This is a genomic window from Paenibacillus sp. FSL H8-0283 (assembly GCF_045040675.1).
GTDB classification, from domain to species: domain Bacteria; phylum Bacillota; class Bacilli; order Paenibacillales; family Paenibacillaceae; genus Paenibacillus; species Paenibacillus amylolyticus.
In genome coordinates this window covers 5,129,370-5,360,055 of sequence record NZ_CP150295.1, presented here as the reverse complement: position 1 = coordinate 5,360,055, position 230,686 = coordinate 5,129,370, and the positions used below count along the sequence as shown (strand labels likewise).

Genomic DNA, 230,686 nt, shown 5'->3' with positions numbered 1-230,686 from the left:
ACTGAATGATGAAGCAGGTATCGAACCGATGAACATGGACACCAATGCCGAAACGGAGCAAAATCGGTTATATGGCATCAAACAAACCTTGCAGGGATTCACAACGTTGTATCCTGAAATCGCCGGGATAGTTCTCGTCAGTGCAAGTGGTGACTATATTAGCAACGAGATGTATCCCCGAGCGGAACAGAGCCTGATTCAGGAAAATTGGTATCAAAAAGCTTCGGCCAATCCGGGCATCTTCACGGTGTTGGGTCAGCCGAAAGAGCGTAATCTCACAACACATGTACGGTACAAGGATGATGAGATTGTATCGGTTGCGCGTTCCATAACGGATGAAGCGTCAGGACGTGTGCGGGGCGTTATTATGATTGATCTTAAACTTAGGTCCGTCTCTCAGGCTGCCCGTAATGTAACCTTGGGGAAATCCGGTTATGTGATGGTGACGGATGCAGAAGGTCAAAGTGTATACAAACCTGAGCATCCGCTAATAGAACACATTCCCACAGACTGGTTCCCCTCTGGTGAGAGTGGAACGTTTACCGCCGATACAGAAGGTGGAACGTTATTATTCATGTATCAGTCGTCTACCTTTACGGGTTGGAGAACGGTAGGGGTATTTCCCACAAGAGACTCGATATCCGAAGTACGCCAAATCCAGTTTTACGTGGTTAGCTTTGTATTTGTGGTTTGTTTGTTTGGCCTGAGCGCCTCTTTATGGTTCTCCCGTTCTATTGCTCAGCCCATTTTCCGGCTCATGTCCTACATGCGCAGGGCGGAGACCGGCAATCTCAGACCAGGCCGCTGGAGCGATCGCGCTGATGAGATTGGCATGCTTGGCAACAGTTATAACCGCATGCTGGCACAGATTAGACAACTGATATCACTAAATGAATTGCGGGAGCGGCAGAAGCGCGACGCTGAAATGCGAAGTTTGCAGGAGCATATCAAACCACACTTTTTGTACAATACCTTGGATACGATTCATTGGATGGCACGCAAAGAGGGTGCAGAAGATGTGTCCGGCATGGTTGGCGCGTTATCTCGATTATTTCGCATAGGGCTTAGTAAAGGACAGGATTACATTCCGCTGCATTCGGAGATTGAGCATATGACCAGCTATCTGCAAATTCAGCAGACACGATACCGCGATCGTCTTCAGTATACATTGAATATTCCAGAGGAAATGCGGGACCTTTTTGTGTTAAAGCTGCTGCTTCAGCCGCTAATAGAGAATGCAATCTATCATGGAATCAAGGGCAGGCGTGGGCCGGGACACATTAGGGTGGAGGCCAGATTGGAACATAACAGACTACTGCTGACCGTTCGGGATAATGGAGCAGGCATGTCCAACGAACGGCTTGCCGAGATGCAGCATCTGCTCGAAGCTCCTTTGGCAAGTTTGGAAGCGTCTTCGCCGGGGATAACAGGCAAAAGTTATGGAATGTTGAACGTGCAAGCCCGTCTTCGGCTGTCCTTTGGCGATGAGTACGGTATTGAACTGGATAGCCAGGAAGGGGAAGGAACGAGTGTGACCATTATTCATCCGTTGATGCGAGAGCTCCCACCAACCAAGCAAATCAATAACGAAGAGAGGCAGGAGAGTGAATGGGAAAATTCATGAAATCGGCCGTGACAACTTCCACTGAAACAGATGAGACATCCGTATTGACTACAGTAATGGAGATTACGCCGGATAGCGATGTGGCGAAGAAATACCGCGTGCTCATCGCTGATGATGAACCGATCATTCGTGAGGGGATTCGGGATGCCATTGACTGGGCAACTCTCGGGATGGAGGTTGTAGGTGAAGCGGAAGATGGCGAGGAAGCGCTGGAACGGGCGGCTGACCTGGGTGTGGATATTGTTCTCGTTGATATGAATATGCCATTCCTGAACGGAATCGAACTAATCCGTGCCCTTCAGCAGAAGTGCCCGGGCTGTCGTTACCTGATCATCTCGGGACATGATGAATTTGCATATGCGCAGGAGGCGGTTCGTCTTGGCGTAGAGGATTACATCTTAAAACCTGTGCAAGCAGAACAATTATATGCTGCACTTGAGCGATTACATCAGCGACTTACTGAAGAGCACCAGAGGACGGCATATGTACAACAGGCAGCTCATCAGATTGAACGTAATATCCCGTTGCTTCGCCAGCGATTTATGCTGGAGTGGCTGGAGGGGCAGGCTGAAGGGAGGGATCTGACGGAGCAGCTTGTGTTTTTACGGCTGCCCGCCGTCCCACCTGTGCAGATCGGGGTCGTACGCTGGCCTGCCGCTGAAGCTCGTCAGACGATACTGAGAGAGAATGATCGTCAGTTGTTTCTGTTTGCAGTGGAAAATATAATCAGTGAACTGCTGGGGGACGTGCCACATGTCCTGTTTCGGGACGTAAGCGGGTTGATCGGCATGTGTCTGTGGCAGGAAGCCCCTGAAGAAATAGAGTCCCTTCTGGAACAACAGATTAGTTCTTGCCTGAATATTGCCATTCATGCTCATGTGGAGACACATGCAGGGACACTGGAAGAAACGCCGGATACATACCGTCATTGCCGTGAACGGGTATTCGGTGAAGTGCAGTTGTCGCCTCTGGTTCGCCGGGCAAGACAGCTTATTCACGAAGAATATGCCGAGCGGGAATTGACCCTGGAATCGCTTGCTTCCCGTCTACAAGTATCTGCCGTATATCTTAGTCGTGTGCTGAAGAAAGAGCTGAATGATTCCTTCGTCACACTTGTCACGCATGCTCGCATTCGCAAGGCTATACAGTTATTAGATTCAACAACACTGCCGATTCACACCATAGCTGAGCGTGTAGGTTATGATACCCAGCATTATTTCAGCACTGCATTTAAGAAAACAATGGGCATTTCACCAGTGCAGTATCGAAAGAACGGGGGGACAGCCTATCATCCTTCTGTGAATTAAATATCGTATTACAGCTATTCATTCAGACGTGTGATAAATGAGATGGATATGTTCTACTTCGTGTGAAGCGAAGTGGAGCATGTCCTTTTTTTTGACTCTGGAATGGTATCTCGTGGATCAAACTTGTACTTTAAGCCTTTCCATCAAAAGTTAAATTTTTATAAAAAAGGTTCAAAACGTGCAAAGACCTTGCGGCATCTCCAATGCTACCATAGTCTCAGACAGGAACAGCAAGCAACAGGATGCACTACATGTATTGTAAGCGTTATCTTATAACTCATTCAGAACCGTATGACGTGAGGAAAGGGGAACTTCATATGAAAAAAGGAGCAATGCTCATCTGGCTTCTGGTGATGACTTTGATGCTTTCGGCCTGCAATCTGGCAGAGAGTGGCCCAGGCAGTAAAGAAAAGGGATATGTCGGTATATCGATGCCAACCAAATCATCAGAACGATGGGTGGGAGACGGGGAGAACATGGTCCGTCTGTTTCAGGAGCAGGGGTACAAAACCGATCTTCAGTATGCTGAGGATGTGGTCGAGAATCAGATTTCACAGATTGAAAACATGATCACCAAAGGTGTGGATGTGATGGTCATCGCGTCCGTGGATGGCAACACATTAACGGATGTAATCAAGAAAGCGCATGACGAAGGGATACAAGTGATCTCGTATGATCGCCTCATTCGTAATACGCCCTATCTAACCTATTACGCCACGTTCGACAATTTTAAGGTGGGTGTGCTTCAAGCCTCCTACATCGAACAAAAGCTTGGACTCAAGGATGGAAAAGGACCGTATAACATTGAGCTGTTTGGTGGCTCTCCTGATGATAATAACGCCTATTTCTTCTTCGACGGTGCGATGTCTGTGCTGAAGCCGTACATCGATTCCGGCAAACTGGTGGTACGGAGCAAGCAGATGACGATGGCCCAGATTGCAACCTTGCGCTGGGACGGGGCACTGGCCCAGTCACGGATGGATAACCTGCTGAGTGCGTATTACTCGGGTGATAATCTGGATGCAGTATTATCTCCTTATGATGGAATCAGTATTGGTATCATCTCATCCTTGAAAGGGATTGGTTACGGTACTTCGAACAAGCCGCTACCCGTTATTACGGGACAGGATGCCGAACTTGCCTCGATCAAGTCAATTGTGGCCGGGGAACAGACGCAGACGGTGTTCAAGGATACACGGAAGCTGGCGGAGAAGACGGTAGAGATGGCCAATAGTATTTTGCAAGGAAAACAAGCGGAAGTTAATGATGAAACATCATATAACAATGGAATTGAGGTTGTTCCGGCGTATCTCTTGGATCCCATCTCGGTGGACCGTACAAATGTGGAGCAGGATATCGTTGGTACACAGTATTACACGAAGGAAGAAATCGGACTGAAATAATAAATGAAAGGAGCACATCCCATGGCCGGAATCATTCTGGAAATGAAAAACATCACCAAAACCTTTCCTGGCGTCAAAGCGCTGGAAAATGTCAATCTGAAAGTCCGTGAAGGCGAAATTCATTCCATATGTGGTGAAAATGGCGCAGGTAAATCTACGTTGATGAAGGTACTGAGTGGTGTATATCCACATGGCACGTATGAAGGCGACATTTTATTTCAGGGCAAAAATTGTGAGTTCAAGGATATTAAGCAGAGCGAGGATCTGGGAATCGTCATTATCCATCAGGAGTTGGCCCTGATTCCCTACCTTTCAATCGCGGAAAATATATATTTGGGCAATGAGCGTGCCAGCAGAGGAATTGTCAACTGGAAGGAAACTTTTGTAGGTACACGAGAACTGCTCTCGAAGGTGGGACTGAGCGAAAATCCAAACACGCTGGTATCCAGCATCGGGGTAGGCAAGCAGCAACTGGTCGAAATTGCGAAAGCGCTCTCCAAAAAGGTGCGGCTGCTTATTCTGGATGAGCCAACCGCTGCGCTGAACGAGGACGACAGTGAAAATCTGCTGCAGTTGATGCTGGAATTCAAGAAACAGGGTATCGCCTGTATCCTGATCTCACACAAGCTGAATGAGGTATCCAAGGTATCCGATTCGGTGACTATTTTACGGGATGGCAAGACAATTGAGACATTGGATATGAAGAAGGACAAAGTGACGGAGGACCGGATTATTAGCGGAATGGTAGGACGTGATCTCACTAGCCGTTATCCGGAGCGTCATGCGACTATTGGTGAAGTTATCCTTGAGGTAAAGGACTGGACGGTATATCACGAACATTATGCCGAGCGGAAGGTACTGGATCAGATCCATATGAATATCAGACGTGGTGAGATTGTAGGTATTGCCGGGCTGATGGGCGCTGGGCGTACCGAACTTGCCATGAGTATATTTGGCAAATCCTATGGCCGGAATATTTCGGGTCAACTCATTAAGAATGGTAAACCGATCCACAACAATACCGTCACAGAGGCTATTCAGAATGGGTTTGCTTATGTGACAGAAGACCGCAAGGAATACGGACTCATTCTGATGGATGACATCAAGCGCAATATTTCCTTGACGGGTCTGAGCAAGCTGACGCGAAACGCGGTAGTGAACGAGCGTGAAGAAGTACTGGTAGCGGAAAAGATGAAGAAAAGCATGAACATCAAAGCTCCAAGTATTTTGCAGAAGACCGGTAATCTGAGTGGAGGCAACCAGCAAAAAGTGGTGCTCAGCAAATGGATTTTTGCCGGACCAGATATTCTTATCCTGGATGAACCTACCCGAGGTATTGATGTGGGAGCGAAATTCGAAATCTATACGATCATTCATCGGCTTGCTGCTGAAGGCAAGGGCGTACTGGTAATCTCATCCGAGCTTCCGGAGGTTCTTGGCCTGTGTGACCGGATCTATGTGATGAATGCCGGACGAATCACCGGTGAAGTCAGCCGGGAGCAAGCATCGCAGGAAACGTTGATGAGATATATGACCAAGTCTGGAGGCGGCAAGCATGGAAATGATAACAAAACTGTTCAAAAATAATATCCGTCAATACGGTATGATTATTGCCTTGGTAGTGATTATGCTTTTGTTCGAGGTACTTACAGGCGGGCTGTTGCTCAAGCCGATTAATATTACAAATTTGATTTTGCAGAACAGTTACATTTTGGTGCTGGCGATCGGAATGGTGCTGGTCATCATTACCGGGCATATTGACCTGTCTGTTGGTTCCATTGCAGCTTTTGTTGGTGCCGTTGCCGCGATTATGATGGTTGATTGGCAGCTTCCGGCTTGGCTTGCAGTCATCGCTTCCTTGCTGGTTGGCGCTTTGATCGGTGCATGGCAAGGCTTCTGGATCGCCTATGTGCGAATTCCGGCATTTATCGTGACGCTGGCAGGTATGTTGCTGTTCCGAGGCTTGACGATGATCGTGCTGGAGGGACAATCGATCTCTCCTTTCCCGGGGGGATTCCAGAAAATAAGCTCTGGCTTCCTGGCGGACATTCAATTCTCAGGTTTTGGTCTGGTATCTATCATTGTGGGTCTTGTGCTCACTGTCTGGTACATTGTCAATGAATTGCGGGAACGCCGTTCCCAGCGAAAATATGGATTTGAAGTCGTGTCACAGGGACTGTTCTTGCTCAAGTTGATTGTGGTGGCTGTTGTGACAAATCTGTTTACGTTTGTACTCGCAAGTTATGCAGGTATTCCGAATATCCTGGTCCTGCTGTTTGTCCTGATCGTTGTGTACTCCTTCGTTATGAATCGTACTGTCATGGGAAGGCATGTGTATGCGCTTGGAGGTAATGAGAAGGCCGCAGGTCTGTCCGGAGTCAAAACAAAAAAGGTAACCTTCTGGGTTTTCGTGAACATGGGTACACTTGCCGCGGTATCCGGGTTGATCTTCGCCGCACGTCTGAATGCAGCTACGCCAAGAGCGGGTACCAACTTCGAGCTGGATGCCATTGCGGCCTGCTTCATCGGTGGTGCTTCCGCTTCAGGGGGCATAGGTACGGTATTTGGTGCCATCATCGGTGGTTTGGTTATGGGTGTGCTGAATAACGGGATGTCCCTGATTGGTCTCGGTATTGACTGGCAACAGGGGATTAAGGGATTGGTACTGCTGCTCGCTGTAGCGTTTGATATCTATAATAAAAATAAAAGATCAGCGTAACACTTGGTAAAATGAAAAAACAGACCTTGATCTCAGAATCAGGTCTGTTTTGCTGTATGCACAACTTAGTTACATTAAGGCATCGAGGAAACGTGTGGCGATGCCAAAATAGATAAACAGGGACAAGATATCATTCAATGTGGTGATTAACGGGCCAGAGGCAACAGCCGGGTCGACTTTGAAACGACTAAGCAGAAGCGGGATGCATGTACCGGTCAGTGTACCAATGACAAGAGTGAGGAACAGAGATACCCCAATAATGGCGCCCAGTAGCCAGTCCCCTTGCCAGAAATAAGCGATGACGGTGATCAGTAATCCACATACCAAGCCGATCATTATGCCTACCTTGATCTCCCGACCAATCAGTGCGAGTACGGTGGCTTTGTCGAGTTTGCGTCCGATCAGTCCGCGTACCACAACAGCCAGAGACTGCGTTCCTGTGTTACCGGTCATACCTGCAATCATCGGCATGAAAAATGCCAATGCCACAACCTGATTGAGTGTATCCTCAAAGAAATCAACAATACTTCCCGAGATTAGACCAATCAATAGAAGCAAGATGAGCCAGGGAAGCCTGCGTCTGACGGCCACGAGTGGTTTGGTATCAAAGTCGATATCCTTGCTGCCGCCCCCCATCTTGGCCAAATCTTCACTTGCTTCATCCATAATAATATCGATGACATCATCCATCTGAATGATACCGCATAACCTGTGATTTTCATCCACCACCGGAAGTGCAATAAACTCATAACGCTGTAGAAGCTGTGCTGCTTCTTCCTGGTCCATATCTACCGTTGCATGGATCACCCGCCGGGTCATCAGTTCTTCAACCTGGGTCTTATCGTCAGCCAGGGCAAGGGATCGATAACTCACGACACCGACCAGTTTGCCTTCATTATCGGTTACATAGAGATAACTGGAGGCTGAGATATGCATGGTACCTTGCGATTGTCGTAAGGCTTCCTTGGCTGTCTCATGAGCGAGCAGGGTCCGATATTGATCTGTCATGATGCGTCCTGCCGTTTCCGGCGGGTAATTAAGCACGGATCGGATAATGGCAGAGTGATCCAGGTTCATGTTGGAAAGCAATTCTTCTCTGCGTTTGGCAGGCAAATCGTGCATGAATCGGATCAGATCACTTTTGTCCATCTGCTGCATGACTTCAAGCGTTCGTTCCGGCCCAAGTCGTTCAAACAGTTGAATCTGTTCGTGCAGCTTCAAGGTCTCGGCGAGATCCGCCAGAGCATCGGGTTTGAACAGGAGCAGAAACCGATTGGTTTCTTCTTCAGGGAACTTTTTATATACAAGTGAGAGGTCGTAGGGATGTAGTTCTTTCACCAATTTATAGAAATCGGGAAGGTTCCGGGATTGTACATGTTGCACGAGTTGTTCGGTGATCTCCTCCACGGAGAAATCTTTCTTGGTATGAGGTCCGTTCATATCGACACTCCTTTCTATTCGGTCAGCTTCATATTTTTAAACGAAATGGGTTGAAAGTCAAACAACGAAGGGAAAAAGGGAGCGCCAAAAATAATATTGTAATCTTGCTCACCTATTCGATATGGGCTTACAAACAGCCGCTTCAAGGATATACTTGTTGTACAGCAACAGACGAGGAGGACATGCGCTAGTGGAAGTAGATATCAGAACACAATTGCTCAGCATGGTTGAGCCGGAGTATCAGAAATTCTCGGCTGCACTTATTCCCAACATTACGAATGTACTAGGTGTAAGGTTACCAGCCTTACGAAAAATTGCCAAGCAGCTTGCCGCCGGGGACTGGCGCACGTATCTGGAAACGGCAGAGGATGAATATTTTGAAGAAGTGATGTTGCAAGCGATGGTCATTGGACATGTACAGGCTGATCTGGACGAACTGTTAAAGGCTATTGAAACATTTGTACCCAAGATTGACAACTGGTCGGTGTGTGACAGCTTCTGTGCGGGACTGAAATATACGAAGGTTCATTCGGAGCCCATGTGGGCGTTCTTGCAACCCTATCTGAGATCTGATCAGGAATATGAAATCCGGTTTGGTGTGGTAATGCTGTTGAATTTTTATCTGAATGAGAGATATATCGATCAGGTTCTATCCGCATTGGATCAGATTAGGCACGAGGCGTATTATGTGAAAATGGCAGTTGCTTGGGCCATCTCAATGGCTTATGTGAAACAACCTGAGGTGACTATGCGTTATCTGAACCATAATACCCTGGACGATTTTACGTATAATAAGGCACTTCAAAAAATCACGGAATCTTATCGCGTTGATCCAGAGAGCAAGCAGATGATCCGTAGTATGAAACGTAAGGTGAAGAAGCAGATTACCTCCTAGTTCTAGCATTAAGCATTCCACCAGGGAGAGGGCGGTAAACGAATGAGAAAAAAGTTGATGTACACCACGATGCAGTTGGACGGTCGTTCATGGGTGCTGCTCGCTACGGAACAGGGATTGTGCCGAGTGGTCATGCCAAACGAAACATTGGAAGATTGGAACGGCTGGATACAGAAGGTTGCACCTGGCGTGGAACTGGAGGAGAACGAACATGCTCTGAAACGAACAGGTATGATGGACTGGTTGCTGTCCTATTTTGCAGGAGAATCCATGGCTTATACAGATGCGATCCCACTGGACTTGATCGGAACGAACTTCCAACAGGAGGTATGGAGAGAGCTAGGGCGTGTGCCTTATGGTGAAATTCGGACCTATGGTGATATAGCTGCTGCAATTGGCAGACCTTCGGCTGTGCGAGCAGTTGGGGCTGCCAATGGGGCCAATCCAATTCCGGTTCTGTTACCATGCCACCGCATTATTGGGGCTAATCGCAAGCTGACCGGGTTCCGTGGAGGCCTGGAGATGAAGCGCAGACTACTGGATATCGAACAGATTGAAGGCGTGACCGATGGAGGGCATGCGCGGTTTCATTTTTAATAGACTCACGTAATCAAGAAGATTAAGGTGAGTGGACGGTGCAGGCACGTATTGTGCCTGTTTTTTTACATGTATTAAGGTAGAGTAATACAAACGTTCCGCATATGGAACACCAACGTTTTACGTATTTTTGCCCTGTGAAACCGTATGGTACCATGGATCATAGATCAATCGGTATCCGGGGGACGTAATGCCGGGTAAGAAAAGAGGGGTGACATGATGAAGCAGGCTTATTGGTTAACAAACGTGACTGTGGAGCGGAGTTATGTTCGGGAGGGAGAACAGGTGATGGGGACACGGACAAGCCCCGCTCATCTGCGGATTAAAGATGGAGTGATCGCGGAGATTGTGGAAGGAAACAACCCGTTATCTAGGTATCTACCACAAGTAGATGGCAAGGGACTTCTGCTGTTGCCTTCGTTCGAGGAGGCACATATTCATCTGGATAAAACTTACTACGATGGGCCGTGGACAGCCGTTAAGCGTATCTCCAGTATTTTCGAACGTATTGAAGAAGAAAAGGTTCTGTTGCCCAAGTTGCTACCAGATGCAACGCGTCAAGCGGAGAGTATTCTGACCTTGATCCAGGGGTACGGCTCCACTCATGTACGTAGTCATTGCAATATTGAACCCGTCAGTGGCTTGAAAAGACTGGAAGCGACGCGGCAGGCTCTGGAATCATTTTCGGGCAAAATCTCTTCGGAGATCGTGGCTTTCCCGCAGCATGGACTGCTTCGCTCCCATTCAGTGGAGCTTATGGCCCAAGCGATGAAGGAAGGTGCAACGCATGTGGGCGGACTTGATCCTCATACGGTGGACGAACAGATCGAGAAATCACTGAACGCCATGGTTGAACTGGCTGTTCAGCACCAGGCGGGCATCGATATTCATCTGCATGATGGTGGGCAGGCCGGCAAACAAACGCTGTTGGAACTCGCAAATCTGACCGAAGTAGCAGGACTTCAGGGTAAAGTTACGGTCAGTCATGCGTTCTGGTTCGCCCGCGCAGAGCAGCAGGAAGCAGAAGATATGGCGCAGCGAATGGCCTCGCTTGGGATGAGCATTGCTTCCACGGTGCCCATTGGCAGAACGATGATGCCTCTTCCCATGCTCCACCGTATGGGTGTAAACGTGAAGCTGGCCACAGACAGCCTGACGGATCATTGGTCTCCTTTTGGCAATGGGGATATGCTTGAGAAAGCGGGACGATTCGCAGAACTGTACGGATATAGCGACGAACTGTCCTTGTCTCAATCTTTGGCATGGGTAACAGGCGGGATTACACCGCTGGATTCACAAGGGGAACAAGTCTGGCCGAAGGTAGGCGACACCGCGAGTTTTGTATTGGTGCATGCGAGTTGTTCGGCGGAAGCCGTTGCGCGGCGATCTGCGCGGCAGGCCGTATGGTACAAGGGGCAATTGGTCAGTGGATCAACAGCGGATTGAGGGAAATAGAGCGGGTGCAGCCACGGGAAACCGTGGTTTTTTGGCATGGGAGAAAAAGAGGAAAGAACTGTTCGCATATACCACATTTTGGGTTATGATGGACGTAGTTAATGAAGGGAGTATTACAAATGAAGATTAAGTATGCAACGGAAGCTGACTACGACTACATCATTGAAAGAGATCGGCATATCCATCAGCCACTTGTGAAAACGAAGATTAGTGAGAAAGAAATATTCATCCTATGGGACGAGGACGAGGGATCAAGAGTTGGATGGATGAGGTACGGGTACTTTTGGGATAACCTTCCCTTCATGAATATGATCTGGATTGATGAACCCTATCGAAACGGCGGATATGGAAAAAAAGTGGTACATCACTGGGAAAATCTAATGAAGCAACAAGGCTTTGATACGGTGATGACTTCAACGCAATCAGACGAACATGCGCAACATTTCTATCGAAAGCTGGGGTATGTTGATGCAGGGGCTCTATTGCTGGATACACAACCTTTGGAGATTATATTGATCAAGAAAATCTAGTAAATAAGCTGCAAGGAGAGATGATTGTGGATGTGAAAAAAGTAAGCCTACAACCTATAACCAAAGAAAATGAACTCGAGTGCATCCACCTTAAACCACGGGAAGATCAGCTAGATTTGGTAGCTAGCAATGCGGATTCATTGATTCATGCGACGAAGGAGATTACGTCCAAACCATACGGCATTTTGGCAGAGGATCAGATGGTTGGTTTTATTTTATTTGATAACGAGATATACAATGACGGGTATTACTGGATTTTGCGCTTCATGATTGACGAGAAGCACCAGGGGAAGGGTTACGGCAAACTTGCTATTCAAGAAGTGGTTCGTATGTTGCAAGAGAGAAGTGACTGCCAGCAAATCAGGGTATCCCATGTTCCGCATAACATTGCGGCAAATGCGCTGTATAAAAGTTGCGGATTTCAGGACACGGGTGAATTCGAGGACAACGGTGATATCATTTTAAGTTATCAAGTGAGGTAACAGGGAGGGGAAGCTTGATGATAAGAGAGGCAGAGGCTAGGGATGCAGCGGTTATTGAAAGGCTTTATAAAGAATTATTGCCGAACAACTTAAACACGAAGGTACTGGCAGAACGGATTGAAGAGGTTCGGAATAACCCAAACAGTTTCTTGTTTGTGTATGAAATGGATGATCAGGTGATCGGCACGGCTCATTTACATATTTGTCTGGATGCTTTGGTGGAAAATAGACCATTCGGCGTAGTTGAGCGGTTTATCATTACGGAACATGTGCAGAGCAAGGGATATGGATCTGAATTGATGAAACATATAGAGCATGTATGTGTGCAGAAAAATTGTGTGAAGGTGTTTCTTACGAGCGGATCATCCAGAAACGAAGCACATCACTTTTATACGAAATTGGGGTACAACGGAGAATCCAGCAAGGCATTTAAAAAGTATTTATAACTTATAACATTCATCAAGGAAAAGGAAGTAGAAGCAAAGAAATGAAAGATAACAAACATCCGGTTCAAGATCTCCGACTCATCGTTACCTTGCTCGTGGCTACTTTTTGTTGTCTAGGTGTTGTGATGTATTTACGTGCCCAAACAGATAGGAATATGTATCAATTTTTAAGTTGGGACATGTTCCTGGCATGGGTACCATTCATCATCTCATCCTGCATTAGATACATATTTAATAAGAAATTAACCACAACGAGCATGATATGTATGGGGCTGATGTGTGGAGTATGGCTCTTTTTTCTGCCCAATGCGTCCTACCTTTTTACGGAGATTCTGCATTCATTCAGATATTTTGATGCTCAAGGGGAGGTTAGATTTTGGGTTAATATTGATTTTTGGTATGGACTCACTCTGACGTTTGCCGTAGCGATCATCGGATTGCTACTCTCGACTTGTTCGATCATTCAAATCCATGGCATGTTAAACAAATTAATAAATAAGTACATTAGCATGATGGTTGTCGGTGTTATTTTGCTATTGAGCAGTATAGGGGTTTACATTGGGAGATTTAATCGGTGGAATTCGTGGGATATATTATCCCGACCTGGGAAGATCTTCGTGGATCTTGTGAATGATTTTAATGCAGCGAACAGCATAATGGTTGAGTTTGTCGCCATTGTATTTACGGTTCAACTTTTTGGCTACGTTATCGTATCTTTGCTAGCCGCAAGGTCGGGCAACTAATTATTCCATTTGAAAGGGTGAAGGAGGCAATATCACACGATGGGTAATCTTAATTTTATCGATAAACTTCCTCACATTAGTGAATGCAAACAGATTCTAAAGGCGGCAGCTATGTTGGATGCCATTTTGATGCCGGAATGGGAGTACAGGTATTACTCGTATAATTCCCAGTGGGACACGAATGAGCAAATGGCATCCATGAGAGATGGGCAAGGAGATCATTATTTTGCAATATTCAGTCCGAATGGGCTGATTATTAAAGGCTTTGATAAAGAGTATGCACTTCAGCATAAGGTTGATAGGAGTGAGGTGGTAAAAAGCGTTCCAGAAGCATTTAATACTTTTGTGGTAGAGCCGGCATTTGTAATGGAACAGACGACGTTCTGTATTTGGAGTGTGGCGGATCAGGAAGGGTGGGCTGCGGGCACGAAGCTTAGGGATCATGAATACGAACTGTTAGAGATTTTGGTAGGCGGCGCGAAATATTATCATGCTTGGGCACAGGATTACTACGAGATAGCGTTGGAAATCAAACTGGTTGAACAGGTATTTGATATGAAGCCGATCGATGAGGTCTTACTACAGCAATTAAATGATGAACTGAAATTAAGTGATATCGAAGGTGAAATTGCAGAAATTGGATACCCGGATAAGGATATGAAGGTGTGAAGGCGATAACCCAAGAAATCACGGAAGAATTATTGGCTGTGATGGATATGTACCAAAGAATCGCGCGGCAATTGATCGACCAACTGATATTGGAAACCGATCAACCTGATCGGGCGGAAATTCTCGCAGGTGCGTACCATTTGCTGACCAATGCGGATGTAATCCACGGAGAAGAAGAATTAACGGGAAACTGGTATTTTGATGTTCACGGCGAGCACTGTATGTTCAAGAATACAGAAACAGGGCAGACATTAGAGGTTTTCCTTGGTAGTCTTCGTATTTCGAGAATCCGTTTAAGGACATGTTGGATTTCTTCGAACGTATGGAGACACAGCATGTGTTAATTCATATTCACGGGGTGGCGTATAGAAAAATGATTTGATTGCTTGCCATTTAATTAAAACTGAGGAGGAATTACATATGGGTTTAACCGAGTGGTCTACAGATATTCTTCAATATGATCTGTCGGATGAATATTCGATTCGCAAAGCTGATTTTGCTGAATGGGGATTATATTGCACGGTTTATTATGATATGCGTTATGTCGGATTTTTCAGAGAAGAAGAGTTTAGTTCTTCCAAGATCAGTGCGTACTGGATTTACAAAGGGGAAAGCAAAATAGGTGGCGTGAGAATGGAGCCTAACCGGATGTATCATTTGTTTTTTATCCCGCCATTCCAGCAGTGCTTTGAGGTATTGAAACTTCTGAAGCATAAATTATTACAGTGGTCGGATCGCAGCAAACGCATTCTGACCTTTGAGATTCTTCCAGACCAAGTTGATCTATATGCAAGAGCAGGATTCTGGCCAGTGGAGTTCAGATGTCGCTGGATGCAGCGCCCAACAGATCATTTTGAAATCGAATGGGACAGCAGGGTAACTGTGAAGAGTCCAGAAATTATTGAAAGTGAAACCGGCACCAAAAAATATGTGAATGAAGATGAAATTGCTCAATGTGACCTGGAGAGTTTTGCAGGAAGTCTTGAAGCTACACGAAGAAATAAAACCTCCCTTGCAGATTTTATACCAAGTGATGACCCTAATTATACCAATGAAATTCTGACCGAAGCGTCCACGCTTGTATATGACAAGGAAACGGGACAGCTTATTGCAAATTGTCGCTTGTGCTTGCAAGATAACCAGGCTGCTGTGTATAGCATAGGTGTTCGTCCGGCATATAGAGGAAGAGGGCTTGCTACACTGATGTTACAGAGAGCATTAAATGAACTTAAGGGTCAATATCCCGTTCTACGATTGTATGTGATGCAAGGAAATGATGCGGAGTCCGTATATCTGAATCTGGGCTTTATTCCGGGTGTACAGGAGATTCAGACGATGTATATTCCTGAGGAGGAATCACAATGAAGGTTGCCATCTTAACCGATATTCATGGGAATGTTCCTGCACTGCAAGCGGTATTAGCTGATATTGATTCCAGAGAAGACATTGAACATACATTTTGTTTGGGGGATATGATCGGTATTGGCCTGTACTCCAATGAAGTGATCGAGATGTTGTACAGCCGCGAAAATATGATAGCAATTTCAGGGAATCACGAAGAGGCCGTATTGAGTTTGCTTCAAAATAAGGGTCCATTAGAAGGGCACAAAGGCATGGCCGAGCATCACGAATGGATTGGTCGGCATTTGAGTGCAGAATCGATCAAGAAAATTCAAGCTCTACCGAAATTCGTTGAAAAAGAGGTAGAAGGACATCGGTTCCTTTTGACTCACTATCATATGAACAACGACAAGTTGGATGTCATCGATAAAGAACCATCCAGGACCAAATTGGATGCAAGATATCAGGGAACGGCCCATGATTTGGTTTGTTTTGGTCATTATCATATTCTTCATTATTATAAGACAGATCAAAGAGTATATATGAATCCGGGCGCTCTAGGCTGTAACGATCTTGCCATAGCTAGATATGGCATTGTGGATCTCCAAGAGGGCAAAGTGGACGTGAAATTCATTGGCGTTCCATATGACAACATGGAGTATCTTCAATCGTATGAACGGTTGAACGTTCCGGATCGGGCTTTTATTTTGAAGGCATTCCATGGGAATCAGTTGGAGAGAGAGGATATAGACGGCAGTAAACGTTCATAGCAATGTGCTGCTATTTTGGAAAGGAGAGATATACATGGGAATGATCATTATGTTGGTAGTGTATCTGTTCCTCGGTATTTATGTTGTGAAAGTTGGAATAGATAACTCCAAAAATAGCCAGCACACCAAAGAAATATTATCAGAGTTAAGGGAAATTAAGGAACTGTTGAAAGAACGAGGGTAGAGAGGGGGGATACTTGTGTCTCGAGCACCATTTCAAATATTAGTTTTTCCTTATATCAGGTTGAAAGATTCAAATGATTATGCATACGCTATCTTTCGAAGATCAAGAGAAGGTTACTGGCAGGGCATAGCTGGGGGAGGGGAAGATGAAGAAAAACCATTAGAAGCAGCTATGAGAGAAGCATTTGAAGAGGCGGGAATCCCCTTAAATAGTCAATACAGGAGCCTTAATTCAAGATCGACTCACTCCGTGGTAGATGTGGTTGGTTATTTTATGTGGGGACCTGATACATTTGTTATTCCTGAGTATTGCTTTGGAGTAGAACTGGATGAAATGGATCTGTCTTTATCCAATGAGCACTCAGAATATAAATGGGTGACTTATGAAGAAGCTCGTGAAATACTTAAATGGGATAGTAATAGAGTAGCGATTTGGGAATTGCATCAAAGACTGATCAGAGAGTCATCGAAATAGACATGTGGAGGGATGCTATGATTTACGATCTACAAGGTGAAGCCAACATGTCACCAGTTGTGGGGATGTTATTTTCTGCTGTAACAGAAAATAGCCAAAGACTTAAATCAATTACAGAAGGTATGTCGCAAGAAGAGGTAGATTACAAAGGGGAAAAGAACCAGTTTAATAGTACAGCTCAATTAATACGACATATTATGTTTGTTGATATGAATTGGGTTTATAGAATAAAGGGAGTTGTCCTTCCGCAGTCATTAATAGAGCAATATGGTCCCATGACTGATGAAAATAATAGACTTCCGCTGGTTCAAGATGTGTCACGTGACACACTTATCTCTCAATATGAGGGTGTATTAACCCTTCTGAAAGAAACATGCACACAAGTAGCAGATGCTGACCTAGATCGAGTAGTTACTTTTGGACATCAGAACGAAAAACAAGCTACGGTACGTTGGGGATTATGGCATATGGCTGACCATAACCGTTATCATCAAGCTCAAATTAATCAGCTAAGAAAGTGGTTCCAAACACAGAATGATTGCTAACACATAGACAGGTTATTTTTCTAAATGCCAGATCTGATGATATCACCACCTCCCCTCAGCGGTTACTTCAGATCTGAAGTACACGTATAACAATATCCTGATCATGGTTACCAAAACCGGCACCATAGATCGTTAATCCCCCTACGTTGGGGCTTTCTTCGTCAACCGTGAAACGTAGCGTCCAGAACGGTTCGCCTAGTTTGACATCTTTGAGAGTAATGTCTGACATCCGCTCACCATCCATATAGGTACCGGAACCATCAATACGAATGGTCTTTAATAATCCATACTGATTCACATTACGATGCCACCATTCTGGTGTATATTTGCCGCGTGCTGCTCTGCCAAAGTCGGCAGGGCTTGTCCACGTTCCGAGAGAAACGCCATTGAAGGTGAAACGAATATCCGAAGGCCAATGATCTCGCAATCCCGGAGCTTCAGAGGCTAGTTCCATCGAAATTTCAATAGCATCGGTGGTCTGATCCGGTAGTACAAAGTTAGGTGTTTTATATTCAACATAGCCCTTCCCAAACCACAAGATAGCGGCGTGAACACGCTCGGGATCAAGGAAGTAACGCGGATCATCCCATACGCCGATCTCTTTCTCAAGTGTTCCTAGCCCACAGGTAGGGTGGATATCAAAAGCAGTGTAGTGTCCCACGGCTATCGTCTGTTCTCTGGTTCGTGAAGTTTGGCTTGCGGACGGCAGCTCGATCTCAATCTGATTTTGTTTGAGGTAACATAATTTGTGCGTCCCTCCGTTGATCCGAACTCTTCTGCTACCAATTAGACCCGCATCCTCTAGTTTGCGAATATGCATCGTGACAATGGAGGGGCTAAGCTCTAATACTGCCGCAATATCCTTCACATTCATTTCGCGATCTGCAATCATATCCATGATTCTCCATCTGACTTCACTTGCCAGCGCCTCATATAAAGGAAGGAACTGGGGCTCCCCATTTGCTTTGATCATCTGTACAACTCCCTATCCTCAATCTTCTAAAATCACATATATATTAATTTAATAAAGTTAACTCCAAGATGCAATTCAGATTCATTGCAAGTTTACACCCGATGGTGTTTAATTTTTGTAGTTGTTACGAAGTTGAATTCTTATATTTGTGAATTTTATAATAAGAGATGGAGTGGAGTAATGAAATACAATAACCCTGTTGTGAAAGGTTTTTATCCAGACCCTAGTGTGATTAAGGTGCACGATACATACTATATGGTGTGCAGTTCTTTTCAATATTTTCCGTGCGTACCGCTCTTTGAAAGCAAGGATCTGCTGAATTGGAAACAGATTGGTCACTGCCTGACTCGTAAAAGCCAGATTCAGCTAGAGACGGTGAACAGCTCCGGGGGTGTATTTGCCCCAACCATCAGGCACAATAACGGGCGTTTTTATATGGTTACAACCAACGATACGACGCATCAGAATTTCTATGTCTGGACGGATAATATCTACGGAGAATGGTCTGAGCCTATCTATGTGGATCAAGGCGGAATTGATCCCGATTTGTATTTTGAAGATGGAAAAACATTGTTTATGAGTAATGGCGTGGATGATGAAGGCGTTGGCGGAATTGTCCAGTGTGAGCTTGAGATTGAAACTGGCCGCAAACTGACCCCGAGTCGTTCGATATGGAACGGAACGGGTGGACGATATCTGGAAAGTCCGCATCTCTATAAAATGAACGGTTATTATTACCTGCTTGCAGCTGAAGGCGGCACCGAGTATGGTCACATGGTTACGTATGCTCGGGGAACTTCTTCTTCAGGACCGTTCGAAGCCTATGCGCACAATCCAGTTCTAACCAATCGCAATCTGGGCGGGTATGAGGTCCAGGGTGTGGGGCATGGTGATATAGTTCAGGATGATCTGGGGAACTGGTGGCTCTTTCACTTGGGATTTCGACAGATCGGCAGATGGGCTACGTACCATCATTTGGGTCGAGAAGTATTTCTGACTCCAATTACGTTTGGCGAAGACGGATGGTTTACAGCCGGGCATGAAGGAACAACGCTGACGAGTTTTGAGACCAATCGTATCCCAGATACGGTGATCCAGCAGGATAAGAAGAATTATACGTTTGCAAATACAGACTGGAACCTCGACTGGTGTTACCTTCGTCATCCAAATACAGAGCATTATCAGCTTGAATCAGATAAGCTTACGCTAACAGGAACCGATGTAACGCTGGACGTTCCGGCATCCCCAACGTTCATTGGGTTACGTCAAAAAGACTTTAATGCTACGATTTCTGTCGATGTTAGTCTGACGAGTGGAGAAGCCGGGATCACGATCTACATGGATGAGAATCATCATTATGAAGTGGCTATTCGTCAGGAGCAGGACGGCTATAAGGTGATCGAGCGTCTAAATATCGGTGATATCAAATCGAGAGAACATGAAGTGGATCTGGGAAATAAACAGCATGCAACGCTGGTGATCCGCTCAAGCCAGGAACGCTACAGTTTCCTGTTTCAAACAGATGGTGAAGAGATTCTGCTGGGCACAGCACAGACGAGATACCTATCCTCGGAGGTGGCAGGAGGTTTTACAGGTGTACTTATTGGGTTATACGCGAGTGGGCAAGATACTTCAGCTGAGTTTACAAATTTCAAGTGTGATTATCATTAAGAAGTTAAGGGGAGGGCCTAAGGGTCCTTCTCTTTTTTTTAATTTGTGTAAAAATATAGATATATTAATAAATGCCAATAAAGATTTAAACTTGGAAAAAGCTCCTGTTATCTATATGGCATCACTAAATAATCTACATGTAACAAAAGGTTAAAAGAACGTGTTATTTAATTATATAGCTTGATTGAATAACCAAGGAGGAGTTGTATGGAGGATCAATGGAGAATTGCAAAGTATGATCCGGCATGGCGTGATTTGTTTCTCGAAACGGGTTCGAAATTAAGAGAAGCGTTAGGAAAAAAGGCCGTGCGGATTGACCATGTTGGGTCCACTTCAATTGTTGGAATAGATGCCAAACCCATCATAGATATACAAATATCTGTTTCTAATTATGAGAATCTGTTGGACTACAAACATGAGATTGAAACAGTCGGATTTGTATTCAGAGCAGAAAATCCAGATAAGACTAAACGTTACTTTCGTGAAGAACCCGGAAACAGAAGGATACATATACACGTTAGACAAGTAGGCAGTTTCTCCGAGCAGATGACCTTGCTGTTCAGAGACTATTTAAGGGAGCATCCAGAAGATTGTTTGAAATATGCAGAAGAAAAGCACAGACTCATGTCATTGTATAAAGATCAGCGTCCCAAATATGTTGAAGGAAAAGGACCAATGGTGTGGAGCATATTACAGAGAGCACATCGTTGGTCTCAAGAAATCGGATGGCAGCCGGCAAAATCTGACGCATGAGCACATCCAATGAATAGAGATAACTGTATTGGAGTGATGAGATGAACATGGGAAGAAAGCTGATGACAACCGTTCTAACCATCATTTGTTTTACTTTGGCTGCAAGTCTCATATCGATGAATGAAACCTACAGTTTTGATTTTTACATTCTTATTTATCTGATATACGCGACTCCCTTGATCCTGTTGATCGGGCTACCTTTATCGATATTGCTAGACTATCTGCTCAGCCGAATACAATTCCCTAATCATGTGTTGTATCTAAGTACGAGGATATTAGGCTATGCATGTGCTGGAGTTTTGGGCATGTACATCTATTATCTGGTCATGGGCGCAGGAGAAGCAATCTTGGATTTCAAAGAGACGTTAGTTCTGACCTTATTTGGCGTTCTTGCCGCTATCCTATTTGTACTGATTGATATGGGATTGGAAGTTTTGTTAAAAAAGCAAAGAAAAAAGAGCTGAATTAAATTGATTTGTCAGGAGGAAAGCAAAATGGCAACGCATTGTGCACTTCTAATCATTGACGTACAGGTAGCGATGTTTGATGAAGCAGATCCCGTATATCAAGGGGAACGATTGCTTCAGAAGATCCAGGTGTTAATTTCCAGGGCCCGTGAAGCAGGCCATTCCATCATATATATCCAACACTGTGAAGGGCCAGGCGGTCCACTGGAACGAGGAACACTGGGGTGGGACATCCATCCGTCCATTGCACCTATAGCTGGTGACCTCGTTATCGAAAAAGAGACACCGGATTCGTTTCACGAAACCAATCTGCATCTGAAATTGCAAGATAATGGCGTGAAGGAGTTAGTCCTTACGGGAATGCAGACCGAGGTATGTGTAGACACGACTTGCCGCAGAGCGTTCAGTCTGGGATACACGGTCAAACTGGTTCAAGATGCGCACAGCACATGGAATTCAAAGACGCTTCAAGCGGAGCAGATTATTGCACATCACAATACGGTACTGAGACTGTTTGCCAACGTGGTGGATACGGAGAATGCGCTGTAATGCTAGGAAAACGTAGGCGATTCTGGTTTTTCATAGGTGCGGCAATCATGTTTCTGTATTTTCTAATCACGAGTAATCCTGATCCAAATAAGCGATTTCGAGAAATCAAGTGATAAGCACAGAGATGAGCATAGTCGTGTACACCAGGACAGGCGACGGTGGAGCACACGTTAGCATTGACAATGTTACGTTAAGTAAAGAAGACATTAGCCGTATAGTCGGCTGGCTGAATGCAGCCCCGGAATCAGCCAAAATACCAGTAGATGATGTCACAGGAAGTATTAGTGCGGGAATTGCTTTGAAATTAAAGCATAACGCTAAAGTTACGATTCAATACAATCGGAAACAGATTATTGTATCCACAAAAAGCAGATTTAATAGAGATTCGAAATATATACTTGATCAAAAGGACTTAAGAGACTTTTTGGATCAAAAGTTGGAAGGGACGTATTTTGGTGAAGATACCGTTAGTGTTGAATAAGGGGGAGATGTATTGACGATTAACAAAAGAATAATGAATCTATCAGCCTGGCTTGCTGTATTAGCCATCCTATGTATTCCTGGAACTTTACATACTGAAGATGGACCGCTCCGAACAGAGTATGGTTTCCCGCTCCGATTCTTTACGGATTATCATTATGCTAATTCTGAGGGAACAATCTGGTTTATATCTGGGATCTATTTAAATGTACTTCTATATTTGTTCAATGTCCTGTTTATTTATGCAGGTATTCATGTAATCTTGTATATAAAAAAGAAATTAACTAAATAAATTCAACAGAATATTTACACGAAACGAAGAGGACAGAAAAAACCTGAAGAAGCGAAGTGTTCACCTAAAAGCTTTCTGAAAGAAAGCTGCATCGGAAGCATAGGCTCATCCCCGGAGTTTCCCATTATAAAATGAATCAAAAAAATATGGGGATAACAGCGATCTGAAGGTTGTTCTGTCATCGGAGTGGTAAGTGTAAATATTCAATAGTTTAATTTATTTAGAATATCAAGATGGAGTGATTACGATGAAACAACTTCCAGTAGAATGGAAGTCAGACCGACTTATTGTCTCGAATGTGGAAGAATCCGATATTCCTGAACTCGAGTCCATATATGAGACCAGTCGGTACTTGCATCAATGGGATGGACAAGAGCATGATCGGAACTATGTGAAAGAATGTTTTGAAGAAGGCCACCTTCCGCCGGGAGGCAGGCTGGAGAATTTTCGAATTCAATCCATTCGCACAAATGAGGATGACCGCTATATTGGTTTGTTAAGTGTGTACCATGGGTATCCCTCCGAGGATTCAATCTATCTCGAATTTTTATATATCCAGAGCGAGATCCAGAAGCAGGGATATGGACAAGAATTAATTCAGGCGTTGACGCGTCACTTTTCCGAACTTGGTTACAAGGAAATTCGAATCAACGTAGCGCTCAAAAATTGGACTGCATTACGCTTCTGGATCAAATCCGGATTCAATCAGATTAGTAGAATTTATGGTGATCTTGAACATTCGGAGGATACCTTTGCCCATACAGAATTGATCAAATCTCTATGAAAAACATCGATAAAGGGGAATATACCAATGGAAACATTCTTTCGTTATAACTGGATGGTGCGTGAGCAATGGTATGTCTGGTGTGAAGATGTACCGCTTGAAGAATTGCTTCGGCCTCGTACGGGCGGAGTAGGCAACATATTACAAACATTATTTCATATTATTGATGTAGAGTGGAGCTGGCTTCAGCTGCTTCAGGGCAAACCGGATGATGCAGAAGATTTTGCAAACTACCAGAATCTTGAGGCGGTAAGGAGACTCGATCGCAAGTTACGTCCTGATGTGGAGGCATTTGTTACAGCCTGGGATTCGAGTATGGAAAAAAGAGCTTATATTGATCATCGCTCAGCTGGCAAGGCCAGTACAGATTCATGGGGAGAAGTTATGCGACATGTGATCGCCCATGAGATTCACCATATGGGACAGCTGTCGGTATGGGCCAGAGAATTGGGCAAACAGCCAGTATCCGCTAATGTCATTGGCAAAGGCCTGATTATACCTGACTAACAGGGAGAGAGCGGCATGACATGAATGAACGGAGGAGAAGTGATGATTCATTGCAGGAAAGCTACGATTCAGGATGGCGAAGTGATGAGCCAATTATCCCATCAACTGGGTTATGTCAGCACAACTGAAGAAATCAAGGAGAGACTAACTCTTCTCTCTTCCTTACCAGACTATTATGTATGTGTAGCTGAGATTGATTCGAGAGTCGTAGGCTGGGGCCATGTACAGGGAAGACATTCCATTGAGAGTCCATCTTTTGCCGAGATTGGTGGACTAGTTGTGGATGGGATTCATCAAGGGATGGGGATTGGTAAGATAATCATGAGCGAATGCGAGGAATGGGCTCGGGTTAACGGCTTTGATAAGATTCGGGTACGTTGTAACGGAAAAAGGGAATCTGCACATCGGTTTTATATAGCTATCAATTATGAAGAGAAGAAATGGCAGAAGGTATTTGATAAACGATTATAATCTAATCTTGTGTATCATGGAAGGAGGAGAACGATGACGATTCAACTTAGCCAGGTGAATTGGGTAGAACTGGATGAACGTATCCAGCAGGTGATGGAACAGGAGTATCAGATCATTCCCTTGCCACCTGGACTGGAAGCGAGTGTGATGAGAATTGAAATGGAAGATCAGCGGTACGTATTGAAAGTTTGGGACAAGGATTCTAAACCGGATATCGCCAAACAATATCGATTATTGTCCAAGCTTTATCAAAGTGGAATTCGTGTTTCCAAACCCTACGGTTGGGGATTAAACGAGCAAGGGAATCAAGTGCTGTTAACGAGCTATGATGGAAAGCCGATTACCCAATTAACACAAACCAAACTGACACATCTGGCTGAGCGATTAATGGAGGTCCATCGTTATCCGGTGAATGAAGTGGGTACTGGAGAAGATGAAGAATACATATTCAGGTACGATTTTGTTCAATACTTTTTTCCTCAAATTGAATTACATGACGATATAAATGATCTTCTGGCAAACTTGATCCAGCAGGTCCAGATCAGACAGGACCGCTTGATTCATGGCGATTATAATCTGGGAAACATTCTTGAGATGGACGACCAGTACACCATCATCGATTGGACTAATGGGCAGTATGGTGATCCGAGGTACGATATGGCATGGTCTGTGTTTCTGATCACCGTCTATAATGGGGAAAGTTATGGCGAGATGTATCGCGCTCAATTTGCACGTTCTGCAAGTTATACGTACACGCTGGAAGAGGAGCAGGTTTTTGAAGCTGTAGCTTGTCTTCGCTGGATTCTGTTAAAGCGCGTTGGGGATGTCCCCATGGGGCCAGATGTAATGGAAAAGGTTCACAGCATGGCTGTCCATAATCCGTATTTGAATGAACATCTGCTGTAATCGTAATACGGGGATACACAATGACGACAGTATACGATTAAGTAATAGAAAGACCACTTTTTTCGAATAAAATAAACAGTCAGTCCTAAACTAGCGATCCTCGCATACCTATGATAGTAGAGGAGCGTGATTGATATGGAGCAGAAAGTGCAAACTTACTTTGAACTGAAACAGCAGCAAAAAGATATTGAGCAGCAGTTGTCTGTACTACGAGATGAGATTGTCGCGTATTGTGCAGAACAAGGGGTGTATGAGACTCAGGTTGGTGGTTACACCGTGAAAACAGTACTTCAGAACCGGAAGGAATACGATGATCAGAAGCTGTATGCTTCTCTTCCAGACCCGGACATCTGGCGATTGTTGTCCAAGGTAGACAGCCATAAGCTGAAAAGCCTGATCAAGCTGAACATTCTGTCCGAGGAACAAATTAACCCGGCATGCACAGTGAAACAGCTGACCTTGTTACAGGTGGACAAGCTGTAAGGCTTCATATCTTCTTTGTATATGAGTTGAATTTAATTGAACAGCCCGATCACAAAACACCTTCCGAGAAATGTTCTGTTTAGATGAGCAGTCGGACATACGTGGAGGTGTTTTTGTTGTGCAAACAGGGCCGAGGATCATAAATAGTTAAATATGAGGGGGAAGAAGTATAATTTGTTCATTGTAAGCGTATTCAACAAACGATATGATGGATAAAAACTGGCAGGGAGGAATTGTAAATGCCAACTGAAATTCCATCATTACATGCTACGTACGCTAATACGTTCAAAATAGGTGCTGCTGTACATACCAGAATGTTGCAGTCCGAAGCGGATTTCATCGCCAAACACTTCAATAGTATCACGGCTGAAAATCAGATGAAATTCGAAGAAATTCACCCGGAAGAGGATCGTTATTCATTTGAGGCGGCGGATAAAATTGTTGATTTTGCTGTTGCCCAAGGGATTGGGGTGCGCGGACATACTTTGGTCTGGCATAATCAAACATCGAAATGGGTCTTTGAGGATACCTCAGGTGCTCCCGCTTCCAGAGAGCTGTTATTATCTCGCTTGAAGCAACATATTGATACGGTAGTAGGTCGGTATAAGGGGCAAATATATGCGTGGGATGTCGTCAATGAAGCTGTTGAAGATAAGACCGACCTGTTCATGCGGGACACGAAGTGGTTAGAGCTGGTGGGGGAAGATTATTTGATGCAAGCGTTCAGTATGGCTCATGAAGCTGATCCAAATGCTCTTCTTTTCTATAATGACTACAATGAGACGGATCCGGTCAAACGGGAGAAGATCTACAATCTGGTTCGGTCTTTGCTGGACAAGGGAGCACCTGTACACGGGATTGGGTTGCAGGGGCATTGGAATATTCATGGTCCTTCGATTGAGGAGATCCGAATGGCTATTGAGCGTTATGCTTCACTGGATGTGCAGTTGCATGTTACGGAGCTGGATATGTCCGTGTTTCGTCATGAGGATCGTCGAACGGACCTCACCGCGCCAACTTCAGAGATGGCTGAGCTACAGGAGCGTCGATATGAAGAAATCTTTAATTTGTTCCGTGAGTATAAATCATCCATTACCTCTGTGACATTCTGGGGAGTGGCCGACAATTATACCTGGCTCGACCATTTCCCGGTACGCGGACGCAAAAATTGGCCCTTTGTTTTTGATCAGCAGTTGCAGCCAAAGGAATCATTTTGGCGTATCATTAATTCTATGTCCTAAACATCAGGGAAGTGGAGAGAATCGGTCACGATGTGGCCGATTTTTTTGCTGTAGTCAATATAGATTATACAGTGCGGTTATCTCGTGCATGATTAGAGGCGTTGATTTGTATGGATGATAAAAATATGGTATTAAATGGGATTGTGTGATAGGGTTGAAGAAATGGTGAACCAAATTCTTTCCTGAAATGAGATGAGAAGATGGATTGCATCCGAAACTATTTAATTACTTTTGCCGGAAATTTTATATTTAGTTATTATATTTTTGAAGAAGGTACTTTTTCCAAACCGCTGATGTTTGCAACATTGATGCTGTTACTGATCATGACAATCGATTACATGAAAAGTAGAAACAAATATACATTGGAATAGGGTATGTCCATGTTTTTAAACGATTCTGGAGCATAGGGTCGTTTTTTTATTGTATATAGAATAGCTTCCATTTACATCAAGACCATTGTTCATTACACTTGATGAGTAGCACCTCATTAACTCAGTTTTTGTTAACTCAATTCAGATCATCAGGAGGATATCATTATGCATCAATCCGCACATATTCAGGAAGCAAGAGATTACATATTAAACCGAATCCATACCAAACCTGCCGTAGGCATGATTCTGGGTTCGGGACTGGGAGCGCTCGCGGACGAGATTGAAAATGCGACCGTTATTCCGTATACAGATATTCCGTATTTCGCCCAATCGGAGGCTATCGGTCATGCCAATGAATTGGTTATTGGTGAACTGATGGGCAAAACGGTTGTAGCGATGAAAGGCCGCCTTCATTATTATGAAGGTTTTACATTGGATGAAGTGACTTTTCCCGTTCGGATCATGAAGGCGCTGGGTGTCGAGCAATTGCTTATCACCAATGCCTGCGGAGCCATCAACACAAGCTTTGAGCCGGGTCAACTGATGCTCATTACAGATCATATTAACCTGGTAGGCAATAACCCTTTGATGGGGCCTAATAATGCTGAACTGGGTGTGCGCTTCCCAGACGTATCACAGGTATACAATCGCGAACTGCGCAGCATTGCCCTTAAGGTTGCAGAAGAGCAGAATGTTGGCCTGCAGCAAGGTGTCTATGCATGGTGGAGTGGCCCGGCATATGAGACACCAGCGGAGATTCGCATGATTCGTACGATGGGTGCGGATGCAGTTGGTATGTCCACGGTACCTGAAGCCATTGTTGCCATTCATGGCGGTATGAAGGTACTAGGCATTTCCTGTCTGACCAACATGGCCTGTGGTATTCTGGATCAGCCGTTAAGTCATGATGAAGTTATTGAAGTGGCTGCGCAAGTGAAAACAACCTTTATCGGACTTGTAAAAGGCATTTTGAAAGAGATCTAATCGCGAGATGATTTTTTATCTAGGCCACGATGGATAGGATAGAGTTTTCATCCAACCCAATCGAAACCACAAAAAAACGTATGTTTCACGAGTTGTTACTCGTGAGACATACGTTTTTTTATTTTGCAGAACTATGAACCATCTGAGAATGATCGGCCATGATTGCTGGTGTGGACTCCCTGATGATGGGTTTGGTCACAATGTGGGAGACCTGATACGGCTGTGTCGGGCTATTAATCCGGGATAACAGCATCTCCGCAGTTTTAATGCCCATCTCATTGCTATAAATATGAACCGTCGTTAATGCTGGCTCAATAATTCGAGATTGGGGTGCATTATCGAATCCGCATATCGCAATATCCTGTGGCACAGCGACATTTCTGTCTTTTAACGCTCTAATCAGATCAACTGCTATAAAGTCATTAGCGCATACGTAAGCGGAAGGTAGGGATGCCAGCTCTGCCACTCGCTGGTTCAACCATCCTGGCTTGGAGAAACACAGGCGATCATTATCTACGATGCAATGGGACAGGTCGACCTGCAACCCCGCCTCCAGCATAGCACGCTGATATCCAACCCATCGTTCATTAAAGCTCTTGCAGTGATTGTAATCTCCTACGAATCCAATACTTGTGTAGCCGCTCTCAATTAATTTTGTGGTTAACTGATAGATGCTATGTTCATTCTCCATGAGTAGCAGATCTGCTTTGAATTCGGGATAACATATGTTGGAAGCGCAATCGATAAAGATGGTGGGAATGCCCAGATCGGTAATCAGCTGTGTATATTCCAGATCAAATAATTCAATGCAAATGATGCCGTCCACTTTGGCTATATCAAAATTGTTGGGAAGTGTAAGTGTATCTTGATCGTCTTCACGCACGATATGAATCGAGAGATTGTATCCCTCCGCACTGATTCTTTTCTCCAGACCGCTGATTAACAACGAACCAAAGTGAGATGTATTAGGCAGGTTTTCAGTTAACAGGGCGATATTGCCCGGAGCCTTGGTTAGAACATGCTCATTGTCCATATAGGCAAACTGTTTATATTTAAGTTCAATTGCTTTTTTAATTACACGATTTCGGGTTTCATCCGGGATGTTTCCGCTATCATTTAATGCTTTGGAAGCCGTATTCCTGGAGATCCCCAAAGCATCAGCGATGTCTTGTATCGTGACTTTTTCCTTTGCCATCTAATGCTTCACCTCTAATCATCAATAGTCATCCATATTCTTCTCTAAGTCAAATGTATAATAGAACGGGACAAATAGCAATCTCTGTTTTACAAATGCACAATTACATTTACATTTAGATAGTCGAATTCTATTTTCATAATTGATCCAGAAGTTTTGTTAATTAGTGTAACAATGATAATCTATTACAGTAATGATATAGAAATATCTATGCGGGTATTAACGATTCAGTGCTGTATATATGCAAATTTAATCCTCTTTAGTTACATTAATGCAAAGATGAAATGATCAAATGCACAAATATTTTTTTACAAAACGTATTGACTAAATCCGTTGAAACCTGATAAATTGTAAATTATCAAATAGGCAATTGTAAATATTGAAAGCCCTTACTGAAAACAATTGTCAACTTCTAGAATGAACGGGGGTATCGTGTTGGATAACATAGCCGACAGCAAAAAGGGCGAAGGAAGGGTACTGAAAGTGAGGACGACAAGCGGTCATAGGTTACAGCAGCTCAAAAAAAATTACTTTTTATATATGTTGCTTGCACCAGCCTTAATTTTGACTCTTATCTTCAAGTACATTCCGATGTACGGAGCCATCATTGCGTTTAAGGATTTCAGTCCGATCAAGGGCATCATGGGTAGTGATTGGGTAGGACTGAAGCATTTCGAGAAATTTATAGCTTCACCCAATTTCGATATCATTTTAATGAATACGCTTAAACTCAGCTTTTTGGGATTGATATTCAGTTTCCCGGTGCCCATTTTACTGGCACTCATGCTGAATCAGGTACGCAAAGCTGGCATCAAGAAAAATATTCAATTGTTTCTGTACGCACCCAATTTCATCTCGGTTGTTGTGGTTGTGGGTATGCTGTTCATCTTCCTCTCACCGACAGGGCCAATTAATCAATTAGCCACATGGATTACAGGTCAGCCGATCATGTTCATGTCTGAACCGGAATATTTCCGCTGGATCTACATTTTGTCCGATATCTGGACCGGAGCGGGCTGGGCTTCCATCATATACGTCGCGGCTTTGGCCAATGTTGATCCGGAGCTTCACAATGCGGCTAATCTGGATGGAGCGAATCTCCTTCAGCGTATTCGCCACATTGACCTTCCAACGATTCGTCCGATTATGGCCATCGTCTTTATTCTTGCAGCTGGCGGGATTATGTCCATTGGATTTGAGAAGGCTTATCTGATGCAGACGTCCATGAACCTGCCGTCCTCCGAGATTATTGCCACGTATGTCTACAAGGTGGGGTTACAGTCTGGAGATTACGCTTATTCTGCGGCAGTTGGATTGTTCAACTCGGTTATCAATGTGATTTTGCTGGTGACGGTGAATCTGATTGTGAAGAAATTGAATGAAGGCGAAGGCCTCTATTAGGAAAGGAGTATTATCCATGGTTGTTAAACACACGGGAATGGATCGGTTGATCCTCACACTCAATGCTATCTTTCTCACCTGTGCTGTACTGGTTGTGGTTGTTCCCCTGATTTATATTGTTATCGCCTCATTCATGGACCCCACGGTGTTACTGAATCGTGGACTGTCCTTTAATGTATCGGACTGGAGTCTGGACGGATATCAGATGATTTTGTCCAATCCAGCCATGATCCGGGGGTTTGCAAATGCGGTATTGTACTCGGTTTCCTTTGCATTGATCACCGTGACCGTATCCATATTTGCAGGTTATGCATTGTCGGATGATAGGCTCGCGGGACGTGGATTTTTCATGATTATCTTTATCATTACGATGTTCTTCGGCGGGGGATTAATCCCTACTTATCTACTCATACGTAATCTCGGCATGCTGGATACGGTGTGGGCGATCATCATCCCTGGAGCCGTTAACGTCTGGAACATCATTCTCTCCAGAACCTTTTTCAAAGGAGTCCCTCGAGAACTGAAAGAAGCTGCTAACGTGGATGGCGCCTCTGAGATGAAGATTTTCTTCCAGATCGTCATTCCGTTGTCGAAACCGATCATTTTTGTACTTGCACTTTATGCGTTCGTTGGGCAATGGAATTCCTATTTTGATGCAATGATCTATCTCGATAATCCGAACCTGCATCCGTTACAGCTCGTTCTGCGTTCCATTTTGATTCAGAATCAGGCTGCACCGGGCATGATCAGTGATCAGCTCGCGATGGCAGAACTGAAACGGCTCTCCGAGATGATTAAATACTCAGCGATTGTCATTTCGAGTCTGCCACTCATCATCATGTATCCGTTCTTCCAGAAGTATTTCGAAAAAGGTGTCATGGTCGGTTCCCTCAAATAGTGAACAGCCTGCGATACAGTAAGTTGATCCAATCCAACTCATGGAGGTCATTATTATGAAAAAAGTGAACAAATCCAGAAAAGCCGTTACAACGGCATCCATTTCCATGTTATCTGCAATGCTCTTTTTAACCGCCTGTGGCGGAGGTGGAGGCGGCGCGGCAAGTGAGGCGCAATCCCCTGATGGTAAGGTGACATTGAATTTTATAACACAGAGCTCTCCGCTGGCTCCCGCTGATCCAAACGACAAGCTGATTAACAAGCGACTCGAAGAGAAAACCAATGTGCATATCAACTGGAAGAACTATACGAGTGATGTGTTTGCAGAAAAAAGAAACCTGGCGGTTGCCAGCGGTGATTTGCCGGATGCCATTTTTGATGCAGGTTACGGGGATTATGATCTCCTGAAACTGGCGAAGGACGGGGCGATCATTCCACTTGAGGACATGATTGAACAACACATGCCCAATCTGAAAAAGGTGCTGGAGGAAGCTCCCGAATACAAGAGCATGATCACGGCTCCAGACGGACATATTTACTCATTCCCATGGATTGAAGAACTCGGAAGTGGCAAACAACGGATTCAGGCAGTGGATAACTTGCCCTGGATTAATGTGGAATGGTTGAACAAGCTTGGACTGAAGATGCCAACGACAACCGAAGAGCTGAAAGAAGTATTGATCGCGTTCAAAACTCAAGATCCAAACGGCAACGGTAAGGCCGACGAAATTCCGTTATCTTTCATTAACAAACCGGGCGGAGAAGATCTGACATTTCTCTTTGCGGCATTTGGACTCGGAGAGAACTGGGATCATACCGTGGTAACCAATGAAGGGAAAGTGGTCTTCACGGCAGCTGATGAAGGCTACAAGGAAGCGGTTAAATACATTCATGAGCTGGTTAAAGAAGGCCTCGTGGATGTCGAATCGTATCAGCAGGATTGGAACACGTATCTTGCGAAAGGCAAGGATAATAAGTACGGCATGTACTTCACATGGGATAAGGCTAACATTACAGGCATGAATGATACGTATGATGTTCTGCCTCCGGTTGCCGGGCCTAACGGAGAGGTCAATGTCACAAGAACAAACGGGATTGGGCTTGATCGTGGTCGCATGGTCATTACCAGCAGCAATAAAAACCTGGAATCTACAGCGAAGTGGGTAGACCAACTGTACGATCCGCTCCAATCTGTGCAGAACAACTGGGGTACCTATGGAGACGAGAGTCAGCAAAATATTTTTGAATTCGATGAAGCCAAAGGGATGCTGAAACATCTTCCACTGGAAGGATCTGCACCTGTGGAACTCAGACAAAAAACCAGTATCGCAGGACCATTGGCCATTCTCGACAGTTATTATGACAAATACACAACCAAACCGGAAGATGCGGCTTGGCGCATGGAACTTCTCGACAAGGTTATGGTTCCGCATATGAAAGCGGAGAACGTATATCCAAGTGTGTTCTTCTCCATTGATGAACTGGATCGCTTGTCCACGATTGAGACCGATCTCTTCGCCTACGTGTTACGTCTGCGTACAGAATGGTATCAGAACGGGAAAATAGATCAGGAATGGGATGCTTATTTGAAAGAGCTGGATCGCCTTGGATTGCAAGAATGGCTACAGATTAAACAAGCGGGATATGACCGTAATAACAAATAAAGAAAAGTACGGAGGAGAAACCATAATGTCGACAATTCTTAAACAAGATTACAGAAATGAATACCATTTTTCACCAAAAGAGAAGTGGATGAACGACCCAAACGGCATGGTGTTTTTCAATGGGGAGTATCACTTGTTCTATCAGCATCACCCACATGGAACTACATGGGGCCCCATGCATTGGGGCCATGCAGTGAGCAGGGACCTGATCTCCTGGGAGGAACTACCAATAGCTTTACTCCCCGATGAGAATGGCACTATATTCTCGGGAAGTGCCGTAGTGGATTGGAATAATACGACCGGATTCTTTGAGGGTGAGCCAGGATTGGTTGCTATTTTCACCCATCATCTTGAAGTTAAAAACCAAGATGCCATACAAACCCAGAGTCTGGCGTATAGCAAAGACAACGGCAGAACCTGGACTAAGTACGAGGGTAATCCGGTATTAAAGCATGAGTCCTTTGTTGATTTCCGTGATCCCAAAGTGTTCTGGCATGAGCAGACCAAGGAGTGGGTTATGATTATCGCTTGTGGTCAAACGGTATGTCTGTATCGTTCTCCCAATCTGAAGGATTGGACGCTAGGAAGTGAATTTGGAGCCGGGATTGGTTCACACGATGGCGTGTGGGAATGCCCCGACCTGTTCCCGCTTGCAGTAGATGGAGATTCAGGGCAGGAGAAATGGGTGATGCTCGTTAGCATCGGTGCAGATCCTGCTTTTATTGAAGGCTCAAGAACACAATATTTTACCGGAGATTTTGATGGAACTACATTTGTCCCAGACGAGGCATCCCAGACGATTCGCTGGATTGATTATGGTCGGGATAACTACGCAGGAGTTAGTTGGTCTGACGTTCCTGAGGAAGATGGAAGACGCCTCATTATCGGCTGGATGAGCAACTGGATGTATGCCAACCAGACGCCAACCAATGATTACCGTGGAGCAATGACCATTGCCCGGGAGTTGACACTGGAGACAAGAGCGGGAGAAGTTATATTGATTCAACGTCCTGCACGTGAACTTGAGCAAGCCCGTACGCCAGTATTGTCCCTACAGGATGCTTCGATTCAGCAAGTGAGTGAGCAGTTGAACGCATTGCAACTCGTGAACTATGAGATCCATGCAGAGTGGGCTCAGGATCAGACGTTCCATTTTGCACTAAGAAGCGGCGCAGATCACGAAACGGTCGTTGGTGTAGACTCGATCCGAAGTGAAGTGTACGTTGATCGTAGTCGATCGGGCATCGGCAATTTTCATGAACTTTTCCTGAGCCGTCATACAGCTGAGTTAAAAGAAGTGGATGGAAATCAAAGTTTGCGTATCTTTGTAGATCATTCATCTGTGGAGGTATTTGCAAATGATGGTCAGGCGGTTATCACGGATCTGATCTATCCGGATGCGGATTGCCAAGGCATCTCTGCCCATGCCGAAAATACAGATCTGGTCTTCTCTTCACTTCATATCTATGAGATATCATCAACCAAGGCTAAAGGTTAATTGTAATGAAGGAAAGGAGCCCAGAATGATGCGCATTGGAGCCATAGAAGCGGGCGGAACAAAGTTTGTATGTGGTGTAGGTAATGAACATGGACAGATTGAAGATCGGATCAGCTTTCCAACAGAACATCCGGAGACCACTCTTGCCAAGGTGATCGAGTATTTCAGGGATAAAGATGTGGAAGCCATAGGGGTCGGCTCCTTTGGTCCGATTGATCTGCAACCGGATAGTCCCACCTATGGTTATATTACGACCACACCTAAGCCTGGGTGGGGAAACTGTAATGTGGTTGGAACCTTGAAGCATGAATTTTCGGTTCCTTTTGGATGGGATACGGATGTGAATGCTGCCGCGCTCGGTGAAGTGACTTGGGGAGCGGCTCAAGGGCTGGATAACTGTGTATATTACACGATTGGCACAGGAGTTGGTGTCGGACTTGTGGAAGGGGGCCAACGAGTCCACGGATTGTTACATCCCGAGGGTGGACATATTCGCACAAGACGCCATCCAGACGATCACTTTGCCGGATTATGCCCGTATCATGGCGATTGTCTGGAGGGTATGGCTGCAGGACCAGCCATTGAAGCCCGTTGGCAGATCCCTGGCAGTGAACTGCCGGCAGATCATCCGGCGTGGGAGATCGAATCCTTTTACATTGCGGAGTCGATTACAACGGCCATCCTGCTTCATTCGCCGCAGAAGATCATCCTGGGCGGTGGTGTGATGCAGCAAGATCATCTGTTTCCTATGATCCGGGAGCAGGTAGTGCGGAATCTTAATGGTTATGTAAATGCTGCCCCAATCACGCAACATATCGACCAATATATTGTGCAGCCCGGATTGGGCCAGCATGCAGGCCTATGTGGTGCGTTAGCATTGGGTCTGGAAGCATTACAACATACGGCACAAGCTTCACATGTTTCATAGTTTTCTATAATAATCTACATCCCAGAAGGGATGGCTGCAGGTTCGCTTATTGGTATAAGCAAGACTGCACCGTCCTTTTTGGGCTTTTTTATTTTTTTGAGGAGTTTAATATATTTGAAAAATATAGTGCGTTCTAAAATCCGATGTTGCTCAAGTGAGTTGCCAAAGGTATGATTTTTAGTGTTCTATAGTGCGATAAGACATTCAAAAATTAACGTGTCTCTAATGGAAAGGAATTCAACAAATGAACCCAATAACAATGCGTCAAGCTGTAGAGGCAGACCAAGAGCAACTCGCTGATTTGCGAGCCTTGGTATTATACGATGATCTAACCAGACTGGGAAGGTACGATGATGTGAAGGTGCGTGAACGTTTCCGGAATACATTCAATCCTGCCCAGACACAGATTATTGAAGTGGAGGGTTCAATGGTAGGTTGTGTAGCGTTGAAGCCCAAGTCTGAGGCATATCTATTGGAACATTTCTACATACATCCCGATTATCAAGGCCAGAGAATAGGAACTCAGGTACTGGACATGCTGCTGGAACAGGATGAAGTTCAGGGGAAACGTGTTATTTTAAATGTTTTGCAGGGAAGCCCTGCTCGTCGATTGTATGAACGATTTGGATTTATATTGGACAGTGAAGACGAGGTTGATGTATTTATGTCGGTCCAAGTGCCGGAATAGTATTTTCATATTTACACGTTAATGGAGAGTATAGAAAAAAATATTAAGAAGCGAAGAGTTGGCTTTTATCTCACAATTACCTATGTCCGGATACCGATCCCGCATGTTTGGAAAGTGGGGATAGATGTTGTATCACGGCATGTTTGAAGTAAACTGCTATCGTTGTCACACGTCAAAAGCGTCGTTCCAATAAAAAGGGACGGCGCCTTTAGTGTTATTAACTACTTGTAATATGAACTTTATTGGATGGCTTATGTAGTAGAGTATCGAGGTCACCATTCAAATCTTTCAGATTCGGGAGAAATGAAGCAGCTATCGAACAGATGAAAGGAAGAAGACCTAAAGACAGAAAGAGGAAGGGAAGGCCAAAGACTTCTGCAACCACTGCACCTGCAAAAGCGCCTACGGGTTGTAACCCTCCACCAATCAGAAAACGGATCGAATTAACCCGGCCTTGTAGAGAACTGGGCACAAGCGTACCGTGTAACGAAGAGCTTAGAGAACCGAAGAAAGGTCCGGCTGCTCCTGCAGCACATAAGGCAATAAGTGCAAATGGGTAACTCGGAAATAGTCCCAACAAAGCGTTGAAAAGCCCAATCACAGCTAAACTGCACAGCATGACCGTGCGTCGTCTCTTGATTTCACCCATCCACGAGATAATAGCTAGTCCTGCTAGTGTGCCAAATGCAGAAGCGGTGGTCAGAGTGCCCATGGCGGCGGCATCCCGGTGCAGCACTTCGCGGACAAAAGGAATCATCATGGTCCAGATGGCTACAGAGGACATATTGCTGATCGAAACCATTACCATAATCGAGAGCATGGCTGGGAATCGCCGATAAAAAGAGAAACCCTCTCCAATATCTCGGATATAAGCTTTGAGAGAAAAAGATGCTTGAGCTGCTGGTTTCTGCATTGTGGGCAGATAGAGCAGTGCGGTGATGGCTGCAATGTAGCAAATAGCGTTGATGCCAAGTGTTGGTAACGCTCCGGATGCAGCCGTTAGAGCTCCGGCAAAGGCAGGTCCCAGCAAGGCAGCGGCATTTCGACAACCATCGATCACTGCGAATGCCCGCAGAAGTTTGTGTTCGCCAGCTACACCTGGTACAACAGCCATGGCCGTTGGCATGAAGAGGGCGGAGCAGGCTCCGCTGAGTGCTGCGGCGAGAAACAGGTGCCAAAGTTGTAATTGGCCCGCAATACCCATACTCAGTGGCAACAAAAGAGCCAACAGTCGTACTGCAGCCAATCCGGCCATGAACCGTCCACGATGCAGTCTGTCGGACAACGGTGATCCAAGTAGCCGGAAGACTACTTCAGGAATGCTGAAGCTTAGTGCCATAGCACCCATGGCTAGCTTAGAGGCAGTTAATTCATAAACAAGCCATTCCATGGCCAAAAGACCAAACACATCACCTAGAGAACTAAGAGTAACAGTAGCCAATAAACCGTAGTAACTTCGCTTCAGCATTAAGGTTCCTCCATATGATAGAATAGTGCAATTTGTGGAGAAGGAAATGCTTGAACTCAACCTTCAATATAAGCTCCAATCTGCCGTGGAAGGTTGTTTAGAGCTTCCAAGCGCAGGCTATATTCGGTGTTTTTGTAATCATAATGCACGATAATTAGCCCGGCTGCTCGCAAGGCTATTAGATGGTAATGCACCGTGCTCTTGGACAGTCCAACCTCACGGACAATTTCAGTGAAGGTCAGCTGTTTACCAGCCAGTAGTCTTAAGATGAACAGTCTGTTTTCATCGGACAGTGCCCGGGTTAGACGCAGTAACCCAGGGTCTGGTCGTCCCGGTTCTGTTGGAAGAATATCGCAAGAATAATTAGTGAAGATCATCTCGTCAAAGATCACTGAGGTGACAAATGGACGTGCATGATATTGAGGGATGAGGATTATTTTTTTTAGCGTATGGTTGGGATATATCCTCATGCCCTGTGTAGCTTGTTCATAGACCTCTTGGTCATTCGTCCCGTTCAGACTGGAACGTCTCGATTCAGCTTCCAAAGAGAGTCCCTCAATAATTGCCGGATTGATGTGCCCAAAATACTGAGTATCCCATTCTCGGAGCACTTCGGATGTCCGACTGCGCAATTCGGACAGATTGGAGGGGACAGATAACTTGAAGCGAGCGGCGATGTCATACAATTGTCCTGAGGACAACTCTTCAAGCCAATTCAAAAAGCCATTCACCGAACGTTCCCCTGAACAGCTCCATATATATGGCGCAAGGCTGAAATTGTCTGTGGCTTTCATCGTATCTCGCATTTGTTGAAGTTTGGCTGGAGAGAATCGATCCTGTACATCACGAACCCACCGTTTCCCGGCATCCAGGTTAGTATGATTTTGTTTACTCATAAAAGCGCTCAGGGTGCTTACACATTCATAAATTGGCGCAAAATCAACTTCTACTGTGTAGTTCATAAGAGTATAGTTCCTTTCTGGATTAGTTCTATATTTATAGAACAAGTAATTAGTTTTATATTATACGAACCTATTTGTTGTTTCAACATAAATTTTCCATGTTCGTACCAAATATCCTCATTCCACAAAACCCATTCATTTAATTCTTGAATGGGTCTATTGAACTTTTCTATTATACTTTCTGATGACGTTACCCTAATATGGATAATAACCTACTTTTTATATAGGAATTATATAGTATGGAGAATGCCAAGATGCCACAATGGAAGCGAAATCTGTATATTCTGTGGTTCGGCCTGTTTTTCAATCATATGGCGTACTCGCTGTCCGTTCCGTTCTTTCCTATATTTCTGCAAAATGATCTTGGTATACAGAGCGGTCTGGAGGCTTGGTCCGGTATTTCGATCTCCATCAGCTTTCTGATCAGCGGATTATGCGCACCCTTCTGGGGATCACTGGCTGATCAATATGGCAGCAAACTGATGCTAGTCCGTTCCGGAGTAGGGCTAGGCATTGCACATCTGGCTAACTTCTTTGTGTATGATCCGTATACGTTTATCGCGGTGAGGGTCTTTCAGGGACTCATGGCTGGTTTTTATCCCGCCTCGATTACACTGATTGGCACCAATACTCCGGATAAACAGGTGGGTTATGCACTTGGCGTGATCTCCACGGCCAGCGCTGCGGGCGGGATTCTTGGTCCTCTTGCCGGTGGTGTGTTGAGTCACTGGATCGGACTGCGGGGATGTTTCATTGCATCCGCTGTCATTACATTACTCGCGGCACTGATGGTCCTCGGTGTTAAGGAGTCACGACAAGCTCGTACGATAGTACCAACAAGGATCATAGGGGATTTGAAAAGAGCGGCTTCCACGCCGGGTTTGATTCGAATCTACAGTTTGATTCTCCTAGTCTCGACCTCCGTGCTCATCATCGAACCGGTGCTGACGCTCTATGTGGTCCAGATTGGTGGAGATGTTGGCAGTGCAACACTTAGTGCAGGGATTGTCTTCTCGGCGATTGGTGTGGCAACGGTCATTATGGGGCCGCGATGGGGGAAGATTGGTGGAAGGATCGGATACGAGAAAACCCTGTTTATTGGTCTGATTGGCGGCGGAATTGGCAGTCTGCTGCAAATGACAGCAAATAATCTGATTTATTTTGGCAGCCTGCGATTTGTTTATGGTTTGTTCTTTGCCGCAGTCTATCCCGCGCTTAATGCGCTGATCATCAAGTATGCTGATCACGATTTTCGTGGGAGGGCTGTCAGTTTGAGCCAGACGGCGAGTCAGTTCGGTATTGTACTTGGACCGTTAATCGGTGGTTTTCTCGGTGGATGGATCGGCATTCCGTTTATTTTTCTCTTCACAGGAATTGTATTACTTGGAGCGGCTTGGGCAGTGTCATCACCACAACATAGGGAGGAATATATATGTCGCAACGACAATTGAAGTTGGGAGCTAATCTGAACGGAGTGGGTAACAGCATTTCCTTTTGGCGTCACCCGGATATTCCCATTAACGCGAGCGTTAGTCTGGAGTTCTACAAGAAGCAGGTGCGTATCGCGGAAAAAGGGAAGTTTGATCTGCTCTTTATTGCAGATGGTCTCTTCATCAACGAGAAGTCCAATCCTCATTTTCTCAATCGCTTCGAACCTTTGACGCTTCTGTCCGCACTCGCCGGGGTAACTTCCCACATCGGGCTGGTTGCTACATTATCTACTTCCTATAGTGAACCCTTCACGGTTGCGCGGCAATTTGCCTCGTTGGATCAATTAAGCGGTGGGAGAGCCGGATGGAATGTGGTTACTTCACCTCTGGAAGGTTCGGCACTGAACTTTGGCAAAGGCGAACATCCGAACCATGCGCTACGCTACGAAATTGCGGAAGAACATCTAAATGTGGTCAAAGGACTTTGGGATTCCTGGGAGGACGATGCCTTTGTCGGAGACAAAGAACAGGGCGTATTCTTCGATCCTGCCAAGCTACATACGCTAAATCACAAGGGAGCGTACTTCTCGGTACAGGGTCCGCTTAATGTGGGGCGTTCGAAGCAGGGTCATCCGGTCATTTTCCAAGCGGGCTCATCTGAATCTGGTAAAGATCTGGCCGCCCGATCGGCGGATGCCGTGTACACAGGACATGAGACGTTGGAGGAAGCAAGGGAGTTCTACCGGGATGTGAAGGCAAGAGCGGTGGCATATGGACGTCAGGGAGCGGATATCCTGATCTTCCCTGGCATCGGTCCCATTGTGGGTAGAACAGCGGAAGAGGCTGAGCAGAAATATCAGGAAATTGCCGAACTGGTGAGTATTGATCAGGCGCTGAATTATCTGGGACGTTACTTCGATCATTACGACTTCTCCCAGTTCCCGCTGGACGAACCTTTTCCCGAGATTGGGGAGATCGGTAGCAACAGTTTCCGCAGTACAACAGACAAGATCAAGCAACAGGCACGGGAACAGGGGCTGACCTTGCGCCAAGTGGCATTGCTGGCATCTACCCCGCGTACATCGTTTATTGGTACACCGGATCAGATCGCAGATCAGATTCAGGAATGGTTTGAAGGTGAAGCGGCAGACGGATTCAATGTTCGTACCGTGGTGCCCAATGGCTTGGAAGATTTTGTGGAGTTAGTTGTTCCGGTTCTGCAAGAACGAGGGCTGTTCCGTACGGAGTATGAACATGAGACGCTTCGGGAGAATCTGGGTCTTAAGATCCCGCGTAATCGATATACATTAGAGCGTGTGAGATAGAGAAGCTAGAGCAGTAATGACGTTAATATAACGTTGTTGCGGCTCTTTTTTGATGGTTTCTTTTTCGGAGAGTACTGCTATTATAAAATGACAAAGAAAATGATACACAAGTTGCAATTCCAGACGAGTCACAGGAGGAGATTGGGATGATTAAAGGGTTAACGAATGCGGGACTGGGCAATATCGAGTCTGATGAACAATATATCATAGATGCGGCTAAGCACGGATTCGGATCTGTAGATTTGAATCCGCTCTCATTGATTGAAACGTATGGCAAAGAACAGGCACAACATCTGCTGGAAAGCAATAAGGTGATCATCGGTTCATCGGGTCTGACGGTAGAGTGGCGGACGACAGATGAGCAATTTCGTGAGGGGTTGCAATCTTTGGTCGCTATGGCAGAAGCTTCTGCTTCGCTGGACTGTTACAGCTGTTGCACGTATATTTTACCCTCAACGGATCAACCGGCAGCGCAATTTATGGCAGCGGCTACGAAACGCTTGAGACTCTGCGCAGATATCTTGGATACTTACGGGATTAAGTTAGGGCTGGAGTTTGTTGGTTGCCATCACTTGCGGACGCAATGGAAGAACCCGTTTATCTGGCGTGTGGAGGATACCCTGGACTGGATCGAAACGATCCATGCGCCAAATGTTGGCCTGCTCGTAGATTCCTATCACTGGCATACGAATGGTTTGCCGATGGAAGATCTTTTGAAGTTGAAGAAAGAGCAGATTGTTCATGTGCATATCAACGATGCCTATGATTTGCCGATCGAGGAATTACTGGATTATGAGCGTTTGTATCCCGGCGAAGGGGTCATTGATCTGGGTGGATTTCTGAGAAATCTGCAGGCGATTGGCTACAATGGTGTGGTGGCTCAGGAAGTACTGGCCCCGGCATCGAATCTTGGTACGAATGAACTATTTGCCAAGTCGAAGGCTGGGTTCGATCAGGTGTTTGCCACACTTTAGTGTTAACAACTTCTGTTATCAGTGCACAAGCCATTCATATGTGTGCTGAATGACTTTTTGTTACTTTTGTAGGGGTGACAGAAATTTATGGATAGTAAAAATTACCTAGGACTGCTAGACTTGCATTATTAGTAATTTAGTACATATAAGGAGGGTATAATGAAAAAGTTTTTAAAGGTTTGGTTAGTCTTAGTTCTAATTATTCTCACTGCAGCACCATCGTACACCCATGCAGCAACCTCTACTAATAAAATTCCAAAACTCCAAAAAATCAGCTCATCGTCGGGTACTCAAGTGCTAACAGAAGAAGGAATTTTGATATCATGGGGTGGTTTTGGTAGTGACGAAGGTAGCAAGACGAACTATGCACAATACGTGTTACAAGGAATTAGTCATATTGTAGACGTTTCTGTAGTGTACGGAGCGGCTATTGTGGTGACCCAGGACGGAACGGTATGGAAAGGAAGGGGAGTCGGGGAACTAACAGAGTATACTAAGGTGTATTCAGGAGATAAAACTCACTTCAGTGAAGATGAGAAGATTGTGCAAGTGGAGGCTACTCAAAATTATATCTATGCATTACGAAAAGATGGGCAGGTTCTGGCCTGGAAAAATTCGTATTTTGAACCAGTTTTACCCATGCTTATCCCTGGACTAGATCAGGTTAAAGATATCTTCGGGTCGTATTTCATTCGACAAGACGGTACGGTGTGGCATGTTATGCCTGGAACTTCTGTAGCAAGACAATACATAACAATAACGGATGTCAAAAAGGTAGATCAGTATGGATCTGTGTTCCTTAAAGAAGATGGCACTGTATGGACCAAGAGCGGGGACTCTGCTGTACAAATACAGCAGCTACCCAAAATTATGGACATCTCGAATTCATCTGATGCGAGTTTTGCTTTGGATGAATCTGGAAATATGTATGGTTGGGGGGACAATCGAACAGGTACATTAGGAGATGGGACAGCCAATCAAGCCACGGTCCCCAAGATTATCCTCAAGAATGTACGTTTGGTAAGTGAAGCAGACGGTGGACACATGGTTGTTCAAAAAGAGGATCTAAGTGTATGGGCTTGGGGATTTAATTATAGAGGTGGCCTTGGAATGGAGCTGCCCAACAAAAAGAAGAACTCACCTATCCCTGTTAAGGTTCCATTTCAGTGGCCAACTCTCAATGTATGGGATCAAAGCGTTCGTTTGAATTTAAATGGTAAAAATCTCTACTTTACGTCGAACAAACCTTATCTAACGATAAAACAGGAAGTTATGATCCCGTCGCTCGCTTTTGCCAAACAAGCAAAATGGGCTGCTTCTATCTCCAACGGTAAATTAAACATGAACGATTCTACCCATTCGTTATCTGTGACCAAAAGCAGTATGGTCGATGGCAAAGGGAATGTCCTTTCGTCAAATACCTCAGCGCAGTTCCGAAATGGGGAAGTCTATGTCCCCCTAAGGGTACTTTCTGAAGCATTCAATCTAACATTCAATTACTACTCATTCGATAGATCATATGGGATATATACTGCAGATTTTACTCAAAAGGATAATCTGGATGACTACGGTAAACTAATTAGAACAAAAGCTTTGCCTGCTAAAGCGTCAAAATATCCTTATGTTCTCGCGGGTATCCCTAATCAGTATTATGAGAAAGAATTTCCTAAGGCGAATTCTCTCAAAGGTTTGTCTTTGAATGCAGCGCAGCTCTACCGGTCAAAAGCCGTGGGACTTCCCATTGAGTTAACCAGTGATGACTTTGGGCGTTATGCCAATCATATTTCAAAGTACTATGAGCTATTGCTGAATACAGATTACCGCACCATCAATATGAATTGGGCACCAGCATTGGAAAGCCATGCTGGTGGTTCTACCAGCAAGATGGGTGATAAGACAGCCAGAGAGCTTCAGATGGAAGGGTATGTGAAATGGATTAAGAACAAGAAAGTGATTATTCAGGGAGATGTTCGTCCTGAACCAAGTATGGTGACATATCGTAATGGGGTATTGTATATGCGTACCTACATTCAATATGAGATTGTGCATGCCAATGGACCGAATGATTTGAAGCTTCGTAAGGATCGTGTTGTACAACTCATTTCTGCTCCTAAAGACAAGAAAATTGTAGGTAGCTATGCGATGTATATAGATGTTCCTTTAACTTCGGACCCTGTATTTAGCAATGGGAGTGCATGGGGCTCTTGGTCGAGTGGCTTGAAAGTGGACACGAGGTATAACGACATTATAAAAACGCCTTGGGAGAGTGTGTTCACGTTAACTATGTCTCCTGATTGATGAAGCATTAATTTCCAAGATTTTACAAGTACCTACGGACCCAGGACAACATTATCTTGGATGTTTCGTAGGTATTTCTCAATAACAGATACAAGTGGGAATCGCAAAGATAACGGCTAAGGTAAGTGATAGGTGATTTATAGTTTCCAAGGGAGGTGTGGGAACTTATATCGGAAACCCTGTTGGTTTTCTTTTCTCACATATATCCAAGGTGGTGGGACAGGGGTGCCTAGTGCTTTATACAAGATCGTTCCTTCATCGCTTACGGAATATACTTCGATACTATTCTGTATATCCTCCCACTTAACCTTACCTTGGTAAGACAGTGTCTGCCCTTGAACGACAACATGAGGTGCACCTGAAATGACTCTCTGCGTTATGTTGAGAACTCCAACCTTTTCTGAGGACAACATCACACATTCACTTATGAAAAGTATGATAATCAAAATGACTATGCTCACAATCCATCGCTTTTTTCTCATTTTGTGACCTCCACTACCTAGGGATCATTCCCCCATAGTTACTGTCTTTTAATGACGTAATCTCGTCAGAGGATGTTATCATCAGCAGTAAGATATTGTACGTTTAACCATAGCGTAATATCCTTTCCTTTTCCATGATAATGTACCATTAATCCACGAGCAAAACTCGAAATGGCTGACAAATGATGAAGGCCATTATGCGAAGGGATTTCAGATCTTATTACTTGTCTCAATCTTTTTGATAAGCATGAAAACTCAGTATCAATAACTAGGTATAATAGAGTGAAGTAATTTTGTTGTTGTAACTTTAACATTGCCGTTGGTTTCCTGTTTTTGTATGGGAACCCAGCGGCAATGTTATTTTAGGAAAGCAAAACGTGTATGTATTGTGTAATAGTATGGATTAATCCTTAAAAGGCACCCAAAGAGTTGAGGAATTTCAGAAAAATAGAATTCTATTTTCTAAAATTCCTTTATATGGACCCTATATTTGGTTTTAATTAACTTAGAAGTAAACAACAAAACAATGGTGGTGAGCAAATGACGAAGAATATATTGAGTGAAAAGTTAAAACAGTATCGTGAACAAAAAGAAATCACACAACAGGAACTTGCAGAGTTATTAGATGTTAGCGATAAATCCATCTCAAAATGGGAATTAGGAAATGGTTATCCAAGCAAAAAAAACATGATGAAAATTGCTGATCTACTCGATGTTTCTTTGGAGGTTATGTTAATTGAGGAGAAGCAAGAGGAAAATAAATTCAAAAAAAGTTTGAAATATGGATTAATTAGTTACTGCATTATATTTGCCGTGACAATATTGATTAAAGGGTGGAGAGAGCAAGAGCGCTATCAAGATTTGTGGAGTGAGAATTTAAGTGAAGTGGTTAAATTAGTATTTATTACGTTCGGGCAAAACATATTTACTGCGTTAATTCCATCTATGATAATTGGTTTAGTTTTTTATTTTTATATCATTCCACGACAGGAAGTTGATTAAATGGATTGATGTTGAAAATGTAAGTGTAGTTGCAATCAATTGAGTAAAAGCAAGAGCTATCCGGGATAGGGGTGGCCTTGCTTTTATTTAAGGTTTAAATTAAGTAAGACAAGTAAATTGGGGTAAGTGGTTCTATATAATCCTTTGTAAACCAGAACAATCGACGGTTGGTACGCTCAAGGAGAAGGAGTCAACTTTTTATGACCGTATATCCAGATGGGATGATAAGGAACTGGAGCGTTTCACCACCATGTTAGGGTAGTTTAACGGTTTGGATGATGAAACGATGGGGGCTTAGAGAATGAACAAAACGGAGCGGCAGCTTGCGATTACGCTTGAATTGCAACGAAGAAAGATGTTACGAGCAGAAGATTTAGCGGCTCAATTTGAGACAAGTGTACGTACGATATATCGAGATATTCAGGCATTAAGCGAAGCTGGTGTTCCGATTATGGGAGCTCCGGGTCATGGGTATTCCCTCATGGAAGGATATTTTCTGCCCCCGGTAAGCTTCACCGCAGAAGAAGCCGTATCCCTGCTCATGGGAGCTGATTTTATCGAACAGAGATTGGATACAGAATACGTGATGGAGGCTAAGTCGGCTCAACGAAAAATTGAAGCGATTTTACCAGAAGCCGTTCGAAACGAATCAATACGTGTTCGGGAAACGATGCGACTGCTTCATACGGTTGAACCTTTAACCCGAGCGCGGGTGAAAACATACCTTAACCAGATACGTAATGCTATTCTGGAGCAACGTAAAATCAGTTTTATGTACCTGAAAAAAATGCCAGGAACGGATGGCAATCGGTATAACATGCGTGAGGTTTCTCCATACGGACTCTCACTGGTTCAGGAGAATTGGGTGTTAATCGCACGTTGTGATATGAGACAAGATATTCGTCATTTTCGTTTGTCACGGATGAATGAACTTTCCGTGCTGGAGGATCAATTCCTTTTGCCACCGGATTTTGATCTAAACAGTTATCGACCTCCTGACGACCGTAACGAACAAGTATTAATCAGGGCTAAACCTGAAATCGCTGACAAAATTATGGAGGCCCTTCATTTTTATATGGATGCATTTGAGGAGCAAGAGGAAGGTATCATGTTTCATTTTCGTGTCCGCTACCCGGAAGAAATATTGCATTATTTACTTGGATGGGGTGGAGATATCGAGGTCTTGGAGCCGGAGTCTTTGCGCTTCCGAATGCAGGAAGTAGCCAAAAACATCTTAAAACACTACTGACATACACCTGTCAGTAGTGTTTTTTTATACTTTGATATATCACAGATCAAGAGGAGTGGGTTGAAGGATGAGAAGTACAACGGAAGTATTGACATCATTTGAAACGGCAGTAGAACGATATTTGGCAGAACTGAACAAATTGGATATGGGGAGCTTACATAAAAAACAGAGTGAAGAGGAATGGTCCATTGGACAGATGTATGTACATTTGATTCAATCAGCGCTTTTCATGCATCTGCATAATATTGAGCAGTGTTTGAGCAGCGGGGATTCAACATTAAACTCGGGTGAGGAAAAAACAGAACTGGGTAGGCAAGTGTTTGAATTAGGACAATTCCCTCCCGTGCCTGTTAAAGTCCCTGCTTCCCCGCAGTACACCCCGCAACCACCCGAGAGTATGGGATCCTTGATCGATGGGCTTCACGAGGTAGTGGATCGGATGAGAAGCATGGCATCTGTTTTACACCAAGCGTCCGTAAACAACAAAATACGTCATCCAAGGCTTGGCGCTCTAAACGCTCAGGAGTGGTTTTTGTTGATAGAGATGCACTACAGACATCATTTTTTGCAATTAGACCGATTGAAATCGAATCTGGAAATATAAACGAGAGAAGGGAATGAGATGTATCCATGAAACCAAATCAGGACAGCAGGTATTGGATTGGTGTTGTATCTGCTTCTCATGTAAATGTAGCCGTAGAGGGCGGGTTTGCGCAGGTGTGCCATGGCAAGTCAGCGCTGTTGCGACAGATGTCCGCGGGTGATTGGCTGATATACTATTCTCCACGCACAGACATATCAACAGGGCAGCCACTTCAGGCTTTTACCGCTATTGGTCAAATTACCGACGACAGGATATACCAATATCAGATGTCGGAATCCTTTATACCCTTTCGCCGATATCTCCGTTATCTTCCGTGTCGAGATGTAAAGATTGCAACGTTGTTAGACCAGCTTAGTTTTACACGCGAGAATCGCAATTGGGGGTTTCCATTTCGTAAAGGTCACTTTGAGATTGGGGCTGAAGACTTCATGATGATAGCTTCATCCATGTTGGAAGATGAGACACAGTCACTACTGGATATTAGCTTAAGCCATAAATGTTAACCAAAGCAAAAGGCCCATAGATTGTCTATGGACCTTTTTGCTTTATGCATAATCATAAAAAGCTCTGACGATCATTACGGATGTGTGAGACATCCATGAGTAACCGTTGTGTACATGTTATAAATAGTCGGTTTGACATAAACAGACCAATAGTGAGTGAGCGTAGGAGAATTTAAGAGTGCACGACGAGCCGCTAATCATGCGGCTTTTTTTCGATTTTCAATTGAAGAACCATAACTCTAAAGATGAAACTAAAACCATATCGGGCTTCTTATGGGAATTATCTACGTAAGAACATATTATTTAATATTTCATTACAAAATGACACATTTTTTTGATTGGATATGGTAGATAGTTTTGAATAAAATATGGATTTGGATAATATTTGTAGTAAAATTGAGCAGTGTAAGTAGTAAGTATTTTGTCTTATTCGTATTTGCGATCGTATTATTCTATATCCCGACAGGAAGATCTTTAATTATTATTACACATCGGTTGCTTAAAACAAGTAGAGTGACTCCAATGTATTCTAGCTCTTGTAATAATTTGTCTGGTGTAATGAAAGGGCTACAGTCTGACTATTATATGCAATCTTTTGATGCTGAATTGAAGGCTTCTACATGTATCTAAATGCGTGTAGGTTGCAGGATCACCAAGCAGGATCTAACTCAACAGGATATTTTGATAGTGGATATGTAAATGGCTGGACCTAAAAAGCAGAATAAAGCGTTAGGAATGTATACTGACTAAATAAGAGGAGGGTCTACCTGTGAAGAAAAAAACATTGGTTTCAATCCTCACCATAACACTGGTAGCTACATCTGTGAGTGGCTACATGTACTTGAATGAACCATCTGTAGTTAGTGCTCAAAGCGATGTTGAAAGCGCAGCACTGAAGGCGACTCAGGGTAAGGTCGATTACATTAAAGAATCGTTTGAAGACGGGTCATACATCGTTCGCTACCGGGACCGTGTGAATTTGACAGAAATCACTGAGGAATACCGTGATAACCAGCTTCATAATAAATCGATTGTTGAAGATGGTGGTAAGAAAATCACTTCGTATGGTCGAGATTTCGAGACAGGGAAATTGGTCGGGAATACCTGGACCATGCCGGACAACATAGCTGCTGAAAATGAGAAGTTGCTACAGATCTCGCTCTTGGAGAATGCAAAAGAAGAATTACGGAGTCAGGATTGGACAGTACTGGAAGCAGCGGGCACACAATCCCGTTCTGCTACACAGAGTAACGAGCAAAAAGCTGTTTCGGAGGATAACCTCCACAAGGAAGTTGTAACCATTGATGTAAATACGGGTTTACCGACAAAACGTGTGATTTATCAGAAAGACAAAAACGGTGAAATTGTAACTAGCTCTACCAAGACCGAAGAGTACAAGTACCTGGATTCCATGCCGATGAAGATCCAGAGTTTTGCTCCGGAAGAATCCGTAGAGATTAAAGAAATACCGGCGCCTGTAATTGAAGATAAGGTGCTTGAAGGTTCTTAAGACTTTCTGTTCCATCAACAAGTAGAATTAAATAAGACAGCCAGCCCCCGTACTTGGGAGCTGGCTGTCTTATTTCTTATCCGTAGCCGGAATTAACTTGATGGGAGTTCAGATTGTTCTACGAGTTTATCAAACAGTTGTGGGTCCGTCTTTTTAAAGAATTGAAGTTGATCATCAGTTAGTTTGCACATAGTTCCTTTTTGCTGAGTCTTTATAAACATTGAAAAGAATAGTTGTTTAGTTGGGGAAAAGGGTTTTAGAATCAGGTCCGTTGCTCTCCATAAATAAGTAATCCCAAATAATTCAAACCAATTAATACGTCTTCTTAAATCACTTTCTTTAATTATAGGCCATCTAACAGGCTGGTCTTTGTTGCTATTAAGGTTTAAATTCAAGTGGAAAAGTCAATAAAAGCTCTGTAAGCAACGCTGTACAATCCACTGAAAACCATTACAATTGATCCTATAAGAACATGAGATAAAGAGAGGTATTTCTCCATGACGGATACAAGTGGGAATCGCAAAGTTGACGGCTATCTAAAGAAACTCAAAACGTGGAAGGAAGAGTCCACAAAGCTGAGAGAGATTATTCGGGATTTTGAACTGACAGAGGATATGAAATGGATGCACCCTTGTTACATGCTGGATGGAAAAAACATCGTTTTAATCCATGGATTCAAAGAATACGTGGCCATTCTGTTTTTCAAAGGTGCTCTGCTGAAGGATACACACGGCATTTTGGTCCAGCAAACGGAGAATGTACAGGCAGAGCGCCAGCTTCGCTTCACCAGTCTGGAGCAGATTGTGGAGCAGGAGGCTATGATCAAAGCCTATATCCAGCAAGTGATTGAAGTAGAACAGGCCGGACTGCAAGTAGAAATGAAAAAAACTGCCGAATATAGCGTTCCCGAGGAACTCCAGCAGCAGTTCGATGAGAATCCTGCTTTCCGAGATGCATTTGAAGCACTGACACCCGGACGGCAGCGGGCATATCTTTATTATTTCTCACAACCGAAGCAATCCAAAACAAAAGTGTCACGAATCGAGAAGTATATGCAACCGATCCTGGAGGGCAAAGGGTTGAATGATTAATCTTATAACAATATATTTGAGGGAAATTAAGAGTAAAAGCGAGTTGAGAGCCTTTCAGATATAATCCGAAAGGCTTTTTGCTGTTTTTGCTAAAAGTATAGATAACAGGAGAGTGTCCCATATGATTCGAACTTACCAATACTACGCAATTTTTAATTTTGCTGAGGATGGAATTAATGTTACATTTCCTGATCTGCCCGGATGTATCACCTGTGGCGATTCAGTTGAAGAAGCATTATTGATGGCGAAAGAAGCACTAGAATTATTTTTGGATGGAGAACCTGTTGAAGATATTCCGCCTCCTCAAAGCATAATGCCACAATTATTGAACCCTAAAGATAAAGCGTATTTAATTGAAGCAAATATCTGAAGCTTCAGCAGAAAGATCGGAATAAATAACTGTGAGTTGTTACAACTAGTGAAAATATTTTGATAATAGATGGGAAAACTTTGAGAATAATGACTAGTAACGGGAATGGACTGAATTAAAGCATCATTTCTACAAGAATCGATATCTCGATCAACAATTCGCTGGAGTTGTTATTGCTAGGTCAAATTTCCAATGAGATGGATAGCCAACTTGGTAATGTTATTAGGTAAAAAGATTCAAACCAAACGTATTACTGAATCCATCTCTGAAAGAGAAGTATCGAACTTTGATGTAGATCTTGGAGATAAGGCGGAAGACCCTTTTGAAATATCTAAAATTATTGCTTCTAAGAAAGGTGATGATCATATCAATGAAGAGCATTTACAGCAAGCTCTGAGAAAAATTGTAGAAATATCACGACCTTTTAGAGTGAATCCTTTTAATCGGGTTGACTTTGATTTGCAAGATGAGTTAGCTAAGGAGTCTCGAAAGAAAGGCCCAAAAAATTCAAATATGAGTGAGAAGCAAAATTATCGTAAAAGTGCTAATAAATAAGTACATCACTGATCATAGCCCCATCACGTAGAGACAAATAAAAAGATTTTCACTAAGCGGCGACTTTTTCCCTAGAATTCAATCGGGGAGAGGTCGCCAATTTTTTTTGAAGAAACTTCAAAGCAAAATAACTGACTTCGCAACTTGCTCATATTATCTGAATACACCTTTTTGGTTTCAGGTCAGACGCGACAGACTAAGTTTAAACATCGCTGAATCTCTGGGAACATAGGTAATTGTAAAAAAATAAATATCGTAAGAAAGTAGCACATCGTTGCGGTTTTTTTGTGAATCAAAAAAAAGGGGGGTTGACTTTCTCTTTGGTTCAGGGGGGGCCTTGACAGGCGTATGTTATGATCAAAAAGTTGAAAGTTCTCCTGCAGATTTTGAACGAGAATCAGATAACTTTCCAAAAGGAGGTTTATATATGAGCAAAACACAATGCCTTTCCTGCTATTGCAGTTCTGGTTAACATATGCAGACAGAGGTATTTAGTTCTACTTAATTTCTAACATGAATCAAAAATTTGAAAGACACTGAGGAGTGAAGGTTTTGCAATCAGGTACTATTTCTGAAATTCAAAAAGTTCCAAATGTTAAGGTTTTCCCTATTATGTTTGCATTGATGCTTGCTGGTATCATAGGTACTTTTAATGAAACGGCAATTAATATTGCTATAAGTGATATTATTAATCAGTTCGCGATTACGGAAGCTAAAGTTCAATGGTTAACAAGTGGTTACTTACTTACACTGGGAATTCTAGTTCCTCTTTCTGGACTATTGATACAATGGTTTTCAACACGTCAACTTTTCCTGACATCAGTCAGTATGTCTATCGTAGGATCTGCAATTGGTGCTATGGCGGGAAGTTTTGATATCTTGCTATTAGGGAGGATACTTCAAGCAGCTGGAGCAGGGCTATTATTCCCATTGATGCTTAATACGGCTCTTATTATATTCCCAGCCGAGAAACGCGGAAAAGCGATGGGACTAGTCAGTCTTGTGTTCACAGCGGGACCTGCTTTAGGCCCAGCCATCTCAGGTCTTTTAATTGATTATCTAAGCTGGAATTGGATATTCTGGGTATCGTTGATGGCTCTGGTGCTTGCTTTGTTGGCAGGCGTAGCGTTTATGAAAAATGTAGCACCTATAACCAAACCACGTATTGATATATACTCTCTAGTCTTGTCGACAATTGGTTTTGGTGGACTTGTTTATGGTATTAGTAGTGCAGGAGAGGGAGATCATGGTTGGAGTAACCCTGTTGTTATTGTACCCCTGATTGCCGGGGTTATCGCATTAATCCTATTTGTCATTCGTCAACTGAACATGAAAAAACCTTTAATGAACTTAAGAACTCTACAGAACCCTATGTTTGCTATAGGTACTTTGCTGGTATTCATATGTATGATGGTTTTTCTATCGTCCATGTTCATTCTTCCCATGTTTATGATTCGAGTTCTTGAATTAAGCGCACTGACGACTGGACTTATTCTTCTACCAGGCAGTGTAATTTCAGCTGTACTTTCTCCTGTCGTAGGGGCACTATTTGACAAATTCGGACCTAAATTTTTGGTAGTCCCTGGTCTTATCATAGTTGCAGTCACTCTATGGTTCTGTTCTAATATTACGGTTGCTTCGTCCATTGCTTTGATTATGGTCATGCATACCTGTCTGATTGTCGGAATTCTGATGGTATGGATGCCTGCTCAGACAAATGGTCTGAATCAGCTACCTTCTGATATGTACCCCGATGGTGCGGCTATATTGAACACACTTCAACAAATCGCAGGAGCTATCGGTATTGCAATGGCAGTAAGTATCATGACAACCGGAACCGCAGACTTTATTAAGAGTGTGGCTGATCCTACGGAGCCGGGAAATGCAACATTGGCGTTAACCGCTGGTATGCAGAACGCATTATTCTTCACGATGTTTGTAGCCCTTGCCGGACTTGTTCTAGGTGTATTTGTAAGACGAGTGAAAGTCCAGAAGTGGTCTGGAAACTCGGAATAGTCATAATATAGCTCTGCCAGATCAGTGGACTACTATTATGAGACAACTTTACCGAATACTGATTTGATGATGATCTAATAAGTTGAGATACAGATCATCTTTTAAAAACTAAATTGTACCCTACAAGATAGACACTATGAAAAAGTCCATCTTGTAGGGTGTTTTTCAAAAGGTTGTAAAAATACCGTTGACCCAATAATCATAGAGGATAACAATATACCAAGCATGATTTCACCCCTGAATTTACCAAACTGAGTTTAGAACATCGTCGACTTCTGTGATTCTTGTGACAGATGGTGTTTGAATTAGATTTCCTTTGACCATGACCATAGAGATGTCTGACAAGGCCTCGATATGTTCCAGTGGATTTTGCTCCATGATAATCAAATCAGCATGTTTTCCGATATCCACCGTTCCTGTTACATCTTCAACACCGAGGATTTTCGCATTGGTTCGGGTCACCATGTCGATGACCTGTTTGTTGTTCAGGTTGGCCTGTCTCATGTAGTGGTCCATCTCTCTCCACATATCATAGTGAGTCACGTAAGGCATGGCGGCATCTGTGCCGATCCCGATGGTGATGTCGTTTTTGATCGCTTGTTTTACACCTTTGAGCATGGAATCGTAAACCAGTTTGGAATTCTCTTTTACCGTTGCACTTACCTTTGTTACGTTGGTATCCAGTGAAGCGGATGGATAGGCGGCTTGCAGGGTGGGGATGAGTGCGGTGTAGCCATTCAGGGCATTGGGATTATTTTTGTACAAACGAATGATTTCGTCGTCCATCTCCGAACCGTGCTCGATGGTATCGACGCCACCATGTAAAGCTACTCTTACGCCTTCCGTGCTTTCCACATGCGCTGCCACCCGCAAACCAATCTTATGCGCTTCGTTGCAGATCGCCGAAACTTCGTCCACCGTCATCTGTAAACGTCCAGCTTCGCCAACCATCTTCGCATCCGTCACGCCACCCGTCACACAGATTTTGATTAGATCCACGCCGTGTTTCACATTGATCCGCACATTTCTTCTGCCTTCCCATGGGGAGTCGCCCATCAGAGCGAGAAATGGAGCACCATGTCCGCCCGTGACACTTAGGAAAAATCCGGATACTAGCAAATTGGGACCGACAAAGTCACCGTTGTTAATCTCATCCCGTAGCTGGACATCGGTGTAAAAGAATTCACCCACACTGCGCATCGTTGTCACACCCGCATGGAGTGCGGTCAGCGCGTTGCGTTTCATTCGTTTTTTCAAAACGTTTCTACCAAACTTGGTGTTCAATATTCGATCATAGGCAAACTGCAACAATCCTTCACTGACCGAGAGACTGAACGGTTTACCATCTGCAAAGAGGTGCACGTGTGCATTGATCAGTCCAGGCATAATGTATTTTCCTGAGAGGTCGATGGTTGTGTAGTGACTTGGAATATTCAGATCATGATCTCGGCCGATATCCTGGATAAGTCCTTGTTCATTGACGAGAATCGTCATGTTTTTTTGTGGATTACGCTTCAGATCTCCGTGGATCAGATGGACGTTTTTTAATGCGTAAGCGGTGTTCATGTTGTGTTCCTCCTTAGAATGTGGATGGGATTATATAAGTTGAAAGAGGGTATGTACACTTGCCACTCCGATGACAGAACAACCTTCGGATCGCTATTATCCCCAGATTTTTTTGATTCCCTCTTAATAGGGAAAATCCGGTGATAGCTTATGCTTCCGATGTAGCTTTCTTTCAGAAAGCTTTCAGGCGAACGCTTCGCTTCCTCTGGTTATTTCTGTCCTCTCCGTTATCGTGTAAATATGGGTTCAACTTAAAAAGTTTGGTAAATGGTAAATATTCGTCTTAAAAATGAATTATAAATTCATTTTTGGGCCAAAAAAATAGAGTGACATAATGTTAGTGTTTTTTTTGCGTGCAAACCAAGTGAGTTGATCTGATCTGCACGCTTTGTCTACCTGGCATAATTGATGAGAAGGAGCGTTATTCGTTGAGACTCTTCATACCGTACAGTCTGTATACATACAAAGCTTCGAATATTTGCTTTCGGCTATCCTCACTCATATCCCGCTTCAATAGATCCAGGTTCATGTCGATTACATTGTGCGCGAGAATGTTCAGCAAGATCAAATTCTCCTCGGTGCCAATCTCATACCGTTTATATTGGTTCTTCAGATAGACCTTCTTGGTTTCAATCATCAGCTCAACAAGTTCATTCTTGGCGTTGGTGTAGATGGTGCCTTTATTCTTTTCGAAGATGATCACGATCTGATTCCGGTATTTACGTAACACATCCACCTGTTCCTGCAACAGCGCCGACTTTCGCTCGCTATCCGTTTCCTCAAACAAAGTCTGGTTATCAAAGTGAATCGTCTCCACCAACACATTTTTCAGATAATCCACCAGATCCGGTGGCACAACGGCGTAGAATAGTTCTTTCTTGTTCTTAAAATAAGTATAGATATTGCCCACGGAAATATTGATCTCATCCGCGATATCGCTCATCTTGGCATCCGCATAGCCCTTTTCAAAAAAGACCTTGAGCGCCGCGTATTCAATCTCTTTCCTGACTTCGTCTTTCTTGGATTGCACCATCGGGAACGACTCCTTAATAGTGAATGGTTGGTTCGTTATTAAGATAGACCTTTTTGAGGGGGGTGTCAAATGTGAAAATGTTGAGAATATTACATGAACGTTGGAAATTTCGTGTCAAGTAATAGAAGAGTTAATCATTACAACTCGAATTGACTCCCATACGAAAACTACTAGATTAGATGATAATGAGGTCAGCTATGATGATGTTAAACAATGAATTTTACAATGGATTCGGTAATGGAGTTCTACTAGGCCAACTTGACAATTTAGCAGGAAATGAACTTGTTCTGGCTCAGTATCATTATGATTCTATGTCTCGTCCGATATATGTTATTGATACTAGTGGGAATGTATCAACAGCAGCCTATGATAAATGGGGGAGAGCATTTGAATCTACAGATGCTTTTGGTAACCTGTACCGTACGGATTACGATATTATTGATCGGAAGAATACCTCTTATCTGGTTGCGGCCAGTGACGTTACCGCTTTCCGCGCTAACGCTCAGGACAGTCTGAAACGGAATGTACTTGAAACATTTAGTGATCAATGGGGGAGAGAGATCGCAAGGAAAGGATATCCGAATTGGCCGAATCGAAATGCCGCAGTTGTTCAAGAGGATTACACTATGATCACTTGGGTAATGTATTAACCTATGTGGATCCGAATCGGAATACAACCCGTTATCAATATGACAGATTAAATCGACTAACTTCCGTACAGGATGCATTGAATCAAACAACGTCGTATAGCTATAATAAGCTCGGGCAGTTGCAGAGTACAACTCAAACTGACGGAACGAAGAGTTGGGTGACAAATAAAACTTATGATGAAACAGGACTTTTGAAAACAAGTACTGATCCAGGTGCTAATCAGGACGTATTTAATCGCAATAAGCTTGGACAAGTCTCTGTCCGCAAAAATCCCAACAATACTTCGATCTATTATTTGTATGATGAAACGGGTCGAAGTACGATGAAGATTGCAGGATCGAATACGATAAAAAATGTATATCAGTTCCGTAAATTTGGTCCATCACGCAGGAAGAACAACGGAATGGTTCAAGTGTTATAACTACCTATAGTGATCACAATACATATGGTGCGCAAAGGTATAAGGGGACGATATATGATGGTGTTGTCACAGTTGTACGACATGAGTATGACGATCAGAATAGATTGAAAAATATTGCTGATGCGTTTGATTATTTTACACACTACAAGTACGATAAGACACGAATTAGTAAAGTACAGACGAATGGAACATATCAGGTTTCTGTAGCAGATAATGCCAATGCTCAGTATATCTATGAACCGGATGGTAAGATAAAGAGTATTATCTACCCGAGACTATCGGACGGTAGTGTGTTAACTACAGATAACCAATATGATGCTATTGGTCGGTTACTGAAAGTTACCAACAAGAAAGGTACTACGGTACTATCTCAGTATCAGTACAGTTATGATAGTAATGGGAACATCACTTCTGTAACAGATGCATCAGGTATAACTGATTATAAATATGATAAGTTGGATCGGTTAATTCAGGTGAAACGTCCTACAGGTGAGACGATAGACTATACCTACGATGCCCGAGGTAATCGTAAGACACTAGCAGAAGATGATCGTTTATTACAATTCGCTAGAGAACAGACGTATACATTTAACCTGTGGGATCAGCTAAAGACTATCACCGAAGGTAATATGACTACTGAGTTCGAATATGAAATGCAAGGACTGCGCTTGTACAAAGAGACAACGACTAGAGCGGCTAATGGAACAGGAAATCCACCAGTAAAAGAGAAAGTTCGTTATGCGTATAACAATAACGGACAGGTAATATCGGAGTCTAATGATTCGAATCAGGCGATTGCGAGTTATGTCTGGGGACCGGATCGGATGTTAGCAAAAAGAGATGCTAGCACGAATAAAAAGTATTATTATCTCTATAACGGTCACGGTGATGTTGTACAGATAATTAACGAGAACGGTACTACGGTGAATAGCTACCAGTATGATGAATGGGGCAATATCCTGTAGCAGACGGAAGAGATCAAGAATTCATTTAAGTATGCAGGAGAAATTCAGGATGAAGAGACAGGGCTATACTATCTGCGGGCGAGATATTATGATCCTGGGGTTGGACGATTTATAAAAAAGGATACGTATGAAGGCGAACTAAATGATCCGCTGAGCCAGAATTTGTATTCGTATGTTCATAATAATCCGTTGAAGTATGTAGATCCGAGTGGTCATAGGGTCTGGTTAATTCACGGAACGAATCTTTCGGGTGCCGAGCATCCAGAAGATACATGGACTCCGGATTTTGTGGAGTATGTGGAAGGACTTTTTAATGAGTCAAGTAAAAAGATGAAATGGACTGGTGGCAACTCAACTGGTGCTCGCTCAGAAGCGGCGAAGGATTTTGTGACAGAAGTATATGAATGGCATTCTAAAAACCCTGATGATCCAATAAGATTAGTTGGTCATAGCCATGGTGGGAATGTCGCCATCATGTTAGCTAATCTTTTAGATAAAAAAGGAATGAAAGTAGACACTTTGATTACAATAGCTACCCCAGTTAGGGGTTACAACTTAGACAAAAATACTTCCGTTGGCCAACACATTCATGTATACAATAAAAAGGACCAAATCCAGGTAAATGGAGGGCCTCTGTGGGCTTTGGGTGCTACTAAAGGGCGTACATTTAAAGGTGCCGAAAATGTGAGGGCCAAAGATGCTGAAAAGCTAGGCGTCTTTAGTCCGAACGGTGGACCTATTGATTCTCATTCGAGTATGCATAGCAACAAATCTATATGGGATAAATATATTAAACCGAAGTTGAAAAAGTAGAACTGAGCTGTCAATAATCAAAGAGGAGGGCGTGTATGGCAACATGGTTAAGGCTTTTAATCATAGTAATAATAATATTTAATATTTCATCATTTGTATGGTTACTACTTGGTTCAACAGCCTATTTTCAACGAGAAATGGATATTGTTGGTACATTTTATTTATTAATCGTTGGTATTCCCGTTCTTTTGTTGGCTATATTATTTACTGTATTTCTGATTAAAGGAACTGTTCCAACAAGTGGAGTACACTACATTGGAATTTGTCTGGGGCTGATACTGTCATTAATACTCTCTGCCATCCTGATTCATGGTGTTAACTCCAGTGGGTGGGCAAAAGAGAAGTTAGAAAGCGATTCACCAAAGATTACGGCTGATGGTAAGTATGAATATCACATTGACTTAATTAATTTGTTTCAAAGGAACAGTAAAGCGCGTCTTTATCTAAGGAATGTAAGCACCGGAGAGGAAAAGTTTATCCCTATTAATATCCAGACACGCAAAATTAAAACTCTTGCGGTTGGTAAGGTTAACCATTGGGTATTACTTGAACCAACGGACATTGACTCTCAATATATTCTGTACACGACAAAAGACCTTGGTCGCTTGCCCGAAGAAAAATTCAAAATAGACATTTTAGCAGGAACATCAAGTGGAGTTAAATAAATTTCATCAACCACAATGCGAATAGATTTCGTGTTGTGGTTTTTCTTTCATCGGGGGGGGCATGTATTTCCCACCTAGTGCCGAATGAGTTAGGTGGCAATCTTAATAACCTATAACCTTAGAATACCAGTGCCACCGATGCTTCAATTTGTTGTACGCGCTGGTACAAAACGGCCGTAGGGCGGTTCATTAACGAGGATACGTATGAAGGGAAGATTACGAATCCGTTGAGTTTGAATTTGGATACGTATGTGCATAATAATCCGCTGATTTATGTAGACCCTAGTGGGCATAAAGTTTGGCTGATTCACGGTACTTTCTCAACCGGGGATACATGGACTCCGGATTTTGTGAAATATGTGGAAGGTCTATTTAATGAATCAAGTGAAAAGTTAAATTGGACAGGAAAGAACAGTACTGGTGCTCGTTCAAATGCGGCGGAAGAATCCATAAATAAAGTGTATGAATGGCACAGTAAAAATCCTGACGAACCTATTAGATTGGTAGGGCATAGTCACGGGGGGAATGTAGCTATCTTGTTAGCTAATCTTCTTGAGAAAAAGGGAAAGAAGGTCGAGATATTAATAACTGTAGCGAATCCAGTTAGGGAATATAAGCTTGATACAAAGGTTGGGCAACACATTCAAATGTATAACAACAGAGATTCCGTCCAAATGGATATGGGAGGAAAATGGTGGCGATTAGGGTTTGGTTCTACATCTACGAGGAAGTTTAAGGGTGCAGATAATGTGCGTGCGAAAGACGGAGAGACTGGCTCGAAAATTGAAGCACATTCTACGATGCATAGTAATGTAGACATATGGAAGAAGTACATCGAGCCAATATTAAAATTAAAATGAAAAAGATGTTTACATGAGAGAGGAGGGTTATTTTGGCGATCTGGTTAAAATTTCTATTGATATTACTAATGATTTTTAATCTGTCATCATTCGTATGGTTTCTCCTCGGTTCTACAGCGTATTTCCAAAGAGGAATGGATATTATGGGAACAACCTATTTATGGGGAGCTGGTATTCCTGTACTATTAATTACGATTGTATTTACTATATTTCTTTTTAAAGGATAGATTCCAACGAGCAGGGGAGATTATATTGGAATTTGTGTGTGGATGGTATTATCCATTTTACTCTCTTTCGTATTGATTCAAAGTGTGAGTACTCACGGTTGGGCAAACGAAAAGATCAGTAGTGACTCATTGAAGATTACGTCGGACGGAAAGTATGAATATCGAGTAAACTTAATCAACTTATTTCAAAAAAACAGTCATGCTAGACTTTATCTTAAAGATGTCCATTCGGGGGAGGAAATATATATATCGACTGGGATTCAGACTCGTAAGATTGTAGGACTCGTGACATCCCTTCTTCCTCCGAAAGAGTCTTGTAATGGGAAATAATTTCACATTAAGAAGAATGTCTTTTTTGATTAACGAAACATAGACGATTATATCGATTAGCTAGTAACATGCAACAAACTCATCCTGGACGCCATGGACATTATCGCAAAGCAGGCAGGTGTGCTAGAGATGGATACCGTGAAACAAGCAGCATATCACCTTCATGCCATGGAACAGGATCTGAATCGAAAGTTATTTGAAGTCCGACTGGAGAAGAGTATCTTGGCAAATCAAATGAGTCAGTCTACATAAAACCACCTTAACAAAAGGACAGCGCAGGATCATATAAGATGATCTTGCACTGTTTTTTTTCCTTTCCATCCAAACGAATTCCGCTTCCAATTAAGCATTGACTTTCCTCCAAAATCCCCCTACACTTCAATTATTAAAATACTTTTAAAAACATTCATTGAATGGTTCGAAATGAACGAAAGGAGGCATACAACTAACCATGTTACCTACATCACACAACACCCAACAGGTGAAGCGGATCAACGTTGAATTGGTGAAGAATACGCTCCGATCAATGGGCGTAGGCACGAAGGCTTCCATTGCTAACCTGACCAAACTCAGCGTGGCGACATGCGGCACGATCCTGAATGAGTTGCTTCAGACAGGTGAGATTATTGATCTGGGTCCAGATGAATCAAGTGGGGGGAGACCTGCGAGTCGGTATCAATTCAATGCGGACTACGCGAGTGTGCTCTGTCTGATTATTCGAACTGAGGGCGGCGTTCACTCGATCACACATACATATGCCAATCTGAATGGAGAGATGGCGGACGAACAGACACTATTTTTGGATGAGATTAATGTCCCGGTGGTAGAGGATCTAATTGCGAACCTGATTGAACAACACCACAATGTGCAGGCGATTGGGATCGGCATACCTGGGGTGGCACACAACGGCGTTATTGGGATCTGTGATGTACCGGAGCTGATGTATCAGCCACTCGGACCAAGGCTAAAAGAACAGTATGAAGACGTGGAAGTGGTCATTGGCAACGACATGAACCTTACGGTCTATGGACTGTATAACCAGCAGCAATTTGAGGAAGAGAAGAACTTTGCGGTGGTGACTTTTCCGGAGAACCATTTTCCGGGTGCAGGTTTTATCATTGATGGTCGTCCGCTGACCGGGAATACGCAATTTGGGGGCGAGGTGTCCTTTTTACCTTTTGGCGTGTCACGAGAAGAGCAACTGCGCATGTTGAAAACGACAGAGGGTTTGCAGGAGCTCATCGTACAGACGCTTGTATCCATCATCGCGATCATTAACCCCGCTACGATTGTAGTCACAGGGGATACGACGGACCCTGCTATGAGGGATGACCTGATGCAAGGTTGTCTGGATCGAATGATTCCACTGGAGCATATGCCGGAGTTGATCATCCAAAGAGACACTCGGCGCGAATATGTGACTGGTCTAGTCGCTGTTACACTGGAGAGCCTGACCTACCGCATTCAGGTTATTGAGAAGCAGTGGTAAAGAAAAAGGAGCTTTTACGAGTATTCTATTTTTAGGAATAAAGCTTAACTATGTTTCCTATTTCAAATGTACAAATCATTGAAACGATAACGTAGAGGGCAGAACCAATCTGAAGAACGCCTTTATCACTGTATTTTCACCTTTTGGAACGATTCAAAAAATACAGGGATAACAGCGGTCGGAAGATGGTACTGCAATCGTAGTTATAACGTGCAATTATTTTCCTGAACACACTGGAGGAACTTATTTTGAATCAGCAAGCAGGCACGCAAGGCAACAAACGAAAGTTCAACAAGCTGTACGCCATGCAACTGGCAACAATCTTTCTGGGATTTATAGTATTTGGTATATCGGAAAATATTAAGGGGCCGGCCATTCCGCGCATTCAATTCGATTTTAATCTGGATGAGAAACAACTCGGGACGTTATTATCCCTGAACGCACTGGGTTACCTGATCGCCTGCTCCTTCACAGCTATTCTGGTTCGCAAATGGGGCATCAAGGCGGTTAGCATCATATCATTTGCATCGATGATCCTATCGGGTGTGTTCATTTATGTGTCTCATACCTATCCACTCTTTGCTTCATCATACTTCTTCATGTACATCGGTAACGGCATGCTGGAGATTGCTTTGGCGATTCTGGGTGCGCGGATCTTTGTGAAAAACACAGGTACGATGATGAACCTGTCCCATTTCTTCTATGGACTGAGTTCAACGGTAGCACCTTTGCTGGCGACGGGTGTCATGTCGTTGAGCGTGTTTGGACACGAACTGGACTGGCGCGGTATGTATCTGGTGATGTTGTCACTCTGTCTGCTGCCGATCATTGCGGCGTTGCGCAGCAAATTTCCGGGGGATGATCTTCCACATGAAGATCGGACTTCACTGAAGACGTTAACACGTGATCCTGCCCTTTGGCTGATGGTGCTCATTCTTTCTTTTGGCGTGGTATCGGAGCTGGCGGTTGGGGGTTGGTTGGTTAATTTCCTGGAAAAAGCCTACACGTGGGACACGGTCAAAGCCTCCGGGTTATTATCTGCGTTCTTCCTCACGTTCTCGCTGGGACGACTGCTGCTTGGACCATTGACGGACCGGATCGGATTTGTATTGTCACTGATTATGTTCTCAGCTTTCTCGGGAGTATGTACGTTCGTGGCGCTTGCAGGGGGAGAGCGTCTTGCGATTTTCTTTGCGATATCTGGCGCGGGCATAGCGATGATCTATCCAACAGTTATGGCGTTTATCGCACGAAGATATCCGAACGGCAGTGACACCGCGATTACGTTCACAGTTACTCTGATGGGGGTTGGTAGTGTCATTGGTAACTATGTGATTGGCTGGGTGATTGAAGGTGTGAAGAATTTGTACGGTTCAACGACTCAGTTGGGACTGCTGCGCGGACTTCAGGCGGGGTATGGGTTCATTGGTTTATGTGCTGTGATCTGTGCGGCATCGGGAGTAGTGTTGTATGTGTATTTGAAAAGACGACAGGAACTGATATAGATGATACGTAGCACCAAGCTTCATTAAGAACTCTTTAATAGAACTCTTTAATAGCTCTTTCTCACCTGAACTATGGAGTGAGAAGGAGCTTTTTTTCAGTTTTTATTTTGCATATGAACGGGTATCAAATTAGCAAATGGTACGATATACACCTTCGATCGGATAATCTGAGCAAAAGTTACGGAACAGTTACTAGTTTACTTTAACAAGCTGAACATTTTGGAAATTAATATTGTTATAAGCTAAATTACATATTATGATGTATAGGTCTTTTGATTCAATATTATACAAAAATCAGGAGAAAAGACTTAATCATTAGGAGGCAATATGGATATTTCGAAAAAACTGGGTGTAGCAGCTATGGCAACGATAGCTCTTACGCTAAGCACGGCAATTCACTCCAACGTGTCGGCAGCATCCGATCCGTTCAAAGATGTTGCACAGGCATCGCCTTGGGCAAAGGGACTTATTCAAGAAGCTCAAGAGAAGATGTTCATGAATGGAGATCGTGAGGGTTATTTCCATCCCTTACAAGAGGTAACTCGTCAAGAAGCGGCAGTCGCGCTTGTTAAATTAATGGGCCTTCAATTAAGTAACAATGTGGTTTCTTCATTTACAGATGTTGCTCCTGGTTCATGGAGTGAAAGTGCGATTAATGCGGTACAAAAAGCAGGATGGATGAATGGAGATCGTAATGGAACATTTCGTCCTAAAGCAGTAATTACAAGAGAAGAATTAGCTTCCATTCTGGCCAGAGCTACACAAGTAGATGCAGTGGCAGTTCAAGAAGATGAGCTTCCAGCTATTAAGGATAATCAGAAAATATCCGCTTGGGCTAAAAACTCAGTTTCATCCGTTGTTTCATCAGGTTTGATGACAGGAAGTAATGGAAGCTTTCATCCACAGAAACCAGTACTTCGGCAGGAATTGGCAGCTATTTTAGTAAGAATGGATTCTAAGACTACAAGCAATAAACTTCAAACTATCAAGAAAATAGAAAATGGAATGGTGACGATTGGAAATACCAACTATAGTGTGACGGAAGCATTAAAACCACTTTTCTCGGAAAATAATGTAGCTGCACTTGCTAACGCGGAAGTTCGTGTTGAAACCGTAGATGATCGTATCACCAAGGTATTTGAACTAAAACTCCTTACGCCAGGTCAGGGAGCAGAATCGGGTAAAAAAGAGTTCTCAGGTAATACCATACTAGATGGCGGACAAGCAGTCATTGAAGGCAATGTAAAAGTTGCAGCTGACTACATAACGATTAAGAATATCAACATTAGCGGCGATTTGGAAATTACGAAGGAACTCGAAAATGACTTTTACGCAGAGAAGATTACGGTAAAAGGTACAACATACGTTAAGGGCGGAGACGATAATACGGTCGTATTCGACCATTCGTCACTCCAAGGAATGAATATTACCAAGGAAGATGTTCGGGTAGAAGCAGTAAACAAAACGGTCGTTAAAGAAGTCCATATTGAGTCGAAGCTCTCCGGATTGTGGGGGGATGAATCCATTACATATGAGAGTGTAACTGTAGGAGAAGGTGTTCAAAATGCTTCTTTGTATGCCCACATCCAGAACTTGGAGATCAATACAGGTAATAAAGAAACAACAATTTCTGGAACAGGTCATATCGAATCGGTGACCATTAAAGGTTCTGGCACAATTGCGCTACAAGGTACCGGCGTAATAGGGTCCGTAACGATTACAGATAGTGCCAGCCAAGTGTCACTCCCAGCTAACGGTTCCATTCAACGTCTAGTGCTTCCAGACGGAATAGCACCAGAGAGAGTGATTGCAAACTACGATAAAGTAAAAACACAGATCGCTACGATTAACGGAGCATCGAATCCAGCTTACGTACTCCCAAGTTCGGGAGGCGGTAATTCTTCCAATAGCGGAGGTAATGCGGGGAACTCCGGAGGAGGAACGCCCTCTAATCCGGGTACAACACCAACACCAACGAATCCGAACCCAATAGCATGGTATCCGTACACTTACAAGAGTTATCAAAACCGCACAGAAACTTCGGCTGATGGTTTGATGACCACGAACAAAACGGGTACGGTCTATTACATGGCTGTTCGTTCAGGTGATAATGTACGTCCTACAACCGAACAAGTGAAGAGTGGAATACTTCCTAATAACCTCCCTTCAACACATGGTATGTTTTCTATAACAGCTAACCAACCTGTAACCTATAAAATAGAAGGCTTGGAACCGACGAAAGCATACAGCATGTATGCCATTTTCAAAAATGAAGAAACGGGTCAGGAAACGCAGCCAATGTTTATCCATTCCGTTATGAATTATATTGCGAACGACATTAGTGTACTTCCTTATGAGAATTCAAACTTAAGTCAGATTAGAATTCAGTTCACTGGTGTACTCACTCCTCCGGCCACAAGTACAACCAATCCGTCTGCCATCATTAAGGATGGTCATCTGCGAAACTATGGCTACGGATTTATTGAGATTAATTCAATAGAATGGGATCTAACCATTCCCGAAATGCCTATTATGAATCTAAATTTTGACCCTGTAACATTGGGAGACGGGACATCCTATAGGTTGGATTGGACCTATGTAAAAAATGCTTTAACGATTAAAAATACAGATGGAAATGGTTCCCGTTCGTTCGGCGGACATGGAAGTTACTCAGGTCCGGAAGTTGTCTCATTGATCACCAAGCAATTATCCATAGAAGCTGGTAACACGATCGATCCGTTAAAGGGAGAAGCAGTCATGCACATTCTTGGCGTGTATCCTTCTCCGTTGAAACAGGAATTGGGGTTGGTTGAGTTCAATGGACAACATTATCAGAAAGCACTGGCAGAAAAAGCAGGCCAATATACGACATTCAGTGATGTCAAACAGATTATTCATGCTACAAACCAGCAATATCCTGCTCCATCCAGCACTGAAGCCAGTGTGATCCGTAATATCAATAGTGCAGCAACCGTTTCTATTATGGAATCTTACCTGAAGAGATATGCATCCACATTAAATATTGATGCAACGGCATACAGCAATATGAATCAGGCTGCTCGAGCAGAAGTTGCCCAAACAATTATTAATAATCGAAGACTTCTGCCTGATAACAAATTCACGAGCCTTGAAGAAATTCGTACTACTTATGAACTTGCATACGTCAAGGCTGCTTCTATACCGATGAGCATTTCTTTTGTGGATACCGATACGGCTGCAGGCTTTGTTGGGGGAGATATTAGATGGACTACAGGTACAGATGATAATTCAGTCATTTCTTATGAGGTACTCTGGGGAGATGCTGGGCTAAGTCTTTCGAGCATTGCAACAATCGACAAGGATGAAGAGAATAGTTATACCTTACCACAAGGAACGGCTATTCCTTACGGATCGACTCAACTACTTGTACGAGCCGTGCTTCAAGATGGATCTCAAACAGCTCCAATATCCATTGCGATCAAAGATACATTGCCTTCGGCTCCTGAGGAACCAGCAATTAAAATCAATGATGAAAGAAATATACTGATTGATGCGAATTCAAGCATGGAGTTTTCGGTGGACGAAGCTCAATCTTGGATTTCATATAATGATGTAGATCCGCCGATTTTCCCTGGTGATGTATTTGTGAGAGTGCGTGTTAAAGCTGATTCAGCGAATCAAGTTCCAGCAGGGAACTGGTTAACAGTTAGTTTTGTAGATAATGTAAAAATGTATGTTGGTCATAATGATGCCAGTAATACGTTCTATACAGACCACATGACCTCAGCAATGGAGTATTCTGTGAATGACGGGGAAACGTGGACAACGTACAACGAAGAAAATCCACAACAATTTCCTGGGGATCTAACTGTTCTCGTTCGCGAGAGAGGCGGTCAATACTTGGAGGCTGCACCAGCTAAAAGCTTCACATTTACATCGAAAGTTCAGGTTTGGGAGTCAAATAATTCAATTATGGCTTCTTCATCGATACTTGAATACTCCAAGAATAATGGAGAATGGATTCCATTAATCAGCGAACAAACTGTTCATTTCGAAACGGGAGATTCCGTTCAAGTTCGTGAAGCGGCACGTAATCCTTTTCCAGCTGGAGAAACAACGACATTTAATTTCTAAAAAGTAAAAAATATTCAAGGGAGAATCTCTACGATTCAATGCCCAGCAACCCGTAAAGCCCCGCTGATCTCAAGATCAGCGGGGCTTTACACCTATTCTTACAAGTCAATAAGTACGAACTTACCTGACCTCGACTGGCTTATCTTATCCCCTTACTTCAACAAACCTATGACTTGTTCAAAGCCGATCTTCTTTTCCAACGTTTCAAAAGCACGTAAAATCCAAAAGCACCTAAGAAAATCACCGCTGCCGGAACGATATAAGGTTTAACAATCTCATCCACATGCTCCCATTGAGAGCCTAGTTTGAAGCCTAGGTAGATATACAATGAGGTGATCGGAAGCATGGCCAAGAAGGTAAAGATACTGAACTTAAACACATTCATTTTCGCCATTCCACATGGGATGGAGATCACGGTCCGAATGCCGGGTACAAAACGTCCATAGAATGCTACCCCGCTGCCATATTTCTCGAAGAACTTATCGGAAGCGTCCAGATGGTGGGGGCGAATCAAGAAATATTTGCCGAATTTTTCGACCATCGGTCTGCCGCCGTATCGTCCCAGGGCATACAACGTCAGAGGTCCAAACGTACCACCTACGGTACCAGCGAGTATAGCCAGCCAAAGCTTCATATCCCCAAGATACACCCAATATCCTGCCATGGGCAGTACGAGTTCAGCAGGTACGAATTCAAACGACAAGGCAATAACCAGACCTGCGTATGACAAATCTTTAAAAAAGAGTATAAATTGCGTGATCCATTCTGTCATGCTTTCCCTCCATGAATCTATCTTTTTTATATATAAAAGAAACACTCCTGTACAAAGAGTAACAATAGCGAATAGAGCTTGTCAAAGTTCACATGTATGTCCATTTCAGGGCACACTGCGGCAATATGTTTACCTATACATAAGGGTTGAATGGATTCATTGACACTTCATACGGAAGTGGATACCGAAGCAATGATATAATCCTCTGAAAATGCTTCCAATTATAGTATGATAAGATTATCACTAGCTTCTTCACCATCCTGTACATAAAGAGAAGGAGATCAGAACATGACCGTAACTTCGATTATCGACCAGATCCATATTATTGAATATGCCCCCTCTTACGCTACTGTGCGCAAGACCGTAGAGGCCGGATGGCCGACGGGAGTGTGGTTTTGATTTCTTTGACTATACGTGGAAAAAGGGAGATGTCTCCCTGCGGGCTGCACTTGAAAAGTCGGGTCGCGGGCTGACTGCCCTCGAAACACCGGATTACGAAATCTCTACAGAGGTCGATGGTCATGATCTGGTTTTCGGTTCCAGCTATAAGGTTCACTATCGCATTAAGAACACTTCTGCGTCCGAACTGGCAGTCGAGATCAAGGCACATTATACAAGGGTAAGCTACCGAGGGACTATAGCTCCAATGTATCCTTTTATTGTTTCATGTATATCATATAGATATACAACTGTAGGGAGGTGAGGTATAATTGGAGCATCAATCAAACGAAAGGCGTGGGATTGCCATGACTACAGCCACACTTAGCAAATGGGGAAATAGCAGTGCAATTCGCATTCCTAACCAATTGCTTAAGCGTCTTAATCTGGAAGAAGGCTCGGAAATCGAGATTTTGGTGACAGAAGATAATGAATTGTTGTTGCGTCCAAAAACCAAGCCTGTAGAGTCCAATGAGGAACTACGTAACCATCTAAAGACTTTGCTCTCTAAAGTGAAACAGGATACAAGACATGAAGAAATAGACTTTGGTACTGAAGGGAAAGAGTTACTTTGATTATTCCCAAACGAGGCGATCTGATATGGCTTGACTTTGATCCTCAAGCGGGTCACGAGCAAGCCGGGAGACGACCGACTATTGTTCTATCAGAACTTGAATTCAATGAAATAACGGGTTTTGCCGTTGTATGTCCCATAACGAGTCAAGCCAAGGATTATCCTTTTGAAGTTACACTACCAGAAGAGTTGCCATTTTCAGGTGTTGTTTTGACGGATCAGTTGAAGAGTCTTGATGTGCGGCAACGACGTATCCAAATTGCGGGGCATGCCGAACCAACCTCTGAATTTATGAAATCAGTTCTACGCAATGTCCGTTCTATATTGGCATAATTGAAAATTAGTAGCTGATCATATTCCTAAATCCACGTCTAACTAAAAGACGTGGATTTTTTCTTTCATGCCTAAATAGATTCGTCCATCCTTGACGCTTCTAACAAGAGCTTCCGAAAGGCACATATAAGTTGGAAAGAAAGATTTTTAATTCTCTGAAAATGCTTCCATTTATAGTATGATAAGACTATCGCTAGCTTCTTCAAACATGGCCTGTATTATCTCTGCGGCTATCGGGCAAAGGCCATATTGAAAGTTCACAAAGACCATCCTGTACATAAAGAGAAGGAGATCAGAACATGACCGTAACTTCGATTATTGATCAAATCCATATTATTGAATACGACCCCTCTTACGCTGCCGCACTCGCGGATATGTGGAACCGTAGTAATGAAAGCTGGGGAGGTGGCACCAACCTTAGAACAGAGGAAACCGTTCGCCGGGAGATGGAGAGTTCGTCCAATCTTTATGTGTTTCTAGCCGTTCATGAGAAAGAGGTTGTTGGCTTCTGCAGTTTTGCTCATTACCGCTATGACGAGAGAGCGCTATATGTACCGCTGCTTAACGTACGCCCCGACTATCACGGGTATAAGGTCGGACGTAATCTGATCCTGAATGCTGTTCGCAAGACCGTGGAGGCCGGATGGCCCCGCCTGGATCTGTTCACATGGGCAGGCAACACGAAGGCTGTACCGATGTACAAGAAATGTGGATTCTTCTGGGAGAAAAAAGATGATAATGTGCATCTGATGAATTTCATCCCTACCATTTTGCAGACCGAAGCACTCGCTCCTTATTTTGAGGAGTTGGATTGGTATGCAGACAGCACGCGTGAACTCGTGGTCGAGCCGGATGGCCGACGGGAGCGTGGTTTTGATTTCTTTGACTACACGTGGAAAAAGGGAGATATCTCCCTGCGGGCTGCATTTGAAAAGTCGGGTCGCGGGCTGACTGCCCTCGAAACACCAGATTACGAAATCTCAACAGAGGTCGACGATCATGATCTGGTATTCGGTTCCAGCTATAAGGTTCGCTATCGCATTAAGAATACTTCTGCGTCTGAATTGGCAGTTGAGATCAAGGGTGAGGATAACAAAAACATTCGATTTGCGCTGGACGTTGCACGAGCAGTCGCTCCGGGAGAAACCATCATCGTGGAAGGTGAGTTTCACCTTGATCCAATTACAGAGGAACAGAATAACAATAAGACCCATCCCGTGGTTGCCAGCACTTGGTTGATCGGCGGTAAGAAAGCGGAGTTCAGGTTAGGTATTGCCCCGAAATTCCCGGCCAAGATCAAGACTATCTTGCCTGTGAAGGAGCTCTATACAGGTATTCCGGCTGAGTTGGTTCTGAACGTGGAAAATAATGTGGATGCCGAAACGGAGTTCAGCTTGGACTTACCAGAGGATGAATTCCTTGAATGGGCGCAGCGTTCGGTGCGCTTTACGGTGCCTGCCAAAGGTAAAATGTCTGTGCCAGTGCCTTTCACCTTGCGTTCGTATGGTCTCTATTCCCAAGAAGTAGAAGTGACGGCTGTCCCAGTGGGGAACCATGCGATCTCTTTTACAAGCAAAATTTCTGTACTGATGAAGGGAATCGAAGGGAAATATGGCGGGCAGATTGAGGATCAATGGGTGGCTGTTAACGGCGCATTCTCGCTCCATATGAACAAGCATGATAATGTCATGTGGATTGAATATCCGGGTTCCCGTCATTCATTCTGGTGGACTTATCCGAAGCTGGGTAAGCCGTTTGCCGAAGAGTTATCCAAAAAACAAGCAAAAGAAGTGAATATTTATCCCGAAGGGGAACGTCAGGTTCTTGAAGCACTGTATGACTCGGAGGATTTCCCTGGCTTGCAGATCAAGTCGGTGGTCAAGCTGTCTGCGAATGGAGTCGCCGAATTCCACCACGAGGTTGAGAATACACGAGACACCGCCTGGGAAGAGGACCTGTATCTAATGAATAACTTTGGGTTCTATGGTAGCAGGTTAATTCTCCCGTACCAAGATCGTTTTGTGGATATGGGGGATTCTTACGCTGGCGATCCGAGCCATTGGGATAGCGCCCAAATCACGGAAAACTGGCTGTTCTGTAAGGAGGAGTATGGTGCCAGCGGTATCTATTGGGACCCTTCTCTGAAGTTGCTTCGCCCGGAATACACGCTGGGGTTTCAGCATGAGCTTGGCCGTATTCCCGCAGGAGCTGTTGTGCGGACAAAAGCAACTGTATATGCTTTGAACACGTTTGCCAAATGGTCGGATTTCCGTGCGTTTGCACGGAAGCAGCGGAACCCGGTCATTCCGTTGCTGGCCAGTCATCTGGATCTGACACTGAGTGAGGGAAATCCATTTGCCCCGGACGTGCTGCAAGCAACGTTGACTGAACACAAACTGGTTCCGCTTGCGGGCAAGCTGGAGCTGTATGTGCAGCAGGGTGGCAAACCGGAGGTTATGGCCAATGCGAAGGAATTCAATCCGGAGCAGAATCTAAACTCAGCCAAGCTGACATTCTCACCAGACGAAGCGGACCGAGACCAGCACGTGAGTGGTTGGAAAGTTCGTGGGCTATACCGGGGCGAAGATCGGATTCAGGAACGAACTGCCCTTTGGTTCCCACAGAGCGGAACAGAGGTGAAGCAGAAGGTTGAAGAAGGTTCATCTGGCCCTTTGTACACCGTAGACAATGGAGTGTTGTCGATCGCCGTTGCTCCTGAATTCGGGAGTGTAGTACACTCTCTGAAATATGCAGGAGAAGAATGGCTGGATAGCTCATACCCTGAACCGGCTCCACGCTCGTGGTGGAATCCGTGGTATGGCGGACTGGGTGTCGGGGTTCCAGGCATGAATGGTTTCAGCCGCCAGTTGGAACAGAGAGCCGCTTCCTGGACAGAGCAGAAGGATCAATACGGCAACGTCTGGAAGGGTATAAAGCTGACCACCCGGATTGAAAAGCATGAAGCGAATCGTGGAATCACGATCCACCAGCATTATCTGATGCTGCCGGGTGTCCCTGTACTCTGCACGCTACTTGCCGTGACCAACGAAAGCGGCCTGACGCTGACGGATTACTCGCTTGCGGAGGAACGTTTCCTCCAGCCTTCATCTGTCTTTGCGGAAGGTTGGATAGAACAACCGGGTAAAGATCGATTCCCGCTAGGCAAGGTGGATTTGGGCCTTCCACTTGAAGACCTTTTGCGAGTAGGATCGGTTTCGCGTGAAAACATGCTGCATGCGGTACATCGTTATCCGAATCAGAGTGCATGGGGGTTTGCCAATAATCAGGTGACGGGTCTAAACGTTCATCATCATCTGACACTCCAGCAGGGGGAGACGGTCTGGACGGAGCCGACATATCTGGTTCTGGGACAGATCCCGCTGAGTTCAGCGGATGTGCGTGACCTTCTCAAACTGAATTTTGTAACTTCTACCGATGAAAAGGAGGCTTCACATGCCGATCATTGATATTCATATTCACCTGTCGGACATCGACAGCTTTCACCGAACAGCAATCGATCTGTCGAAAGTGGATTACTCTGCCGCAGGTCTTAAAGCGGAGTTTGATAAAAACGACGTCATTATGGGTATCGGAATGGGGGTTACGGAGCAGACGAAGGGAGCGTTCCCGGATTCCAGTTCCCCTAACCCGATGGGACTTGATCTGGAAGAGAAGGTTCCGTCATTCCTCATGGAATGTGTGGGGATCAATCCCAATGCGCTAGATGGTAAAAACGCTCAGGACGAGCTTGATCGGATTGAAGCAAGACTGCAATCCCCTGAAGTAGCCGGAATCAAACTCTATGCGGGATACTATCATCACTATGTGTATGACAAAATCTATACCCCGGTCTATGAACTCGCAGCCAAGTACAACCTACCTGTCGTGATTCATACGGGTGACACGTACTCCATGAATGGATTGCTCAAATATTCTCATCCGTTGACGGTGGATGAATTAGCCTTGCAGCAACGTGGTGTGAACTTCATGATCTGTCATTTGGGTGATCCCTGGGTGATGGATGCAGCTGAAGTGGTGGCGAAGAATCCTAACGTGTACGCTGATTTGTCTGGTCTTGTGGTGGGGGATCGGCCCCATTTTGAACGGTTCATGAACGAGCCTTTATTCATGGATCATTTCCGCCGCGCCTTGGTATATTCGGATCATTACGAGAAAATGCTGTTTGGCACCGACTGGCCGCTTGCACCAATCGATCTGTATGCCGAATTTGTCCGCCGACTTGTACCGGAACAGCATCATGATAAAGTCTTCTATGAGAATGCCTTCGGGCTGTTTCCGCGTATTGGACAGCGGATTGTCGATCTGGGGTAGAACCTAAGTACCGAATTATTAATATCTGAGGGGACGTATAGCATGCCTGTCATGAAAGCATGAATCATGTGATGTTCATGCTTAATCCCTGTCACGTAAGCTCCTGCCACTTTGCTGGCAGGAGCTTTTTTGTCCAGGAGAACAAGGCATTCATCGTACGTCTAATCTGATGAGGGATTAGGAGAACAAAGGTTGAGTCACCATTTTTATATACCTTTTTAAGTCGTTTTCTGCATGTGGGTATTGTTCCCAAACCCCAAGGTTCCAACTCATATAACGGATGCCGAGATATCGGGATGCCAGAGAGAAGTACTTCTCGAATTGATGTTGTGAAATATCGTATCCGTGAGAACTTAGGGACTCCCGATAGATATCAACTTGTTTCAAATGTGTACAGCGCAGAGGGATATCAAAGAACAGGGAGCCATACCTTGCTTCCTCCCAATCGATAAAATAAACATCCTCATTGTTGTGTACCAATACATTGCCAGGATTCAGATCATTATGAATCATCGTATGTGTGTGCTCATCTTCGATGAGAATTTCAAGATCATCTACAATATGATCTGCTACAGCTTCAATTTCCGAAATGAGCGGTGATCCGAATTCCTCAATGAATGATGGACGTTCTATGGCGGTGTTCCACAACGGTCTCCAGCGTCTTTCCATCATTTCGATGATATGAGATCGATCCACAATAGGTATCCATGGCAGTTCTTTTTTCGACCCCATATTCGTTCCATGTATGTAGGCCAGTGCTTGTAATTCTTTATTCTGAAGCAGGTCTATATCCAGATGACTATAATTGGTTTGGTAGTCCACATCCTGAATGCAGATCAGACTGCGATCTTGTGTATGAGGTTCATTTGATAGACTATAGGGTACATTGGCTCCCTGTAAAAATAATCTGGACAAGGCGGAGCGTTCAATGAATGTGGCCTTCTTTGTTACGAAAGAAATATCCCTTTTCACACCATTTATAAGGAATTCAATATGATGTCGAAGCAATTCAACGGCTTGAGATCCGGCACCGATTGGGTTACTTTTGATACTTAGAATGTGAATATCCGAGGATACATATTGATTAATGGTTTGTTTTATTAATTGTTGTAATTTGACAGACTCCATACTCATCTGTTGTCTCCTTCTTGCCTGTATTTGTTTTTACGAATAAAGAGAACTATAATGGTGGATGCACAAAATTTCAGATTTCTTTGGAGGAACATACGTTATGAGATCTTTTCAGTTTTATAATCCGACCCGGCTGATTTTTGGCAAAGGGCAACTTCAAGCACTACAAACCGAAGTTCCAAAATACGGAAAACGTATTTTGCTTGTATATGGTGGTGGAAGCATCAAACGTAGCGGGCTGTACGATCAGGTAATCAGCCAGTTGAATGAGATCGGAGCAGAGGTTACGGAACTGGCTGGTGTGGAACCGAACCCTCGTCTGTCTACGGTTCATAAGGGTGTAGAACTATGCAGAACACATAACATTGATCTGGTTCTTGCGGTTGGCGGCGGCAGTGTGCTTGACTGCGGGAAAGCCATCGCAGTAGGAGCCAAATACGATGGAGACATGTGGGATGTTGTTGTGCGCGAAGCAACCCCAGAAGGCGGCCTTCCACTGGGGACAATTCTAACGATGGCAGCGACAGGCTCCGAGATGAACAACGGTTCAGTAATAACCAATCAGGACACGCAGGAAAAATGGGCATGGTTCAGCGAGTATTCTTTCCCGGCGTTCTCCATTCTTGATCCGGAGTACACATACACCGTACCACTGGATCAGACTGTATACGGCATGGTGGACATGATGTCTCATGTGTTTGAACATTATTTCCATCTGGATACGAATACACCAGTTCAGCTTGGATTCTGTGAGACGATTCTTCGTACCGTCATCGATACAGCCCCTCGCCTGATCAAAGATCCGGAAAACTATGAACTGCGCGAAACCATTCTCTACTGTGGAACAATGGCGCTTAACGATGTCCTGAATATGGGTCTTGCCGGAGATTGGGCTTCTCACAATATAGAACATGCCGTATCGGCTGTGTATGACATTCCTCATGGGGGAGGTCTTGCAATCCTCTTCCCACACTGGATGAAGCATAATCTGGATGTGGATGTAGATCGATTCAAACGTATGGCCATTAATGTATTTGATATTAATCCTACTGGAAAGTCGGACAAACAAGTTGCTGAAGAAGGCATTGAAGCGCTGCGTACATTCTGGACTTCGATTGGTGCCCCTAGCCGTCTGGCGGACTATGACATCGACGACAGTCAGATTGATGTAATGGCTGATAAAGCGATGCGATTTGGTCCGTTCGGATTCTTCAAAAACTTGCAGCGTGAAGATGTAGTACAAATTTATCAAGCTGCACTGTAATTGTAAATCTCACAATCACTTTGTATAATGAGTCACATTAAACAAGGACCTTCCTGTAATACATAGGAACGTCCTTGTTTTTTTATTATGACATCATATCTTATGCGCTCCACCGTGTATCTGGACTTCAATATCATGTGATCTCCTTTTCGAATTAATTCTTCGGTTCAACTACGGCTTCATTGACAGGAGTATCCTTTCGTTTCAGATACATCTTGCTTGGACGATGCAAGAGCACGATGAGCAGGGCGAAGAGATGAATCAGGGTGAAGAGGTTACTCTCATTCGGAATGGCAACGAATAGCGCCAGACTCAGAAACGTCACGGTGAGCTTGAACTTTCTTTTGGTGATGAATATAACAGCAAGCAGGCTGGGACCGATGATAAACAACATTCTGGCTAAGATTACGCCAGAGGCGTAAGCCAGATCATCTCCTTTGCGTAAGAAACCCAGATAGGCCTCCATGTTCTGGTTGAAGTCAATGAGGAACACGATAAAGGACACAATCACGTAGATCAGTTTTACACTCAATAAAATGCGCACGACATTTAATAGCGTAGGTAATGCTGTTTTTGCCATATCACTTCTCCTATTCGACATTTAATAAAGTAGGCATTTTTGGATTCAATGCGTTGTCCCTCTTCCTGCACGATATGTATTTCATATATTATACGATGTTGATGTCATATTTTGTATTAACCCAAAGTCTTCATTTTCCAATCGTTTGCAGTGGCCTTTGACCTAGTATAACTGGCGAAACAGCTTACAGATTATTTGATATCGACCGATATAAAGTAGATACATAGAATTTGGACTTCATAATGATGAAAATGAAAATGGATGGTGAATGTAATCATGGTATTTAGCAAGGCAAGAGAACGCATGCGCAACATGTCGTTCAGAGTCAAACTGCCACTTATGATCAGTCTGCTGGTGTGTATCGTACTGGCGGTAACTGCAGTAGTATCCTACACTGTAGCGGCTGTCATCACACTCGACAAAAGCAAAGATGAGATTAAAGCAACCTCGGACCGGGTGGGGGCAGGTCTGTATGCTTCACTAAGTTTGGAAGAACAATCCACCTTTCTGATCACAACACATCGGACCTTCCAGGATCTGCTGGAGATTCGGAATACGGATGGACAGGAAGGGGAGAATTTTTTCTCGGAAAACAATGAACTGCTGGATAAGGCAAGTGGTATTCTCGCGGACAGTCTGGCAGGTATGGAAGGTAACAACAGTCTGATTTTGTTGGATCGAAATGGCATTATTATTGCAGCGAATGATCCGGCAGTTATCAAGGCAGAACGCGGAGATCGGGCATATTTCCAAGAAGCAATTCAGGGTAAAAACGTGATTAGTGAAGGGATTGTAGCCAAGTCCTCAGGACAACTAGGTACGGCTTTTGCCATGCCAATCTACAATGAGAGTCAAGAAGTACAGGGAGTGCTCGTATCAGCGGCATCCACCTCGTTCTTCGTTAATCAGCTACAAAATATCAATATAAATGATGAGGGAAAAGTGATCATTCTGGACCGTGTAGGTACGGTTATCTACGATTCAGCGGATGAGAAGTTGGCAGGCCAGAAGATGGAGTCCGGCGAATACCAATCATTGATAGATCTGGCTCCTGGCGCTGAACTACAGCAAGGGGATATTAGCACAGATGAGAAAGTGGCGTATTACTCCAAAATACCAAGATCAGACTGGACCGTCGTTGTTGAAGATAAACTGAGTGATGTGCAGAAACCTTTGCGTGCGATGGCAAAACAGATGTATATTGTTCTGTTTAGTGCTATTGCGGTTTCCGTCGTAGCGGGTATTCTGATCTCTTTGCTGGTAACCAGACCAATTACCAGACTAACTGTGTTGTTCAGACAGCTTGCTGACGGCGATCTGACGGTGCAGGCTCAAGGTAAATATAGCGGAGAATTCAAACAATTGGTGGACAGCTTCAATACCATGGCAGCAGGCAATAAACAGCTGATCTCCAGCATGAACCATTCCATCGGCATCCTGAAAACAAGTACATCCGAGCTGGAACAGTCCACTCAGCAAACTTCGACCACGATTGCCGAAACAACGACAACAGCATTTGAGATTTCACGAGCGATGGAGTCCCAGGCGAACGATACGGAAGCCATTGTGGACAAATTCATGAATGTTGGTAACAAGATTGCCAATGTGAATGGAATGTCGCAGGCAGTGAAGTTCAAGGCAGATGAAATTACGGATGCATTCAAAAATAATCATGAAGTTATTGATGCACTCATTGCGGTGAACGGCCAGAACGAGATTGAAGTTGGCAACATCTCCAAAATTACAGTGCAACTCGCCGAAAGCTCCTCGGGCATTCACCAGATTACAGGTACGATTGCCGAAATCGCAAATCAGACGAAATTACTTGCGTTGAATGCTTCGATCGAGGCGGCGAGAGCTGGTGATCAGGGACGTGGCTTCGCAGTCGTTGCTTCTGAGATTCGCAAGCTGGCAGAGCAGACGACAGCTCAATCGGAGGATATCAACCGAATTGTGATGCAGACCATTGATCACGTGGAGCAGAATAACCGAAGTGTTCAGGCTATTGAAGCGATTGCGGAACAGCATAAGAGCAGTGTTAGCCAGACCAAGGAGACATTCAATTTTGTCACCGAGAATATGAATGAGATGATGAGCCAGGTTCAGGCTATTGCCACGGAGATCGAATCCATTGAACGTGATAAGGATGACGTCATTGGAGCTGCACAGAACTTGTCCGCTTCGGGTGAAGAGGTGTCGGCTTCTGTTGAGGAAGTCACAGCAACAATGCAGGAACAGTCCGGCATGACGGAACATTTGACAGATATGGTGCAGAGAATCGATGGACTGACCAAACAACTGGCCGAAGAAGCATCTCGCTTTAAAACAAAATAGGAATACGAAAAGAAACCCGTTTTTCAAAAGAAAACCGGGTTTCTAGAACAAAAAGAGCACCTGTACCCATCTATGGCTACAGGTGCTCTTTGGTGATGTGTTACTCTCCTCGAATGGAAGGCGCATACGCCAGCACTTCCATTTCAATTAAATAAGGGCCTAACCCGCTGAATACGGTAATACGGGCGGGATAGGGCTGTTTAATCATCTGCGCATACACTTCGTTGTATTCGGGCTGATCCTCGACTCTGGCCAGATGAGTGGTTACCTTCACAATATGATCAAGTGTAAGTCCGGCTTCTTGCAGGATCACCTCAATATTACGAATGCACTGCTCAGTCTGCTCCTTAATGCCGCCGATAGGCTCAAGCGTCTGTGGATCAACGCCTACCTGACCTGCGACGTAGAGGAAATCTCCTGCGCGGACAGCATGGGAGAAAGGAAGCGGGAACTTGGGTGCTGCACTTGCATGTATGATGGTAGACATCGTAGCTGTCATTCCTTTCCTAATGAGTGTGTATGATTGGTGTTAACTGATGCCAGTTCGTAGCCTGCTGATAATGATGAGCAATGGACAACAAGCGGTCTTCTCTCATGAGTGGACCGGCAAGTTGCATGCCGATAGGCAATGGCTTCCCTGAGGTGGTATCAAACCCGATGGGTACGGTGATGGACGGTAGTCCTGTATTAGTAAACGGTCCGTTAAAAATCGGGCTCCCCGTCTTATAGCCATGTGGGGCCACATAGGGTGTTGATGGAGTCAATAACACATCCACTTCATCGAAAAGCATCATCATCTCGCTCCGGAATATCGTTCGGATGCGTTGTGCCTGCAAATAATCAACGGCACTCGTCTGGTAACCGAGTTCAAGCTGCTCCCGCATCGTGTGGCCGTAACGATCAGAGGCTTCCGCGAAGCGTTCCTGATGGAAGGCGGCAGCTTCTGCCCGCATAACCGTACGATGAGCAGCCATGGTCTCTTCCATATAAGAAGGCAGGTCAACTTTCTTCCATTGCATGCCCAGCTTCTCAAGCACAGCGATGGCCGACTCTACCGCTAACAAGATCGCCGGTTCATCGGTTTGGAAGAAGCTGCTCGGTAGCCCGACCATCATTTCTGAAATAGGATGCTCAAGAGCATTTGTTAAATCTGGCTTGCCATGAGGGAGCGTGAAGGGGTCAAGCTCATCTTGCCCGGCCATTGCTTCCAGAACGATTGCGTTATCTTGTGCCGATCGAGTGAAGGCGCCAATATGATCCAGGCTCCAACTGGCTGTGATGACACCATTACGGCTAACCCTGCCGTAAGTGGGTTTCATACAGGTTAATCCGTTGTAAGCTGCGGGTCTAAGCAGAGAGCCAAAGGTCTGTGTTCCGAGTGTGAAGGAAGCCATGCCAGCCGCTACTGCAGCGGCAGAGCCGGAGCTGGAACCGCCTGGGGTATGTTCTAAATTCCATGGGTTGCGGGTTGGCGGTTCTCCTCCCTGAAAGGCGTATTCCGTCGTTGTTGTCTTGCCGAGCAGGATAGCACCTGCAGCTTGCAACTTATTAATTACAGTTGCATTCGTTCCAGATACGAAGTCTGGAAAGGTACTTGATCCAGCCGAGGTGCGTATGCCAGCGGTATGGATAATGTCTTTGGCTCCATAGGGAATACCATGCAGAGGACCGAGATATTCGCCATTCATCAGTTTTTGTTCAGACTCTCTTGCGGCCTGCAAAGCCTGTTCGGCGGTGACTGTAACGAAGGCTTGCACAGCAGGCTCTACTTTCTCAATGCGATTCAAATAGGATTTTGTAAGCTCGACAGGCGATATCAACTTATTTTTAATCAGTGTTGCGGCTTCAGCAATCGTCAGCTCGTTAAGTGGTTTCGTAATCATCGCAGAGGCACGCTCCTATGCGGGGGATTGGGCCCTACTTCTTCTGGCAACTTGAAGTTTCGAATCAGCTCCAAGTCTGTTGTAAATAGGGCAAGCTCTTCGCTTGTAATAACTCCGTCCGCATATTTGGCGCTTTCTGTACGGCGGTGTGTGAGATAGTCATCCTGGTTCAGAGTAATCACCCTTTCTCTCTCTATTTGGTGGTGAAGCTTGAATCGATAATCTCCTCGTAAGCGAGGTCTTCCTTCAGATTGCCGATGAAGCGTTGCATATCGATTGCGGTCTCGAATGCTGATTCATTGATGAGTCCTTCCGCAGGATATACCTTGCTGTCGATCATGCGTTGTACCGCTTGCTCCACGACGTTTTTGTCCAAATTCGGGAATTCCTTCACGGCAACTGCTTTTGCGCCTTCAGGATTCGATTGAATGTAGTCCAGGGCTTGTTCAATAGAGGTGACAAAGCGCTGGGTGAGATCAGGATTCTTTTCAATGAAACTTGCGGTTGTATTCATCGTTGCAAAGGCAAAGTCAGGGTAATCCTTTGTGAAATCATGGACAATATGCAGTCCTTCTGCAATGCCTTGATCCAGCTGAGGTTCGTAAACGATAGCAATATCGGCTTTGCCAGCTAATACAGCACCAAGCTCGGAGCCATTCTGAACCTCGGTGATCGTCACATCCTTGTCGATATCGATGTTATTGTCAGCGAACAGCTTCCGCAGTAAGCTGTTCGAACTTGTAGGTGCCAAACCCACCACGATGGTTTTACCTTTGAAATCCGCTGTCGAGTTCACGGTTACTCCTTCTCGCGCAACTGCCCATACTGGAGCGCTGCCCGATAGAAGGACCAGTGAGCGAGCATCTCCGCCCTTTGCATTAGCAAATGCGACATGTTCAGGACCGTGGAAGGAGAACGCAGACTCGCCTGAGATCACCGAAGACAATGCCGTTGGACCACTTCCGGCAGCACGGATGGAAGATAGCTCAATACGATTCTCCTTTAGAAAACCTTGGTTGTTCGCTACATACAAGGGAAGGTAGAGCAGGTTGTGATAAACTTCGGACACCATAATTTTGTCTACCTGCGTATTTGCTTGCCCCCCGCTATTAGATGCACCTGCACCACTCGCGGGTGTTGTGGAATTGCTTCCGCATGCACTGAGCAGTGTAGTCAAAATAACCGTCATCGCTGTTAGAAAAGCTATCTTTTTGAATGTACGCATTAGTCATCAGTCCCCTTTAATCGTTGTAGGTCAGCTATACAGATGTGGATTTGCTGCTGGTCTTGTTGTCATTCCATGGAAGGAGACGGGATTCGATATAACCGACACAGGTGTAGAGGAGCATGGCGACCAGCATAAGCATGAACACGCCGACCCATACGGCCGGAAGGTTGAACAGGTTACCTTCGACGAATACCATGTGTCCAAGTCCTTTGTCAGAAGAGATGAATTCTCCACCTACGACAGACACCAATGCCAAACCGATATTGATCCGGAAGGCCGAGATGATCCATGGCAGAGAGGAAGGAAAGATAATTTTGCGGAAAATTTGTGATTTCTTCGCACCGAAGGATTTCATCAGATTAATCTGGGATTCGTCGATTTGATGAGTCGCTTGGTAGGCGGATAATAGCGCTACGATAAATGTTGCTACGGAGGCCAGAGCAATCTTGGAGAAGATGCCTGAACCAAACCAGATGATAATCATGGGAGCAAGTGCGATCTTCGGAATACCGTTCATCGCTACAATGAATGGATCGAGCACACGGGCAACGGACTTGGAATACCACATGAGTAGTCCTGCCAATGAGCCAATTAAGCTTCCGGCTACAAAGCCGATAACGGTGGCATTTACCGTTGCAAACGCGTCTGTAAGCAGTTGTCCTGAGCTAGCCATGGTGATGGCGGCATCAAGAATGGCGCTTGGTGATCCCATGAGGAATCCGTTAACGAGTTTCAAGCGAACAGCGGATTCCCAGATCACCAGGATGACCGCTACAATAATGAACCGCCACAGCATCGTCATCAGCCATTCTTTGGAGAAGGTGGACTGTCTGCGTTTACTCTTACTCTTCGTAACTCCAGCAGGCTTTCCAGCAAGAGTAACTTCAGGTGATGTGCCCTTCATTAGCTGATCCTCCCCATTTGGATATCAAGCTCTGACCAGATCGATTCAAAATACTGTTTGAACTTCTGGTCGGAGCGGGCTTTCAGTGCTGAGCCATATTGCGAGGCGAGACCAATGTCATACACCTGCTTCACAGTTGTTGGTCGTTTACTCATAACGGCAATGCGGTCGGAGATGGCGATGGCTTCCTCAATGTCATGCGTGATCAGGACGCCTGTCTTGCCCTCGGATTTCAGGATAGACAAGATCTCATCTTCCAGAATGAGTCTGGTCTGATAATCAAGTGCGGAGAAGGGTTCATCCAGTAATATAATATCGGGCTGGGTAACGAGGGTACGAATGAGGGCTACACGTTGGCGCATACCACCTGATAGTGTGGAGGGATAGGCTTCTGCGAATGAGGCCAGGCCATAGCGATCCAGATAATCCATGGCAATATCGCCGCGATCCTTTTTGGACATGCCCTTCACTTCCAAGCCTAACGTGACATTGTCCAGGATGCTTCTCCAAGGAAGTAACAGGTCCTTCTGCATCATATAACCGACATGTCCGGTGGTCTGATCGATCTCTTCGCCACAGACGATAACCTTGCCATTTGTTGGCTTAAGCAGACCTGCGATAATATTGAAAATCGTACTTTTGCCACAACCGCTCGGTCCCACGATACTAAAGAACTCCTGTTTCTTGATTTGCATCGAAACCTCAGCCAGGACCTGAATATCTTCTCCGGTTGCACTGACAAATGATTTGGATACGCCTTGTATCTGTATAGCCATGATAGGTAGCCCCTTTCCTACAGCCTGATGTTTTTTCGTTTCTTGATGTAATTTGATGTTAATTAACATGACATTAATGAATATATTCCTAATCATATAGACTGTTTGCATCATTGTCATTAGTTACTCTGAACATAAAAATAGAATTAAATCAGTTAAAATGCACAAATGAAGATTGAACATGAATTGAATATGAAAAGAAAAATTAAAGAACGTGTCATTAAATATGACACGTTCTCGATTTAAGACGTATGATTAGCTTCACTAGGGGCTGGATTAACATTCAAAAGGGACTCAAGTGCGAAGGCAAGTCGAAAGCGCAGGCTCTCCATCGGGTCTTTAATGTTCCTGCCAGTCAGTTTCTCGCATTTCTCCAATCTGTAGATCACTGTATTGCGATGTACGAAGAGCTCTTTCGCCGTATCAACGATCTGGCAATGATTCTCATAGAAGGAGGACAAGGTTTTCATCAGTTCGTTGCGCTCGTTTGGATCTCGGTCGTTGAAGGGTTTAAAGGTTTCTTGATGGAACTGCAGCATCTCATCGTGGGGAATCATGCGCAGCAGACGGCTTATATCCATGGTTTGATAGGAATGAGCGAAGCGGGTCTTTCGCATCTGATAGCCGGACTGGAGCGCCTTGACTGCTTCTTTATAGGAGAGTCCAATATCCAATACATTGGTGTAGGAATTACCTATGCCGAAGGATAGGCTGAGCTGCGACTCTGTATACAGATTGCTCGCCATCCGCTCAAGCTGCTGAACAACGGTGTGTTCGTCCCAAGACGATTCGGCCAAAAAGACGAGTATGCCGAACTGGTCGTTCTTAGTGAACATGACAAAGGAGAGATCCAATCTGGCGAATTCCTGTTTAATCAGCTCGTAATTAGCGTCTCGTTCCGAGATGAATCGCTCTTCCCCGGAGGAAGTAGAGTTCTGCTTAGGTATGCCCGCTAAGGATTCATCCTTTTTGGCGATGATCAGAACGGAACTTCCTTTGGCTTGTAACCCATATTTCTTGCCGCGATGCAGTGCTTCTTGTTCCGAACGAATGAAACCCTGAATGAGATCGGAGAAATATTCATTTTTGTAACGGCGGGAACGCTCTTTGACGGCTTGCTTCTTGGTTAACTCCAGGCCGATCACATTGACGGCTTGCTCCAGTGCCAGAGTGGAGAGCTTAGAGCTTGCGGAACTGTCATATAGTGCGATTAAATAGCCCTCGTGCCGATCCGTGAAAATGGGATGAAGCTCGGCGTGTCGATATTTATCAGTAGTAAGTAGACAGATCGAGATTGCGGTTTGGAAGGAAGGATGCTCATCTATAAATGTCAGTAAGGGGGCGGCGAGAGACTGGTCATCCAACTGTTGTACATAGTGGGAACTTGCCGTAATCTGTTTCTTCGAGCCAAGTAGAAGTACAGGTGAGGATAGCAACTGAGACAACGTATCTACGATGGATGGTATGCCTTTTCCCTGCATCACCATCGTGGAAAATTGTTTGTGAATAGATAAGGCGTAGTGTAGCTCATGGGTTTTGTTTTGAAGGATGGCACTGATCGAATGTTGAAATATTTCACCAAGTGTATTGTCTATCTCAGACAGTTCGATGATCGGGAAGCCCAGTCTGTCGGCTGTTTCAAGCAATTGCGGAGATAATTCAAGAGAGAAACGCTGTGTCTTGACAGCAAGCGCTGCACAACCAATTGCATGCATGTCTGTAATGAATCCAAGATGAGCATCAGGGCGGTCTTTCAGGATATAACCGTTTGTCAGCAGCATATCTCCCGACTTCAGGAATTGTACAATATCTGGTGCGTCCATAATATTAATCGATTGCACCAAGCGATCAAGGCCACGATGCCCGGCAATAACCTTTGCTTTGGAGAGAATGGGGATAGTCAATAACTGTTGCAGATCCATCTTCAACCCACTCGCTTTCATAATGATATGTTATAAAATCTAACATTAAGTGAGGTGGACGTAAAGAAGAGTTTGGATAAAGCGGCTAAAAGATAACGGATTTTAAGCACATTGTACAAAGTGCTGAGGATATTTTTTTGTAAATAAAATGTACGGTTTCGGTTTGAAAATTCTCTGGTAGTATAACTGCTCGAAATACGATGATGACAGATATCTAATGTGCTACACATGCGTTTTAGTTGTTCCACTATGAAAGCCTTTTCATTATAGAGTGAATTCTGATATGATAGAAAAAATTGGTCTAAATTAACTATTAAGTAATAAATCTAGCGATTTAAGAAAGGAAGATAAGGATGCCAACAGAAAAAGGATTACCGATTAAATATCCAATGATTACTTCACTTCCTGCGTTTGCAAACATGACTGCTATTCTTAGCACTCAAGAAGATGTTTTTTTTCCGTGGTTTTGTCATAATCATGTCCAGCTAGTAGCCTGGGAGACTCCAGAGGTTTACATACAATTTTATACGCCTGTTTTTAGAGAGTACTATCGATTATTTGAATTACACCACTATCATAAGAAGGTTTTAGTAAAGTGGTGTGACGATATAACACAGTTTATTATTGATGCAATTGATGAAGAAAATTATGTATATTTAAGCATAGATCAATACTACATTGCAGCCTATGATAATTTTGGAAAAGTGCATGCTCCGCATGATATGTTGATCTATGGATATAACAAAGAAAATCAAATGTTTTACGTAGCTGATTTTTTTAATTCCAAATATTCCTTCTCGACAGCAAGTTTTGATAGCGTTAATGAAGCATTTGTAAGTCCTCATTCTGAGGGAGAGTGGTTCAGAGGTGTTCAGCTTTTGCAATTCAATGAACGAAAAAGTGAATTCAAGTTAGATCTGGGTTATCTGATTAAACAGTTGCATGACTATATAAATGAAACTAAATCCTCTAACGATTATAAGTTGGTTGAAGAACCTGGCAAAGATACGGACGCTTGGGGAATAGGAGTTTATCGTTTTTTAAGAGAACATATTACAGAGACTGCTTTATTCGAATTTAGTCTGATTAGATCTCTCCATTTGCTCTTTGACCATAAGGAAGTGATGTTGAAAAGTTTGGTTTATCTCGATGAGAAAAAGTATATTACTAGATTGGATATTCATGAAAAGGCTTACAGAGAAATTAAACAGCTGTGCTTAATTCTTAGGAATTGGTGTATAAAGCACAGTATGTCAGAAACGACAAATGATATAGTGAAAATAGTTGAATTGATCGAGAAAATGGAGAAGCAGGAACGGTCGGCAGTTCAGGAACTGTTATCAGATCTTGAGGAAGTGAGATTAACCTATCTATAGTAGATTGAATTAAACGTATACCGATAACTACAAAGAAAGGTGAACTCTGTCATGCAGAGATCACCTTTCTTTATTGTTCATAATCAAACTCATTTAACTTCAACTGAATGATGTTGAGTATATTGGATAACGTGTTAAAGTTTTCGACTAACAACTCTTCATCATTAAAAGTGATATCAAAGTGTTCTTCTAACAGTACAATCAGTCTTATCACTTTAATGGAACATATTCCTAAGTCATTTAAATTATCTTGCACATCAATTACTTTGATGTTAGTAACCTGCAGGCACTGAGCGATCATTTTCGTAATGGTATCTTTGAGATTGTCGGTCAATGAGTTACACTCTCCCCTTCGTTACAGTTCATACGGATGAATCTCCGATATTCGGCTGGAGTACAAGAAAAGTGCTTCTTAAAAATACTCGAAAACTGAGAATTTGAAATATACCCGATGGCAGTCGTGAGTTCTTTGATATTCAGATTGGACGTTTTGAGAAGATCACAGGCACGTTTCATCCGGACTTGTTGTAAGTACCTCATAGGTGATACATCGAATATTTTAGAGAAACTATTGCTTAAATAAACTGGATTGCAATAGATTAATTCAGCAAGTAATTGTAACGTAAGTGGTTCTGCATAATGTTTGCGGATATAGCGATGTACCATAATCAAACGATTATCAATTGTTCCTGTCTGTGCTTTGGTATTCGCCTCATGAGAGCGCTTACTGAAATTGTCATGATTTGCTCGAAGAAGGGTTTCAATTTGCTCTTCTGTTTCAGCAATGTAGCGTCCGATTAACGGCCCGCATATTAATTTGGACAATTTGTTTATACTTCTCATTGTCTTAGAAGAAGCTTGGATGACCAAAGGATATTCTTCTAGGTCAGTAAACGAATGATTAAAAGTGATCTTGCGAATCTCTACATAAGAAGAACCTAAGTTCCGCAAACTGAAATTATTACCTATTAGTATGCTCATTTTATTTATAAGTAGCTCATTACCATCGTAAGATACGAAAGTCGAAGAAGGAACAATAATTGCGTAAGCTTGATGGTGTATAGAGGAACAAAATATTTCGGTCTTAGGCAAAAGATGTTCGACACTATATGCAGAAACCGTAACAAACTTCATACATGGGTACTCCTTTGCAAGTTTAATAGACCTAAGAATCCGCAACATTATTCAAATTACATCTACATAATTTCAAATAATAATGGTAATTAATTGCCAAACATAGCGTGATATATAGATTAAAATAACATATCTTAAATTATGTATCCAATTTTACATAAAAGAAAAAAAAGCATTTTTTTTGAAAAAAGTTGGTTTATAATATCTCCTATAGAAGAAAAATGGGAGTTATTATTCCATTATAATCAATTTTACGACAAATAACACCATTATCTGATTATAATAACAAGTTATAATTAACAATCGTTTATAAATAAGGGGTGTTTATGTTGCTATATCCATTGTCTCATCCACAAAAAAGAGTATGGATCATAGAGAATATATATTCAAAGAGTTCTCTGTATAACTTGGGCGGCGCATTTTATTTCAAACAAGCGATGGATCTGACTTTACTGAAAGATAGCATTAAGGAACTGATTGATAACAATGCTAACTTGCGTATTCGTCTGAAGCGAAGTTCTAATAACGTATATCAATATGTTGATGAAACAGAACATGAAGTCTCCTTCATCGATTTTAGAGAGATGCAGATAGATTCTGAAACGTGGTTCACCAATCACTTTAACGAACCTTTTGAATTGATTGAAAGTTCACTCTTTTGTTTTATCGTTTTTATTGATCAGTCTGGAAATGCCGGATGTTATTTTAAAGTGCATCATCTGATTGGCGATGGTTGGTCTGTGAAGCTAATCGCAGAGTCAGTCGTTGATATATATCAAAGCAAATTTTCTGGGAAAGAAGTTAAATCAGATCAATTATTATTTACTGATTATCTACATAGGGAAGAAAAATACAAGAACTCTTCGAGATTTTTAAAGGACAAAACCTTTTGGACGAAACGTTTCGAAGATTTGACCAAGGTTGCTCAAACGAAAAGTAGCGAGAACACGCAAGCTCGTAGGTTAACAACGATCATTGATGCTAACCGTTCAAACAGCATTAAGAACTATATCCAAAATCAAGCTATAACAAATGCAGCATTTTTCACTGGTGTATTGTTTCTTCACTTGTCCAAAATGGATAAGACAGAGGAACTCATATTGGGGACTCCTGTGTTTAATCGTTCTGGACGCAAGGAGAGGGCAAGCTTTGGGATGTATACCAGCACAATGCCCTTAAAAATGAACATTGATCCAGAAATTCAAAATTCGACATTTATGATTCAGGCCCACAAAGAACTAAATGATTGTTATTTTCATCAGAAATATCCTTACGATATTTTAATTGAAGATATTTTGCTCAAGCAACAAGGTAAGGATCAACTATTTCAACATTGTATCAATTACAGCAATGCAGCACTTCCTGAGCATTGTGACGGAATTGACATTAAAACGTTGGACTTTTTCTCCGGTCATCAGATTTATTCACTTCAAGTTTTTGTTAAAGACTGGTACCAGGATGGGCATATCCGACTCGACTTTGAGTATAAGACGGACGACTATACAGACGCTCAGATTCAACACTTCTCATCTGTCTATCTATATTTGATAGAGCAGATCATCTTAGATAATGGAGCAAAGGTAAAAGATTTAAGAATTATGGAGCCAGAGCTTGAAAAAGAGATTATTCATCAATGGAATGATACTGAGGATCACCAGATAGAAGGAAATAGTATTGTTGAATTATTCTACAAGCAAGCGGCACTTCATCCAGGACGAATTGCGCTTGAGTACGGTGAGACCAGGTTGACATATGAGGAGCTTAATCTAAAATCCAATGCATTAGCACGTAACCTTTCAAGATATGGCATTGGATCAGAGAAGGTTGTAGCTATTATCTCAGAACATTCTCTGGAAGCCATTATAGCGATATGGGCTGTATTGAAGGCTGGAGCGGCATTTTTACCCATCGATCCTAAACTTCCTTCAAAAAGAAAAAGATATATGCTTGAAGATAGTAATGTTAGCGCTATCTTAACTAATTTAGGTGGAATTGATGAATATTGTAATAATATCAATGTGATTGATATTTCTTTAGAAACAACATATGAGGGAACAACAACAAATAATTTAACGGTTATTCCAGCCAAAAACCAACTTGCTTACATTATATATACTTCTGGCTCAACGGGTATTCCTAAAGGAGTCATGGTAGAACATGGTGGATTGTTTAATTACACGACGTGGGCTTGCTCAACATATGTGGACGAAATTGAAGTGTTTCCGGTCTATTCGTCATTTTCTTTTGATTTAACTTTAACTTCGATTTTTACACCGTTAATTTGCGGAAGCAAAGCTGTTATTTACAGTGAATCTAATAGTGGGTTTGTGTTGGATAAAGTCATAACGGATAACCAATCCACCGTAATTAAGCTTACTCCATCTCACCTAAGACTGCTGATTGAACATGGGCGGTATGGAAATTCACTCAGAACGTTAATCGTTGGAGGGGAAGATTTAAAAGTACAGCTTGCCGAAAATGTGCTTGAAATGTTTGGCCAGGATATCAATATATTTAATGAATATGGGCCGACAGAGACTGTAGTGGGATGTATGATTTACCGATACGATAGTGCTACGGTTAGAGGCGGATCCGTAAGTATTGGTAAACCTATACAAAACACTCAAATTTATATTCTGGATGGTGAGTTACAACCGGTTCCTTTGTATACAAAAGGTGAAATGTTTGTTTCGGGAGCTGGTGTTGCTAGGGGGTATTTAAATCAAGGTGATTTAACAAATGAAAAGTTTCTACCTAATCCATTCGTACTCGGTCAAAGGATGTATAAAACGGGGGATATAGGTTATTACGTCGAAGACGGAAACTTATTTTATGTAGGCCGGGCAGACGATCAAGTGAAAATTAATGGTTATCGGATCGAAGTGTTAGAAATTGAAAATATCATGTGTGGACTTGAAGGCGTTAAAGAAGCGGTAGTAACGAAACATTCATTACCCAATGGCTCAGATATGCTGATTGCACATTTGGAGTTGCTAGAATCCATTTCTACTAATCAGTTAAAGAGATCGTTATCGCTTCTCTTGCCAAGTTATATGATTCCTTCGCATTTTGAGATAATGGAACGATTACCTGTCACGACAAATGGAAAGATAAATCGTTCACAACTACCAATGCCTAAGTTATCACAGGGTGTTGAGAATCGCAGTGGCCCATCTGAAATCGCAAAACAGGTATTGAGCGCATTGGAAGAAATCTTAAAAACAGAAAATATATCTCTGGATGACAATTTCTTTTTTATCGGAGGGGACTCCATCAAAGCCATACAGGTTTCCTCTCTGCTTAACACGCAAGGAATTGAATTGAAGGCCAAAGATATACTTTTATTTCCAATTGTTGGAGAGCATGCTGAGATGGCAGAGAAGCGTGTTACTGAACAAACAACTCAACCAGCCCAGTGTAAGGGAAGTATTCCTCCTTCGCCGATCAATCAATGGTTTCTTAAAGGTAGTATAAGTAACAAGGATTATTACTTGCAATCCGTCCATATCAATCTTAAGGAAGATATTTCTTACAACCAATTTTGCCATGCTATTTCTCAATTGGTTGATGTTCATGATTCTTTGAGAATTACGATGGACAAAGAAACAATGCAGTTAAAATATCAAGATGTTTTTCCCTTGACATCCGTAATGAAATACATGGATATACGCTTAGAAGAAGAGGGAGATTATCTGGAAAGTATGATCAAATACGATAAGGAGATCAAAGAGAGTATTTCAATGGATTCACCCTCCTTATTTTATTGCGTGTTTTACGATACTCCGCATGGTATTAAGGTATCGTTCATTGCACATCATCTGATTGTAGACGGAATATCGTGGAGAATTCTACTGGAGGATCTGGATTCATTGATTAGGGAGGGGGAACAATCTCATATTTCTCGGATATCCAAAGGAAGCTCTTATCAAGAATGGGCTGGTAAACTATTGGAATACGCTGAGAGTCCTGCTGCCAGGAAAGATAGAGAGTATTGGAGCAAAGTTGTTTCCCGAATTCACTATATAGATTTAAAAGATAAGCTACAGACCGAACGATCTCACTCACCAAGTGTTCAGGAACAAAGGATAGTTCAAGAAAGTATAACAAAACTCATTATGTCCACGGTGAACAAAAATCTGCAAACAACATCAAAAGATTTAATTGTTGCAGCTGTTGTTCTCAGCATATGGGAGCTAACGAAGGAGAGCAACATCTCTGTAATGCTGGAAGGCCATGGCAGGGAAATGTTCGATCATACGCTCGACATTAATCGTACAGTCGGATGGTTCACCAGTTTGTTTCCCGTTAACTTCTTTGTTGAATCGGGAGATTTAACAGATCAGATTATTGCTATTTCCAATGAACTGAACAGTATACCTCTCAATGGAATGGGTTACGGAATACATTATTACTTAAAAGATGTATTAGGGGTGGAAGAGAGACGATTAGTCCGACTGAACTATCTTGGTGAGATGGACAATGGCCTTGCTGGTACGTGGTTTACACCCTCAGATACAAATACTAGCGCCGATGTTTGTCCCTACAATGATTTAAACTGTTTGCTGGACATCAATATTTATGTCATGAGTGGACAATTGTATATTCAAATCAACTATAAAGAAGATGATTTTTCTGTAAATACCATTCAACTATGGATGAATAAAATACAAAATAAACTAACAGAGATTTCTCTCATCCGTTCAGTTGTAAGCGACCCTATTGTAGATCTTACAGAACATAAATTAAACCAGGAGGACTTGGATGCATTATTTTCTTGATGAGCCAATAAAAAGAGAGAGGTTCTATATATGAAATTCCGTCGTATGTTTACCTTACTAATTCTAGTTGTATTTTTGAGTAATAACTATGTTGGGTATGCTGAATCCTCAACACATAATCTTGAAAAATCTATTGATATGTTTATTAATATGGAAATGGGAAAAATGAAAATTCCTGGATTAGCAGCTTCTATTGTTCAAGATAAGTTTGAATATAGTGCAGGTTATGGATTTCGTAGTTCTGGGAACAAAGCCGTTGATGAAAGGACGCTTTTTGAACTTGGTTCCAATTCCAAAGCTTTTACCGGGCTTGCATTACTCAAAATGGTTAAACAGGGCAAGCTCAGCCTGGATGATAACGTAACAGCACATTTGCCTTGGTTCACGGCCGTTTTGGATGGCACCGAATCAGACATTAACATTCGGCAATTGTTACACCATACAAGCGGAATTCCTACTGATTCCATAACTCTAATCCCTGAAAGCAATGATGCTGATGCCTTGAAGCAAATGCTGATGGAAATGGTACCTGTACAACTTGTCAACAAGCCAGGACAAATGTTCGAATACGCAACCTTGAATTACGATATTATCGGTCTCGTTGTTGCAGAAGTTTCGGGGATGAGTTACGAAGAATACATGATAGAAAATATATTCAATCCGTTGGGATTATTGAATACTTTTCCTAAGGCACAAGTTCAGTCAGAGGAAAATATGGCTTCTGGACATAAGTTAGGTTTTTTCGGCGCAGCATCCTATGACGGACCATCCTATCGCGGGAATACGCCAGCTGGATACATTGTGTCCAATGCTGAGGATATGCGTCAGTGGATGAAGATCCAATTGGGGATGGTCAATGTACCTGGTTTTGGTGAAGTCATTTTGGAATCACACATGAAGGATAGCACTCTGGAGGGGATACAAGAAGGAGCGCCATATGCCGCTGGATGGGAGATTTATTCATTTGAAGGTGAGCAACTTGAACATTCAGGAGCAAATCCGGGATTTTCATCTTACATGTTATTGAATAAAGGAAAAAAAATAGGGGTAACCGTGATGGCCAACCTGAATTCAGAGGCTGTATTTTCAATAGCTATGGGAATTGAGCAAATTTTATTAGGGAACACGCCGACTCCATCCGAAGTAGATCTATTTCTGATATTGAATAATGTGATGAGAGTGCTTCTTGTATTGAGCTTGCTTGTGATCGCGCTATCATTATTCTTCTGTTCTCGAATGTATAAGGACAAGCATAGATCTTTCCAAAAACCATCCTTGAATGCAAGAATTAAACTGGCGTTGTTATCTGTTGGATATGCAATTTTCACTGTGGCTATCTACTTATCTCCTACTGTTTTATATCACGGGTATCCCTGGAGTTTCCTGAGCGTTTGGGCTCCTTCAAGCTTGGTTGTGGGTGCAATCTTCATGGTCGTAGCTACAGGGGGATGTTTCCTTTGCGGGGGATATAGCATTCTATTTCCAAAAAGAAAAGATTAAGTTCTCCAAAAACGTATGAAATCAGGAGGTTTATCATTATGAAAAACATTGGTAATTCCATATTAAATTACACTGCAGGATCGCTCTACACATATACTCCCATTGATAAAGAAATCAAATTGAATCAATGGGTTACAGAGAACAAGAAGGAATTAGAAGAGGTATTGCTACAAAGAGGAGGCGTTTTGTTTCGGAATTTCCCCAAAGCATCGATCTCAGAGTTTAGTGAAATCACGCAAATCTTCAGTTCAGAATTGTTAGAGTATAAGGAACGATCTACACCACGAACTGAGGTTCAGGATAATATCTATACTTCCACTGAATATCCTAAGGACCAGTGTATACCTATGCATAATGAAAGCTCTTATTCAAAAGTATGGCCTATGAAGATATGGTTTTCTTGCCAGATCAATGCCGAGGTAGGTGGGGAAACGCCGATTGCAGACAGTAGAGAGTTATTGCAGAAGCTAGATGCATCCATTAAAAAACAATTTATCGAAAAGAAAGTAATGTATGTAAGGAATTTCGACGGTATCTTGGATTTGTCTTGGCAAAATGTTTTCCAGACAGAAGACCAAAAGATCGTAGAACAGTATTGCCAAAAAAATGGGATTGCATTCGAATGGATATCTAAAGATCATTTGCGGACGCGAACCGTTCGTGATTCAGTAGCTATTCACCCCCTCACTAAGGAAAAGGTCTGGTTCAATCAAGCTAATTTATTTCATGTCTCTAGTCTGCCTTTAGAAGCCAGAGAATGGCTTATAGAAGAACGGGGTTATGACAATCTTCCTCGCAATACGTATTTCGGAGATGGTAGCACAATTCCGGACTCTTTAATAGATGAAATCCAAGGACTGTACGAGGAGATCAGTATAGTCTTTCCATGGCAAGAGGGAGATGTCCTCATGTTGGACAATATGCTCATGGCGCACGGCAGAAAAACATTTAAGGGAGATAGAAAAATTGTCGTTGCGATGGCTGAACCCTATAACGTATAAATCCAGGACCTAATCAAAGGAGAGATGATAACAATGAACAGGTATGTTCTTTCGGCTAGTGAGCTCAATGAGATCTATGAACTCGTTGAATCTATTCCCGCAGACACGGATCTTGAGACGGATCGTTACTTAATGGAGGCAGCTCTATGGGGATATAATTTACCTTCTGAACTAAAGAAGAAATTAATTGATTTTAAACAATCGGAACAAGAATCTCATCTCGTTATATCCGGATTCCCAGTTAATGATGATGATATCGGTCTGACACCCTCCCATTGGAGAGAACGGCCAGATCCTAAATTGACACGAAAGGTAGAAATCTTTTTTTCGTTATGTGGGTCAATTCTAGGAGATTTGTTTGGATGGGGGACCCAGCAACAAGGATATTACATTCACAATATACTTCCTGTAAAGGGAGATGAGAATGAGCAGTTGGGCTCAGGGAGTAATTCGTTACTTTGGTGGCATACAGAAGAAGCCTTTCATGAATATCGGGCTGATTATCTCGGTTTGTTTTGTTTACGGAATCCGGATTCAGTTGCAACAACTTATGCATCTATAGATATGTTAAATCTGGAAAAGAAGTACAAGGATGTTTTGTTTGAGCCTAGATTTTATATTTTGCCTGATGAATCTCACTTTAGCAAAAATAATGTGGGACAAGATTCATCAGAGATTTTTGATCAATTTGAAGCTAATTATTCATCGAAGCAGCCTTTATCTATTTTATTCGGTAACTACGACTCTCCCTATATAAGGCTAGACCCGTTTTTTATGGGAGTTATAGATGAGAAAGATGACTTAGCCAGAGAAGCTATGGCACATATCGTATCCCAGATAGAAGATTCAATTATGGATATTACACTGAAACCGGGAGACATGTTGTTTGTTGATAATTATCGTGCTGTCCATGGAAGAAAACCATTCAGCCCCAAATATGCGGGCAGAGATCGTTGGCTCAAACGAATCAATATTACACGAGACCTTCGAAAGTCGAGAGATAGTAGAAAGAGTGCTGAATCTAGGTTGATACAGCCTAAAATGAAAAATAATGTAGGTGTTTCGACATGGACATGAAGATTTCCAAGCAAAATGTGGAAGCGGTCACAGATCTATCCCCTCTGCAAGAAGGGATGCTTTTTGAGCATATGATTAATCCACAGCAGCATCATGTAATATACCATTATCACATCAAAGCTACATTCCTAGACGAAGAGATTCTTCGCAGGGCATTAGATCATGTAACAGTTCAAAATGACACGTTGAGAACAGTTTTTCGGTGGGAAAAAATAGAAAGACCTATACGTATAGTGTTAAAGGAGTATCATGTGCCGTTCAATTTCACCAATTTATGGAGTGATCAACTCGGTTCTCAAGATCCACAAGGTGTTGATGAACTATTAGGGTCATTGCGCGAAAAAATTGATATTATGCATGCTCCTCTTCATATAGGTCTGTTAAAAACCTGTGAGGAAGAATGGCATATCGTCGTCGCATTTCATCATATTCTGATGGATGGTTGGTCCAATATGCTCTTTATGGAGCAATGGTTAGAAATATATAAACATCTGTTAAAAGACGACACCTATTCCGTAGTTCAAGAAAAAGCAAAATACAGCCAGTTCATTGAAGCCTTAAGACATACGAGCAGTCATTCGGAAAGCGTTTACTGGACGAGCTATTTAGATGGAGCAGTTAAGACCTCCTTATTTAAGAAACATAATCAGAATATAGATTCCTTCACAAACTACAAAATCAATCTTGGCGAAAATAATAAAGATTCGATTATGCATAACATTTCTACCATTCAAAGTACACTGGCCATGGCTGTTTATTCTACATGGGGAATCTTGCTTCAGAAATATGCACAAAGTGAAGATGTGCTGTTTGGGGTGGCTGTTTCCGGAAGAAATATGGAAGTCGAAGCTATTGATGAAACAATAGGACTTTTTATCAATACAATTCCTTTTAGGTTCAAACACAGTTCTGATGCTAATGTACAGCAGGTATTACAGGAGTGTGCCGGACGCTTCCATGATGGCATTGCATTTGAACACACACCTTTGACTCGAATTCATGAATGGTCAGGTTTTGGGAAGATAAATCGTTTGTTTGACACCGTTGTGGTCATTGAAAACTACCCTATGAATATAGAAAGTATGGAGAAAAATCATAACATTTCTATCCTGAATTATGAGGTTCATGAGACTAATCCATACGATATTACACTAACGGTTACGCCATCGGAAAGAGATGTTGAGTTTAATTTCAGCTATAATAGAGAGATTTTTGAAGATGAATTCATAAAAGGATTATCAGATCAGTTTATCCATATATTAAACCGAATGTTGAGCAACCCTCAGATGAAGTTGGAGCAGCTCTGGTATTTACCTGATGTGACAGCAGAGAATCTGGATCAGAAACCTTTATCAGACCTAGAGTCGATTCGTGCTTACAAGGAGAAAACACTAGATTTAATCTTCGATGAGATTTGCGTGGAGAAATCAGGGGATGTAGCGTTGGTATATAAGAACCATATTCTTACCTACGCAGAATTAAAAGTAAGGGTCGATTCATTTGCTAACTTCCTTCACAATCAATTGGATATTAGAGCAGATGACAGGGTAGGAATATGTTTACCACGTTCGGCTGAGTTAATTATTGCTATTTTGGGTGTGTTAAGAGTCGGTGCAGCTTATGTACCAATTGACCCGACATTGCCCGAAGAGCGCATTCAATACCTTGTTGAGGATAGTGGTATGATCGCCTTGGTAACGGATACAATCCCTGAAAATTATGACTTCCCCATGAGGCTTATTACATTAGAAGACTGGCATTCTTCTTCGAGTTCTATAATCATGGATTCAAGAATCCATGATGTCAGCTCACTAGCTTATGTCATCTATACGTCTGGTTCAACAGGAAAACCAAAAGGCGTTATGGTCGAGCACCGAAACGTTATTCAGTTTTTTGAGAGTTTAAATGATTACTTTAAACCGAGTACGAAGGATGCTTTACTATCGGTTACGACCGTTTCATTTGACATTTCCGTTCTGGAGTTGTTATGGACTTTATGTAACGGGATACAGGTTGTATTAAAAGTAGATGACCATGAACAATTTGAAAGCTACGACGCTTACTTAAATACGTCCCGCAAACTAGATTTCAGCCTCTACTTTTTTGGTAATGCGAATCGGGATAAGCAGCCTGAAAACGAGTATCAATTGTTACTTGAATCTTCCATTTTTGCAGATAAACATGATTTTGAAGCAGTATGGACGCCTGAACGTCACTTTCATGAGTTCGGTGGGAAGTTTCCTAATCCTGCGATAACCAGTGCTGCTATAGCAGCTGTCACTCAAAAAATCCATATTCGAGCGGGCAGCATTGTCTCCCCTTTACAAGACAGTTTGCATATCGCTGAAGACTGGGCCATGATTGACCAGCTTTCCTCTGGTCGAGTAGGAGTATCTTTTGCATCAGGATGGCATGTAGACGATTTTAGCTTGGCACCGGAACGATTTGAGAACAAAGAGGAACACATGTACAAACAAATAAAAGAAGTAAAAACATTATGGTGTGGTGGAGAGATTAGTAGAATCAATGGATTAGGTCAAACCACATCACTGCGTGTATATCCCAAGCCTGTTCAGGAAAACTTGCCGATCTGGATCACATCTGCAGGAAACCCAGATACATTTCAGAAGGCTGGGCAAATAGGTGCTAACGTACTTACACATCTACTAGGACAAGACTTGGAAACGTTAAGGAGTAATATCGATATTTACAGGAAATCCCTGTTGGAATCGGGATTTTCTCCAGATACAGGCAAGGTAACTCTGATGATCCATACTTACTTGGGTGATGAACTTGAGGAAGTAAAGAAAATAGTTAAAGAGCCTTTTTGTAACTATTTGCGTTCTAGTGCCGGACTTGTTCAAAGATTGATTGATAAACTCCACGAGGATTTTAACATTGAGTCAGAAGATGAAATGTATGAATTTGCTTTTGAACGATATTGGAATAAAGCAGCATTGTTTGGAACGGTAGAGACATGTCAAGTCATGGTAGACGAGCTTGTTCATATCGGAGTCAATGAAATTGCAAGCCTAATTGATTTTGGAATTGATTCTGTAAAAGTCTTGGAAGGGTTAGAACGATTAAACGAATTAAGGATGAAGAGTTTCAAAGAATACGAGAAGCTTCAAGTTCATAAGGAGAAGATGAGACCCATTAATTATTTTCAAACCACTCCTTCTCGGCTACAACATATTCTAAATGATTCATCCTCACACGAATTTTTAAAATCTCTGACAACAATCATTATTGGTGGGGAAGCATTTCCAGTGGAAATGTTCCACAAGCTCCGTCATATTACGGATGCCCGAATCGTAAATGCTTATGGCCCTACGGAGACAACGATCTGGTCGGCGTTATTGGATGTGGAGCAGAATAAGCGTGATTTTATACCGATCGGAAACCCATTACCCGGCGAAATGATCTATGTGGTGGATGAAAAACTCAGACCTTTGCCCCCTTACATTCAAGGTGAAATTGTAATTGGTGGAGGTGGAGTTTCGAGAGGTTACTTGAACAGAGAGCAACTAACGAACGAAAAATTTATTTACCTTCCTTCTGACCTGCGACAACAACAAGGAAAGTTCTTTAGAACTGGAGATCTTGGAGTCATACGGTCCGATGGATCGCTTGAATACCTCGGAAGAAAAGATAATCAAGTGAAAATTTCTGGATATCGCATCGAGTTGGAGGAAATAGAAGCTTTCATCCGTGCGATTGAGGGAGTTGTGAAAACCGTTGTGTTCGAAGGTGAATTCCAGGAAGGGTCAGATGCAGTGTTGCACGCCCTAATTGTTGTTCAACCACCTCTTAACAAAGAGTATATTCGTGAAATATTATATCAGCGGTTACCACGGTATATGGTTCCAAGGAACATTGTTCTCGTTGATGATATCCCCCTCAACACAAGTGGCAAAATTGATCGGGGTGCAGCAAAAAAAATGGATTTGCGGCAATTTTATGTGGAGGAAGAGAACGTTCTTCCCCAAAGTGAGGAAGAAATATTAGTCGCTGAAGTCTGGAAGCAGGTTCTCGCCCGTGATGAAATCAGTATTTCTGATGACTTTTTCTCACTCGGTGGAGATTCTATCAAAGCTATGCGTGTTGTAGCACTATTGAAGAAAAAAGATTATGAGATTGATGTGAAAGATATATTCCAACGCTCTACCATTAAAGGTCTCATTGCGAGCAAAAACAGTATTGGACGGAGTACGATACCTAGCGTAGATACTGGCAAAAAAGTGCCTTCCAGCAAGCGGAGAAGTCATTATCAATATGGTCAATTAAATAATGAGCAATTGCAACAGGTGGAACATATTATTCAAGAAAATAAAAAAATGGGAGGTTCACATCCATGAGTGATGTTCAAAGAATAGATGTTGTCCCCCCAATACAGGCAGGATTGATGTTCCATCTTATTAACGATGAACATCCTGATGGGACATATGTTGAACAGTTTGTTGTTCAGATCGAGGGACTGTTCCAATACGATAAATTTATAGAGGCTTTGCACGGCATCACGAAACGGTGTGAAGTAATGCGAACTACTTTCTTACATGAAGATCTTGATCAAGTGGTAAGGATAATCAGGAAGGAAGGATTCACAAGAGTGAATCACATGGATGCTTCCAAACTGGAGGGAGACGATGTTGAAGACCTCTTATGTAAGCTGCTGGTTGAAGATCGCACAAAGCCTTTTGTGGTATCAGAAGAAGCGCCCATACGATTTTCTATCCTCTCGACCAGCGACAACTCATTTAAACTGATTTGCAGTTATCATCATATACTCATTGATGGTTATTCCTTCAAAATTTTGTTGAGGGATCTTTTGGTTAATTATGACAATGTGTTGCATGCCCGTGGAACGGATATCCAGCTGTTGGGTATGCCAGATGCCCATTTCATTCAATGGTTGAATGAGCAAGATTGGATGGGAGCATCTGATTATTGGAATTCTTATTTGGCCAATTACGATTCCAATTATTCAATTCCAAAGAGAAATTATCAAGATGTTATATCCGAGTATAAAGAATTGAAACTTGTAGTTGATCCAGAATTGTTCAAGAACTTAAAAACCGTTGCTGCTGCATATCGTGTAACGATTAACGTAGTGTTCCAAGGAATATGGGCAATGATGTTACAACGATACGCTAATTCGGAGGACGTTGTATACGGATTGGTCACTTCACTTAGAGATCCCGGAATTGAGAATATCGAACATGCCTTAGGGGTATTCTTAAACACGATTCCAATGCGAGTGATATCAGCCTCAAATACAACTCTGGTAGATTTGCTTAGAAACATTCAAAATGACATGTTCAAATCGAGAGAGTTTTCATATTATCCGCTGCACCAAATCCAGGGGGAAAGCGAAATTTCTCAGGATTTAATTGATCACATCTTAATTTTTAATAATCATGGGGATATTCCTGCTGAGGATCAACTTTCTTTTGATCTGAACGATCAAATTACAGGAATGAATGTGAGTAATGTGACATTTGCTTCAAAATCACACTATCCATTAGAAATGATATTTGATATATATACTAACCATGCTGAGGTATCCATTATTTATGATCGTAACCGTTATGATTCGGAGTTGCTCAACTTGTTTAAAGGCCACTTCCTTCGAATTGTCCAATTGGTAGCTGACCAAAAAACGGAATTGATCAGAGATTTTGATATGTTGACTGCTGAGGAAAAAGGGAAGTTATTGAGTAGGCAGGAGCTTACTAGCATGCCGGAGTTCTCATCCGTTTTTCATATGTTTGAACAACAGGCTAATGCTCATCCTAATGAAACTGCTGTAGTCAGTGTACAACGGACTATGACCTATAGAGAACTTCTAAGGGAATCAACCAATCTCTCCAATGAAATGATTTCAATGGGGTTGCCTAAGGGAACGGCAGTGGGTTTGTTGTTTGATCGTAATGAATGGTTCATCATTGGTGCTCTGGCAATATTAAGATCTAACTTACGTTATGTTCCTTTGGATCCGGAAGCGCCTGAAGATCGGAATCTATATATTATGCAGGATAGCGGTATTCAATTATTGCTTTCGGAGAAGAAACTATGGGAAGCACAAGACAGGAATTATGAAGGAATGAACTGTCTTTTTATTGACAAAGCTTCCCTTTCCGATTCGGACCAAAAACCGAGCGCTTTAACTTATCCAGTTCTGTCTGATGACGGAGCTTACATTATCTACACTTCCGGAACAACAGGAAGGCCCAAAGGGGTTGAGATGCAACATAAGAGTATTATCAACCTAGTAAGAGGCCTATCTCTTGAGATATATGCACCCTTTGAGAAGAGATTAAATGTGGCTCAGCTTGCGCCATTTTTCTTCGACCAATCCATAGAGGAAATTTTCGGTTCTTTATTGCTTGGTCACACCCTGTTCGTTGCGACAAACGAAGAACGTTTGAATCAGGAGCAATTAGTTCACTTCCTTGATAATCATGCAATTCAAATGATGAATGGCAGTCCTAGTTATATCAGATCTGTTCTTTTTGAAAACAAACAACCACGATTTTTGCGCCGCTTATTAATTGGTGGTGAAAAGGTGCCTCATCAGTTGCTGGAGGACTTGTTTCAATTATACGGGCAGGAAGATCTGGAAGTATTTAATGTATATGGTCCAACGGAATGTTGTGTGGATGCAACGTACTACAAAGTAAACCTGAATGAGATCAAGAGTTGGCAAACTACGCCTATCGGTAAACCAATGATGAATAAAACGGCATATATTCTGGACAAATATGATCGTTTGCAGCCAGTTGGCATTTCAGGAGAACTCGTAATTGGAGGAGAGGGCCTCTCTACGGGTTATATACGCTTGCCGGATATGAGCCGGGCCAGATTTGTGCCGAATCCTTTTTTGCATAATGAACAAATGTATCGTACAGGAGACCAAGCTAAATGGTTATCGAGCGGTTATATTGATTTTTTAGGCCGTAACGATCGAATGGTAAAGCTGCATGGTTATCGAATTGAATTGGAAGAAATCGAAAAATGTCTGTTATCTCATAGTGCTATAGAAGAAGTCGCTGTCTTATTGAAAGATACCGAAGATCGAAAATTTCTATGTGCATTTGTTGTTGTAACTGAGGGGAAAGAGATATTGGACCATGACTTGAAACTATGGGCCTCACGGACTTTACCTCCTTATATGGTGCCAACAAAAATAGTCTTTTTAGAGGAGTTTCCTCTCTCTGATCGTGGTAAGGTGGAACATCATCTACTAGAGCGAATGAATGTAACGGGTGGTAGTTCAGAACAAGTTACTCGAGATCCTGAAGTGATGAAAATCATTCATCTATGGGAGGGGATTTTTAAGTTTGAGGGCATTGGGCCACAGGATCACTTTTTCGAGCTTGGAGGGCATTCTCTATATGCGGCTAACTTCATTTCTAAGTTGAAAAAAGAGATGGGAATCAATGCAACACTCAAAGAGTTATTTCTATATCCTACACCCGCCGATTTTGCAAAATTAATCAAACACAAACTTGTTCAGGGTTCCTCTGTTGAAGAACTCGAACCGATGTTTGAAGCAACGTCTACGCAATATTCGTTGACACCTGCTCAGACACGTATGTTCCTAATGCACCAAATGAACATGAACAGTACAAAGTACAATATCTCTGGGAAATTTAGGATTAATAAACCGTTGGATACTAGTAGACTTCGGACTTGTTTTCATCGTTTGTTGAAAGAACACGAGATTCTAAGAACACGCTTTTCGGTCGTGGATGGGACCATCATGGCAAGCATATTGCAGGAGTGGAATTTCAATGTACATGTGTGGCAATCTGAGCCAGCTGATGACGAATGGATAACAAGTTTTGATTTGAATGATGCTCCTTTGCTGCGAGTCTCTGTTTTTGAAGTAACCGAAGAGTGCTTTGACTTATTTATTGATATGCATCATATCATAACTGACGGCATATCAAACTTGAATTTAATCAATCAATTCATTCTTTTATATGATGGCGAGCCTGTAGAAGTAAATTACAGCTCTTATAAATATTATGCCTTATGGTTTGAAAGTTATATGAAATCGCAGAAATCTCGGGACGATCAGGCGTACTGGTATGGAAAACTAGAGGCTGAACGGACAGATTTCACTTTATTACCTGACTACTCAAGAACATCGGAACAAGATGGAAAAGCCGAGACTGTTTGGATTGAACTGAACGCTGCGATGACTGCTTCACTTCGAGAGTTGGCGAAGGGGCAAGACGCGACCTTATTTAGTGTATTGCTGGCCGCTTATAACGTGATGATATACAAGTATAACGGACAAGAAGATGTATTATTGGGTACAGCTGTGTCAGGACGGACTCAGCCCGGCTTTGAAGAAAGTGTGGGCTTATTTGTAAACACCATCGCTTTAAGGAATTACCCATCTGGTGGGAAGACATTTACCGATTTTTTGAATGAAGTAACGGATTCATTAATGAATGATCTTGAACACCAGGATTATCCGTTTGATCAGCTTGTTGACGATCTCTCAATCAAGAGGGAGCAATCCCGCAATCCTATTTTTGACGTCATGTTTATTATGCAGAATAGGACACATGCAGACAATCAAATGAATGAACATGATGATATTGTTGAACACGTCGTTGCGAGCGGTGATGCCAAATTCGACTTATTGATCGAAGTATTCGAACATACAGATGACATGTTAATCAAACTTGAGTTTAATAGCAGTCTGTATACAAAAAATACGATTGAAAAACACGGTGAATATCTCGTTCATTTAATTGCAGATATCTTGTCAAAACCTCATGAGAAACTTGCTAATCTTAACTTTATGAGACAAGTAGAGGTGGACGAGATCATCCATGCGTTTGATCGTACACAGATGGAATTCCCTGTTGGCAAGACGATTCAGCATCTTTTTGAACAACAGGTTGCAGCAGTACCTGACCATATTGCTGTTAACGATCAAGTTGAAGCGCTTACGTATCGTCAACTGAACGAACGTAGCAACCAATTGGCAAATGCTTTACTAAACAGGGGCGTATCTGCTGGGCATTTCGTTGCCTTGCATATGGACAGATCTATCCATGCAATCGTCAGCATATTAGCCATCCTAAAGGTCGGGGCAGCATATGTACCCATTAATACGAAGTATTCCGATGATTTGATTCGTTACATTATGGAAGATTGCGGCGCAGAATTTGTTATCGCTGACTTACCATCTGACGTATGGGATGCACTCGATACATCCGGAAAGAAAATAAGCTTGAGTGATCTGGTTGAGATCTATGAGACCGGAGATACAACAAATCCGGGGATAGCCCTTACACCTGAACATCTCGCATACCTAATCTATACATCTGGAACTACAGGCAAGCCTAAAGGAGTTATGATCACGCACGCCAATATCGTTAGATTGTTTGAGAATGAAGCACCGTTCTTCCCATTTCATGAGCAGGAAGTCTGGACCCTTTTTCATGCATTGAGCTTTGATTACTCAGTATGGGAAATGTACGGGGCTCTTCTAAAAGGTGCCAGATTGGTCATTGTTCCAAACGAGGCTGTGTACGATAATCGTGAATTTTTGGAGTTGCTAATTCGGGAGAAGGTAACCGTGCTTAACCAGACCCCGGGAGCATTGTATGCATTAATTAAGGTCATTTTGGAGCAAGACGTGGATCTGCCTTTGAGATATGTTATTTCTTCAGCAGAAGCGGTTCACCCGATAAGATTGCTTGCTTTTCATGAAGCTTATCCCGAAATAAATATCTTAAATATTTACGGGATCACGGAAACAACCATTTTTACAACATATAAGGAACTTCGACATGAGGATATGGCTAAGGATAATCGGAGTGTTGGAAGACCAATTCCTACTCTAAGCACGTATTTGCTGAATAAAGATGGACAGCTTTCTCCACAAGGTGGAATAGGCGAACTTTATGTGGGTGGAGCAGGTGTGGCAAGAGGTTATTTGAACCGAGAAGAACTGAACCAAGAGAGGTTCCTGGACAACCCATTCGCTGCGAACCAAAAAATGTACAGGTCCGGAGATTTAATGCGTATGTCGTCTGCGAAGGAGCTTGAGTATGTTGGTAGAATTGACGATCAAGTAAAAATAAGAGGATACCGCATAGAGTTATCAGACGTTGAAGAAAATTTAATGACGTATCCTGATATTGACGAAGCTTCGGTTCTGTCCCTGGGAGAACACCCAAATAACTACTTGTGTGCTTTTTATGTTTCACAGAGCCAGCTGCCAATCGAGGAGCTGAAAAGTCACCTTAACCAAAAACTTCCTTCTTATAGTGTGCCCTATAAATACGTACATCTAAATACCTTTCCCCTTACATTAAACGGGAAAATAGATCGTCGAAAGCTGATTGAGTTAGCCGAGCGTACGGAAGCGAATCCCAAAACTTTACCAAGGAACGAAATGGAAATGAAGATAGCCACGTATTGGTCTGTTCTCTTGGAGAAGCAAGGATTCGGGATTGAGGATGATTTCTTTGAATTAGGCGGAAATTCGTTACAAGCTATGCAGTTGGCGGATTATTTGCAGAAGGAATATCAGATCAACTTCACAATCAAAGATGTATTTGATAATCCAACGATTGTTTCGTTATCAAATGAAGTTGCTAAATCGGCCAGAAGGAATAGAGATGACCTTATAGCGACGAATGTAATTACCGGAGCTCGGTATCCATTATCTCTAGCCCAAAACAGAATTTTTCTACTGAGTCAACACCCTAATATCGGGATGTCATATAACATTGTAAGTAAGTTTGATTTGTTTGGGACATTTGACTTTTTACGCCTTGAATCTGCTCTCAAAACAATCATAGAGCGGCATTCCGTATTGCGTTATCGTTTTGGATATCACAAAGGCATGCCTGTGCAGTTTATGGGCGATTACGATAATTTCTTATACTGGTTTGATTCGACACTCGAAACGCGAGATCAGTTAATGGCTCAGTTATTGCAACCTTTCGATGTTGTTGGGGAAGAACCTCTCTTCTCAGCAGCAGTCATACGGATGGAGAATCATCATCATATATTGGTTATAAATATTCACCATCTGATCAGTGATGGAATCTCTATGGGGATTTTGGAACGTGAGCTGATGGCGTTGCTTAGGGGAGAAACATTGCCATCCATTGAATACCAGTATCATGATTATGTGATTTGGGAAACGGAGCGTTACAAGCGACAAATGTTGGACATTGACAAAAACTATTGGCTTACGACCTTCAGCGATTTTAAGCCTACTATCGCCTTGAATACAAATACTCATGTTCAGTCCTTTAGAGGCGGAGCGGTTTCATATAGCCTGCCCCAATCCCTCCTCGAAGACTTGGCAACTTTATCAAACGACAAGAAAACAACCTTATTTAATGTGCTGCTTACCTTATACAAATGTACCTTGCATTTACTATGGGGATCTGAGGACATCGTTGTAGGAACACCAGTCTCAGGAAGGGTGGACCAGGAATTTTCCGATACCATGGGTATGTTTGTTAATACATTACCTGTACGCAGCAAGCCACATGGAAGCATGAACTATAATGACTACTTGAATCACATAAAAATGGTTATGCAGGAGGCATTGAAACATCAGCTTTATCCGTTGGATAAGTTGGTGGAAGAGCTTGGGATTGCCACCGTTCCGGGACGATCACCTTTATTCCGTTTCATGTTTGCTTATGAAGTATGCCGGCCTTCTGTGTTCTACATTGACGAATTGAAGATCGTCGCTAATGAGACTATGGATGATGGAAGCGCCATGATGGATCTTTCATTTGTAATCCTGGAGAGCCCTACAGGGACGGAAATTCAGGTCGAATATGATACCTCCCAATTCAGCAAGGATATGGTCGAGTATATAGTTGAAACTTTCGTTGAGATTGCGGGCCAAGTTCGAGATGATCATGATATTAAATTGAATCAGATTAAAATTAGGCAGCAGAACGAGAGTGAAGGCGGATGGAATACGCAGCAGTTCGAGTTTGATTTTTGATCTACTGATCTACTGTAATTGTAACAGTCGTCGGCAATATGATTGTCGACGACTAATCAAATGGGAGAAAGCGAGGGATTATGGTGCCTACTGAAAAGAACATGGATGAAGCAAAACAGTTTTGGGAAAACGTGCTGGGGAACGAATCATATCCAGCTACAGATATAACCATGCGAGTACACCCGTACACCTTGTCAGAAGGACAAGGGATGGTTCGAAGAACGGTGGATCAACAGACAGCCGATCTTTTGAAACAAAGATGCAAGCATAATGATTCATTAATATTTACTTATCTTCTCACCATATGGAATACGATGTTCGGCCAGTATACAAGAAGCAGACGTATCGCTGTTGGTATTCCTAATATGAAATCTAATTACAGAATCCCTCAAGTGAGCCTGACATTACCTTACTTTCAAGACTTGAAGCCCGAGGCTAGTTTAAAAGAAATGTTGATTGAGACCAAGAGTAAACTGGATACTCTGTATGCACATGCTTCATTTCTTCCATTCGTTGAAGAAAATAATCAGCCTATGGACACACTGTACAATGTAATTATCGGCTATAAGCCTCTTCATGGAAGCCACATCATGGATAGTCTCTCACGACAGTATCCGATCGTTCTTTGGATGAGTAGCGCGTTGGACGAATTGGAAATAAGCGCAGCTTATCAAGCCGATTTTAGTGAAGAGCAAGTGCGAGTGATGTTGGGTCATTATGAACAACTACTTAGTAATTCACTTAAAGGTTCATCGGACGTCAAAATAAGTGAACTGTCAATGTTATCGCAGGAAGAACATACACAAATAGCTTACGTGTTCAACGAAAGAAAAATAGTGGAGGAACCAGAATTACCGCTACATAAGTTGTTTGAGGAGTATGCTCTTAGGTTTTCTCAGCGGAGAGCCGTACAAGATTCATATGAAGCATTAACTTACGAACAGCTGTCTGAACGCTCAGATCATATCGCTTATGCTTTGCTGGCTCAAGGCTTGAGACCAGGAGAGGTAGTTGCTTGTATCTGTGAACGATCTGTTAATACCATTTCCAGTTTGTTGGGGATACTGAAAGCGGGTGGCGTCTTCTTACCCATTGACCCGTCATCTCCAGCAGGAAGAATGGAATACATGTATAGAGATAGTGAGGCTAGAATGGCACTTGTCTCGGCAACAATGGTTTCCAAAATGGAAAAATTTGAATCTGAGATCCTCGTCATAGAGGATGTAATACAGTTTGCTTATGAAAAAAATCAAGAATTCCCCTCTATTCCAATTCAGCAAGGTGCATGCATTGTATACACATCTGGAAGTACAGGAGAGCCGAAAGGCATTTTGTTCGAACATCAGATGTTACTGCATCACACTAGTGCTTTTGGTAAATATGTCGTTTCATACGAAGAACCTAAACATATTGGTTTGATTGCACCTTACTTTTTTGATGTTTTTTTGGAAGATGTATTCTATGGTTTGTTTAACGGACATACCCTCATTGTCATATCTGATGAAGCTCAACGAGACGGTAGATTATTAATGGAATACTTAGGTGATAACGAGGTTCATACATTGAATGCTACACCTACTCAGATTCGCATATTAATGTCTTCCCCCCCTCATTTATTTCAGAGGTCCCATTTAGAATTACTTTTAATTGGGGGAGAGCCCCTAAAGGAATCTTTAGTTCATGAGATTCGGGCAGTTTTTGGACAAACTGCACCAACCATTATCAATTGTTATGGACCAACAGAATGCTGCATTGATGTGACGGCTTATAACGTGGTTGAGACATCGGACTTACAGGGTGGCGCCATCCCTATAGGTAGACCTATCAAAAACGTAGGTGCATACATTCTTGGGTCGAACAATGAAATCTTGCCTGTTGGGGTGATAGGTGAACTCTGCTTTAGTGGAGACATATTGGCCAAAGGCTACATCGGAAAACCTACGGAATCTGACAGGGTCTTCATGCCTTCGCCATTTGTGTCAGGTGAAACATTGTACAAAACCGGTGATTTAGCGATGTGGCTCGCTGACGGTAACATTGTATTTATGAATCGGATGGATTCACAAGTCAAAGTCCGGGGTCATCGAGTCGAACTCAACGAAATTGAATGGGTTATTCAACAGCATAGCCAGGTTAAAGAAGCAGTGGTATTACATCAGAATGAGGAACTTTTTGCGTTCCTTGTTATGAAAGATGACTCTGCATTGATGGAGCTTGAAAAGGGAATTAAAGAAAAATTGCCATTATATATGCAACCTAAAAACTTTACCTTGTTAGAGTCTTTCCCCACAAATGCCAATGGAAAGTTGGATAAAAAGGCATTATATCCGTTGGTGAAATCAGAAGTTTCGGATAGTGGGCGTTCAGAACTCATAACAAATACCGAGAAAGTGCTTGGAACGATATGGAAGAATGTACTGGATATCGAAACCGTAGGCAGAGAGGATCACTTCTTTGAGCGGGGTGGACATTCTCTAAGTGCAGCTGTATTGAGCGGTCAAATATATAAACAATTTCAGACAAATGTATCGATTAAACAATTGTTTGCGACACCTGAGCTGTATCATTTGGCCAAGTTTATTGATGACAGCGAAAAGGAGCAGAATACCCCAATATCGCCGGCTCCTGTGGCAGCGTTCTATCCATTATCGCTGGTCCAAGAGAGACTATTCACCTTACACTCAGCCCATCCTGACAGCACGGCATACAATATGCCAGGGATCATTGAAATAAAAGGTGCTTTGGATCGTCAGCAGTTGGATATGGCCTTGGAAAGAATAATTCAGAAGAATGAAATACTCCGAACCAAGTTTGAGGTGCATGATTACGAACCTGTTCAACGTATCTTGGATATTACCAAGTTCAGTTTAGACTGGCATCAGCTTAACTATGATAAGCTTCAATCTTTCATTGATTCATTTGTGAAGCCCTTCGATTTGGCGAATGCTCCGCTATTCAAGGTAAGTGTGGTCGAGTTGGATAAAGATTGGTTCTATGTACTGTTTGACATGCACCATATTATAGCAGATGGACGAACCTTCGAGATTTTAGTTCAAGAAATATTTGATTTTTATAATGGCACAGATGTTCCAGAAAAAACGATCCAATACAAAGACTTTGCATATTGGGAGAAAGAGCATACGAATAGCTCCGAGTACGTCCATTTGAAGGATTTCTGGATGAAATACATGGGTGGAGCTCTTCCCCAATTGTCTTTACCTTATGATTATGATCGTAGCGAACATCAAACGTTCACAGGCTCCGTATGTTTCAAGGAGATCAAAGGCGAGACCGTACACATGCTTAAACAGCTTTCCAAGAAAAATGAGACCACGATGTTTATGAATATCCTTGCTGCTTACTATGTATTATTGAACAAATATTCAGGAGATCAGGAATTTATCGTAGGAACAACTTCATCTATACGCGATGATAGCAACCTGGATATGGTTATGGGACCGATGATTAATGCCATAGCTATCCGGCAAAATGTTGATCCCGAGATTGCCTTCTCGAAGTTGCTAGACCAGGTGAAGGAAAACGTAGTGAATGTATATGAGCATAAGAGCTATCCATTCCACCAACTGGTAGAGAACATTTCATTTGATCGGATGAACAATCAGAATCCTATATTTAATACCATGGTCATTATGCATCAGTTTAAGGAAGACTTTGATACCGTGGTCGAAGAGATGACGATCAAACCTGTAGCATTCGAAAATAAAATTTCAAAGATGGATCTTTCATTGGAGTTAACAGAACATCAAAATAGCATGACAATCTGCTTTGAATATAACACGCAGTTGTTTGCTCAAAGCACTATAGAAAGATTAGCCTATCATTTTGTTGAACTTTTAGATTGTATTGCGCAAAAACCTGATGAATGTATCAAAACATATAACCTTCTTTCTACAGATGAGCAAAATTGGCAAATCTACGAATTGAACCGTAACGAAGTTTCATTATCATTCGAGAAACCAATACATCATCTGATTAGAGAGCAGGCAAGGATAAATCCTGAACGAATTGCAATACGAGAAGGAAATGAAAAGTGGAATTACCGGGAGCTGATGCAGCAAGCTGATGCTTTAACCAATCAATTGGTAATGAGGGGCGCTAGTGCTGGGAAAATTGTCGGCATCATGATGGAAAGATCCTCTTCATTGATTGCAAGTATTTTGGCGGTGCTTCAAACGGGAGCAGCCTATTTACCAATAGATCCAATGTATCCTGAAGAGCGAATCAGTTACATTTTGGAAGATAGTCAATGTTTTGCATTAATTAGCGATAAACCTGTTGAGAAATTAGTAGGTGAGTGCAAATTCAACTTGGTTGTAAATTCAGAATTGGAACCTTTCGTGGAAACCCAGTGTGATGATACACACGAAATTAGCATTCTCGAACCGGCGTACATCATTTATACATCAGGTTCTACTGGACAACCCAAAGGCGTAACGATTAGCCACCGGTCATTGTTGAATTATTCTTTATGGGCTGCCAAGGTGTATGTAGGCGGAGAACAGGATATCGCCTTCCCTTTATATTCTTCCATCGCTTTTGATTTGACGATCACCTCTTTATTTACACCATTGATCACAGGAAATATCATCGTTGTATACAACGATCCACCCGAGGAGTCTCTCAAACGGATCATTCAGGATAACTTGGTCGATATTATCAAATTAACTCCGTCCCATCTGCGACTAATGAAAGAAATGGAACTTGAGGGTAATCGCATTAAACGTTTCATTGTCGGGGGAGAAGCTCTGGAAACCAAGTTAGCTCGTGATATTGAGTCGATATATGGTAAGGGTACAATTAAAATATATAACGAATATGGCCCAACTGAAACAACCGTAGGTTGCATGATCTATGAGTTGGAGCCTGATTATGATTCACCATTCGTATCTATAGGTGTGCCAGCGGACAATACAAGGGTTTATGTTTTGGATGAGTATCTCAAGCCTTGTCCTTTAAGCGTGATTGGAGAATTGTACATCTCCGGAATGGGAGTTGGGATGGGGTATATTGGACAAGAAGAGCTCACTAGAGAGCGCTTTATTCCAAATCCATTTGAGAACGGAGAATGGATGTATAGAACAGGAGATTTGGCCAGGTTAATGCCGGATGGCAAACTTGCATATGTGGGTAGGATAGATACCCAGGTCAAAGTAAGAGGATATCGTATTGAACTAGGCGAAGTGGAGCATTATTTGAATCAGAACCCAAATATTAAGGAGTCAGTAGTATTCGTTGAGAATGATTCTATTGGTGGATATGCATTAATAGCTTGTGTAGTACCGGCTAAATCGAACTCTCCCGATGGATTGAAAAACGTCGAAGAAGAGTTGCAATTGTATTTACCCCGGTACATGATACCGGACCAAATATATATTATGGATGAAATTCCGTACACTTTAAATGGAAAAGTGGATCGTAACGCTCTCGCCAAAAAACAGATTTCCACCAATCTTAAAACGAAGGAAAGCACAGATATCTCTGATACAGAACGTATGGATACGTTGACAACGGCATTATCTGAGATGTGGACTCCTTTATTAAATGTTTCGGAGATAAGCATCAATGATAATTTCTTTGATCTAGGGGGGCACTCGCTTAAAGCAATCATGCTCCTTTCCAGAATCAAAAAGAAATTCGAAGTTGAGATTAGTTTGGAATTGTTCTTTGCCAATCCAACGATTGAGATGTTATCGGAACTTGTTGTGAGCCGCCAAAAACCAGTTATCCCAGCAATTAAACCTGTCGAGAACCAAGGTCATTACCCGTTGACATCTGCACAAGTGAGATTATATTTTCTTCAACAATTCAATAATGGAACCGTTTATAACATCGTTGAAAGCTTTGTTATTGAAGGTAACTTAGAGAAGGAAAAGTTCGAGTTTGCCTTGAGAAAAATGATTGAACGACACGAAATCTTACGAACCAGTTTTCATTTTACAGAACAGGATGGTTTGGTACAAATTGTTCATGATCCAGATCGTGTTCAACCACTTTTGGAATGGTGTAACTCGGCGTTGGATATCTCTGAATATGTACAACCGTTTGATTTATCTGCTGCGCCATTATTTAGAACAAGAGTGGTCCGATTGGGAATGGAGCGCCATGAAATAAAATTTGATTTCCATCATATTATTTTTGATGGCATTTCTATGGAATATTTCATCCGTGACTTTGTGAGTTTTTACAATGCAAAACATGAACTTCCTCCACTTAGCATTCAATATCGGGATTATTCCGTATGGCAGGAAGCGTTTTTACAAACGGAAACCTATGCTCAACAGGAAAAGTATTGGTTGGAACAATTGTCTGGAGAACTGCCTGTTCTTGCTTTTCCGACAGATTTTCCAAGGCCAATGGTAAAAAGTTTCAAAGGATCAGCTTTTCGATTCGAGGCAGATTCGTCCGTATCATCCCAGTTTTCACAGTTGTGTAAACGGAACGGAATTACATTATATATGGGACTGATTAGCCTCTTTGGATCGACCCTGTACCGCTACACTCAACAAGAAGATATTTTAATAGGGACACCTCTAGCTGGAAGAAAGCAACAGGAATTGGAAGGCCTTATAGGGATGTTTGTAAATACGACAGTACTTCGTCTTGCACTTTCAGGAGAAATGACCTTTACACAACTGATAGAAGCAGTCAAGAAAAATACTGTTCAGATGTTAGAGTACCAGGATGTTCCTTTTGAACAATTGGTTGAACGTCTCCATGTGGAGAGAGATACTTCGCGTAACCCCATTTTTGATGTTATGTTTGCTTTGCAAAATTATGATGATGGGGGCCTTGCAATTCAAGACTCCATAACGATTGTACCTATAAGTTCAGAAATGGAAAGTTCAAAATTTGATTTGACACTGTTTGCTTGGGAAGAGAATGAACAGATATCGTTCTGTTTTGAATACAGTACTGATCTTTTCGAAGAACAAACGATTAAACGTCTCTCGACGCATTTTATCAATTTAATGCTCGATGTCATTGGACAGCCCAATGCGCCTATAGCACATTTAAATATGCTTGCAGATCATGAGAAGAGACATTTGAATGTGGATATTCGTTCTAGCGGGAAGGAAACCCAACCCATAACACTCTATCACTGGTTTGAACAGCAGTGTGAGCGTACGCCAGAGGCTGTTGCATTAATTCACGATGACATTCAACTTACGTATTCCGAATTACATCGGCGTACTCAGACGGTGGCCGGAGCGCTTGCTTTAAAAGGAGCTGAAGCAGGGACGATTGTGGGTGTGATGATGGAGCGTTCCCCAGAAATGATTATCTCGATTCTGGCGGTGCTTCAAACGGGAGCAGCTTACTTGCCATTAGATCCCGAATATCCCGATCAACGTCTGCAATACATGCTGGATGATAGCATGACGGATGTGTTGATGACGGATAATCAAACCAACACAAAGATGCTTGCAGATTTTCAGGGACAGCGCTTTAACGTGCAGGATATCGAATACGATTATGTATCGGAGACTATTTCTGGAAGTTATCCGGACACCGAAGCATTAGCCTATGTCATCTATACTTCTGGATCAACAGGAAATCCAAAGGGAGTCAAGGTAAGCCATGCAGCCATTTGTAATACGCTGAAATGGAGAATAAACCATTATTCGTTTGGGTTAGGTGATAATACGCTTCAAGTACCTTCTTTATCCTTTGATAGTTCTGTAGAAGATATTTTCTGTGCATTATTGTCAGGAGCAACGTTGACATTAATGTCGTCGAAGGATCGATTGGATGTTACAGCACTAACTAAAATTGCAGAGCGACATAAAATTACTCATTTTCTGATGGTCCCTAGTATGTATGCCGCTATATTGGAAACTAAGCCGGATTTCAATTATCTTAAATCGGTAACTGTAGCTGGAGAATCAGTTCATGCGCATCTCGTAAACAATCATTTTGCATTATTCCCTGACGTGAGGTTGTTTAATGAATATGGGCCAACCGAATGCAGTGTTTGTACGACAGTTCATGAATTCAAGGCAGAAGATACACAAATTCGCATTGGAAAACCTATCGATAACATGGAAGTTTATATTCTGGATAACCATGAAAGAATAGTACCCATTGGAGTACCTGGAGAACTGTATATAACAGGAAAGGGCCTTTCCAAAGGTTATTTGAATGACGATGTAAAAACGAGTCACCGTTTTGTTCATGTAACCGAATTGCCAAATCAATTATTGTATCGTTCGGGTGACCGGGGGAGATGGTTATCAGATGGTACACTGGAATATTGGGGTAGAACTGACAATCAGGTGAAAATCAGGGGATATCGGGTTGAGCTTGAAGAGATTGAACGCAGTGCAATGCAGATGGACTGTGTTACACAAGCTGCTGCAGTAATGAAGAAAACCGATGACAGCCAACGTCTTGTTCTTTATGTCATCATGGATGCGAGCCAACCAATAGAAGATTCACAATTAAAGAAAGAACTTGCTCAGAAATTACCACCATTTATGACACCCGAAGATGTGATATTCCTGAATGAATTCCCTCGAACGGCTAATGGGAAGATTGATAAGTTGGAGTTGTCCTTGCGTGAGGATCTTACGGGTTTGATTGATCGTCCAATGGAGAATGAGTCGTTGAACCAAACGGAGGCTGTTTTGTTTGATGCATGGAACATTGTATTAAAACATCATCATATAAGCAGACATGACAACTTCTTTGAGGTTGGTGGTAACTCGCTCCTGCTAATACAGTTGCATGCCAGACTAAATGAAGCATTCTCGGGATTGTTGACGATTACGGATTATTTCACTTATCCAACCATTCGAGAAATGGCTCAATATCTGGATGACACAGTTACGGGTAAGGAAGGGTCCCGAACCAATGAGGCAAGCAGAGTTACTTTGGGAAGCGACCTTGCCGCTATGGGATTATCGGATGGAGCAATGTATCGGGTGATTTTGGCTGAGGAGAAAGTAAGTATTTTGAATGAAATGGCTAAAAGCATGGCTGTGGATATTCAAGATATTACGTTTGCTATTTGGGTATATACACTGAATCAGTATGCTCAATTGGAGAATATCTCCATTGATTTAGGGGTTTCCGAAGATTCTATCGTGCATTGTGATGTTCACTTGCCTGAATTTGAAAGCTTGGAGGAATTGGTGAGCTATCTCTATGAAAAAAGATATGACCCGAAGTCAAACAAACATGACTTTGAGATGCATTATCCAGATGGAGAAGCCAGTATTTTATATACATGGAAATCGTCCAGTTCCTTGTATCAAAAATACGATATTACATTGTTAGCACAAGAAAATGAAGAAGGACTAACCATTCAATTTATCGGCAGCTCCAGAATACGTGAGCAAACAATACAAGAGATTACCGAACTCTACGTCGCTATGATATCGGCTGTTTGTGACCAGGTTTCTAACAACACAACAGTTTGAGGAGGGGTTATATTGACAATTGCAGAAGAGAACACTCGTAAATTAGTGATTACATCGACTTTTGAATCGGACCCTATTGTGCCGCATATGGAATGGTGGGCAGAAAGAATGTTACCTTTCAAACTGAACGTTACGCTCCATAAGCAGCGGATGTTACCTGATTTGTTATACCCTAGAAGTCAGTTCATGAACTCATTCGATTATCGCGTTGTTTTTAATAGATTTGAGGATTGGATTCGTGACGATGACCACATGATGGAACCACAAAAATGTGAAAAGTTAGAGTATGCCTTTAAAGAAACATTAAATGCTATTGAGAGTGCCTCCCAAAAGGAGGCGCTCATCGTAGCCATCTTCCCTATATCCACCGAAGCAGGTTTAAGTAACACGCTATTTAGCTATATTACAGAGTTGAACCAACGATGGAGAAATGCTCTAAGTGGCATTTCCGGTGTTCACCTTGTGGATTTTGAACGCAGCCAAAAATTGTATGTCATTGAGAATCCATTCGATTATGTCAAGGATAATCTGGCGCAGATGCCATTCTCCCAGTCGTTTGATGCAGTAATGGGGGCTTATCTCATAAGACAATTGCACGCTCTGAATAATCAGAAATTCAAAGTCATTGTGCTGGACTGTGATAATACCTTATGGGAAGGTATATGTGGTGAAAACCAGACAAATGTAGGAATAGATAATCCGTTCCAATCACTTCAGCAGACCATGATTTCCAAAATGGAAGAAGGTATGCTCTTGTGCATAGCCAGCAAAAATAACGAATCAGATGTGTGGAATGTGTTCGAAAACCATAAGGATATGTTACTGCAAAAAAAACATTTCGTAAGTTGGAGGATTAACTGGAAGAGCAAGGCAGAAAATATTCGCGAGATTGCCCAAGAGTTGAACCTAGGAATGGACAGCATCATTTTCATAGATGATAGTCCACATGAGTGTTTAGAAGTTATGAATCAACTGCCTGAAGTTTTGACTCTAAAACTGCCAAAAGATAAAATGCAAATCCCTGCATTTTTATCCCATGTATGGGCATTAGACAAGTTGTTAATTACAAATGAAGACCGAAAACGCACCCAAATGCAGCTGACCAATGCACAGCGGAAAACATTGGAAACAAAGTCGCCGGAAGATTATATGAATGAACTGGGTCTCCAATTGTATATGGATGTGGCCGACTCTAGTATGATTCCAAGACTGGCACAATTGACTCAACGAACCAATCAATTCAACTCAACCATTATCCGAAGGTCGGAAAAGGAAATGTATGGATTGATGCAAGATCGGAATTATGTCTGTTGGGCGATTGAAGTTACAGACCGTTTTGGATCATACGGCCTTACGGGGTTAATCATTACTAAAATGATGCAAGAAGCATTGATTATTGATACCTTTTTGCTGAGTTGCCGAGTCCTTGGAAGAGGTGTTGAGGTTGCAGTATTCTCTTTGTTGAAAAAGTTTTGCTTGGAACGGCAACTAACCAAAATTGAACTTGTATTGATTAACGGAGATAAAAATAAGGCCATCCAACAATTTATACGAGATAACGATTGGATGGAACATGAGGTAGTGCACGAAGGAGAGCGAGTGATTACGATACCTGTGTCACGTATACCCGATGAAGTAAGCCATATCGTTTGTGTATATGGACAAGGTCTGGACGACGAATACTTGGAGAATGAAGAGCCAGCAAAGGAAACTGAAAGCAAAAGCGAGTGTATCGAATCTGTGGGTGAGTGGGATATATTCATTAATAATGAGAAGGAACTAACTCATGCTGAACAATATATCCCGCTCCTACATAGTCAACCAACTGAGTTGAAATTTTTGCCTATGGAATCCAGGAGAGTAGAGCACGTTCAACAAGAGGGACTTTCTGAACTTGAAAAAATTGTGGAAAATGCCATGTACAACGTTTGGGGAGAAAACGCCGTTTCTTGGAATGACAGACTTAATCTGAATAGTGAGGAAGTTTGGCATAAGTTTGCATTCCTATCTGAAATCTATCAAAAATTCGGTGTTGTCTTGCCAGAAGAAAAATGGGAAGAGTTCATCACGCGAGGTGATATCATCGATTTCCTCAAATTGGAATTGAGAGGAATGAACCCGTATTATGCATAAAACAATGATTCTTTTTCCCGGTCAAGGAGCACAGTTTACCGGTATGGGGAGAGCCCTTTATGACCATTACCCCATTATAAAAAGGACATTTGATGAAGCAAGTGATATCCTGGATTTTTCAGTGTCTAATCTATGTTTTAGTGGAACGTCAGAACAATTAAAGAGAACAATAAATGCCCAAATTGCTATTTTTGTGTTAAGTGTCGCAGCATACCGTCAACTTCAGAACATGCATCAATTGGCTCCCGAAATTATGGGGGGCCATAGTTTAGGAGAGTATTCTGCACTTGCATCTTCTGGAGCCGCATCGTTCGAAGACTTACTTCGCGTGGTACATTATCGCGCGCAAGTCATGGAGGAAGTAGCCGACTCGGGGAACGGAGCCATGTTTGCCTTAGAGTACGAAGTAAAAGACTTGCAGCATATTGAACAGGAGTGCGCTGATTTACGTTTAAACGATATGCAGATTTGGATTGGGGCGTACAATTCGGATAATCAGATTGTGCTGACAGGTAAGAGAAGTGATCTTATGAGTGCAGAGACGAAATGGAAAGAGAGAGGTTATAAGGTAATTCCTCTTCAGGTTTCCGGTGCTTTTCACAGTCCGTTGATGCACGAGGCAGGAGAACTTCTTGGAAGGCGTTTAAGAACAGTAGAATGGAGCCCTCCACGATGCACAATTATCTCTAATGTAACGGGTCAAGCTTATACGGGCGCTGATTGTATCGTGGAAAACTTGGAAATGCAACTGACCAAACCTGTGTTATGGACAAAATCGATGGAAACGGCCATTAGGCATGGTGTTACACACCTAACGAGTATGCCGCCTAAAAATATTTTTCAGAAGATGCTTCAATATATCGAAGGTGTAAACGTACATGCACTATCGAGCGTGGATGATTTCGAAAATTATCAAAAGAATGATGAATCAGAGATTTATAATCATCTATTGTCTATTGCAGCTGGTACTCGGAATTACAATAAAGATGTAGCTGAATATGATCGGACAGTTGTGCGAGCATACAAAGAGTTAGAGGCCATAAAATACAGCTTTTCAAGTGCACCGGGAACTGCTGAAGATCGAATCCATCGAGCGGGTCTATTGTTCTTAACTATTCTTGAAAATAAGAAGATACCTTTGGAGAGTAAAACAACGATCCTCCATGCCCTCTATCGCAAATATAACTTGAGAATAGAAAGCCAGGGTTAAACATCGAGCAGAGGAGGAAGCCACGATGATCAAATTGACTGACCTTAATATAAAACCATCTAACGCCCCATTCAATGAAATGACCATTCAGAAAATGGATAATAAAGACATTGCTATTATTGGGATGGAAGGATATTTCCCAGGCGCGGATTCCTTAGATGAATTCTGGGCAAATCTTCGTGAAGGCAAAGATCTGATCGGTGAGTTGCCGGAATACAGAAAGAAAGATGTAGACGACTATTTAAAGTATAAGAACATCGAGAATCCCCAGTATGTAAAAGCTGGGTTTCTAAATCAAATTGATAAGTTCGATTATCCCTTTTTTGGACTATCGCCAGCTGAAGCAAAAGCAATGGACCCCAATCAAAGGTTGTTTCTCGAGGTAGCATGGAGAGCTATAGAAGATGCGGGGTATGGAGGAAGGAAGTTGAGAGGAAGCGAAACCGGAGTGTATCTCGGTTTTAGCGGCAACGCTGGAGGGCTATATCAAGATTTTGTGCAGGATATCGCTCCTGAATTAGAAAATGTCGCAGGTAGCCTGAATGCGATCATCGCCAGCCGAATTTCCTACGTGTTGGATTTGAAGGGACCAAGTATGGTAATTGATACCTCTTGTTCATCTTCACTAGTTGCAATTCATACTGCAGTTCGAGCGATAAGAAACGGGGATTGTACGGCCGCTATATGCGGCGGAGTGAATCTGAGTATTTTACCGACAGAAAGTCAAAGCCAGATCGGTATAGAATCCTCTACGTCCCGGGTTCGTGCTTTCGCGGAGGGGGCAGATGGAACCGTGAGTGGGGAAGGAGTAGCTGCCCTTATATTAAAGCCGTTACTTGCAGCTAAAAATGACGGTGACCATATCTATGCGATTATCAAGGGAAGCGCAATAAACCAAGATGGCAGATCCGCTGGAATAACGACGCCTAATGTAACAGCGCAGGAAGAAGTGCTGATTAAAGCGTGGAAAGATGCTCGAATCGATCCGAGTACCCTATCTTATATTGAAACTCATGGGACAGGTACAAAGATCGGAGACCCTATTGAAGTTGAAGCTTTGACAAAAGCAATGAGAAGATTCACAGATCAAAAACAATTTTGCGCCATAGGATCTTTAAAATCTAATATTGGTCATTTGGATGGAACGGCCGGAATTGCAGGAGTCATTAAAAGTGTGTTGTCTTTGAAAAGGAGAGCGATTCCTTCTTCTCTACACTTTGATTCTCCTAATGAACTGATTGATTTTATTAATTCTCCCTTCTACGTGAATCGGGATTTCTCTTTATGGGAAGCAGGTTCCGGCATCCGGCGTTGTGGAATCAGTGCCTTTGGTATGAGTGGGACGAATTGTCATCTTGTCCTTGAAGAGTATGTGGAGAACGAACAAAAGAGTGCAATTATCGAAAAAACAAGTCAAACCTCGTTTGAGTTTTTAACTATTTCTGCTCACAATTACAGTACACTAGTTGAACTGATGAACGCCTATGCTTTGTTTTTGTCTTTAAATCCAGATGTTGACTTGAAAGCGCTGTGTTATACAATTAATACGGGCAGGGGACAGTATGCGGAGCGAGTATTAATTATGTTCCATAATTATGAAGATCTTGTCCAGAGATTGGAGTCGATCCGCTTAAATCCGCAAAACAACGAGATAGAGCATGTGTACTATACTAATCCTGCGGCGGAAGCGCCGTTACTGTTTCATCCGTTAGCGTTATCTGACTCAGTAAGTACGCTCTTGCATAGCTACTTGCAAGGTGACCAGGTTCAGCTTGAAAGTCTGTATGAGAAACCGGTGCCTAAAATATCATTGCCTGTGTACCCATTTGAAAGAATTCGATGTTGGTTGGATGTAACAAACCAATCTCTTCTGAATAATTCTTCCAATGCAGGAGACGCCGATACCATTCAACAAAAGGTGATCCAAATTTGGAAAGAGGTCTTAGGATACAGCGAAATCAATGTAGACGCAAATTTTTACGATTTGGGTGGAGACTCTATATTTGCTTTGAAAATCATCAATAAATTAAGAGAACAACTTCATATAGATCTTGAAATTAGCCAATTATTAGTCAGTCCGACACTTTACGAGTTCGCAAGTTATATAGAATCACAATGGGACAAGAAACAGATGGTATCCCTCGACCATATTCATCGAACCCATAAAAAAGAAGAATTTATACCTCTTACGTATGCACAGAGAGGGATATACTACGCCCTTCAAAGAACAAAGATCAATACAAGCTACAATATGCCTGGCTCCCTGGACATTTATGGGACCTTGGATGTAGAGAGAGTGGAGCGCTCTCTTCAAGAACTGGTTCTTCGACACAGCCAACTACATGCATCGTTCCACTATATTAATGATATGGCTATGCAAAGGATCGAAAAACACGATTTGGTCATTGAATACTTACATTTGGAACCCCAATCGACCATGGAGTCATTATATAGAAATTTTGTACGTCCATTTGATATTACGAGCGATTTTTTGTTTCGGGTGGCTATAGTAAAATGTGCGGCGACACATCATTGCCTCTTTTTCGATGTACATCACCTTGTATCAGACGGTGTTTCTATGAATATTCTAATGGAGGATTTTGTTGATTTATATCATGGTCATCCGATTGAATCTAGCAGGTATACCTATGAGGATTATATAAACTGGCAGAAAGGTGAAGAAGGGAAACAGACGCTAAGGAAACAACAGCAGTTTTGGAGAGGACAATTCAAGGACGGAGTCCCTCTTCTTGATATGCCCACAGACTTTAGCCGTCCGAATGTAAGAAAGGGTACCGGGCAAGATTTACGAATGGATATACCCACCTCTTTAATTAGAAAAATTAAGGACATTGCCCATGAGGAGCAAACGACCTCGTATACTGTGTTGCTCTCAATATATGTATTGTTATTACACAAGTATGCAGGGCAAGAAGACTTGGTTGTAGGTACACCGACTTCGGGGCGATCCCGTAGTGAGTGGGATAGAATTGTTGGAATGTTCGTTAACACGCTAGCACTTCGAATGAAAATAAATAAAGAGAATACATTTAGGGTGTTTTTGCAATCTATTCGTAAAACAGTTCATGATGCACTCAATAATCAGAGTTACCCTTTTGAACTCTTGGTTGAAGAGATTGATTACTCTACTCCATTAAATCGAAACCCGCTATTCGATACGATGTTCATCATGCAAAACAATAAGTCTAGCATTGGAGATATCGAGGATTTATCTTTTATAAGCAAACCTTTTGTCAATGATACTGCTAAATTTGATTTCAAAATGGAAATCTATGAACAAGATGAGCAGATGGCGATTGTATTTGATTACAGCACAGAGTTATATCACGAAGCTACTGTGAAAGCATGGTTAGATGATTATATTTTCTTAATAAATCAAACATGCGGAAATATGGATCAACGCATTGTTGAGCTTGAGCTAACGGGAAGTGAGAAAAGTAAACAGACCATGATCAATTTTAATGACGATCTGACCTAGTGATGGGTCATAAGCATCTACATTGGATTAGAATTCACTTCTGATTGAATCGTTCTCATTGATGTGGAAGTCTCATCGAAGAAACTATGCAAGAATGTGTGGAGGGTCATATGTGCGGAATATGTGGAGTATATAACATGCGTTTTAAAGAACAAGTCATCGTTCCAGGTACGTTGGAACAAATGACGCAAGTTCTTCATCATCGGGGCCCTGACGATCATTCTAAATATATTGGGAATCGAGTTGCTTTTGGATTCACTCGCCTTAGTTTGATGGATTGGGAACATGGTCAGCAACCGTTCTCTAATGAAGACGGCACAGTTATTGCTATATGTAATGGTGAAATTTTTAACTATGAGAGCTTGAAAAGCTCCTTACAATCTGAGGGGCACGTTTTACACACAAAATGTGATATGGAAATCATTCCTCATCTATATGAAAAATATGGTATAAAGTTTATGCAATATATAAACGGGCAATTTGCTATTGCATTATATGATTCAGTTCGAGAAGAGATGTATTTGATTCGGGATCAGGCAGGAATATGCCCTGTGTTCTACACGGTGAATAACGATGACTTTATTTTTGGATCGGAGATCAAATCCATCCTCCATCATCCATCTGTGGAAAGAAAAGTAGACTTGGTTGCTTTAGATCAATTACTGACTTTTCCCAGTATTATAGCTCCCAGAACATTATTTCATGGAATTTCCAGCTTGGAAAGCGGACACTATTTACATATTACTGGTAACCGCATGGAGAAGGTTCAATATTGGGATCTCGTTTATCCCAAGTCGCACGAAATAGAAGATTCATTGTGCGAGGAGCAGGATTACATTGAAGAACTGGACCATATTTTTTCCGAGGCTGTTGGAACTCGGCTAACGGCTGACTTCCCGGTAGGACTTTATGTCAGTGGGGGGTTGGATTCTTCCATGATTGCTTTGAAAGCTTCTCAACTTTCACCATCGCCAAGGAAGTCGTTCTCCGTTACATTTGCTGATAAAAGTATGAATGAGTCTATCTATCAGAAGTTAGTTGTCGATGAGATTAAATCGGAACATTTCCAACACGAATTCGATATTCGTGATATCACTGAACATTTGAAAAGTGTGGTTTGGCATTCGGAAACAGCACTTAAGGAGAGTTATAATACAGCGTCCTATATGCTGTCCAAGCTGGTGAACCGTGAAGGTATTAAAGCGGTCTTAACCGGTGAAGGAGCAGATGAGCTTTTTGCAGGCTATGTAGGCTATCGGTTTGATCAATTTAACGCCAAAAAGGGGACTCACTCCATCGCTGAAGAGGAGGTTGCCATACGAGAAAGGTTATGGGGGGATGGCAGCTTTTTCTATGAACGGGACTATAGTCAACTGAGACAATTGAAGTTAAGGCTATATGGGGAGAAAATACTTCCTGACATTGAATCCATAGATTGTCTCCGGTATCCTGTAATCTCTAAAGAGAAGATTGCGGATATCCACTTGCTGCATAAACGTTCCTACATTGATTTCAAGTTGAGACTACCGGAACATCTATTGGCAGGTCATGGCGATCGCATGGCATATGCGCATTCGGTTGAAGCGCGTTACCCTTTTCTGGATTATAAGTTGATGGAATTTGTCTCCCGAAAATTGCCACCCCACTTAAAGCTTAAAGGGTTTAATGAAAAATATATTCTCAAAGAAATAGCACGAAGTATGGTTCCTAACGAGATTATCAAACGGCCGAAATTCGCTTTTGTCGCTCCCGGAAGTCCCGACTTAATTAGAGAGGCAGACGAGTATTTGATTAACCTCCTCTCTAAAGAGCGATTAAAGAAGCAAGGCTACTTCAATCCAGATTTTGTGCATGAATTGGTGGAGCAGTATAGTCGTAATGATTTCAAATTAAACCTCCCTTACGAAAGTGACATACTTATCATTATAATTACTTTTTGTGTATTTTTAGATGTGTTTGATATGCCTGATTTATAAAAGAAATGGGTGATTGGATTGGATGACAAGGTTCGGAATACGATTCAGAACAGAATATCAGAAAGTTTCGCACAATATAAGGACTACTGTGCGGTGGAATATTTAAGTCGTCATATCACGTATTCAGAGTTATATAAGGACATGAATCGAATCACACAGTGGCTGCACGTGAACAATGTTGAGAAGGGCACATTTGTTGGTGTGTGCTTCCAGGATCGTTATATGGTAATTGCATCTATGCTTGGAATCTGGCAAGCCGGTTGTGTATTTGTGCCGCTTGATGCAGACTATCCAGACCAAAGATTGTTGTCGATGGCGGTCGCTTCCGATTTGCAATTGGTCATTACAGATTCTATGCCTGGACTTGTTTCACTAGAGCAAGCTGGGCTTAAGGTTCTAACGCTAGATCGAAAGCAATTGGACGATTTGTTATTTTCCGAACCAATGGAATCCGTTGAATATGATGAGGATGATGCAATATATATTTACTTCACATCGGGAACAAGCGGAACTCCCCATGCCATACTCGGTAGAAACAAAGGGCTCACTCATTATGTAGAGTGGGAAACTAGTGAATTCAAGTTATATAGAAAAAAGGTAAGTCAACTCACTTCTCCAGGTCATGATCCATTCCTTAGAGATATTTTAGTGCCCTTGTTATCAGGGGGGACAATCTGCATTCCCGAATCTAGGATGACTCTTCTGAACACCAATCAGTTAATGGATTGGCTAGAAAATAGAGGAGTTCAGTTAATTCATTGTACACCAAGTTTGTTTAAGAACATGACTTCTTTCAAGCCCAACCGAGAGCATTATAAGAGTTTGGAATATATCTTTTTGGCAGGAGAAGAGATCGTTCCGCAAAAGCTGAAATCTTGGTATGAGGCCATTGGAGATCGGGTACAGCTTATTAATCTGTATGGACCTACTGAAACGACGTTGGCTAAATTGTTTTATAGAATCAAACCCCAAGATGTGTATCGAGCTAGTATACCCATCGGTCAACCTATATCCGGAACTCGTGTCATTATATTGAATGATGATTTGCAGATGTGTCCAGTTGGAACAAAAGGTGAAATCATTATACGTACTCCGTATCGAAGTTTAGGGTATCTCCATGAGGAAGGTCTCAATCGCGAAAAATTTATACAGAATCCTTTTTCAGAGCGCGACAACGATTTGGTTTACAAAACTGGAGATATTGGAAGAGCATTACCCGACGGGAATATTGAGTTTTTAGGGCGAAAAGATAGACAGGTCAAAATTAGAGGACATCGGGTTGAATTAGCTGAGGTTGAGCGAGTGATCATGGCTTCCGGTCTTGTGAAAGACGTCGCTGTTATAGTGAAAGAAGCACCTTCCGAGGAGTTAGTTCTCATTGCTTACGTTATTCCGAATACGGAAATTAAAGCAAATGACGAACCTGTGTATCCATACGAAACCTATATCCGAAAAGTTGAGAACCATTTATTAGAACCAATGATTCCTTCGTACTTTATTGAGCTTTCTAAATTCCCTATCAACGCGAATGGAAAGATTGAGTATTCAGCTTTGCCTGAGCCTGAGATGGTTGAATATGTTTCGCCAGTCGGTCGCTTTGAACAAGAAATCTCCGAGATCTGGACGGAAATTTTGGGGGTTGAATTCATTGGAAGAGAGCATCACTTTTTACATTTAGGCGGAAACTCTATCAATATTATGAATATGATTGCTAAAGTATACGAAAAATACGAGGTGGATTTAACACTGGAAGTTATTTTTGAAAATTCTCGCCTCTCTGATATTGCTCGGTATGTAGAAGCGGAATATGTGGAAAGAAAAGAGGCGGGAGAGGAAGTACATGGCATTAAAAATCATTCAGGAGATTAAGCCGTTCAACCAATTTTTTTACAAAAGCTGTTTTTATAACGCCCTTTTCTCCGTGCTGGAATGGATGGATAGAAGCATCTATCCACATATTTCTAATGATATTATGTTTTATAGTCAAGACGAAGAAGTGCCTGGCATGCTGGATATGACATATTATCCTTTTCGAGATCCGGAATTAATATTTAAGGAAGAAAATTATGAAGTCTGCACAAGCCGGCGACAAGAAAATATTATAGAATACCTTGTCAGTTCAATACATCAGAATAAACCTGTTATTATATGGGTCGATTGTTTTTATGAAGATATTCGATTGGATATGTATCACAAGGAACATTGGGCCCACACGTTATTGATTGTGGGTTACAACGATGATACGAAGCAGTTTGCTATTATGGAACACTCCAACAAAGAATCCCTAAATTATGGATTGAAATGGATTTCTTATTCCAGTCTTAAAGAAAGCTACGATGCTTTTTTTCAACTGGATCATGCGGATGAGAATCTTATTTCCACGTATAGGTTTGAATCGAAGCAAGAGCCTTTTGTCTCTGATTGGATCGAAACATATGAGTACAACATATTTAAACATCGCGCTAAGTACACAGAGGGTATCAAACAACTGGAACAATATTCGGCTTGGTTTGGCGAAAAATGTCTAGAAGAAGGTGAGATACAGGCATATGCCGAGTCCATATTTCTAGGATTTAATCGCATTGTTGCAGCCAAACAAGTAGAGTGTGCGAGGTACTTTTATTTTGATAGTAAACCAGATCGGCTTCAGACAATAGGAGAAATATTGGACGCATGGAAGAATATCCGGGCAATTTGGGGCAAATTATATTTTTCCGATATGTACTCTCCTAATCAATTGATGGCTACCAAAGACATCTTAAACAGAATCATGGAAATGGAGAAGAGACTGATTAAAATTAATGGATGGGAGCACATCAATGAATACTGAAATGAAACCAGTATTATTTTGCATTCCTTATGCCGGTGGAAGCTCCTCTATTTATTATAAGTGGAAAAAGGAATTAGAGAGTACTATAAAGGTTATTCCGCTGGAAATGAGTGGTCACGGAAGCCGTCTAAACGAACCACTGTATTCCAATATTGATGAAGGTGCGCAAGATTTGTTAAGTCAATTAAAGAGAGGGGATATAGATACACCTTATATTATATTCGGCCATAGTTTGGGAGGAATGTTGGCTTACGAAGTTTCTAGAAAAATTCAAATAAATGGGGATCCTCCACCAACTCGCATCATTATATCAGGATGTTTACCACCAGGTAAATTCGGGACTTCCAGGCAAGAAAAAGTCAAGGATATGGACGACGATCAACTAATAGAAACACTAAGGGATTTGGGAGGCACTTCGGAAATGTTGCTTGAGGAACCAGAGCTCCTTCGTTTGTTTTTACCCATTATCCGCAATGATTTCCATATAGTTGACAATTATCAGCATATACCAACAGAACCTCTTAATATCCCATTGTCGGTGTATATTGGCGAGCGGGATGTACCTTGTGACCTGAAGTCGGTGATGGAATGGCAACATTTCACTACGCTTCCTTGCACGGATGTTAAGGTTTTTCGGGGTGGTCACTTCTTCATTCATGAAGATGAGCAGTCAGTTCTCCAGCAAATCTCAGTTGAAACAAGTAACTTATCATGTACAGGGAGTGAATAAATATGAAGAACATAGAGCAACGTTTTTTCAATGTGATCCAAAAAGAATTTCCGGAGGCAGATATTGAATTTTCCATGGATACTAACTTGATCGACGCAGGAGTAAATTCAATCAGTTTTATTAAGCTTGTAATTCTCATCGAAAATGAATTTGATATTCAATTCGAAGAAACCAAATTAGACTTAAGTTACTTTCCAACGATTAGAGAAATCTTAGAGTATATTGAACAACAATCCAAAAGTGAAGACACGAACTAGAGGAGCCGAGATGGGAAAGACAGCCGTGTATTCGACACGTAAAACTTTTGCCAGACTAATCAAACATTCTAAAGCCTATGTTTTTCATTATCTTTGTTTATTGCTTATCATCTCATGTTTAGCCTTTGTTAACATAGGATATCTTGAATCTATCCGTAGAATCATATCAGGTGCAACTACAAAATCTCTTGATAGCGTTTATATGGGTGCCATTTTGGCGATAGGTGCAACCATTTTACAAGTTTTTTTAGGTCTTTTACAGGGTAGAGTCATGATTCGAGTGAAGAATAAATCTGTAACCGATATGCAACATCGTGTCTTGAATCAATTGCACGGTAAACAGCATGAATCCTTAGAAGGCTATCATAGTAGCGATCTTGTGGGTAGATTACTTCATTCTGTCGATAAAGCTCAATCAGGTGTAAATGAAAAATTTCTGGTTTTTTTCCAAAATGGCTTGCAAGTAATTTTAAGCTTAGCCTATTTCAGTTGGCTTAACCTTCCACTGACGATTGGATTGATTGGCTTTACTTTACTCTACCCGATCATCACGTATCCCATTTCACGTGTTCTGCGAAAGAATTATGACCATCAGGGTGATGAGATTGCTCAAAGAGATGTAGTTTTGCAGGAAGCGGTTCAGGGAGTTGAAGAAGTTCGAACATATCAATTGCAAAACTATTTTCGATATGTACTAGAAGGCAGGTTAAACAAAGTTTTAAGGCGGACACTTAAAATTTCCTTGTACGAGAGATCTGTCGATTCTCTGAATCGATTTGCTACCTTTGGTGGTATGATTTTCACGTTGGGTTTCGGTGGGTATCAAGTCATTCAAGGGGAGTTACTTGCAGGGACATTAGCTACATTTGTAGTCACCAGCGGTCAACTTATCAATCCTCTATTGTCCATATCCAGTTTGTGGACTGAGATGATTCAATCTATAACACAAGCACAGCGAGTTTTCACCATTAGTGATCTGCCAGAGGAAAATAATAAAACTTTTACTGGAAATTCGAGCTCCGTTTCTCAAACTTCCCATTCTATTATGTTTAGTAACGTAGGTTATCGTTATTCGAACGGAAATAATGGGGTGAAGAATATATCTTTTCAAATAGAAGCAGGTCAGATGCTGGCCGTTGTCGGACCAAGTGGAGCAGGCAAATCGACTTTGATGAAGTTGATGTTACGACTGTATACTCCTTCAGAAGGAGTAATAAAAAGTGGTCAAGTGTCCATAACGGATATGGATCTTAACGAATGGAGATCTAGTCTGGGTTATGTCTCCCAGGATGCAATCGTTTTTAGTGGTTCTGTTAGAGAGAATATCTGCTTTGGACTAAGCGATATATCTATGACCGAAGTGGAGAATGCAGCGAAGCTTGCACATTTGCATGATCGAATATTAATGCTCCCTCAAGGTTATGAGACATGTATTGGAGAGCGTGGAGTTCAGCTATCCGGAGGAGAGGTTCAGCGGCTTGCACTTGCAAGGGTATATTTACGGAAATCACCTATCCTGTTATTGGATGAACCGACTTCCGCATTAGACCTCGAAAATGGAATAAAGTTCAGGGAATCACTGGATCGTTTAGTTCAAAGCTGTACAACGATTGTCATAGCTCATAATTTGGATACAATACGCTCTGCGAACAAAATTGTCTACATGAACGAAGGAACTATTGAAGAAATGGGGAGCCATGAAGAACTGATGAATAATAAAGGGAAGTATTATCAACTTATACAGAGCAAGGTTTTGTGAGGGGGAAGGCACTTGGAACTTCGTTTTAGCACACGACAGACTGTATCTCTTATATGGTCTTACACTAAGAAATACGGAATTTTGCTTGTGTTTCTTCCTTTTTTAATGTTAGTTGATGTCATTTTTGAATTAGGCGTTGCGAAAATCCAGGGATTATTTATCGACACGGCAACCACCAGTACTAAAGAGCACTTATTTTATCTTGTTCAAATTGTGGTCGCTTTATTAGTTGCAGGTATCCTGTTATTGGCTGTGCATCGTCATATTATTGTCAAAGTTTTGGGCAATGTCCATCGTGATTTAACGTTGAAGTTGTTTGCAGTACTAAATCATATGCCTTATGAAGAAATAAAGAAATATCATTCTGGCGAACTCACTTCACGCTTAAAAGAGGATATTGAACATGGTTCGCAAATTATTGAAGCTATAATTGAATTTATCACCGTGTTGTTGCTTATTATCTTATCTTTTGTTTACTTGATTCGGATTGATCTGGTATTGGCATTGTTGGGGGCGGTGGGTTCTCCGGTTCTTTTTCTGATTGGTCGTATATTTGATCGGAGGATTCGATATCAGGCTAGTCGTGTACAGGAGGATGAAACGAAGTTAAGAGAAACATCACAAGAATTTATTCAAGGTTTGCCAGTTATCAGAATGTATGGTGCCAAATCTCTTTACCTTAACCAATTTATGGAACAAAGGAGAACGCTTAACCATTCCCAAACAAAGCTTGCCATGTCCAACGCGATGAGCCGGATTTTTACGGAAAGTAGCTTTCAGCTTGTGTATGTAACCGCTCTGATCTTTATTGCTATTGCGGCTTCCAGAAATACGTTAACGCCAGGAAGCATAGTGACATTCAGCGTTCTATTTGAATTAGTGATATGGCCCGTAATCGGGTTGTCCGATCAGTATAGTCGTTTGCAAGAAGGAGTAGGAGCCTTTCAACGCATTAATAAGTTTTTAAATACAAAGAGTAGCACAGATGAGATCGAACCCGTTCATTCGAATGATAGGAAACCAATTCAGGAAGATATGATAATCTTCATGAGAGATGTCTCTTATCAGCCTCAAAATAGTGAACAAACGATTCTAAGACATATCAATTTTGAATTGAAAAAAAGAGAGAAAGTTATTGTTATAGGAAGTAGCGGTTCGGGTAAATCGACATTTTCGAAAATATGCTCTGGACTTTACCAACCTACCAGTGGCGAATTCAGATCAGCAATTGATAAGTCCGTTTACGTTGGTCAATCCATATTCTTGTTCTCGGGTACAGTAGGAGAGAATATTAAATTAGCTATGGACGAAGCCACGGAACTGGATATTCGTCATGCAGCCTCCTTGGCGGGAGTAAACGAAGATATTGAACGTTTGCCTCTATCTTATGACACATCCTTAAGTGAGAAGGGAGACAATTTCTCCGGTGGGCAGAAACAGCGTTTAGGCTTGGCAAGGGCATTTATTCATCAGAATAGTCCATTGATAATTATGGACGAACCCACATCAGCATTGGATCAAGGGAAAGAACAAATCATAATAAATGCCTTGGAGAATTTCCTGCAAAATAAAGCTGCAATACTGATTACCCATCGTTTGAATCTAATTCCTTTGGCAGATCGCATTATCCTCATGGAAGATGGTCGAATTGCTGAGGATGGGACTCACGACGAACTAATGAAGTTAAATGGTAAATATCGAAAGCTCCAAGACATAAACAATACAGATGAATGATAGATTGTTAACTTCGAATGTGCATTGACTTAATGAATTTCTCCTAATCTTCTTGGCTGGTGGAATCGCAAGATTCGTTGATTTTCGATTCAGTTTGATGAGGATCGGGCTAAGAGGATGGGGGATGTTAGGGAGGCTTAGAACAACGAAATGTTGAGCAGACATAATAAAAGATTTTTATAATATGTAACCGTTTACATAAAATACTAATGTTCATCCATGATCTGTGAAGGGAGTGAAGCTTCATGTAAGTGCAATTCGAACAGATGGTCTATATTATGTCGTCTATACCACGAACTGGTCATGTAATACCATCGGGATACCGGGTTATTTCCTGCGCAATAATAATTTTGTGTCCAGAAAAGTCCAAGGATAACAGCGATCGGCAAGTTGTTCTGACATCGGAGTGCTAGATACAAATATTCTTTAATTGAACTTATATCGTTGTGTTCATTCAAAGGGACTTAATCATATCCCGTAAGGAGTGAAGTGCATGAAGGGGTTGAAACAAATGAACGCATATGCTGCTGGAGCCTATACGGCTGTTGCCGATCCATCGAAGCAATATCAGACGATGGAAGGATGGGGAACATCCCTCGCGTGGTGGGGCAAAGTGGTTGGAGAATATTCCAATCGGGATGAGTATGTGGAGAAAATGTTCAATGCAAATACCGGACTGGGGCTGAATATTCTGCGGTACAACATTGGAGGCGGGGATAATCCATCGTCCAATATCCTTGAATATCGCAAAGCCGTTCCTGGTTACCAGCCTTCTCCCGGCGTGTATGACTGGAATGCAGATGCAAACCAACGATATATGCTGCAAGCTGCCAAAGCGCAAGGCGTGAATGTCATCGAAGCTTTTGCGAATTCCGCACCTTACTGGATGACGATCAGTGGTAATGTGTCCGGTTCGGCCAATGGTGGTAACAACCTCAAGCCCGATTACTACGATGATTTTGCCGATTACTTAACCGAGGTTGTAAAGCATTTTCGGGATAACTGGGGGATCACATTTGATAGTGTAACTCCGCTGAATGAACCGATCTCGACGTGGTGGAAGCAGGGCAATGACCAGGAGGGCATGCACTTTGACCGGGCGGATCAGAACACAATTCTGAGTCAGGTACAAGCTTCGTTGAATGCAAAGGGCCTGTCCACAAAGCTGAGCGCACCGGAAGAATACAGTATCGATGATACCAATGTGTCGTTCAACAGCTACAGCAATGCGGTTAAATCAGCGATCACTCAGATCAACACTCATACGTATGGCGGAAGCAATCGTACTGCTTTGCGCAACACAGCGACGTCTGCGGGCAAACATCTGTGGACCTCGGAATATGGAGATGGGGATGCAAGCGGACTTACGATGTCACGGACCATCCTCAAGGATATTCGCAATATGGGCGCAAGTGGATGGGTGTATTGGCAAGCCGTCGATAGTGCAGAAGGATGGGGATTCTTCAAGAACGTGTTGAACAATACACAAACGACCAGTTACACCGTGAACCAAAAATACTATGTCATGGGCAATTACAGCAAATTTATTCGTCCTGGATACAAGATTATCGGCATGAATGATGCCAATACCCTTGCAGCCTATGATGCAGCTTCCGGCAAAGTTGTACTGGTTACAACCAATTCGGATTCGACGGATACAACAGTAACCTATGATCTCAGTCGTTTTACTAACACAGGCACGTCTGCTCAAGTATATCGGACCTCTTCAACAGAGAAGTTGCAGCAACTGACCAATATTTCAGTGCAAAACAAAACCTTTACCGCTACGGCCAAGGCCAATTCGGTCACAACCTACGTCATTTCCGGTGCAACTTACAATGGCGGTACAGGATATGAATCCGGGGCCATCTACAAATCAATCAATCGAAATAGCGGACTTGCACTCGATGTTAACGGTGCTTCTTCTACGGGTGGGGCAACAATCATTCAGTGGAATGATAATGGAGCAGCCAACCAGCAATGGAAGCTGGAGTCGGCAGGTAACGGATATTACAACATTCGCAATGTAGGCAGTGGGCTTTTGCTGGATGTGAATTCGGGTTCCACACAAGGCGGAGCCGCTCTGATTCAGTGGCAGGATATGTGGTACTTGCGAATCGAAACAGTGGACTGACGGTTGACATCAATCAAGGGTCTCTGACCGCGGGTGCCTCCACCATTCAATGGGCCGACAATGGCGGGGCCAATCAGCAATGGAGCCTAGTCAAAGTTAATTAGTGTGAGTACACATGAATTAAACGTTATTACGTGTCCTTTTTTCTTGGAGGTGCAGTGCTCTAAGCAACACTGCACCCTCAAGAAAAGTAACTATTTTAGACATACATATATTCATCCACCCAGCTGGTACTTAACGAAAACGGGATAGGGCGAACCTGCTAATATCCTGATCCGTGTACCCCGTTTGCACCAAGTCGGATAGAATCTGCCCAATGGCACTTGCGAACTTGAAGCCGTGACCGGAGAAACCGCCTGCGAGCCACACACGTTCATGGGCAGGGTGTCGGTCGATGATAAAATCTTCATCCGAAGTGAATTCATACTTGCACACACTACCACGTTTCAATTCTCCAGCTGCCTGAGGCATATGAAGTTCGAGCAGCCTGCGCAGATCCCCCTCGTCCGTTTCTTCCGTACCAAATGGAGCCATTGTACTTCCTGGTGTCCACACCTGGCCTGTATCATGACGACCCATCTTCAGACCTGATCCGCCCATGCTTGGAAATCCATAATATGTACCTTCTTTTCCCGCCAGTGTAAAACCAGGGAAGTTTGTCTCGCCGTATAAGGCTTCTGGTGCATCAAACCATCCAACCGTTTTACGCACTGCCTGAATGGGGAGATCCACGAAAGGTTTTAATGTCTGAAACCAGGCACCAGCGCTCAGAATGATTTGATTTGCATGGTATGTCTCACCACCTGAAGTCTGAACTGCAACGGAATGTGGTCCGTATTCGATATGCTCCACAAGCGTGTGCGTTAACAAGGTGGCACCGTGAGTTTCGGCTGCTTTGCGGAAGGCACGAATACAGGGTTCACTATACAGATAACCCGCATCAGGCTCATACATGCCCTTGTAATGTTCAGGTATTGTAATACCTGGCCAGCGTTTCATCACCTCGGCTGCGTGCAACGTTTCATAACGAATGCCTGCACCATCTGCATGGCTCAATCGGTTGTGGAAGGAATGAATCTCCGGATCAACCACATTTATTACACCGGAAGGAACAAACAGTTGGTCTCCGGTCGTTTCCTCCAGCTCGTGCCATAACTTCTGTGCAAGTAATGCCATGGCAATATAGTCAGGCCCACCACTGTACACATGGCGCATCAGTCTGCTATCCCCGTGATGACTTCCTTCCGTATGCGGAGGATCAAAGGCATCGATTAATAAAGTTTTGTATCCACTGCGCGATAGATAATACCCAGCACTCATACCCATGGAGCCGGCTCCAACGATAATAACGTCATATGATTGTGTGATAATAGCACGTCCTCTCCTATGTATCCTTTTCTACAGTAATGCCTTAATAGAACATATTAATAGTAAAAGCTTGATGAAGGCAAGTGTAGTAAAATGGACTTCTACAATGAATGTTGCAAAGGAGACTTCGCATGAGTGAGCAATTTAGGTTTGATCTATTTCCATTAATTCAGACAGAACGATTCATCCTCCGGTCAGCTGAGGCTGGAGACAGCCATGATCTGCTCGCGTTATATTCCGATGAAGCTGTGGTTCAATATATGCCATTCACTCCCTTTGAATCCGTAGAGGATGCACAGGGTGAGATGAATTGGTATACGAAGATTTTCAAAGAACACACGGGTTTACGCTGGATGATTGAAGACCGTGAAACTCGTAAAGTGATCGGAACCTGTGGGTTCCTGAACTATGAAGATGTACATAACCGTGCAGAGATTGGATACGATTTGCGTTCCTCTTTCTGGGGCCGCGGTGTTATGACTGAAGTGGCCCGTGCTGTGTTACATTTTGGATTCACAAGCATGCAGCTCAACAAGATCGAAGCAAAGGTTGAACCGGAGAACGAGGCGTCAATTCGCCTGTTACATAAACTTGATTTTCAACAGGAAGGTGTACTGCGGCAGCATGAGTTTGAGAAAGGCAGATATATTGACCTTGCGGTGTTCTCTAAGTTACGAAGCGAAATATAGGCAAGCTCGCCCCATAAGGATTTCAATGACTCCATCTCATTCCAGAGCCGTAAGGCTTGTCCCTCTGAATGAGCCCATGCTATATTGGAGAGATGTGAGGAGATGAGGATATGAAGCTGGTGTCCTGGAATGTGAATGGCTTAAGGGCATGTGTGACCAAAGGATTCATGGATTATTATCAGGAGAGTCAGGCGGACATTTTCTGCCTTCAGGAGACCAAATTACAAGCCGGACAGATTGAGATGGACCTGGGGGAAGATGTTTATCAATATTGGAATTATGCAATCAAAAAAGGTTATTCCGGTACGGCTGTATTTAGCCGAATCAAGCCTTTATCCGTTCGTTACGGGATGGAGGAGGACAGTGAGCCGGAAGGACGGATGATTACACTGGAGTATGATGAGTTTTATCTGGTGAACGTCTATACCCCTAACGCGAAGCGGGATCTGACCCGGCTGCCTTACCGTCTGGAATGGGAGGATCGATTCAGGGGGTACATTCTGCAATTGGAGCAGACTAAGCCGGTTATCGTCTGTGGTGACCTGAATGTGGCTCATCAGGAGATTGACCTGAAGAATCCGAAGCCCAATCTGGGCAATTCCGGATTTACCCTTGAAGAGCGTGGCAAGATGACTGATTTGCTTGCTTCCGGGTATGTAGACAGCTTCCGCCATCTGTATCCGGATCGTACGGATGTATACAGCTGGTGGTCTTATATGCCTAAGGTTAGAGAACGGAACGTGGGGTGGCGCATTGATTATTTTCTCGTATCCAATCAATTGGCACCTAAGGTGGCAGATGCGCATATCGACTGCCACGTGATGGGCAGTGATCATTGCCCGGTGGGTCTTACGTTGCAACTATAGGTAAGGATCATCGTGAGATAGATTGAGGTAAGAGTTTTAGAATACAAGTATAGATGAACTGCAAGTTTCCTGAATGGGAGATTTGCAGTTTTTTTGCGTCACAGGTAGGGGAGGGACACTGGACTTTGGTTGGGGAAAGAACTGGACTCGGGATTGTTTCAATCCCGCTATTTCTTGGGTACGATTGAAGCATACATATATAGATGAACCTTTGGGGTAAGGGGTAGAGAAGATGAAGAAGGGGTTACGGAGAGGGTTAAAAGTGCTGGGAGGCATCATGCTTGCCACAGGACTTTTGCTGCTGGCAGGTACAACGTATGAAGCGTATCAATCCACGCAGGATATGAAGTCCTATCCCCCGCCAGGCAAGTATTATGAAGTGAGTGGTCGCAACATGCACCTCTACACTGCTGGCAAAGGAGAGGTAACTGTAGTGTTTGCCTCAGGCTGGGGTACACCCAATCCGTATGTGGATTTCAGTCCGCTATATGACAAGTTGAAATCACAGGTAAAAATTGCAGTATATGATCGGTTCGGATACGGATACAGCGACTATACGGATGACCCTCGTGATGTTGATACCATCTCGGAAGAGATTCACCAATTGCTGCGAACATCCGGTCAACGTCCACCTTACATCATGGTTGGTCACTCCCTGGGTGCGCTGGAGACACTGCGGTTTGCGCAAAGGTATCCTGATGAGGTGGCTGGCATGGTCATGATCGATGGCGGAAGCCCGGAGTATTACAGTCGTACGGACCTGAATACACCGGAATGGATGATGGATGGGTCCCGTTTTTTGGTGAAAACAGGCATCGCACGAACATTGCTGCAATCGGATCGCATGATGGCATCTCTGGTCATTGACCCAAATCTGGTAACGGAACCGATGAAAAAAGCCGTCACGATATCCACGCTGAGACATGCGTACAATGACAATGTCATGGAAGAGGTTCGGAATTCCAGAACAAATGCAGCGTGTGTGCTTGAGAACAAAACGAAGTTTAGCTTCCCCCTGACGATCCTCACAGCCGGTTCGGAGGAGTTGGATGAGGACAGTCATGCATGGCAGGACGACCAAGCGAATTTTGCTTCATGGTCAAGACATGGAACACAGCTGACGGTTCCACAAGCGACACACAGTATCCACAACAGTCAACCGGATATTGTCGCCGCCGAGATCATGAAATTAGTGACACCGTCCAGTGACCTATGAGTAACATGATTCCACAAACACATGAAGAACAGGAGGAGGAGGGATGGATGAAAAAGTTTAAAGTAATCACCCGCTTCCTGTCCATTCTTGTAGCCAGTTGTCTATTGTCTCTAAGTGTATTATCTGTATCTGTGATATGGGTTAAGAATAACGTTCATGCGGTGCCTGTGATCCAGCCGTTTGAACGTGATTAGCACATGAAACTAAGAAGAAGGAGTGGTAACGGATGGTAAAGAGAAGGAAATATGTGTTGGCCTGTGCGGCATTAGCGATGATGGTGGCCTTGAGTGCTTGCAGCAGCGCGGCAGACGAACCGACAGGTGATACTGAGAAGGTGGACACCGAAGTTACCTCCGGAACTGGTGAACAAGCGACTAATGAAGGTGCAAGCGAAGCAACAACAAGTGCAGTGACCGAAACGGAGGGTACGACTGCACCAACCGACTCGGATTCAGATCGTGGTGAGGAAGCAACTGCTGGAACCAATGAGTTGCCGGAGAACTTGCCAAGTGATTTCCCGTTGCCGGAAGATGCTACGATTCGTTTAGCCAATTCTGGTGAGAATGAAGGCAAGCAATCGGCCATGGTGATTTTCTCCACTGAACAAGATATGAAAACCGTATCCCAGCTGTATAAAGATTACTTCAACGCCAAAAAGTTGACCGATGCAGGTCAGACGATCGATGACAAAAATATTATCATTCAGGGAACCGATCCGGAAACGCAGGATGTCTGGTCCTTGATTGGAGGAACATTGGCGGGACAGGAAGGCGTCATTGAACTGACGTTGACCTGGACAGAATCATAAGCAGAAGATAAGGGCTACTTTTCTTTCCTGCTTTTTTTCTTCCTAAAATAACGAATGAACGCCATAATACCTTGCATACGGAGCCGCATTATTGCTGCACCGCTGCAAGGTATTTTTATTTCGAACTGGAAACCTGACAGGTTACATGATATGTTATATCATTATAAACAGAGTAATAGACAACTATAGAAGAAGACAGGAGAGGATTGAACATGATTAGAGTGGGTATTGTTGGTTACGGTAACTTGGGTAAAGGTGTAGAGAAAGCCATTTCCCAGAACGAGGATCTGGAACTGATTGCTGTGTTTACACGTCGTAATCCGGAGCAGATGGTCGCTGAAAGCACAGAAGTACGTTTTGAGCATATCTCTGCAGCGGAGCAATACATAGGCAAGGTTGATGTTATGATCCTCTGTGGTGGTTCTGCAACCGACCTTCCAGAGCAGACACCAGCCATCGCCAAGTTGTTCAATACGGTAGACAGCTTCGATACACATGCGAAGATTCCTGAATTCTACAAGGAAGTTAATGCTGCGGCAGAGCAAGGCGGTCACGTCAGTGTCATTTCCACAGGTTGGGACCCAGGCTTGTTCTCCATGAACCGTCTGCTTGCACAGTCCATCCTGCCAGAAGGAAAAGAGTACACGTTCTGGGGCAAAGGTGTGAGCCAAGGCCACTCGGATGCTATTCGTCGTGTTCCAGGCGTTAAGGCGGGTGTACAGTATACTGTACCTGTTGAAGAGGTGATCAACCGCATTCGTGCAGGGGAGACACCAGAGCTGTCTACACGTGAGAAACATCTGCGTCAATGTTATGTGGTAGCAGAAGATGGTGCTAATCAGGATGAGATCCGTGAGACGATTGTGTCGATGCCTAACTACTTTGCAGATTACGATACAACTGTAACGTTCATTAGCGAAGAAGAATTGAAATCCGAGCATGAAGGTATGCCGCATGGTGGATTTGTAATTCGCAGTGGGGTTACAGGTGCTGGTCAAAAGCAAATTATTGAATTTGGTCTGAAACTCGACAGCAATCCTGAATTTACAGCAAGCGTACTTGTAGCGTATGCAAGAGCCGCACAACGCTTGAGCGTGGAAGGACACAAGGGAGCGAAAACGGTATTTGATATTCCGCTCGGTCACTTGTCTCCAAAATCGGCTGAAGATCTTCGCCGCGACTTGTTATAATTCTGATTCGTTCCAGTGATTTTATAGAAACAGCTCGTCCTTGGATGTATAGGACGAGCTGTTTTTTTGCTGTTGCTGTATACGATTCATACATTCATATGAATTGCCAGGTACTATCCTGCTTGTATCTCTGCCCGTGCTCTTGTGGAATTGGCACCCTACACCCAGTGTGAGGGAATGTTAAGATGATCCGGCAACTTGGTGTTCACATTACCTTTGGCTGCATTAATCTGGGATTGCGTCAGGAAGATGCCACCTCTCAGGTCTGCATCGCCCAGATCCGTATCCCGCAAGTCCGCGCCAATCCAATCCGCATTTCGTGTATCTGCATATCGGAGATCGGCTGCGATCATTAAAGCCCCTCGGAAGCTTGCACCCCGCAGGTCAGCCCCGTTTAAATTGGCACCAAAAAAGTCACTTCCGGTACGTTTTTTACTCTTCTTCGACTGTCCTTGTCCTTGAGCGGTGGGTGGCACATTCGCGCGTACCATCTCACTTGCCTGGACCAAGAGTTGATTCACACTGGACCGATAATTGGCGATGTCCAGACGGAGGAGTGCCGCAGGCTCCAGATTGCTCAAGCGCTCAACCTCCTCATATAACTCACCAAATGCCGAGTGAAGGGATGACGTCTCCGGTCTCATCATCATTTCCTTCATATAACTGAGCAACTCGTGAAGTTGTCGCAAGGCAGGCAGACAATCGAACATCTCGTTTGCAGACTCTGGATGATCACGCCAATCTTTGCCCGCGTAGGTCACTTGGGACAGCTTCTGTCCAGCTCCGAAACAGTCGTATACCGTGCAACCTTTGAACCCTTTCTGCCGAAGCTGGGTATGGATACCGCAGCGATTGTCCGTGCGCAGATTGGGACAGGGTGTGCCGCTGGCTTTATCAAAAGCAAAGTCAGATGACTTGCCATAGGGCAAGGCAACACAGCACAGGCCAAAACATTGCTCACAGTCTGCGCTAAGATGAGGACTCGCAGTGCTGGCAAATGGTTGGTTAGACAATGTAAACACTTCCTTATAATAGTACAAATAGATGGAATTACGTCAGTACCACTTTACCATTGCATTGCGATTAGAGCAATTGAAGACAAGGAAAAAAGGGCAGTTACCCAAATGGATGGGAACGCCCTTTGATCGTGGAGAATCACGTATTTAAATTAAACTACACCTTGAGCAATCATGGAATCCGCTACCTTGAGGAAACCGGCGATATTCGCTCCGGCTACGAGGTTGCCTTCACAGCCATACTCTTCAGCAGCTTCTACACAGCTGGTGTAGATGTTCTTCATGATGTCATGCAGCTTGGCGTCTACTTCTTCAAATGACCAGGACAACCGCATGCTGTTCTGTGACATTTCAAGAGCAGACACGGCTACACCTCCGGCATTAGCCGCTTTGGCTGGACCGAACAGCACGCCTGCACCGTGGAAGACGTCAATGGCAGCCAGGGTGGAAGGCATATTCGCCCCTTCGCCAATGGCCTTCACGCCACCTTTGATTAGAAGGGCCGCAGCTTCTTCATCGATCTCATTTTGCGTTGCACATGGAAGAGCAATATCACAAGGGATAGACCAGATGCCTTCACAGCCTTCGGTATATGTAGCATGCGGGTGTTCTTTGATGTATTCGCTGATGCGAAGACGATCAACCTCTTTCAGACGTTTCACAGTATCCAGGTTGATGCCTTGTGGATCGTGTATGTAGCCACCTGAGTCACTACACGCCACGACTGTAGCTCCAAGCTCCTGTGCCTTCTGAATGGCATAGATGGACACATTACCAGAGCCAGAGACAACGACTGTGCTGTCTTGGAAGCTGAGCCCCTTGGATTGCAACATCTCCTTCACGAAGTACACACAGCCGAAGCCAGTCGCTTCCTTACGTGCCAAGCTTCCTCCGTACAGCAGACCTTTTCCTGTCAATACGCCTGCCTCATGCCCGCCATGAATACGTTTGTATTGGCCGAACATGTAACCGATTTCCCGTGCGCCTACACCAATGTCACCTGCCGGTACATCCGTATCGGAACCGATATATTTGTACAGCTCTGTCATGAAGCTTTGCGTGAAACGCATGACTTCCAGATCCGATTTTCCTTTGGGATCGAAGTCAGAACCACCTTTACCGCCGCCAATGGGCAGACCGGTCAAAGCATTTTTGAAGATCTGTTCGAAGCCAAGGAACTTGATGATGCCCGAGTATACAGAAGGATGGAAGCGAAGTCCGCCTTTGTAAGGGCCAATGGCACTGTTGAATTGCACCCGGAATCCACGGTTAACCTGAACTTTGCCCTGATCATCTACCCATGGGACACGGAATGTGATTACACGTTCAGGTTCAACAAGCTGTTCCAACAGACTATGGTTCTTATACTTGGGGTGTGCTTCAATAACAGGAATAAGGGAATCCAGAATTTCTTTGACAGCCTGATGGAACTCGTCTTCGTGCGGATTTCTGGCGACAACCGACTCGTAAACGGAATGAACATATTCTGCGGCAGTAACTTGAACGGACTCTGTAGTTTCTTTTGTTATCGTGGACACTTTTTCGATGCACTCCTTTATTGTGTTAAAGTCTGTAGAGGCTTATTTGCATAAATTGAATAAAAGTTTGTAGTTAAATATACAGGAAAGCAAATAAAAATACGAGATAAAAATTCATAAAATGTTTTTTATGTAGTAATTAAAATGTTCTATGGATCTACCATATGATGTGAAGAATTAAGTTATTAAATGGAAGATATGACCACAAATGATAATAAAAAAGCAAGTTAGACGAATATACTGGATTAAAATATTAGTTTTGGTAAGATGGTAAGAAGGTCTCGTATTCCGGGGTCTTTTTAAAATATAAAGGAGGAAAACAAGATGATGAAGAGAAACATGCCAATCAACATGGAGAACAAGGCTTGTATAGGGGGGGAAATCTACTATGAACCATAGGACCTCCCGCCATAATTGCAGAGAGAAGCTGGTGAGCCAGCTATTTACATTCGGTGAAGAGAAAAGAACATTTCTCGACGACTATTTCGACGCGCGTGATCCAGAGCGGATACAATTGGAAAAACAATTGTCCGCATATACAGAGTATGTGGAAAAACTGCTCCTGGGTCCTGATGAAGATCTGGACTCAGCTGTATTGATCGGCAGTCATATTGATTTTGAATATCTCGATTTTCATACGTCAGATTCGTTCATGATTGTCATGCCAGAGGATACTAATCCTGATGAGGGTCGTATTTCCTTCCTCTCTCCAGTAGGGAGTCAATTACTGCTTGGCAGTAAAGGGGAAGTTAGGTCTGTTCATACACCATCAGGTTCCATGAGAATCCGCATTACGGGGATCGAGCTGAGGAGCGAAACCTTGAACGAGCCGGCGCTAGGGGGTGCAGATCATGCACTTTAAAGAGACGGACTTACCAGGGATTGGACGTAAATACTGGCTGCATACCCGTAGTGGTGAGCATTTGGTCATAGTGATTCATAACGACGAGCGACGTGACCTGTTCCATATGGAGTCAGGGGATACACCTGAAGAGGTGGGTGATATGGTATCTCTGGTCACCCTGGACGATGATGAAGCCCGGGCGGTAGCCGCTATTGTTGGTGGTATGACCTATAAACCGAAGTTTCAGGATGAGCGTGAAGTGATGCTTGAAGGGCTGTTAATCGAATGGCTACGGATTGAGCCCCACGCCGCAAGCGTAGGCATGACGATTGGTGAACTGGATATCCGTCAGGCTACGGGCGCCGTAATTCTCGCTGTTGTGACCAAGGATAAGGAGAAGCATTTTAATCCAGGCCCGGATTATGCTTTTACCGCTGGGGCTACAATTGTAGTTGCCGGTGAACGGAATCAGATCAAACATCTCAAACAATTGTTAACTGATGGACGGACTTAGCCTATGGATATGCTCATATTCGAAGTGGGAATTGCCGTTGCGCTGATTACACTTACTGGGCTGATATCTTCACGATTACGATTTTCAGTCATTCCTTTCTATATCCTGATTGGTATGGCTGTTGGACCACATGCACCACAGATTGGCATAGTGGATTTACGTTTTATCGAAAGTTCGACCTTTATTGAATTTATGGGCAGGCTTGGCATTTTGTTTCTGCTATTTTATCTGGGTTTGGAGTTCTCGGTCTCCCGGTTATTAAAGTCTGGCAAAGCCATTCTGACCGGGGGCATGTTCTATGTTGGTCTGAATTTTGTCTCTGGATTGCTGTTGGGGTGGTTCATGGATCTGCCCCTTCAGGAGACACTTGTTGTCTGCGGGATCATGACCAGCTCTTCTACAGCCATTGTAGCTAAAGTGCTCGTTGATCTGAAACGCACGGCAAACCCTGAAACAGAGATTATTATGGGCATGATCATGTTTGATGACTTGTTCATCGCGATTCATATCTCCATCCTGACCGGGCTTGTGCTCAGCGGGGCAACTTCATTCTTAAGTGTTCTGTTAGTATCGCTGTCTGCCCTGCTGTTTATTGTGCTATTCCTGATTATTGGCAGGAAAAGCATCAAATATATTGATAAGGCACTGAATATCAAGTCATCAGAGTTGTTTCTGCTTACCGTCATGACACTGCTCTTCCTGGTGGCTGGTTTCTCGGAGACACTGCATGTAGCAGAAGCCATTGGAGCATTGATGATGGGGCTTGTGTTGGGCGAATCAAGACATGTAAGTCGGATTGAACATCAGATCATGCCTTTCAAAGATTTTTTTGGTGCAATTTTCTTCTTCAGTTTTGGCCTGACCATCGAGCCGGCTTCACTTGGCGGAGCTGTTGGGATGACGATTATTGCCGTTATTCTGACGATTGCCAGTAACTATGGTGCAGGTATGATCGCTGGCAGACTGGCTGGAATGAGCCCTAAGGCCTCATTGAATGTGGGCTTTACCCTGGTCTCGCGGGGCGAATTCTCCATTATCATGGCGAACATCGGCAAGGCCGGAGGGCTGATGGCATCCATCCAATCGTTTGCCGTGTTGTATGTGTTAATTCTGGCTGTGCTGGGGCCTATCCTGACCAAAGAATCTCCGCGGATTTACGCATCGTATGAGCGACTAAGGAAGCGGATGAAACGAAGGGAAACGGGTTGAGTCAAACGCTGTCTGTCCTAGGACAGACCGGGTATTCTGACTGTAGTGTTTAATAAGCGTCACACTGTTTGGAGAGAGAAATCACTCCGGGGTGTGGCGTATTTTTATTATTGGGAATCGTCCCAATGTCAGCTTGTAATTATGCTCATTCCACCAAATTATGGTATGTATCCATATCTTGTGCGTGGTCGTGAATGTTCAAGTCCACGGGCAGGACTAAAGATGTGATTTAGTTGAGAGGGATTGAAAATAAGAAGTTATTATGTAAAATAATGTTATATTCAAATCTAGCAGTTGAATGGATCATTTACACGAGAACGTAGAGGATAGAAGAAACCTGAAGAAGCGGAGCGTTCGCCTTTATCAACAGATTTTCACCTTTGTAAAATTGAATCAAAAAATCTGGGGATAACAGTGATCGGAAGGTTATTCTGTCATCGGAGTGGCAAGTGTAAATATTCTTTAGTTCAACTTATGTTTCAATGTAACAGAAGTTAGAACGAACGAGGAGGAATAGCTCATGAACAAGAAAAGTAGATTTCAACGGTTAAAATGGGCCGGTACAGGGATGTTGCTCAGTCTCGTATTATTTGCTCTGCCTGCATCTGCTGCATGGAACGATACATATCAGGGTTACGCGACGTATACAGGCTCAGGTTACTCGGGAGGTGCAGTGTTGCTTGATCCCATCCCGGCGGACATGAAGATTACTGCACTTAATCCGTTCCAACTCAATTATAACGGTGTCAAAGCCGCTTTAGCGGGAGCCTATCTCGAGGTGCAGGGTCCTAAAGGCAAAACAACCGTCTATGTAACAGATCTTTATCCAGAAGGCGCCAGCGGAGCGCTGGATCTCTCACCGAATGCCTTTAACCTGATCGGTGACCCAAAAGCAGGTAAAATCGATATCAGTTGGAAAGTGGTCAAAGCTCCAATTCAAGGCAACGTCTCTTATCGGATCAAGGAAGGCAGCAGTCAGTGGTGGGCAGCCATTCAGGTTCGTAATCACAAATATCCGGTGCTGAAGTTCGAAGTGAAACAGAAGGATGGCACGTGGCTCAATCTTGAAAAGCAAGACTATAATCATTTCCTCGGAACTGGACTGGGCAAAGAAAAACTAAACGTTCGTATTACCGATATTCGCGGTCAGGTATTAAATGACACGATCCCGGCTCTGCCTAATGATGGGTCAGGTGGTGCATATATCGTACCGGGCAATGTACAGTTTCCCGATTGACAGATATACGAAGGTGTTATAAAAAGAAGTATGGTCATAGACGTATTCTTAACGAAAAGTCGTACACTGTACGGCTTTTTTTTGTATACAAAAAGAGGAGAATGTAACGTATGAAAAAAAGTTTGCCTTCATATCAGACAACACATCCCTATTGGAAACAGTATCAGGGCTTTTTCCCGGAAGAAGTGAGGTTAGGGGAGCATACAGCTCCTGAGGAAGAATGGTGGGAGTCAAATGGGGTTCATCTGCATATCGATCGTTTACCTGCGCCGGAGTCTTCAATTAAAATTCTGTTCATTCATGGTGCGGGAGGCAATGGCAGGTTGCTCGCTCCGTATGCCCGCATGTTGCAGCGACATGGATACGAGGTGGTATCGCCAGACCTTCCACCGTATGGGTTAAGTTATGCAATGTCTGGTACACGAATCAACTACGAACTATGGATAGAGCTACTTGTTTCACTCATCGAACGGGAATACAAAAATGACGGCAAGCCAATCGTTGTATTGGGAAGTAGCATCGGAGGGATGCTTGCCTATCACACCAGTGCACGCAGCAAGCGTGTTAAGGGTTTGATCGCAACTACATTTGTAGACACAAGTAATCAGGAAATGCGAAATCAGCTTGCACCGAATCGTCTGGTAAGCAGGGCGGGAAAACGGATGATGGATCTGTTCCCTGGTCTGCTGGATCATGTGCGTATTTCGGTCAAACAGGTATCCCGGATGCAACTGATTACCAATGACAAGGACTTAACCCGTCTTATTATGAATGATCCACAAGCGGCAGCTACACGTATTCCGTTGGAATTATTAAGAACATTCCTTAATAAAAAACCGGAGGTAAGCCCGGAACAGTTCAGCCAGTGTCCGGTCCTGTTGGTTCACCCTGAACTGGACCCCATGACACCGATCAGGTTCAGCCAATCTTTTTTTGATCGTCTGATGGTAGACAAGGAATGTGTGATCTTGGAAGGGGCAGGCCATTTTCCTATAGAGCAGCCTGGGCTGAACCAGTTGGAGGTAGCGGTGCTACGATTTTTACAACAAATTCAATGATGACCACAGGCTACTACACTGCTTCGCATAAGATAGTTTACATATCCTAAGTACGGAAAACACCTCCCATTAAGGGAGGTGTATTTGAATGTTTTTGATATGAACTACGCTACCTCCAACCTGAATCTGTGTGATTTCATTGGAATTGTCCAAAGTTAATCTGGCTCGGATCTGAGAGGGGAGGTTCATGGTATACCCTTGTCTGATCGTGTACGTGTGAAGATGAGGATCTGTAAGCTGGTTGTATTGGGATAAATAACAGAGCATGGCACCATTGGATGTGCCCGTCGCGCTCTCTTCCGGTATATCATAAAGCGGTGCAAAATTACGGCATTCTGCCAGAACGTCCTCAGCATTTGATTCGAGTGTAAACACATGATAACCTACGGCATGATGAGCCTTGCATATTTCAGTGATACGCTGGAAGTCAGGATCGATTTTGGTCAGAACATCAACATCCCTAACAGCTATCAGGATATCGGGTAACCCGGTAGACACAATCTGTACAGGTAGCTCGGAATGCAAATCCTCCATAGAAATACGTAACGAATCGGCAATCTGCTGTCGATCCACGATCTCCCCAAACTCCGGCAACGTCTGAGACAGATAGACTTCTCCATTGACTGCGATATCAACTTTAAGAATTCCGGCCAGTGTCTCCAGTGTATATGTACCAACATTAACGAGCTGCTGTGTCTTCATTAGATAAAATAATGCAATTGTGGCATGTCCACATAGATCGACTTCATCACTTGGGGTGAAATAACGCACTTTGAAATCAGCCTGATCCGATGGCATAACAAATGCAGTCTCTGAAAAACCGACTTGACTGGCAATCTCCTGCATCTGGGTTTCAGACAAATGCGTTGCTTGTAAAACAACACCTGCGGGGTTTCCGCCATGAGCCTTGTCCGAAAATGCATGTAATGTACTTACTTCTATTTCCATCGTGTTACCTCGCTTGTTCAGTTATTGGGTTAAGATTTAACGTAATCGATAATCGACATTATATCACGATTGTTGAAAGGGCTTGTGAATCCCAGATTGCTGTGAATTTTGAATGATTAGGTCAAGTGATCACCGGGAAAGGGTAATGAAGGGAGAGAGTATAACGATAATCCAATGGAAAGGCTGGGATCTCTAATGAAAGCAATTGTGATTGAGGAATTTGGTGGAGCGGAACAATTGAAGGAACAAGAAGTAGCCAAGCCAGCATGTGGAGTGAATCAGGTATTAATCCAAACGTATGCCACGTCGGTGAATCCGGTCGACTTCAAAATCAGACAAGGTTATATGAAAAAAGCAGCGGAGAATTTTCCGTTGATTCTGGGCGGCGATGTTGCCGGTATTGTGGCTGAAGCAGGTTCAAATGTCACGCGGTTCAGAGAAGGTGATCGGGTATTTGCGCGTCCGCGTCAATTCGGAACTTATGCAGAATATGTTGCTGTCGATGCAGACATTATTGCCCGTATACCGGAGAATTTGAGCTTCGAGGAAGCAGCAGCGATCCCGCTGGCGGCGATGACAGCCTGGCAGGCACTTGTGGATCACGGACGTTTAGGCAAAGGACAGAAGGTACTTATTCATGCTGGTGCAGGTGGTGTGGGAACGTATGCCATTCAGATTGCCAAGTCCCTCGGCGCTGAAGTGGCTTCCACGGCGAGTGAATCAAACGAAGCGTTGCTTCGTTCGTTGGGTGTAGATCATTTTATCAATTATAAAAAAGAAGATTTCTCGGAGATTCTCTCCGGTTATGATGTTGTGCTGGACACCATGGGCGGTGATATTCAGCGCGATAGCTTCAAGGTGTTAAAGTCTGGCGGGCATCTGGTATCCTTGGTGGAACAACCGGATGAGAAGCTTGCCAAGGAAGCCGGAGTAACGGCCAACGTCTTCATGATGGAGCCCAAAGGGGATCAACTGGATCAGCTGGCTGAACTGGCTGCGGAAGGCAAGCTCAAATCGATTATTGATGGAACGTACCCGCTAACTCAACAGGGAGTACGGGAAGCACATGAGAAGAGTGAAACCCATCATACCCGCGGGAAACTGGTTATTCAGGTGCATTAGAATTCATTAACTCGTAGAAGTATTTGGACTCATGAGTCTGATATAGATTGTACCAGGCCTGTAATGTTTCTGGTGTATAGACATTCAACAGCTTCAACACATGCATCGTAAATTCTAACGGAGCTATTCCAGATGCAGTAACTAGATTTCCGTCGGTTACTGCAGGCTCCGTTACATAATAGGTTTCTCCAGTATAATCTGGGCATATCATCTTCAGGTATTCTAAATCATTGCTTGTATGTTGTCTGGAATCCAGTATCCCTATTTTTGCAAGTGCAACTGTCGCACCGCAAATCGCCGCAATAACCGTACCCTCTTCTATAGAGGCAGCAACTTTTTTCAATAGGGAATCATGGATGGTGTCCATCCAGGTGTTTCCTCCTGGAAGAATGATGACGTCGTCACCTTTCAATGTACATTCATCAATAGAAATATGAGGAAGGATGTTCAATCCTCCCATGGTAGTTACCGGATGTTTATCCACGCCTACGGTTACGACCTGTAAAGGCTGGATCTCTTTCCTGAAATACCTTCCCGAGTTCAATTCAGCAGTTAGATATCCTACCTCCCAGTCTGCCATCGTATGAAATACATATAGATATACGTTCTTCGTTTGCATCATACATGCTCCTTTTGTTTTCATGATTGAATGGATTACTCTTGTATTATAAATTAACTTCACTGACATCTACGGTCAGTGAAGTTTTTAAATTTGAAAATTAACAGCCCTAAGAACTAATATGGGGACTGCTCCCTAATTGTAGTGGAATAAGATATAATAGGAGAAATTTATTCCATTTTGTGCATGAGGTGATTAGGATGTCCAACGAACTCATTCAAGCCATTCAATTGTTAAAAGAAAAGAAATGGGTGGATCTGACCCATACGTTTGGTCCAGGCTCTCCACATTTTTCAGCTTTTGAGGCAGCACAATTCGATACACTGTTTGATCACGATCAAGGTTTCTTTGCCCAGAGCTTCAAGTTCCCGGGTCAATACGGGACACATCTTGATGCGCCGATCCACTTCGTTCGGGATACCCGGTATCTGGATGAACTAGGTTTGAAGGAGCTTGTGCTCCCGCTTGTGGTCATTGACCAGTCTGCCGAAGTAGAGAACAATCCGGATTTCACACTGGATGTGGAGCATATTCTTGAATTTGAAAGACAGCATGGCGTGATTGAAGCTGGAAGCTTTGTAGCCTTACGTACCGATTGGAGCAAACGCTGGCCTAACCATGAAACATTTGATAACAAGGATGATAAGGGCAACAGTCATGCACCCGGCTGGTCGGTTAGTGCGCTCATGTTTTTATTCGAGGAAAGAAAAATACAAGCCATTGGGCATGAAACCTTTGACACGGATTCAGCGGTGGATTATCAGAAGAATGGGGCACTTCTGGCAGAATATTATGTACTTGCCCAGGATACATACCAGGTCGAGCTGTTAACAAACCTGGATCAGGTGCCGGCCAAGGGCGCTGTTATTTTCAATATTGTACCCAAAGCGGAGAAAGCTTCTGGTTTTCCAGTTCGGTCTTTTGCCATTTTGCCGTAAAACGGGGTAGATCAAAAGCTATAAGATAAATAAGGCACAGAACTCAGAATGATACTCAAGTAGAAAGCCGGCTAAATAGTCGGCTGTTTTTCAGTTAATGGGCAGGATAGTGGCAAGGTAGCTCTTTGATACGGCTCATCGTAAATCATTCTATAACTTATTGAAATTGCTTGCAGATTTAATATTGACGGTAATTGCAATTTAGCCTCACGTAATGTAAAATTACTTAACGGAAAAACATGGAAGGGGTGGGGGTATGAGGTGGAAAAGTAAGACTTATATTCAGTCGACTTGTGTAATTTCATATTTCCATTCCTGTAGGACACTAAAGCATTTATTGCTTTAGTGTTTTTATTTTATGGGGGTGTATTAATTGTCAAGGTATAAAAGAGTTCTCGTTAAGCTAAGTGGCGGAGCAGTAGCCGGAAACTCTGAATTTGGTTTTGAACCGGAAAGATTGGACCAAATCGCTGATGAAATTATGTCAATAGTAAACTTAGGAGTTGAAGTATCATTAGTTATTGGTGGGGGTAATATTTTTCGAGGTAATATGGCGGAAAGCTGGGGGATAGAAGGGCAGAAGCTGACAACATTGGAACACTTGCGACTGTAGTAAATAGTTTAATGCTTCGTGGAGTTCTTAAAGCCAAGACCAAAAAGGAAGTACGGGTAATGACCGCTATACCTATTACTTCAGTTGCAGAACCATACATCCGTCTAAGAGCAGTTCACCATCTAGAGAAAGGCTATATTGTAATTTTTGCAGGAGGGAACGGTCAACCTTACGTTACAACAGACTATCCTTCAGTACAAAGAGCCATCGAGGTTAATTGTGACGCCTTATTAGTTGCAAAGCAAGGTGTTGATGGTGTTCTTAATGCAGACCCTAAATTTGATAAAAATGCAAAGAAATTTCGTTCGCTTCATTACAACGACGTTTTAGAACACAACTTAAAGGTAATGGACCAATCAGCTTTCATTTTGGCAAGAGACTACAATTTGCCAATGCATGTGTTTAACTTCGATAAACCAGGTTCGATGAAAGAAATCTGTGAGGGTAAGAATAATGGTACGATAATTAGTGGCGAATCAATTTTAGAGTTGGAATGAAGTATGTTAGAAATACTACTCTTCCTTGATTTAGCGGAACGATAGTTCCACAAAAGAGAAGTTCTATTCAAAATCCCACTCGGCCATGGAGTGGGATTTTGTTTATGTTGATATGTATATCTTGTGATCAAAAGATACTTTATGTTTTGATTCATTACGGTGATCCGTATCAGAGGTAGAAGTACAGAACGTTACGCTAACGGGAAACGATAGCTCAATAAATCCAACAAAGCATCTGACCAACGTGATCGGCTGCTTTAGTTCAACTAACGGGCAGGATAGTTTAGGAATAGTCCAAGAATAGTTTGCCACCACAGTTGTTTTTCTTAAGCTAATGGGCAGAACTCTTTCAATATGTGTTAATATAAATCAAAATATGGGTTGTTAATCGGTCAGGAATGCTACATGCTGAAGCATTACATACAAAATTTCTCGTTTTGTACTTGACTTTCTAGACAAAATGGAGCATTCCTAAACAAGAAGATATTCAACGGTTCTTTTATACTGTAGGAGAAAGGAGATGAGAGATCCTGGAGATGCTTAAGCAACTTAGTCAATCCATTGATTATGTGGAGCAACATCTGCACTTGCCGATTGAGATTGAGGACATTGCTAGGTCAGCAATGAGTTCAAAATATCATTTTCAGCGAATGTTTCATGCAGTAACCGGTGTTACCGTGACTCAGTACGTGAGGAATAGGCGGCTAACGCTTGCGGCGCAGGAGTTAGCGGGAACGGATTGTAAAGTCATTGATGTCGCGCTTAAGTACGGTTATGACAGTCCGGCGGCATTTACAAAAGCTTTTCGGCGGATGCATGGGGTAACACCTCTTGCGGCTAAGAAAATGAATGTGAAACTTAAAGCATTTCCTCGAATTTCCTTTCAAATTCAGATTAAAGGGGAAACCGAGATGAATTATCGAATCGTGGAGGAAATGGAGTCAACAGTATTTGGTAAGAACGTTACTATCCATAAAGATGCCTATGAGGAGATACCCGTGTTTGTGGAGGTAATTTGGAGGAATGGTATTCATGATCAGATTAACGAGTTGGTAGGGAGACCAGCGGGATCATTGCTGTACGGTTATCATTTCGACTTTGACGAGGATGGGTCAAAGTGCTATTTGTTGGGAGCGGAACTGCCGGAAGGAAAACAGGTTCCAGATGAATTTACCGTCCTTAATGTTCCTAGTCAAACTTATGCGGTATTCGATAGTCGTGAGACGATTCCGAACGATGTAGAAATCGGATTGGGTATTCAAAATATCTGGAAACGCATCTACACAGAATGGTTCCCCTCGGTGAGTTTTGAACAAGTTGAAGGGCCATGTATAGAGAAGTATTACTGGGTTGATGACACGCACAAAGATTCAATCTGTGAGGTATGGATTCCGGTTAGTAAAAAGTAGAGACGGTTTCTTCCAGTTATTGGTCACCATTAGGTGGCCATTTTTTAATTAATACAATCAATGTCAAGTGTTTGAAGGACTTTGATGAACGATAAGAGTAAACTAATTATTATAATTAGCTCCAATATTTCTTTATTAAACTAACGGGAAACGTTAACTCAATAAAACTAAGAAAGCAGCCGACCATTGTGATTGGATGCTTTTATTCGGGCAGGTTAGTTTAACAAGGTACTTAGATTGGTCGAACTGGGAGGTTTTGTACAGTGCGAAGAAGTGATCAGCTAGTGGAGTTGGCAATGAGTTCAAGCTCGGTTACAACTTCATCAAGCAGCTTCCTGGTGTCGATCTCAACAGTAGCTCCAGCACGTAAGAGAGGCTCAACACTAGCGACGTTTTGTATAATTTCTTCACGTTGTTCGACAGTTTTTCCATAATCGTTTGTCTTACGCGAAGCTATACGTTCAAGGATTACTTCGAGGGGGGCGCTTAACAACACTACTGCATCAAACATCGGGTAAAACTTCCCCTGATTAGATACACAACCCGAAATGAATAAAGTACCTTCTCTATGTTCAGTAAGCAGCTTATCAATTCGATTCTCGTGCCATAACCACCCAGAACCATCCAAATTCTCACTCCAACCATCATAATCGGTATCGATAATTCTATGCCCCCTATGAGCAAGTTCGCTTAGAACCGTTGATTTACCTGTACCCGACATCCCTGTCACCAGAATTATCACCTTCTTTTTTGATATTGAGCCCGAAGTATTTGTCATATTTTCACTCCCTTTATAAGAAAGTCCTTTGGACTAGATTAACACATAAAGGCAATAAACTGGCAAGAGGCAAGTAAGCTTATCAGGAACCAAGTTCAGCTAGGATTTGATTTATTTAGAAGCATAAATGTGTGCTTTGGCAAACTTATGGGTTAAGTCACAACTAACAAAGTCTAAATGATTCACATATGTAAATAGCAAGGGAGGCGTATTCCGCCTCCTTTTTATGTTGTTACTTTTGATCCGAGTGAGGATCTTGATTAAATCTTTGAGAGATTTTTTTCTCTGTTTTCTTACGCCGTATCCAGCGTTTGAGTAAGCCTTCTTCTTTGCGTTCTTGCAGTGTTTCCTTCAAACCTTGAATCATAAATTCCGATCTTCGTCTGTCATCCCGACTAATCTCGCGTAATTCCTTAATAAATTTGTCGTCCATATCTGCCTCTCGCTTATTCAGGATAATTTCATTATACCGAACGTACGTTCTTTTATCAAGTTTTTCCATTACGAATGATTTTCGAGATCAATATAGTGAAAAGCAGCACAGGAACAATACGTGGCATGTGTGAGAATGGTACTAGAGGGTTTGAGTATAATCCTCCATATATGAGGTTGAGAAACGAGAGAACGGAAGGAGAAATTCATGATGAAGCATCGTATAGGCAGATCGTGGTTACTCATGTTGATGCATGGAATGCTTGGGATTGGCGCGATTGTTGGAGGCGTCATTTTAATCATAGACCCATCCGGAAGTATGGTGAATTTGCCCGCATCTTTGTTGGAGAATTCTCCGTTTGCCAGTTTTTTGTTCCCGGGGATCTTCCTATTGCTGGTTCTTGGCGTGATGCCTACAATGATTGCTATTTCGCTCATCCGCTACGTTCATTGGGGGCTGGGTGAGAGACTGAATCTCTATCCTGACCGCTATTGGGCTTGGACTTTTTCGTTGTATACGGGGTTTGCTCTCATCATCTGGATTATGGCGCAGGTGTACTGGATTCAGGATGTCTCTATCATTCACTTGGTCTATTTTGCATGGGGAGTGGGTATTCAAGTTGTGACCTTATTGCCCGGGGTACAGCGAATATATTCAAAATAAACTGCTTGTATATTGAACAAACGGCTGCCGAAAGAATCGTTGAATGATTCTTTCGACAGTTATTTTTTATGGGCACCGAGATAATACGCGTTGTTGTAGTCATGTTGTCCACATGTTCCTTGGACTGAAAAGGGCTCGGATAAATCTAAATCATATTGACAAAGAACTATTATCCTCGCATACTTACGTAATATACTTTATAAAGTTTATTTATTAACTAGAGGAATAGTCACATGTGGTAAGTATCGCAAAATCATAATCCGCATGAAACAGGGAGGTAAGTATGGATGGTCTACGTTATTATGGCAGTTATAATATGGGCAGGTACCTATGCAAGTATGGTCTTGTCAAAACAACCGATTGAAGTGAAACCTGTGAAATCGATGGATGATTTGTTTGAGTGAACAAAGTAGTTCTGCCGATTTCGATCCATTGCCAGCACGATGGAACTCATGTGTTCGAGTAAGGCATTATGTTATGATATGGTGTGAATGACATCCATACCATTGCTTTGGCTCAATTGAACCAGAGTAGAAACGAGAGGGTTATGAAAAAAGCCAACGCTACAATGATGAAATACATCAATTTGAATAATGTGCGTGAAGTCATGCAGCAGATTGAGACGGCAACCAAACCGCAATTAGCTTTATTAACCAATCTTAGTGTTGTTACCATTAATGCGCTGATTCAGGAATTATGTGATGGCGGAGAGTTGTTCCAGGATAAAGTGGTTCCCTCTAACGGCGGTCGTCCTGCTCAGGCATATCGATATAATTATAACTTCAAGCTTGCTTTGGTTCTTTACATCAAAGAGATGAAAGGCCAGGAGTTGATTTCGGCAACGGTCATAAATCTGGAGAATAAGGTTGTGCTGAAGGAAGAGCGCATCTTGCCTGCTTTTGATAAACAGCATATGCTGCAACTTATCGCGCGTTTCATTAAGGAGTATCCCTCCATTGATATGATCGGCATCGGTATTCCGGGGCAAGCCGTGGATGGGGACATCACGGTGAGCAGTCATGAAGAGCTTATCCATTCACATCTGATACGGGAGATCGAGAGCGAGTTCCAACTGAACGTTTTCGTGGAGAATGATGTTAATGCAGCGATTAGCGGATACTGTACACAGCATGCGGATATGAAGGAACGGAGTGTAGCGGGAATTTATTTTCCGAACCGATACCCGCCGGGTATGGGCATGATGTTGAATGGACAGATGATCCGCGGGAAAAACGGGATGTTTGGTGAGATCAAGTATCTTCCTTATTCACCTGATTGGCACCGTGACATGAGCAAAGATGATTTTGTACTGAACGTATGTCACATCCTGCAAACGATTAATGCCGTCGTTGCCCCGCACCAGATTGTCATTTATCAGGAACGTGTGGAGAGAGAAGAGCTGGATTTGGCGTGGCAAAAGTACGGGGAGGATCATCCCATGCCATCGTTGCCCGAGATCGTACATCAGGACTCATTTCAACATGATTTTGATGCTGGGTTAAGAGGAATGGTGCTTCAGGCGTTGAAGTCAGGCATTCTATCAGAAGTCCTATAACTCCACAGGCCATGTCTGTGGCTTTTGTTTTATAAGCTAACTCTTGTAGAGGAGGATTCATGATGCGTGAAGAAGAGAGAATCATGCAGGGCATGTTGTTTAGTCCAAGTGATCCGGAATTAAAGACCATCAAAAGGCGGGCCCATAATCTCAGTCAGCGTTACAGTCAGACCTTTGAAGAACAGACTGAGGAAAGGAATCAGATATTGCAAGAGCTACTGGGGCAGATCGGTGAAGGTGGATTTATGCAAGGCCCCATCTTCTTTCATTATGGTGTGCATACCCGGATAGGCGATCACTTCTTCGGTAATTACAATCTGACGATACAAGACGACGCGCAAGTGACGATCGGGGACTATACCAGTTTTGGACCCAACGTTACGATTGTTACCCCCATTCACCCCATGATTGCCAGCGAGCGGAGACAGATGGTGGACCAGAACGGTGATGTGAAGTTGCTATGTTATGCCAAACCGGTCACGATTGGTAACGATGTATGGATCTCGGCAAACGTCACAGTGTGCGGGGGCGTAACCATTGGAGACGGATGTGTCATTGGAGCAGGGAGTGTCGTGACTCGTGATATTCCACCACATTCATTTGCAGCAGGCGTACCGTGCAAAGTTATTCGCAAAATTACTGATGCGGACAGCATGCGAAATTATCCCGATGTTCTGGCAGATTGCCGTGTGCTGGAAGAATAACAAAAGGCTGTCACCAGGATCGGTAGATGATCCAGTGACAGCCTTTTTGGTATTCGTTTACTTGGAGGCGTTGTAGTTACTCAAGAATTCTTTTACTTTTGCAGGATCAGCTTTTAATTCATTCCCGGTCTGAACGAGCGGGCTTACTGTAGAGTATGCTTTGAGTTTGTTGTTCTTGTAGAAACTCAAAATTTCATCTTGATTAATGGAGTACAGCACGGCTTTTCTCAGGTCACTGCTCTTGGCAACATCACGATTGGCTGTGTTAAACAAGAGATAAGAAACGGCGTTACTTGGAATGCTTTGCAGTTTCAGCTTGCTGTCATTTTCGATGATGTCATACTTGGTTTCAGGTACACCGTAGTATAAGTGAATTTCACTGCTACGAAGAGCAGAGAGGGCGCTGTCTGCATCCGCGATGAACCGGACATTGACCTGAGAAATTTTTGGTGCATATTCAGTGCCTTTGCGGTATCCCGGATTTTTTAAGAATACACCTTCATAGTCATTTTTATATGACAAAATATAAGGTCCGCTAGTATAAAGGGTGTTATTGTATGCTGCGCCTTCAGTCACGGTGTTCTGATCACCGTAAGGAATATCTTTGTTGACGTCAAAGGAAGCTACATCATATGTGTTGATGCTCTCCACCTGTTTTTTGGACACGATACCCGCAGATTGGTGAGCCAGGTAGTTCAGAACTTGCGGGAAAGGTTCAGTTGTTGTCAGTTTAACGACCTGATATTTACCTGCGCTATTATCTGCTTTGGTTTTGTCCGTCACAAGTTCTGTAATTTTGTTACCCAATCCTTGTTCCAATGCTTCGAGGATTGTGCCGTTACCGCTGGATTGTTTAATGGATTGTAATGCACTCAGATCCGTTACAACCTCAGCTTCTTTGATGTGTTCATGCAGACTGTACGTCCGGTGATCCGGAACGGAATCTTTATTTTTAGCACGATCCAGGGAGAAGATCACATCATCTGCACCGACACGTTCTCCTGTATCTACAGCTTTTTTGTTATCAATCTTCGCAAAGTTGATATCGTCTCTGAGAATGAAGTAGTAGTCCGAATTACCTTCAGCAATACTGAAGTTATGGGACAGTGATCCATCTGCTGTCAGCTGATCGTCATCTGTCAAGTTAACGAGACGTACATACATATTGGTGTTCAACTGGTTGATGGAGCCGTCGTTTCCTTTGATTGGATCAAGGGAAGTCAGTACGGATGCACTTTGCGTCAGAATCAACGGATCTTTGGCATTTTTGGAGCTGTCCTTGAACTCAATCGGTTCCCAAGCCATGGCGCGGGATTTGGAGAGACGAACGGTGTCGACATTCAGAATGTCTTTGTTCACAGCCTGACTTTTCAGGGAAATATACAAAGGAGCGATATACGCCTGATCCGTTACCAAGCGATCTTCCAATTGTTTGTACGTGTCTTTGTACTCATCTGGAGTTTGAGTAGCTGCCTGATCGATGAGCTTATCAAGTTCCGCATCTGCAAGGATACTGTAATCTCCACCTGTTTTGAAAAGGGAGCGTACCGCATAATCGGGATTTCCCGTTACCGTTGTCCAGCTGGACAAGGCAATGTCATAATTCCCTGCATCCTGCTGGGATTTAAAGCTACCGTAATCCGGCTGAAGGTTCAACTTCACATTGAAGCCGTTTTTAGTCAGCTGGTCGCGCACAATGTTTACATCATTTTCGGAAGAACTCATGGCGAGCAGTTCAATGTCAGCCGGTTTTTGTGCAGTTTCAGTTGTGTCCGCTGGTGCGGTCTCCGCCTGGGTTTCGGTTTTCGTTTTTACACTGCAGCCGGAAATCACAATGACGAGAATTAATAGCAATGAGATCAGTGTACGTTTTTTCATGGGATTACCCTCCATATCTTGAATGTGTGATGTGTGAATTCTTTTTCTATATCATTCATTTTAATGACGAATCTTTTATGCCTTTTCCAGCTTGGGATCAAGCGCATCACGCAGACCGTCACCGAGAAAGTTAAACGAAAGAACCAGCAGAATAATAGCCAAGCCTGGATAAATCGCCAGATAAGAGTGGGTCTCCAGGTATGTACTGCCGAGCTTCAGAATATTACCCCATTCCGGAATATGCGGCTCCACGCCGAGTCCCAGATAACTCAAACTGCTGGTAGCGATAACCGCTCCACCAATCGTGAGTGTGGACTTGATAATCATGGGCGCAAGGGAGTTGGGAATAATGTGTTTGAAAATAATCGTACGATTGTTGTACCCCAGTGCACGTGCAGCTTCCACAAATTCAAAAGTAGATACATAGAGCACACTGGCTCTCATGGTACGGGCGTAAGTTGGGATCGAACCCAGACTCAGCGCCAGAATAAGATTGACCGTATTAGCTCCAAACGCCGCAATAATGGCAATGGCGAGCAGAATTCCCGGAATCGCATAGAGAATATCCAGCAGCCGCATGATGATGTTATCCGTATGCCTTCCGTAGAAACCGGAGAATGCTCCGAGGACTCCACCGATCAACACAGGAATGATGGTCGACATGCAACCTACGATTAAGGAGATCCGGGCACCAAATACAATCCGGGAAAATAAACATCGTCCGAAGTCGTCCGTTCCCAAGGGATACGCAAGGGAAGGGGGTTGAAGCAGAGCGGAGTAGTTGTTTTCCACAGCCATGCTGTAATCAAAAGTAAAGAAGCTGCAAATCGATATCGAGAACAGAAAAATGATAAAAAACAAACCGGACATGGCAGTCATATTCGGAGCAAGTCGCTCCCACAGATCATTCCAGAAGTTTGATTTTTGTTTCCCCTGTCTGCGAATGCGCCCAATAATGGAAATGCCGAGCAATAGGGCAAATACATTACCTGTGATTGAGGTCAGAATCAGTACTATACTGACACCGATCATCCAGCGAGGGAGGATAGAGGTCGCGTTATATCGGGATACGATAATCAGTACGACCAGGTCGATGACCAGAATAAATATGAGCACCGCCATAGCTGGCAGAAAGTTGTCAGCCACATAGGGTTTGAAAACATTTAACGCAGATACACCGATGACGAACAGCTGGGTTAACAGCATATATACCGCAAAGGTGTACTCCACATTCCTGGCTTTTCGAATCAGATGAAAGGCTGCCGTTACGATAAATATGTTGCCAGAAATGATGGCAAGTAGCTGAACCCAGGCTAACCTGCGGGTCAAAGTAGAGATCGTACCTGTACGGATCAAGTCTTTTCGAATCCGAAGGGTGATGACACTTTGGACCAGTGTGAAGAATACATAGATCCCAAGTATCGTTAGCAGAAATGGTTTGAACGTCTGCCCGCTCCAGTCATAACTGTTGAACAGCAACAAGGCAGTCAAGAGAAGGGACGTGATCCAGGCGAAGCTTGCCTGACTGTATTCTCGAGAAGACTTAAGCCGGAAACGCATTTCTTGTGTTAAGGACGAGTTTGTCATAATACACCTGCTTTAAGAGGTAGTTCAACACACACTTTAATATTGTTTCATCTTGGAGCGCACTCTTGGATCAATAAAAGCGTACAGCAGATCAACCGCTACATTGATAATGGAGATCGTAATTGCTGTGTAGATTACTCCGCCCATGATACTCGGAATATCGGGGATGAATTGTTTATCCACAATATAGCTGCCGAGACCGCTGATATTAAACACTTTCTCCGTCACTGCTGCCCCGCCAAGCATGGCTCCGAATTGAAGTCCAACCACAGTTACGATTGGAATCAATGCATTACGTACAGCGTGTTTCAGCATGACCTGACGTTCGCTTAACCCCTTGGCGCGGGCGGTCATCACATAATCCTCATGAATGACTTCCAGTGTAGAAGACCGGGTCATCCGTGCCACCGCAGCCGTAAGTCCTGTGCCCAGCACAATGGTTGGCATAATGATCGACAGCCAGTTCTGCGGGTTGAAGGTGGCGGGAAGCCACTGTAATTTGATCGAAAAGTTCAGAATGAAAATAAGTCCTTGCCAGAAATTCGGGATCGATAATCCAATCAGAGCGATGAACATAAACGTATAATCGAACCATGAATTAGGCTTAATCGCTGAGATGATACCGATGGGCAATGCGATGACGAGTGCTAGCAACAGGGAGATAACCGCCAGCGTCAATGTAATTGGAAACTTTCTTGCAATCGTTGCTGTTACGTCTTCATTTCCTGCAAAAGACTTGCCAAGATCGAAGAGAGCAACTCCCTTAATATTGTTCCAGAGCTGTGTAAGATAAGGCTGATCCAAGCCATACACCTGATTGAATGCTGCAATCTGTTCCTGCGTTGCTGTCTCTCCGAGAATGTTAGCTGCCGGGTTGAACGGAGACAGATACAAAATCGTAAATACGAGTGTGGCTACGCCCAGAATGACAAATACCGTCATCAGTATTCTTTCAAATATGTACTTTAGATAAGGATTTCCATACAAAAAGAGGATGCCATACATCAGACAGCCAGGAATAATGGATATCGCTAAAAACCACGGTTTGTCGATAAGGGTGTGGAATGTATCGGCCATCGTAAGACGTTGACTTCCCTGTTCCTGAAGTATGCGAGAAGTCCGCTCCTTCAACTCTTTCTGAACCGTTTCTTCCAACCATTCCTCGGTCTGACGTCTGAATTCTTCCTCACTGACCTGCTGCTGGAAAAAACGATGTTTGCGTCGTAGCTGTTCTTCGACTTCCAACTTCAGCTTGTTCCGATAGGAAGAAGCGAGCAGTTCTTGCTCAGCCGTCTGCCTGGCGGCTACCCAGCCGTCATTTTTTCGATTCGAACGCCATATTAGAAACACGACCAGATTGATCGGTAATCCAAGAATGAACAGAACATATCGGTAGGAAGGATGAAGTAGCATTTTGCCATAAATAAAACTTAAATTGTGCACCAACCGCGAGAGTCTGCTGCTTTCTGCAAGATTCAAACCAAGCGTGCCTCCTTTCATTCAGGTTTAAATTGCATTATTCCGATTGATATAGTATATATTATTTAGGGTCTAAACAATTGTCAAGGAATTAAATGGTATACATATGAGATAAGTGAATGTGAAATACGGATGAGAGCTGGTGATAACATGGAACCTTTATTGAAAGTTAATGATCTATCGGTCTCTTTTCATTCTGGAGAGAGTGAGTTTCATGCAGTACGAGAGGTAAGTTTTGAAGTGCGCAAAGGAGAGACACTAGGCATTGTAGGCGAATCGGGTAGTGGCAAGAGTGTAACCGCACGTTCCATTATGAGGCTGCTTGCATCGCCGCCTTCACAGATGAAAAATGGAGAGATTCTGTTCAAAGGGGTCGATCTGGCGAATAAAACGCAGAAAGAGATGGAGAGCATTCGTGGGCGTGATATTGGCATGATCTTTCAGGACCCGATGAGTTCTCTTAATCCGACTATTAAAGTGGGTAAACAGATCTCCGAAAGTCTAATCAAACATCAGAAGGTGTCCAAAAGGGAAGCCAAGAAACAGGCGATTGCCATGATGGAGCGGGTGGGGATAACTCGTAGTGAAATACGCTACAACCAATATCCACACGAATTCTCCGGAGGCATGCGCCAGCGGGTCATGATCGGTATTGCACTTGCTTGTCGTCCTGAATTACTCATTGCCGATGAGCCGACAACCGCACTTGACGTTACGATTCAGGCACAAATTCTTAATTTGATGAAAGATATGCAGGACCAACTGGGCACATCGATTATCCTGATCACGCATGATTTGGGCGTAGTAGCAGGCATGTGTGATCGGGTTGTTGTTATGAAAGAAGGACAGATTGTGGAAACCGGGACAACAACAGAGATTTTTGCTAATCCCAAACACCCGTATACGATCAGACTTCTGAATGCATTACCACGTCTGGATCAGAAGAAAAAGCCCAAACCGGTATCGTTGGTCCCGAGAGATCTGGAAGACGATCAGCCGTTGCTTGAGGTGAAATCACTCAGACAACATTTTAATCTGGGCAAAGGTAACACCTTAAAGGCGGTTAATGATATTAGCTTTCATATTCGTCAAGGAGAGACGCTTGGCGTTGTAGGGGAATCCGGTAGCGGAAAATCAACCACGGGCCGTGCGATTCTGCGATTGCATGAGCCAACAGGTGGAGATGTACTGTTTAAAGGAGTCCCACTCAATCGTTTGTCGGCTTCGGAGATGAAAACGATGCGTAGACATATGCAGATTATTTTCCAGGACCCTTATGCATCTCTGAATCCCAAAATGAGGATTATGGATATCATTGGAGAAGCGCTTGATATTCATCAACTTGCAGGTAATGCCGCTCAGCGAGAGAAGCGGGTGGAGGAATTACTGGAGATGGTAGGTCTTGATCCTACCCATGCGCAGCGTTATCCACATGAATTCTCGGGTGGGCAGAGACAGCGGATCGGTATTGCACGAGCTCTGGCTGTGGAACCTGAATTCATCGTATGTGATGAGCCATTGTCTGCACTGGATGTGTCGATACAGGCTCAGATCGTACAATTGCTTGAAGAGTTGCAGCAGCGACTCGGATTGACGTATCTCTTCATCGCGCATGACTTGTCCATGGTTAAACATATCAGTGATCGAGTGGCGGTGATGTATAATGGGAAAATTGTAGAGCTGGCCGAGAGTGAAGAACTCTATTCCAACCCGCAACATGCCTACACCAAGGCTTTGCTATCTGCTATTCCCGTGCCTGATCCGGCGGTAGAAGCGAAGAAAAAGAGACATGTTGTCAAAGAAACAACTAGAGAAAATGTTGAAGTAGAGGACCGTTATAATCTGGAACATTCCAAGTGGGTAGAAGTCACGGAAGGGCACTGGGTAGCCATATCTAGTTAGATAGTGCAATATATAGTCTGTTTCATCGACAAAAGAACCCCGACGATGATCTCCACAGATCGTTATCGGGGTTGAGTTATATGTTCTTCGTATAATGGCAGTAATCGAAAGCGATTATTTGAATTGAACCGATTTCTTGATGGTATCAATCTCGGCTTTGGTCTTATCATCCACGTAAGTGAATATGAAGTTGAAAGCATATCCTTCAATAATTGTACTATAGTAATCTTGAGTAACGGTTGAACCGTCACCTGGATCCATCGTGATTTGCATCAGATCCATCTCTTTACCACCGATGGTTTCCGTTGTCATTTCCTTATAATCGTAAGGGAACTGGCTATCCACCATGAATTTTTTGGTTGCTTCCAGGTAGTCTTTACCTGTACGAATGCCTTGCAACAAGCTTACTTTCTCAGCAACCGCAATTGCGGAAGGACCAACTTGGCCTGCATCTAATGGATACTTTGAAGCCATAAGCAGATTCAATGTTTTGGTCTGAGACAGTTCAATTTGTTTTTTCTTTGTTTCATCATCACCAGCAATCGCTTCGGATGAAGCACTTGTCAGCTCATTCATGCCTGCAGCATCCTGGAACTCCCAAGCTTCCGGAAATTTCAGAGATACGCCAAAATAGTCATTGGTGTAAGAACCTTTTTTCGTAGTCCCCAGCTCAACGTCTTGTGAATTATCAGTTTCCTTGGACTCTTCGCTTGCTGGTTCTGTGTTCTCTGTTTCTTCTGTATTGGCTGTATCAGAATCAGTACCTGTCGTTGTTTCTGTCGGGGTAGGCTCTTCTGTTGCGGCTGTGTTATCTGCTTTGTCACCGCAAGCGGCTGCAACCAGCATAATCATAATGAGCATGGCGAATAAAGAAGCTTTTTTTGGAATTGTCATATTACCCTCCTGAAATGTGTGTGTTTGTTTCTCTCTCTACATGTTGCCTGCTTCTTAAATTGTAGCACAAACGTTCTCATATACTACCTATAGGAATCTATAGGGGTCTTCTATACATAAGACATTCGGCTGGCAATTGAAACAGCTTCTGTGCTGGATTGCACACCTAATTTGTTAAAAATCACTTTTTTGTGATGATTCACGGTGCATTCCTTGATCTTTAATTTCAAAGCAATGGCTTTTACCGTGAGGCCTCCGGCTATCATCTCCAGAATGGTTAACTGACGCTCGGTGAACTCCACCGCCGGTTTGTCGCACGCTTCAGCAGTCTGTTGACTCTGATAACAGTTCTGCATGTACGCTGGAATTAGCTTGGCAATGGCAATCAGTTCACCTTGCATATCTGCATTAATGGTGGACACATCCAGATAACCGACATGTTGGGATCCCATGAACAGAGGTGCGGCGTAACAATGCCAGCTTTGAAAATAAGGACTTTCATGCTGCTTGGGCAGCAGCACTACAGGCTCGTTGCTGTCCATCGTTACAGATATGGCGTTAACTCCACAGCTCTGTGCAGTGAAGAACATGCCCGGACGAATGGGGGAATGTTCTACTACAGCTTTAAGATCTGAACTGTAATTCATCGAGAGGAGCACACCGTTGCTATCTGCGAGTAAAAAAAGATAAGTGCCCGTTAAATTCTCTTGGATAACCGAGATACTGTTCTGGAATGCATGAATCAGGAAATGATTGATTTTACGCAGCCTGTCCAGACTGGATTCTGGTAAATAGTCGAACGGAGCCGTTCCTGCTGCATGCGAGCAATTCGGAGACTCTTCGTGTCGTGAGGCAAATGTAATGGCAGGCATGTTGTTTCCTCCTTGCTGCACAGTTCTCATCCAATCGTTTGAATGACGTGTCCTTCCTGGTCCTTGATTTCTGTTCTAACAATCTGAACGATAATATGATCCAATGAAGTTATCTCAAATGTCCCTTCAACCGGACGAAGATTCTCTGCCAGCTCCTCAACAGTTTGTTTGTTCACCGTCAGGGTAACTTGTCTGTCCGACTCCAATACGGTTGGATGTTCTCCTGCTTCGAACAGAATATTAGTATCCGGTCCGATCAAGGATAGAGAGGCACCTTTCGAAATTCGGCTACGAAGGATGGTGCCAACTAATACGGCTTGTTTGGCTCCAAGCTGGAGTTTGGCCGGAACCGATTTTTGCAGCAATTTTTTGCGAGGAGATTCCCAAGCCAGTTGTTGTATGAATAAAAATGCTGTGCTGGACCCGTCCTGTTCCATTCCATCCTCAACCGCTTGTATAACCGAAGGAATATCTGCGTACGAATTTCTCATCAGATCCGTCACATATTTGGGCATGAACATGGAGGAGGCAGACAGGAATCCACGAGCATTCCAGCTTTGAATCATTTCCAGTTCCCGACCTGTAATGCCAACCATCTGAATAAATTGCACTGAACCATTAGTCGTAGAGATCGCGGGTAGATCCGGGTCTTCAATAAACGAGAGAGCAGTCAGCAAAGTGTCGGACTCCAGACAGATGGGGCCATTGGCGTCCATGTAATCCCCTGGCTGAAAGATATTTCCGCTGTTGAACACGTATCGTCCTACATTCTGTAACAGATTCAGCGCCCAGGCTGGCGGATCAGTCTCTGCTTCACTGCGTGTAAGACGAAAGGTGATTTCAAATCCATACCCGCTTTTGGATGCATCATGCATCTCTTTTTCATATAATTCTGAGAAACCGTAGGTAACAAAATGCCAGTGAGGCATAGGTGTGTTCACCTCATAAACGCTAATGCCATCGAGTGGATCGGGACCTCCAAGAATATATGGAAGGGCAGTGCCGTAGTGTTTTGGCTCTTGTTCCCCATACAATTCACGCATGGATTGATCAATCGCATCCCAACCGGATGTGTTTTCTTCCTGAGTCATTATTGAATCCTCCTTGACTGTTCTTTCCCCCGAAAAACATTTAAAATTAAGTCTACCTGTTACAGAAACGGATTCAAGCGGCTTAAGGATGAATTGTGTCAGATAGGACTTGGGTGTTATTAATTGCAATTCAGGGAGTGAAATTACATGAGTATGAAAGGTATCTATTTAAAGGAGTTTAATCATACAAGCTGGGACTCATTTTCCGAAGGGTTTGAAGAACTTGGACAAAAGTTGGACCCCGCGTGGGTAGAACGTGCGCGATTACAAGGGATTCCGGCAGATATAAGTCGGGTGCTTTTGTGTGAAATGGGGGAGTACGTTTTTGAATGGATAGCGAAAGATATCCCGGCTTTAGGGGACAAAAGTCCCGCCGCTTACCTGGAAACGGAGGAGGGAGCGCAGGCATTAAGGGCAGCCATTATGCGTATGCCACGTTAATTTCTCCGATAAAGAGGTGTGCGAACGATCAGTTGATCCAGTGAAGTTGATTTTGCAAAATAGATATGTTACGCTTACATTACAAGAGCAAACACAACAGAATATGCAATAACATCTTTTGATGGATTGTAACTGTGAAGACAGGCAAAACCTAAACTGATGGTGAAATGAAAGCTCCTTTTTTTGGTGCTATTTTACCTTGAGTTTAGGTTTTTCTTGTTTTCTGCTCTAAATCACACCATTTTTTACCTGGAAAAACCAAAATAAATTTCGAAAAGAGGTTGTTGTTCATGACCACGGCAAAAAAAGGATTCCCCGAAAACTTCCTATGGGGCGGCGCTACAGCTGCCAATCAATTGGAGGGTGCATTCGATAAGGACGGCAAAGGCCTCTCCACAGCGGACATGATCGCTCATGTTCCCAAAGAGAAGCGTACAGGCGGACATGCTATGGAAATTTCCTCTTCCCGAATCGAAGAGATCCTCTCCGGCAAATTTGAAGAACGTTTCCCGAAACGTTTTGGTATCGATTTCTACCATCACTTTAGAGAAGATATTGCATTGTTCGCTGAAATGGGCTTCAAAGTATTCCGTTTGTCCATTCACTGGGCACGTATTTTCCCGAACGGTTATGATCAAGAGCCGAATGAAGCAGGCTTGAAATTCTATGATGAAGTATTTGACGAATTGTTGAAATATGGCATCGAGCCGCTCGTTACATTGTCTCACTATGAGACACCGCTTGGCTTGACGCAAAAATATAACGGCTGGGCTGGCCGTGAAGTAATCGAGCACTATGTTCGGTATGCAGAAACGGTGTTCAACCGTTATAAAAATAAAGTGAAATACTGGCTGACGTTTAATGAAATTAACGTCATGTTGTTCAGCCCATACACTGGCGGCGGCATTCTGATCGATAAAGTGGACAACAAACTGCAAACCACTTATCAAGCGCTGCATCACCAATTTGTAGCAAGTGCATTGGTAACGAAGCTTGCTCACGAGATTATGCCTGGTTCCCAAGTGGGTTGTATGCTTGCTCGTATGGAAACTTATGCAGCAACATGTAATCCGGTAGATGTTCGTCTGGCTCAACACGAGAATCAGATTAACCTCTTCTTCACGGACATGCATGCTCGTGGTAAATACCCGAACTACATGGCTCGTTATTTTGAAGAAAACGACATCGTGATCCAAAAAGAAGCAGGCGATGACGAGATCTTGCTGAACAATACCGTTGATTTCATCTCCTTCAGCTACTACATGTCCGTAACCAAATCTGCATCTGCAGACAAGGAAGAAACATCGGGTAACCTGACTGGCGGCGTGAAAAACCCTTATCTGGAAGCATCCGACTGGGGCTGGGAGATCGATCCGATCGGTCTGCGCGTAACCTTGAACAACTTCTGGGATCGTTACCAGAAACCATTGTTCATCGTAGAAAATGGTCTGGGTGCATATGACCGTGTTGAAGAAGACGGTTCGATCCATGACTCCTATCGTGTGGATTACCTGAAAAAACACATCGAACAAATGAAAGAAGCCATCAAAGATGGCGTCGATCTGATTGGATTTACAGCATGGGGCCCGATTGACCTTGTGAGCATGTCCACTTCCGAAATGTCCAAACGTTATGGTTTCATCTACGTGGATCTGGATGACGAAGGTAACGGAACACTCAAACGTTCCAAAAAGGATTCATTCGACTGGTACAAAAACGTAATCTCCAGTAATGGTGAGCAACTGTAGTTCTCACGTTTTCTGAGCGGGCAAACCTGATATAACAGTTAGTGTTTAATGGAATTTAATGTTCCTGAGGGCCTGCTGATTAGCGTTTGTCCGCTTTTTTATGTGCTGCAAACATTACATATGGAGGGATATCTTTTGAAAAGATGGAGTATGAACACAAAAAGTATGGGATGGATGCTTGCCCTGACACTAAGTCTGAGTGTGATCTGGCCAGCAACCGTTGGTGCGGAAAGCACCCAGGTTACTCAAATCCAGGCCAATACCTATGTTGGTGATCCTGGAGAGATGGTAGAGTCCTTTGACATTACTGTAGCGAATCCGGAGAAATATCAGAATCTGAAAGCTTCAGACTTCGAAATTACTGGCAATTATGATGGCTATCCTTTAAATGAAGTGGAAGAGATCATACAAAATGAGTATGAAGATGACGGAATAAAATTGACAATTACGGATCATACCATCCATATGGCGGTAAAGCCTTTTAAATATCCAGGTGGATTTAAGTCAGCATTTGCAGTCAAAAGCAAGGCGTATCCTGAACTTTCTTTTGACGATAAAAATGTAAATGTAGTCAAAACGCGTACGGTCGATGAGTTTGAAAAAGGACAATTTACAGGCAGTAATGGTGCGAACTTGTCCTATCAACTGAAACGAAGCACGTCCGAAGAACCGAAGCCGCTCATGGTATGGCTCCATGGTGGTGGCGAAGTTGGTACGGACGGGCGCAGCCATCTTACTGCAAATCGTGGAGCTGTAGTCTGGACGGAATCGGGGTATGATACTTCCGTACTGGCCGTACAGTATCCTGAGAATTACAGCTTCAAAATCTATGATAACCCGGAGCAACTGGCCCAGATGCAGGCGTACTTCGTGGCGCAGTATGAGTTGATTCAGAAGCTGGTTGCTGAAGGTGAAGTTGATCCGAATCGGATCTATCTGTCTGGTGTTTCCAGTGGCGGTGGTGGTGCCTTCCGTTTCTTGACACAATATCCCGATCTGTTTGCTGGAGCGATTATTGTAGCGGCCAAGGATACGGTAGCGGATTACACCGGATCTGTTGAAGCATTCAAAAAAGAACTGAAAGATATTGTGGATGTCCCAGTATGGATTATGCATGCCAAAAATGATCCAACCACTGACAGCCGGACAAGCTCTTTGGCTTATCAGGCTTTGACTGAGCTTGGAGCCAAGCATGTCAATATGACGCTGTATGACGATGCATACATGGATAGCCAAAGACTGTACGGTGGCATGAAGCATTGGTCATGGGTACCGGCTTTTGACAACAAGGAAGTACTTGCCGACCTGTTCAAACTAAGTAAAGGTACTTCAGGGGAACAGGATGGAGGTAACATAGAGCAGGGAACAAAACCAACTGAGCCTGTGACAAGAGCGCAGATCGCCCTCGTGCTTGCCGACAAGTTAAATCTTCCTGAAGTATCCGAATCTGCTTACCCGTACACAGATTCTGCTCCTGAATGGGCTCGTCAGGCCATCGCAACAGTGACTAAGGCAGGATTGATGCAAGGTGTCAGCAATCAGATATTTGCCTCGGGAGAGGAAGTAACACGTGCACAGATGGCAGTGATCGTAGACCATATTTTGACGAGTCGCGGCTGGAATGATGCAGACGAGTCAACTGTAGTATTGTTCAAGGATTTGAATGATAAGCATTGGGCTTATGAAGCCGTTCAAAATAGTGCCAAAGCCGGTATTATGTCCGGTATGTCCAAAGATCAATTTGATTCATCGAAGTCGGTTACAGGTGCTCAGCTGGAGCTGATTCTGCAACGATTGGAACAATTGCCAACAAACTAAGTTCAATAACCAACTTAATAATGATAAATAATGAGAGGAATGATTGATATGACTACACCATTTCCGAAAGACTTCCTATGGGGCGGCGCTGTAGCAGCCAACCAACTTGAAGGAGCTTATAATACAGATGGCAAAGGTCTGTCTGTTCAAGATGTAATGCCACATGGGATTACAACGCCTAGAACGGAAGCACCTACAGAAGATAACCTGAAACTGATCGGTATCGATTTCTACAACCGCTACAAAGAGGATGTTAAACTGTTTGCTGAAATGGGCTTCAAAGTGTTCCGTACATCAATCGCTTGGTCCCGTATCTTCCCTAAAGGTGATGAATTGGAGCCAAATGAGAAAGGTCTGCAATTCTACGATGACCTGTTCGATGAGTGCCACAAATACGGGATTGAACCACTCGTAACGATCTCTCACTATGAGACACCGCTGCATTTGTCCAAAACATATGATGGCTGGGTTAACCGTAAAATGATCGATTTCTACGAGCGTTATGTAACAGTGCTGTTCAACCGTTTCAAAGGCAAAGTGAAATACTGGCTGACATTCAACGAAATCAACTCCATCCTGGAGGAACCATTCATGAGTGGCGGCATCTATACGCCAAAAGCTGAACTGTCCAAACAGGATCTGTACCAAGCGATCCATCATGAATTGGTAGCCAGTGCGTTAGCTGTGAAACTGGGTCATGAAATTATGCCTGAAGCCAAAATCGGCTGTATGGTACTGAGCATGCCTACGTATCCGTTGACTCCAAACCCGGATGATGTGGTTGCAGCGATGCATGCGGAACAGCGCAATGATATCTTTGCTGATATCCATGCACGTGGTTATTATCCGAAATACATTAATCGTTATTTCAAAGCGAATAATATCAATATTAAGTTTGGAGATGGCGATGCTGAAATTCTGAAGCATACCGTAGACTTTATCTCGTTCAGTTATTATGTAAGTATCTGTGAGACTGGTGATCCCGAGAAACGTATCGAAGGCAAAGGAAACCTGTTCGCAGGTGTGCAAAACCCTTATCTGAAAGCGAGTGAGTGGGGCTGGCAGATCGATCCGCAAGGACTGCGCGTAACCTTGAACAAATACTGGGACCGTTATCAAAAACCATTGTTTATTGTCGAAAATGGTCTGGGCGCAGTCGATGAGCTGATTACGGACGAAAATGGCAATAAAACGGTGAACGATGATTACCGTATTCAATACTTGAATGACCATCTGGTACAGGTTGGCGAAGCTCTTGAGGATGGCGTAGAAGTGATGGGTTATACGTCATGGGGCTGTATTGACCTGGTAAGTGCTTCAACAGCAGAGATGAAGAAACGTTATGGTTTCATCTATGTAGACCGCAACAATGACGGTTCAGGAACATTGGATCGTTACAAGAAAAAATCATTCCATTGGTACAAGGAAGTTATTAGTACAAATGGCGCAAGTCTTAAGAACAACAACGAGTAAATACTAGTTCTATAAGCATAGTTGTGCAAGCACCTTCTGATGTCACATTAACGCACATTAACCGCTTTCACAAAAACATTGTCATATGGATAATTATATGGTAAGATGGGCCTAAGGCTAATGAATACTGGATTGTTACTGTTCAATCAGGCAAAACCAGAAGCGGGGCATATTTCGTGACCTGCTTTGGTTTTGCCTTTTACTACTTTGACGGTGCAAGGTGATGTGAAGAAATGAAAATTGAGAAGGTGCTGAACAACAACGTAGTTACCGTAATTGATCCGGGAGGAAACGAACTGGTCGTTATGGGACGTGGAATTGCCTTCAAAAAGCATACTGGTGAATCGATTGACGAGAGTCTCGTCGAAAAAATATTCTCGCTTGAAAGTAAGGAAGTATCACAGAAACTTAAAACACTTCTGTCTGATATCCCGGTTGAATATGTCGAGTGCTCGGATGAGATTATCCGTTATGCCGAGACGGTGTTAGGTGAGAAGCTGCATGAAAGCATCTACATTTCACTGACGGATCATATTCATTTTGCCATTGATCGACATCGTCAAGGATTGCAGATCCGTAACGCATTGTTCTGGGAGATCAAGCGCATGTACCGGAAGGAATATGCCATTGGACTCAAGGCGCTACAGATTATTGAGGAAACATTAGGTGTCCTGCTACCCGAAGACGAATGCGCATTCATTGCAATGCATCTGGTTAATGCCCAGATGAACGGTGAGATGAGGGAAACGATCAGTATTACGAACATCGTTAAGGACATACTTAACATCGTAAGACGTAGCTTTGTGATTGAACTTGATGAAGATTCATTGAGTTATTATCGATTTTTAACTCATCTGAAGTTCTTTGCCCAACGTGTGTTGCAAGGAACGGCGATTGAAGATAAAGAAGTAGATAATCCGCTTCATGACTTGGTGAGCAAGCAGTATCCGGAAGCACATGCATGTGCAGTAAGGATCAGTGACTATACGCGTAAGATCTATAATCGGGTGTTGTCCAAGGAAGAAATACTGTATCTGACCATTCATATTGAACGAATTGTCAGAAATGAACAAACAATTGAATAAAGTTGGGATTGTTACTGCTAAAAAGGCAAAACCTAAACGTTGAATAATGATAAGCTTTTCTGCTTTGTCATTATTCAGTGTTTAGGTTTTTTTTTAACCTTCATTACACATAAAAGGAGCAAAACACAATGGATAAACAACAATTGTCCAAGGATATTTTGAAGCTTGTTGGTGGCGAAGAGAATATCGATCAAGTCACACACTGTATGACAAGACTCAGATTTAACCTGAATGACAACCAAAAAGCGGACAAAGCGACGCTGAAAAATACACCAGGCGTTATGGGCGTTATGGAGAACGGTGGACAGTTCCAGGTTATCATCGGTAACGATGTGCCTATCGTGTATAACGCACTCGTTGGCAACATGTCCAAATCACCAAACGCAGATAATGCAACCTCAAGCGCTTCAACTGGAGAAAAGAAAAAGAGAAATCCGATAAGTGCGTTGTTCGACTTCATCTCAGGTATGTTTACACCAATCCTGCCAGCGATTACAGGTGCAGGTATGATCAAAGGGATCGTGGCTATCCTTGTCGCACTTGGATGGTTGTCCAATACTAGTTCAACCTATATCATTTTGTCGGCAATTGGTGACGGTGCCTTCTACTTCCTGCCAATCATTCTGGCGATCAGTGCTGCACGTAAGCTGGGTAGTAATATGTATATTGCCGCGGCGCTTGCTGCGGGCATTATGCACCCGACCATTACAGCATTGCTGGCCGATGGTCATAACTCATCCTTTATGGGGATTACAGTCATAGCAGCAACGTATTCTTCTACAGTTATTCCAATTGTTCTGGCCGTTTGGATTGCTTCATATGTAGAGAAAGCCGTTGATCGTGTTATACATGCTTCACTTAAGTTACTCATTGTTCCAACAGTTACCTTGTTAATTATGGTTCCACTGACGTTGATGACAGTAGGTCCATTGGGTACGGTTCTTGGTAATGGTTTGTCCGGTGGTATTTCATGGTTGTTCGATAACATGTCCATCTTCGCAAGTATCCTGATTGGTGGTACGATGTCACTGCTGATCATTACAGGTATGCACTATGCGTTGCTGCCAATCGTTGTTGGTTCAATGACAACACTGGGTTACGACTTTATTATTCCACTGATGTTTGCAGCTAACTTGGCACAAGGTGGTGCAGCATTTGGTGTAGGTCTCAGATCGAGAAATAGCAAAACCAAATCCCTGGCCTATTCCACAGGTCTTACGGCTATTATGGGGATCACGGAACCAGCGATGTATGGTATCAACATGAAGTTCAAAAAACCATTTATCGCAGCTCTCAGCGGGGGTGCTATTGCTGGTGCATTCATGGGAATCTTCAATGTTAAATCGTATGTTATTACAGGACTTGCAGGTCTGCCGAGTATTGCGGCATTTGTCAGTCCAGCAATTAGCACATTGATTTATGCTTTGGTTGGTGGTTTGATTGCCATCGTAGCGGCAGCAATCATTACGTATATCTTGGGCTTCCAAGAAGAAAATGCATCGGAGCCAGTAGCTGCACCAGCAGCAGAGCCGGCAACACCAGCAGCAACAACTTCTGCTGCTGTAACTGAAGAAGCAAAAGCACAAGATGAGCAAGTATTCAGCCCGATTACAGGTGAAGTTAAACCGCTGAGCGAAGTTCCAGACCCTGCGTTCTCTGAAGAGATTATGGGTAAAGGATTCGCGATTCAACCATCTGAAGGTCGCGTCGTATCTCCGATCAACGGAACCGTGTTCTCGTTATCGAAGAGTGGACATGCCATTGGTCTGGTAAGTGATACAGGCGCAGAGATGTTGATTCATATCGGGATTGATACCGTGAAGCTGAAAGGTCAATTCTTCTCTCCTAAAGTTCAAGCAGGTGCGAAGGTTGCTGTAGGTGATGTACTGATGGAGTTTGACCGGGAACAGATCGAAAAAGCCGGTTACACAACGATTACACCAGTCATTATTACAAATATGCATCAGTATGAGTCGATTGAGTCTGCTGGTCGCACTACGATCAAAGAAAAAGACTTGTTGTTCACAGCTAAAGCTTAACCATAAAAATGAAACAGCAGCTTCACTGGAATGTAATCCGGTAAAGCTGCTGTTTTTTTTGCTTATAGCCTTTTACACGGGAAGCATACCCTGCACCAGTTGCACAAAGTGTTGTGCAGGCTTGGACAGATAACGGTTCTGCAGCCAGACCAGCGCCGAACCGACCGTGGAATGCTGATCCTGGATGCGATATACGTGGAATGGGTGCTCGTGATATAGCTGTAGTACCGTGTGAGGCACGATGGAACTGGCGAAGCCGAGTCGGACCAGCTCGAGTAACATATTAATGTCTGAGCACTCACCCATGATGGAGGGGGTAACCTGATGCTCCCGAAACTTGTCCAAAATTAGCTCGAACATACCGAGTCCTTCTGTGCTTGGAAGCAGTAGAGGGATACCTGTAAGCTGCTCAAAATAAGTCCCCATCTCCACTCCTGGTCCCATCTCTGTCGGACTATCAAGCGGTGTTGAAGAAATGTAGAAAAGGGGTTCCTGTGGCAGATGCAGCACCTCATAACGTTCAGTCTGGACAGGCATGCGTACACAGGCAAGTTCAACTTTGCCATCTTCCAGCAATCGGCATAATTGCGCAGATTCATTTTGTTGAATTTTATAGGTAACCTGTGGGTGGGTGGTGCGAAACTGTTGCAGTGCTTGCGGGATCAGGCGATCCGATATGGTATTGATGCCGATGGCGAGTTTGCCCCGTATGCCGTGACGGAAACTTTGCATCTCCATTACAGCTTCCTCCATATATTTGGTCAAGGTAACCGCATAATCATAGAAGCTGCGACCCGCCTGCGTTAGCTCCATCATACGTCCTTTGCGTTCAAACAAAATTACGCCAAGCTCTTCCTCCATTAACTTTAGCTGCTGACTTAAGGGTGGCTGAGCCATGTGCAGTCTTCGAGCTGCGGCTGTAATCTGTTTCTCCTCAGCAATGGCAATGAAATAGCGACATTGTTTGATATCCAAGTGGTTGTTCTCCTTCGCCTGCAATGTATATGTAATTCATATGGAAAGGCAACAAAACATGTATTTTTAATATACTACGATCTTATGTTACCATACATTAGATTTGCATACCTGACTAACAGGGTTTGGTTTCTATATGAATATTACTGCATGAGAAAGACCTTGAATTGGAGGATAAAACAACGTGGTTAGAACAATACATGATGCTGCTCAAGCGGGCCATACCGATGAGGTCATTCGATTTATCACACAACAGGGTAACCGGTTGAACGAACGGGATACATTGGGGCGGACACCTCTGCTGGCAGCGGTGCACGGTAACAAGATAGACACGGCAAGGATGTTAGTGGACGCCGGAGCCGACATTAATCTTCGGGATGCACGATTGGACAACCTGCTGTTATACGCGAGTGCTGAGGGTATGTATGACATGGTCGAATTGGCGATTACAGCAGGTGCAGATACGAGGTTAACAAATCGTTTTGGCGGCACAGCTCTTATCCCAGCAGCGGATCGGGGCCATGTGGACATTGTGGAGCTTCTGCTGACACGCAGTGATGTGGATGTGAACCATATCAACAACCTGGGGTGGACAGCCTTGCTGGAAGCGGTCATTTTGGGAGATGGTGGGCCGCGTCACCAGCAGATTGTTGCCTTGCTTTTACAATATGGTGCAGATCCAAAGATTGCGGATCGGGACGGGATTACACCGCTTGCACATGCGAACCGGCATCGGTATACCGAGATGGAACGACTATTAACCCAAGTCTGAAAAGGCTATACATTTATGATACAGAACAGTGAAAGGATATTCCAAACGAATGAACAGACATCAAGAGCATTTTACACAAAAGAATATGAAGGACGTATCTTCACTGATTTTGGCAGGTATACAGTGGTTTTTCTTCCTGTTTACCAATACCGTTGTTGTTCCGCTATCCATTGGACATAATTTTCATCTGTCTCCGGATGCCATCGCTGCCTCCATGCAGCACGCATTTATCCTTACCGGAGCAGTGTGTATTCTTCAAGCCGTATTTGGTCATCGATATGCGATTATGGATGGTCCGTCAGGATTATGGTGGGGATTGACGCTAAGTTTGACGGTATCTGCTTCATCGGCCGGTATGAGTCTGGAGCGTATTGGCGGTGGGCTGGCTGCAGGTTTTCTGTTAGCGGGATTAACGATGGTGATTCTGGGTTGGCTGGGAGCAGCGCAAGTGCTGCAAAAGCTGTTCACACCTATGGTGAAGAGTGCCATGTTGTTCTTAATGACGATTCAATTAACCATGAATTTTTTCAAAGGTATGATTGGATATACGGAGTTTGGCCGCTTCAATCTGCCTGTTGCCGCATTGTCCGTTGTCATTGCATTTTTGGTGGCATGGATTCAATTAAAGGGTAGGGGGAAACTGGGGAACTACGCGATCCTGATTGGGATTGTGGCAGGCTGGATCGCTTATAGTCTATTGTTTCCTGGACAACATAGCGGACAGCCGAATCAGGCCCCGGCTGGTCTCGAACTGTTTCCGTGGGGAGCGCCCAGATGGGAACCGGGTATTGTCATTACTGCATTTTTCGTGGGACTGGTGAACATGACGAATTCGATCACCACATTAAGCACAGTTGAGAAACTATACCGGACAGAAACAACAAGTCGTCAGTATAGGCATTCCTATGCGCTAACGGGTCTGTTCACGATGTTGTCAGCCTGTGTAGGTGTGCTGCCCTTTGGTTTATTTGCATCATCGATCGGGTTCCTGGAGAGTACTCGAATTCTGCGTCGTGCTGCCTTGATAATTGGAGCGGGGATGTTATGTGTGATAGGTCTTACACCTTCAGTGACAGCATTTTTTGCACAAATACCACCAAGCGTCGGCAGTGCGGTTTTGTTCGTGGCTTATCTTCAGATGTTTGGCACGGCACTAAGAACGCTTGAAGGTACGACGTTTAATTCTAAAACGATCTATCGTGTAGCGCTACCGGTCCTCACGGGAGTTGCGGTCATGAATATTCCTGCGGAGGCCTTTCAAACCTTGCCCATGTATCTCATTCCGATCATAAGTAATGGTCTCGTCATAGGGGTATTGGTTTCACTGGTTCTTGAAAAAACCGTGAACTGGTCCAAAATGGAACAACCAGCGACAGTTAGTAAAGCGGCATAAAGAGTTTCATCTTGCGACAGTCCAATTTGATTGGGCTGTTTTTTTGTTTTTGTTACAGGTTTTAAGGCTATCTAACTATTTCACGATAATTTTGCCTTGTCCTGCAAGCATTCGCATCTCTCTAGAGAGACGGTCCTGGTTCCCATCCTGCATTTCGAGTTGAACACCATAGTGCCATGAGGTATTTTTTTCTTGACCCCAGCGGAGAGTGCCTTCCATATATAGAGGGTCTTCAAAAAGCAGCATATTCATTCCAATCCGAATATCGTTATTCTCTACAGGAAGGGATAGCGGAAATGACAGCTGACAGCCGGATCGACTGATGTCACAGAGTTCAGCCTGAATGGGCTTGGCTGGTGCGTTAACCCCGTTGATGCTGAGAATATAGATCTCAAAGTGGATCGGTTCCTTCAATGTGTATCGAAAGGGTTCTTTTCTATTGTTAATTGACATGGCTTGGGCTTCCTCCATCAGGTTCAAAAAAAGTCAGTTATGCTTATATCGACCATTTGGAGCGAGAAATGAAGAGTTGCGCAAGCAGAGATGGTCCATGGGTTCCTTTTACACGTGTATCAGGCTTGATATAATGATGGAATATATTTCTGAGGTCAGACCTGGATCAGGCAGAAGGGACGGGTGAATATGAGAGGAACATTTCAAATGGTTACAGATACGGCAACATTGTGCCTGTATGATCTGGCAGCGTTAAAACATCGGCTTGAGGATACTTCGGACTGGTGGTCCATTCCAGTGGATGAGCTGGCTGAGGTGAACGCAGGGCATTGTCTGTTCTTGAATCTGGGTGCGGATGGAGTGTATGAGGTGGAATGGAGCCTGGAGGATGTAGAGGAGGATTCAGATCCAGATCACGCAGCGGAACGGGAAAAGGTGTATCATCTGCAAGTTCCGTCTGGGCACGTCTATCTGGGAGCGGCGGATGATGTCACTGGCGGTGAATTGGAGCCGGATGAGACGTGTGAAGGGGTTCTGTTTCAGTTAAAACCCGGAAATTATGCGTGTATCGTCTCCAGAGAAGCCAGTCGGATCACCATTGTCATGACACCAAGTATTCAGGGAAATAACACGCTGGATGAATTAATCCGGATATAGTGTACATATACGAACAGGAGGGATTCATATGCAGGATTGGAACGAGATAACGATGATGAATGCAGATGCCCTGCGTAAACGAATGAGAATACTCGCTACTTTGGATATCATCTTTTCGCAGGAAGAATGGCTACGCGTTCATCATTATGAAGATAAACTTCAGCCAGGTGTGGCATGGGGAAACATCAATAACGGCGCAGGTGATCATCTGCATGTCTTGTTTACGAACTCAGGCACGTTGATCAAAGGATTTGATCATGAGTCACCCTTGAGCCCACATGCTCGTGAGGACGGAGAAATCTATCCGGGCATGTACGATGAAGTGCCGGAGGCCTTGATGGCTGTACTGCGAGATCATGAGGAAACGTTGGATATGGAGGATGTGACCTTTTGCCTATGGCAGGAAGGGAACGACTTGCCATGGAAGGTTGGTAACTGGATTCAGATGGCGATGGCCAAGGAAGACAAAGCGGACGCCAGAGGTGGCGCAGAATTTTTACTGGGATATTTGGAAAAAAACTCGGAAGATTACGCTGATTGGGCCAAAGGGTACTATGACTTGCCGGATCTGCCGTTGGAAGCCGTAGCTGAAGTATATGAAGGAAAACCGGTGACCGCCAGACTGATTAAGCAGTTGTGTCCTGAGCGAGATGTGGCAGCCACACTGGGTGAGTTGCAGCAACGCGGGTACCCCGTCGAACAAACTTAACAGAGTAAAGAAGGGAGGTAGGGAAGCCATGTACAAAGTGCAACTGGAGCGTATGCGTGAAAAGTTGATCACTCTCCGAAGTCTGGACCCGGATCTGGAGCTGTTTGGTGCAGAAAACCATGAATATGAAATGGCACCTGTATGGACGCAGGAGGATATTACGCAATTTGAACAGAAATGGCGAATTGAGTTGCCGGAGTACTATAAGGTATGGCTTCTTCATATGGGAACGGGTGGTACAGGACCTTATTATGGTCTGGAAAACCCGGATGACGGCGTATACGCTGTGCTGGGTTATAACGATGAGCTGAACGCGGTCTCGGACCCTTTCCAATTCACGGAAGCATGGAACTGGAACTATGACTGGTTCGATGACAGCAAGGAAGAAGAGGAATGGGAAGCGCTGGAACATGAATATTTTGATCCAAAATGGTCGGCAGGCATGCTGCGCATCAGTGATTTTGGCTGTGGCATCTCCATGAATCTGATTGTTAAGGGAGCCTCCTACGGAGAGATCTGGGTTGATGACCGGGCTAACCGCAATGGAATCTATCCTGATCAGTATTGGGGCAATACGAATCGATTACATTTTCTGGACTGGTACGAGTTGTGGTTGAATCGTTCGATCCATCAAATGCATGAACAAAAGCAACAATCTGGAGCGAACGAAGTCTGAAGGAGGTTGTACATATGGGCTGGGAATATGGGATTAGAACAACGGAGCCTGCGATTTTACCTGAAGTCGTGAAGCGTTTGGCAAATTCATTAAAATTTACCGAAGTGTATAGTTTGGAACACCAAGCCAACGGCTTTGTATTGAAACGTGAAGATCCTTCCTGGCCTAGAGCACTTGAAGTGTGGATAGAAAAAGCTTCCGGGTTTGAAGAGATTGTGGATGGGGATTCGTATATATACTGTTTGTTTCATATCTGGGGTGAAGAGGCGCGGAGCTGGATGCATCAGATGGAGCAAGAAACCAGACAGGTTGATGGTGGTTTAATCTGGTTTGAACTCTGAGCGGTAAGAGATTTGCCTGAAACAGGAGGAACATATATGGCTAAAAAATCAAAGAGAACAATTCCTTCGCTCATATATCAATATCAAGGTCCACAGCGAAATGTGGGTTTTGTTTTATCCCCTTTATACATAGAAGAATCGGTTGAAGTAGAGATGGAAGACATGCTGTTCATATATAATGAAGACTTTGACTATATTTGTCCTGCATTGGATCGTGTATTTCCCTTAACTGACCCGCGAACTGGAGAAGAGATGAAGGCACTTGATCCCTGCTGGGAGAATCCGATTACGAAGGATGTGTGGGTGGGGATTTTATCAGAGCTGGATCAACAGGTGGTTGCAGAGCCAGAATTACGGAATTTTTTGAATCAGTTCACAGCTTGGGTGAGAAATCATCTGCAATTGGCCGACGGGATCGAAGTCACCGGCAATTTGTAAGTTAGTTGATCTTGGATTGTTCATTTGTGTACGTAATTCAGTATATCGGCGGCCGAAGTGCTATGTAATCAAGCTCCCTCATGATGATGGCGGAGCTTTTTTTGATGAATAAAAACCGTTTGCTTCACTCACCCGTCTTATACCACAGAAAGAGAGAGAAGGAGGGATGCGGGGTGGAAACAAAAGCAGAGATAAACCAGAGGATCTATGTGCAGACCGAAGACGAGACGGCATTTGTGCAATCTATTATGGAACATCAAGATACGCTCATTTCTATTGCCTATAGCTACCTGCGTAACCGGCAAGATGCGCTGGAAGCTGTGCAGGAGATGACGTGCCGGGCTTGGATCAAACGTCGTACGCTGAATAATGAGAAGGCGTTCAAGTCGTGGATCATTCGGATTCTCATCTATGTCTGCATCGATGAACAGAGGCGCCGCAAGCGGGCGACACCTCTGGCGAAGGAGGATATGGAGGACAGCATTCCGGCATCTTGGATGATTAGTGTTGACGATAATCGAATCGCTATGGAATCTCTTTTGCAAAAGGTGAAACCGAAATATCGCCATGTACTACTGCTGAAATATTATAACGACATGACACTGACGGATATTGCCTCGATCCTTGGCAAACCGGAAGGGACGATCAAGACCTGGCAGCACAAGGGACTCCAGCAGTTGCGCAAGTTGATGAAGAACAGGAGGGATTGGCATGACCACTAACCCGGAGGAGAAAGCACTTCTTGCAGACGCATATCAGGTGAAAAGAGAGAAACAGCAGTGGAATCCGGCGGACACGACTGCTGCGATTCAACGTGGTATCGCAAAGGCCAGAACAAGACGATCAGGTAGGATCGTTCGTGTCAAATGGATTACGGCAGTGCTGGTCACGGTCCTTGCTGCAGGTTGGTTTCTTACGGGCCCGCTTGGAAACTATGGGCAACAACCGGCAACATATACTGAGCCTGTCACCCATTGGGGTGTACTAGAGCCCTTTCGTGGCCTGCTAACTTCGGATATGGATAGTGCCACGATTACTTCAACGCTAAATCATGATTATGTGCAACTCGTGGATCGGACGGTTACATCGGGCATATATCAGTTTACCGTGAATGCGGTTCTGGCAGATGAGAACAGGATAACGGTATTGTATACCGCCAGAACGGATGCTTCGCAAGAGATTTATTCGATAGTCAATACCAAGATGACGGATGCAAGAACAGGTTATGTCCTTGATAACGGAAATATAGGAGGTATGCATTTTTCGAAGGATAAGCATACCATTTATGGCCGGAATACAATTGAGCGTAATCGAAATAAACCGCTCCCTGAGCAAGTGAATCTTCAGTTCCAGCTTTCTTCCGTTGTTCCAGATGTGGTGGGAAATTCAGAAAAAGGGGAAAAGGAACGGAAATATAAATATTCCCAAAAAATGAATCTTTCTTTTGCACTGGATCCCAAATTCTCTATCCCCAAAACGGAAATCATCAACGTTAATCGGACCTTTACCGTTGGAGGCTATGAGGTCTTATTGTCGGAGGTGGAGATGTCTCCGCTAGTAACGCGGGTCAAATTTGTCCATGCACCTGATCAAGAGATGGACTACAAAACGAAGTTGTCGCTCAACGAGATCGTTTGGCCTATCGAAATCATTTCGATCTCCAGGAATGGGAAGCAGACCAAGTTATCCATGGTAGGCGGGAGCGGAACGGAAGACGGAATGATGTATTCTTTCAGCAGCAATCTGCTGGACAATCCGGAGTCAATGATATTAATACTTCGTGGCAAACCAGATAAGGTCTACGATGATTTACAAGAAGCCAAGAAGGATGAACTGAAAATCAAAATCAAATAAGATGAACTAACTGGAATAACTCTTATTCGAATTGGTAGACGTTAGTGAAGTAAGTGAAGGGATGTCCCGCAAGGTCGTAAGCCTTGTGAGACATCCCATCTTAAATATGACAAGCTGCTGATCTTATACAGTTAGAATATCTACTCCCAGAGCTGGAAGGGTCAACTTCTGATTCAATCTCTCGCTAGTCAACAAGCTATGATAAGGAACGTCCAACGTAATCTCTCGTTGCTCATTCGTCAAATTGATCAGGAACAGGAAGTTCTGCTCCCCCTTCGTTCGAATCGAAAGCTCGACACCTTCCGGAAGCTGGATCTCGGGCGTCAACCCTTTTTCCTTCAATATGTCTTCAAACAACTGATAGAAATACGATGGCTCCGGCCAAGTGCCGACATAATACACTTCACCTTCACCAAGCTTATTGACAGTAATCGCCGGTACACCCTCGTAAAAGTCGTTGTCATACCAGGCGATCGGCTCTGCACCTCGCAGTTCCAGTAGATCACACCATTGCTTCGCAGCGAAAGTCTTGCCCTCCGCGTTCCGTATCCGATGCTCACTGTTGCCGATGGCATCATATTCACTTACGACAACACCCGCCGCTTCACCCAGTAGCCCCGGAAGAGGCAGCATCTCACATACATTCCTCATGTTCTTCACGCCAGTCCGATTGGTAAGGACAACCGTACCACCCTTAGCTGCGAATCGCTCCAGCCGCTGTGCTACTTCTTCACTTAACAGGAAGAGGGAAGGGACAATGACCAGCTTGTACCCATCGAGCTCCTCAGTCCAGTTAATAACGTCTGTACCGACGCCCATTTTCAGAAATGCATTATGCATAGAGGACAAGTTGTCTATATAGTGCATTCCCCCTTCCGCCTGCGGCTGAAGGGAAAGCGCCGTATGCTGATCATGCGAATGCAGAATCGCAACCTGAGTAACAATGGTTGAGTCGGCCAAGAGTTCTCCTAACTGGTTCACCTCGCGAGTAAGCTCCGCGAACTCCCTGAACCTGCGTCCAGGAACATTGCTGTGGTCGATCAGCCCATGCCAGAACTGTTCCGCTCCGACGGTAGCACTCCGCCAGCGGAAATGGACGACCATATCCGCACCGCGAGCGATTGTCTGCCAGGAGCGAGCTCGGATCAATCCAGGATAGGGCGTGCGCTGAATCGGCATCCAGGCGCCCTGTGCCCCGCTGAGTTGTTCCATTACCCAGAAATTCCGGCGTTTGATGCCGCGAACCAAGTCCAGCGTAAGCGCTCCGTTCCTCGGAAACCGATCGCCATAATCGCGATACAGCTCATTCGGATAATAATCAACAGAGACGAAGTCCAATTCGTTGTGCATATCATAATAGTCCAGGCTGTTCGGATATTGCCACATGTTATGCGTCACGAATTGATCTGGACAGTTACGGCGTAAAATCTCAAGCTGCCATCCCAGCAGATAGCCTACGCTGTCAGAACAAAACCGCTTGTACTCCAGAAGATAGGAAGGATTCATCGGTTTGCTGGCACCGAGTGGCGTTGTTACCTCAGCCCAGCTGCTGTACTCCCCACTCCAGACGACCGTTCCCCACTCCCGGTTCAACTCCTCCAGATTGGAATAACGCTTTTGCAGCCAAGCGACAAATGAACGATTACATGTATCACAATGGCATTCCTGGTAGTGCATCTCGTTATCGATTTGCCAGCCTATGACGGCGGGATGCTGTCCATAGCGCTGTGACATCGCTTCCACAAATTTGGAGCCCAGCATTCTCAAGGAAGGGCTGTTGTTGCAACGATGTCCACGCACACCTGGCCGAATGATGTGGCGTTGTTCATCTATGGGCAGCACATCCGGATAACGGGTTGTCATCCAGTTTGGCGGGGTATTGGTGGGGGTGCATAACACAATTTTCATACCACGCGAAGCGAATACTTCTATAGCCGCATCCAGCCATTCAAACTGATAATTACCCTCAGTCGGTTCCATTCGGCTCCAGGCGAACTCCGCCATTCGCACAACTGCAACCCCCGTCTGTTGCATAAGTATGGCATCTTTCTCCCATAACTCCGGGGTCCATTGCTCTGGATAATAATCAATTCCGATCTTAATTGTCATCCTGTGATCTCCTTTATTTATCAATATATTGCGATTATATGTTATATTAATTCGAGTGAATATCTTAAATAATTAATATGATATAACAATATTAAGATTAGGAGAGTTAGCCGTATGCCTCATCCCAATCGTAATTTTCCGGTGTTATCTTCCCGAGACAAGCTGCTCCCTTTTTATTTACTTGGCATCGGCCTGCATCATGAACAGGAGCATATACGCCGAGACCAAGGCATTGAGGATTATCAGTGGATACAATGCCGCAGCGGTGTGGGTAAGCTCAAGCTCAGTGAAACGGAACATATCGTCAAGCCAGGTATGGGCATGCTGTTATTCCCTGGACAGAAGCACGAATACTATGCGCTATCCGACAGTTGGGAAGTCGACTGGATCATTTTCGATGGCAACGGGTCAGCAAGCTTGTTTGAAACCGTTGGCATTGTCGACACATGCGTATACACGCTTGCACAACCTGAATACCTTCTATCCCGAATGCGGGAGTTGCTGCAAGCTGCCTTAACACCACAAGAGCAGACATTAAGCAATTACGCCTGCTCCGCCATTCTCTATACCTTATTGACAGAGATTATTCAACGCGTATCTGTTGAGGGCAGCGATACGGTCGGGCAGCAGTATGAGCGATTAAAACCGGTTCTGGACTATATTGAACAGCATTATGCTGAAGAGATCACTTTGCCAACGCTGGCTGGATTGATCTGTGTCACACCAGAATATTTCTGTCATTTGTTTAAGAAAACGACAGGTATTCGTCCCATCAGCTATGTTAATCAGGTAAGAGTCAACAAAAGCAAGGAACTGCTGCTCGATAATGTGCAACGCGGGATGGAGGATATCGCTCGTCAAGTCGGTTTCGAATCGACCAGCTATTATGGAGCCATCTTCAAGAAGCTGGAACGAATCACACCTGGCGCCTTCCGCCGCAGCTATCAGAAGTCGTGACATATTATTATTCGCAAGCGAATGGTTTTTCGTCAGAGGCTTTAGGAACTGATCCAAGGGTGGATCAGTTCCAAGTTGGATCACATAGTACTCGTTAATAGAGCCGCTAATTAGCGGCTCTATTTTGTGTGAACGAATGGCCTGGTTTTATGTTTTTTCACTATATCTGATCTGCTGTTGCATAAAAATGATAATTGTTGTCTTTTTGCAATTTTTGTATTGTCACAGCCAAAGTTACACGATATAATCGAGTTGTCTTTGAGGATAATATTATAAAGGATGGTGAAATTTTGAAGAAATTTTCGATGCTTTTACTCGCTGTAACTCTATTGTTGTTAACTGTCTCCACAGCCCCGTCTACATATGGTGCGGCCAGTTATCCAAACACAGGTACGAACGGGTTGACTGGTTTTGCAGGCAGTGCCAAGAATGAAAATGGTGTATCCAAGTCGGCTACGACAGGTGGCAAGAACGGTCAGGTGGTTTACGTTAGTAATCTCAATGATTTGAGAACACATATGGCGGGCTCTACAGCTAAGATTGTCGTCGTTGAACAGAATATTTCTTCCTCCACGCTGCAAAAGGTTGAATTCGGAGCGAACAAGACACTTGTAGGTTCCTTTGGCAAACATACATTAACGAATATTCATTTCAGATCCACAAGCAGTTCAAGCAATGTGATCTTTCAGAATCTGACTTTTGAACACGCTTCCAATATTAATGCCAATGATGATATCCAGATGTATATCACTTCAGGCTCCAATTACTGGATTGATCATGTGACGTTTGCTGGTCACAGCTACAGCTCTGGTGGTAGTGATTTGGACAAACTTCTGTATATTGGTGATCGCGCCGATTATATTACGATTAGCAATTCCAAATTTGCTAACCATAAGTATGGCGTTATCCTCGGTCATCCGAATGATGGTAACAGCAGTTACAATGGGGTACCTCATGTGACAATGTCCAACAATTACTTCGAAAACTTATATGTACGTGGTCCTGGACTTTTAAGATATGGTTACTTCCATCTCAAAAACAACTATGCAAATAACTTTAACCAGGCCATCACAATTGGTGAAAAAGCACGGATTTATTCCGAAAACAACTACTTTGGTGCTGGCGCTGAAAAGGGTGGCATCCTGGATGACAAAGGAAAAGGGGAGTTCACGGATAGCGGTAGTACACCAGCGCTGAATAGTCCGACTTCTCCTAAAACGAATTGGAGACCAAGCTCCAATTATAGTTATCAGGTAGAGAGTGCCAGCTACGCGCGTGAGTTCGTCACCAAGTATGCAGGCTCCTCCAATACGACACTTGTATTCGGAAAGTAAGAGTTGCTGCACATCCTTTCACGATCCAAAAGGTCTGTCTTGTGCGCCATAACGCATAAGACAGACCTTTTTTTGTTTGTAAAATGATATGCTTACATATCATTTTACATTTCATATTCATTTTAAATGTTGAATACCGATATACATAAAGTAGCGCTGGTTTCATACTTATGAAGTTAATATGTACTATGCTAAGGCGCTGCGTATTTGCGATTTGCACATAAGCAGGACCAAAGACTACTAGATGTAGTACAGAAAGGCCCTACAACTTACATTTAACCTACATAAAAGGACGGGGTATGCATGGATCGTATGGACGAAATTATTTGGAAAAGGAACAAATTAATCGGTATCATTTTGTGGATTATTATTGCCATTGGTATGGGGCTGGCCTTTACGATGCCGAAGTTACTTGTGTCCAATGGAGTAGCTCTGATCTTTGTAGTTTGGATTACATACGCTAATGCGAAAAAGAAACATATTCATCTCATTCCATGGCTGATTACTGTATTACTTACAATATGTGGAGTCTATGTCGGTTGGGGAACGGTCAATTTTGCCTTAAGTTTGGTTATAACCGCAGTTCTACTGTTATTTCCTAACAAGAAATTTTTTGTGGTTGGATTTTCGGTATTACTAATCAACAGTGTTCTTCAATTATTTGTTATGAATACCGTTGACTCTGTTGAGCTAATAGGTAATATCGTTAATGTGGGACTATTCGCTCTCACGGGGGCCATTCTGATGCTGGTCTCACAGCTGAATCAAAGGCTCTTCCATGAAAGTGAAGTACGCCAGAATGAGGTGGAGCATTCTAAGCAAAGAGTGGAAACCATGCTGGAGCGTGTGAAGGAATCGGTCGAAGGTTTATCACGTTATACGGATCAATTGAAGGAAAAAGTGAATGCGACCGGCTCTATCACCAATGAGGTGACGCTTGGGTTCAGTGAGGTTGCAAAAGGTGTTGAGTTCCAGGCGACCAGTGTAGCCGAGATTTCGGAATCCTTATCTGTGTCGGATCAGCATATCAAGGACGTTGCGTCGTATTCCCAGCAGATGAAAGAGTTGTCCGCAAGTATGGCAACGAGCACGCAAACTGGAAGCACACAGATGGACCAGCTAAACATCCAAATGCAAGACCTATATGAAACGATCAATACAACTGCTAGTGACATGCGAAAGTTCAACGAGGAAAGTGAATCCATGACGCTTATGCTGAACAGCATAGCGGATATTGCAACTCAGACTAACCTGCTCGCGCTTAATGCAGCCATTGAAGCCGCTCGTGCGGGTGAGCATGGACGCGGATTTGCCGTTGTATCGGAGGAAGTTCGCAAGTTGGCAGAGAACTCGGGTCAGTCCGCAAGTGATATTGGAACCATCCTGTCTCGATTAAAAGGACAAACGCAGGCACTGACAGATCGATTCGAACGTATTCGTCTATCGTTACAACAAGGAAGAGATAGCGTCCATACGGCAGAGGAAGTATTCCGTACGATCAACAGCAACTCTCAGCATGTGTTGAATCAAGCGACAGATATCGAGACTAGTTCGGCGACCATGAAGGAATCTTCCACCAGAGTTGTGAACGAGGTTTCCGAGATTTCGAGTGTGACTGAGCAATCCAGTGCAGCGACAGAAGAGATTCTGGCGAGCATGGAAGAACAACGTAACCTGACACAGAAGATGGTAGAGAGCTTTGGAGAATTGGAGCAACTGATTGTGAACCTGAATGAGTTAGTCTCGGATCATCAGGCTTCTTCTGTTGCGAATAAACTTTAATATTAATTGTTGAGGGCCTGACGGTGCGTATTTAGCGTACTGGACGGGCTTTTTTCATCTGCCAAACAGCTTGATGCCGACATTTTTTTCCTATACAGTGATGTGTAGAGTATGAAGAGCGTAGAACTGAAACTGTAAATGGTAGTTAAAAGAAGATGTAACCTTATGGGGGAGTAGAAGGTTGAAGGATAAAGGAATGAAAGATAGATTGGACTGTGATGACAGTACATATGAGGTTAGGAAAGATAATCGAACTGCACGCGTGCAGCTGTATGATGAGCAATCGTTCAAAGACATGGACTGGCCCGATACGGAGGATGGCAGATATGCCAGAGTCTATCTGGAACCTATGATGCTGGACGGGACCCAAAGCTTTATGTCAAACGTGGAAACGACATTGTTGCTCGCCCGGATTGATGATCTCGTTATTCCGCTGACGGTGAATGATACAGAGTATGATAATGCTTACGTTTGTTCGCCATATACGCATTATGTGAGTTACGCCAAGCAGGAATTGACCATGTTGCAGAAACCTGTGTTGGAAAAAGGTCTTTCTGTGCTGCTCAGTCTAATAGGTTGGGGAATGAAGCAATCGCAGATCAACAAAGTTGTACATGTGAACAACTGGTTATTGTCCACCAATCTGTATCCAGCCATGTCCGGTGAACAAGCAGAATGTTTGCTCGCATCGCTACAAGAGCGATACCCTGAACATGTCATTGTATTTCGCTCCTTGTGTCAGGGACTTCATCCCGATCTGACGGCGAGGCTAACGGAAGTGGGGTGTCGACTAATTCCGAGCCGACAAATCTACCTGTACCAAGCGCATGATCCGAATTTTGGAAACTCGAAGTCACGCTGGCTGTTGAAGCGGGATTACGAATTATTGGGCAAGCATGGATACGAATTCGTTTCCGAATCAGATATGACGGATGCAGATATTCCGCGAATCGCGGAGTTGTACAAGCTGTTATACCTTGAAAAGTACTCCTATCACAATCCGCAATTCACTGAGCGGTTCATTGCTGCTGCGATGGCATCAGGGACACTCAGGCTCTATGGATTGCGGAAGGAAGGGCGCCTGGACGCGGTCATGGGTTATTTCTGCCGCAATGGAGTTATGACAACGCCGCTGTTTGGTTACGACACAGCGGTGCCCCAATCCGTCGGACTATACCGCATGTTATCAGCTTGTCTGATCGCACAGGCTCGCGAGAACGGCCATCTGTTACATGAGAGCGCCGGGGCTGCGCAGTTCAAGCGCAATCGCGGTGCTGTGGCGGATTTTGAATATTCCGCTGTGTATGAGCGCCACCTTTCGTGGGGCAGACGCTGGTGCTGGTTGCTGCTTGATCGGTTGTTGAATCGCGTAGGTGTGCCGCTGATGCGCCGCATGAAGCTGTAAACAGACATAATGCTTACCGATACCACACCATTTTGAGTTAGTGTGTGCATGTATGCAGTTTTAGCTTCACACATGCACACCAAACTGGTCATAGTGATACGCACACTCATTTCACACTCACCTAATTAGACATGCTCTGAGAGTTGCACCTCGAAGCCATCTGGATCTGTAATGTAAATAAACCGCAGATGCGGATTGGGCTGGATGGGGCCACGCACAATCGGAATATTCAGCTCTGCCAATCGTTCCATGGCTTCATCCAGCGAGTTCACCTCATAACCGATCGACACGCCAGCCTCTGGTTTAAGAATGGATTCACTGCCCTCAATCAGTTCCAGCTTGGCTTCATTCTCCATGCCGAGCATGGCAATCTGCCGTCCACGGCTTTCGAATCTGCGCTGAATGGGAAGTCCAAGCATGTCGTGGTAGAACCCGAGCGAAGCTTCCAAATTACTGACCCTCAGCGTGATCCAGTTTAATTTGATCAACATGGGTGAATCTCTCCTTTTTCTTGCATCATATGTATTTTTGTTACGTTCATTATACGATAGGCGCTAGCAGGAACCTACTCCTTAATAATAAACAGTAAAATAGCTGCCGAAATATTCGGCAACCAAATGGTGTAATCTCCTGTAGTCCCAGTAGTTCTAACGAATTATTGAATCAGATCAACGGCCGTTTGTGGTACAAATGCCTCTACACCGTTATAAACAATGACACCCTCCAAAGTTGTCTTTTTGCCGTTCACCAGTGCAATATTTTTGTAGATTTGCAGTTCCAGTTTGGTGTTACCTTTTGTAACGAGAATCTTCGGATTTTTGGCGTCCGTCAGGTCCAGTTTGTACGTCGCGCCTTTGGCCGTAAATGCTTGTTTGGCAGGTACAAACAATTGTTTGCTCACGCTGTCGAGATCCAGATCCAGTACACGTGCCATATACTTTGCTACATCCGTGTTGTCGATTACACCGAATGGACGGTCATTGTTCGGAGCATACGTGTACAGCACAACATCTCCACCTGTATGACCACCGGTTGTCCAGCCGATCCCTGCACGTTTGCTAATCATTGGACCGATTGCATAGTTAAGACTGCCCGGCTCGGCCGCTTTAATGGTGGCAATCTCCTCGGAAGTCAGGTCCGTAATGCCATAGTATTGTTTCATCACTGCTTTGATGTTTGTACGCTTGGCATTCAGCTTCGCTTCAACGCCCTCGCCTGTCAGTTTGGCCTTTTTCAAAGGTCCGATAAATGTGGACAACGGCTCTTTGTCATAAGTGCCGGAAGTTGCGTTGTTACCAATGGTGAGTCCACCATTACCATGGTCCGTAACAGCCACAACGGCAGTCTCTCCATCCGCTTTAGCAAAATCCATGGCTACTTTTACGGCATCGTCAAAAGCCAGTACGTCACTGATAATACCAATCGGATCATTGGCGTGAGCTGCCCAGTCCACTTTACTGCCTTCGACCATGAGGAAGAAGCCATCTTTGTCTTTGGACAGTACTTCAATGGCTTTGGATGTCATCTCGGCAAGGCTTGGCTGCTTTGCTGGATCACGGTCCATATTATAAGCCATGCCTGCGGGTGCAAACATACCCCACAGCTTGTTCGAATCGGATGCTTTCATTGCAGCTGGTGTAGTGACGTAATCGTAACCCAGTGCCTTGATGGACGAAATCAGATTCTCACCGTCTTTACGTCCGGCTGGCTCAAGATATTTGCTACCCCCACCCAACACAACATCCATGCCATTGTAGACTTGTTGTTTACTGAGTGCATCATAGTTTTTACGGTCCGGATAGTGAGAGGAGAAGTCCGCTGGTGTGGCGTGCATAATCTCGGATGTAGCGATAATGCCAGTTGCTTTACCCGCCAGTTTGGAAGCTTCCAGTACAGAAGCGATCGGTTTTCTTTCGTCTCCAGGCGCAATAGCCTTTTGCCCAGGCATGGTAGCCTTGTCCGGCAGTACACCAACAAATCCGGTATGAGATTTATAACCTGTAGCAAAAGCAGTTCCGGCAGGGGCTGAGTCCGCAATCGGCGCATCGGCGGAGTGTGTCCGAACCATGCCGCTTGCCATGGAGTCCAGTGTCAAGGATGAGCCCTTATACCAACGAGCCAGAGCGGTAGCATCGTTAGCCATACCGTCAGGAATCAGAATGATCACATTTTTGATCGGTGATGCAGATGTCGTTGAGGTGGTATCTTCCACAGCCCACGCTGCACTGCTTCCTCCGAGTGTAGCCGTAACAATTGTTGTCACCGCGAGCATCATTTTGGCTGCACGGACATTAAACCGGTTTAACATGAATGCATCCTCCTAGAATATATGTATAGTTTGGTATCTCAAACCAAGTGTATACAACAATTGCTAAACTAACGTATGAAATGGGTTAACTATATGTAAAATTTACGATTAGTGAAGGGTGCTGGAATTCAGGTGAACTGGACAAAATGAGGACCACTCTTGTATGTTAAGGAGAAAATCGGGCTAGGGAATGCCCCTCGTCTAATGATCGGCTTTGAGGTGGTTTGTAATGAAAGAATGGTCAGAAGCCATTCAGTGGTGGAATAAAAATCAGGTGAAGCTCATGGACATTCGTCATCTGGTCTTGAAGCCGGGACAGGCAATTAAGCCGTATGTTTTGCCAGCCCATGCTTTTTTGCTGATGGTCAGAGGAGAAGCCATTGTTCATTTGGGCAAAGAAAAGCTCAGGTCCAACCAGACGCAGGTTCTGCATGGTGGCAAAGGCACAACTATACGTATCCATTGTCTGGATCTCCCCTTGGAATATTATCTGATTCTATATAAACCCCGGCCAAGCTCCACTGGTACCGACCCGTCAAGAGCGGAAAACGTACAACAGGAGTGTGGAATTTCCCCGCAACAGTATCATTTTGCAGCAACATATCCGCTGTCGCTAATTCCCATAATGGAGAGAATGCATGAATGCTGGGCAAGCGGCGAAGAATTGGACAGGTTGCAGGTTACAGGACTGTTGTATCAGTTTGTATACGAACAGTTTCGTCAATGGAAGCAGGCGAGTGATCAGGTAGTTGAACCTCCGGAATTGGCCGAGCAGATTGCAGCATACATTCAAGAACACTACGCATATCCCGTATCCATGGAGGAGATGGCGTCCCAATTTCATTACAGCAGTCATTATCTGGCACGGGTATTCAAGCGCAAGTTCGGATGCAGTCCGATGGATTACGTCATCCAAACCCGGTTGAACCGAGCTAAAGTATTGCTAACAGAGACAGATACTCCGATTCGTGATGTGGCTGAGAGCGTCGGATATAAAGATTTGTACTACTTTAGCCGAATTTTCAAACGAATGATGGGAGAAACTCCCGCTCAATATAAAATGCACAGTCATCTGTTTAAAGGTTCAAATCGTACTAATAAGAAGTCGGAATCGTTCATTGCTGGAGAACTCACACAACGCTATATTGATAATAACGATAATCATTATCAACACAACACTTGGAGCGTGAATGACTTGAATGTTCGTTTTAAGCCTACTTTGGCGGTCAGTTTATTATTTAGTTTATCCCTGCTATTAGCAGCTTGCGGGGGAGGAGCTGATCCACAGTCAACAGCAAATGAAGATGCTTCACTGCCTGTAACCAAAATGTATACCGACGCATCGGGGAGAACGGTTGAGATTCCAGCCCAATCTGCCAAACCGGTTGTGATCACATATGGGGGGTATTTGCTGCCACTCGGAATGAAGCCGGCGGGTGCCAACAAGGAAACACTGGATCTGTACCCGGAAGAGATGGCTAATGTACCGGATATCGGATCAGGAACGGGGAACGTAGAAGTGGTCTCGGATCTAGAGCCAGATCTGATCATCGTACCTGATTATACAAGCACGGAAGTGATCGGCACCTATGAGAAAATTGCGCCTACGATTACGGTAGCCTGGGGCGGTGACCCAGATGTCATCAACACCCTGAGAACGATGGGTGAGATTATGGATAAAAAAGAGGAAGCAGAGCGATGGATTGCTACTTTCGAAAGTAAATTGAATGGGATCCGGGATGAACTGAACATCAATATTGAACCGGGAACAACGGCCATGTCCTTCGTTATCTACAATAAGGAGGTATTACTTGGGGGAGAAGGCGGCACATTGGGCAAGTTGATATACCAGGATTTCGGTTTTGTTATGCCTGAACAGTACAAAGCCTATGCAGATGGTGGAACCGTGCTCTCATTGGAGAAGTTGGCGGATAAACCTGCAGACTACTTCTTCACTCAGATGGACGATGAAGAGATGGAGCAGATGATGGAGCTATTCAATGAGCCGGTGTATCAGAGTATTCCTGCGATCAAAAATCATCGGATCATTAATGTTTCTCGCAACTATTGGAATTATGGACCTTATCTGGTCGACAAGGGGCTGGATAGCCTGATTGAGCAAGTGAGCAAGCTACAGGAATAAAAAACATTTCATTCTACAAATTTGACGCAAATCACGTTATATCAGAGCAGGTTCATAGGTGGATGCGCCTATGGCCTGTTTTGTTATGTCGGCGGTTCTGTATGATTAAAGCTTACAACCGCTGGGCGCAGCGACCGCCATGCTCAATATTTATGGGCTTTTGGCTAGGCAGATACCCGAATCAATGTAGGTTCCGATTCGATATGATATGGAACTTGCAGAGCTTGTTTTTAATGTTACCCATTCAGAGATATATATTGACGATAAAAAAAAGATATTGCGAACGCTTACATTATGTGCTAACATCACCATAACAACAGGATTGTAACCGTGTTTAGGGCAATACCTGTGTCAGTTCATTCGTTGGTTGTTTGTTCATCAAACGATTGATTGCGTTTACATTTTCATATGGAATGAACCTCATTCCTCAGGGTTGTTACTGATTGCAGGCAAAACCTGAATTGAGGGCAGTAGACCACGCTAAAGCGATGTCTGTTTGCCTTCGGTTCAGGTTTTTTTATATAAAAAAATGCCTGATGGCATGACCGCAAGCGCCGTAGCAGATATTTCGAGCAGAAAGGAGCGCAGCAGATTTAATTTTTTCATAAATAGAGATATAGACTCATCCAGACATTGGAATACTGATTCTTAGATACGCAACTCAAATGGACATTCCAATGAACTTATCCCATCACACACTATTCGACAGCGAGGAGATTTATGACATGAAAACCATTAAACGTTCGATTGCTGTAGCAACAATTCTGGGGTTATGTGTATCCGCTCTACCAGCTTATGCAGCAGGCAATACAGGACCTTCTTCTTCAGCAGCGATGGACAAGCTGATCCAATCCGAGCTTATTCGCGGTAGCGGTCAAGGTGTTAATGCAGCTTATCTAAACAAAAAGGCAACACGTATTCAGGCCGCAGTACTTTACTTGCGTTTGTCCGGATTGGAGAAAGAAGCACTCGCTTATCAGGGATCGGAAACGTATGACGATGCGGCTCAGGCAGGCAAAGTATTACAACCGGTCGTTGGTTACTTGAAGCAGCATCCGTATGTGTCTGAGATAGTAACAGGAACGGAGAAGTTTGAACCTAATGCACCCCTTACAGCGGAAGGTTATGCCGAAATGCTGCTGAAGGTGCTTGGATATGAAGCAGGTACGGATTATGAGCAGGGATCTGCTTCCACCTATGCGGCTGGGAAAGGAATCATGGCGCTTCAAGGGAAGGGAGCGAGTCAACTTACCAACCGCCTAATGGCAGAGGCAACCGCACAGGCTTTGCAGATACAGCTCAAGAATGGCAGTGGAACCTTGGAGCAGAGTTGGTTGAAACATAAAGAAGCTGGAGCGTTCAAACCTCAAACGGTGCAACAGACCAAGTATGGCACAATTGATGGCAAAACCTATGAGCAATATGGCACGCTCGGTTGGCTTGGTGTTCCTTACGCGGCACCTCCGGTAGGGGAACTGCGCTGGAAAGCCCCGCAAGAACCGGAATCATGGACAGGAACCAGATCGGCTAAGGAATTTGCAGCGAACAGCTTGCAGATCTCCGGCAAGACTACAGCGGGAAGCGAAGATTCGTTGTATCTTAATATCTGGCGTCCCGACACAACCAGTTCGAAACTTCCGGTTATGGTGTTCCTGCACGGCGGCGGGAATATGACCGGATCAGGTAAAGATTTTCAAGGTGAACAGCTTGCACGGAGCACCAACAGCATTATCATCTCAGTGAATTACCGTTTGGGAGCCCTTGGATTCTTCGAGAATGCAGCGCTGAAAACAGGGAATGCCCTGGATGACTCAGGTAACTATGGTCTGCTTGACGCATTCCGTGCATTGGAGTGGGTACAGGATAATATCGAAGGTTTTGGCGGAGATACAGGCAATGTTACATTGGCCGGACAATCTGCTGGTGCACGTGATGTACTGGCAACGCTGATCTCGCCACTTAGCAAAGGTTTGTATCAAAAAGCAGTTGCTTTCAGCGGAGGATTGACGACAGCATCACCGGAAGAAGGCGAGCAAAAATCCGAGGATGTACTTGTGAAGCTACTCGTGCAAGAGGGGAAAGCGGCTAATGCAGAAGAAGCAAAAGCATGGATTGGCAAGCAATCTCAGGCACAGCTGGAGAGCTATTTGCGTGAACTGCCTGCGGACAAGCTGGTCACAGGGTTTGGTGCAACCGCAATCCGTATGGACCCATTCCCGCATCTGTTCCGTGATGGCACAGTGATTCCAAAAGAAGGATTTGACGCCATCAATAATGGCAATTATAAAAAAGTACCTGTATTGCTCGGCAGCTTGGAAACGGAGTTCTCCGGTTTTGCCTTCGGTGATCCAAACTTCTCTCCGTCGATTACGGATGAGACTCTGTTTACTGATAAAACCAAGGCGGAACAATATGCTGCTGCGTTGAAATATGGTAGCGAAGCTTATGCAGGCTTTAATGCAGAGCGTGTAGCGGAGCAATTGACGAGTGAAGCAGGTCAACCACCAGTATATGCGTATCGTTTTGCATGGGGCACACAACCTGGAGTCATCTCTGAGCGTTTGCTCACGTTACTGGGCGCACCACATGGTGCGGATATGGACTTCTATACAGGACACGCAGACGGAATTGCTGCCTACTTCCCTGATGGGTACTTTAGCGATACAAACAAACCAGGACGTGATCAGTTGTCCGCCGCGATGGCAGCATATCTGAAGCAGTTCCTGTACACAGGCAATCCAGGTACGGGTGGATCACCTGATCTAGCGGCATGGACACCTTGGACGAAAGATGCTCAAGCCCCAATCATGCGTCTGGATGCTAGCAATACAACGGCAGAGATTGGCATGTCCACACAATATAACCAAGGCAAAGACGCCGTTATGGCAAAGATGAAAAAAGAATTGCCTGAAGAAACGTATAAACTGTTGACGGAAAAAGTGTTCGCAGGTCGTTTCTTCTGGGAATAAGGATCACCGGATAGGAAGGTATATATAGATAAATTGAAAGCCAAGGGAGCATGCTCTCTTGGCTTTTTATACTGTTCGTTATGCTTAATTATGGTATTGTTGTAAATATAAATTAATAAGATATGGGAAAGGGGAAAACGTACATTATGAATGGGGTTAGTAATTTTGGTATTGCTGGGATTATAACGCTATTAATTTTCTTTATTATGATTGGTCTTGTATTATATCTGGTTTTCTATCTTGGGATGAAGAGGTCTGGCGTCAAAGAGGAAGTATCCGCATTAAGGATGGAAGTACGAGTGTTACAAGAGGAAGTAGAGCGGAACAGGCGGGAATTGGAAAATATGAAGCGTCGATAACCTTTGCAGCATTATATGTGGGTACGTGGAATAGCGTGTACAATAGTATGAGAGGATAGGGGCTTTTCGCCCCCACCTACTCACTAGAGTGTGAAACGTTCAATTCAGCCTTTGCATACTAAGGACACTTGATCTATTTCTTGGCAAAAAAACTAAGTGTTCCCGTGCTTTCATCTGCACTCACAAACAGGCTGCGTCCGTTAACACGATGAATTCCCTCTGGTGATTCTCCGGCTGTAGGAATCAGACCCAGGTAGTCCGGATTGACCGGATCAGCAAGATCAAAGAACAAAATGGCATCTGCCCGTTCAGAAGCTACGGCTGCATACGTTGTGCCGTCTACAGTAGCAACGGTCAGATTCTCGACTTCACTGCCCTTGTTGGGACTGCGATCATCTGGGTACAAGCCAACCATAGCGGTTGCCTGGTCAATGAGGTTCTGACTATCGTACATCCGCTGTCCTTGCAGATTCCAGACGGCAATATTACGTCCGCCTGCTTTTACACCATCCTCAAATTCATTCTTGCCCAAATCCCCTTCATTGGCTGTCAGCAGGTATTTACCATCTGCCGAGAAAGCAATCCCATCCGGTTCATAACGAGCGGTCAACGTCTCTTTAAACTGAACGATACCGTCATCTTTCAGATCGGCTTGATGTGAAGTAGTACCAAGCGCGAAGATCGAGCTGATTTTTTTTGTCTCCAGATTTACGATGGCAACGACATTGTTTTCCTGTAGCGTGATAGCTGCTGTTTTACTATCTGGACTAATGGCAACATACTCCGGTTGTGGATCATGCGGATAGATGGCGCCTTCTACATTGTCCAGAGAGACCGGCAAGTTGGTGATTGCACCCTCCAATACGTTCCCGCCAGCAAAAGATACTACCATAATGCTACCCGGACGTTTGGTGTTGGCATAGTCAATTTCATCGGCAGCTGTATTCAGCTCTTCATCCTCTATGGCGATCACCGCATGCACACCGTCAGGTGACAGTGCAATGGAGTCAGGACCAATGCCCAGTTCATATGTTTTTACCGTTTTGTAAGTTGTCAGATCCACAATGGCAAGCAACCCTTTGTTTGCTTCACTGTCTGTATCCCCTGTACGAATAACAGCAAGACCGTATTTGCCATCTTTGGACACGGTTACGCTGGTGACTTCAGCTTTGGCGGAGAGGTCATGGAAGCTGACTGTCTTTAATACGTTAGTGTTTTTCAAGTCAGCAATATCCAGTATGGCAATGCTACCATTGTCCGCTTCGGTTACGAGCAGGCGCTGTCCATCTGGCGTGGAGGCTGATATTTCTGCTTTGCCCCCAGGCATCTGAAACGAAGCGGTCTGTTCAAAACCGGTTTTATTTTGTTTCAGGATCAATTGATCCGTAATTAATTTTAGCGTTTGGGAAGATACATACGTTGTACCTTTGGTGATGTAGCTTTTACTGTCCAAAGGGGTTTTCACACCGTTGATGGTGGCTGAAGACGTCCCTACAGGAAGTTGTACTTTAGTATCTGCGATCTGGATATCAACACTGCGACTGCTTCCGTTCCATGTGACCGTACCCTGCATATTTTGGATGGCTGTGCGCAGTATGACATGATCGTTGGCGGGTTTAGTTGCGTCAGCGGCATGAATCATTGATGTGTAGCTGGTTGCTCCTGCGGTAAGAATGGCAGTCATCGACAGAACGGCAAGCCATTGATTTCTCTTTTTCAATGTTCCAGATCCCCTTTATCGTTTCGTGTGTAATGAGTTGTACAATTGTTTTAGTATAGGGAGCTTATGTTAAGGAGAGGTAAGAGAAGTCTGTGATTTGTGTAAAAGGTTAGATAAGAGATATTTTTCCAAATTGGATATGTAAGTTAGTGTATAAAATGATGTTGCCACATGAAGAAAAAAGCAGACGTGAGCCTTCATATATATAGGACTGGTCGAACGGGCGAAAATACGCTAAAATTATAATTGAGAATCATTATCAATCAATTCGGGCTTTTTTACTGACAAGTCTGATCAAGATATAGGCGAGGTGAATACCCATGCGCACGGATGATGCATTAGGCGTAGTATATCAGCATTACCTGACCCAGGAGCCTTACAGTCAGCAAGATGAACACACGTATCTGCTCTCTCCCAAGGCGGGAAGTGGCAATATTAAAAGAGTAACGACATACAGTGGCATTGAGATTTTATATTCCCAGGTTGAATATCATCAGCCGTATCCAACGTATTTTGCATCCGAAACGCCCATTGTGGAATTGCAATTTGCCTTGTCAGGAGAGCGAAATGTGGATATATCCGGTCAGGATTATTCATTATCGATAGGGCAAGGGGCCCTTATTTTTATGCATGATTTCGAAGCGTGGTTCCATCCTCCGGCAAGGGAGCTGTATACGTCTTTTTCGCTGGGGATTCCGGTTTCTCTGTTCAATTATGCTGCGGCACAACTGAGCGGTTTCAAGTCGATTGCGTTTAATCAGGTGTTGGGACGAAAAGTGTTTAAGCCGATTGTATTTCAATTGGATAACCGGATACGAACGATGATTGACAATTTGATTGTGGAATTAAACAACAGTTATCGATCATCCTTAATGATGGAAGCGACAGCGTTGGAAATCTTGAATCGATTTATGATCCAATTGTTTGATCTGGCGCCAACCCCCGCGGGATTCTCCAGAGAGGACATCCGGAAGTTACATACGGCACGGGAGATTATGGAGGCCTGTATGGTAGATCCTCCATCTTTGCTAGCATTGTCCAGACAGGTAGGTCTTAACGATTTTAAATTAAAAAAAGGATTCAAGGCACTTTTCGGAAGCACGGTGTTCGAATATTTGCGTCAGATTCGTCTCGACAACGCCATGAAGTTGCTGCGCAATCAGGATAACAACGTCACCGAGGCCGCGGTTGCGGTCGGTTACAGTAATGTCAGTGCCTTTTCGCAGCAATTTTATCGCAAATTCGGCGTGAAGCCTTCCGAGATGAAAAAGATTTATTAAATAAGATGAACAGAAACTTTACACGAGAACGAAGAGTGCAGAACCAGTCTGGAGAAGCGGAGCGTTCGCCTTTATCAACGGAATTCTCCCTTTAATAGAAGGGAATCACGGAAATCCGGTGATAACAGCGATCGGAAGATGGTACTGTAATCGTAGTGGTCTGGTGTAAAGTTTTAAGGGTTGATCTTATTTAAAATAAGATTAATAAATCCGTCTTGCCGTGAATTGTTCCGTATAGAGGCAGTGGGGATTCATTCAGCCTTGTATACTCCAGGTACAGTGGGTACTGTACTGAAATATAGAGGAGTGTACAAACATGAATAGAATCAGAGGAAGTATTTTTTTTAGCGTATTTGCAGCCATGTTGGGTCTGATGCTGATTGCACCCATTATGCCACCACTTATTCGCGAGTTGGGCATGAAAGAAAGTCATTCCGGTCTTATTATCTCGCTTGGGTCCATTATGATGGCTGTCATGGCTCCGGTATGGGGCAGATGGAGTGATATAAGAGGAAGAAAACCCATCATATTGATTGGATTCATAGGTATGTCTGTGAGCTGTGCATTATTTGCACTGGCATTGTACGGGGGATTAAATGCATGGATCGGAGGGGGGCTCCTGTTAACCCTTCTGATTGTGACGCGCAGTCTGATCGGCATGTTCATTCCGGCGGTGCTGTCTTCTGCCCAAGCCTATATGGGTGATGTGACAGAAGGGGAAGAGCGGGGAAGCGGGATGGCGATTATCAGTGCTGCGAATGGACTGGGCCTTGTATTTGGACCTGCGATTGCAGGAGCTTTTACCCTTATCGGTCTGCTTTGGCCGCTTTATTTTGGCATTTTTATAGCGATAGCTGCGTTTATTATTGCCTTGTTGTTAATCCCGGCAGCCAAACCGGTCATTCAGGCAAAACCGCCTAAAGTCAACCCGTTCCAACGTGGTTTACGAATGTACCTTGCTGCCGGCTTAGTCACGATGATGGGTATCATGACACTACAGGTTGTCGGGGGATTTTATTTTCAGGATCAACTGGCTCTATCCTCAGCGGCGACGGCCCGAATGGTTTCGTTTGGACTCATGTTCTCTGGAGTAGCGATGTTGATCATGCAGGTCATTCAGATGAAATGGTTGAAATGGCAGCCACGCCCAATGATTTTGCTCGGGTCCCTTTTCCTGATCGCAAGCATGATCCTGTTTTTGGTCTTTAATGTGTTATCCATGTATTATTTCTCGTTTTTCCTGTTTGGCATGGGTTCGGGTCTGATGATGCCCGGGTTCATGGCAGGTGCTTCGCTGGCGGTTAGCAAAGAACAGCAGGGAGGTGCAGCGGGATTGGTAGCAGCGATTCAGGGGATATCCGCCGTCATTACGCCTTTACTTACAACGACACTTTATCAGGTGGACAAACATGTTCCATTTATGCTTGTAGCTGTTCTGGTTGTCTTGCTGGCAATCATGATGATGGGAATGCGGAAGAATGAATCCAATACTGTAACGGACCCCATTCATTCGTTATAGTCAGACAAAGTCAGAAGATCAAATAAGGTCAAAATAAAAGAAAATAGAATCTATTTTAAAATAGTGAACCATGATGAAAGAAAATCGGTTTTTTTGGTCTTTTACAGACTTTGAGCCTTATTTGCACGGGTATTATAATAATCAATGTAAGCAACACCAATAAACCAACCACACAAAAGGAGCTGATTTTCATGTTTGATCTGATTCCGTTTCGTAAACGAAATGAAGACCCGTTCGGACACATGTTGAAATCCTTCAATGACATGGTTGAGAACTCATTCCTCTCCCCTTTTGGAACTGGCTCCCAGCCATTCCGGACTGACATTCGTGAGGAAGAAGACAAATATTCGGTAGAAGCCGAGCTTCCGGGCATCGCCAAAGAGGACATAGACATTCAGGTTCAAGGTAATGAATTGATTATTCGTGCCAAACGCAATGATATAGTGGAGCAGAAGGATGACTCCAATCGAATCATACGGCAGGAGCGCCGTTCCGGCGAATTTATCCGGCGATTCTATGTTGATCATATTGATGAGGAGCATATTAAGGCCAAATTGGAAGAAGGTGTGCTGAAGCTCGAGATTCCAAAACGTCCTGGTGATGATCAATCTCGCAGACGCATTCAGATTGACTAAACCAGATGCAAAATGTGTAGCTGAAGAAGTTGAGCTATCCCTTTATGGTAATAGGCATGGAAGAACATCTGTAAAGATGTTTTGTCATGTTGTCCCATGAAGGGATTTTTTACATAACCGGGTTAATGGAATTGAATATGAATTGTGCTGCATAGGAATGTAGCGGAGAAGCCGGATACGGCATCCAAGTTAACACGAATCTGATCGGCTGCATTAGTGAAACCTAGCTGTAAACAAACGTTAGATGCCTCCACAGGGGAGAACATCTCTTGCTGAATATGTTCAAAATGGAAGTGCACCTGCTGTTCCCATTCCTGATCAGCATTATGCGTTAGCACAAGAGAGAGGGATTGTATATTTTGGACTGTTTCCAGCTGCACATCCGTAATTTCGTCATAATGGAAGGGAGGGAAATAGCCCAGAGTTTCGATTACATGTTGCGCTCCGAGAATGGAAGCCAAAGGAGAAAATTCACGTTCCAACCTCCGAATATCCATTAACTGTGCCTCGTACTGAGGACTTGTATAGAGCAGGAGAGAGTCTGGTTCGCATTCCACGACTGTTCCGATAAAAGCAGCCCAGTTCGCGGTACCTTCCTCACCAACGGTAACAAGCAGTTGATCTTGAGCAAGCAAGTCGATTGCCCTATTGGTATGGAATTTCACTCGAAAACCTTGTCCCTGTATCTGCCAGGGAGTCTGGGGTGCATACCAGAATGGTTCCCGCTCTACGGATCGGACGCTGACGTTTAATGTCCATGCTCTGTTCATTAGACTACCTCCAATTGCCACAAGCTGCGTGGCATCATCTCCACCTGTCTGTATTATTTCTCTGCTGCTGTTTGCATCAGGGCATAGATCTTACGTGTGGTATTCACATTTCTAACCGTCATATAGGCATATACTTTGGATCCCACAAGCTTGTTCATGCCACTTTTGGATGCATCTTCTCTGCTGACTGAGTATAAAATCGCTCCGGGAACATAGATTAGTGTGCCGATTTCCGGTTTGATGGGCAGTTGGTTCAGCACGGAGGGATCATTGATCTCATCCCATAGGAACATCACATCACTTTTGGCTGTGTCATCATTAACCCATTCTTCTGGCAGCGCCTGAATAACGCTATGGATTTCATCCATATTCCGCACCATTACCCTGATCTGTAAGCCAAAATCGGCGGCGATGGCCTGTTCTAACACATGGGATATCTCCCTATTTGCATCGGCACGTTCCTGATGATCGGCAAAAATAATATTGCCAGAATTGATGTAGGTAACGACATCCAGCATGCCTGCTTGTTCAAACGTTTCTTTCAGCTGTTTCATATTGATTTTATTGTTCCCGCCTACATTAATGCCTCGTAACAAAGCCACATAGATCATATGGGCGCCCCTCCAATTCCTTCAATTCACCGTTTTAACAAAAGGACAGATATTCGAACAGATGAGCAGTATACTCTTCTCCCAACAGATCTTGCAATAAAGGTTCCACTTGCTCCAGATACTCGGGCTTGGTTTCATAGGTTTCTTCATCTTTTACTTCTCCGGCATAGGTGCGCGCCGCTTCAATCAGGATGGCTAGTGCACTGAAAAAGTCTGACAGCGAATCAGCAACACGGTTTGGTTCTCCACCTGTAAAAGCGGCATATACGGGAGAGTTTGGTGCTTCCACATCTACAATTAACGGATCATCGTTAAAGTTTGCGATGACAACGTGATTTTTTGGCCAAGTGGAGGACTCTTCATAAGGTTCATTCATGCCAATCCAGCGGAATCCCAGTTGCTGACGAAGCAGATGTTCAGGTGCGACAAAGGAAATCAGTGCGGCATCACCGATTTCGACGGCGGCATTTTTCATTTTAAGTGTACCTTCCGCATCCGCATCCATCATTTCATAATGACTGTACAGATACTGAAGTTCTGGAGAAAGAGCTATTCGTGTATCCACTTCCGGCTGGTGATGTTGTTCGCGGGGACGCAGATCATGATTTTTGAAAAGTCCATAAGCTTCATTATATAAATCCTGCTGTTCCACCAAACGGCTCAAGGCCGCATCCAGTTGTTGCATGATGTCTGAGTCCTCCTAATAACATTGATATAATAACAGGCCGATTCGTTTGATTCTTGGCTATAAGCATTATACTATATCAAAGATAAATTCAAAAAAACATTTGAATACGTTTACATTAATGAGTGGACATGATATACTTTCACTCAAATAAGGATTGTTACTGCTTCGGGCAGGCAAAACCTGAACAACACTATGCGTGGACTTTGTTCCATTCATAATGTTGTTCGGGTTTTTTTGCATTCTACGGTCCATATTAAGGATAGAAAAACAGAGGACGTACTTATTTCCAACCCAACTAACATCACGCTGTACAGAAGAAAGGGGAGCATTATGAACAAGAGAAAATGGTTAAACGGTTTTGCCGCAGGTTGTCTCAGTATCATCTTGGTGATTAGTGGATGCGCATCCAAAGCGCCACAAACCGCGAGTGACACACCAAATCAGGCGACAGAACAGACAGAGAATGAAACCCAGGAACCTGCAAACAACCAAGCTGCCAAAGGCAGAACGGTGATTACAACCGACGGTGAAGTGGATGATATGAACTCCGTCATTCGTTTCCTCTTATATTCGAATGAGATGGACCTTGTCGGAATTGTACTGACCAGCTCGGTGTATCATTATGCTGGAGACGAGGAAGCAGGGATCAAGCCGTTCCGCTGGACAGGCACACAGTGGGTGTACGATATGATCGATGCCTATGGCGAGATCTACCCGAACTTATCCAAACATGCGGATGGGTACCCGGAGCCGGAAAAGCTTCGAGCGATGACCAAGATCGGTAATATTTCCGATAAAGGGGAGATGGAGAAGGAAACCGAAGGTTCCGAGTTCCTCGAAACTCTTTTCCTCGATGATGACTCCCGAGACCTGATTGTTCAGACATGGGGGGGCACCAATACCACAGCCAGAGCGCTAAAATCGATTGAAGAACAGTACAAAGATACGGCCGAGTGGGATACGATTCGCAAAAAAGTCAGTGACAAACTGGTCCTGTACATCATCCTCGATCAGGATGACAGCTACAACGAATACATTGCGAAGAATTGGCCGGATATCCGTATTCTCAACGACCAATCAAACTTCTGGCATTTTGCCTATGCATGGAAGATGCATGCCGAAGAAGTGAACAGTAAGCTTCATGGCGACTGGATGGTCAAGAATATCCTGAACGGACATGGCAAGCTGATGGATATGTATGCATCGATGGGTGACGGCAAAATGATCGAAGGCGAACTGGCCGAAGAACAACGGGGAAGTGCTGAATATCTCAAGAACAATCCGCAATATGACAAGTACGATTTTATATCCGAGGGTGACTCTCCTTCCTTCTTTTATCTGATTGATAATGGGCTGCGCAGTATGGAAGACCCTTCCTACGGCGGTTGGGGTGGACGCTTTGGCGTTGTGAACGACAAGCTGTTTAGAAACAATGTGCTTGATTACGATCCGTACACCAAACGCTATGAAGCCGAATACTCTCTGATGAGATGGTTTGACGATGTGCAGGATGATTTTGCAGCACGTGCAGACTGGGTAGTTGCAGACACTTACGAAGGTGCCAACCATAATCCGTCTTTAACGATTAAGGAAGGGGTGGATCTTAGTGTTAGTCCTGGGGAGGAAGTTACTCTTCACGCGGAGGGTAAAGACCCGGATGGAGATCAACTGACCTATACGTGGTGGAGATATTTCGAAGCGGACACTTATGAGGATTCCAAAGTAACACCGAACAAAGTTCAGCCTGAAATGGCGGGTGACCTGCAGCTTGGATTGCATCGTGAACTTGCAAAGGATGAGCAGGTGGATACGATAAAATTACAGGGCAGTGACACCGAAGCGGTGACATTTACCGTTCCTGACGATGCCAAATCGGGTGATACCCTTCATATCGTTGCCGAAGTACAGGATGATGGAGAGCATCAGTTGAAGCATTATCAACGTGTGATCCTAACTGTGAAATAAAGAAATAGAGGGGCTATCCTAAAAGTCATCAACATGGCTGGTGGGACGCCCCTCTTATTTTTGTAGTCTGATCGTAATTGATCCGTTAACGCTGGATGCCTGACCAGAAGACTTTCCAGGTGATCGCCAAAGCTTGTTCATAGGATTGCCGTGTCTCATACACGAGCTGTATATCCAATCCATCCATCACGGTGACAAAAGCTACGGTGGCTTCTTCCGGACTCAGGCTTATATCGGAATGTCTGGTGAATACGGCTGCCAGCTCTTCTTTCAATGTCCCGAGGTACGTTCGATACTGGGCTAGCACAAAATCATGCACCTCCAGCGGTGTGATAAAGGACAGGATATACATAAAAGCGACGTTTGGATGAGTCAGAAAGCGATTTTTGTGTTCATGCAAAAAGGCATATAGCTGCTGATCCAAAGTTTGGGTAACAGACTCGCTGAAGAATTGGCGTACAAACTGTTGTTCCTCCTGCACAACTTCCTCATATAACTCCAGCAATAACGCTTTTTTGGATGAATAATGATAAGCCAGGGATTGCTTGCGAATGCCTGCCTCTTCGGCAATCTGCGCCATCTTGGTCCCCTCGTAACCCAGACGATTAAAATGTTGAATGGCAATTTCCTTGATTCGTTTTTTACTCAATGTCTACCTCCAGTTGGCGAGCTGTATACCTCTGCTGTTTTTGGGAGTATACCAAATATAACAAGATATATACCACAAAAATGCCTATAGAGATAGCATACACTACCGTATAGGAAAATGCAGAAGCCACCACGCCCAGGATCAACGAACCACCGCCAATTCCGAGGTCAAAGAAGTTAAAGAAGGAAGCCATCGCACTTTCGTGCTCATGTTCTTCTACAAGATTCACACACCAGGTCTGAATGGCCGGGAATATGGCACCAAAACCAAAGCCATATAATGCGCCGGCGATCAGGAATTGCACATCACTCTGGGCGATAATCAGAACCAGTAGCCCCGCGATTGCAAACACGGCAGAAGGTAACAACACGGAACCTGGTCCCCATCGATCAAACATTTTCCCCGAAAACAGTCGAACGGCGAAGCTGGCGATGGCAACGATGAAGAAAAACCAGGCTATATTCTCGAACCCTCTTTCGGCGGCAAATAAAGCCACAAAGGACATGATTGAACCCGCTGCAATGCCAACGAGCATAATGAGAAGGGAAGGGAAGAGTACCTTCTTTTCAATCAGTTTCACCGAAGGGACATGAGTTTGCATAGACTCGCTACTACCTTCTGTTTTCGGCTTTCTGGATACAAACACTGTCATTAGGAGAGCTAACAGCAAAATGCACATACCTCCCATAAACAGGCTCTGGTAGTCGTACTTAAACAACAGGCTTGTTCCAATCAATGGACCGATGGATATAGCGACCGTCTCCCCTACGCCGAAATACCCCATACCTTCTCCCCGGCGATCTCTTGGTATGTTTTCAGTGGCAATCGTTGCAAAATATGTCGTTGCCAAACCAAATCCGAATCCGTGGATCACTCGAAATACAAGAATCATCCAAATACCTGACGATAGGTAGTATGCGCCTGTCATTAATGCACAGATAGTGATGCCGATAATCAATAGATATTTTTTATCTATTTGAGCTGCTAAAACAGAAGTGAAGGGTCGAATCAAGATGGCAGAAAACATAAATACGCCGGTAACAAGCCCAATTTGGGAGGCTTCGCCACCAAGACTTGAGACAAACAAAGGCAAGGTGGGAAGCAACATTTCAAATGCCATAAACAATAATGCGTTGGCTAACATGATAAATAGGAATGATCTTCCCCAGAGTTGCTGAGGTGTAGAGCTATGTGTTGAAGTACTCATGGTTTTCCTCCGTAATATTGATCTCTGTCGCGCGACATGTTGAACTGATTTTACCTGACTATAGTCAGATTGTAAAGCGCGTATTCAGAGCAGGAGTTCATGATTTTTTGGTGGATGAGAGAAGTTATTAATTATTTTTAATTCATATCCCAACATTTTCCGGTATACTAATCAGATAAAATGATTCAAGTGAATACTACCTCGGAGAGGTGATATGTAGTGACTGTTGATATACTTGTAAGAAATAATGTTAAGGTACTTGGCTCGGGTAGCCAAACGATTGTATTTGCTCATGGTTTTGGATGTGATCAGGATATGTGGCGTTACATTATTCCAGGTTTTATGGAGAACTACCGTGTGGTGTTGTTTGATTATGTTGGATCTGGCGAATCTCAAATTAACTATTATGATGCTATCAAATATAGCAACCTTCAAGGATACGCCCAGGATGTGCTGGAAGTTATGGAAGCGCTCGAACTAAAGGACACCATATTTGTCGGGCATTCCGTCAGTAGTATGATTGGTATGCTGGCATCAATTCAGAACCCCAAATATTTCAAAAAAATTATAATGTTAGGGCCCTCCCCACGTTACGTGAATGATCTGCCGAATTATTATGGAGGTTTCGATCGGAATGATATCGATGAATTACTTGAGATGATGCAGATGAATTTTATTGGGTGGGCAAGTTATCTGGCACCCATTGTGATGAACAATCCGGAACGGAAAGAGCTGACGGAAGAGTTGGAGAAAAGCTTCTGCTCCAGAGATCCGCATATTGCGAGACAATTTGCCGAAGTGACGTTTTTATCTGACTGTCGTATTGATCTGGAGCAGGCAACTGTGCCAACATTAATTCTTCAGTGCTCGGATGACAGTATTGCCCCGGTAGAAGTAGGGGATTATTTACACGCTCATCTGAAGAATAGCCGATTGCAACAGATGACGGCCAAGGGACATTATCCGCATCTAAGTCAACCGGAAGAAACCATCCGAATGATTAAGGATTATTTAACGAGCGCATAAAACGCGGAAGAAAGGCAGTTATTCCATGGATATACAATTAGATCTGGCTCCCTGTGGATACTTCTCTATCTCTGATTCGGGTGTCGTACAGTCGATTAATCAAACTATGCTTACGATGCTTGGATATGAACGCGATGAGCTCATAGGGCAACATATTGAATCCACCATGTCGGTAAGCAACAAGGTGTTTTTCCATACGTATTTCTATCCCTACATCCAGTTATATGGACATGTGGACGAGATGTACTTCACGTTCCGTACCCGTGATCAGCAGGCTGTTCCTGTTCTGCTTAACGGTGTTCGTCAGACACGTAACGGGGAAAGCGTGGTAGATTGTGTCGTTGTAGTCATGCGTAAGCGAATCGAACATGAGAAGGATATTTTGCATACCAAAACGAAGCTACAGGAGCTGTATCAAGCGACGCAAGAAGCGAACAAAGAGCTTGAACGACTGCATGAGGAATATAAAATTAAAGAGCAGGCGTTAATCAAAGTGAATGATCAGTTGGAGACACTGGCCTCCACCGACTTGTTGACAGGATTGAAGAACCGCAGGTTTTTCCAGGAAAAAATGCTTGAAAGTTTAATGATGTTCCAGGAGAAACAACGTTATTTCTCCCTTCTCGTTGTGGACATTGATCATTTCAAAAGCATTAATGATACGTACGGACATCCGATCGGAGATCTGGTGCTCGGCAATCTGGCAGGGCTGCTGCAATCGGTATCGCGAAGTACGGATGTGGTTGCACGTTACGGTGGGGAGGAATTTGTTGTCATTCTTCCAGATTGTGAAGAGGAACAGGCGATTGGTATTGCAGAACGATATCGTTCACAGGTTGCTTCAGCCGACTGGGGTGAATATAACATTACTGTGAGTATCGGTGCGGCCACTGTAGTAGAGGAAGATACGGAAAAGTCCTTGTTCCAAAGAGCGGACAACGCCCTGTATGCCTCCAAAACCGGAGGACGAAACCGGGTGACACATGCAGCTCAGGTGGTAAAAAGTTAAGAATTGGATTGCATCAAAAGAAAGCAAAAAGGAGCCTGTGCATGATGAGGGAGATGATCCCACATGCACAGGCTCCTTTTATTTGCGTGACGCAAGTTGACTAAGTTGAGATGGCAGACTCAGGGTTAATTTATCGCGGAGCAAGGTAACCATACGCTTTAGCCGGAGAGTTCGCCTGAGGACGAAAATCTTCGTTGGGTTCATCCATAAATGCCGGGTTCACATATATGGAGTGTGCATCATTGCCAGATCCCTTGATGTAGGCGGCGATGCCGGAGTAGGCTTTATTTTTCCAAACCCACAGGGCATCTTCCTGCTCACCTGGTGAGTAATAGACATTATGGTCAAACACATTGCCGGTATTGCTAGTATATTCGTTGTATATCAGTACTTCCGAGCTGCCCGATACGAGAATGTTACGCATGAACGTATTGTTCTTTGTCCGTGACTGCATGAATAACTGTCCATTGCCTGCATTCAGGGTATCATTTCCCACAAGTGTATTGTACATAATGTTGCTATCCTCGGTAGCTCCTCGTTCCTCGTCATAACCTCCCATGGCAATACCCGTCAATCTGTTGGAATAAATCAGGTTATCACGCACGGTAATGTTGCTGGTTGAACGTCCGGCATGCTCTGAGGCAATCTCAATTCCGATGTCGCTCCGGTATACCCGGTTCTGGTCGATGATATGATCTTTCCCGCCATCTACATAAATGCCGCCCGCCGAGTTGGTATCATTGGGCAGGGCTGTACCGTAGGAGGGATTATTATTGGACGTAATATCGTATACTTCGTTACCTCGTACAATGCCGTTCCGGGCCTGATCATATGTATCATCCTCGGACGTACCCTCGTACCCGATCAGATCAATACCGATATTGTCGGAATCATGGATGACATTATTCTGTATGGCAAACGTATCAACATTGCCGTTAACTGCGAGTGACTCGCTCGAACCGAGTGTTAGATCATACAATTCATTATCCTTGATGATGATATCGCGTAATGCTTGAGGGTGCTCTGTGCCATATATGGCAATGCCGTGGGCATCCCTGCCCCGTAAATCGGGACCTTCAGGAGGTGCATAACTAGCAATCGCGTGTATGGTGTTGCCTAACAGCTGAATGTGCTCACCTGCGCCATGGACATAGATCCCGGTTGGAACCTGGCCGCCAAGTGTGGTCGTGAAGTTACGAATTTCGAGATTTTGAATCGTGATATAACTGGCATTTTCAATTTCAATCAACCCTTCGATCCCCCGAACGGATAGATCTTTACCATCAAGGATAACCTTCTCCTGAGGATAACTTGAAAATAGGGTTGGACTAGCGGAAGAATTACCGCTCCGCGTGATTTTGACTTTCTGATGATAGACCCCTTCACGCAAATAGATCGTGCTTCCTGGTGAAGCATGGTCGGCAGCGTGCTGCAACGTTTTCCATGGAGATTGAATGGTTCCTTTATTCGAGTCGTTTCCTTGGGGTGATATGTAATGGATGACCTGGGGATCAGACTTTTGAACAGAAACGGATTCCTTCATGGCAGATGTATGATTCTGACAACCGGATACAAGCACCATCAGAATCGGAATCATAAGTATAACTACGCGAATCAAATCGTTTCCCCCTTGAATTTAGCTTTGAAGATAGATTATAGCAGATTTGAACGGGTTAATAACCCATGATATGCTCTTATAAAATCAGCGAGGAGACTGCTCATGAATACATTAACGATAGCTGAATTAGTAGATCGGGAGAATCACGCATGGGAAGAACTCAAGGAACTCCTGAATAGCGGGCAAAATACATATGTGTATGTTCCAGCAAAACAAGAGGCTGGAGAGGATACCCTCTATCGTCTGCAAATAAGCACCAAATCCTATTTGGGGGCTGTTGCTTATGAGACAGAAGGTATTGTACTGGACCATGGCTGGATCACGTTGCTTGGTGCGGGTGGTGACAGTACATCGGGGAGTCTCACCAGTTGGAATGGTGTAAGTGAGCAACCTTGGGTAGATGTGCTGGAAGGTATGATGGTCGTTGCATATGATGCGGCAGGCGGTTTCTTCGGACTGGATACAGGCAAGTATGGCCGCACGGGACACATATATTATTTTGCACCGGATACACTCGAATGGGAATCGACAGAACTGGCATATTCAGGTTTCATCAACTGGCTGGCGAATGGCGATCTGGAGCAGTTCTACCAGACCTTTCGCTGGAAAGGCTGGCAAGAAGATATGTCTCAGCTCCAGACAGGACAAGTATTTGCGTATTACCCACCACTTTGGACGCAGGAAGGCGGTGGCGAGAGCAGCAGTAAAGCCCCAATTAGCATAATGGAGGCTTGGAAGTTCGCACTGGACGGGAAATAGTTGGCATGTTGCTGTAGGATGAAATCAGGAAAGTAACCGGTAAATTCAAGTTCATTGAGTGATCTACTTTTAAAAAAAACGGTATTTCTGTTCCAAACTAAAACAGGCTCGCGCTTGGCGCGGGCCTGTTTGTTCTGAACTTTAAACCTCAATTGTCAATTGTCCAATGTAACAGGTTTAATGCCTGAGTGTGAAGTTCTGCTATGCCAGATGGTCAGCCCGAGTGAAACAACGCAGACGAGCAAGAGACAAGCATACACCAAATGATAAGCTTGCTCGACCGAGACTCCCGGAATGCTGTGCAGCAGCAGCCCACACACGGCTACAGACACCGAACCACCGAAGAACTGAATCAATTGTAACATCCCCATACCGGAACCTATCTGGGCTTTGGGCAGCACTCGTGACGCTTCATTATTCAGTGAAGCCATGGAGGCTGACAGTGCTGGTGAGAAAAAGAGATAACCACTTGTAATGATCAAGGCGGACTGATCCAGTCCGAGCATGAATAAAGCAAGTACCGCTGCGAGCAGGGTATGTCCGATGATCATAAATCGCATATTGCCATAACGGTCGATCCAGCGTCCAACAAAACGGGTGCAGAATGCTGCAACAATAGCTCCAGGAGCAATCAGCAAACCAATGGCGAGCGAAGAGCGTCCATATAAATCAGCGAGCACAAGCGGCATCAAAAACAGATTGCCCAGATTCACCACCAGCACGCAGAATCCGATAAGGATTAACCGGGTGTATCCTGGCGTTCGGAATACTTGTGGATTCACAAACGGAAGACTCGCTTTCCGAATATACAGGAGGTGTACAACAAGTGAAATAACGCCAATGGCAAACCACAACCAGGACTGCTGGGTGATCGCGACCAGAAGTGTAGTGGCGTTAATGACCGTTAATATGGCACCAATAACATCGAACGGCTGATCTGTTTTGGCGGTTTCACGGGGGAGAAAATAGAGCAATACAGGCAGGGCGAGCAGGACAAGCACCGTTATGGCAAAAAGTCCGTTCCAGCCCCAGTATTCGCTAATGAGTCCGCCGACAATGGGGCCAAGTCCAAAAGCCATGGCGCTACCTGATGAGATCAGCGCGATGGCAGCTCCGCGTCGTTCCACCGGGATGTAACGACTTGCAATGACGAGACCCAGCCCGGCCATAACTCCTGCACCCGCAGATTGCAGAATGCGTGTCAGCAACAAGATCGCGAAGTTATGCGCGAACAACCCCAGCAATGAAGATAACCCCAGGATCAGGAGCCCGACCGTTAGCAGTTTGCGTACCGGAATACGGTCTGACAATCGACTGTAAATCACCGTCGACAGGGCGTAACCAATGGAATAACTTGAAATGACCCAAGACCCCAGGTCTGAGGTGATTTGTAGATCTTGAATAATGACTGGCAAAGAAACATTGAACATGGTGGTATTCATCACAACGATGAACAAGCAGCACGTCCAGAGTGGCATGACAATTTTATCTTTCACGGTACCATTCCTGTCTTGGGTATGAATATGAATTCGGATTGAGCTTTGATGAAAATGTGATGAAAAGCAATATATAATTTTACACCCCATTTCATCATATGGCAATAATGTCATACTGTATATTACGCAGTATAAGTGAAATTTAAGAGACGTAGAATCGGAATTTATAGACTAGTTCCCTGAAATTGGGTAAAATGGTGGTTGGAATAAATAAGTTTGAATACATAACTGGATTTGATTATATTTTAAGGGGTTTACAGTATGAATCATTTATTATTAATGTCCCACAGCGTATTTCCGACTCTGGATATGAAGCGAACGGCGCAGTTTTATGAAGAAAAGATGGGCTTTCGGGTGGTCGAATATCTTGATGCCACGGAACCTCATATCTGCCTGTATCGTGATCTTACCGAGATTATTTTAACCCAAAGCAATGGACAGAAAGTTATACCCAACAGAGAATTATATGGCTATGGATATGATGCATATTTTATTACCCAGAACCAGGAAGAGCTTCAGCAGGAATTGATCAACGCAGATGTGAACATCGTACGTGTCCTCAATCATACAGACTATAATAACAAGGAGTTTGTGATCGAGGATATTGATGGACGCTGGATCGCTTTTGGCATCAAACAGGGGTAATTAGATACAGTTAGAAAGCGGATTTATTTAATGCTAATGATGCTCAAATTGATATCGGAGTATGTGAGGGAGTTATCTATATGGTAGAAGGAATTTTTTTGCTGTTTGCCCAGATCGGTTTAATTATTGGAGTTGCGTTAATAGCATCCGGATTAACAAATGGTTCAAAAGGGAAAGAAAAGTTTAAATGGTCGGCGACATTTCCGACGGTATCCTGGGGATTATGTATCCTTAATTTGCGCTTGGCGGTAGTCATTTGCTGAGAAGACCGGCGCAGCTGCACATCGATACGGATAAGGCCGCACGTGCTAGTTCCGGATTTAGTACCGGTGCAGTATGACCATAATTTAGATTCAAATCTCTACAATCAGAAAACGGCGCTTATCTTAAAGATAAACGCCGTTTTTCTATGAAAATATGAAAATGGTTACATAGATTAGTGCACCTTCGCAGCAATATAAGCAGTAGAGCTATTATAAAAATTCTTATAAGTACCCAGATCCCAAGAGAAGGTACTTGGGTCTGAGATATTGGTGTTGATAGATGGTTGTTGTCCGTGTTTCTCAGACCATTTTCCCGTACTGTTCTGCAACATAAAGTGGAAGTCCACCACATCAATACCTACATCGACTTTGCCATTATTGTTGGCATCAATCCAGCCAACTCTATAAGCAATGCGGTGTTCTTCGTCTGTGACAGTAGCTGTTCTACTGGATAGAATTTTCCAACCAGGTTTAAAATACAGTCCATTCGTGTTTCCGTCTTTAACTACAAGGGCTGCTCCAACGCTCGAATTTGTAAAAAATCCTGTGTCATACACATTGGAAACCCCATCACCATCTCCCGGGTTCCAGAAGAAAGGTGCCTTTACCGAATATCCATAACAATTGACACCGCTTGAAGTGACTGCCGAATAAGGCCAAGCGTGACCGTAAGCTGACGCAAATGGCTGTACCATATCAATGTGTGGTGCCAGTTGTATGGTGATTTTCGGAGATACATCGGCATTAGGGTTATCCGGTAAAACAAGGTTTGTTAAGGCTTTGAGTTCCCCAACCGTAGTTTGGTTCCCTTCTTCATCAATAACAATTGTATTATCGCCTTGAAATTTTCCTGCTTTTGCTTTGGCTGTCCCTGACGTTTGAACTTCAGTGAACTTCTCCGTAGTGTACTGATCCGTAGTATCTGGCGAGGCCATAGCGACGGATGCCATACTCACATTAAATAGTAAAGTACAGGTAAGAGCGGCTTTGAAAATTTTCTTCACTTTAAAGATCGACTCCTTCTGTTGGAATAAACAAATAATAACATATAATTCCAATTAATTCCACATGTAGTGAATGAAAAAGAAGCCCAATCAGCTAATGAGAGGGCTACACCATTGGGAATTTTGACTGTCCTTCATCGTTCCTGGTTTCCGATCGTATCCTAGTTCCCGAATGGCAGCCGGTGCAGATGAGCATCTGTCCATCTGTTGATTGGTATATAGATATCAACTTAATGCTTAAATTTTTTGCGAAGATACCCTAGAAATCATCAGTATGGCTGAGAAGTGTACGCTTTGTCTGTGTAAAAAAAACTGTAAACAAACAGGCGCTCCGATAACGGGCGCCTGTTTGTGCATGTTATATCTACAAATCTTACGCCGCAGTAACTTGTTTACCGCGATTACGAATCCACTTGATGACATCCATCAGAATGACGGCGACAAGTGCAAGTCCGCCTGCAATCAGGAACTCATTCCAGCCGAATGTATCCGGGATGGCGAATACACCGCGAACACCTGGAATCAGTGTGATTGCATAGAGACACAGACATACCAGAATGGAGCCAAGCACGAATTTATTGGTCATGAAGCCCACTTGGAAGATGGTTTGTGTGTTGGAACGTGCTGCAAATGTTTGCAGACTGCGTGCGAGAATCAAGGTTGTGAAGGCCATAGCCACACTGATTTCCTCCGAGATGCCAAGTCCTATATATTGGGATACAATAACAGCCGCACCAATAAGGACACCACGTGTAATCACAGCCTGCAGGGTTCCACCTGCGAAGATACCCTCGTTAATATCACGGGGTTTACGCCGCATGACATCTGGCTCGGGTTTCTCTGTACCCAAAGCAATGGCAGGCAGGGAGTCGTTCACCAGATTGATGAACAGCAGCTGAAGGGCCGTAAATGGATTAACCCAGCCGACGATCAAGGCAAACAAAATGGCGATAATCGCGCCGAGGTTACCGGCGAACAGGTATGCGATGGCTTTTTTGATATTATCAAATACCATCCGTCCAACACTAACTGCATTCACGATGGAGACAAAGTTATCATCCGTCAGAATCATGGCAGCCGCATCCTTGGCGACATCTGTTCCGCTACCCATCGCTACGCCGATGTCGGCTTGTTTCAGCGCAGGTGCGTCATTAACTCCATCTCCGGTCATGGCTGCCACTTTGCCTTTACGCTGCCAAGCACGAACAATCCGGATTTTGTTTTCAGGAGATACCCTTGCGTAAACCGAGATATGTTCGAGTTGTTGATCCAGCTCCTCATCAGACATTTTGTCCAGTTCGGCTCCGGTAATGGCGAGGTCATCCGGTTCGGCAAGGCCGATATCCACACCGATCGCCTGAGCCGTTGTTTTGTGATCTCCAGTGATCATGATGGTGCGAATGCCCGCTTTTTTGGACTCTTCAATAGAACCGTATACCGCTTCACGCGGTGGGTCAATCATCGCTGTCAGGCCAACAAGTGTCAGATCATGCTCGTCATCAATGGTGACCTGGTTTTTATCATCGAATTTTTTGTACGCGTAGGCCAGCACACGGAAGGCACGTTTTGAGAAGGCCTCATTTTTTTCTTCAAATTGTGTGCGAATCTCGGGTGTGAGGGGCTGAACCTCACCGTTGATAAACACATGACTACAGCGGCTGAACAGCACATCCGGTCCACCTTTGGTCAGCAAGGCCGTCTGTCCCTCGAAGGTATGCACCGTACTCATGAGCTTTCGATCCGAGTCAAAAGGAAGCTCAGCTTCACGCGGGAACTGGTCACGGATTTCATTGTAATCCTTGTTCACCCGGTTGCTGAAGGCAATGAGGGCCACTTCGGTTGGATCACCCAATTCCTTGCCTTCCTGGTTAATATTCGAATCATTGCAGAGCACTGCAATATGTAACAGACGCCGTTCCTCTTCCGACCACTGATCGGGATCATCGGGGAATTCGTCCTTGGTGCCATGGGGAATGTAATAATCCACGACAGTCATCTTATTCTGAGTTAGCGTTCCGGTTTTATCCGTACAGATGATACTGGCAGAACCGAGCGCCTCAACAGCAGGCAGTCTGCGAATGATCGCATGTTGTTTGGCCATCTTATTTGTTCCGAGTGACAATACGATAGTCACAATGGAGGATAACGCCTCAGGAATGGCAGCAACGGCAACAGCTACGGCAAACATCAGTGCATTTACGATGGAAGGCCCGATATTCTCCGTACCTTCGGTCAACCATACACGACCGGCTTCGATGCCAAAGATGAGAATCGACAAGCCTAGGATGAAAAAGCCCAGTTTTTTGCTGAATGATTCCAACTTGCGCTGTAATGGTGTGTTCTTGGCTTCGGCATTTTCAATCAGTTCGGCAATTTTGCCGATTTCGGTTTTGAGAGCCGTACCTGTAATGACAAGCATGCCCCGTCCATATACGACGAGTGAGCCACTGAAGGCCATATTGCGACGATCTCCAATAGGCGCTTCATCCGGAATGGCATCGGCGTGTTTCTCCGCAGCTTCGGATTCTCCGGTCAACATGCCTTCGTTGATTTTCAGACTTCCTGATTCCAGGATACGCCCGTCTGCCGGGACATAATCACCTGCATCCAGCATAACAATATCACCGGGAACGAGTTCCCTTGCTGGAATAGTCTTTTTCTGCCCGTCACGAATGACCTTGGCTTCGGGTGCAGACATTTGTTTCAGCGCGTCAAGCGAACTCTCGGCTTTTTTGGTCTGAACTACACTGATCACTGCGTTGAGCAAAATAACCAGGAATATGATCAATGATTCAATCAGGTGTCCAAGTACAACCTGTACCGCGGCTGCAATCAGCAGCACGATGACCATCGGATCTTTGAAATTTTCGAGGAACAGTTTCCAAACTGGTGTTGCATCTTTACCTTTTAACTCGTTATATCCTTCCGTTTCAATTCTCTTGGCAGCTTCGGAGGTCGTAAGTCCCTTGGAGGAACTCTGTACATCCTGAAGGGTTTCCTCCGCACTGTGTCTGTAATGTTGCAATTGACCAGCTCCTTGAATATTAGATTTCTCTGTGTATTACCCTTACGGGCAAAATCTAGAATCGTTTCATTTTCGTATTTTTTTAAGATTATGGATTTATACGTTTTTAGCTGTACACAGTATTTTTCATAATGATCCGAGATATGCCTTTTTTTGAATGTTATTATTTCCAGTTTGGATGATAATCTGGAGAACCAAATATAGATGTTGGATCAGAAACTGTGTGCACCATCACACTAGCTCATATCAGGGTCTGTTACGCTATTACATAACGAACTGCGTTTAATCTAAGTTTGGAGGGGAAACCATATGTTTTGTTATCAGTGCGAACAGACGCCGAGTGGCGGGTGTACCGTGGTAGGGGTATGCGGCAAAAACGAAACAATCGCAAGTTTGCAGGATACGATGATTTTTGCGTTAAAAGGCATCGCTGCTTATGCGACACATGCACGCCAGTTGGGATATTCTGATCCTGAGGTAGATCGGATTACACATGAGGCATTATATATGACATTAACGAACTCGAATTTTAATGTACAGGAACATCTGGAGATGGCGATGAAGGTAGGTAATGCAGCAATCCGCATTATGGATGTGTTGGATCGTGCACACACGGACCGCTTTGGTGTACCGCAACCGATTACGGTTAGCCAGAACCAGATTGAAGGACAGTGCATCGTGGTAACGGGACATAATCTGTATGCATTGGAGGAGTTGCTTCGTCAAACTGAAGGGAAAGGAATCAACATCTATACCCACTCGGAAATGTTGCCTGCGCACGGTTATCCTGCGCTGAAGAAATACGCCCATCTCAAGGGTAATATCGGCAAAGCCTGGTACGATCAGAGAAGACTTTTCGAACAATTCCCGGGTGCTATTCTTGCAACGACGAACTGTGTTATGCCGATCAAAGGCACCTATGCAGACCGCTTTTTCTCCTACGAAGTGGCGGGTCTGGAGGGTGTGGCCAAGATTATGGATGATGACTTCTCACCGCTGATTGAACGTGCATTGTCTCTGCCTGCGGCTAATGTACAATCGGAGCAAGTCTTAACGACAGGATACCATCATGAGACCGTGATTGGGCTTGCGCCCGAGATTATTCAAGCGGTGAAAGACGGGCATATCCGTCGATTCTTCGTTATTGCTGGTTGTGATGCGCCAGGCAAAGGTGGCAACTACTATCGTGAACTCGCGACATCCTTGCCGAATGATACCGTAATTCTGACGACTTCCTGTGGCAAGTTCCGGTTCAACGATGTGGATTATGGTACGGTTGGAGACACGGGTATACCGCGTTATATCGATCTGGGTCAATGCAACAATTCCGGTTCTACGGTGAAAATTGCAATGGCTTTGGCGGATGCTTTTGGCTGTACCGTGAACGAGTTACCTGTCAGCATTGTGCTGTCCTGGTTTGAGCAAAAAGCAGTTGCGATCCTGCTTGGCCTGTTCAGCCTCGGCATTCAGGACATTCGAATTGGACCAAAGCCGCCTGAGTTCATATCGGAAGGTGTCTTGGATGTACTCGTAGATATGTTTGGTCTGAAGTTAATTACAACGGCAGAAGAAGATATGAACGCGATGTTGGCACTGTCATAGGATGAGGATGTATATTTACGTGCATCGCCATCTGATGACTGCGAATGTCGGATGTGAGTATGAAGAGTATGACTCATAAGTACAGATGGATAAGAGCCTACATAAGAGTAGGCTTTTTTGCTTTTTCGACTTTCATAGGTCCATATACCTTGTACAAATGAACATGCAATGTCAGGGAAATTAGTTTTTTTATCCTATTGAAGTTTTTTCATGGAAATGTGTATATAGATAGAGGCATATTAGATCATAACACATCACAAAACACGGGTTTACCGTAATATGAGGAGATTGTACATAATGCATAACACACAGATTGAAGATTGGTTGAAACTCGCAGGTGGCAAGGAGAACATTAAGCTCGTAGAACATGATAAGGACACAACGACACTGGTGCTGAAGGAAAGTACACAATTGAACATGTCGGTTCTTGCCTCCGCAGATGTTGTAGCAGATATTCGGGTAACAGGTGAGCAGTGCCGTCTGGTAATAAGAGATGAATCTTCACTTATCTACAATACGCTTCAGGGCGTGGGGGAAGATGAAGGAACAGCGTTGCAGGAAGCGGGACACGCGAAGAAAAACGGATTCTCGATCTTACATTTTGTATCCGATGTATTCAGGCCCTTGATGCCTGCAATTCTCGGAGCCGCTGTTATTAAAATTCTAGTCGCCATTATTGCGTTAATGGATACATACAGTTCTGCGGACTCTTCTGCGTTGATGGACAGCCAGACCTTTACGATCTTCAGGATCATTGGAGACGGTGTATTTTATGTACTGCCTATATTGGTAGCAATCAGCACAGCGTATCGGTTGAAGAGTAATATCTATGTTGCAGCATCTATTGGCGGACTCATGTTTTATCCGGAGATGACCATGCTGATGTCAGGGGAAAAAGAGGTGCATTTCCTGGGTTTGCCACTTGTGTCCCAGCCTGCTTTTTACTCTACGCCCATCTGGGTCATTCTCACGATCTGTGCAGCGGCCTACCTGGAAAGAGTCATTGAACGATGGAGTCCAAAATTCTCCAAAGGGATGGTTGCTCCATTCCTGACGTTACTGATTCTTGTTCCGCTAGTATTGATGATACTTGGTCCAGTCGGCACCTGGATTGATGAATATCTGCCGGAGGCATTGAATTCACTAGTAGCTAATGCTCCAGTGTTGTCGGTGATGTTACTGGGAGCTGTCTTCTCACTGATGTTAATTATAGGATTACACTACTGGCTGATTGCCATCATTATTAATGAAATGGTTATGAATGGTGGTTCTATGGTGATTGCTGCCATGTTAGTGGCGATTGTTGGACAAGCGGGGGCTGCGCTTGCAAACGGAATCCGCTCGAAAGAGCCAACATCCAGAAGACTGGCTTTCTGGGCTACTGGAACAGCCCTCCTTGGAGTGGTAGAGCCTGCATTGTATGCGGTCAACATGAGAAAAAGATCCTCTTTCTACGCGGCATTGCTGGGTGGAGCTGCGGGTGGACTGTATTTTGGATTGTTATCTGTCAATGCATTTGCTATGGTGGGGAATCCGAGCTTGGTCAGTCTCCCGCTCTTCATCGAAGAGGGTGGCCTGAATCTGTTACACACTTGCATTGGTGTGGTTATTGCTTTCGGTGTCTCAGGTGGACTAACGTATTGGATGGCAGGAAAAGGACAGAAACGGGGACAGGGGTCACCGAAACCCAGCATTGAGTAATACGTAAAACGTACTAATTGAAAAAGTAGTATAAAAGTTGTAATAAAGAGCCTGTACCTGATGGTGCGGGCTTTTTTGTTGTGTTTTTCTGATTAATGTAAGTATGGAATGTACAATCGCTGTCCACCATTTTATTCAAGCCATAGCTTGTTGGTTATGGAGTTGTCATGTATTTTGATATAGTGAAACCTATAAATCTGGATTACTAATCCCTTTGAAAGGATAACCTATGTCTGACAACATGGAATGGATTGCTCAATGGAAGTCAACGAATGCACTAAGCAACACATGGATAACGAAAGGCGAGCTGCATTACTTTCCCAGTCACACCTTGATATTTATCATTGATGGAAAAGCGATCTGGAATATAAATGGACACCGAGTTCACGTCTCCTATGGAGAATTAATTGCGGTTGAAGAGAACTCCGTAATGGAGGTCATTGAAGGTGGCAACCTGGATCTGGCAGGCTGGCATGTTCAGTTCGATACATATTCGGTGCTGCATGATAGACGGGAAGCTGAGAAGTTCGAATGGCGGTTACCGTCAGGAGAGGCGTATCAGAAAGTGCAGCTGTCCGGTGGAGGTCTGGCAAGTATCATTCAGCATTGGAGTGAAGTGCATACACCGGATCAGAGTGCAGAAAGAGTTGGCAATCAGCATTTGTTATATGAGTTGTTAAGTAATCTATATCGGAAACAGCCGGATAACGAGTTGAAGCCAGAACACGGTATACTTCGCTCCATTGACTACATGCAGCAGCATTATGATCAGGTCATTACACGTACACAGTTAGCTCAGATTGCCGGTATTAGTCCATGGCATTATTCCCGCAAATTTAGTGAGCGATATGGTAAGCCACCTCTGGATTATCTGGCCCACTACCGGATCTATCGCGCGCAGGAAGAACTGATATTAACCGCTGCAACCTCACAGGATATTGCCAAAAAGTCTGGATTTGAAGATGCTCATTATTTTAGCCGACGCTTCAAACAGTTGACTGGCGTATCACCTAAGATATATAGGCAGACGATGACGCAGCGCAAGATGGTGTCACTTTCTCCAATCTGTGCAGAAATTATGATTCATCTGGGTGTCATCCCCCATGCCGTAGTGGTCACCCCAATCCTGCTGTCCCCACATCACCATGAACAATTTATAGCGCATGGAGTGCAGATGCTGGAGGTAACACAGTATGAGGTGGAGATAGAACTTGTTCGACAAGTTCAACCGGAGATGTTGATAGGAAACGTATTGACGGAAGAGGTCAAAAGGGAACTGCGCACAATTGCACCGATTCTAACCGGACTTCATCAAGATGTAGAACCAATGCTCGATCAATTGGCAACCTGGTTTCTTAAAGAAGAAGATGCTCA

182 protein-coding genes and 5 pseudogenes (2 of these 187 only partly in view) are annotated in these 230,686 nt (G+C 43.7%); 141 read left to right on the top strand and 46 right to left on the bottom strand.

Translation table 11 applies throughout. From position 1 onward, the window contains the following. The 5 genes from MHI52_RS23665 to mmsB form a co-directional block, all read left to right on the top strand. Nucleotides 1-1,624, top strand: partial view of a sensor histidine kinase gene (locus MHI52_RS23665; RefSeq protein ID WP_405157757.1) — the 3' portion only. 245 nt of this gene lie to the left of the window's left edge; only the last 1,624 of its 1,869 coding nucleotides appear in the window; the start codon falls outside the window, past its left edge; its stop codon occupies nt 1,622-1,624. 8 nt (nt 1,625-1,632) lie between these two features. After that, the gene (locus MHI52_RS23660; RefSeq protein WP_405159420.1) at nt 1,633-2,931 is read left to right on the top strand and encodes a response regulator; all 1,299 of its coding nucleotides are present in this window, start codon (nt 1,633-1,635) and stop codon (nt 2,929-2,931) included. 317 nt (nt 2,932-3,248) lie between these two features. Further along, the gene (gene chvE, locus MHI52_RS23655) at nt 3,249-4,334 is read left to right on the top strand and encodes a multiple monosaccharide ABC transporter substrate-binding protein (protein WP_036617106.1); all 1,086 of its coding nucleotides are present in this window, start codon (nt 3,249-3,251) and stop codon (nt 4,332-4,334) included. A gap of 21 nt (nt 4,335-4,355) precedes the next feature. Further along, the gene (gene mmsA, locus MHI52_RS23650) at nt 4,356-5,921 is read left to right on the top strand and encodes a multiple monosaccharide ABC transporter ATP-binding protein (protein ID WP_405157756.1); all 1,566 of its coding nucleotides are present in this window, start codon (nt 4,356-4,358) and stop codon (nt 5,919-5,921) included. Next, on the top strand, nt 5,890-7,053 hold the full coding sequence (gene mmsB, locus MHI52_RS23645) for a multiple monosaccharide ABC transporter permease (RefSeq protein ID WP_036674453.1): 1,164 nt from the start codon (nt 5,890-5,892) through the stop codon (nt 7,051-7,053). The genes mmsA and mmsB overlap by 32 nt, the downstream gene beginning before the upstream one ends. Before the next feature lie 69 nt (nt 7,054-7,122). On the opposite strand, the gene mgtE is transcribed toward mmsB, so the two are convergent. Next, the gene (gene mgtE, locus MHI52_RS23640; RefSeq protein ID WP_051447459.1) at nt 7,123-8,493 is read right to left on the bottom strand and encodes a magnesium transporter; all 1,371 of its coding nucleotides are present in this window, start codon (nt 8,491-8,493) and stop codon (nt 7,123-7,125) included. A gap of 190 nt (nt 8,494-8,683) precedes the next feature. Between mgtE and MHI52_RS23635 the strand changes: the two genes are divergently transcribed. The 14 genes from MHI52_RS23635 (at nt 8,684) to MHI52_RS23570 (ending at nt 17,624) form a co-directional block, all read left to right on the top strand. Continuing rightward, entirely contained in the window at nt 8,684-9,388 is a 705-nt protein-coding gene (locus MHI52_RS23635; protein ID WP_047844001.1) for a DNA alkylation repair protein, read from the top strand. Nucleotides 9,389-9,430: 42 nt separating this feature from the next. Then, nucleotides 9,431-9,985, top strand: coding sequence for a methylated-DNA--[protein]-cysteine S-methyltransferase (locus tag MHI52_RS23630; RefSeq protein ID WP_405157755.1), 555 nt, complete (start codon nt 9,431-9,433; stop codon nt 9,983-9,985). A 219-nt stretch (nt 9,986-10,204) separates the two neighbouring features. Then, entirely contained in the window at nt 10,205-11,431 is a 1,227-nt protein-coding gene (locus tag MHI52_RS23625) for an amidohydrolase (protein WP_405159419.1), read from the top strand. Between the two features lie 128 nt (nt 11,432-11,559). Further along, entirely contained in the window at nt 11,560-11,970 is a 411-nt protein-coding gene (locus MHI52_RS23620; protein WP_405157754.1) for a GNAT family N-acetyltransferase, read from the top strand. Nucleotides 11,971-11,996: 26 nt separating this feature from the next. Next, a complete protein-coding gene (locus tag MHI52_RS23615) occupies nt 11,997-12,452 on the top strand; it encodes a GNAT family N-acetyltransferase (RefSeq protein WP_405157753.1) in 456 nt (151 codons plus the stop codon). 17 nt (nt 12,453-12,469) lie between these two features. Beyond that, nucleotides 12,470-12,898, top strand: coding sequence for a GNAT family N-acetyltransferase (locus tag MHI52_RS23610; RefSeq protein ID WP_405157752.1), 429 nt, complete (start codon nt 12,470-12,472; stop codon nt 12,896-12,898). A 155-nt stretch (nt 12,899-13,053) separates the two neighbouring features. Further along, complete coding sequence (locus MHI52_RS23605; protein WP_405157751.1) at nt 13,054-13,641, top strand: DUF1361 domain-containing protein; 588 nt, start codon at nt 13,054-13,056, stop codon at nt 13,639-13,641. Nucleotides 13,642-13,680: 39 nt separating this feature from the next. Beyond that, nucleotides 13,681-14,310: a hypothetical protein gene (locus tag MHI52_RS23600; RefSeq protein WP_405157750.1), complete on the top strand. Its 630-nt coding sequence runs from the start codon at nt 13,681-13,683 to the stop codon at nt 14,308-14,310. Beyond that, entirely contained in the window at nt 14,307-14,654 is a 348-nt protein-coding gene (locus MHI52_RS23595; RefSeq protein WP_405157749.1) for a hypothetical protein, read from the top strand. Before MHI52_RS23600 ends, MHI52_RS23595 begins: the two co-directional genes overlap by 4 nt. 76 nt (nt 14,655-14,730) lie before the next feature. Further along, a complete protein-coding gene (locus tag MHI52_RS23590; RefSeq protein WP_405157748.1) occupies nt 14,731-15,675 on the top strand; it encodes a GNAT family N-acetyltransferase in 945 nt (314 codons plus the stop codon). Next, nucleotides 15,672-16,421 (top strand): metallophosphoesterase family protein, encoded by a 750-nt coding sequence (locus tag MHI52_RS23585; RefSeq protein WP_405157747.1) that lies wholly within the window; start codon nt 15,672-15,674, stop codon nt 16,419-16,421. The genes MHI52_RS23590 and MHI52_RS23585 overlap by 4 nt, the downstream gene beginning before the upstream one ends. Before the next feature lie 34 nt (nt 16,422-16,455). After that, entirely contained in the window at nt 16,456-16,605 is a 150-nt protein-coding gene (locus MHI52_RS23580) for a hypothetical protein (protein WP_164783341.1), read from the top strand. 15 nt (nt 16,606-16,620) lie between these two features. Next, the gene (locus tag MHI52_RS23575) at nt 16,621-17,079 is read left to right on the top strand and encodes an NUDIX pyrophosphatase (protein WP_405157746.1); all 459 of its coding nucleotides are present in this window, start codon (nt 16,621-16,623) and stop codon (nt 17,077-17,079) included. A gap of 17 nt (nt 17,080-17,096) precedes the next feature. Beyond that, on the top strand, nt 17,097-17,624 hold the full coding sequence (locus MHI52_RS23570) for a DinB family protein (protein ID WP_405157745.1): 528 nt from the start codon (nt 17,097-17,099) through the stop codon (nt 17,622-17,624). A 67-nt stretch (nt 17,625-17,691) separates the two neighbouring features. Here the strand turns inward: MHI52_RS23570 and MHI52_RS23565 are convergent, their stop codons facing one another. Further along, nucleotides 17,692-18,597 carry an ArsR family transcriptional regulator gene (locus MHI52_RS23565; RefSeq protein ID WP_340984435.1) on the bottom strand — a complete coding sequence of 302 codons (906 nt, stop codon included), beginning with the start codon at nt 18,595-18,597 and terminating at the stop codon, nt 17,692-17,694. A gap of 180 nt (nt 18,598-18,777) precedes the next feature. Between MHI52_RS23565 and MHI52_RS23560 the strand changes: the two genes are divergently transcribed. From MHI52_RS23560 to MHI52_RS23505, 12 genes are all read left to right on the top strand, one after another. Continuing rightward, the gene (locus tag MHI52_RS23560; RefSeq protein ID WP_405157744.1) at nt 18,778-20,268 is read left to right on the top strand and encodes a glycoside hydrolase family 43 protein; all 1,491 of its coding nucleotides are present in this window, start codon (nt 18,778-18,780) and stop codon (nt 20,266-20,268) included. Nucleotides 20,269-20,475: 207 nt separating this feature from the next. After that, a complete protein-coding gene (locus tag MHI52_RS23555; protein ID WP_036674436.1) occupies nt 20,476-21,021 on the top strand; it encodes a GrpB family protein in 546 nt (181 codons plus the stop codon). A gap of 41 nt (nt 21,022-21,062) precedes the next feature. Continuing rightward, complete coding sequence (locus tag MHI52_RS23550) at nt 21,063-21,485, top strand: hypothetical protein (RefSeq protein ID WP_405157743.1); 423 nt, start codon at nt 21,063-21,065, stop codon at nt 21,483-21,485. Between the two features lie 30 nt (nt 21,486-21,515). Then, complete coding sequence (locus MHI52_RS23545; protein ID WP_405157742.1) at nt 21,516-22,037, top strand: cysteine hydrolase family protein; 522 nt, start codon at nt 21,516-21,518, stop codon at nt 22,035-22,037. A gap of 136 nt (nt 22,038-22,173) precedes the next feature. Continuing rightward, nucleotides 22,174-22,518: a hypothetical protein gene (locus MHI52_RS23540; protein WP_405157741.1), complete on the top strand. Its 345-nt coding sequence runs from the start codon at nt 22,174-22,176 to the stop codon at nt 22,516-22,518. A gap of 538 nt (nt 22,519-23,056) precedes the next feature. Then, nucleotides 23,057-23,593 (top strand): GNAT family N-acetyltransferase, encoded by a 537-nt coding sequence (locus tag MHI52_RS23535; RefSeq protein WP_405157740.1) that lies wholly within the window; start codon nt 23,057-23,059, stop codon nt 23,591-23,593. Between the two features lie 27 nt (nt 23,594-23,620). Next, nucleotides 23,621-24,100 carry a DinB family protein gene (locus MHI52_RS23530; protein WP_315371695.1) on the top strand — a complete coding sequence of 160 codons (480 nt, stop codon included), beginning with the start codon at nt 23,621-23,623 and terminating at the stop codon, nt 24,098-24,100. Between the two features lie 24 nt (nt 24,101-24,124). Next, nucleotides 24,125-24,571 (top strand): GNAT family N-acetyltransferase, encoded by a 447-nt coding sequence (locus MHI52_RS23525; RefSeq protein ID WP_405157739.1) that lies wholly within the window; start codon nt 24,125-24,127, stop codon nt 24,569-24,571. A 33-nt stretch (nt 24,572-24,604) separates the two neighbouring features. After that, the gene (locus MHI52_RS23520) at nt 24,605-25,477 is read left to right on the top strand and encodes an aminoglycoside phosphotransferase family protein (RefSeq protein ID WP_405157738.1); all 873 of its coding nucleotides are present in this window, start codon (nt 24,605-24,607) and stop codon (nt 25,475-25,477) included. A gap of 135 nt (nt 25,478-25,612) precedes the next feature. Next, nucleotides 25,613-25,960: a hypothetical protein gene (locus tag MHI52_RS23515; protein ID WP_405157737.1), complete on the top strand. Its 348-nt coding sequence runs from the start codon at nt 25,613-25,615 to the stop codon at nt 25,958-25,960. A gap of 239 nt (nt 25,961-26,199) precedes the next feature. Then, nucleotides 26,200-27,201 carry an endo-1,4-beta-xylanase gene (locus tag MHI52_RS23510; protein ID WP_036674423.1) on the top strand — a complete coding sequence of 334 codons (1,002 nt, stop codon included), beginning with the start codon at nt 26,200-26,202 and terminating at the stop codon, nt 27,199-27,201. Nucleotides 27,202-27,737: 536 nt separating this feature from the next. After that, the gene (locus tag MHI52_RS23505; RefSeq protein WP_036617166.1) at nt 27,738-28,556 is read left to right on the top strand and encodes a purine-nucleoside phosphorylase; all 819 of its coding nucleotides are present in this window, start codon (nt 27,738-27,740) and stop codon (nt 28,554-28,556) included. 118 nt (nt 28,557-28,674) lie between these two features. Here the strand turns inward: MHI52_RS23505 and MHI52_RS23500 are convergent, their stop codons facing one another. Beyond that, nucleotides 28,675-29,751: a LacI family DNA-binding transcriptional regulator gene (locus MHI52_RS23500; protein WP_101314524.1), complete on the bottom strand. Its 1,077-nt coding sequence runs from the start codon at nt 29,749-29,751 to the stop codon at nt 28,675-28,677. Nucleotides 29,752-30,291: 540 nt separating this feature from the next. Between MHI52_RS23500 and MHI52_RS23495 the strand changes: the two genes are divergently transcribed. The 6 genes from MHI52_RS23495 (at nt 30,292) to MHI52_RS23470 (ending at nt 36,827) form a co-directional block, all read left to right on the top strand. Continuing rightward, a complete protein-coding gene (locus MHI52_RS23495) occupies nt 30,292-31,152 on the top strand; it encodes a sugar ABC transporter permease (protein ID WP_223200008.1) in 861 nt (286 codons plus the stop codon). 16 nt (nt 31,153-31,168) lie between these two features. After that, nucleotides 31,169-32,050, top strand: a complete 882-nt coding sequence (locus MHI52_RS23490) for a carbohydrate ABC transporter permease (protein ID WP_036617174.1) — start codon at nt 31,169-31,171, stop codon at nt 32,048-32,050. A gap of 55 nt (nt 32,051-32,105) precedes the next feature. Then, nucleotides 32,106-33,713 (top strand): ABC transporter substrate-binding protein, encoded by a 1,608-nt coding sequence (locus MHI52_RS23485; protein ID WP_340984448.1) that lies wholly within the window; start codon nt 32,106-32,108, stop codon nt 33,711-33,713. A gap of 25 nt (nt 33,714-33,738) precedes the next feature. Beyond that, nucleotides 33,739-35,211 (top strand): glycoside hydrolase family 32 protein, encoded by a 1,473-nt coding sequence (locus MHI52_RS23480; protein ID WP_076329105.1) that lies wholly within the window; start codon nt 33,739-33,741, stop codon nt 35,209-35,211. A gap of 28 nt (nt 35,212-35,239) precedes the next feature. Continuing rightward, nucleotides 35,240-36,139, top strand: coding sequence for an ROK family protein (locus MHI52_RS23475; RefSeq protein WP_405159418.1), 900 nt, complete (start codon nt 35,240-35,242; stop codon nt 36,137-36,139). Nucleotides 36,140-36,383: 244 nt separating this feature from the next. After that, complete coding sequence (locus MHI52_RS23470) at nt 36,384-36,827, top strand: GNAT family N-acetyltransferase (protein ID WP_405157736.1); 444 nt, start codon at nt 36,384-36,386, stop codon at nt 36,825-36,827. 217 nt (nt 36,828-37,044) lie between these two features. On the opposite strand, the gene MHI52_RS23465 is transcribed toward MHI52_RS23470, so the two are convergent. Continuing rightward, nucleotides 37,045-38,295: an MFS transporter gene (locus tag MHI52_RS23465; protein WP_340984451.1), complete on the bottom strand. Its 1,251-nt coding sequence runs from the start codon at nt 38,293-38,295 to the stop codon at nt 37,045-37,047. 56 nt (nt 38,296-38,351) lie between these two features. Next, nucleotides 38,352-39,191, bottom strand: coding sequence for a winged helix-turn-helix domain-containing protein (locus MHI52_RS23460; RefSeq protein ID WP_340984452.1), 840 nt, complete (start codon nt 39,189-39,191; stop codon nt 38,352-38,354). Nucleotides 39,192-39,511: 320 nt separating this feature from the next. Between MHI52_RS23460 and MHI52_RS23455 the strand changes: the two genes are divergently transcribed. The 13 genes from MHI52_RS23455 to MHI52_RS23395 all read left to right on the top strand — a co-directional run bounded on the left by MHI52_RS23455 (nt 39,512) and on the right by MHI52_RS23395 (nt 54,666). Continuing rightward, the gene (locus MHI52_RS23455) at nt 39,512-40,708 is read left to right on the top strand and encodes an MFS transporter (RefSeq protein WP_340984453.1); all 1,197 of its coding nucleotides are present in this window, start codon (nt 39,512-39,514) and stop codon (nt 40,706-40,708) included. After that, nucleotides 40,690-42,012, top strand: a complete 1,323-nt coding sequence (locus tag MHI52_RS23450) for an LLM class flavin-dependent oxidoreductase (RefSeq protein ID WP_340984454.1) — start codon at nt 40,690-40,692, stop codon at nt 42,010-42,012. The genes MHI52_RS23455 and MHI52_RS23450 overlap by 19 nt, the downstream gene beginning before the upstream one ends. A gap of 146 nt (nt 42,013-42,158) precedes the next feature. After that, nucleotides 42,159-42,986 carry a sugar phosphate isomerase/epimerase family protein gene (locus tag MHI52_RS23445; protein ID WP_340984455.1) on the top strand — a complete coding sequence of 276 codons (828 nt, stop codon included), beginning with the start codon at nt 42,159-42,161 and terminating at the stop codon, nt 42,984-42,986. A gap of 159 nt (nt 42,987-43,145) precedes the next feature. Beyond that, the gene (locus tag MHI52_RS23440) at nt 43,146-45,284 is read left to right on the top strand and encodes an RCC1 domain-containing protein (RefSeq protein WP_405157735.1); all 2,139 of its coding nucleotides are present in this window, start codon (nt 43,146-43,148) and stop codon (nt 45,282-45,284) included. Nucleotides 45,285-46,306: 1,022 nt separating this feature from the next. Next, a complete protein-coding gene (locus tag MHI52_RS23435) occupies nt 46,307-46,768 on the top strand; it encodes a helix-turn-helix transcriptional regulator (RefSeq protein ID WP_315370887.1) in 462 nt (153 codons plus the stop codon). A 301-nt stretch (nt 46,769-47,069) separates the two neighbouring features. Beyond that, nucleotides 47,070-48,017, top strand: coding sequence for a helix-turn-helix transcriptional regulator (locus MHI52_RS23430; RefSeq protein ID WP_405157734.1), 948 nt, complete (start codon nt 47,070-47,072; stop codon nt 48,015-48,017). Nucleotides 48,018-48,084: 67 nt separating this feature from the next. Beyond that, nucleotides 48,085-48,621: a DinB family protein gene (locus MHI52_RS23425; protein ID WP_405157733.1), complete on the top strand. Its 537-nt coding sequence runs from the start codon at nt 48,085-48,087 to the stop codon at nt 48,619-48,621. Nucleotides 48,622-48,647: 26 nt separating this feature from the next. Beyond that, on the top strand, nt 48,648-49,124 hold the full coding sequence (locus tag MHI52_RS23420; protein WP_405157732.1) for an EVE domain-containing protein: 477 nt from the start codon (nt 48,648-48,650) through the stop codon (nt 49,122-49,124). Nucleotides 49,125-49,893: 769 nt separating this feature from the next. Then, on the top strand, nt 49,894-50,634 hold the full coding sequence (locus MHI52_RS23415; RefSeq protein ID WP_405157731.1) for a hypothetical protein: 741 nt from the start codon (nt 49,894-49,896) through the stop codon (nt 50,632-50,634). Nucleotides 50,635-51,131: 497 nt separating this feature from the next. Next, nucleotides 51,132-51,725: a YdeI family protein gene (locus tag MHI52_RS23410; protein WP_405157730.1), complete on the top strand. Its 594-nt coding sequence runs from the start codon at nt 51,132-51,134 to the stop codon at nt 51,723-51,725. A gap of 121 nt (nt 51,726-51,846) precedes the next feature. Further along, a complete protein-coding gene (locus MHI52_RS23405; protein WP_405157729.1) occupies nt 51,847-52,095 on the top strand; it encodes a type II toxin-antitoxin system HicB family antitoxin in 249 nt (82 codons plus the stop codon). A gap of 192 nt (nt 52,096-52,287) precedes the next feature. Further along, entirely contained in the window at nt 52,288-52,650 is a 363-nt protein-coding gene (locus MHI52_RS23400) for a hypothetical protein (protein WP_405157728.1), read from the top strand. Nucleotides 52,651-53,262: 612 nt separating this feature from the next. After that, nucleotides 53,263-54,666: a DHA2 family efflux MFS transporter permease subunit gene (locus MHI52_RS23395; RefSeq protein WP_076329188.1), complete on the top strand. Its 1,404-nt coding sequence runs from the start codon at nt 53,263-53,265 to the stop codon at nt 54,664-54,666. 243 nt (nt 54,667-54,909) lie between these two features. Here the strand turns inward: MHI52_RS23395 and MHI52_RS23390 are convergent, their stop codons facing one another. Together MHI52_RS23390 and MHI52_RS23385 are read right to left on the bottom strand one after the other, a co-directional pair. Next, on the bottom strand, nt 54,910-56,232 hold the full coding sequence (locus MHI52_RS23390) for an amidohydrolase family protein (RefSeq protein WP_405157727.1): 1,323 nt from the start codon (nt 56,230-56,232) through the stop codon (nt 54,910-54,912). A 421-nt stretch (nt 56,233-56,653) separates the two neighbouring features. Continuing rightward, complete coding sequence (locus MHI52_RS23385; protein WP_405157726.1) at nt 56,654-57,265, bottom strand: TetR/AcrR family transcriptional regulator; 612 nt, start codon at nt 57,263-57,265, stop codon at nt 56,654-56,656. A gap of 311 nt (nt 57,266-57,576) precedes the next feature. Between MHI52_RS23385 and MHI52_RS23380 the strand changes: the two genes are divergently transcribed. From MHI52_RS23380 to MHI52_RS23330, 11 genes and pseudogenes are all read left to right on the top strand, one after another. Further along, entirely contained in the window at nt 57,577-57,915 is a 339-nt protein-coding gene (locus MHI52_RS23380; RefSeq protein ID WP_405157725.1) for a hypothetical protein, read from the top strand. Beyond that, nucleotides 57,900-58,337: a hypothetical protein gene (locus MHI52_RS23375; protein ID WP_405157724.1), complete on the top strand. Its 438-nt coding sequence runs from the start codon at nt 57,900-57,902 to the stop codon at nt 58,335-58,337. Before MHI52_RS23380 ends, MHI52_RS23375 begins: the two co-directional genes overlap by 16 nt. Nucleotides 58,338-58,441: 104 nt before the next feature. Beyond that, nucleotides 58,442-59,302: a hypothetical protein gene (locus tag MHI52_RS23370; protein ID WP_405157723.1), complete on the top strand. Its 861-nt coding sequence runs from the start codon at nt 58,442-58,444 to the stop codon at nt 59,300-59,302. Nucleotides 59,303-59,314: 12 nt separating this feature from the next. After that, nucleotides 59,315-60,115, top strand: coding sequence for an RHS repeat-associated core domain-containing protein (locus MHI52_RS23365; protein ID WP_405159417.1), 801 nt, complete (start codon nt 59,315-59,317; stop codon nt 60,113-60,115). A 35-nt stretch (nt 60,116-60,150) separates the two neighbouring features. Next, on the top strand, nt 60,151-60,780 hold the full coding sequence (locus MHI52_RS23360) for a hypothetical protein (protein ID WP_405157722.1): 630 nt from the start codon (nt 60,151-60,153) through the stop codon (nt 60,778-60,780). 155 nt (nt 60,781-60,935) lie between these two features. Then, nucleotides 60,936-61,073 (top strand): annotated as a pseudogene (locus MHI52_RS23355) (RHS repeat-associated core domain-containing protein); the annotation flags it as partial. Between the two features lie 57 nt (nt 61,074-61,130). Beyond that, a complete protein-coding gene (locus MHI52_RS23350; protein ID WP_405159416.1) occupies nt 61,131-61,640 on the top strand; it encodes a lipase family protein in 510 nt (169 codons plus the stop codon). Nucleotides 61,641-62,290: 650 nt separating this feature from the next. Then, a complete protein-coding gene (locus tag MHI52_RS23345) occupies nt 62,291-62,449 on the top strand; it encodes a hypothetical protein (protein WP_405157721.1) in 159 nt (52 codons plus the stop codon). A 199-nt stretch (nt 62,450-62,648) separates the two neighbouring features. After that, nucleotides 62,649-63,686 carry an ROK family protein gene (locus tag MHI52_RS23340; RefSeq protein WP_405157720.1) on the top strand — a complete coding sequence of 346 codons (1,038 nt, stop codon included), beginning with the start codon at nt 62,649-62,651 and terminating at the stop codon, nt 63,684-63,686. Between the two features lie 305 nt (nt 63,687-63,991). Beyond that, on the top strand, nt 63,992-65,191 hold the full coding sequence (locus MHI52_RS23335) for a sugar MFS transporter (protein WP_100529263.1): 1,200 nt from the start codon (nt 63,992-63,994) through the stop codon (nt 65,189-65,191). A gap of 327 nt (nt 65,192-65,518) precedes the next feature. Next, nucleotides 65,519-69,304, top strand: coding sequence for a DUF4073 domain-containing protein (locus tag MHI52_RS23330; RefSeq protein WP_405157719.1), 3,786 nt, complete (start codon nt 65,519-65,521; stop codon nt 69,302-69,304). A 166-nt stretch (nt 69,305-69,470) separates the two neighbouring features. Here the strand turns inward: MHI52_RS23330 and MHI52_RS23325 are convergent, their stop codons facing one another. Further along, the gene (locus MHI52_RS23325) at nt 69,471-70,076 is read right to left on the bottom strand and encodes a DedA family protein (RefSeq protein ID WP_405157718.1); all 606 of its coding nucleotides are present in this window, start codon (nt 70,074-70,076) and stop codon (nt 69,471-69,473) included. Nucleotides 70,077-70,786: 710 nt separating this feature from the next. Between MHI52_RS23325 and MHI52_RS23320 the strand changes: the two genes are divergently transcribed. From MHI52_RS23320 to MHI52_RS23305, 4 genes are all read left to right on the top strand, one after another. Continuing rightward, entirely contained in the window at nt 70,787-71,089 is a 303-nt protein-coding gene (locus MHI52_RS23320) for an AbrB/MazE/SpoVT family DNA-binding domain-containing protein (RefSeq protein WP_091027929.1), read from the top strand. Next, entirely contained in the window at nt 71,086-71,421 is a 336-nt protein-coding gene (locus tag MHI52_RS23315; RefSeq protein ID WP_405157717.1) for a type II toxin-antitoxin system PemK/MazF family toxin, read from the top strand. Before MHI52_RS23320 ends, MHI52_RS23315 begins: the two co-directional genes overlap by 4 nt. Nucleotides 71,422-71,720: 299 nt before the next feature. Continuing rightward, entirely contained in the window at nt 71,721-74,888 is a 3,168-nt protein-coding gene (locus MHI52_RS23310; RefSeq protein ID WP_405157716.1) for a GNAT family N-acetyltransferase, read from the top strand. After that, nucleotides 74,875-75,753, top strand: coding sequence for an amidohydrolase family protein (locus MHI52_RS23305; RefSeq protein ID WP_405157715.1), 879 nt, complete (start codon nt 74,875-74,877; stop codon nt 75,751-75,753). The genes MHI52_RS23310 and MHI52_RS23305 overlap by 14 nt, the downstream gene beginning before the upstream one ends. A 177-nt stretch (nt 75,754-75,930) precedes the next feature. On the opposite strand, the gene MHI52_RS23300 is transcribed toward MHI52_RS23305, so the two are convergent. Beyond that, the gene (locus MHI52_RS23300) at nt 75,931-76,887 is read right to left on the bottom strand and encodes a phosphotransferase family protein (RefSeq protein WP_405157714.1); all 957 of its coding nucleotides are present in this window, start codon (nt 76,885-76,887) and stop codon (nt 75,931-75,933) included. A gap of 97 nt (nt 76,888-76,984) precedes the next feature. Here MHI52_RS23300 and MHI52_RS23295 point away from each other — a divergent pair, with 97 nt between their 5' ends. Then, nucleotides 76,985-78,148: an iron-containing alcohol dehydrogenase gene (locus tag MHI52_RS23295; protein ID WP_036674351.1), complete on the top strand. Its 1,164-nt coding sequence runs from the start codon at nt 76,985-76,987 to the stop codon at nt 78,146-78,148. Between the two features lie 154 nt (nt 78,149-78,302). On the opposite strand, the gene MHI52_RS23290 is transcribed toward MHI52_RS23295, so the two are convergent. After that, nucleotides 78,303-78,728 (bottom strand): hypothetical protein, encoded by a 426-nt coding sequence (locus MHI52_RS23290; RefSeq protein WP_340934921.1) that lies wholly within the window; start codon nt 78,726-78,728, stop codon nt 78,303-78,305. Between the two features lie 276 nt (nt 78,729-79,004). On the opposite strand from MHI52_RS23290, the gene MHI52_RS23285 reads away from it, so the two are divergent. Further along, a complete protein-coding gene (locus MHI52_RS23285) occupies nt 79,005-81,062 on the top strand; it encodes a methyl-accepting chemotaxis protein (RefSeq protein ID WP_340984469.1) in 2,058 nt (685 codons plus the stop codon). Between the two features lie 100 nt (nt 81,063-81,162). Here MHI52_RS23285 and MHI52_RS23280 read toward each other — a convergent pair whose 3' ends face one another. The 6 genes from MHI52_RS23280 to MHI52_RS23255 all read right to left on the bottom strand — a co-directional run bounded on the left by MHI52_RS23280 (nt 81,163) and on the right by MHI52_RS23255 (nt 87,757). Continuing rightward, nucleotides 81,163-81,549 (bottom strand): Rid family hydrolase, encoded by a 387-nt coding sequence (locus MHI52_RS23280; RefSeq protein ID WP_340984470.1) that lies wholly within the window; start codon nt 81,547-81,549, stop codon nt 81,163-81,165. Nucleotides 81,550-81,568: 19 nt separating this feature from the next. Further along, nucleotides 81,569-82,945: an amidase gene (locus MHI52_RS23275; RefSeq protein ID WP_405157713.1), complete on the bottom strand. Its 1,377-nt coding sequence runs from the start codon at nt 82,943-82,945 to the stop codon at nt 81,569-81,571. A 193-nt stretch (nt 82,946-83,138) separates the two neighbouring features. Further along, nucleotides 83,139-84,170, bottom strand: coding sequence for an ABC transporter substrate-binding protein (locus MHI52_RS23270; RefSeq protein ID WP_101314486.1), 1,032 nt, complete (start codon nt 84,168-84,170; stop codon nt 83,139-83,141). A gap of 34 nt (nt 84,171-84,204) precedes the next feature. Further along, nucleotides 84,205-85,077, bottom strand: coding sequence for an ABC transporter permease (locus MHI52_RS23265; protein ID WP_405157712.1), 873 nt, complete (start codon nt 85,075-85,077; stop codon nt 84,205-84,207). Next, nucleotides 85,077-85,853: an ABC transporter ATP-binding protein gene (locus MHI52_RS23260; protein WP_036617567.1), complete on the bottom strand. Its 777-nt coding sequence runs from the start codon at nt 85,851-85,853 to the stop codon at nt 85,077-85,079. The genes MHI52_RS23265 and MHI52_RS23260 overlap by 1 nt, the downstream gene beginning before the upstream one ends. A 242-nt stretch (nt 85,854-86,095) precedes the next feature. After that, nucleotides 86,096-87,757 carry a PucR family transcriptional regulator gene (locus tag MHI52_RS23255; protein WP_405157711.1) on the bottom strand — a complete coding sequence of 554 codons (1,662 nt, stop codon included), beginning with the start codon at nt 87,755-87,757 and terminating at the stop codon, nt 86,096-86,098. A gap of 371 nt (nt 87,758-88,128) precedes the next feature. Here MHI52_RS23255 and MHI52_RS23250 point away from each other — a divergent pair, with 371 nt between their 5' ends. After that, nucleotides 88,129-89,151 carry a hypothetical protein gene (locus MHI52_RS23250; RefSeq protein ID WP_340984474.1) on the top strand — a complete coding sequence of 341 codons (1,023 nt, stop codon included), beginning with the start codon at nt 88,129-88,131 and terminating at the stop codon, nt 89,149-89,151. A gap of 70 nt (nt 89,152-89,221) precedes the next feature. Here MHI52_RS23250 and MHI52_RS23245 read toward each other — a convergent pair whose 3' ends face one another. Further along, nucleotides 89,222-89,485: an acyl carrier protein gene (locus tag MHI52_RS23245; protein ID WP_340984476.1), complete on the bottom strand. Its 264-nt coding sequence runs from the start codon at nt 89,483-89,485 to the stop codon at nt 89,222-89,224. Beyond that, nucleotides 89,482-90,285, bottom strand: a complete 804-nt coding sequence (locus MHI52_RS23240) for an AraC family transcriptional regulator (protein ID WP_340984477.1) — start codon at nt 90,283-90,285, stop codon at nt 89,482-89,484. The genes MHI52_RS23245 and MHI52_RS23240 overlap by 4 nt, the downstream gene beginning before the upstream one ends. Before the next feature lie 326 nt (nt 90,286-90,611). Between MHI52_RS23240 and MHI52_RS23235 the strand changes: the two genes are divergently transcribed. The 21 genes and pseudogenes from MHI52_RS23235 to MHI52_RS23135 all read left to right on the top strand — a co-directional run bounded on the left by MHI52_RS23235 (nt 90,612) and on the right by MHI52_RS23135 (nt 138,451). Beyond that, nucleotides 90,612-95,063 carry an amino acid adenylation domain-containing protein gene (locus tag MHI52_RS23235; RefSeq protein WP_405157710.1) on the top strand — a complete coding sequence of 1,484 codons (4,452 nt, stop codon included), beginning with the start codon at nt 90,612-90,614 and terminating at the stop codon, nt 95,061-95,063. 30 nt (nt 95,064-95,093) lie between these two features. Further along, nucleotides 95,094-96,563 (top strand): serine hydrolase domain-containing protein, encoded by a 1,470-nt coding sequence (locus tag MHI52_RS23230; protein ID WP_405157709.1) that lies wholly within the window; start codon nt 95,094-95,096, stop codon nt 96,561-96,563. A gap of 38 nt (nt 96,564-96,601) precedes the next feature. Next, on the top strand, nt 96,602-97,564 hold the full coding sequence (locus MHI52_RS23225; RefSeq protein WP_340984482.1) for a TauD/TfdA family dioxygenase: 963 nt from the start codon (nt 96,602-96,604) through the stop codon (nt 97,562-97,564). Nucleotides 97,565-97,597: 33 nt separating this feature from the next. Continuing rightward, complete coding sequence (gene gntD, locus MHI52_RS23220) at nt 97,598-98,641, top strand: guanitoxin biosynthesis L-enduracididine beta-hydroxylase GntD (RefSeq protein WP_340984484.1); 1,044 nt, start codon at nt 97,598-97,600, stop codon at nt 98,639-98,641. After that, nucleotides 98,632-99,966: pseudogene (locus tag MHI52_RS23215) on the top strand (condensation domain-containing protein); the annotation flags it as partial. The gene gntD and the pseudogene MHI52_RS23215, both read left to right, overlap by 10 nt. Next, nucleotides 99,961-100,608 (top strand): annotated as a pseudogene (locus MHI52_RS23210) (AMP-binding protein); the annotation flags it as partial. The pseudogenes MHI52_RS23215 and MHI52_RS23210, both read left to right, overlap by 6 nt. Nucleotides 100,609-100,623: 15 nt before the next feature. Next, the gene (locus MHI52_RS23205; protein WP_405159415.1) at nt 100,624-102,999 is read left to right on the top strand and encodes a MupA/Atu3671 family FMN-dependent luciferase-like monooxygenase; all 2,376 of its coding nucleotides are present in this window, start codon (nt 100,624-100,626) and stop codon (nt 102,997-102,999) included. Continuing rightward, on the top strand, nt 102,996-110,645 hold the full coding sequence (locus MHI52_RS23200) for an amino acid adenylation domain-containing protein (RefSeq protein ID WP_405157708.1): 7,650 nt from the start codon (nt 102,996-102,998) through the stop codon (nt 110,643-110,645). The genes MHI52_RS23205 and MHI52_RS23200 overlap by 4 nt, the downstream gene beginning before the upstream one ends. Nucleotides 110,646-110,746: 101 nt before the next feature. Further along, nucleotides 110,747-120,085 (top strand): amino acid adenylation domain-containing protein, encoded by a 9,339-nt coding sequence (locus tag MHI52_RS23195; protein ID WP_405157707.1) that lies wholly within the window; start codon nt 110,747-110,749, stop codon nt 120,083-120,085. 12 nt (nt 120,086-120,097) lie between these two features. Next, nucleotides 120,098-122,218 (top strand): HAD-IIIC family phosphatase, encoded by a 2,121-nt coding sequence (locus MHI52_RS23190; protein WP_339283879.1) that lies wholly within the window; start codon nt 120,098-120,100, stop codon nt 122,216-122,218. Next, nucleotides 122,211-123,428, top strand: coding sequence for an ACP S-malonyltransferase (locus MHI52_RS23185; protein WP_339283877.1), 1,218 nt, complete (start codon nt 122,211-122,213; stop codon nt 123,426-123,428). Before MHI52_RS23190 ends, MHI52_RS23185 begins: the two co-directional genes overlap by 8 nt. 25 nt (nt 123,429-123,453) lie before the next feature. Beyond that, complete coding sequence (locus tag MHI52_RS23180; RefSeq protein ID WP_339283875.1) at nt 123,454-126,927, top strand: condensation domain-containing protein; 3,474 nt, start codon at nt 123,454-123,456, stop codon at nt 126,925-126,927. A gap of 86 nt (nt 126,928-127,013) precedes the next feature. Then, a complete protein-coding gene (gene asnB, locus MHI52_RS23175) occupies nt 127,014-128,903 on the top strand; it encodes an asparagine synthase (glutamine-hydrolyzing) (protein ID WP_339283874.1) in 1,890 nt (629 codons plus the stop codon). Between the two features lie 9 nt (nt 128,904-128,912). Further along, complete coding sequence (locus MHI52_RS23170; protein WP_405157706.1) at nt 128,913-130,772, top strand: non-ribosomal peptide synthetase; 1,860 nt, start codon at nt 128,913-128,915, stop codon at nt 130,770-130,772. Beyond that, nucleotides 130,744-131,733, top strand: a complete 990-nt coding sequence (locus tag MHI52_RS23165) for a C39 family peptidase (protein WP_339283870.1) — start codon at nt 130,744-130,746, stop codon at nt 131,731-131,733. Before MHI52_RS23170 ends, MHI52_RS23165 begins: the two co-directional genes overlap by 29 nt. Beyond that, entirely contained in the window at nt 131,723-132,463 is a 741-nt protein-coding gene (locus MHI52_RS23160; RefSeq protein ID WP_339283868.1) for an alpha/beta fold hydrolase, read from the top strand. The genes MHI52_RS23165 and MHI52_RS23160 overlap by 11 nt, the downstream gene beginning before the upstream one ends. A 2-nt stretch (nt 132,464-132,465) precedes the next feature. Continuing rightward, the gene (locus tag MHI52_RS23155; protein ID WP_127550003.1) at nt 132,466-132,720 is read left to right on the top strand and encodes an acyl carrier protein; all 255 of its coding nucleotides are present in this window, start codon (nt 132,466-132,468) and stop codon (nt 132,718-132,720) included. 10 nt (nt 132,721-132,730) lie between these two features. Then, complete coding sequence (locus MHI52_RS23150) at nt 132,731-134,479, top strand: ABC transporter ATP-binding protein (protein ID WP_282320543.1); 1,749 nt, start codon at nt 132,731-132,733, stop codon at nt 134,477-134,479. Nucleotides 134,480-134,491: 12 nt separating this feature from the next. Next, entirely contained in the window at nt 134,492-136,213 is a 1,722-nt protein-coding gene (locus MHI52_RS23145; RefSeq protein ID WP_339283866.1) for an ABC transporter ATP-binding protein, read from the top strand. 493 nt (nt 136,214-136,706) lie between these two features. Continuing rightward, nucleotides 136,707-138,296, top strand: a pseudogene (locus MHI52_RS23140) (glycoside hydrolase); the annotation flags it as partial. Further along, nucleotides 138,221-138,451: an RICIN domain-containing protein gene (locus MHI52_RS23135; RefSeq protein ID WP_405159414.1), complete on the top strand. Its 231-nt coding sequence runs from the start codon at nt 138,221-138,223 to the stop codon at nt 138,449-138,451. The pseudogene MHI52_RS23140 and the gene MHI52_RS23135, both read left to right, overlap by 76 nt. A gap of 130 nt (nt 138,452-138,581) precedes the next feature. On the opposite strand, the gene solA is transcribed toward MHI52_RS23135, so the two are convergent. Continuing rightward, the gene (solA, locus tag MHI52_RS23130; protein ID WP_339287247.1) at nt 138,582-139,715 is read right to left on the bottom strand and encodes an N-methyl-L-tryptophan oxidase; all 1,134 of its coding nucleotides are present in this window, start codon (nt 139,713-139,715) and stop codon (nt 138,582-138,584) included. 131 nt (nt 139,716-139,846) lie between these two features. Between solA and MHI52_RS23125 the strand changes: the two genes are divergently transcribed. From MHI52_RS23125 to MHI52_RS23100, 6 genes are all read left to right on the top strand, one after another. Further along, nucleotides 139,847-140,404, top strand: a complete 558-nt coding sequence (locus MHI52_RS23125; protein WP_076318746.1) for a GNAT family N-acetyltransferase — start codon at nt 139,847-139,849, stop codon at nt 140,402-140,404. A gap of 110 nt (nt 140,405-140,514) precedes the next feature. Beyond that, a complete protein-coding gene (locus MHI52_RS23120; protein ID WP_036617303.1) occupies nt 140,515-141,270 on the top strand; it encodes an exodeoxyribonuclease III in 756 nt (251 codons plus the stop codon). A 232-nt stretch (nt 141,271-141,502) separates the two neighbouring features. Beyond that, nucleotides 141,503-142,486, top strand: coding sequence for an alpha/beta hydrolase (locus MHI52_RS23115; protein WP_405157705.1), 984 nt, complete (start codon nt 141,503-141,505; stop codon nt 142,484-142,486). Between the two features lie 47 nt (nt 142,487-142,533). Beyond that, nucleotides 142,534-142,680 (top strand): hypothetical protein, encoded by a 147-nt coding sequence (locus tag MHI52_RS23110; protein WP_017687030.1) that lies wholly within the window; start codon nt 142,534-142,536, stop codon nt 142,678-142,680. A 32-nt stretch (nt 142,681-142,712) separates the two neighbouring features. Next, on the top strand, nt 142,713-143,294 hold the full coding sequence (locus MHI52_RS23105; protein WP_405157704.1) for a hypothetical protein: 582 nt from the start codon (nt 142,713-142,715) through the stop codon (nt 143,292-143,294). Between the two features lie 212 nt (nt 143,295-143,506). After that, nucleotides 143,507-144,484: a diaminopimelate dehydrogenase gene (locus MHI52_RS23100; RefSeq protein ID WP_370739099.1), complete on the top strand. Its 978-nt coding sequence runs from the start codon at nt 143,507-143,509 to the stop codon at nt 144,482-144,484. Between the two features lie 158 nt (nt 144,485-144,642). Here MHI52_RS23100 and MHI52_RS23095 read toward each other — a convergent pair whose 3' ends face one another. Together MHI52_RS23095 and gdhA are read right to left on the bottom strand one after the other, a co-directional pair. Beyond that, nucleotides 144,643-145,497 (bottom strand): pentapeptide repeat-containing protein, encoded by an 855-nt coding sequence (locus MHI52_RS23095; protein WP_405157703.1) that lies wholly within the window; start codon nt 145,495-145,497, stop codon nt 144,643-144,645. Between the two features lie 155 nt (nt 145,498-145,652). Then, nucleotides 145,653-147,038: an NADP-specific glutamate dehydrogenase gene (gene gdhA, locus MHI52_RS23090; RefSeq protein WP_174806476.1), complete on the bottom strand. Its 1,386-nt coding sequence runs from the start codon at nt 147,036-147,038 to the stop codon at nt 145,653-145,655. 388 nt (nt 147,039-147,426) lie between these two features. On the opposite strand from gdhA, the gene MHI52_RS23085 reads away from it, so the two are divergent. The 5 genes from MHI52_RS23085 (at nt 147,427) to MHI52_RS23065 (ending at nt 151,900) form a co-directional block, all read left to right on the top strand. Continuing rightward, a complete protein-coding gene (locus tag MHI52_RS23085) occupies nt 147,427-147,900 on the top strand; it encodes a GreA/GreB family elongation factor (RefSeq protein WP_051449595.1) in 474 nt (157 codons plus the stop codon). Then, nucleotides 147,890-148,396 (top strand): cation:proton antiporter regulatory subunit, encoded by a 507-nt coding sequence (locus MHI52_RS23080; protein WP_036617317.1) that lies wholly within the window; start codon nt 147,890-147,892, stop codon nt 148,394-148,396. Before MHI52_RS23085 ends, MHI52_RS23080 begins: the two co-directional genes overlap by 11 nt. Nucleotides 148,397-148,399: 3 nt before the next feature. Next, on the top strand, nt 148,400-149,605 hold the full coding sequence (locus MHI52_RS23075; RefSeq protein ID WP_076216431.1) for a cation:proton antiporter: 1,206 nt from the start codon (nt 148,400-148,402) through the stop codon (nt 149,603-149,605). Nucleotides 149,606-150,125: 520 nt separating this feature from the next. Then, nucleotides 150,126-150,842, top strand: a complete 717-nt coding sequence (locus MHI52_RS23070; protein ID WP_036668609.1) for an expansin EXLX1 family cellulose-binding protein — start codon at nt 150,126-150,128, stop codon at nt 150,840-150,842. Nucleotides 150,843-150,952: 110 nt separating this feature from the next. Continuing rightward, nucleotides 150,953-151,900: an alpha/beta hydrolase gene (locus MHI52_RS23065; protein ID WP_405157702.1), complete on the top strand. Its 948-nt coding sequence runs from the start codon at nt 150,953-150,955 to the stop codon at nt 151,898-151,900. 69 nt (nt 151,901-151,969) lie between these two features. On the opposite strand, the gene MHI52_RS23060 is transcribed toward MHI52_RS23065, so the two are convergent. Then, nucleotides 151,970-152,848: a PhzF family phenazine biosynthesis protein gene (locus MHI52_RS23060; RefSeq protein WP_127550030.1), complete on the bottom strand. Its 879-nt coding sequence runs from the start codon at nt 152,846-152,848 to the stop codon at nt 151,970-151,972. A gap of 174 nt (nt 152,849-153,022) precedes the next feature. On the opposite strand from MHI52_RS23060, the gene MHI52_RS23055 reads away from it, so the two are divergent. Next, complete coding sequence (locus MHI52_RS23055; RefSeq protein ID WP_127550032.1) at nt 153,023-153,970, top strand: NADP-dependent oxidoreductase; 948 nt, start codon at nt 153,023-153,025, stop codon at nt 153,968-153,970. On the opposite strand, the gene MHI52_RS23050 is transcribed toward MHI52_RS23055, so the two are convergent. Next, entirely contained in the window at nt 153,954-154,589 is a 636-nt protein-coding gene (locus MHI52_RS23050) for a type 1 glutamine amidotransferase family protein (RefSeq protein WP_127550155.1), read from the bottom strand. The genes MHI52_RS23055 and MHI52_RS23050 overlap by 17 nt on opposite strands. 200 nt (nt 154,590-154,789) lie before the next feature. Here MHI52_RS23050 and MHI52_RS23045 point away from each other — a divergent pair, with 200 nt between their 5' ends. From MHI52_RS23045 to MHI52_RS23035, 3 genes and pseudogenes are all read left to right on the top strand, one after another. Continuing rightward, nucleotides 154,790-155,527, top strand: coding sequence for a cyclase family protein (locus tag MHI52_RS23045; protein WP_127550034.1), 738 nt, complete (start codon nt 154,790-154,792; stop codon nt 155,525-155,527). Nucleotides 155,528-155,900: 373 nt separating this feature from the next. Next, nucleotides 155,901-156,637: pseudogene (gene pyrH / locus MHI52_RS23040) on the top strand (UMP kinase). Nucleotides 156,638-157,173: 536 nt separating this feature from the next. Beyond that, the gene (locus tag MHI52_RS23035; protein WP_084650057.1) at nt 157,174-158,046 is read left to right on the top strand and encodes an AraC family transcriptional regulator; all 873 of its coding nucleotides are present in this window, start codon (nt 157,174-157,176) and stop codon (nt 158,044-158,046) included. A gap of 277 nt (nt 158,047-158,323) precedes the next feature. Here the strand turns inward: MHI52_RS23035 and MHI52_RS23030 are convergent, their stop codons facing one another. Together MHI52_RS23030 and MHI52_RS23025 are read right to left on the bottom strand one after the other, a co-directional pair. Beyond that, complete coding sequence (locus MHI52_RS23030) at nt 158,324-158,824, bottom strand: AAA family ATPase (RefSeq protein WP_218034878.1); 501 nt, start codon at nt 158,822-158,824, stop codon at nt 158,324-158,326. 232 nt (nt 158,825-159,056) lie between these two features. Next, nucleotides 159,057-159,257, bottom strand: coding sequence for a hypothetical protein (locus MHI52_RS23025; RefSeq protein ID WP_091034774.1), 201 nt, complete (start codon nt 159,255-159,257; stop codon nt 159,057-159,059). Between the two features lie 207 nt (nt 159,258-159,464). Here MHI52_RS23025 and MHI52_RS23020 point away from each other — a divergent pair, with 207 nt between their 5' ends. The 3 genes from MHI52_RS23020 (at nt 159,465) to MHI52_RS23010 (ending at nt 162,179) form a co-directional block, all read left to right on the top strand. Next, complete coding sequence (locus MHI52_RS23020) at nt 159,465-159,920, top strand: hypothetical protein (protein WP_127550038.1); 456 nt, start codon at nt 159,465-159,467, stop codon at nt 159,918-159,920. A 568-nt stretch (nt 159,921-160,488) separates the two neighbouring features. Next, nucleotides 160,489-161,475, top strand: a complete 987-nt coding sequence (locus tag MHI52_RS23015; protein ID WP_255319894.1) for an ROK family protein — start codon at nt 160,489-160,491, stop codon at nt 161,473-161,475. A gap of 59 nt (nt 161,476-161,534) precedes the next feature. Further along, a complete protein-coding gene (locus MHI52_RS23010) occupies nt 161,535-162,179 on the top strand; it encodes a sugar O-acetyltransferase (protein ID WP_282320560.1) in 645 nt (214 codons plus the stop codon). Nucleotides 162,180-162,236: 57 nt separating this feature from the next. On the opposite strand, the gene MHI52_RS23005 is transcribed toward MHI52_RS23010, so the two are convergent. The 3 genes from MHI52_RS23005 to MHI52_RS22995 form a co-directional block, all read right to left on the bottom strand. Next, complete coding sequence (locus MHI52_RS23005; protein WP_405157701.1) at nt 162,237-164,057, bottom strand: ABC transporter substrate-binding protein; 1,821 nt, start codon at nt 164,055-164,057, stop codon at nt 162,237-162,239. A 75-nt stretch (nt 164,058-164,132) separates the two neighbouring features. Then, nucleotides 164,133-165,644, bottom strand: a complete 1,512-nt coding sequence (locus MHI52_RS23000; protein ID WP_405157700.1) for an ABC transporter permease — start codon at nt 165,642-165,644, stop codon at nt 164,133-164,135. Between the two features lie 36 nt (nt 165,645-165,680). Further along, entirely contained in the window at nt 165,681-167,123 is a 1,443-nt protein-coding gene (locus tag MHI52_RS22995) for an ABC transporter permease subunit (RefSeq protein ID WP_405157699.1), read from the bottom strand. Between the two features lie 150 nt (nt 167,124-167,273). On the opposite strand from MHI52_RS22995, the gene MHI52_RS22990 reads away from it, so the two are divergent. Further along, nucleotides 167,274-169,025, top strand: coding sequence for an ABC transporter ATP-binding protein (locus MHI52_RS22990; protein ID WP_405157698.1), 1,752 nt, complete (start codon nt 167,274-167,276; stop codon nt 169,023-169,025). Between the two features lie 114 nt (nt 169,026-169,139). On the opposite strand, the gene MHI52_RS22985 is transcribed toward MHI52_RS22990, so the two are convergent. The 3 genes from MHI52_RS22985 to MHI52_RS22975 form a co-directional block, all read right to left on the bottom strand. Then, entirely contained in the window at nt 169,140-169,919 is a 780-nt protein-coding gene (locus MHI52_RS22985; protein WP_127550049.1) for a hypothetical protein, read from the bottom strand. Nucleotides 169,920-170,029: 110 nt separating this feature from the next. Continuing rightward, on the bottom strand, nt 170,030-170,791 hold the full coding sequence (locus tag MHI52_RS22980; protein WP_100529209.1) for a LuxR C-terminal-related transcriptional regulator: 762 nt from the start codon (nt 170,789-170,791) through the stop codon (nt 170,030-170,032). A gap of 26 nt (nt 170,792-170,817) precedes the next feature. After that, a complete protein-coding gene (locus tag MHI52_RS22975) occupies nt 170,818-171,882 on the bottom strand; it encodes a suppressor of fused domain protein (protein WP_405157697.1) in 1,065 nt (354 codons plus the stop codon). 147 nt (nt 171,883-172,029) lie between these two features. Between MHI52_RS22975 and MHI52_RS22970 the strand changes: the two genes are divergently transcribed. From MHI52_RS22970 to MHI52_RS22945, 6 genes are all read left to right on the top strand, one after another. After that, nucleotides 172,030-172,323, top strand: a complete 294-nt coding sequence (locus MHI52_RS22970) for an antitoxin Xre/MbcA/ParS toxin-binding domain-containing protein (protein WP_051447477.1) — start codon at nt 172,030-172,032, stop codon at nt 172,321-172,323. Between the two features lie 290 nt (nt 172,324-172,613). Continuing rightward, the gene (locus MHI52_RS22965; RefSeq protein WP_127550057.1) at nt 172,614-174,071 is read left to right on the top strand and encodes a glycoside hydrolase family 1 protein; all 1,458 of its coding nucleotides are present in this window, start codon (nt 172,614-172,616) and stop codon (nt 174,069-174,071) included. Nucleotides 174,072-174,206: 135 nt separating this feature from the next. After that, nucleotides 174,207-175,889: an S-layer homology domain-containing protein gene (locus tag MHI52_RS22960; protein ID WP_405157696.1), complete on the top strand. Its 1,683-nt coding sequence runs from the start codon at nt 174,207-174,209 to the stop codon at nt 175,887-175,889. A gap of 48 nt (nt 175,890-175,937) precedes the next feature. Continuing rightward, nucleotides 175,938-177,362 carry a glycoside hydrolase family 1 protein gene (locus tag MHI52_RS22955; RefSeq protein WP_405157695.1) on the top strand — a complete coding sequence of 475 codons (1,425 nt, stop codon included), beginning with the start codon at nt 175,938-175,940 and terminating at the stop codon, nt 177,360-177,362. Nucleotides 177,363-177,595: 233 nt separating this feature from the next. Then, nucleotides 177,596-178,447, top strand: a complete 852-nt coding sequence (licT, locus tag MHI52_RS22950; protein WP_036617363.1) for a BglG family transcription antiterminator LicT — start codon at nt 177,596-177,598, stop codon at nt 178,445-178,447. 128 nt (nt 178,448-178,575) lie between these two features. Then, a complete protein-coding gene (locus tag MHI52_RS22945) occupies nt 178,576-180,486 on the top strand; it encodes a beta-glucoside-specific PTS transporter subunit IIABC (protein ID WP_282320569.1) in 1,911 nt (636 codons plus the stop codon). A 72-nt stretch (nt 180,487-180,558) separates the two neighbouring features. Here the strand turns inward: MHI52_RS22945 and MHI52_RS22940 are convergent, their stop codons facing one another. Continuing rightward, nucleotides 180,559-181,461 carry a LysR family transcriptional regulator gene (locus tag MHI52_RS22940; protein ID WP_076252800.1) on the bottom strand — a complete coding sequence of 301 codons (903 nt, stop codon included), beginning with the start codon at nt 181,459-181,461 and terminating at the stop codon, nt 180,559-180,561. A gap of 184 nt (nt 181,462-181,645) precedes the next feature. Between MHI52_RS22940 and MHI52_RS22935 the strand changes: the two genes are divergently transcribed. Next, on the top strand, nt 181,646-182,233 hold the full coding sequence (locus MHI52_RS22935) for an ankyrin repeat domain-containing protein (RefSeq protein ID WP_340018095.1): 588 nt from the start codon (nt 181,646-181,648) through the stop codon (nt 182,231-182,233). A gap of 49 nt (nt 182,234-182,282) precedes the next feature. Further along, nucleotides 182,283-183,626: a uracil/xanthine transporter gene (locus MHI52_RS22930; RefSeq protein ID WP_405157694.1), complete on the top strand. Its 1,344-nt coding sequence runs from the start codon at nt 182,283-182,285 to the stop codon at nt 183,624-183,626. 75 nt (nt 183,627-183,701) lie between these two features. Here the strand turns inward: MHI52_RS22930 and MHI52_RS22925 are convergent, their stop codons facing one another. Further along, on the bottom strand, nt 183,702-184,079 hold the full coding sequence (locus tag MHI52_RS22925) for a PilZ domain-containing protein (RefSeq protein WP_036617371.1): 378 nt from the start codon (nt 184,077-184,079) through the stop codon (nt 183,702-183,704). A gap of 189 nt (nt 184,080-184,268) precedes the next feature. Here MHI52_RS22925 and MHI52_RS22920 point away from each other — a divergent pair, with 189 nt between their 5' ends. The 7 genes from MHI52_RS22920 to MHI52_RS22890 all read left to right on the top strand — a co-directional run bounded on the left by MHI52_RS22920 (nt 184,269) and on the right by MHI52_RS22890 (nt 188,754). After that, complete coding sequence (locus tag MHI52_RS22920; protein ID WP_036617374.1) at nt 184,269-184,736, top strand: DUF6386 family protein; 468 nt, start codon at nt 184,269-184,271, stop codon at nt 184,734-184,736. Between the two features lie 28 nt (nt 184,737-184,764). Then, nucleotides 184,765-185,445: a hypothetical protein gene (locus MHI52_RS22915; protein WP_405157693.1), complete on the top strand. Its 681-nt coding sequence runs from the start codon at nt 184,765-184,767 to the stop codon at nt 185,443-185,445. 28 nt (nt 185,446-185,473) lie between these two features. Further along, nucleotides 185,474-186,121: an SMI1/KNR4 family protein gene (locus tag MHI52_RS22910; RefSeq protein ID WP_315371483.1), complete on the top strand. Its 648-nt coding sequence runs from the start codon at nt 185,474-185,476 to the stop codon at nt 186,119-186,121. Between the two features lie 14 nt (nt 186,122-186,135). After that, nucleotides 186,136-186,462 (top strand): hypothetical protein, encoded by a 327-nt coding sequence (locus tag MHI52_RS22905; protein ID WP_315371484.1) that lies wholly within the window; start codon nt 186,136-186,138, stop codon nt 186,460-186,462. Between the two features lie 36 nt (nt 186,463-186,498). Further along, nucleotides 186,499-186,900, top strand: coding sequence for a hypothetical protein (locus tag MHI52_RS22900; RefSeq protein ID WP_405157692.1), 402 nt, complete (start codon nt 186,499-186,501; stop codon nt 186,898-186,900). Nucleotides 186,901-187,073: 173 nt separating this feature from the next. Next, nucleotides 187,074-187,622: a sigma-70 family RNA polymerase sigma factor gene (locus tag MHI52_RS22895; protein ID WP_235431599.1), complete on the top strand. Its 549-nt coding sequence runs from the start codon at nt 187,074-187,076 to the stop codon at nt 187,620-187,622. After that, nucleotides 187,612-188,754, top strand: a complete 1,143-nt coding sequence (locus MHI52_RS22890) for a DUF4179 domain-containing protein (protein WP_405157691.1) — start codon at nt 187,612-187,614, stop codon at nt 188,752-188,754. Before MHI52_RS22895 ends, MHI52_RS22890 begins: the two co-directional genes overlap by 11 nt. Before the next feature lie 123 nt (nt 188,755-188,877). Here the strand turns inward: MHI52_RS22890 and MHI52_RS22885 are convergent, their stop codons facing one another. Further along, nucleotides 188,878-190,863, bottom strand: coding sequence for a beta-galactosidase (locus tag MHI52_RS22885; protein ID WP_100529220.1), 1,986 nt, complete (start codon nt 190,861-190,863; stop codon nt 188,878-188,880). A gap of 114 nt (nt 190,864-190,977) precedes the next feature. Here MHI52_RS22885 and MHI52_RS22880 point away from each other — a divergent pair, with 114 nt between their 5' ends. The 4 genes from MHI52_RS22880 (at nt 190,978) to MHI52_RS22865 (ending at nt 196,341) form a co-directional block, all read left to right on the top strand. Next, the gene (locus MHI52_RS22880; protein ID WP_036617384.1) at nt 190,978-191,820 is read left to right on the top strand and encodes an AraC family transcriptional regulator; all 843 of its coding nucleotides are present in this window, start codon (nt 190,978-190,980) and stop codon (nt 191,818-191,820) included. 290 nt (nt 191,821-192,110) lie between these two features. Continuing rightward, nucleotides 192,111-193,154 (top strand): polysaccharide lyase family 1 protein, encoded by a 1,044-nt coding sequence (locus tag MHI52_RS22875; protein ID WP_091013596.1) that lies wholly within the window; start codon nt 192,111-192,113, stop codon nt 193,152-193,154. A 303-nt stretch (nt 193,155-193,457) separates the two neighbouring features. After that, nucleotides 193,458-194,936: a methyl-accepting chemotaxis protein gene (locus MHI52_RS22870; RefSeq protein ID WP_405157690.1), complete on the top strand. Its 1,479-nt coding sequence runs from the start codon at nt 193,458-193,460 to the stop codon at nt 194,934-194,936. A 196-nt stretch (nt 194,937-195,132) separates the two neighbouring features. Beyond that, complete coding sequence (locus MHI52_RS22865) at nt 195,133-196,341, top strand: GNAT family N-acetyltransferase (RefSeq protein WP_405157689.1); 1,209 nt, start codon at nt 195,133-195,135, stop codon at nt 196,339-196,341. Nucleotides 196,342-196,466: 125 nt separating this feature from the next. Here MHI52_RS22865 and MHI52_RS22860 read toward each other — a convergent pair whose 3' ends face one another. Both MHI52_RS22860 and MHI52_RS22855 read right to left on the bottom strand, forming a co-directional pair. Continuing rightward, nucleotides 196,467-196,832, bottom strand: a complete 366-nt coding sequence (locus MHI52_RS22860) for a VOC family protein (protein WP_036617391.1) — start codon at nt 196,830-196,832, stop codon at nt 196,467-196,469. Between the two features lie 164 nt (nt 196,833-196,996). Continuing rightward, on the bottom strand, nt 196,997-198,649 hold the full coding sequence (locus tag MHI52_RS22855; RefSeq protein ID WP_243391454.1) for an alkaline phosphatase: 1,653 nt from the start codon (nt 198,647-198,649) through the stop codon (nt 196,997-196,999). A 229-nt stretch (nt 198,650-198,878) separates the two neighbouring features. On the opposite strand from MHI52_RS22855, the gene MHI52_RS22850 reads away from it, so the two are divergent. Continuing rightward, the gene (locus MHI52_RS22850) at nt 198,879-200,792 is read left to right on the top strand and encodes a helix-turn-helix domain-containing protein (protein WP_405157688.1); all 1,914 of its coding nucleotides are present in this window, start codon (nt 198,879-198,881) and stop codon (nt 200,790-200,792) included. Nucleotides 200,793-201,517: 725 nt separating this feature from the next. After that, nucleotides 201,518-203,761 carry a carboxylesterase/lipase family protein gene (locus tag MHI52_RS22845; protein ID WP_405157687.1) on the top strand — a complete coding sequence of 748 codons (2,244 nt, stop codon included), beginning with the start codon at nt 201,518-201,520 and terminating at the stop codon, nt 203,759-203,761. Nucleotides 203,762-204,253: 492 nt separating this feature from the next. Here the strand turns inward: MHI52_RS22845 and MHI52_RS22840 are convergent, their stop codons facing one another. Then, nucleotides 204,254-205,840 (bottom strand): choice-of-anchor I domain-containing protein, encoded by a 1,587-nt coding sequence (locus MHI52_RS22840; protein ID WP_405157686.1) that lies wholly within the window; start codon nt 205,838-205,840, stop codon nt 204,254-204,256. Between the two features lie 320 nt (nt 205,841-206,160). Between MHI52_RS22840 and MHI52_RS22835 the strand changes: the two genes are divergently transcribed. From MHI52_RS22835 to MHI52_RS22825, 3 genes are all read left to right on the top strand, one after another. Further along, nucleotides 206,161-207,120, top strand: coding sequence for a helix-turn-helix transcriptional regulator (locus tag MHI52_RS22835; RefSeq protein WP_405157685.1), 960 nt, complete (start codon nt 206,161-206,163; stop codon nt 207,118-207,120). Nucleotides 207,121-207,436: 316 nt separating this feature from the next. Further along, a complete protein-coding gene (locus tag MHI52_RS22830; protein WP_340984539.1) occupies nt 207,437-208,639 on the top strand; it encodes an MFS transporter in 1,203 nt (400 codons plus the stop codon). A gap of 191 nt (nt 208,640-208,830) precedes the next feature. Continuing rightward, nucleotides 208,831-209,274: an Hsp20/alpha crystallin family protein gene (locus MHI52_RS22825; protein WP_036617413.1), complete on the top strand. Its 444-nt coding sequence runs from the start codon at nt 208,831-208,833 to the stop codon at nt 209,272-209,274. Nucleotides 209,275-209,396: 122 nt separating this feature from the next. Here MHI52_RS22825 and MHI52_RS22820 read toward each other — a convergent pair whose 3' ends face one another. The 3 genes from MHI52_RS22820 to MHI52_RS22810 are packed head-to-tail and all read right to left on the bottom strand — an operon-like array spanning nt 209,397 to nt 211,340. Further along, nucleotides 209,397-210,044 carry an Imm50 family immunity protein gene (locus tag MHI52_RS22820; RefSeq protein ID WP_282320585.1) on the bottom strand — a complete coding sequence of 216 codons (648 nt, stop codon included), beginning with the start codon at nt 210,042-210,044 and terminating at the stop codon, nt 209,397-209,399. 53 nt (nt 210,045-210,097) lie between these two features. Continuing rightward, the gene (locus MHI52_RS22815) at nt 210,098-210,655 is read right to left on the bottom strand and encodes a DUF1697 domain-containing protein (RefSeq protein ID WP_340984540.1); all 558 of its coding nucleotides are present in this window, start codon (nt 210,653-210,655) and stop codon (nt 210,098-210,100) included. A 34-nt stretch (nt 210,656-210,689) separates the two neighbouring features. Next, nucleotides 210,690-211,340, bottom strand: a complete 651-nt coding sequence (locus tag MHI52_RS22810) for a hypothetical protein (RefSeq protein WP_076318787.1) — start codon at nt 211,338-211,340, stop codon at nt 210,690-210,692. Nucleotides 211,341-211,673: 333 nt separating this feature from the next. On the opposite strand from MHI52_RS22810, the gene MHI52_RS22805 reads away from it, so the two are divergent. Continuing rightward, nucleotides 211,674-213,308, top strand: a complete 1,635-nt coding sequence (locus tag MHI52_RS22805) for a nucleoside hydrolase-like domain-containing protein (protein ID WP_405157684.1) — start codon at nt 211,674-211,676, stop codon at nt 213,306-213,308. Between the two features lie 85 nt (nt 213,309-213,393). On the opposite strand, the gene MHI52_RS22800 is transcribed toward MHI52_RS22805, so the two are convergent. Continuing rightward, entirely contained in the window at nt 213,394-213,957 is a 564-nt protein-coding gene (locus MHI52_RS22800) for a TetR/AcrR family transcriptional regulator (RefSeq protein ID WP_076252779.1), read from the bottom strand. After that, nucleotides 213,950-215,164, bottom strand: a complete 1,215-nt coding sequence (locus MHI52_RS22795; RefSeq protein WP_127550101.1) for an MFS transporter — start codon at nt 215,162-215,164, stop codon at nt 213,950-213,952. Before MHI52_RS22795 ends, MHI52_RS22800 begins: the two co-directional genes overlap by 8 nt. 219 nt (nt 215,165-215,383) lie before the next feature. Here MHI52_RS22795 and MHI52_RS22790 point away from each other — a divergent pair, with 219 nt between their 5' ends. Together MHI52_RS22790 and MHI52_RS22785 are read left to right on the top strand one after the other, a co-directional pair. Further along, a complete protein-coding gene (locus MHI52_RS22790) occupies nt 215,384-216,190 on the top strand; it encodes an alpha/beta fold hydrolase (RefSeq protein WP_036617433.1) in 807 nt (268 codons plus the stop codon). A gap of 25 nt (nt 216,191-216,215) precedes the next feature. Then, a complete protein-coding gene (locus MHI52_RS22785; protein ID WP_405157683.1) occupies nt 216,216-217,199 on the top strand; it encodes a diguanylate cyclase in 984 nt (327 codons plus the stop codon). A 130-nt stretch (nt 217,200-217,329) separates the two neighbouring features. Here the strand turns inward: MHI52_RS22785 and MHI52_RS22780 are convergent, their stop codons facing one another. Further along, a complete protein-coding gene (locus tag MHI52_RS22780; protein WP_405157682.1) occupies nt 217,330-218,817 on the bottom strand; it encodes a DUF5123 domain-containing protein in 1,488 nt (495 codons plus the stop codon). A gap of 102 nt (nt 218,818-218,919) precedes the next feature. Here MHI52_RS22780 and MHI52_RS22775 point away from each other — a divergent pair, with 102 nt between their 5' ends. Then, nucleotides 218,920-219,576, top strand: coding sequence for a DUF2625 family protein (locus tag MHI52_RS22775; protein ID WP_405157681.1), 657 nt, complete (start codon nt 218,920-218,922; stop codon nt 219,574-219,576). Nucleotides 219,577-219,731: 155 nt separating this feature from the next. Here MHI52_RS22775 and MHI52_RS22770 read toward each other — a convergent pair whose 3' ends face one another. Then, nucleotides 219,732-221,072, bottom strand: a complete 1,341-nt coding sequence (locus MHI52_RS22770) for an MFS transporter (RefSeq protein ID WP_405157680.1) — start codon at nt 221,070-221,072, stop codon at nt 219,732-219,734. A gap of 261 nt (nt 221,073-221,333) precedes the next feature. Between MHI52_RS22770 and MHI52_RS22765 the strand changes: the two genes are divergently transcribed. Further along, on the top strand, nt 221,334-221,717 hold the full coding sequence (locus MHI52_RS22765; protein ID WP_339283800.1) for a VOC family protein: 384 nt from the start codon (nt 221,334-221,336) through the stop codon (nt 221,715-221,717). A gap of 80 nt (nt 221,718-221,797) precedes the next feature. Further along, nucleotides 221,798-221,980, top strand: coding sequence for a hypothetical protein (locus tag MHI52_RS22760; RefSeq protein ID WP_282320593.1), 183 nt, complete (start codon nt 221,798-221,800; stop codon nt 221,978-221,980). 173 nt (nt 221,981-222,153) lie between these two features. Here the strand turns inward: MHI52_RS22760 and MHI52_RS22755 are convergent, their stop codons facing one another. After that, complete coding sequence (locus tag MHI52_RS22755) at nt 222,154-222,984, bottom strand: hypothetical protein (RefSeq protein ID WP_127550115.1); 831 nt, start codon at nt 222,982-222,984, stop codon at nt 222,154-222,156. A gap of 373 nt (nt 222,985-223,357) precedes the next feature. Then, nucleotides 223,358-226,009 carry a cation-translocating P-type ATPase gene (locus tag MHI52_RS22750; RefSeq protein ID WP_340984544.1) on the bottom strand — a complete coding sequence of 884 codons (2,652 nt, stop codon included), beginning with the start codon at nt 226,007-226,009 and terminating at the stop codon, nt 223,358-223,360. A gap of 309 nt (nt 226,010-226,318) precedes the next feature. Here MHI52_RS22750 and hcp point away from each other — a divergent pair, with 309 nt between their 5' ends. The 3 genes from hcp to MHI52_RS22735 all read left to right on the top strand — a co-directional run. Continuing rightward, a complete protein-coding gene (hcp, locus tag MHI52_RS22745; protein WP_036617450.1) occupies nt 226,319-227,611 on the top strand; it encodes a hydroxylamine reductase in 1,293 nt (430 codons plus the stop codon). A 297-nt stretch (nt 227,612-227,908) separates the two neighbouring features. Then, the gene (locus MHI52_RS22740; RefSeq protein WP_405157679.1) at nt 227,909-229,312 is read left to right on the top strand and encodes a PTS transporter subunit EIIC; all 1,404 of its coding nucleotides are present in this window, start codon (nt 227,909-227,911) and stop codon (nt 229,310-229,312) included. Between the two features lie 229 nt (nt 229,313-229,541). Then, nucleotides 229,542-230,686, top strand: the 5' portion of a protein-coding gene (locus MHI52_RS22735; RefSeq protein WP_405157678.1) for a helix-turn-helix domain-containing protein. 481 nt of this gene lie beyond the right edge of the window; 1,145 of the gene's 1,626 nt are visible here — the first part of the coding sequence; the start codon lies at nt 229,542-229,544; its stop codon lies off the right edge, out of view.

Bases quoted from the DNA above. Each gene is read 5' to 3' on its own strand.
- MHI52_RS22870 (WP_405157690.1), top strand. From the start codon at position 193,458: ATGGATCGTATGGACGAAATTATTTGGAAAAGGAACAAATTAATCGGT.
- MHI52_RS23160 (WP_339283868.1), top strand. From the start codon at position 131,723: ATGAATACTGAAATGAAACCAGTATTATTTTGCATTCCTTATGCCGGT.
- MHI52_RS22925 (WP_036617371.1), bottom strand. From the start codon at position 184,079: ATGTCAATTAACAATAGAAAAGAACCCTTTCGATACACATTGAAGGAA.
- MHI52_RS23340 (WP_405157720.1), top strand. From the start codon at position 62,649: ATGTTACCTACATCACACAACACCCAACAGGTGAAGCGGATCAACGTT.
- MHI52_RS23405 (WP_405157729.1), top strand. From the start codon at position 51,847: ATGATTCGAACTTACCAATACTACGCAATTTTTAATTTTGCTGAGGAT.
- MHI52_RS23385 (WP_405157726.1), bottom strand. From the start codon at position 57,265: ATGGTGCAATCCAAGAAAGACGAAGTCAGGAAAGAGATTGAATACGCG.
- hcp (WP_036617450.1), top strand. From the start codon at position 226,319: ATGTTTTGTTATCAGTGCGAACAGACGCCGAGTGGCGGGTGTACCGTG.
- MHI52_RS23225 (WP_340984482.1), top strand. From the start codon at position 96,602: ATGAAAAACATTGGTAATTCCATATTAAATTACACTGCAGGATCGCTC.
- MHI52_RS22890 (WP_405157691.1), top strand. From the start codon at position 187,612: ATGACCACTAACCCGGAGGAGAAAGCACTTCTTGCAGACGCATATCAG.
- MHI52_RS23185 (WP_339283877.1), top strand. From the start codon at position 122,211: ATGCATAAAACAATGATTCTTTTTCCCGGTCAAGGAGCACAGTTTACC.
- MHI52_RS23070 (WP_036668609.1), top strand. From the start codon at position 150,126: ATGAACAAGAAAAGTAGATTTCAACGGTTAAAATGGGCCGGTACAGGG.
- MHI52_RS23590 (WP_405157748.1), top strand. From the start codon at position 14,731: ATGGGTTTAACCGAGTGGTCTACAGATATTCTTCAATATGATCTGTCG.
- MHI52_RS23455 (WP_340984453.1), top strand. From the start codon at position 39,512: ATGCCACAATGGAAGCGAAATCTGTATATTCTGTGGTTCGGCCTGTTT.
- chvE (WP_036617106.1), top strand. From the start codon at position 3,249: ATGAAAAAAGGAGCAATGCTCATCTGGCTTCTGGTGATGACTTTGATG.
- mgtE (WP_051447459.1), bottom strand. From the start codon at position 8,493: ATGAACGGACCTCATACCAAGAAAGATTTCTCCGTGGAGGAGATCACC.
- MHI52_RS23470 (WP_405157736.1), top strand. From the start codon at position 36,384: ATGAACCCAATAACAATGCGTCAAGCTGTAGAGGCAGACCAAGAGCAA.
- MHI52_RS23605 (WP_405157751.1), top strand. From the start codon at position 13,054: ATGTATCAATTTTTAAGTTGGGACATGTTCCTGGCATGGGTACCATTC.
- MHI52_RS23390 (WP_405157727.1), bottom strand. From the start codon at position 56,232: ATGAACACCGCTTACGCATTAAAAAACGTCCATCTGATCCACGGAGAT.
- MHI52_RS23080 (WP_036617317.1), top strand. From the start codon at position 147,890: ATGCACTTTAAAGAGACGGACTTACCAGGGATTGGACGTAAATACTGG.
- MHI52_RS23065 (WP_405157702.1), top strand. From the start codon at position 150,953: ATGAAAAAAAGTTTGCCTTCATATCAGACAACACATCCCTATTGGAAA.
- MHI52_RS23410 (WP_405157730.1), top strand. From the start codon at position 51,132: ATGACGGATACAAGTGGGAATCGCAAAGTTGACGGCTATCTAAAGAAA.
- MHI52_RS23325 (WP_405157718.1), bottom strand. From the start codon at position 70,076: ATGACAGAATGGATCACGCAATTTATACTCTTTTTTAAAGATTTGTCA.
- licT (WP_036617363.1), top strand. From the start codon at position 177,596: ATGAAAATTGAGAAGGTGCTGAACAACAACGTAGTTACCGTAATTGAT.
- MHI52_RS22775 (WP_405157681.1), top strand. From the start codon at position 218,920: ATGAATACATTAACGATAGCTGAATTAGTAGATCGGGAGAATCACGCA.
- MHI52_RS23380 (WP_405157725.1), top strand. From the start codon at position 57,577: ATGTCTCGTCCGATATATGTTATTGATACTAGTGGGAATGTATCAACA.
- MHI52_RS22860 (WP_036617391.1), bottom strand. From the start codon at position 196,832: ATGTTGATCAAATTAAACTGGATCACGCTGAGGGTCAGTAATTTGGAA.
- MHI52_RS22850 (WP_405157688.1), top strand. From the start codon at position 198,879: ATGAAAGAATGGTCAGAAGCCATTCAGTGGTGGAATAAAAATCAGGTG.
- MHI52_RS23475 (WP_405159418.1), top strand. From the start codon at position 35,240: ATGCGCATTGGAGCCATAGAAGCGGGCGGAACAAAGTTTGTATGTGGT.
- MHI52_RS23510 (WP_036674423.1), top strand. From the start codon at position 26,200: ATGCCAACTGAAATTCCATCATTACATGCTACGTACGCTAATACGTTC.
- MHI52_RS23310 (WP_405157716.1), top strand. From the start codon at position 71,721: ATGACCGTAACTTCGATTATTGATCAAATCCATATTATTGAATACGAC.
- MHI52_RS22805 (WP_405157684.1), top strand. From the start codon at position 211,674: ATGAACAAGAGAAAATGGTTAAACGGTTTTGCCGCAGGTTGTCTCAGT.
- MHI52_RS22900 (WP_405157692.1), top strand. From the start codon at position 186,499: ATGGCTAAAAAATCAAAGAGAACAATTCCTTCGCTCATATATCAATAT.
- MHI52_RS23110 (WP_017687030.1), top strand. From the start codon at position 142,534: ATGAAAAAGTTTAAAGTAATCACCCGCTTCCTGTCCATTCTTGTAGCC.
- MHI52_RS23425 (WP_405157733.1), top strand. From the start codon at position 48,085: ATGAGAAGTACAACGGAAGTATTGACATCATTTGAAACGGCAGTAGAA.
- MHI52_RS23530 (WP_315371695.1), top strand. From the start codon at position 23,621: ATGGAAACATTCTTTCGTTATAACTGGATGGTGCGTGAGCAATGGTAT.
- MHI52_RS22885 (WP_100529220.1), bottom strand. From the start codon at position 190,863: ATGACAATTAAGATCGGAATTGATTATTATCCAGAGCAATGGACCCCG.
- MHI52_RS23465 (WP_340984451.1), bottom strand. From the start codon at position 38,295: ATGCTGAAGCGAAGTTACTACGGTTTATTGGCTACTGTTACTCTTAGT.
- MHI52_RS23555 (WP_036674436.1), top strand. From the start codon at position 20,476: ATGGAGGATCAATGGAGAATTGCAAAGTATGATCCGGCATGGCGTGAT.
- MHI52_RS23395 (WP_076329188.1), top strand. From the start codon at position 53,263: ATGTTTGCATTGATGCTTGCTGGTATCATAGGTACTTTTAATGAAACG.
- MHI52_RS23250 (WP_340984474.1), top strand. From the start codon at position 88,129: ATGCCAACAGAAAAAGGATTACCGATTAAATATCCAATGATTACTTCA.
- MHI52_RS22835 (WP_405157685.1), top strand. From the start codon at position 206,161: ATGCGCACGGATGATGCATTAGGCGTAGTATATCAGCATTACCTGACC.
- MHI52_RS23045 (WP_127550034.1), top strand. From the start codon at position 154,790: ATGTCCAACGAACTCATTCAAGCCATTCAATTGTTAAAAGAAAAGAAA.
- MHI52_RS23120 (WP_036617303.1), top strand. From the start codon at position 140,515: ATGAAGCTGGTGTCCTGGAATGTGAATGGCTTAAGGGCATGTGTGACC.
- MHI52_RS23100 (WP_370739099.1), top strand. From the start codon at position 143,507: ATGATTAGAGTGGGTATTGTTGGTTACGGTAACTTGGGTAAAGGTGTA.
- gntD (WP_340984484.1), top strand. From the start codon at position 97,598: ATGAACAGGTATGTTCTTTCGGCTAGTGAGCTCAATGAGATCTATGAA.
- MHI52_RS22845 (WP_405157687.1), top strand. From the start codon at position 201,518: ATGAAAACCATTAAACGTTCGATTGCTGTAGCAACAATTCTGGGGTTA.
- MHI52_RS23050 (WP_127550155.1), bottom strand. From the start codon at position 154,589: ATGCAAACGAAGAACGTATATCTATATGTATTTCATACGATGGCAGAC.
- MHI52_RS23535 (WP_405157740.1), top strand. From the start codon at position 23,057: ATGAAACAACTTCCAGTAGAATGGAAGTCAGACCGACTTATTGTCTCG.
- MHI52_RS23630 (WP_405157755.1), top strand. From the start codon at position 9,431: ATGAGAAAAAAGTTGATGTACACCACGATGCAGTTGGACGGTCGTTCA.
- MHI52_RS22865 (WP_405157689.1), top strand. From the start codon at position 195,133: ATGAAAGATAGATTGGACTGTGATGACAGTACATATGAGGTTAGGAAA.
- MHI52_RS22990 (WP_405157698.1), top strand. From the start codon at position 167,274: ATGGAACCTTTATTGAAAGTTAATGATCTATCGGTCTCTTTTCATTCT.
- MHI52_RS22815 (WP_340984540.1), bottom strand. From the start codon at position 210,655: ATGATCTATGTGGCTTTGTTACGAGGCATTAATGTAGGCGGGAACAAT.
- MHI52_RS23360 (WP_405157722.1), top strand. From the start codon at position 60,151: ATGGCAACATGGTTAAGGCTTTTAATCATAGTAATAATAATATTTAAT.
- MHI52_RS23055 (WP_127550032.1), top strand. From the start codon at position 153,023: ATGGAAAGGCTGGGATCTCTAATGAAAGCAATTGTGATTGAGGAATTT.
- MHI52_RS23580 (WP_164783341.1), top strand. From the start codon at position 16,456: ATGGGAATGATCATTATGTTGGTAGTGTATCTGTTCCTCGGTATTTAT.
- MHI52_RS22945 (WP_282320569.1), top strand. From the start codon at position 178,576: ATGGATAAACAACAATTGTCCAAGGATATTTTGAAGCTTGTTGGTGGC.
- MHI52_RS23270 (WP_101314486.1), bottom strand. From the start codon at position 84,170: ATGCGTACATTCAAAAAGATAGCTTTTCTAACAGCGATGACGGTTATT.
- MHI52_RS22825 (WP_036617413.1), top strand. From the start codon at position 208,831: ATGTTTGATCTGATTCCGTTTCGTAAACGAAATGAAGACCCGTTCGGA.
- MHI52_RS23240 (WP_340984477.1), bottom strand. From the start codon at position 90,285: ATGAAGTTTGTTACGGTTTCTGCATATAGTGTCGAACATCTTTTGCCT.
- MHI52_RS23435 (WP_315370887.1), top strand. From the start codon at position 46,307: ATGACGAAGAATATATTGAGTGAAAAGTTAAAACAGTATCGTGAACAA.
- MHI52_RS23570 (WP_405157745.1), top strand. From the start codon at position 17,097: ATGATTTACGATCTACAAGGTGAAGCCAACATGTCACCAGTTGTGGGG.
- MHI52_RS22810 (WP_076318787.1), bottom strand. From the start codon at position 211,340: ATGCAACAACTGGATGCGGCCTTGAGCCGTTTGGTGGAACAGCAGGAT.
- MHI52_RS23445 (WP_340984455.1), top strand. From the start codon at position 42,159: ATGATTAAAGGGTTAACGAATGCGGGACTGGGCAATATCGAGTCTGAT.
- MHI52_RS23485 (WP_340984448.1), top strand. From the start codon at position 32,106: ATGAAAAAAGTGAACAAATCCAGAAAAGCCGTTACAACGGCATCCATT.
- MHI52_RS23560 (WP_405157744.1), top strand. From the start codon at position 18,778: ATGAAATACAATAACCCTGTTGTGAAAGGTTTTTATCCAGACCCTAGT.
- MHI52_RS23230 (WP_405157709.1), top strand. From the start codon at position 95,094: ATGAAATTCCGTCGTATGTTTACCTTACTAATTCTAGTTGTATTTTTG.
- MHI52_RS22975 (WP_405157697.1), bottom strand. From the start codon at position 171,882: ATGACTCAGGAAGAAAACACATCCGGTTGGGATGCGATTGATCAATCC.
- MHI52_RS22760 (WP_282320593.1), top strand. From the start codon at position 221,798: ATGGTAGAAGGAATTTTTTTGCTGTTTGCCCAGATCGGTTTAATTATT.
- MHI52_RS22930 (WP_405157694.1), top strand. From the start codon at position 182,283: ATGAACAGACATCAAGAGCATTTTACACAAAAGAATATGAAGGACGTA.
- MHI52_RS23165 (WP_339283870.1), top strand. From the start codon at position 130,744: ATGGCATTAAAAATCATTCAGGAGATTAAGCCGTTCAACCAATTTTTT.
- MHI52_RS23295 (WP_036674351.1), top strand. From the start codon at position 76,985: ATGAGATCTTTTCAGTTTTATAATCCGACCCGGCTGATTTTTGGCAAA.
- MHI52_RS23265 (WP_405157712.1), bottom strand. From the start codon at position 85,077: ATGAAGGGCACATCACCTGAAGTTACTCTTGCTGGAAAGCCTGCTGGA.
- MHI52_RS23525 (WP_405157739.1), top strand. From the start codon at position 24,125: ATGAACGGAGGAGAAGTGATGATTCATTGCAGGAAAGCTACGATTCAG.
- MHI52_RS23400 (WP_405157728.1), top strand. From the start codon at position 52,288: ATGAGATGGATAGCCAACTTGGTAATGTTATTAGGTAAAAAGATTCAA.
- MHI52_RS22985 (WP_127550049.1), bottom strand. From the start codon at position 169,919: ATGACAATTCCAAAAAAAGCTTCTTTATTCGCCATGCTCATTATGATT.
- asnB (WP_339283874.1), top strand. From the start codon at position 127,014: ATGCAAGAATGTGTGGAGGGTCATATGTGCGGAATATGTGGAGTATAT.
- MHI52_RS23195 (WP_405157707.1), top strand. From the start codon at position 110,747: ATGGATGAAGCAAAACAGTTTTGGGAAAACGTGCTGGGGAACGAATCA.
- MHI52_RS23260 (WP_036617567.1), bottom strand. From the start codon at position 85,853: ATGGCTATACAGATACAAGGCGTATCCAAATCATTTGTCAGTGCAACC.
- MHI52_RS23275 (WP_405157713.1), bottom strand. From the start codon at position 82,945: ATGATTACGAAACCACTTAACGAGCTGACGATTGCTGAAGCCGCAACA.
- MHI52_RS22795 (WP_127550101.1), bottom strand. From the start codon at position 215,164: ATGAGTACTTCAACACATAGCTCTACACCTCAGCAACTCTGGGGAAGA.
- MHI52_RS23035 (WP_084650057.1), top strand. From the start codon at position 157,174: ATGCTTAAGCAACTTAGTCAATCCATTGATTATGTGGAGCAACATCTG.
- MHI52_RS23610 (WP_405157752.1), top strand. From the start codon at position 12,470: ATGATAAGAGAGGCAGAGGCTAGGGATGCAGCGGTTATTGAAAGGCTT.
- MHI52_RS22820 (WP_282320585.1), bottom strand. From the start codon at position 210,044: ATGAACAGAGCATGGACATTAAACGTCAGCGTCCGATCCGTAGAGCGG.
- MHI52_RS22785 (WP_405157683.1), top strand. From the start codon at position 216,216: ATGGATATACAATTAGATCTGGCTCCCTGTGGATACTTCTCTATCTCT.
- MHI52_RS23180 (WP_339283875.1), top strand. From the start codon at position 123,454: ATGATCAAATTGACTGACCTTAATATAAAACCATCTAACGCCCCATTC.
- MHI52_RS23585 (WP_405157747.1), top strand. From the start codon at position 15,672: ATGAAGGTTGCCATCTTAACCGATATTCATGGGAATGTTCCTGCACTG.
- MHI52_RS23200 (WP_405157708.1), top strand. From the start codon at position 102,996: ATGAGTGATGTTCAAAGAATAGATGTTGTCCCCCCAATACAGGCAGGA.
- MHI52_RS22765 (WP_339283800.1), top strand. From the start codon at position 221,334: ATGAATCATTTATTATTAATGTCCCACAGCGTATTTCCGACTCTGGAT.
- MHI52_RS23235 (WP_405157710.1), top strand. From the start codon at position 90,612: ATGTTGCTATATCCATTGTCTCATCCACAAAAAAGAGTATGGATCATA.
- MHI52_RS23000 (WP_405157700.1), bottom strand. From the start codon at position 165,644: ATGACAAACTCGTCCTTAACACAAGAAATGCGTTTCCGGCTTAAGTCT.
- MHI52_RS23015 (WP_255319894.1), top strand. From the start codon at position 160,489: ATGATGAAATACATCAATTTGAATAATGTGCGTGAAGTCATGCAGCAG.
- MHI52_RS22880 (WP_036617384.1), top strand. From the start codon at position 190,978: ATGCCTCATCCCAATCGTAATTTTCCGGTGTTATCTTCCCGAGACAAG.
- MHI52_RS23060 (WP_127550030.1), bottom strand. From the start codon at position 152,848: ATGGAAATAGAAGTAAGTACATTACATGCATTTTCGGACAAGGCTCAT.
- MHI52_RS23500 (WP_101314524.1), bottom strand. From the start codon at position 29,751: ATGGCAAAGGAAAAAGTCACGATACAAGACATCGCTGATGCTTTGGGG.
- MHI52_RS22910 (WP_315371483.1), top strand. From the start codon at position 185,474: ATGTACAAAGTGCAACTGGAGCGTATGCGTGAAAAGTTGATCACTCTC.
- MHI52_RS23565 (WP_340984435.1), bottom strand. From the start codon at position 18,597: ATGATCAAAGCAAATGGGGAGCCCCAGTTCCTTCCTTTATATGAGGCG.
- MHI52_RS23075 (WP_076216431.1), top strand. From the start codon at position 148,400: ATGGATATGCTCATATTCGAAGTGGGAATTGCCGTTGCGCTGATTACA.
- MHI52_RS23300 (WP_405157714.1), bottom strand. From the start codon at position 76,887: ATGAGTATGGAGTCTGTCAAATTACAACAATTAATAAAACAAACCATT.
- MHI52_RS22905 (WP_315371484.1), top strand. From the start codon at position 186,136: ATGGGCTGGGAATATGGGATTAGAACAACGGAGCCTGCGATTTTACCT.
- MHI52_RS23625 (WP_405159419.1), top strand. From the start codon at position 10,205: ATGAAGCAGGCTTATTGGTTAACAAACGTGACTGTGGAGCGGAGTTAT.
- MHI52_RS23285 (WP_340984469.1), top strand. From the start codon at position 79,005: ATGGTATTTAGCAAGGCAAGAGAACGCATGCGCAACATGTCGTTCAGA.
- MHI52_RS23150 (WP_282320543.1), top strand. From the start codon at position 132,731: ATGGGAAAGACAGCCGTGTATTCGACACGTAAAACTTTTGCCAGACTA.
- MHI52_RS23305 (WP_405157715.1), top strand. From the start codon at position 74,875: ATGCCGATCATTGATATTCATATTCACCTGTCGGACATCGACAGCTTT.
- mmsA (WP_405157756.1), top strand. From the start codon at position 4,356: ATGGCCGGAATCATTCTGGAAATGAAAAACATCACCAAAACCTTTCCT.
- MHI52_RS22970 (WP_051447477.1), top strand. From the start codon at position 172,030: ATGAGTATGAAAGGTATCTATTTAAAGGAGTTTAATCATACAAGCTGG.
- MHI52_RS22830 (WP_340984539.1), top strand. From the start codon at position 207,437: ATGAATAGAATCAGAGGAAGTATTTTTTTTAGCGTATTTGCAGCCATG.
- MHI52_RS23155 (WP_127550003.1), top strand. From the start codon at position 132,466: ATGAAGAACATAGAGCAACGTTTTTTCAATGTGATCCAAAAAGAATTT.
- MHI52_RS23335 (WP_100529263.1), top strand. From the start codon at position 63,992: ATGCAACTGGCAACAATCTTTCTGGGATTTATAGTATTTGGTATATCG.
- MHI52_RS22920 (WP_036617374.1), top strand. From the start codon at position 184,269: ATGAGAGGAACATTTCAAATGGTTACAGATACGGCAACATTGTGCCTG.
- MHI52_RS22955 (WP_405157695.1), top strand. From the start codon at position 175,938: ATGACTACACCATTTCCGAAAGACTTCCTATGGGGCGGCGCTGTAGCA.
- MHI52_RS23125 (WP_076318746.1), top strand. From the start codon at position 139,847: ATGAGTGAGCAATTTAGGTTTGATCTATTTCCATTAATTCAGACAGAA.
- MHI52_RS23440 (WP_405157735.1), top strand. From the start codon at position 43,146: ATGAAAAAGTTTTTAAAGGTTTGGTTAGTCTTAGTTCTAATTATTCTC.
- mmsB (WP_036674453.1), top strand. From the start codon at position 5,890: ATGGAAATGATAACAAAACTGTTCAAAAATAATATCCGTCAATACGGT.
- MHI52_RS23280 (WP_340984470.1), bottom strand. From the start codon at position 81,549: ATGTCTACCATCATACATGCAAGTGCAGCACCCAAGTTCCCGCTTCCT.
- MHI52_RS23010 (WP_282320560.1), top strand. From the start codon at position 161,535: ATGATGCGTGAAGAAGAGAGAATCATGCAGGGCATGTTGTTTAGTCCA.
- MHI52_RS23495 (WP_223200008.1), top strand. From the start codon at position 30,292: ATGTTGCTTGCACCAGCCTTAATTTTGACTCTTATCTTCAAGTACATT.
- MHI52_RS23450 (WP_340984454.1), top strand. From the start codon at position 40,690: ATGTCGCAACGACAATTGAAGTTGGGAGCTAATCTGAACGGAGTGGGT.
- MHI52_RS23030 (WP_218034878.1), bottom strand. From the start codon at position 158,824: ATGACAAATACTTCGGGCTCAATATCAAAAAAGAAGGTGATAATTCTG.
- MHI52_RS23490 (WP_036617174.1), top strand. From the start codon at position 31,169: ATGGTTGTTAAACACACGGGAATGGATCGGTTGATCCTCACACTCAAT.
- MHI52_RS23480 (WP_076329105.1), top strand. From the start codon at position 33,739: ATGTCGACAATTCTTAAACAAGATTACAGAAATGAATACCATTTTTCA.
- MHI52_RS23005 (WP_405157701.1), bottom strand. From the start codon at position 164,057: ATGAAAAAACGTACACTGATCTCATTGCTATTAATTCTCGTCATTGTG.
- MHI52_RS23520 (WP_405157738.1), top strand. From the start codon at position 24,605: ATGACGATTCAACTTAGCCAGGTGAATTGGGTAGAACTGGATGAACGT.
- MHI52_RS23460 (WP_340984452.1), bottom strand. From the start codon at position 39,191: ATGAGTAAACAAAATCATACTAACCTGGATGCCGGGAAACGGTGGGTT.
- MHI52_RS23515 (WP_405157737.1), top strand. From the start codon at position 25,613: ATGGAGCAGAAAGTGCAAACTTACTTTGAACTGAAACAGCAGCAAAAA.
- MHI52_RS23620 (WP_405157754.1), top strand. From the start codon at position 11,560: ATGAAGATTAAGTATGCAACGGAAGCTGACTACGACTACATCATTGAA.
- MHI52_RS22740 (WP_405157679.1), top strand. From the start codon at position 227,909: ATGCATAACACACAGATTGAAGATTGGTTGAAACTCGCAGGTGGCAAG.
- MHI52_RS23430 (WP_405157734.1), top strand. From the start codon at position 47,070: ATGAACAAAACGGAGCGGCAGCTTGCGATTACGCTTGAATTGCAACGA.
- MHI52_RS23550 (WP_405157743.1), top strand. From the start codon at position 21,063: ATGAACATGGGAAGAAAGCTGATGACAACCGTTCTAACCATCATTTGT.
- MHI52_RS23505 (WP_036617166.1), top strand. From the start codon at position 27,738: ATGCATCAATCCGCACATATTCAGGAAGCAAGAGATTACATATTAAAC.
- MHI52_RS23545 (WP_405157742.1), top strand. From the start codon at position 21,516: ATGGCAACGCATTGTGCACTTCTAATCATTGACGTACAGGTAGCGATG.
- MHI52_RS23105 (WP_405157704.1), top strand. From the start codon at position 142,713: ATGGTAAAGAGAAGGAAATATGTGTTGGCCTGTGCGGCATTAGCGATG.
- MHI52_RS23290 (WP_340934921.1), bottom strand. From the start codon at position 78,728: ATGGCAAAAACAGCATTACCTACGCTATTAAATGTCGTGCGCATTTTA.
- MHI52_RS23345 (WP_405157721.1), top strand. From the start codon at position 62,291: ATGGACATTATCGCAAAGCAGGCAGGTGTGCTAGAGATGGATACCGTG.
- MHI52_RS22980 (WP_100529209.1), bottom strand. From the start codon at position 170,791: ATGCCTGCCATTACATTTGCCTCACGACACGAAGAGTCTCCGAATTGC.
- MHI52_RS22915 (WP_405157693.1), top strand. From the start codon at position 184,765: ATGCAGGATTGGAACGAGATAACGATGATGAATGCAGATGCCCTGCGT.
- MHI52_RS22855 (WP_243391454.1), bottom strand. From the start codon at position 198,649: ATGTTAAACCGGTTTAATGTCCGTGCAGCCAAAATGATGCTCGCGGTG.
- MHI52_RS23600 (WP_405157750.1), top strand. From the start codon at position 13,681: ATGGGTAATCTTAATTTTATCGATAAACTTCCTCACATTAGTGAATGC.
- MHI52_RS23330 (WP_405157719.1), top strand. From the start codon at position 65,519: ATGGATATTTCGAAAAAACTGGGTGTAGCAGCTATGGCAACGATAGCT.
- MHI52_RS23085 (WP_051449595.1), top strand. From the start codon at position 147,427: ATGAACCATAGGACCTCCCGCCATAATTGCAGAGAGAAGCTGGTGAGC.
- MHI52_RS22965 (WP_127550057.1), top strand. From the start codon at position 172,614: ATGACCACGGCAAAAAAAGGATTCCCCGAAAACTTCCTATGGGGCGGC.
- MHI52_RS23115 (WP_405157705.1), top strand. From the start codon at position 141,503: ATGAAGAAGGGGTTACGGAGAGGGTTAAAAGTGCTGGGAGGCATCATG.
- MHI52_RS23020 (WP_127550038.1), top strand. From the start codon at position 159,465: ATGATGAAGCATCGTATAGGCAGATCGTGGTTACTCATGTTGATGCAT.
- MHI52_RS23025 (WP_091034774.1), bottom strand. From the start codon at position 159,257: ATGGACGACAAATTTATTAAGGAATTACGCGAGATTAGTCGGGATGAC.
- MHI52_RS23420 (WP_405157732.1), top strand. From the start codon at position 48,648: ATGAAACCAAATCAGGACAGCAGGTATTGGATTGGTGTTGTATCTGCT.